We start from the raw sequence: 210,194 nt of genomic DNA on the forward strand, positions 1-210,194 counted from the left end.
CGCCTGGTTGAACTGCTCGTTCGACATGATCTGCGTGCCCGGCCGGGCCAGCTCGGCGCGCATGAAGAGCGCCATCACGCCGCCGATGAGGAAGAACATGAACGACGTAGTGAGGTAGAGGGTGCCGATCGTCTTGTGGTCGGTGGTCGTCAGCCACTTCACGACGACGTTGCCGGGCTGCCTTCGGCGTACGGGCAGCTCGTCCTCGTAGGCGTCTTCCGACTGCACATCGAGGCGAGAACCTGACTGAGATGCCACACGAACTCCCGTACGTTCGGGTGCCGTCTGCCCTGGCTCCGGGCGCGGTTGCACCCACAGGCGGCGACCCCAAGGACATATACCGGTGCAATGTATATGTGCGGGACCCAAGGGGCTATTTGCGACATCTGCCGTTCGGGTGACGGAGCGTCGGGCCCGCGTGACGGGGTCGTCGCCGGCGCGGCCCGCGAGCTCCGGGCGTTACGGCCCGCCGATCCCGGGTACTTCTGTGCGGTCGGTACGACCCGTACCGCCTCATGCGACGAGGGAGGTCGACGTGGAAGATTCGGTGGACCGGATCGCCGAGCCCTGGGGCGGGCGGACCCCGTACTCGCGGCACGGGGCATGGCCGACCCGCGTCGACACCCACCTCGCCGAAGGCGTCGCGGAGGAGGAGGTGCAGCGGTGGGTGCAGTCGGCCTCGATCCTGCACTCCGACGGGGACGCCATGGACATCGCCGTCAAGGACGGCCGCATGGTCGGTGTGCGGGGCAGGGCCGTCGACCGCGTCAACCGGGGCCGGCTGGGGCCCAAGGACCTCTTCGCCTGGCAGGCCAACGCCTCGCCCGACCGGCTGACGAGGCCGCTGATCCGCCAGGACGGACGGCTGGTGGAGACCGACTGGCTCACCGCGATGGACCGGGTCGTCGCACGCTCCCGCGAGCTGCTGGAGGAACGCGGTCCTGGCTCCATCGGCTTCTACACCACGGGCCAGCTGTTCCTGGAGGAGTACTACACCCTCGCGGTCCTGGCCCGGGCCGGCATCGGGACGAACCACCTCGACGGCAACACCCGGCTGTGCACCTCCACCGCCGCCGAGGCCCTCAAGGAATCCTTCGGCTGCGACGGACAGCCGGGCAGCTACGACGACATCGACCACGCCGACGTGATCGCCCTGTTCGGGCACAACCTCGCGGAGACCCAGCCCGTGCAGTGGATGCGCGTCCTGGACCGGCTGGAGGGGGCCGACCCGCCGCGGCTCGTCTGCGTCGATCCGCGGCCCACCCGGGTGGCACGCCGCGCCACGGTGCATCTGGCACCTCGCGTCGGCACCAACGTGGCGCTCCTCAACGCCCTGCTGCACGAGACGATCCGTCACGACCGGGTGGACCACGAGTACATCGAGGCGCACACGGTCGGCTTCGAGGAACTCGCCGCCCGCGTCAAGGACTGCACCGCCGAATGGGCGGCCTCCGTCTGCGACGTGCCCGCCAGGCTGATCGTCGAGGCGGCGGAGGTCCTCGGCGGCGCCGACCGGCTGCTCTCCACGGTGCTTCAGGGCGTCTACCAGTCCCATCAGGCGACCGCGGCCGCCGTCCAGATCAACAACCTGCACCTGATCCGCGGGATGCTCGGACGGCCGGGCGCCGGCGTGCTCCAGATGAACGGGCAGCCCACCGCCCAGAACACCAGGGAATGCGGCGCCAACGGAGACCTGCCGGGATTCCGGAACTGGGAGAACGACGAGCACGTGGCCGACCTCGCCAGGGTGTGGAACGTCGAGCCGGCCACGATCCCGCACTACGCGCCGCCCACCCACGCCATGCAGATGTTCCGCTACGCCGAGCAGGGCTCCCTCCGGATGCTGTGGATCAGCGGCACCAATCCGGCCGTCTCACTGCCCGAGCTCGCACGGATCCGCTCGATCCTTTCCGGCGAACGGCTGTTCGTGGTGGTGCAGGACCTGTTCCTGACCGAGACCGCCCAACTGGCCGACGTCGTCCTGCCGGCGGCGACCTGGGGCGAGAAGACCGGCACCTTCACCAACGCGGACCGCACGGTGCACCTGTCCGACAAGGCCGTGGAACCGCCCGGGGAGGCCAGGCCGGACCTGGACATCTTCCTCGACTACGCCGCCCGTATGGACTTCCGCGACAAGGACGGCGGCCCGCTGATCCACTGGCACGACCCCGAGTCGGCGTTCGAGGCGTGGAAACGGTGCAGCGCCGGCCGGCCCTGCGACTACACCGGTCTGTCGTACGGCCTGCTGCGCGGCGGCAGCGGCATCCAGTGGCCCTGCACGAAGGACGACCCCTCCGGCACGCCGCGGCTGTACACCGACGGGATCAGCTGGGCGCACCCCGACCGCTGCGAGTCCTACGGCAAGGACCTGGTGACCGGCGCGTCGTCCGGCGTCGTCGAGTACCGCTCGCTCAACCCGGACGGAAAGGCCATGCTCAAGGCCGCCGAGTTCATGCCGCTGCACGAGGCGCCGAGCGAGGAGTACCCGTTCCAGCTGACGACCGGTCGGACCGTCTACCACTTCCACACCCGCACCAAGACCGGCCGCACACCGCAACTGAACGCGGCGGCGCCCGATGTGTGGGTGGAGATCTCCGAGGCCGACGCCGCGGCACGCGACCTCGCGGAGGGCGACCTCGTCGAGGTCGGCTCCCCGCGCGGCTCCCTCCGGGGGCGGCTGCGTGTCACCGGACTGAGGCGCGGAACGCTGTTCGTGCCCTTCCACTACGGCTACTGGGACACTCCCGCCGGGTTCGGCCCCAACGCCACGGTCCCGGGCCGGGCGGCGAACGAGACCACCGTCACCGACTGGGACGCGGCCTCCAAGCAGCCGCTGTTCAAGACCGCTGCCGCCACGCTCACCCTCGTGGAGAAGGGCGGCGGACAGCACTCGCCCGCCCCCACCACCACCGCATCAGAGCCGGGCCGTGACTCCGGTGTCCCCGCGACGGAAGGCGGCCCGGACGCCCGTGTGCGGCAGACGACGGACGCCGGGCCCACGAGGGAAGGGGGCCGGTGGTGAACGGCATCGGCCTCACCCTGCGCGTCCTCCACCACGGCGAGCGGCACCTGGCGGAGGAACTGCTCACCGTGGCGGACCGGCACAGTACGGAGCACGAGGTCCACCACGTCGCCAAGGACCTCGCCGGCTGGTCCCGGGAGCACGTCGAACGGCTGGCCGTGACCGGCCGCGCCTACGGACTCGAACTCGACGAATCGCCGGTCAAGCCCTCGCCCGGACTGCTGACGATGATCCGGGAGAAGGCGGCGCAGGCCGTCGGCAACCGCCCGGAGCCCGGCCTGCTGCTCCTGCGCGACCTGCGGGACCTGCATCTGGACGCCGCGGAGAACTCGCTCTATTGGGAGATGCTCGCGCAGGCGGCACAGGCATCGAAGGACACCCGGCTGCTCGAGCTCGCCTCTTCGTGCCACCCGCAGACGCTCCGGCAGATGCGCTGGACCAACACCATGATCAAGAACATCTCGCCGCAACTGCTGACGAGCCTGTGATGCCGGAAGCACAGGGCACAGCGAAAGGGCCGGTGATGCTGATCACCGGTGCGTCATCGGGGATCGGGGCCGCCGTCGCGACCCGCTTCGCCGCCGTCCCCGGATGGCGGCTGCTGCTGCACGGACGGGACGCGGAACGACTGGACCAAGTCGCGGCGCGCACGGGCGGAACCCCCTTGCGGGCCGACCTGACCGACCCGGCGAGCGCCGGGCGGATCGCCGCTGAGGCCCTCGGATCCGCCGGCCGGGTGGACGTCCTGGTGGCGGCGGCCGGCGTCGGCTGGGCAGGGCCGTTCACCGCCATACCGGCTTCGGCGATCGACGAGGTGCTGGCCGTCGATCTGGCGTCCGTGGTGCACCTGGTGCGTCGCCTCCTCCCGCAGATGGTCGAGCGGGGCAGGGGACGGATCGTGCTGCTGGGCTCCATCGCCGGTGCCGTGGGCGTCGGCGACGAGGCGGTGTACTCGGCGGCCAAGGCGGCGCTGGGCATGTTCGCCGAGAGTCTCGCGTACGAACTGAGAGGGACCGGGGTGACGATCTCCCTGGTGCTGCCGGGCATCGTGGACACGCCGTTCTTCGAACGGCGCGGCACCCCGCCTCACCGCGCGGGCCTGAAGCTCCTCACTCCGGAGCAGGTGGCCGAAGCGGTCTGGCGTGCGGTGACGCGGCGGCACCGGGCCGAGATCTTCCTGCCGCGGTGGCTGCGGATGCCGGCGCGTATCCATGGCGCGGTGCCCCTCGTCTTCCGGCGCCTGGCCGAGCGCCTCGGCTGAGCCGTCGGGCCGATGCCGCCGTCCGCGCCGGCCTCAGAGCGCCCGGCGGCCCGCCTTGTGCCTCGGACGTCCAGCGGCCCGCCCGCCTCCTCAGGCGCCCGGCGGACCGCCGCCGGGGAGAGCTGCGACGAGGCGCGCCGCGTCGTCACGGAACAGGGCGGCGGCGCGGGCGACCTGACTGTCCCTGACCGGACCCGGCGCCACCAACTCGTCCACGCGGGCCAGCAGTTCATCGGTGTCACCCGCCCACGCCGTCACACCCTCTGCCGCCATCGCGCGTACGCCTTCGACGCCGTGGCCGGCGATCGGCCGGTAGCCGATGACGGGAACACGCGCGGCGAATGCCTGCACGGCGGTCTGACCGGCCGCGTTGTCGATCAACAGCCGTGAGTGGGCCATCAGTTCCGGCAGATCGTCCACCCAGCCGAGCGCGACCGCGCCCGGCATCGCGGCAGCCCGGCGGCGCAGCCGTTCGTCGCGGCCGCACAGCAGCACGGGGAGGCAGCCGTGGCGCGCCAGCACCTCCGCGGTGCGCCTCAGCCCGGACCCCACGCCCCAGGCACCGGTGCAGATCAGCACCGGCGGCCGGCCGTCGGCCCAGCCGGGCGGGGCCTTCGCTGCCGGACGGCCGAACTCCGGCGGCACCACCGGCCCGGGGGCGGCCGCCGGCCGGCCGGTCGCCCGGTGCACCGCTTCCGCGCATGTCTGTGTGACGCACAGATACAGGTCGTTGCCGGGATGGAGCCAGCCGCGGTGGACGGCGAAGTCCGTGACGAACACGGCGCTCGGGACCGCCAGGGTGCCGCGGTCGCGCATCCGGCCGGTGATCTGACCCGCCAGATGGAAGGTCGAGACCACGGCGTCGGGGCGCCGGTCGCGGACGAGTGCCCTCAGCCGGCCCTCCGCGAGTGCGGCCAAGGGCGTCACGTCCGGGACCGTGCCGCGGCGTGACCGCGGCCGGCCCGCGCCGTTCCGCTGCTCGAGGAACACCGCGTGGACGCCCGCGTAGAGGCCCGGAGCATGTCGTACGGAGAACCGGTAGGACGACCGCAGTGCCCGCCCGGCGCCGGGCGGCAGGAGGGTCAGCACGTCCCGCACCAGCACCTCGTGGCCCGAGGCGGCGAGCCTGCGCGCGATTTCGCCGGCGACCGCGTCGTGGCCTGCCCCCATGCCCGCACTGAGCACCATGAAGCGCCCGCCCATGGGGCCACCTCCTCGCCGCGCGAGCGACGGACAGATCCGTCCGGTCCATGGTGGCCCCGGACCGGAGCCGTCGGTGCCCCGGAAGGGCGCCGGGGGGACCGATCGGGTGAACCGGGGACCGCTGCGCCTGCCGTCGGGCGGTGCTTGCGCCGTTCCCCGACAGGCTGGACCCGTTACTCGACAGGCTGGACCCGCTCGGTCCGTGATCCGGGAGGTCCGCATGTTCCGTCGGTACCGTGCCGCTGCGATCCTCGTGCGGGGCCCGGCGGACGACGCCGTGCGGGCGGGCCGCCCGGCGCGCCGGCGGGACGTGCGGCGATGACGGCACTGTCCGTCTGCCTCGCGCTGCTCGCCGCGCTCGCCAACGCCGCGGCCTCGGTGCTGCAGAGGCGGGCCCTCGCCGACCTCCCCGGTGCGACGGCCATGGCGATGCTGCGCCGACCGGGGTGGGCGTGGGGCGCGGCGATGCTCGTCGTCTCGGGAGCCCTCCAGGCGCTGGCGCTGGCGACCGGGCCGCTCGCCGTGGTGCAGCCGGTGATGAGCACGGAGCTGCTGTTCACCCTGGTGGTCGGAGGCATCGCCTTCCGGCGTCGCCCCGACCCGCGGACCCGGGTGGCATTCGTGGCGATGGCGGCCGGCCTGGGCGGGTTCCTCGCGCTGGCCGCACCGTCCGGCGGCCGGGACACGGTCCCGGCCGCGCACTGGGCATGGGCCGGGCTCTCGCTCGCCGCCGCGGTCGCCGTGCTGGTCGCGGTCTCGCTCCGGCTTCCGTCCTCCCCGCGCGCGGCGGTGCTGGGCACCGCGACGTCCATCGGCTTCGCCTGCACCGCCGTGCTGATGAAGGACGCGCTGGGCCGGCTGCCGGAGGGGGTCGGGGCGGTGTTCGCGACATGGCAGCTGTACGCGGCCATGTGCGTCGGCCTCGGCAGCTTCCTGCTGCTCCAGGTGACGCTCCGGGCGGGCTCGCTGGCCGCGTCGCAGCCCGCTCTGACGCTCGGTGACGCGCTGCTGAGCGTGGTGCTGGGGGTGGTGCTGTTCCAGGAGAACGTGCACCTGGGATGGCGTACGCCGCTGGAAGTGGTGGCACTCGGTCTGCTGATCGGCGGCTGTGTGGAACTGGCCAGGTCCCCGCTCCTGGCGGAGGACGCGGAGAGCACGGAAGGAACGGGGAAATGGTGAGGCCCATGAGCAGCGGGGCCACCGCCGCCCTGGCGGTGACGGGCACGGCGCTCCTCGCGGCCGGCGCGCACATCGGGCCTGCGGCGACCTGGCTTCCCGGCGTGCGCGGCGCTCTCGCCCCCGTCCTCGACGGGCGGGGGCACCGCGACCGGGTCGCGCTGACGTTGGACGACGGCCCCGACCCCGGCACCACGCCCCATTTCCTGCGGGCGCTGGACGAACTCTCCGTACGGGCGACCTTCTTCGTGCTCGGCAGCCGGCTCGCACAGCATCCCGGGCTGGGCAGGCGTATGGCGGCAGAGGGCCATGAACTGGCCGTGCACGGCTGGCGTCACGAGAGACCGTGGTATCCGCGGCCGTCGCGGGACGTACGGGACCTGGCGCGGACGGCGGACCTGGTCACGGAGATCTCCGGCGAGCGGCCGCTGTGGTACCGGCCCGCCTACGGGATCCTCACCGGCGGGCGGTGGTACGCGGCCAGGGCCAACGCGCTGAGACCGGTGCTGTGGACCTCGTGGGGCCGTGACTGGACGGCCGCGGCGACGCCGGGGAGCGTACGCGCGGAACTGAGCAGGACCCTCAGAGGCGGGGCGACGGTGCTGCTGCACGACTCCGACGCGCTGAGCGCTCCCGGTGCCTGGCGAGCGGCCCTGGGGGCGCTCGGCCCGGTCGTGGCGGACTGCCGGGCGCGCGGCCTGTCCGTCGGTCGGCTCCGCGACCACGGTCTGCCCACTCGCTGACCCTCGGGCCTGTTTCTGTCCGTTTGCATGCCCGGATCTGTTTACTTCCCCGTGGTTCGTGCGTAGCATCAAGGAAAACCACAGACTCGGTCATGGAACGGATGTAAAACCACATGTTCGCAGCGGAGCGTCAGCAGGAGATCATGCGCCTGGCCCGCGAAAGCGGTCGGGTGGATGTGCTGTCCCTCGCCGAGGAGTTCCAGGTCACCGCGGAAACCGTGCGACGCGACCTGAAGGCCCTCGACCGGGCGGGGCTGGTGCGGCGTGTGCACGGCGGCGCCATCCCCGCCGGCAACCTCGACTTCGAGCCCGACCTCGCGGAGCGCGACACGGTCGCCGCCGACGAGAAGGAACGCATCGCGCGCGCCGCGCTGGGCGAGCTGCCCGGAGACGGCAGCGTGATCCTGGACGCCGGCACCACGTCCGCCCGGCTGGCGGCCGGCATCCCGGTGGAATCCCAGCTGACGGTCGTCACCCACGCGCTGCCCGTCGCCGCCCGCCTCGCCGACCACCCGGGCATCGCCCTCCACCTCGTCGGCGGGCGGGTCCGGCACCGCACCCGTGCCGCCGTCGACGCCTGGGCCCTGCGCGCGTACGGCGAGATCAAGGCCGACGTCGTCTTCCTCGCCACCAACGGCTTCGACGCCGAGGGCGGCCTGACAACCCCGGACCTGGCGGAGGCGGCCGTCAAGCGGGCCGCGATCGCCGCCGCACGCCGGGTCGTTCTGCTGGCGGACTCGACCAAGTTCGGGCAGCAGCACTTCGCCCGCTTCGGCGACCTGGCGAACGTGGACCTGCTGATCACCGATACGGGCCTCAGTCCCGACGACGCCCGCGCCATCGAGCGGCAGGGCACGGAGGTCGTCCGCGCATGATCCTCACCGTCACCCCCAACCCGAGCCTGGACCGCACGTACGAACTGCCGTCCCTGGACCGCGGAGCCGTACTGCGCGCGGCCGTGGACCGGGTCGACCCCGGCGGCAAGGGCGTCAACGTCTCCCGGGCCGTGGCCGCCGCCGGCCACCGCACCGTCGCCGTCGTACCGCTCGGCGGGCCGGAAGGCGCGCTGCTCGACCGGCTGCTCGGCGAGCACGGCATCGAGGCCGCCGGCGTCCCCGTCGCCGGTTCGACCCGGGTCAACATCACGCTCGTCGAGCGTGACGGCACCCTCACCAAGGTCAACGCGGCCGGACCCGACCTCGCCCCTGCGGAGGCGGAGGCGCTGCTGGAGACCGTCCGCACCCGCTCGGCCGAGGCCGATTGGATCGCCTGCTGCGGAAGCCTGCCGCGCGGCCTGCGTCCCGAGTGGTACGCCGAACTCGTGGCGCGGACGCACCGGGCCGGCGCCCGTGTCGCCCTCGACACTTCGGGCGCCGCCCTCACCGCAGCCCTGCGGGAGCGCCCCGACGTGGTCAAACCCAACGCGGAAGAACTCGCGGAAGCGGTCGGCCGCCCCCTCGCCACCGTCGGCGACGCCGTCAAGGCGGCGGAGGAACTGCGCGAACGGGGCGCCCGTGCGGTGCTCGCCAGCTTGGGAGCGGACGGCCAACTGCTCGTCGACGACACCGGTGTCTGGTTCGGCCACGCCCCCGCCGACGGCGTCCGCAGCAACGTCGGTGCCGGGGACGCCTCCCTCGCCGGCTTCCTCACCGCCGGCGGTGCCGGCCCGGCCGCCCTGGCGGCCGCCGTCGCCCACGGCACCGCCGCCGTACAACTGCCGGGCAGCGTCATGCCGACACCGGCCGACCTGGACCCGCAAGCGGTGACCGTCACCGCTTCCGTGCCCCTCGACCGCGTGCTCGGGGAGCCGGCGTCATGACCGTCCGTCCCGGGCGGGCCCACCGTCCCCCACGTACCGGCGCGCGGTCCTGCGGCCGTGTCGGCGCCGGGGCCCGCCCACCACGTCCCACCACCGCCCCCCGGGCGGTTCGCGAGCAAGGAGCCGCGTGATGAGTGAGTTGATCACCGCAGAACTGGTCGACGTCGATCTGGCCGCCGAGACCAAGCAGGCCGCCACGCGGTCCCTCGCGGAGCGCATGGTCGCGGCCGGCCGCGTCACCGACCTCGACGGCTTCCTCGCCGACGTGGCGGCCCGCGAGGCACAGATGCCGACCGGCCTCGACGGCGGCATCGGCATTCCGCACTGCCGGAGCGAGCACGTCACCGCGCCGACCCTCGCCTTCGGCCGCAGCGCCGGGGGGATCGACTTCGGCGCCCCGGACGGGCCCGCCGATCTGATCTTCCTGATAGCCGCGCCGGCGGGAGCCGACGAGGACCATCTGACGATCCTCTCCGCCCTGGCCCGGCGGCTCATGGACGCCCGGTTCACCACCGCGCTGCGCGCCGAGCACGACCCGGCGGCGGTCGCGGCCCTGATCCGCGGCGAGGACGCCCCGGCGCCTGAGGAAGCCCCTGCGGAAAGCGCGGACAGCGCGGCCCCGCCGGCCCCGGCGTCCGCCTCCGCCCCGTTCCGGATCGTGGCCGTCACCTCCTGCCCCACCGGCATCGCCCACACCTACATGGCCGCCGAGGCGCTCCGCCAGGCAGGCGAGGCCGAAGGCGTCGAACTCGTCGTCGAGACCCAGGGCTCGGCAGGCTTCGCCCGCCTCGACCCGGCCGTGATCGCGGCCGCCGACGGCGTGATCCTCGCCCACGACGTCGAGGTCAGGGAGCGGCACCGGTTCGCCGGCAAGCCCACCGTCGACGTCGGTGTGAAGGCCGCCGTCAACCGGCCCGCCGAACTGGTCGCGGAGGTACGGGCCAAGGCAGAACGCGGCGAGACCACCGCTCCGTCCACCGCCACCGCGCCCATGGACTCCGGCGCGCCGGGCGACCACTTCGGCATCCGCCTGCGCACCTGGCTGATGACCGGCGTCAGTTACATGGTGCCGTTCGTCGCCGCGGGCGGTCTCCTCATCGCACTGGCCTTCGCCATCGGCGGGTACGAGATCAACGGCGCCCCGTCGGTCGCCGAGCACTTCGTGTGGACGGAGGCCGCCGGCTGGGCCGCCCTGCTCTTCCAGGTCGGCGGCGCCGCCTTCGGCTTCCTGGTCCCCGTCCTCGCCGGATACATCGCGTACGGCATGGTCGACCGGCCCGGACTCGTGCCCGGCATCGTGGGCGGTGCCATCGCCGTCACGATCAACGCGGGCTTCCTCGGCGGACTCGCCGCCGGTCTCATCGCGGGCGCGGTCGTGATGGCGATCCAGCGGATCCATGTGCCGACCGTGCTGCGCGGTGTGATGCCGGTGGTCGTGATCCCGTTGATCTCCGCCGCCGTCGTCGGATTCCTGATGTTCATCGTCGTCGGCAAGCCGATCGCCTCGCTCCAGAAGGCCATGACCGACTGGCTGAGCGGTCTGTCCGGCGGCAACGCCGTGCTGCTCGGCGTGCTGCTCGGCCTCATGATGTGCTTCGACCTCGGCGGCCCGGTCAACAAGGTCGCCTACGCCTTCGCCGTGGGCGGCCTCGCGAACCCCACCGACGGCAGCCTCAAGGTCATGGCCGCCGTGATGGCCGCCGGAATGGTCCCGCCGCTCGGCATGGCCCTGGCGACGACCCTGCGCGCGAAGCTGTTCACCAAGGCGGAGCAGGACAACGGCAAGGCGGCATGGGTCCTCGGCGCCTCGTTCATCAGCGAGGGCGCGATCCCGTTCGCCGCGGCCGACCCGCTGCGGGTCATTCCGTCCGCGATGGCCGGCGGCGCGGTCACCGGCGCACTGTCGATGGCGTTCGGCGCCACGCTTCGCGCCCCGCACGGCGGCATCTTCGTCGTACCGCTCATCGGGCGGCCGCTGCTGTACCTGCTGGCCATCGCCGCCGGCACCGTGGTCACCGCCGCCCTGGTGGTCCTCCTCAAGAGCCGCCGCAAGCCGGCCGGCCACGCGGTCACGCCCCCGGCCGTCTCCGAGGCCGCGGAGCCCAAGGTCCCGGCCGCCGCCTGAAACCCCTCGCCCGGGCCTGCCCGGAACCGTTCCCGGCAGGCCTGGACGGCCGGACGCAATTGGCGCCCGGACCGGTCCGGGAACAGGCCCCGGAAGATCCCGGATCAGGTCCCCGGGCAGCCGAGGACCTGTCCGGTCCCTTCCCGGTCCATCCCCCGCCCAGCGGCCCAGCGTTGTGCCCTTCCGCGGCGGACAAACGCCCACCGGCAGCCTCGTCCCCCATCCCGTAGGAGTGTCATCCCCATGCCCCAGCGCACCGTCGTCATCGGCTCCCGCTCCGGACTCCACGCCCGGCCCGCGTCGGTCTTCGTCCAGGCCGCCGCCCGCCAGCCCGTCAGGGTGACCGTCGCCCGCGACGGAGGCGCACCGGTCGACGCCCGCAGCCTGCTGTCGGTGCTCGCACTCGGCGCCAAGCACGGTGAACCCCTGGTGCTGTCCGCCGAAGGCGACGGCGCCGAGGCCGCCATCGAGGAACTGGCCACGCTGGTCGCCGCCGACCTCGACGCCCAGGAGCAGCGGTGACGACCGGCACGACCACCTCAGCGGCACCCGCGACCACGGCCGGCGGAGTGCTGGACGGCATCGGCGTCGGTGGCGGCAGCGCCGCCGGGCCCGTCGCCCGGATGGCCCAGCCGTCCGTGCTGCCGCCGCCGCGCACCGTGGACCCGGCCGACGTACCGGCCGAGGCGGCAGCGGCCCGGGCCGCGCTGGCACGGGTCGCCGCGGACCTGGAGGGTCGGGCGGCGGCCGTCGGCGGCGACGCGGCGCACGTCCTCTCCGCCCAGGCGATGATGGCCGCCGACCCGACGCTCGCCGACCAGGTCGGCGAACTCGTTGCCGGCGGTTCCGACGCGGCCCACGCGCTCGACCAGGCGTTCCGTGCCTTCCGCGCGTCGCTCGAGGCGGCCGGCGGCTACTTCGCCGAACGCGTCGCCGACCTCGACGACCTCCGCCACCGGTCGGTCGCGGCGGTACAGGGCCTCGCGATGCCCGGCCTGCCGGCCCCCGGCCACCCGTACATCCTCGTCGCGGACGATCTCGCGCCCGCCGACACCGCTCTGCTCGACCCGGCCGAGGTCCTCGCCCTGGTCACCGAACGCGGCGGCCCCACCAGCCACACCGCCATCCTCGCGAAGATCCTCGGCCTGCCGGCCGTCGTGGGCTGCGCCGCCGCCGCGGCGCTGACCGACGGCACGCCGGTGCTCGTCGACGGCGCGGCCGGCACGGTCGTGACGGACCCGGACGCGGACGCCGTAGCCGCGGCCGCCGCGAGGGACGAACGCCGCCGTCTGGCCGCGGCCCGGGTCAGCGGCCCAGGCCGGACGGCCGACGGCCACGCGGTCAAACTGCTGGTCAACCTGGGCGCCTTGCCGGAACTGGACGCGGCCGCGGCGGCCGACAGCGAGGGCGTGGGGCTGTTCCGCACCGAGTTCCTCTACCTCGACCGCGAGCAGGCCCCCACCGCGGAGGAGCAGACCGACGCCTACCGCGCGGTCTTCGACGCCTTCGCCGGGCGCCGGGTCGTCGTACGGACCCTGGACGCGGGGGCCGACAAGCCGCTGCCGTTCGTCACCTCGGCCGACGAGCAGAACCCCGCCCTCGGTGTGCGCGGCCTGCGGACCGCCCGCCGGGACCCGGAGCTGCTCGAGACGCAGCTCGCCGCGATCGCCGCTGCGGCGCAGGCAACAGAGGCCGACGTATGGGTGATGGCGCCCATGGTCTCCGTGCCAGGTGAGGCGGCGGCCTTCTCGGCACGGGTTCGGGCCCATGGCCTGCGGACCGCGGGCGCCATGGTCGAGGTCCCGGCCGCGGCGCTGCGGGCGGGAGACCTGGCCCGGCAGTGCGACTTCCTCAGCGTCGGCACCAACGACCTGGCCCAGTACGCGTTCGCGGCCGACCGCACCCTGGGCACGCTGGCCGAGTTCCTGGACCCCTGGCAGCCGGCCCTGCTCGAACTGGTGCGGACGGCCGCCGGGGCGGGAGCGGCCTGCGACCGCCCCGTGGGCGTCTGCGGGGAGGCCGCGGCCGACCCGCTGCTCGCCCTGGTCCTCGTCGGACTCGGCGTGAGCAGTCTCTCGGCCGCGCCGAGCTGCCTGGGGGACGTCCGCGCCGCCCTGGCGGCCCACACCCTGGACGACTGCCGGCGGCTCGCCGGACTGGCACTGGCGGCCCCGGACGCGGCGGCGGCGCGCGCGGCCGTGCGGGAAGGTACGGCGCGAGAGGGCCTCGCGTAGCCCTGCCATGGCCGGGCGGGCGGCGGCCCTCGACCGTGCGGCCCCGACCCCGGCAGGGGCCGCGGCCGGGCCCCTGGCCATGCGGATCCCGCCCGGCCGGGGGTGGCGCGGTCCCGCGGTGTCCCCGGCCGCCCCGGGTCGGTGGAGCAGCGCGCTGCCGCCCCGGATGCGAGCATGACGAGAGGGCCGTCGACGACGCGCCCGCGCCGGTGCGGCGCAGGAGGAACGGGCGACCCGGGGATGGTGGGGCGTGAACGGCGCTGACCGGCCGCTGGAGCTCGACTTCCTGCGTGCCGTGTTCGAGAGCGTGGGTGCCGGGCTGTTCATCACCGACACCTCGGGGCGGCTCACGGCCTCGAACCCGTGGGCCGACCGCCTCCTCGACCGCGACACCGAGCGGATGCTCGGTCAGGACCTCCACGACCTGTTGCACCGGCAGGCCGACGGCAGGACGATCCCCCGCGACGAATGCCGTGTCCTCTCCGTACTGACGAACGGCAGTCCGGCCGAGGGAAGCGACGAGTTCTACCTGCGGGCCGACGGCACGACCGTCCCGATCATCTGGGCCGCCACGCCCCTGGTGCGGAAGGGGAAGGTGGAGGGCGCGGTGATCGTCTTCCACGACTTCAGCCTGCACCGCCGGGCCGTCGACCAGCAGGCGACGCACCTCGTGGCACTGGAGGAGCTCACCGAGCGGCTGACGATCGTCGCGGAGATCTCCGCGGTGCTCAGCTCCACCCTGGACGTCCCGAAAATGCTGTACCGGCTGGTGCGTCTTCTGGTGCCGGAGCTGGGCGACTGGGCGGCGGTCGATCTTCGTACGCACCCTCAGGCCGACGACATGCGCCGGATCGCCGTGCATTGCGAGGACCCCGGCGCGGAGGACGACGGCGGGACGCTGCTGGGCCCGTTGCCGCCGTTGACGGAGACGCCCTCCGCCTCGGTCCTCGCCCGTGTGATGCGGGGCGGCCGGCCCCTGCGGCTGGACGCCGAGGACCTCACTCCGCAGGCGCCGCTCGCGCCGGCGCACCGGGACCTGTTCGACCGGCTCGGCGGGCACTCGGCGGTCGTGGTGCCGCTGAGCACCACGCGTCAGGTGTTCGGCGTGCTCACCGTGGCGCGCAGCGGCGCACGTCCACCCTGCACGGAGGCCGACCTGCTGGTGCTGGCCGACATCGGCCGCCGGGCCGGCCTGGTGCTGGACAACGCCCAGCTGTTCGACCAGCAACGGCAGCTCGCGGAGACCATGCAGCGTCAGCTCCTCACGCCGCTGCCCCAGGTCGACCACCTCCAGATGGCCGCCCGCTACCAGCCCGCGGAGAGCGCCGCCGAGATCGGGGGCGACTGGTACGACGCCTTCCTCCTCGCCGACGGTGTGACGACGATGGTCATCGGCGACGTCGTGGGCCACGACCTCAAGGCCGCGGCCCATATGGCCGAGGTACGGAACATGCTCCGCGCTCTCGCCTGGGACCGGCAGGAGCCTCCCAGCCTCATCATGAGCCGTCTCGACGAGGCGATGACGCACACCAGCGACGCGCCGATGGCCACCGCCGTCTTCGCCCGGATCGAGGGCCAGGAGGGAGGGCCGTGGCAACTGCACTGGGTCAACGCCGGCCATCCGCCGCCGCTACTGGTGACCCACGACGGACAGGCCCGTTACCTCGAAGCGGGCCACGGGCCCCTCCTCGGTATGGCTTCCGCGCTGCACATGGGCCTGGGATGGCCGGACGCCCGCGAGCGTCTGCCCGCCCGCTCCACCCTGCTGCTCTACACCGACGGCCTGGTCGAGAGCCGGACCCGTCCCATCGACCGAGGACTCGCCCAGCTCCGCCGTCACGCCGCCGAACTCGCCCACCGGGACGTCGACGACTTCTGCGACGAGCTCCTCGCCCGCATGGAGCCCAGCGGGGACGACGTCGCCCTCCTCGCCCTGCGCATCCCGGAATGGGGCGAGGGCCGCGACGGCGGGCCGCCACCGCGGCAGCACTCGCCCAGCCCGGCCGCGCCCAACCGCGCCGCCCCTGGGTCCCAGGTGGAGGACAGCGAGGTACGGGACACGTCCTGACCCATGGCGCCGCCCGGAGCGCCGGTCCGCCGGTCCGCCGGTCCGCCGGTCCGCCGGGACGGACCGGCGGACCGGGCCGGCGTCAGGAGGCGAGGCGGGCCGCGAGGAGGGCGACGTCGTCGTGGAACGCGTAGTGGCCGTGTGCGAGGAGCGCGTCGCACAGCTCGGACAGCGGGGCTGAGGCGCGCACGGCCGCGATGCCGGTGGCGTCGGCCATCCCCTCGTCGATGGACCGGCGGGGGTGCTCGACCAGCCCGTCCGTGTGCAGGAGCAGTGTGCTGCCGGGAGGAAGCACCTCGGTCTGGTCCTCGCGGTCCATCGCCGGATCGACGCCCAGCGGCAGGCCGGTGTCCGTCGCCAGGTAGCGGGCCCGGTGGTCCGGTGTGACCAGCAGCGGCGGCAGGTGGCCCGCGCTGGACCAGTGCAGCCGCTTGCCGTGGGCGCTGGGTTCCAGCCTCGCGATGATGACGGTGGCCATCGGTCCTCCGTGCAGTTCGTGCGGGACCTCGTCGAGCCGGCACAGGATGCGGCTCGGAGGCTCCTCCTCCTCGAAGGCGATCACCCGCAGCATGTTGCTGATCTGGCTCATCACGGTGGCCGCTTCGAGGCCGTGGCCCATCACGTCCCCGACCATCAGGCACGGCACGCGGCCCGGCAGCCGGACGAGGTCGTACCAGTCGCCGCCGATCCGCGGCGCCTCTGTGGAGGGCTGGTACCTGGCCTCGAGTTCGAGGTCCTCGCGCCGGGGCATCCGGGGCAGCAACCTTCGCTGGAAGTCCTCCGTGGCGTGCCGCAACCGGTCGTACAGACGGGCGTTCTCGATGGCCACACCCGCGGCGCCGGCCAATGCCACGACGATGTTCTCGTCGTCGTCCGTGAACGGCTCTCCGCTCTCGCGGTCGGCCAGGTAGAGGGTGCCGTACAGCTTGTCGCGCACGCGGATCGGCACACCCAGCAGGGCCGTCATCGCCGGGTGGCCTCGCGGGAAGCCGATCGCGTGCGGATGGTCCGCCACACGATCGACGCGCAGCGGGTGCGGATCGCGCACCAGCTCACCGAGCAGGCCGCTACCGTGCGGCAACTGGTCGCCGAGGGCGGCGAACTGGTCGCGGCCGAAGCCGGAGGTGATCAGCTCGGTGAACTCACCGGATTCGTCCAGTACACCGAGCGCGGCGTAGCGGGCCTGCGCCAGCTGCCGGGCGGTCTCGTTGATGGTGCGCAGCACGGAGTCCAGCTCCAGTTCCTTGCTGATCGCGAGAACCGCACCCAGCAGTTCCCGCACGCGACCGTGCGCGTGCGCGACCTGCTGGAGGCCGTCCTGGATCTGGTCCAGGTAGTCGCCCTGGGCGGACGGGAGGGCGGGAGCAGAGGACTGCGGGTCCTCGGGACCGTCCGGAACTCGTTGTGCCATCGAAAAGCCTTCGCCTGGTTTCGTGGCGGGCCGCTCTTCCTGAGGCGGGTACCCATCCGCCGGGCAGCGACTCACGGCGGCGGGAGCCCCGCGGACCTCCGGCGACGCGCGTCCGCCGGCCCACGGCGGAGCGCAGCCCGGAACAGGGCCGCGACGGCCGCCCGTCACCCACGGCGCATGCACGGCCGTCCCGCGGGCACGTGCACGCCACAGGCTTCAGCGCGCAGAGCACGGGGTACGCGGCCATCCTTAATCGCGTGGCTCCCTCCACCGGGCGACGACAGCGGCCCGCGCCGACGGGGCCGCCGAGCAGGGAGGACAGACATGAACGTACGCGTGGGCCCCGCACCGCCCGGCCGGGGCGGCGAGCCGGACACGCGGCCGTGAACGGCCCCCGCTGGCGCGGCGTCGACGCCGTCGTCCTCGACACCGACGGCGTCATCACCGACTCGGCCCGGGTCCACGCCGCAGCCTGGAAGACGGCCTTCGACGCCTGCCTGCGGGCCCATCCGCCGGACGACCCCGCGGCTCGCCGGCCCTTCGACGTCCGGGACGACTACCTGCGCCACGTCGACGGCCGCTCACGCCAGGACGGGGCCGCGGCGTTCCTGGCCTCCCGCGGGCTGCGGCTGCCCAAGGGGAGCCCTGACGACGCGCCGGGCACGGACACCGTGGGCGCCGTCGCCGCGTACAAGGAGAAGCTGTTCACCCAGCGGCTGCGCGAGCAGGGCATCGACGCCTACCCGGGCACCGCACGACTGCTGCGGATGCTGCGCGCCCGTGCCGTTCCCCTGGCGGCCGTGTCCGCGTCCCGCCACGCACGTGAACTGATCACCCGGGCCGGGGTCCTGCCGTGTTTCGACGTCCTGGTCGACGGTGCGGACGCGGCCCGCCTGCGGCTGCCGGGCAAGCCGGAGCCCGCACTGTTCCTCGAGGCGGCCCGGCGGCTCGGCGTCCCCCCGGAGCGGGCGGCCGTCGTGGAGGACGCCCTGGCCGGCGTCGAGGCGGGCAGACGCGGCGGTTTCGCCCTCGTGATCGGCGTGGACCGTACGGCCGGCCCGGGGACGGGCGACGCCCTGCTCGAGCACGGCGCGGACCTCGTCGTACGGGACCTCGCCGAACTGCTCCCCGCCGGCGCCGAGCGGTCCGGCGAACCGGCCGCGCCCACGGAACCCCACGCAGCCCGGGCCGCCCCCGAGCCCCCAGTGCCCCCGGAGGACTGACCATGCACGAGTGGATCTGGACGTACGAGGGATACGAGCCCGCGCGCGAGCGGCTGCGCGAGGCGCTGTGCACCCTCGGCAACGGCTACTTCGCCACCCGGGGAGCCGCCCCCGAGTGCACCGCCGACGAGACGCACTACCCGGGCACGTACGCGGCGGGCTGCTACAACCGTCTCACCTCGACCGTCGCCGGCCGGCAGGTCGAGAACGAGGACATGGTCAACCTGCCCAACTGGCTGCCCCTGCGCTTCCGTATCTACCGCGTCGCCGGCGACGCCGCTTGGTTCACGCCGGACAGCTCGGCACTGGCCGAACACCGCCAGCGCCTCGATCTGCGGGCGGGCACCCTCGAGCGCACCATGCGCTACGTGGCCGAGGACGGCCGTGCCCTCACCGTGCGCCAGCTCCGGCTGGTCCACATGGCCGATCCCCATCTCGCCGCGCTCCGCACCCAGTTCACGGCAGAGGGCTGGTCCGGCGACATCGAGGTCGAGGCGGCGCTCGACGGAGCGGTGACCAACAGCGGCGTGGCGCGCTACCGGGAGCTCAACGGCGGCCATCTCGTCCACGTCAACGCCGGTGACGGCGAGCCCGACACCATGTGGCTGCGCTGCCGCACCGCCACCTCCGACATCCGGATCGGCATGGCGGCCCGCACGATCGCCGACGAACCCACCGACGAGGAACGGGCCCGCAACGCCCATGAACCGCTGCGTGCCGTGCAGTTGCTGAGGCTGACGCTCCCGGGAGGTGTCACCCGTACGGTCGACAAGACGGTCGCGCTGCACACCTCGCGGGACTCCGCGATCAGCGACCCGCTGCACGCGGCCGTCGGCCGGGTCGGCCGGGCGCCGGGCTTCGAAGCACTGCTGGAGTCGCACCGGACGGCGTGGCGGCAGCTGTGGCGGAGGGGTGAGCTGGACGTGCCGGGGGAGGCGGGCAGCATTCTGCGGCTGCACCTCTTCCATGTGCTGCAGACGCTGTCGCCGCACACGGCCGACCTCGACGTCGGCGTGCCGGCCCGCGGTCTGCACGGCGAGGCGTACCGCGGCCACATCTTCTGGGACGAGCTGTTCGTCCTGCCGTATCTGAACCTGCATTTCCCCGAGGTCTCCCGGGCCCTGCTCATGTACCGGTACCGCAGGCTGGAACAGGCCCGCGTGCTGGCTCGCGACGCCGGTCACACCGGCGCCATGTACCCGTGGCAGAGCGGCAGCGACGGCCGCGAGGAGACACAGGAGCTGCACCTCAACCCCCGGTCCGGCCGCTGGCTGCCGGACCATTCCCGCCTTCAGCACCATGTCGGGTCCGCCATCGCGTACAACGTGTGGCAGTACTGCGAGGCGAGCGGCGACGCGGAGTTCCTGCACACCAAGGGCGCGGAGATGCTCACCCAGATCGCGCGGTTCTGGGCCGGATTCGCGCAGTACGACGAGCAGTTGGAGCGCTACCGCATCCGCGGCGTCGTAGGTCCGGACGAGTACCACGAGGGGTACCCGGGCTCCTGCCTGCCGGGGCTCGACGACAACGCCTATACGAATGTCACCGCCGTGTGGGTGCTGGCCCGAGCCCTCGAGGTGGTGCGCGAACTGCCGGAGCCGCGCCGCCGCGAGCTGTACGAGCGCATCGGCCTCGACCGCGGGGAGCTCGCTCGCTGGGAGGAGGTGTCGCGCCGGATGTACGTGCCCTTCCATGACGGTGTCATCAGCCAGTTCCACGGCTACGGCGACCTGGAGGAGCTCGACTGGGACGGCCTGCGCGCCCGGCACGGGGACATCCGCCGTCTCGACCGGGTGCTGGAGGCCGAGAACGACACCGTCAACCGCTACCAGGCCTCCAAGCAGGCCGACGTCCTGATGCTCGGCTACCTCTTCTCGCCGACCGAACTGAGCGGCCTCTTCCGCAGGTTGGGCCATGAACTCGACGAAGAGACCTGGCACCGGACGGTCGACTACTACCTGAAGCGCACCAGCCATGGCTCCACGCTGAGCGGCCTGGTCCACGGTTGGCTGCTGGCGCGCCAGCGGCGAGAGGACGCGTGGACCTACGTGAAGGAAGCCCTGGAGGGGGACATCGCCGATCTCCAGGGCGGCACCACGGAGGAAGGCATCCACCTCGGGGCGATGGCGGGCACGCTCGACCTGGTGCAGCGTGGTCTGACCGGGATGGAGACCCGTGGCGGGGCGCTGTGGTTCGACCCCGTCCACTCGCCACAGCTCGCCGAGTACGGCTTCTCCGTCCGCTACCACGGCCATTGGGGCGTGAGGGTGCGGATGCGGCCCGGAGAACTGCACATCGGGGTGCCGGCCTCCGACGGGGGACCGATCGAAGTGCGGCTCACGGACCGGACGGTGTCGGTCGAGCCGGGCGGCTCCCGGCTGCTGATGCTCCCCGACGACGGGCACCGGCCCTCGCCCTGACCGGACTCGCCCGACCGGAGCTCGCGGGTCCGGCCGTAGGGCCCCTCGCCCTGTACGGATTCTCGGCACCGGCAGGGCCGGTGCCGCCGGCCGTCGCGGCTCAGGTGGAGCCCTGTTGTCCCGGCAGGGGCAGGCACGCCCAGACGGTCTTGCCCGCAGGAGGTGCCAGCCGCCAGGACCAGCTGTCGCTCAGCGAGTCGACCAGGAACAGACCGCGGCCGCCCGAGGCGGCCGGGCCGGGATCACCCAGACGCGGCGGCGCCGGACTGGGGTCGGTCACCGCGCAGACGAGGTGGCTGCGGTAGCGGAAGAGACCGAGCCAGACCGGGTACTCGCCGGCGCACGACGGGGCGGGCGGAAGGGCGTGCCGCACGGCGTTGCCGACGAGCTCGCTGACGATCAGCTCGACGTCCGCCACCAGGGGCCGCAGGGACCACGCGTGGAGGGTGCTCGCGGCGAACTTCCTCGCCTGCCCCGCGTTCCTCGGGCGGCCGTCCAGTCCACACGCGGAGAAGCCGCCGGGGACGACGGGTTCCTCCGGGGCGTACTCCGGCGCGTCGGCGGGCATGCCGGGCGGACGTTTCACGCCAGATTGCGTAGGACCGCTCCCGAACCCATGCCGTACATCGGTTCCCGAGAGCGCCGGCATGTGAGTCGTCACTGGTCATGTCTCCCTGCAGGCTTCGCCGTTCGACAGCAGACACAGGGCGAGTATTGTCGAGCCGACCCGCGGATGCAATTGCAGATGGGATTGCATCGGTGGGATCCGGGTCAAACGTGTGCGAGCAGTGAGGAGTTGATGGGCGTGGAGTTCGTCAACGGAATGCAGGCCAGTGCGCTGGAGTCGGTGACGTGGATCAAGAGCAGTCACAGCAACGCCACCGGGAACTGTGTGGAGATGGCGTCGCTGCCGGGCGGCCGGATCGCGATCCGGAACTCCCGGGACCCGCACGGGCCGGCGCTCGTCTGCACACGCGACGAGTTCGCGGGATTCGTGGCGGGAGCCCGTGAGGGCGGTTTCGACGCGGTAATCGGCTGAAAACAGTCGGTGAGTGGGCGACTTCCCCATGGCCTCGCCGCGCGAGTGCTGGATACTGTCGTCGTCCCTATTTCTCCGCAGGAGCGCCTGATGGCTGCAGTCGAACCGAGTCCGTCGTTGTTCGTCCGGCCGCTGGGAGCGGTCGAGAACAACCCGACCGCCCTCAGGCTGATCCTGGGTGGCAAATTGCGCCAACTGCGGGTGAACGCCGGGCTGGACCCAGCGGACGTCGACGCCCGGCTGGGCTTCTCGCGCTCCAAGACCAGCCGGATCGAGCTGGGCCGCCACGGCTGCAAGCCGGCCGACGCGATGGCACTGCTGAATCTGTACGGCGTCGGGGCACAGGAGCAGGTCGAAGAGTTCATGCGGCTGGTGACGCAGTCCCGCCAGACCGACTGGTGGCGCTCCTTCAGCGACGTCCTCTCCGACTTCTTCGAGCCGCTGGTCGCCCTGGAGGGCGCCGCGGCGACGATCCGTACCTACGAGCCGTTCTACGTGCCCGGTCTGCTCCAGACCGCCGCGTACGCCGAGGCGGTCGTCCGGTCAGGGCCGGGCCACCTCCTCACCCACGATGTGCGGCGCCGGGTCGAACTGCGTCAGGAACGCCAGCGGCAGCTCGACACACCGGAGGCGCCGCGCCTGTGGGCCGTGATCGACGAGTCCGTGCTGATGCGTACGGTGGGCGGACCGCATGTGATGCGCGAGCAACTGCTGCACCTCGTCGGGATGATGGAGCGGCCCCGGGTGACCCTGCAGGTCGCGCCGCTGGAGGTGACGGCCTCCGTCGGCGTCGGGACGGGCGTGACCTATCTGCGTTTCGCGCTGAGCGACCTGAAGGACGCGGTCTACATCGAGCACCTGACCGACAGCACCTTCTCCCAGAAGCCTCAGGCCGTCGAGCAGTACCGTGACATGCTCGACCGGCTGGGCGCGTGCGCCCTCACTCCCAAGCAGTCGCTGGAACTGCTCCAGCAGCGCATCAAAAGCCTCTGAAGGCCCGGGGGTTCGACCCCGGTCCGATGATCCTGCCTTCGGTGTGCGCGCCTTCGAAGCCCGCGCCGCCACGGCCGTGGCCCGGCGAGCCGCTCCTTCGAGCCGGCTCGCCGCGCCGCCGCCTGCGCGCGCTGCCGTGTCGCTACGGGATGCGCGCGACCCCGCCCCACTCGATCCACTCGTCGGTCTGCTGCACCGGCGCCAGATCGTTGTCGGGCCGCCAGGTGGAGACCTCCACCAGCCCGGGCTCCAGGATCTCCATGCCGTCCAGGTAGGCGGCGACCTCGTGCTCCTCGCGGACCCGGCCCCAGTGGTTGTCGGTGGCCTGCGCCATGAAGTCCGTGACGAACTTGCGGATCTCCGGCCTGTCGCTCACCAGTTGGCAGACGACCAGGAAGCTGCCGGGCGCCAGTCGTTCCGCGACCCGCCGCACGATGCCGGCCGGGTCGTCCTCGTCCGGGATGCAGTGCATCACCGATACGAAGAGCGCCGCGACAGGCTGGCTGAAATCGATCAGCCGCCGGGTCTCCTCGTGGTCGAAAATACCGTCGGTGTCGCGCATGTCGGCCTGGATGACCGTGGTGCGGTCGTTCTCGTCGAGCAGGGCCCGGCCGTGCGCGAGCACGATGGGGTCGTTGTCGACGTAGACGACCCTGGACGCCGGATCGACCGACTGCGCGACCTGGTGGACGTTGTCCTGGGTCGGCAGACCGGATCCGTGGTCGATGAACTGGCGGATGCCGTAATCGGCCGCCAGCATCCGCACGACACGCCGCAGGAAGCGGCGGTTGTTGACGGCGAGTGTCTTCGTGCTGGGGACCTGCTTCAGAAGTTCTTCGCAAGCTTCGCGGTCCGACTGATAGTTGTCGTCGCCCCCCAGGAAGTAGTCGTACATACGTGCCACGCTGGGCACTTTGGTGTCGATGGCGTCGGGGCGCCACGAACTCTGCATCCAGTCCTCACCCGCGTTGATGGAGATCCGGTTCTGTGGGATCCACATGCTAGGGAGACGCCGCACGGCGGTACAGGTGGATGGCGGGGGCAGCGGCTCCGGTACGTCGGCTTTCGGCCATGGCGCACCGTCCCAACTGTCCCACTCTCACCAGGCGTTGCGGCCGGTCAGAGCATGCCCCACGAGTGCGCGCGGGTGCGGAGGTGGTCGTGGACGAGCGCCAGGGGCGGATGGACGAGTGCCCCGGCCCTGGTCGCCAGGTAGAGCGTGTTGAGCGGCGGGGCGGCGGGCTCGTGGAGCAGTTCGACGGAGCCCGCGGAAAGGGCCGGCTCGGCGAGGTAACGGGGGAGGGCGCTCACCCCCGCGCCCGCGACCACGGCGGCCAGAACGGCGCGCAGGTCCGGGACGATCACGGAAATGTGGTTCGGCGGCCGGCGGGCGAACTCGCTCAGCCAGTAGCGGCGGACGATGGGCAGGTCGTCCGCGTAGCCGACCAGCGGGAGATGCGCGAGGGCGTCCACCGGATCGCCGGCCAGCCGCGCGCTGTCGACGCTGCGGGCCAGGGACGGCGCGCCGACGAGGACGAACTCCTCGTCGATGAGCGGCGTGGCCACGATGTCCTGCTGCGTCGGCCTTATGGCGGACACCACCAGCTCCACGTGTCCCTCCGCGAGGGCGGCCAGCAGGTCCCGGGCGAGACCGAGCGTCACATGGATCCGCAGCCCCCTGGTCGTCAGCGGCGCGAGCGCGGGGAGGACACGCATGGCCATCAGCTCGCCCGGGCCGGCGATGCGCACGGTCCCCACATGCGCCGCCCCGGCGCGCGACGGTTCCAGCGCCGCCCGCAGCTCGTCGAGGTGCGTGCCGACGCGGGCGGCGAGATCGGCCGCGTGCGCGGTGGGGGTGACGCCCTTGCGGGAGCGGACGAACAACTGCTCACCGAGTTGGTCCTCCAGCCTGGCCAGCTGCCCGCTCACGGCCGGCTGGGTGAGCCCGAGCCGCTCGGCCGCGGCGGAGATCGACCCGCAACGGTAGATCTCCACGAAGGTCGACAGCAGATCGAGTCCGGGCACGCAACCCTCGTTCCATAAGAGAAGTTATGACGCTCATGATGCCCGCGGATGATCCGGGGACAAAGCTGGGGTTGTCCCTGTCGAACAGCAAGACACCCGAGCCACGTAAGGACTGTTCCATGTCGAAGATCCTCATGGTCGTTTCCGGCGCCGACAGCCTCAAGCTGTCCGACGGCACCAGCCACCCCACCGGCTACTGGGCCGAGGAACTGGCCGCCTCCCACGAGGTGCTCCGGAAGGCGGGCCACGACGTGGTCATCGCGACCCCGGGCGGCGTCCGGCCGACCGTGGACCCCATCAGCCTCGACGAGCGCGGCGGCGTCGAGGAGGCGGACGCCAAGAGGTTCCGCGCCTACCTGGACGCCATCGACGCCGAACTGGCCCGGCCCACCGATCTCTCCACGGTGTCGGCCGGCGACTACGACGCGGTGTACATCCCGGGCGGTCACGGTCCGATGGCCGACCTCGCCGTCAGCGCCGACCTCGGCCGGCTGCTGACCGACGCCGACACCCAGGGCAAGATCGTCGCGGCGCTCTGCCACGGTCCGGCCGCGCTGCTCAGCGCCGTCGGCGAGGACGGCTCCTTCGCCTTCTCCGGGCGTGAGATGACGACGTTCAGCGACGAGGAGGAGCAGCAGGGCGGCCTCGGCGACAAGTCGCCGTACCTGGTCGAGTCGCGCCTGCGCGAACTGGGCGCCGTGGTCCGGCCGGGCGACGCGTGGGCGAGCCGGGTCGTCGTCGACGGCAACCTCGTCACCGGCCAGAACCCGCAGTCGAGCGCCGACACGGCGCAGCAGGTCGTCGAGGCGCTGGCACGCCGCTGACCCTGTTCTCCGTCTCCTGCGACAGGCCCCGGCCGGGTTCCCCCGGCCGGGGCCTTTGCCCGCCCACCCGTCCGCCACGCCCGCCCCGGACGCCCGGGCGGCGCAGCGCCCCGTACGGATTCCGGACGCGGCCGCCACTCCGGCGTTACGGACGGCCGTCACCAGGGCACTCGAGTCTCGGAAGCACAGCCGGACCGGGTCACTGAGTGCTCCTCTTCGCCCACGGAATGTGACGACCGCGTTCGCCGGCCGCCGCCCGCGGGAGCACCATGGAACCGGCCCGCGTGAACCGCCCACGACCGCCGGACATGGTGATGAACGAGAACTCGACCCCGACCGTGACCGCCGCCGCTGCCGCCTCCGCCGCGGTGTTCGGCGCGCCCTGCTGGGTCAGCCTCATGGCCCGTGACCTGCAGGCAGCCCAGGACTTCTACGGGGCCGTGCTCGGCTGGAAGTTCCGCAAGGGAAGACTGGGCGACCAGTTCCGAGTCGCCGTGGTCGACGGTTTGCCGGTCGCCGGGATCGGCGCGCTGGCACCCGCGCTGACCGTCGCCGTCGCCTGGACCCCGTACTTCGCCGTGGAGGACGCCGACCGGACCGCGAGTCGCATCCGGGAACGCAGCGGCACCGTGGCGGTGGGGCCGCTGGCCCTTTCCATGGGGCGCGGCGTGCTCGCGGCGGACCGCGACGGCGCCGTCTTCGGCATCTGGGAAGGCGAGCTGATGCGGGACTGGCCCGCCTGGCGTGACAAGGCGCCCGCGTGGATCCGGCTGCTGGCCAAGGACGCCTTCGAGTCGGCGATCTTCTACGGCGAGGTGTTCGACTGGGCGTCCGACCGGGCCGGCTGCTGCGAGGTCAGCTACCTGGAAGGCGCGGTCGTGCTGCACCGTGAGGGGCGGGTGCTCGCCAGACTCACCTCCGGAGCGGACGGCACCGCGTCGAACCCCCTGCTGCATCCCCGCTGGCATGTGCACTTCGCGGTGAAGAACCTCGAGGAGACGGTGCGTACGGCCGACCGGCACGGCGGCACCGTCCTCGCCGAGCGCACCACACCACACGGCGCCGAGGTCACCCTGCGTGATCCCGACGGCGCCATCTTCAACGTGACCGCCACGGACAACGCCGTACCGCAGTAGCACCTGGGGAAGGACCTGCAGACATGGACCGCGCCGCTGTGTTCGACGTCGACGGGACGCTGGCCGACACCAACCATCTCCATGTCGTCTGCTGGTGGGAGGCGTTCCGGCAGGCGGGCCACCACGTGACCATGGACCACATCCACCGCTCCGTCGGCCTGGCCGGCCAGGACCTGGTGGAGCATGTGCTCGGCGACGACCGCGACACCGCGCAGGACGAGGCGATCAAGGCCGCCCACAAGGCCCTCTACGGGACGTACTCCGACCGGCTGCCGGCGTTCGACCAGGCGGGAGACCTGCTGCGCGCCCTGGCGGGCGACGGCTGGACCGTGGTGCTCGCGAGCTCGGCCGGCGGATCGGAACTCGCGGCGCTCCGGCGGGCCGTCGACGCGGACGACGCCATCTCCGCGATCGCGGGCGCCGACGACGTGGCGGAGGGCAAGCCCGCTCCCGACCCGGTCGAACACGCGCTGGAACTGGCCGGGGTCCCGGCCGACCGCGCCGTGTTCGTCGGCGACACCGTGTGGGACATGCAGGCCGCGTCCCGGGCGGGGGTGCGGTGCGTCGCGCTGCTGTGCGGCGGGATCCCGCGCACCGCCCTGGAGGCGGCCGGGGCCGCGGCGGTCTTCGACGATCCGGCGGATCTGCTGGCCCGGATCGGCACGGGCCCGTTCGCCGACCTGCTGGAGCCGTCCGGCCGTTAGCCGGGGCCGTTCCGCGCGCGTCGGCCGGGGCCGTTCCGTGCGGGCATGCATGCGGGGCACGAGAACCACTGGCGGGGTGCTTCGTGGCGCGGCCCGCGTGCGAGGGCTGTTCGGTCCACGGGCGGGCGAGACCCTTGTCGGGCCGGGGCGGTCAGGGCGAGCCCTGCGGCCGGGTCGGGATCGCGGCGGGCGGGCGCCGCGGTCAGTGCGCCCGGTGGCCGGCCAACGGTGCCGTCCGCTCGCCGGAGCCCATGCGGACGCCGCGCAGGAATTCCTCCAGCGCCGCCGTGGCCGTGTGCCGCGGCTGCCAGTCCAGCTCTTCCCTGGCCCGGGCCGTGCTCATCACCGGCATCCGCAGCAGCGCGTCGAACAGCTGCGGCGACGCCGGAACGGCGCGCAGTCCCCATCCCGCCGTCAGCACCGCGTGCGCGGCCTGCCGAGGGAACCGCACCACGCGGGCCTTGAGAAGCTCACCGAGGGTCTGCGCGTCGACGACCGGCTCGGCGGCGAGATTGAAGGCCCCGCGCGCGTCGAGGAGGACGGCGAGGAGATACGCGTGCGCGGCGTCGTCGGTGTGCAGCGCCTGGAAGCGCAGTCCCTCGATGTCGGGCACGAAGGGCAGCAGCCCCGGCCTGATCAGCGGTCCCGGCAGGAACTTGCCGGCGAAGATCCGGCGCTGCTCGCTGGCCGAGGTCTCCTTGAACATGAACGCCGGGCGCATGCGTGCCACGCGGATCCCGGTGTGCCGCAGTTCGAAGGCGTCGAGCGCCCGCTCCAGATAGGACTTCTCGCGGCAGTAGGCCGCCTCCGGCCAGCCGTGCGTGGGCCACGACTCGCCGACGCCGGGACCGGTCTTCGGCCCCGGCGCGTAGGCGCCGACCGACGAGGCGTGGATCAGCGCCGGTACCTGCGCCGCGGCGACCGCGTCGAAGAGCCGCAGCGACCCGAGGACGTTGGTCTGCCAGGTCGTGGCGGGGGAGTGCGTCGGCTGGAAGCGCCATGCCAGATGGATCACGGCGTCGGCGCCCTCCAGATGCCGCACGAGCCCTTCACCGGCGTCCTCGCGGGACAGATCGACGGCCGCCCACGACGTCCGCGAAATGTCCAGGTCGGGGACGCGCCGGGCGAGGCCGAGGACCGACGCGATCCGCGAGTCCTCGGCGAGCGCCCTCACCACGCTCGTGCCCACGTTTCCGGTGGCCCCGGTGACCACCACCCGCAGTCCTGTCTTCACGCTCATCAGCAACTCCGTGGGGTTCCCGGAACACCGGCCGGCTGCTGCCCGGGTCCCCGGCGGGCGCGGACCGAAACGGATGAAACGCGCGGTGCTGGGCACACGGGATCAAGAAGCCGGGCAACGGGATCAAGAAACCACCGGCCGGCGGTACGCCGGCACAGTCTGCCGAGGGAGTCGGGAATGACCAGTCTGCCGGGAGTGGACCGGGGCGGGGCCGCGATGGTGCTCGCCCCAGGTGTGTACGCCCCGCAGAGCGACACGTTTCTGCTCGCGGACGCGCTCGAGCGTGAACCGCTGAGGCCGGGTGCCGAGGTACTCGACGTGGGCACCGGGACGGGAGCGCTGGCCCTCACGGCCGCCCGGCGCGGCGCCCGTGTGACGGCTGTCGACAGCTCATGGCGTGCCGTTGCCGCCACCCGCGTCAACGCCCTGCTCGCGCGCCGTCGGGTGCGCGTCCTGCACGGTGACCTGCTTGACCCGGCCATGGGCCGGCGCTTCGACCTGATCGTGTGCAACCCGCCCTACGTGCCCGCACCCCACGCCCGCCCGCCGCGGCGCGGCGCGGCAGTGGCCTGGGACGCGGGCCACGACGGCAGGGCCGTCCTGGACCGCATCTGCGACGGTGCCGCGGAGCTGCTGAAGCCGTCGGGGGCCCTGCTGATGGTGCACTCGGCGCTCAGCGGGGTCGGCGCGACCCTCGAGCGGCTGCAGGACGCCGGCCTGGACGCCGCCGTCGTGGAGCGTCGTCTCGTTCCCTTCGGGCCCGTGCTGCGTTCACGCAGGAAGTGGCTCGAGCGGCGGGGGCTGATCGCTCCCGGCGAGGACAAGGAAGAGCTGGTGATCATCCGTGCCGATCGAGCATGAGGACCGAACGGCCCCGGAGCCCTGCCGTGTGACGGTGACCCGCGAGGGCCCGATGCTGGTGGAGGGCCCTGTGGAGGTCGTTCTCGACGACGGGACCACGGTGCGGTCCGACCGGTTCACCGTCGCGCTGTGCACCTGCCGGCGCAGCCGGACGTACCCCTGGTGCGACACCAGCCACCGCCGACGGGGCAGGAGGTGAACGATGACGGACCTGGTCACGGCCACGGAAGCGGCCCTGGAGGGCGAACTGCCGGGCGCACGGGGCGAACTGTCGCACGGGGTGCTGCACGCCCTGCGCGACCCGGCCGGCGCGCCGCTGCCGGACCCCGGCGCCGCGGAGCGGGCCGACCCCTTCGGCGACGACCTGCAACTGGCCCTGTACGTCAGTTACGAGCTGCACTACCGGGGCTTCGCCGGTGTCGACCCGGCCTGGGAGTGGGACCCGGGGCTGCTCGCGCTGCGCGCGGCGATGGAGCGGCGCTTCCTCGACGCGCTCCGCGGGCGGGTCGCCGGGCACCCGGACGTGTACGAGGCGCTGGACGAGCTGCTCGTCGAACCGGTGGACGGCACCGGAGTGTCGTACTTCCTCAGGGACGAGGGCCGGCTCCGGCACCTGCGCGAGTACGCCGCCATGCGCTCCCTGTACCACCTCAAGGAGGCCGACCCCCACGCCTGGGTGATCCCACGGCTCCACGGCAGGGCCAAAGCCGCCTTCGTGGCGGTCGAGTTCGACGAGTTCGGCGGTGGACGCGCCGAGCGGGTGCACGCCCGGCTCTTCGCCGGCCTGATGACCGACCTCGGTCTCGACCCCTCTTACGGCCGGTACCTCGACGCCGCCCCCGCGGAGATGCTGGCGAACGTCAACCTGATGTCGCTCCTCGGGCTGCACCGCGCCCACCGGGGCGCTCTGGTGGGGCACTTCGCCACCGTCGAGGTGACGTCCTCACCCGGTTCGCGCAGGCTCGCCGAGGCGATGCGCCGTACCGGTGCGGGGCCCGCGGCCGAGCACTTCTACGCGGAGCACGTCACTGCCGACGCCGTGCACGAACAGATCGTGCGCCGTGACGTCATCGGTGGACTGCTGGCCGACGAACCCTCGCTCGCGTCCGACGTGGCCTTCGGTATAGCGGCCACGACGTGCCTGGAGGACCTCCTCGGGGACCGGCTCATGGCCGCCTGGCGGAACGGCTCCACCAGCCTGCGGAAACCGCTGTGAGACCTGGCAATTGTGAAAACCGGCCCGGCGGCTGTGAACGCCCCGTCCCGGCGTGCCGTGACCCCTCCATACCAGCGACTACCTACAGTAGCCAGCTGTGTGGCGGACACGACCGCTCCGGTTCACAATGAGGCACCGGACGGACCTCGCTCCGCCGTGTCAGGGGGCCGCATACACCGGGAGACCACAATGCTGATGCCCGACGTGAGTGTGATCACCAGGCTGATTGCCCGCTACCGGGCGCAGGAACATTTCGTCCTCGCCGCTCCCCACGACGACTCCGCGCGGAGACGGTTCGAGGACACCGCCTACACACTGTGTGTGCTCATGTGCGAGCGCACGGCCCGCGACGCGCTGCTGGCGGCCGAAACCTACGTGGGCCGCCGGATCCGGTCGGCCGCACCGGTCGTCGGCGAGGGCGCGGCATCCGGCGGGCGCTGAGGGGGATCCCGGACAGACCACCACTTACGGGTCCGGGCGAGGGAGCGGGGAAGGACGAAGGTGTCTGAGGTTGAGGCCCGCACAAGGCTGCGAGCGCCGGTCGCCGGCATCGTCGGCTGGAGCAAGGATCCGGCCGTCGTGCAGACGGTGCGATCGACCGCGGCGGCGACCATCTCGTACGTGGTCGCCGTTCAGGTGCTCGACAGTCCGGTCGCCCCGCTCACCGCGCCCCTGACGGCGCTGCTGGTCGTCCAGGTCACTCTCTACTCCACGCTCACCACCGGTGTGCGCCGGGTGAATTCCGTCGTCGTCGGCGTCCTCATCGCCATCGGCTTCAGCGCGCTCGTCGGTCTGACCTGGTGGAGCCTCGGGCTGATCATCCTGGCCTCGCTGGTCGTCGGCAGATTCGTGCGGGTCGACGAGTTCGTCCCCGAGGTCGCGATCAGCGCGATGCTCGTGCTCGGCGTGACCCAGGTGGGCAGCGCCGCGTGGGACCGGGTCCTCGAGACGCTCATCGGCGCCGTCGTGGGGCTCCTCTTCAACGTGCTTTTCGTTCCGCCGGTATGGGTGGAGGCCGCCGGGGAGTCGATCGAGGACCTCGGGCGGCGCATGCGACGGCTGCTTCTGCGGATCGGTGAGGAGCTGACGAGTCCGACCCCGGTCGAGCGGGCGGCGGCCCGGCTTCACGAGGCGCGCAGGCTCGACAACGACATCGCCGACGTGGACGCGGCGCTGCGCCAGGCCGAGGACAGCCTCCGGTTCAATCCGCGGGTCAAGGAAGGCCTGTTGCACCGCATCGTGCTCCGAACCGGCCTCGACACCCTGGAGATCTGCGCCGTCGTCCTGCGGGTGCTGGCCCGCACCATCACCGACCTCGCCAAGGAACGACGGGAGGAGCAGTTGTTCTCCCACGAGGTCGGTGTCGCACTCGAGGAGCTCCTCTCGCACGTCGCCGACACGCTGGTGAGCTTCGCCGTCCTCGTCACCACCCAGACCAGCGAGAGCGCCGACGCCGCGGAGGAGCGGCTCACCGGGGAGCTCGCCGCCGCCCGTGCCAGCCGCGACAACGCCGCCGATCTGATGCTCAAGGGCGTTCAGCGACAGCCGCGCCACTGGCAGCTGCACGGCGCGTTGCTGACCGAGATCGACCGCATCCTCGACGAGTTGGACATGGACCACCGGTCACGGCGTCTCATGGAGGAGCTCGACCGCCACACCCGGGAGCGGCGGGAGAAGCGCCCGCGGTTGTCCGCCCTCCGCGACTGGCTGTGGGGCAGGACCCCGCGCCGCCGGGTCCCCTGATCCGACGCGGCGGGGCGGCGGACCCGGGCCGGGACCGCCGCCGTGCGGTGCGTCAGCGGGCGGCGGGCGGCCGGGGCGCCAGCAGGAAACCGTCGATCGGGCGGGTGGGGATCCGGCGCAGCGGGATCGACATGTCCTGCGGCGGAACACCGTATTCCAGCCGCGCCAGCTGTGGCACCAAGGCCTTCAGCAGCGCCACGGTGATGTCCTCGCCGGGGCACCGGTGGCCGCCCGCCGTGTCGCCGCCGCCCTGCGGGATGAGCAGGTCCGCCCCGGCCGGCCCGCCGTCGGCGAACCGCGCGGGCTCGAAGACGTACGGGTCGGGCCAGAGCGCCGGATCGTGATGGTGGCCGTAGACGTCGAGCAGCACGAGCGTGCCCTCGGCGATCCGCTCGCCCCGCCACTCGAGGTCCCGCACCGCGACACCGCCCAGGAACGGGGCGAACGGATAGAAACGGCGGACCTCATGGGCGAACGCTTCCGCGTGGTCGGGGCCACCGTCCCGCAGCAGCTCCCGCTGCCGCGGCCACCGGTGCATGGCATGCGCGGCGAACGCCATGAACCAGGCCACGGCCGCGGTCGGCCGGATGATGTTGAGCACCTCGACCGCGGCGGTGTGCGGGTCCAGCAACCGGTCGTCGTCGTCGCGGTGCAGTGCCACAGCGTGCAGCGCCGCGCCGGAGTCCTCCGTCCCGCTCCTGCGGATCTCTTCGATCAGGGTGCTCAGCCGTTCCTCCTGGCGGGTACGGGCCTTCCGGGCGCGCCAGTGCCGTGGACCGGCGGTGGCGAAGCCGTCGACCATCGCCACCAGGTCGCGCGCCGCGGCCCGGCCGTCGTCCTCCCCGCGGGGCACTCCCGCCCAGTCGCAGACGGCGCGGGTGATCAGCACACTCGCCTCCGTGAACAGGTCGATCCTCGGCCGGTGCGCCCACTCGGCGACGGCGGTGTCCCACTCCTTCACGGCCTGTCCGGCAAGGGCGTCCACGCCCTGCGCGTCCTTGAGGAGCGAGACGAACAGCGCCTTGCGGGCCCGGTGCGCCGAGCCGTCGAGCGTGTGCACCGCTCCCCGGCCGAAGAGCGTGTCCAGGACGGGCCCCGGCAGCGCGGAACGGCGTGCGATGTGCTGCTCGTCGTAGAAGAAGGGCACCGCGTCGAGGCCGTGCAGGGCGATCGCCGGGCGGCCCATGAGCCGCGTCCGCACGGGGGCGCCGCCGCTGCGCCGCAACAGGTCGGGCAGCCAGGCGTACCCCTCGAGGAGCGCGGGCACGGTGGCGTCGGGGCGAAGGATCTCGCGTAGTTCCATGCGGAGAAGCGTTCCCCGCCGTCATGGTGAAATGCCCTCATTCGCCCCGATGCGGTCACTGCGGGTGCTGCTGCCCCCGCAGACTGCGGCCCCTGCTGCGCACGATCTCCTCCGCCACCGCGCTCAGCTTGCGGTTGGTCCGCTGCGAGAAGCGCCTCAGGACGTCGAAGGCCTCGGCCGGGCCGCAGCCCAGGGCATGCATCAGGATGCCGCTGGCCTGGTCGATGACGGCGCGTGAGTCGAGCGCCGTCTCGAGCTGGTTCACCTGGGCGAGAGCCGCCCGGTAGAAGTGGTCGCGCACCAGTCCCTGGGCGAACTGCTCGCCCAGCACGACCACCGGATGATGCGCCAGATGGGCGAACGCCCCGGGGCGGAAGCTGTAGAGACTCAGGGTCACCTCGACCTCGCTGCGCCGGAACGGCATCGTGACGCTGGAGCGGATACCCGACTCCAGGGCCGCGGCGCGGTAGTCGGGCCAGCGCTCCTCGTCCAGCAGATCGATGGCCGCGACGGGCTCGCCGGTGTCCAGGGCGCTCGAGGTGGGACCCTCGCCCGAATCGAGCTCGACGGAGATCAGCGTCGTCAGATCGGGGTGGGTCGCGGCGGCACGGCGCTCGGCCGAGCCGTCGGTGACCGTGGTCGCGGCGCCGCAGCAGGGCTCGACGCAGCGCATCGCCGCTTCCGTGAAGTCCGAAAGGTCGCGGGCGCCGGGTGCCACGGTCAGGTCCGTCGGGGGCAGCATTGCGTGTCCTCCTTCCGCGGGTGCGGCTGCCCGCCCCCTCGCACCACAAACCCGGCGCCTCATGCCGAACTCCTGGTCGTCGCATTGCGCCGCCGCTCGGTCGGATAACTTTCTCCCATGGCGCAGAGCGATGAGTTCGGCGACGACCTCGAGGATTTCGTCCGCCGGGTGGGTGAGCTGCGAGCCGCGCGGGGGCTGCCGCCGGACGAGCAGCAGAACCTTCTGGACGCGGCCCTGTTCGAACTCCAGCACGTTTCGGAGACCCTGTGGCCCAAGTACGAACGCCTGGCGGCACAGGGCCCGGCCCGGGCGTCGGCGGACCGCACCGAGCTCCAGCTGCTCCGGGCCCTCTTCCAGCGGCTGCCGCTGCCCGTGGCCCTCATCGGGGGTGACACGGTCGTCCGCCGGATGAACCTCGCCGCCACGGACCTCACCGGCGTGCGGGCCGGCTTCGCCGCCGGCCGGCCGCTGTCCGGACTGCTGCGGCCCGGCGACCGCGGCGCCCTGCGCACGCAGGCGGCCGCCGTCGCCAGGGGAGAGGGGCCGCGCAGTCTGCGCATACATCTCCAGCAGCGTCCGGAAGAGACGTTGCGGGCCACGCTCACCGCCCTGCGCCCGCCGAACGAGCCGCACCCCGCCGTGCTCATGGTCCTGCAGTCCGACAGGGCCGACGACCGGCGGGAAAGCGGCCCGGCAGGCCCGCCGGGGACCAGGCTGCGCCGCGCCACCGCCCCCGACCTCGCGGAAGCCGCTGCCCACGCGGCCCAGATGGACCTCCTGGACGGTATGACCACCGCCCTGCTGCGCGCCCCCGCCGGCGAACCGGAAGCCGCACTCGGCGCGGGTGCGACGGTCCTCGCCGCCCACGGCGCGGACTGGGCCGTCGCCGACCTCGTCACCGGCGCCGGTCTGCGGCGTATCGCCGTACAGGGCCCGGCCGGCGACGAGGCGGCCGCGCTGGCGGCACGGATAGCGGCGCAGGACCCGGCCGGCTGTCCGATCGTCGTCGACTGCGCCGGCGAGGGCTCCTCGCTGCTCCAGGTGCGCCCGGAGGACCTCGACTGCTTCGGCCGTGACGCCGACGGGGATTCCGTCCTCGTCCAGGCCGACGTGACGTCCCTGCTGTGCGTGCCCGTCCAGGAACGCGGTGAGGGAGGGGGCAGGGTCCTCGGGGTGCTGTCGCTGTTCCGCAGCGGAGGCACGCCCGCGTTCTCGATGGCGCACGCCCGGACCGTCGACGTCGTCTCGCGGCATGTCGCGCTGGCTATGCGGCGCGCCGCATGACGTCCTCGTGCACGGTCTCGTCCCGCATGACCTCGTTGCGCAGCTGGTCGCAGCTCCGGCTGATCAGCCGGGACACGTGCATCTGGGAGATGCCCAGCGTCTGGGCGATGCTGCTCTGGGTCATGTCGCGGAAGAAGCGCATGTACAGGATGTTCTGTTCACGCTCGGGCAGCTTGCGCAGTCCCGGCTTCACCGCCTCCCGGTCCACGAGCACGTCGATGGCCGGATCGGCCGACCCCAGCGTGTCGCTGAGCGAGTAGCCGTCGTCGGCGCCCGGGAGTTCCGCGTCGAGGGACAGCGCCGTGAAGCTCTCCAGAGCCTCCAGGCCGACCAGCGCGTCCTCCTCGGACACGCCGGCGCGTTCGGCGATCTCCGCGACCGTCGGGGCGCGCCCCGAGACGGTCTGCACCAGGTCCTGGCGGGCGAACCGGACCCGGTTGCGCAGGTCCTGGACGCGGCGCGGCACGTGCAGGGCCCACATGTGGTCGCGGAAGTGCCGCTTCACCTCGCCCACGACGGTGGGCACCGCGAAGCTCTCGAACGCGCCGCGTGAGGGGTCGTACCGGTCGACCGCCTTGACCAGGCCGAGAGCGGCGACCTGCTGGAGGTCCTCGATGGACTCGCCGCGGTTGCGGAACCGGCCGGCGATCCGTTCGGCCATCGGCAGCCAGGCGGACACGATCTCCTGGCGTACCTCCTGCCGCTCGGGCCCGTCCTCGAGTTCCGCCAGCCTGCGGAAGGCGGCCGCTGTGTCGGGGGCGTCGGAGTGAGAGTGCTTGGTGTGAGCGAACGTGGGCATGATGTCGCGACTCCCTGGGATGTGGGGGCTGCTATGCCGGAAAATCGAGTCACCCGGGGACACGGACAGGGGCTTGACGCACCCGGAGCATCCGCTCCCACGGGGCGTGCCTCCTGTCCGAAGCACAACACGCACCTGCCCGGGCGTGTGCCGCCAAAACCTCTCAGCCGACGGCCGGAACGTCGATCCGCGCGTCGACGGGGAGGTGGTACACGGCGAAGGCGTGGCCGATGACGGGCTGCGCGACATTGCGGACCTTGACACCGCCGGCGGTCATCCCGTGCTCCGTGCCCATGTGGGCGTGGCCGTGCACCGCCAGGTCCGCCTCCGCCTCGTCGACCGCCTCCGCGAGGAGATACGTGCCCAGGAACGGATAGATCTCCAGGGGCTCCCCGGCAAGCGTGTCGGGGACCGGTGAGAAGTGCGTGAGGGCGATGAGGACCTCGCAGCCCTGTTCCCGCAGATCGAGCAGGGAGCGAGCCAGATCGGCCGCGCACCGGCGGCTGTAGCGCACGAAGGACCTCATCTCCGGCTCGCCGAACTCACCCGCGCTGCGGCCCGCGAAGCCGCCCCCGAAGCCTTTCGTACCGGCGATGCCGACCTTCGTGCCGCCGACGTCGAGCACGGTGCTCTCGCCTTCGAGGACGGTCGCGCCGGCGTGCTCCAGCACGGCCGTCACCTCGTCCTGAAGGTCGCTGTGGTAGTCGTGGTTCCCGAGCACGGCGACGACCGGTACGGGCAGCCCCCTGATCTCGTCGGCCACCACCCGCGCCTCCTCGACGGTGCCGTGGCGGGTCAGGTCGCCCGCCAGCAGCAGCATGTCGGCACAGTCGCCGAGCGTCTCCCAGGCGGGGCGCAGCAGCCCCCGGCTGTCGGACGCCAGATGGATGTCCCCCACGGCAGCAACACGGATCACTCGAGCTCCTCGGGCCGTTCGGGGGCCGTGGCGCCGGCGACCGAGAGGTCGGCCCGCACCGGCAGCCCGCCGAGTTCGGTCTCTGCGATACGCAGGATCTCGCTCCTGCACGCGGCCGTGGACACGGTGCCCCACAGGTGCACGTATTCGCCGCGCATGTCGATCTGCACGCCCAGTTCCGAGATCTCCTCGTCCGCGAGACGCTCACGCAGACGCGCGATCCGGTACTCGGAAGCCTCAGGTTCCTTCATGAGGCACCTCCCGGGGCGGGATGACGTCCAGCCGCTCCAGCAGATACAGGAACGCGTCCGGCATCGGCGAGGAGGAGTGTTCGCGGCGCAGCCGGTCCCAGTCGACCCGCTCGCGCAGCGCCCGGGCGATCGGCAGCAGCGCGCCGAAGTCGCAGTGGTGCTCCGACAGCGCCGTGAGTCGGCTCTCCAGCAGGTCGGACGGGGCGAGCACCGGCATGTGCACCGAGTCGACCGGCAGGATCTCCGCCCGGTCGAGCATCTCCTTGGTGACGGGGCGGTGGGCCAGCTCGAAGATCAGGTCGATCTGCTCGCCGCCCGCTCTGGCCTTCACCAGCCAGTCCTCCGGCGGGGAGACGACCTGGATCCCCCCTTCGACGAGGGTCCGGACGACGCCTTCCGCGTCCTCCCTGCGGAGGCAGAAGTCGGAGTCGTGCTGCAGCCGGATGGGCACTCCGTGCGCGTAGGCCGCGACGCTGCCCACCAGGGCGAAGGGGTACCCCGACGCCTTGAGCAGTGCGCCCACCTGCTTCGTGGCCTGGAGGATCGCCTGGGTGTGGTCCTGCGGCAGTTCGTCCGGGGCGCTCGCGGCCGGTTGGACGGCGGCGACCGCGTCGAGCGCTCCGCCGGGCCCGGAGGCTCGGGGCAGAGTTCCCGGCCGGGCCGTGTCCTGGGGGTGGTTCATCGCCGGTTCTCCGTCCTGGGTCCGTCTCGGAGGTAGTTGGCTTGTCTTCCCGCTGCTCCCGCTGTCCGCAGACGTCGTGAGGACACGACAGGTACCCCATCGACGGCAATTGATCCGTCCCCTGCCGGTCCCTGTCCGCTTGGTGGTCCGGCGGACAGGGACCCTGCGCCCCACCCCGGCCCCTCTCGCGCCGGTCTTCGAGAGGCGGCTTTCCCGAAGGCGGCGGGACGGCGGTGTGGCGCCGCCCGTGGCGGGTACCCGCACGATCGCGGGTGGCCGCTGCCAAGCAATGCGGCAACAGTCGGAATGCCGGTACGAGTGTCGAGGAGGCTGGGGCCCATGGTCTCGCGAGCCACCAGGCCGCCGGGGGAGGAATCCGCCGCCGGAGGTGAGCGGTTCGGCGTCGTCGCCGCACGGCGGGGCGACACCGTCGTCCTCTCCCTGAGCGGTGAGCTCGACCACGACACGGCCGATCCCCTGCGGGAGGCCGTGGAAGAGCATCTGCGCAAGGGCGCCAAGCGGATCCTCGTCGACTGCGCCGGCCTCGACTTCTGCGACTCCACCGGGCTGAACGTCCTGCTCCACGGGCGACTGGCCGCCCAGGAGACGGACGCACGGGTGGAACTCGCGGGCCTGCGCCCCCCTGTGGCGCGCATGTTCGAGATCACGGGGGCGCATGCGGTGTTCCGGGTGCACGCCGGCGTGGACGAAGCGCTGGCCGACGAGCCGTCGACCTGACGGAGGAGGCCTGATGACCACGGGCCCCGGAGGGCACGGACAGACCCGCCGACTGGCGCTGTTCGGCACGAAAGGGGTCGTCGGCCGGTGTCGTGACTTCACCGAGCAGGCGCTCGCCGACTGGGGATGGACGGCGGCCGGCCCCGAAGGACCCAGCGACGTCGTGGAGGACGTACTGCTGCTGGTGTCCGAGCTGGTGACGAACGCCTGTCTGCACGCGGGTGGACCCGAGGAGCTGGTGCTCAGCAGTTCCGCCGGGTGGCTGCGGGTCGAGGTGGCCGACGCCGACCCGCGCAGCCCCCGGCGCAAGGTGCAGAACGACCTCTCCCGGCCGGGCGGCCACGGGCTGCTCATCATGGAGCGGCTGGCGCACAGCTGGGGCTCGGAGCCCCGCGGCACGGGCAAGGTCGTCTGGCTGGAGGTGCGGCTCAGTCCCGCCCGGGGACAGCGGACGAGTCGTCCATGATCCCGGCCCGCAGCTTCTCGAGGATGCGCGCCAGCAGCCGCGACACATGCATCTGGGAGATGCCCAGGCGCTCGCCGATCTCCGACTGCGTCAGCTCCTCGCGGAAGCGCAGCGAAAGGATCAGTCTGTCGCGCTCGTCCAGCATGGCGATGAGGGGCTTGAGCGCCTCGAGGGAATCGATGATGTCGAAGGCGGGGTCGTCGATGCCGAGGCGCCTGGTGACGGTGTTCGACACGTCCTCGTCGTTCACCGTGGCGTCGAGGGACTGCGCCGTGTAGCCGTTGGACGCCCGCTCCCCCTCCAGCACCTCCTCCTCGCTGACGTGGAGGTACGCGGCCAGCTCGGCGGTGGTGGGCCTGCGTCCCAGCCGCTGCTCGAGGACGTCGAGCGCCTTGGCGAGATCGATGCGCAGCTCCTGGAGCCGGCGCGGCACCCGCACCGACCAGCTGGAGTCCCGGAAGAACCGTTTGATCTCACCGATCACGGTCGGGAGTGCGAACGAGGCGAACTCGACCTCTCGGTCCAGGTCGAAGCGGTTGATCGCCTTGATCAGACCGATCGTCCCGACCTGGATGATGTCCTCCATCGGTTCGGCCCTGTTGGCGAACCGGAGCGCCGCGAACTTGACGAGGCTCAGATTGAGTTCCACCAGCGTGTTGCGGACGTACGAGTACTCCGGGGTGCCCTCTTCGAGATCCGTGAGCCGGGCGAACAGCGTGGTCGACAGCGCGCGGGCGTCCATGGGACTGACGGCCCGCGGGTCGGGGATCTCGGGGAGGCCGTCGGGAACGGCGTGCCGGTCCGTGGCGAGGATCGGCTCCGGGCCGCCGGCTGATCGGAGGGGTCCACTGCGGACGGACTGCCGGGTATGGGTCGAGCTGGACATCGAGGCTCCTTCGACGGGGCGGAGGCCGGCGCTGTCGGGTGCAGCGGGACCGTCGGGCGAGCTCTTTATCTACTGATGATTCCCCTTTGAGGTGCTTTGAAGCAATCGCTCTGGGGCACGCGATTCGTATGGAACGGGCGCCTGAGCAGCAGATCTCCGCCAGCCGCCGCTTCCCCCTCGACGGCGGGCAGGGCGTCGTGGGCCGGTGCCGTGATCTGACACGCGAGGCCCTGGACGACTGGTTCGCTCCGTCCGGCGCCGACGGACGGGTCCGGGCCCAGGACGCACTGCTGCTCGTCTCGGAGGTGGTCACCAACGCGTGCACGCACGGTGGCGCTCCGTACGAGCTGAGGATCGACCGCGGCCCCGGCCGGATCCGGGTCCAGGTCAGCGACACGGGCAGAGCCCGGCCGCAGCCCCGTGGCCCGCACCACCCGGCCCGGGCCTCCGGACACGGTCTGTATCTGCTCGACCGCCTGTCCGACGAGTGGGGATGGGCGCCCCACGGGACGGGCAAGGCCGTCTGGTTCGTCGTCACGGTCCCCGAGTAGACCCTCCGCCCGCCCTCGTGCCGTGCCGCCCGCCGCCGGAGTGTCGTGACAGTGCCCGCGTGCCACAGTGGAGGAGGCCGTGGACGACGCCGCTTCCGCGGTGTCCGGCCCACGGCGCCGCACGTCACGACAGCGCGAGGTCTGCGATGGACGCGTCCAGCAGTACGCCCGAGCCTCTACGGGTCCGGCCTCCCGCGGAACTGAGCGAGGAGGGCCTCACCAAGCTGCTGGCGGGGCTCACCGCCGTGCGCGACGGTGACCTCTCCGTCCGCCTGCCCTACGACTCCGGCCTGCTCGGCGAGATCGCCGCCATCTACAACGGCATGGTGGGCCGGCTCTCCCTCGTCACCTCCGAGGTGACGAGGGTCGCCCGGGAGGTCGGCGGACAGGGCCTGCTCGGCGGGCAGGCCAGGGAGCCGCAGGTCAAAGGCGTTTGGTGGGAACTCACCTCCAGCGTCAACACCATGGCGGACAACCTCACCTCCCAGGTCCGCTCCATCGCGCAGGTCGCCACCGCCGTGGCCCGCGGCGACCTCACGCAGAAGATCAAGGTCGACGCGCGGGGCGAGATCCTGGAACTCAAGGAGACCATCAACACGATGGTCGACCGGCTCTCCTCGTTCGCCGAGGAGGTCTCCAGGGTCGCCCGCGAGGTCGGGACCGACGGCAACCTCGGCGGCCAGGCCACCGTTCGCGGCGTCTCCGGCACCTGGAAGGACCTCACCGACAACGTCAACTCGATGGCGAACAACCTCACCAACCAGGTCCGCAACATCGCCCAGGTCACCACCGCGGTCGCCCGCGGCGACCTGACCAGAAGGATCGACGTCGACGCGCGGGGCGAGATCCTCGAGCTCAAGACCACCATCAACACCATGGTCGACCAGCTCTCCTCCTTCGCGGCCGAGGTCACCAGGGTGGCCCGTGAGGTCGGCAGCGAAGGACGGCTCGGCGGGCAGGCGGAGGTCGAGGGCGTCTCCGGGACATGGAAGCGGCTCACGGAGAACGTCAACGAACTCGCCGGGAACCTGACCCGGCAGGTGCGCGCCATCGCCGAGGTCACCAGCGCGGTCGCCGAGGGGGACCTCACCCGCTCCATCACCGTCGAGGCGCCCGGCGAGGTCGGCGACCTCAAGGACAACATCAACGCCATGGTGGAGTCGCTGCGGGCGACGATCCGCGCCAACGAGGAGCAGGACTGGCTCAAGACCAACCTCGCCCGGATCTCCGGCCTCATGCAGGGCACCAGGAGCCTGACCAGGGTGGCCGAACTGATCATGGACGAGGTGCCGCCCCTGGTCCGCGCCCAGTACGGCGGATTCTTCCTCGCGGAGGAGGGCGAGGAGGGGACCGAACTCGTCATGATCGCCGCGTACGGGGCACAGGACGGCCCGGCCGGCCGGGGCCGCCGGATCCGGCTCGGCCAGTCCCTGGTCGGGCAGGCCGCCCGCAGCAGGCGCACGATCGAGGTGCACGACCTGCCGCCCGGCTACGCGACGGTCTTCTCCGGCACCGGCAGGACGGACCCGAGCCACCTCGTCGTGCTGCCCGTCGTCCTCGAGGACCAGCTGCTGGGCGTCGTCGAACTCGCCGCCGTACGGCCCCTGACCGGTGTCCACCGCGACTTCCTCGACCGGTTCATCGAGTCGGTCGGCGTCAACGTCAGCTCGCTGATCGCCAACACCCGCACCGACGAGCTGCTCGACAGGTCCCAGCGGCTGACCGCGGAACTCAGCAACCGCTCCAAGGAACTCCAGGCCCGCCAGGAGGAGTTGCAGCGCTCCAACGCCGAACTCAAGGAGAAGGCGGCGCTGCTCGCCGACCGCAACCGGGACATCGAACGCAAGAACCTGGAGATCGAACAGGCCCGTCAGGAGCTGGAGGCCCGCGCACAGCAGCTGTCCCGGACCTCGATGTACAAGTCCGAGTTCCTGGCCAACATGAGCCACGAACTGCGTACACCGCTCAACAGCCTGCTGATCCTGGCGCAGTTGCTCGCACAGAACATCGAGGGCAATCTCACCGAGAAGCAGGTGGACTACGCCGAGGTCATCCACTCCGCGGGCTCCGACCTGCTCCAGCTGATCAACGACATCCTCGACCTGTCCAAGGTCGAGGCCGGCAAGATGCCCGTCCACCCCGCGGCCTTCCCCCTCGCCGGGCTCATGGAGCACGTCGAGGCCACGTTCCGGCCCATGGCGACCGAGCGCGAGCTCACCTTCGAGGCCGTGGCGGAGCCGGACGCGCCGCAGTGGCTGACCACCGACGAGGCGCGGCTCCGCCAGGTGCTGCGCAACCTGCTGTCGAACGCGCTGAAGTTCACCGACCAGGGGCGGGTCGAGCTGCGGGTCGCCGTCGCCGGCGAGGAGGAGGTGCCCTCCTCGCTGCGGGACTCCGGGCCCGTCGTCGCCTTCCGTGTCCTCGACACCGGCATCGGCATCCCCGCCGACCGGCTGGAGAGCATGTTCGGCGCCTTCCAGCAGGGCGACGGCACCACCTCCCGCCACTACGGCGGCACCGGGCTCGGCCTGTCGATCAGCAGGGAGGTCGCCCGGCTGCTGGGCGGCACCATCGAGGCGCAGAGCACCCTCGGACGCGGCAGCTGCTTCACCCTGTACCTGCCGGTCCACCGGCGCGGCTCCACCCAGGCCGAGACCGGTGAGGCGAACGGCGCACCCGGCGCCGCCGGCACCGGGCCCGTCGCGCCGGTGAGGGGCCGTACGGTCCTGGTGGTCGACGACGACACGCGCAACGTCTTCGCGCTCACCGAACTGCTCGCACGCGAAGGCGTGCACATCATCACGGCCGACAACGGCAGGACCGGCATCGAGCTGGTGAGGACCCGTCATGACATCGGGCTCGTCGTGATGGACGTGATGATGGCGGGGACCGACGGTTACTCCGCCATGGAGGCGATCAGGAGACTGCCGCACGCCGCCGATGTGCCGATCATCGTCGTCACCGCGAAGGCGATGGCGGGCGACCGGGCGGAGGCGCTGGCCGCGGGAGCGGACGACTACGTGTCCAAACCGGTCGACACCGACCAGCTCGTGGCCAAGATCCGCCCCTGGCTGGAACAGGGCCGCTGAAGATCCGGCCGTGGCCGGAACAGTGCCGCTGCCGGGCCGCCCCGCCGGTGCTCCGGGTCCCCGCGGCGGGACCTCAGCCGACGCGCACGGCGATCAGGCTGGTGTCGTCGTCCGTGTCGCCGGTCGCGTCCCGCAGCAGCCGGTCCACCTGCTCGTCGACCTGACAGTTCGTGAGCTTCTCGGCGGTGCGGCGCAGTGCCGCCAGGCCCTCGTCGAGGCCGTCGTGGCGGCGCTCGATGAGCCCGTCGGTGAAGAGCAGCAGTGTGTCGCCCCGGCGCAGCTGCGTCGTCGCCTCCCGGTAGACGGGCGCGGGCGTCGCGCCGAGCAGGATGTCCCGCGGGGGATCCAGCAGCCGCGCCGTGCCGTGACGCAGCAGCAGGATCGGCAGATGACCGGCGCTCGCCCAGCGCAGCGTCCGGTCGCCCGGGTCGTACAGCGCGCACAGCGCCGTGGCCGTGGGATGCCCCGCGGTGTGCAGGGTGACCTCGTTCAGCCAGGCCATCAGCCGGGAGGGGGAGTGGCCGGTGAAGGCCAGGCCGCGCAGCGCGTTGCGCAGGGCCACCATGCCGGTGGCCGAGTCGATGCCGTGGCCCGCGATGTCACCCACCGCCATCAGCACCTTCCCGTCGGGCAGCGGCAGGATGTCGTACCAGTCGCCGCCGACCCGGTACTCCTGCGCCGCGGGACGGTAGCGGGCCGCCACGCTCAGCCCCGGCAGCTTCATCAGCGACGGCATCTCGGGGACGATCGCCTGCTGGAGCTGGAGCACCAGCCGGTGCCGCAGCGTCGCCTGCGCCCGCAGGGCCGTGAGCTGGTCGAACGTCGCCGTCAGCGCGACCTCCGTGTGGTACTCGGCCGAGATGTCCTGATAGACGCCGGTGATCCCGCACAGGTCCGCCCCGTCCAGCAACGGCTCGGCGGCGATGCGGACATGACGCAGCCCGCCGTCGTGGCGGACGACGCGGACGACTGCCGCGGCGCCCTTGCGCCGCCCGACCAGATCGGTGAGGAGCTCGCGCAGTTCCCCGGCGTCGTCCGGGTGCACACGCGGTTCCAGCTCGGTCAGCGGGACCGGCGCGGAGCCGAAGGGCATCCCGAAGATCGCGTACGTCTGCTCCGTCCAGGTCGACCGGCCCGAGCCGAAGTCGTCCTCGAAGAGCGCCAGGCCCTGCAGCCTCCCGACGGCCCGTCCGCCCGCCGTGCGGTGGTCGCTCCGGGTGTGCCACAGCACGACGGTGCGGCCTTCGCCCGCCGGCAGCACCCGTACGTCCACCAGGGGCGCGCCGGTGCCGGACCTGTGTTCGGCGGGCAGCCGCGCGGCCCGCTGGGGGGTGCTCGCGAGCCGGGCCCGGCGGGACATGGCCTCGAGATCGACATGGAGCAGCGGGAACGCGGCCTCCACCGGCCGGCCCACCGCCCGGTGCGAGCCGCCCAGCGCCTCGCCGGCCGGACCGTTGACGTGCTCGACGAGCAGGGCACCTGTCCGGGGGGCATGTCTCAGGGTCATCGCCGGATGGGCCAGCGCGTCCAGCAGGTCGTCCAGTACGGGCTGCTCGGGCGGCCTCACCTCCTCGGCCGCCAGCACCCGCGCGGCGACCTCGACCAGGCCGGTGAGCGCGCCGCGCAGGGAGTCGTCCAGGTCGGCGGCGGCGGGCCAGACGGCGAGCGCCAGTCCCACGGTCCTGCCCCGCAACCGGAGCGGGAACAGCGCTCGGGCCGCGCGGTCCGAGGGGCCGGGCAGCGTCTCTCCCGGCGGCGGACCCGTCGGCAGCCACACGGGCGTTCCGTCCGCGAGGGCGGCGCGGACCGGTGCGGGAGCCGCCGGGGGGATCCACTGCCACTGCGACGCCTCGAGAGCGCTCACCCCCGCGTGACCCGCGAGCCGAAGGCACCCGGACCCGGTCAGCCGCCACAGCCACAGCGCCTCCGCACCGAGCGGCCGCAGTCCGCCCTCCAGCAACGTGGCCGCGCCCTTGGACACGGTGGCGGCGGCCTCGGCGGTCGTGACCACCTGGCGCAGCCGACGTGCCTCGGCGTGCGGCGGAAGGCCTTCGCCCTGTGCGTCGCCGGGGGCGGCGGCCGTCGGCCCGGGCGCGGTGACGGCGATACTTCCGGCCACGCCGTTCACGATGTCCGCGGCGATGTCCTCGCGGCTCAGCGAGGCGGACTCGGCGAGGCGGGCGAGGTGCTCCGTGGCCTCCGACGGCGCCATGCGCAGCTGGGCGGCGAGGATCCCGGTGGCCAGATCGGTCAGGTGACGCCGGGACAGTTCCTCACGGAGTGCGGCGTTCTCCTCGCCGAGGCGGTGGACGAACGACGCCCGGTCGCTGCGCCCGCCGCCCGCGGGTCCTTCGGCAGGCAGGACCACGACCACTCCCATCTCGAGCAGTCACTGCGACCAGACCAGCGGGTGATCGCGCCCGGTCAGGATTTTACGCGCGCCCGTCGGGCCCGGCAGAAGTCGTCCGGCCGCCCTCGCGGCGGGCTCCGTCAGACGCCTGGCCGGCCGCCGGAATGTCCCTCGGAGCGCGGGGTTCACGCAGTACCCGATCGGCCGCGCCCGAAGTCGCGGCGATTGCGGCCCATCCGGGCGCGGCGCACGGTGGAGGGGTTGGTTCCCCGTCCCCGGTATCAAGATCCGGTCGCTGAGGAGTGGTCATGCCACGCGGTTCGAGTTCCAAGAGGGAACGACAGTACGAGCACATCAAGGAGGGGGCCGAGGAACGCGGAGCGAGCGAGAAGCGCGCCAAGGAGATGGCCGCGCGCACGGTCAACAAGGAGCGTGCCCGTTCCGGCGAGTCAAAGAGCGCGAGCAAGACCTCCACGCAGGACATGTCGTCCTCGCGGCGCGGCGGCAAGCGCTCGCAGAGCGGCTCGGAAGGCCCCACGTACGACCAGCTGTACGCGGAGGCGCAGCGCCGCAACGTGCACGGTCGCTCATCCATGAACAAGGACGAGCTCAAGCGGTCACTGGGCAAGTGACAGGCCGGACATGCGGATGCCGGACGCTACGGGAGGCCGCGGCGTCCGGCATCCGCATGCCCGCCCGCTACGCCGGTTCACCGCGATCCGGCCGGCCCACCGCCGTCGGCCGTTCACGACCCGCCCTTTCCGTCGGCCCGATGACCCGGCGCCTCTCAGGCGGCCGCGTGTTCCTTCACCGAACCGGCGAGTTCCTTGTCGAGCGCGGCCCGTACCAGCCCTGCCGCGAGGTGCGCCGCGTCGGTGTCGTCCGCAAGCTTCAGCAGCGTCGCCGGGTCGTCGGCGACCCCGAGCCGGCGGGCGCCCTGCAGAGCCTTCTCGTCCAGCAGCGGCCCGGCCTCCGGCCACACCGCCTGCACCTCCCGCAGGAAGATGTCCGCGCCCGCCGGACCGATGCCGGGAACCTCCCGCAGGAGGCGGCGCAGTTCGTCGACGTCGCCGTCGGCCTGCGTCCGCATCCGCCGCAGATCGCCGCCGTACCGCTCGATCAGCAGCTCCGCCCCGTCGCCCAGCTGTGTCGCCGTGCGCTCGTCGTAACGGCGGTAGCCACCGCGGCCGAGGGCGTCGACGCGTTCCTGCCACGACGCCTTCTTCATCGCTTCGGGGCTGCGCATGCCCGCGTCGCTCAGTTCACGGGCCGCCGCGACCGCAACGGAGGCCCGGATCCGCGCACTCAGCAGGTGGGCGAGGACCAGCAGGCGGTAGAGCGGCTGCGGCGTGTCCCGCAGCTTGATACCGGCCTCCTCCGCGTACGTGCGCCCGTGGTCCTCGAGGAGCGTGTGCAGCACGGCGCGCTGATGCTTGTCCCTGCCGCCGCTCCCTCGGGTGCTCATCGCCGTTCTCCCTCCTCGTACGGCCAGCGCAGCAGCGCCCCCAGTCCGCCCACCGGCACGTCGTGGGAGCCGTCGGCGGGGACGCTCTGCACCTCCGCGCCGGTCACCACGGCCGAGCGCAGCAGCGCGTCGTCGGCGCGGGCCGCGGAGGGCCGGGTCTCGCCCAGGTACTGCGTCTCCGTGCGGCGTACGGCCAGCTGGTCGGGCTCGTTGCCGACCCATACCTCGCGCTGCGTGTCGGCACCGTCCGGCCTCACGAACAGCTCGGCTATCCGGTGCTCCCGGGCGGCATCCACCAGGTCGGGGACGGTCTGCGCGACCGAGTCGTGGGCGGCGCGGAACCGGTCGAGCTCCTTCTCGGCGGTGCGCAGGGCGAGCTCGTGCAGGGCGCTCTCGATGTCCTTGTCGAGCAACCGGGTGGCCGCGCCCTCCGCCCGGCCGCCGTGCTCGGTCTCCACGGCGATCGGCCGCAGCTGCGGGGGCAGCTTGTCGTGGACCGCCCTGCGCTCACGCGCCCCGCCGGCGAGCACGATCAGGTCCGCCTTGACCTCCTGCTCGCGGGCGGCGATCGCGGCCGCGATCTCGCCGGCGTTGTGCTCCCAGGTGTTCTCGACGCTCCGCTGGAAGTGCCACTCCGACCAGTCGTCACGGCCCGTCCGGTGCACCGGCCAGTCCCAGCCCTCGGCATGGCCGGCGGGGCGGGCGGCGACGGGGGTACGCACCTCCAGGTCCGCCCCCAGCCGGTCGATGTACGCGACCAGGCACACCGGTTCCCGGGCGCCGAGGTCGAGCAGCGGCGACACGTGCGGCAGGGCGGACCACCGTACGTCCGCGGAAACGGACGGCGGCGTGGCGAGCGGCGGATCGAGGACCACCTCACCGGCGGTCGCGAACACGGCGCGCCCCGGCCCGTGCGTCGGCCCCGGCCGCGACATCAGGGCGTCGTACACGGCGCGCCAGGTCGCCTCGTCGGCCCCTTGCCGTGCAAGGGAGTCGCACACATCGCGGGCCTGCAGCTCACGCCGCCTCGTGGTCGATTCGTTCTCCCATCCGGTGTCGAGATGAACGCTGGCCCATGGACCTGGACGCTCGTAGAGAGGGGTGAGAAACGACAGCTGCATGACTTCCTCCCTCGGAGGCCGGGTATCGCGTCACCAGCGGGTACCCGCAAGGTCAACCCACACACGCCACGACCAGCACGACTCGGAAGGGACGGTTGCCGTGAACGAGAGCGAGCACGGGCACAGGGGCGTCGACCCGGCGGACCTCAGCGAACAGGACCTGCTGCGGGAACTCGAGACCATCCACCGCAGCCGCCACGACACACTCCTCTACGCTTCGGCCGCCGCCCTGGAAGCGCACAATGTGCGGATGGCGGACCTGGAGGCCGAGTATCTGCGGCGCCACCCCGACCGGCCGGTGGCCGCGGGCCGTACCCGTTCGGGGGCCCGGGAGAGGACGCAGTGAGCGTCCAGCGACACGGACGTCCGGGACACGGAGCAGGCCCCCGGCGCACGGGGGCCTGCTCCGTGTCCGAGGCTGCCCGGGCCCGGGCAGCCTCGAGCGTGTGAACGCGCCGGGCGCGTCCACACGTGGTGTCCGGCGGCTCAGCGGCTCGCGCCGACGCCGGAAGCCTTCGCGAACTCGGTGGTGAACGCGTCGCAGAACGCCTCGAGGTCACCCGGCTTGCGGCTGGTGATCAGCGTGCCCGGGGCCGCCTCGCAGACGCGCACCTGCTCGTCCACCCACTCGCCGCCCGCGTTGCGGATGTCGGTACGCAGACTGGGCCACGAGGTGAGACTGCGGCCGCGGACCACGTCCGCCTCGATCAGCGTCCACGGCGCGTGGCAGATCGCTGCGACAGGCTTGCCCGCCTCGAAGAACGCCTTGACGAACGCCACGGCGTCGGCGTCCATACGCAGCGCGTCGGGATTGGCCACACCACCGGGCAGCACCAGCGCGCCGAACTCGTCGACCGACGCGTCCGCCACCACCTGGTCGACGGGGAAGGTGTCCGCCTTGTCGAGGTGGTTGAACGCCTGCACCCGGCCGGAACGCGTCGACACCAGCTGCGGTTTGTCGCCGGAGTCCGAGACGGCCTGCCACGGCTCCGTGAGTTCGACCTGTTCCACTCCTTCAGGGGCCGTCAGAAACGCGATCAGCATGATCAGCTCCTTTCGTTGTTGCTCTCCGCGACGCTGATCTCCGCCAGCGCGGAGTGCGGGTCCTGGGCGGCGGCGAGGTCTCCGAGGCTCACCACGCCGAGCGGGCGGCCGTCCTCCACGACCGGCAGCCGGCGCACCGCGTGGGTGCGCATCAGCCGTACCGCGGAGCCCACGGAATCGTCGGGGGCCACGCACACCGGATCGGGGGTGCACGCGGAGGAGGCGCTGACGCCTGCCGGATCCGCGCCCTCGGCGACCGAACGGAGGGTGATGTCCCGGTCGGTGAGCATCCCGACCACCTCGTCGCCGTCGGCGACCAGCACGTCGCCGATGTCCAGGTCCCGCATCAGTCGCGCCGCCTCGACGAGTGAGGCGTCCGGCCGCACCGCCGCCACCCCGGCCGTCATGACTTCTCTTACGAGCTCTGCCATCGCTGTTCGCCTTCCATTCGTCCCTCACCAGCCCGTTCGGGGCGGCTGCCGGGGCCGGGTACCCCGCTCCACCGGCACCGACACAGGAAGGGGACCGGGCGGGCGCGGCAGTTTCGGGACGGTCAGGTTTGGACCCGCGGAGGGCGGGGACCCGAAGATCGGCCGAGCGGCCATGGGATGGGAGAACGGGCCGGGTGCGCGGATCGGCGGAACCGCGCACCCGGCCCCGCCATGCGCCCCGAGGCCTGCCCCCGCTACGGCTGCCGCGGCTCCGGCTGCGCGAAGGCTTCGAGGATGCGTTCCGCGGCGAGCGTGGCGGTCAGCCGCCCGTCGCGGACCTGCTCCTCGAGACCGGCCGTCAGCTCCCGCACTCCCTGGTGCCTGTGCAGCCGCTCCAGCAAGGTGTCGTGGACCATCGCCCACGTCCAGCCGATCTGCTGCTCGCGGCGCTTGGCGTCGAGAGCGCCGGTCGAGCCCAGGATCGTACGGTGCTGCTCCAGGCGCTCCCACACCGCTTCCAGCCCGGTGCCCTCCCGGGCGCTGCACGACAGCACGGGCGGGGTCCACGCGGCGTCGGCGGGGTTCATCAGGCGCAGGGCCCCGGCGAGTTCGCGGGCCGCGGAGCGGGCGTCGCGCTCGTGCGGACCGTCGGCCTTGTTGACGGCGATCACGTCGGCCAGTTCCAGCACGCCCTTCTTGATGCCCTGCAACTGGTCACCGGTGCGGGCGAGGCTGAGCAGCAGGAACGAGTCGACCATGTCCGCCACGGCGGTCTCCGACTGGCCGACGCCCACCGTCTCCACCAGGACGACGTCGTAGCCGGCGGCCTCCATCACGACCATCGTCTCCCGCGTCGCCTTGGCCACCCCGCCCAGCGTCCCTGAGCTGGGGGAGGGGCGTACGAACGCGGCCGGGTCCACCGCCAGGCGTTCCATCCGGGTCTTGTCGCCCAGGATCGAGCCGCCGGTGCGGGTGGACGACGGGTCGACGGCGAGCACCGCGACGCGGTGTCCGAGGCCCGTGAGCATCGAGCCGAGCGCGTCGATGAAGGTGGACTTGCCGACGCCGGGCACCCCGCTGATACCCACCCGCCTGGCCGCCCCGGCGAACGGCAGCAGCTCGGTCAGCAGCCGCTGCGCGAGCGCCCGGTGGTCGGGGCGGGTCGACTCCACCAGCGTGACGGCGCGGGCGATGTACGCCCGCGAGCCGTCCCGCACGCCCTTCACATAGGCGTCGATGTCGATCTTCGGTGGCATGGGCAGGCCCTACGACAAGGCGTGGCCGAGCGAACCGGCCAGGGTCCGCACCAGGTCCCGCGCGGCGTCGGGGATCACCGTTCCCGGCGGGAACACCGCCGCGGCGCCGGCCTCGTGCAGCGCGGGGACGTCCTGCGGCGGGATCACACCGCCGACGACGATCATGATGTCCTCGCGGCCCTCCGCCGCCAGCTGCTCGCGCAGCGCCGGCACCAGCGTCAGGTGCCCGGCCGCCAGGGACGAGACGCCGACGATGTGGACGTCCGCCTCGACCGCCTGCCGGGCGACCTCGGCCGGCGTCTGGAACAACGGGCCGACGTCCACGTCGAAGCCCAGGTCGGCGAACGCGGTCGCGATCACCTTCTGGCCGCGGTCGTGCCCGTCCTGGCCCATCTTGGCGACCAGGATGCGCGGCCGCCGGCCCTCCGCCTGCTCGAACTCCCCGACCAGGGCACGGGTCGCGTCCACCGCGGGCGACATGCCTGCCTCGTTCCTGTACACACCCGAGATCGTACGGATCTGGCCGGAGTGCCTGCCGTACACCTTCTCCAGGGCGTCGGAGATCTCCCCGACGGTCGCCATCGCACGGGCGGCGTCCACCGCCAGCGCCAGCAGATTGCCCTCGAGGCCGCCGCCCTTGACGTGGCCGGCCGACGCGGCCGCGGTCAGGGCCCGCAGCGCGTCCTGGCAGGCGGCCTCGTCACGCTCGGCGCGCAGCCGCCGCAGCTTCTCGATCTGCTGGGCCCGCACCTGGGAGTTGTCGACCTTGAGCACGTCGATCTGCTCGTCGGACTCCACCCGGTACTTGTTCACCCCGATCACCGGCTGGCGCCCGGAGTCGATACGCGCCTGGGTGCGCGCCGCGGCCTCCTCGATGCGGAGCTTGGGGATGCCGGCGTCGATGGCCTTCGCCATGCCGCCCGCGGCCTCGACCTCCTCGATGTGCCGCCAGGCGCGCCGGGCCAGGTCGTGCGTCAGCTTCTCGACGTACGCGCTGCCGCCCCACGGGTCGATGACCCGGCAGGTGCCCGACTCCTGCTGGAGCAGCAGTTGGGTGTTGCGGGCGATGCGCGCGGAGAAGTCGGTCGGCAGGGCCAGCGCCTCGTCGAGGGCGTTGGTGTGCAGCGACTGGGTGTGCCCCTGCGTCGCGGCCATCGCCTCGACACAGGTGCGGGTGACGTTGTTGAAGACGTCCTGGGCCGTCAGCGACCAGCCGGAGGTCTGCGAATGGGTACGCAGCGACAGCGACTTGGGGTTCTGCGGGTCGAAGCCCTTCACCAGCTTCGCCCACAGCAGCCGTGCCGCCCGCAGCTTCGCGACCTCCATGAAGAAGTTCATGCCGATCGCCCAGAAGAACGACAGCCGCGGCGCGAACGCGTCCACGTCCATGCCCGCCCCGATACCGGCCCGCAGGTACTCCATGCCGTCGGCGAGCGTGTACGCGAGCTCCAGGTCGGCCGTGGCCCCGGCCTCCTGGATGTGGTAGCCCGAGATGGAGATCGAGTTGTAGCGCGGCATCTTCTGCGCCGTGTACGCGAAGATGTCGGAGATGATCCGCATCGACGGGCCGGGCGGATAGATGTAGGTGTTGCGGACCATGAACTCCTTGAGGATGTCGTTCTGGATGGTCCCCGCGAGCATCGAAGCCGGTACGCCCTGCTCCTCCGCCGCCACGATGTACAACGCGAGGACGGGCAGCACCGCGCCGTTCATCGTCATCGACACGCTCATGCGGTCCAGCGGAATGCCGTCGAACAACTGCCGCATGTCGTAGATCGAGTCGATCGCCACACCGGCCATGCCGACGTCGCCGGTGACCCGCGGGTGGTCGCTGTCGTACCCGCGGTGCGTCGGCAGGTCGAACGCGACGGACAGGCCCTTCTGTCCCGCCGCGAGATTGCGCCGGTAGAAGGCGTTCGACTCCTCGGCGGTGGAGAACCCGGCATACTGTCGGATCGTCCAGGGCTGGTTGACGTACATCGTCGGGTACGGGCCGCGCAGATACGGCGCCACACCCGGATACGTACCGAGGAAGTCGACGCCGGCCAGGTCCGCGTCCGTGTACAGCGGTTTCACCGGAATGCCTTCCGGCGTCTCCCACACCAGCTCACCGGCCTCCTTGCCGGTTGCGGCCTCGAGCGCCGCGCGCCACTGCTTCTCGTCGGCCGTGCCCGCGGTGGCGGGACCCAGCTCGATTCCCGTGAAGTCCGGGATGCCCATCACGCCACTCCGATCCGGTCGAGGGTTCCGGTCAGCACGGCGACCGCGTCGCCGCCCGCGACGACGAACTCGTCGACCCCGGCCCTCTCGTACGTCTCACGCTGTTCGCCGGGCCGCCCGGCGAGGGACACCCGCAGAGCGCCGGCCGCCTTCAGGGCCGTAGCGACCGCCGCCGCCTGCTCCGCGTAGAGCGCGTCGCTGGAGCAGATGCACGCGACCTGCGCGCCGCTCGCCGTGAAGGCCGCCGCGGCCGAGGTCGCGTCGACACTCACCGGGTCGTGCACCGTTTCGATGCCGCCGGCCTGGAAGAGGTTGGCCGCGAAACCGGCCCGCGCGGTGTGCGCGGACGCCGGGCCGAGCGCCGCGACGAACACCCTGGGCCGGGCGCCGGTCGCCGCCAGATGCGCGTCGGAACGGGCCCGCAGCTCCTCGAACGCCTCGTCGCGGCGGACCACCGGCAGGCCACCCGACGGCCGCCGCGGAGCCGGGTCGCGTTCGACCGCCGGCTCACCGAGCAGCGGGAACTCGCTGACGCCGGTGACCGGTTCACGGCGGGTGTCGAGCCTCCTGCGCCGGCTCTCCCACGTCGCGCCGAGGCGCTCGGCGACGAGTCCGCCGCGCAGCGCGGCGGCCTGGCCGCCGGCGCGTTCGATCTCCTGGAACCACGCCCAGGCCGCCCGGGCGAGCTCGTCAGTCAGCCGCTCCACGTACCAGGAGCCGCCTGCCGGGTCGACGACCCGGCCGAGGTGCGACTCCTCCAGCAGGATCGAGGACGTGTTGCGCGCGATGCGGCGCGCGAACGCGTCCGGCAGGCCCAGCGCGTGGTCGAAGGGGAGCACGGTCACGGCGTCGGCGCCGCCCGCGCCGGCCGCCAGCGAGGCGACCGTCGTGCGCAGCATGTTCACCCACGGGTCCCGCCGCGTCATCATCACCGCGGAGGTCACGGCGTGCTGGCGCTGGGCGGCGCCGCCGCCGGTCACTCCGCACACCTCGGCGACGCGGGCCCACAGCCGGCGGGCCGCCCGCAGTTTGGCGATCGTCAGGAACTGGTCCGCGGTGGCCGCGTACCGGAACTCCAGCTGCCCGCAGGCCGCTTCGGCGTCCAGCCCGGCGGCGGTCAGGTCACGCAGCCAGGAGACACCGGTGGCCAGCGAGCAGCCCAGCTCCTGGGCGGCACTGGCGCCGGCCTCGTGGTACGGAAGGGCGTCGACGCTCACCGCGCGCAGATTCGGATACGTGGTGCTGCAGAGCGCGGCGAGTTCGGCGGCGACGGCGGTCCGCTCCTCGATGTCCGCGTGGCGGCCCGTGCGCGCGGCGTGGCCCAGCGGGTCCGCGCCGAGGCTGCCGAGCGCCGACTCCGGGGCCGTCGCCCGCTTGTCGTACAGGCCGAGGAGTTCGCGTGCCGCGGCCTCGAAGTCGCCGCCCGCGTCCAGCACCACGGGAGCCAGGTCCAGATGGACGCCCTCCAGGGCCGTGGCCAGACCGTCGACGGGCACGCCCGTGTCGCCGACGGCCAGCCACACGGAGGCCGCGCCGTTCTCCAGGTCGGCGAGGATCGCCTCGTTGGTCCGGGCCGGGTCCGGCCGCTCGTGACGCTGGCGTACGTCCCAGCCCGCGACCGAACCGCCCTCCGGAGTGGCGCCGCGGGTGAAGGGGGCGAAACCGGGGAAACCGGCCGAGTCGGCACCGCCGGCGGACGTGTAGAGAGGACGGGTGGTGATCCCGTCCTCCAGCGCCGTGGACAGTGCGTCCTCTGCCGCCGCGCCCGCCGCGTCCTTGCCTGCCTTGCGCAGTACGCCTTCGACCAGGCGCTGCCACTGCTCATGGGTCGCATCCGGAAACTCGGCGGCCAGTGAGAACCCGTCATCGGGGAGGACCGTCATGCCCCGGATGTTAGGTCAGTACCCACAGTCACAGCAGGTCCGGCGGCTGTGACCTTGCCCTCTCCGGGTCGCTCTTGATCCATTGCGCCCCGTGCCCTATCCGCCTGCCGCCATGCATGGCGCTACCTCAGGCGGGTACCCGCAACGGACCGGATGACAGGGACAAGAACGGACCGCAGAACTGACAGAAACAGGTGAGTCACATGGGTCTTGGCGGATGCATCATCCTGATCGCCGCCGGAGCGATTCTCACGTTCGCCACCGACTGGGAGGTGGAAGGCGCGAACCTCGACGTGGTCGGGCTGATCCTCATGGCCGTCGGCATCATCGGAGTCGCGACCTTCACCAGCATCGCCCGGCGCCGGCGTGTGGTCGTGCCGCCCTCGACGCCCGTCGTCGAGGACAGGCCGAACCCCCGCACGTACGAATGAGGACAGGGCTCGCACGTACGACGACAGGGCGAACCCTGGGACGTACGAATGAGGACGGGCGTGAACCCCGCACGTACGAAGCCGGACCGGCGCACGCACGGATGACCGCCGCCCGGGAAACGGCCGGGTCCGGCCCGGGCGTCAACGGGGCGGTCAGGGTTTGACCGGCGGCGCCGAGGGCACCCGGAGCGCGCTCGACGCGCAAGTCCCGTAACCGTTCACGTCCAGAACGGAGCCGATCGTGAGCCGTTCCCGTGTCGTCGTCGTGGGAGCCGGGTTCGCCGGTTTCCACGCGGCCCGCACCCTTGGCCGGACCCTCCGCGACGACGCGGAGGTGGTCCTGCTCAACCCGACCGACTACTTCCTCTACCTGCCGCTCCTGCCGCAGGTGGCGGCCGGCATCCTCGAACCCCGCAGGGTCACCGTGTCCCTGCCCGGCTCGCTGCCGCGGGTCCGTCTGGTCCTCGGCCGGGCCACCGGAGTCGACCTCGACGGGCGGTACGTCCACTACGAAGACGCCGAGGGAGGGACGGGACGGCTCGGCTACGACCGGCTCGTCCTCGCCGTCGGCAGCGTCAACAAGCTGCTCCCCGTTCCCGGCGTCGCCGAACACGCACACGGCTTCCGCGGACTGCCCGAAGCCCTCTACCTGCGTGACCACGTCACCCGGCAGATGGAGCTCGCCGCCACCGCGGAGACCGAGGCGGAGCGCACGGCCCGCCGCACGTTCGTCGTCGTCGGTGCCGGCTACACCGGCACCGAAGTCGCCGCCCAGGGCGCCCTGTTCACCCGGGCGCTGGCGGAACGGCTGCGCACCGGCCACCGGGAGCCCCCGCCGCGCTGGATCCTGGTCGACATCGCGGAACGGGTCCTCCCCGAGCTGGACCGCAGGCTCTCCGACACCGCCGGCCGGGTGCTGCGCGAGCGGGGCGTCGAGGTCCGCACCAAGACCTCCGTCAAGGAGGCCACGGCGACCGGGGCGCTGCTCGACGACGGGGACGACATCGCCACCCGCACCCTCGTCTGGTGCGTGGGTGTGCGGCCCGACCCGCTCGTCTCCGAGGTCGGGCTTCCCGTCGAGCGCGGACGGCTGGTCGTCGACTCCAGGCTCACCGTGCCCGGCCACCCCGAGGTCTTCGCGTGCGGCGACGCCGCCGCGGTCCCCGACGTGACCAGGCCGGGGGAGTACACACCGATGACGGCCCAGCACGCCTCCCGTCAGGGCAGGACGGCCGGCCACAACGTCGCCGCCTCACTCGGCCGCGGCACCCCCCGTGCCTACTCCCACCACGACCTCGGCTTCGCCGTCGACCTCGGAGGCGTCAAGGCCGCCGCGAACCCGCTCGGCGTGGCACTGTCCGGGCCCCTCGCGGGCGCGGTCACCCGCGGCTACCACCTCGCCGCGATGCCCGGCAACCGGGTGCGCGTCGCCGCCGACTGGGCGCTCGACGCCGTACTGCCACGGCAGGCGGTGCAGTTGGGGCTGGTGCGTTCCTGGTCGGTCCCGCTGGACACCGCTTCGCCCGAACTGGCGCGCGTCGGCGGCGCCCCTTCCAAGGAGCAGTGAGATGCAGGACGAACAACTCACAGAGCTGGCCCAGCAGTTGCGGGTCGACGCGGTGCGCGCCGCCGATGCCGCGGGCTCCGGGCACCCCACCTCTTCCATGTCCGCGGCCGATCTCGGTGCCGTGCTGCTGGCCCACCATCTGCGGTACGACTTCGCCCGGCCCGAACACCCGGGCAACGACCGGCTCGTGCTCTCCAAGGGCCACGCGTCCCCACTGCTGTACGCCATGTACGTGGCGGCCGGGGCCATCGACGACGAGGAACTCCTCACCTTCCGCAAACACGGCAGCCGCCTCGAAGGACACCCCACTCCGCGGCTGCCCTGGGTCGACGTGGCCACGGGCTCGCTCGGCCAGGGACTGCCCGTCGGGGTCGGCATGGCCCTCGCCGGCAAGCGACTGGACCAGATCCCGTACCGCGTGTGGGTGCTGTCCGGCGACAGCGAGATGGCGGAGGGCTCCGTCTGGGAGGCCGTGGAACACGCCTCGTTCGAACGGCTGGACAACCTGACGCTGATCCTCGACGTGAACCGGCTCGGCCAGCGCGGCCCCACCCGCTTCGGCTGGGACCTCGACGCGTACGCCCGCCGGTTCCAGGCCTTCGGCTGGCACACCGTCGAGATCGACGGGCACGACGTCAGGGCCGTCGACGACGCCCTCTCGGAGGCCGCCGGCACGGTCGGCCGCCCCGCCGCCGTCATCGCCCGTACCGAGAAGGGCCACGGCGTGGCCGCAGTGGCGGACCAGGAGGGCAAGCACGGCAAGCCCCTGGCCGACGCGTCGGAAGCGATCGCCGAACTGGGCGGCGTGCGCACCGCCAGGATCCAGGTCCAGCAGCCGCCGGCGGCCCGGGTCCTGCACGAGCGGCACACCGAAGGCCTCACCCTCCCCACGTACGACACCGGCGACAAGGCCGCCACCCGCACCGCCTACGGGCAGGCCCTGGCCGCCCTCGGCTCCGCACGCACGGACGTCGTCGCACTCGACGGCGAGGTCGGCGACTCCACACGCACCGAGTACTTCGCCAAGGCACATCCCGGCCGCCACTTCCAGTGCTACATCGCGGAACAGCAGCTCGTGGCCGCCGCCGTCGGCATGTCCACACGCGGCTACGTCCCCTACGCCGCCACGTTCGCGGCCTTCCTGACCCGCGCCCACGACTTCATACGCATGGCCGCCGTCAGCCGCGCTTCCGTCAACCTCGTCGGATCCCACGCCGGCGTCGCCATCGGCCAGGACGGGCCGTCACAGATGGGACTCGAGGACCTCGCGATGTTCCGTTCGGTGCCCGGCAGCACCGTCCTCTACCCGTGCGACGCCAACCAGACCGCACGGCTCGTCGCGGCCATGGCCGACCTGCCGAACGTGAGCTACCTGCGCACCAGCCGCTCCGACATGCCCGTGATCTACGGCCCGGAGGAGGACTTCCCCGTCGGCGGCTCCAAGGTGCTGCGCGCCTCGCACCGCGACCGCGTGTGCGTCATCGCCGCGGGAGTGACCGTGCACGAGGCGCTTGCCGCCGCCACCGTCCTCGAACGGGAAGGCATCCCGGTACGCGTCGTCGACCTCTACTCGGTCAAGCCCGTCGACGCGGGCACCCTGCAGAGCGCCGCCGACGACACCGGCTGTCTGCTCACCGTGGAGGACCACCGCACGGAGGGCGGCCTCGGCGACGCGGTGGCCGAAGCGTTCTCCGACGGACGCCCCATGCCGCGGCTGATACGGCTCGGCGTGCGCAACATCCCGGCGTCCGCCGAGCCCGCCGAACAACTGCACGCCTCCGGCATCGACGCCGAGTCCATCAGCGCGGCCGTGCGCCTGCTCGTCGCGGAAGCCATGGTGCGCCCGTGACCAAGGAGCGGACCCACCCCGTGCGGGCCGGCGGGCGGACCGTGGAGATCCAGCGGCCGGACAAGGTGCTCTTCCCCGACGACGGCATCACCAAGGCCGGTCTCGCCGAGTACTACCGGGCGATCGCACCGCACATGCTGCCGCATCTGCGCGGCCGGCCCCTGATGCTGGAACGGCACCCCGACGGCGTCGGCGGACCCCGCTTCGTACAGAAGAACACCCCGGAGAGCTACCCCGACTGGGTGCGCAGGGTGGAGGTCGGCAAGGAGGGCGGCACCGTGGTCCACACCGTGTGCGACAACACCGCCACCTTGATGCACCTGGTCGACCAGGCGTGCATCACCTTCCATCGCTGGCAGTCACGGGCCGGCCGACTCGAGCGGCCCGACCGGCTGGTGTTCGACCTGGACCCCTCGGGCGACACGGCCGACGACTTCGGGACGGTGCGGCGCGCGGCGCGGCAACTCGGCGAACTCCTCGACGATCTGCGCCTCAACTGGGTCCTGATGACCACCGGCTCCCGCGGGCTCCATGTGATCGTGCCCCTGTCGGGCGACACCGACTTCGACGGGGCGCGGGCCTTCGCCCAGGAGGTCGCGGAAACCCTCGCGCGACGCGACCCCGACCACTTGACCACCGCGGTGCGCAAACAGGCCCGCGGCGACCGGCTCTATCTGGACGTGCAGCGCAACGGCTACGCGCAGACCGCGGTGACGCCCTACTCCGTGCGTGCCAAGGCCGGGGCGCCGGTCGCCGTACCGATCAGCCGGGACCAATTGGACGACCCGCGGACGGGCCCCAGGCGGTGGTCGGTCGCGGACGCGCTCGAACAGGCACGCACCGACCCGTGGGGCGACGCGCTCGGCGGCCGGCGGGCACTGGGCCCGGCCGGCCGCCGGCTTGCCGCCCTTCGATAGGAGCGGCCTTTCGTCACTCGTCTACCACCTGTACCAGCGTGACCGCGCGCCACCCGTCGTCGTGCTGCGCATCAGGAATCCCAACAGCCAGATGACCAGGACGGCGAGGGCGATCCACCACAGGACCTCCACCGCGAATCCGGCGCCGAACAGAACGACGGCGAGAAGGAGAACAAGCAGGATAGGAACCATTGTCTGCACCTCCATGACGGCGGGTGCCCGCATTTTCCCGCCGCACACACTGTCCGATGCGAATGGAGCCTGAGCGTAATGGACCGGAAAAGGGGCAATGGCAATGGAAAGGGAAATGAAGTACGGGGCCGCGACGAGACAGAGGAAGAAAGGGCCGACCGCAGGTGGGCCGACCTGCTCCAGGAATTGCGGGTCGCGCAGACCGGCGTGCAGATCCTCTTCGGTTTCCTGCTGACGGTCGCGTTTCAGCCACGCTTCGTCGATCTGTCGCAGACCGACCAGACGATCTACTCCGTGACCGTCGTACTGGGCGCCGCGACCACCGGGGTGCTCATCGGTCCTGTGGCGTTCCACCGGATGCTCACCGGCCGCCGGCTCAAGCCGCAGACGGTCTCCTGGGCCTCCCGCCTGACCGTGCTCGGCCTCGTGCTGCTCCTGTGCACGATGGCGGCCGCCCTCCTTCTCATCCTCCGCGTCGTGCTCGACGACACGATCGCGCTGTGGCTCGTCGTCGCCATGGTGGTGTGGTTCGTGGTGTGCTGGTTCGTTCTGCCCGCGTGGACCCGCGCGACACGCCGCGGACTCGACTGACGCGATTTCAGCCGCCCTCTCCCGCAAGGGGATGGGGCGGTTGTGGTGCCATGAGGCGTCAGCGGTACTGTGCGCGCACCGCCAGACGCATTGGCGCGGTAATCGTGGAGGAATCAGTGACTGAGACCAGAAGAACGTGGCGGCGTACGGGAGCGCTCATAGCCGTCGCTTCGGCCGGCGCGCTCGGCGTCGGCCTTTCCGCCGCACCGGCGATCGCGCACACGCCGGTGTGGTCGGTGACCTGTGACGAGGTCAGCGTCGACCTGACCGCGTACAGCCCCACCGAGGAGAACACCGTGACCATCACGGTGGACGGCAAGGAACTGCTGCCGACGAAGACCTTCAAGAAGGAATTCCACGACAAGCTCGACCTTCCCGAGCACGACAAGGAACTCACCGTCCGTCTGATCGTCGTGGCCGGCGACGGCGACCAGTTCTCGCGCGACGAGTCCAAGACGGCGCCGGTCTGCGACGACGAGACCCCGAGCCCGACGCCGTCGACGACGCCCCCCTCGCCGACGCCGAGCGAGACCTCGCCCACCCCCAGCGAGACGCCGAGCACCAGCGCGCCGGCCACCAGCGCCCCCGCGACCAGCGCGCCCGCGACGCCTTCGGCGCCGCCCAACTCCGGGACGCCGGGCGGCGGTCTGGCCGAGACCGGTGGCTCCAGCGCCACCCCGGTCATCGCCGGAGCGGCTGCCGCGGTGATCCTCGCCGGCGGCGGCATCATGTGGGCCGCGCGTAAGCGCCGTAGCGCCCAGCACTGACATGACGCAGGCGGGCGGGCCGTGACGGTCCGCCCGCCTTTCGCCGTCCCCGACCACGCCGCTGTGCCGCCGTCCACGCGGCCCCGGCGCATCCCGTCGCCGTCGCGGCCGGCCACCGTTCACCGCGCGGCGGGGACCGCACCCGGCTGAGTCCGGTCCGGCCGATCAGGGTTCGGCCGAGGAACGGCGGCGTACGCGTACGTGCGCTTCTGGGCGCTCTCACCGACGGTCGGTGCTCATGCCGGGGCGACCGGCCGCGAGGTCTACGCACCTCCCGCACCGGCCGCGCGGTCTACGCACCTCCCGCACCGCCACGAGATCAACGCACCTCCCGCACCGGCCGCGAGGTCTACGCACCCTCCGCACCGGCCGCCTTTGTCGCCGAGCCGGAGGCGTAGAACCGGCCGTCCGGGCACCGACCATGACGCCGCGTTTCACGGTCCCCGCCGAGGGTGCCGCACGTCGGCTCCCGCTTCCGTGTCCGCCGACTCACCGACGCCGGCCGGGTGTTCGGACACCACGGCCGCGAACCGGCTCCGGCACAGCGCAGGCGGCAGGGCGGCGGCGAGCGTCCCTCGCCGCGGACACTCCGGGCGGCACCGGACGTCACCCGGCTCGTCGCAGTCGTCCGGCACCGGCGTGGTGACCCGGAGTGCTGATGCCCCGTCACGCGAAGATGCCTGTGCGTTCCTTGTGTTCTCCCGTCCTTCATCCCGACCTCTGGCGCGATCCTCTTGGCCCGGCGATGCTGTCCGCCGACAGCGCTTACTGCACGCTCAACCAGCCATCCTCCAGGAGTACTTGTGGGCCTTGGCAGAGCTAGACACACCGTCGTGCTGGCCGCGACGCTGTCCGCACTCGTGGTGGGGGCCGCCGCCCCCGCCGTCGCTGATCCACCGCCCCCGCCACGGCAGTCCGCCGACATACTGAGGCCCGTCGCACCGCCGCCGGCCAGCGCCCCGGGCGGCAGCCAGACAGCCGTCGCCGACCCCGACGGCATCGAGACCGCCCGCGCGTCCCGGCCGGTCGCACCCGGCGTGCGGCTCACCTCGTACGACCGGCTCGAGGCCGACAAGTGGCTCCGCGTCGACGCGCTCTCCGTCGACCTTGGCAGCGGCATACAGGCCGACTACCTGTCGTCGGGGAAGGTCGCCGACCGCGGCAGTGTCTCCGAACTCGCCGCACGGCACGACGCCGGCGAAGGCCGCCGCACCGTCGCCGCCATCAACGGGGACTTCTTCGACATCAACCAGACCGGCGCACCGCAGGGACCCGGCGTCAAGGACGGCGAGATCACCCACTCGCCCGCCCCGGGAGCCCACCGGGCCGTCGGCATCGGCCCGGAAGGCGCGGGCCGGGTGCTGCAGATGTACTTCGAGGGCACCCTCACCGTCCCCGGCGGGACCCATCCGCTGGGCGCGTACAACGCCGCCAACGTGCCCGCGGGCGGGATCGGGGCGTACACCTCGGCCTGGGGCGAGGCCGACCGCGCCCTCACCACCGACACGGCGACGCCAGTCGCGGAAGCCGTCGTACGCGACGGCAAGGTCGTCGAGGTGCGTGACCGGCCCGGCACCGGCGCCGTGCCCGCGGGCACCACGGTCCTCGTGGGCCGCGAGGCCGGGGCCGGCGTCCTCGCGGCCCTGCGGCCGGGCGACGCGGTGAAGGTGGAGTACCGGCCCCGTACGGACAACGGCCCCGTGCCGCGCACCGCGGTCGGCGGCCGTGAACTCCTCGTCGTCGACGGCGTCGCCCAGAACCACGACGGCGCCGGCAACAACACCGCCGCGCCCCGCACCGCCGTCGGCTTCTCGCAGGACGGGCGGGCGATGCAGATCATCACCGTCGACGGCCGGCAGGCCGACAGCGGCGGCGTCACCCTCACCGAGCTCGGCCTGATGATGAAGAAGGCAGGCGCGCACAGCGCGCTGAACCTCGACGGCGGCGGTTCGTCCACCCTGGTCGCCCGCGAGCCGGGCAGTGACGCGCTCCAGGTGGAGAACAGCCCCTCCGACGGCAGCGAGCGCGAGGTCCCCAACGGGCTCGCCCTCACCGCCCCCGACGGCAGCGGCACACTGCGCGGCTACTGGGTCGAGACCGCCGTACCGGCGTCCATGGCCCCCACCGCCGACCCGGTGCTCGGCGGCCACCCGGAGCGGGTGTTCCCCGGGCTCACCCGCAGGCTCACCGCCGCGGGCTACGACGAGACGTACGGACCGGCCGCCGGCGCCCCGCACTGGCGCGCCCTGCGGCCCTCCGTCGGCCGGGTCGACGAGGACGGCGTCTTCCGGGCACGGCACAGCGGCACGACCGACGTACGCGCCGAACGCGCCGGCGCCGAGGGCGGCATCCGGCTCACGGTGCTCGACGACCTGGCCCGCATCGAGCCGACCACGCGCCGGGTCTCCCTCGCCGACCCCGGTACGGCCGGCACCTTCGGCGTCCTCGGCCTCGACGCCCAGGGCAACAGCGCGCCGATCGAGCCCGCCGACGTACGACTCGACTACGACCACGCCCTGTTCGACGTCCGCGACGACGGACGCGGCTCCTTCACCGTCACCGCGCGCACCGGAGGCGGCACCGCCGGGCGCATCACCGCGACCGCCGGGGGCGTGAGCACCACGCTCGCCGTGAGCGTCGGCCTCGCCGAGCAGGCCGTCACCGGCTTCGACGACGCCGGCTCGTGGACGTTCAGCCAGGCCCGGGCGAGCGGCTCCGTCGCGGCGACACCGGACGGACACGACGGCACCGGCCTCCACCTCGCCTACGACTTCACCCGGTCGACGGCGACGAGGGCCGCCTACGCCAATCCGCCGCAGCGGATCCCGGTCGCCGGACAGCCGAGGTCCTTCACCCTCTGGATCAAGGGCGACGGCAACGGCGCCTGGCCCACCCTCCACCTGAAGGACGCCGCGGGGTCCGATCAGCTGCTGCGCGGGCCCTACGTCACCTGGACCGGGTGGCGGCAGGTGAAGTTCGAAGTGCCCCAGGGCGCGGCGATGCCGCTGGCGGTGCACCGGTTCTACCTGGCGGAGACCGCCGCGAACCGGCAGTACACCGGAGGGATCATCATCGACGGACTCGACGCGCAGGTGCCCCCCGCGGTCGACCTGCCCCGCGTGCCTCCCGTCGTCGACCCCCTGATCGATCCAGCGGCCGTCACGGAAGGGCGCGACTGGCAGTTCGCCGTCATGTCCGACGCCCAGTTCGTCGCCCGCGCCCCGGACAGCCCGATCGTCGCCCAGGCCCGACGGACCCTCCGGGAGATCAAGGCGGCACGGCCCGACTTCCTCGTCGTCAACGGCGACCTCGTCGACGAGGGCTCACCGGCCGACCTGGCGTTCGCCCGCCGTGTCCTCGACGAGGAACTGGGGGACGACCTGCCTTGGTACTACGTGCCCGGCAACCACGAGGTGATGGGCGGGAAGATCGACAACTTCGTCGCCGAGTTCGGGCCCCCGCAGCGCACGTTCGACCACCGGGGCACCCGCTTCGTCACCCTGGACACCTCGAGCCTGACCCTGCGCGGAGGCGGACTCGCCCAGATCAAGGAGCTCCGCGCCCAGCTCGACGCGGCGGCGGCCGACGCGGGCATCGGGTCCGTGATGGTCGTCGAGCACGTCCCGCCGCGTGACCCGACCGTCCAGCAGGCCAGCCGGCTCGGCGACCGCAAGGAGGCCGCGCTGATCGAGAACTGGCTGGCGGAGTTCCGCCGTACGACCGGCAAGGGCGCGGCGCTGATCGGCAGCCATGTCGGCGTCTTCCACGCCGCGCACGTCGACGGCGTGCCGTACCTCGTCAACGGCAACTCCGGCAAGGCACCGGCCGGTCCGGCGGACGAGGGAGGCTTCACGGGCTGGTCGCTCGTCGGCGTCGACGACGTCTCCCGCGCCGAGCAGGCGGCGGCGCGCCGGGCGCCGTGGGCGGCCCGCCCCGACTGGCTCTCCGTCCAGACCCGCACGCACGTGGACGGGCTCGAACTGGAGGCGCCCGCCGCGCTGCGGCCCGGCGAGAGCGGGGACGCGAAGGCGACGGTCGTCCAGGGCACGCGCCGCGTTCCCGTGGCGTTCCCCGTCAGCGCGGACTGGTCCGGCTCGCCCAACGTCCACATCGGCCCGGCGGACGGCGCGCGGGGCCGCCACGTGGCCGCCTTCGACCCGGCGACGGGCCGCCTCACGGCGCTGCGTTCCGGGGAGTTCACGCTGGCGGTGACGGTGAACGGCACGATCACCGAGGTACGCCGGAGCGTGGTGACGCTGCGGGACAGGGCGGCGTGACGCGGTAGGGGGCGGGGTCCTACCGTCCCCTACCCATCCACGGCCGTGGCCCCGGACGGACGCGGACGAGGGCAAGGGCCGTGTCTCCGGGGTCAGTCCGCGAGTCCGAGGCCCGGCTCGCCCGCCGCGAGAGGGGCGAAGTGGCGTTCGACGTCCCTCTCAGGGACCGCGTCGAGCCGCGCGGGCGACCACCGCGGGTCGCGGTCCTTGTCGATGAGCTGGGCGCGGATGCCTTCGACCAGGTCCGGCGAGGCGAGGGCCGTGCAGGAGACCCGGAACTCCTGCTCCAGAACCGGTTCGAGCGCGCCCAGCTCGCGGGCGCGGCGCACCGCGGCGAGGGTCACCTTCACAGCGGTGGGCGACCTGCTCAGGATGGTCTCCGCGGCCTCCTTGGCGGCGGGCTCCCCGCAGTCCGACAGCCGTTCGACGATCTCCTCCGCGGACCCGGCGGCGTAGCAGTGGTCGATCCACCCGCGGTGGGCGGCGAGTTCCGCCGCCGGGGCCTCGGCCGCGTACCGGCGCAGCGCCTGCGCGGGATCCGCCGACCGGAGGAACCCGGCGAAGCCGGCGAGGCGGCCGCCGGGCACGAAGTGGTCGGCCAGGCCGAGCAGCAGCGCGTCGCCGGCGCCGACCGCGTCACCGGTGAGCGCCAGGTGGGTGCCGAGTTCGCCGGGCGCCCGCGCCAGCAGATGGGTGCCGCCGACGTCCGGCACGAAGCCGATCCCGGTCTCCGGCATGGCGACGGCCGAGCGTTCCGTGACGACCCGGACGCTGCCGTGCGCGGACACCCCGACGCCGCCGCCCATCACGATGCCGTCCATCAGCGCCACGTACGGCTTGGCGAAGCGGGCGATCCGCGCGTTGAGCCGGTACTCGTCCCGCCAGAAGGCCACCGACGCCCGGCCGCCGGCGCGCGCGTCGTCGTGGATGGCGCGGATGTCCCCACCGGCGCAGAGCCCTCGCTCACCGGCGCCGGAGACGACCACGACGGCGATGTCGTCGTCGTGCTCCCAGGCTTCGAGCGCCGCGTCGACGGTGCGCACCATGGTGTGGGTGAGCGCGTTGATGGCCCGGGGGCGATTGAGCGTGATGTACCCGGCGTGCCCTTCGGCGCGCAGCAGCACCGAGCCGTCGGGTGCCGAGCCTTCGCGCAGCGGTGCGGAAACGTCGAGGGGCATCGCGTCGTCCTTCCGGGTCCGGGTTCGTGCGGGTCCATCCTCGCTCACCGGCGGCGAACGCCCGTACGCACCCTTCCCTCTCAGTCCGACCAGTCGGTATGTTCGATCCGACGTGCACGGACGAGGTGACGGAGGAATCCCGGACATGGCGGAGCGACCCAGCAGCGCGGAGCGACCCCTCACGATCGAAGGCCACTGCGACGAGCGATTCTCGGCGGTCCGCGCCGCCTTCGAGGAGAACTTCACCGAACGGGGTGAGCTCGGCGCCGCCGTGACCGTCCTCGTCGGCGGCGAAACGGTCGTCGACCTGTGGGGCGGCTGGGCGGACGAGGCCCGGACCGCGCCGTGGCGGAGCGACACCGTGGTGAACGTGTGGTCCACGACCAAGGGGCCGACCGCCCTGTGCGCCCACGTCCTCGCCGACCGCGGGCTGCTCGACCTGGACGCGCCGGTGGCCGACTACTGGCCCGAGTTCGCGGCGGCGGGCAAGAAGGGCGTCCTCGTGCGCCATCTGCTCTCGCACCGGGCGGGCCTCGCCGGACTGCGTGAGCCGCACTCGCTCGAGCAGCTCTACGACTGGGAACTGACCTGCGCCCGGCTGGCCGCGACCGAGCCCTGGTGGGAGCCCGGCACCCGCTCCGGCTACCACGCGATCACCTACGGCCACCTCGTGGGGGAGGTGGTGCGCCGGGTCAGCGGGCTGCTGCCGGGCGAGTTCCTGCGGCAGGAGATCACCGGACCGCTGGGCATCGACTTCACCATCGGCCTGCCGGAGCGGGACTTCGGCCGGGCCGCCGAGCTGGTGCACCCGGTGGCCGCCGGGAGCAGTGAACAGGCGGCGGCATTCGCCCGGCTCGAGCCCGTCGCGGTCGCCGCCCTGGCCAACCCGCCCACCGGCGCCGGTGCGGCGAACTCCGCCGGGTGGCGGGCCGCCGAGATACCCGCCGCCAACGGCCACGGCACCGCCCGCGCGGTCGCCGCGCTGTACGGCATCCTCGCCGGACAGGAGCAGCCCGACGGGCACCGGGTGCTGTCGCGGGAGGCGGCGGAACGGGTGCGCGAAGGCCAGGGCGGCTGCCGCGATCTGGTCCTCGCGGCCGGCTTCGCGCACGACACCGAGGCCGGCCTCGGCCTCTGGCTGAGCGGCAGGAACGGCTCGTACGGGCCCAACCCCCGGGCCTTCGGCCACGACGGCTTCGGCGGCTCCTGCGGACTCGCCGACCCCGAAGCCGGCATGGCCATGGGGTACGTGATGAACCGCATGGGCCCGCACATCGCGGACGACCCGCGCAAGATGGCCCTCGTCGAAGCCGTCTACGCCTCGCGTTAGCGCGCCCGGGCACGGCCCTTCCGGATTCTTGCAACACGTTCTAGTGTGTGCGCGCCGCCGCGCAAGGGGCGCACCGCGAGACGCCTGGAGGGGCCGTGCACCTTCAATACACGCCGCAGCAGGAACAGTTACGCGCAGAACTGCGCAGGTACTTCGCGGGGATCGTCCCCGACAACGCCTACGCCCGGTACGCCGAGCCGGCCGCCAGGAAACGCTTCTACCGTCGCACCATCCGACGGCTCGGCTCCGACGGCTGGCTCGGCGTCGGCTGGCCCGAACAGTACGGCGGCCGCGGTCTGAGCCCCATGGAGCAGTTCATCTTCTTCGACGAGGCGGCCCAGGCCGGAGTGCCGCTGCCCCTGATGGCACTCAACACCGTCGGCCCGACGATCATGCAGTTCGGCACGGACGAGCAGAAGGCGTACTTCCTGCCGAAGATCCTCTCCGGCGAGATCGACTTCGCCATCGGCTACAGCGAACCGGACGCCGGCACCGACCTCGCCGCCCTCAGGACCCGTGCCGTGCGGGACGGGGACACGTACGTCGTCGACGGACAGAAGATCTGGACCACCAACGGCGACACCGCCGACTGGATCTGGCTCGCCGTCCGCACCGATCCCGAGGCCCCGCCCCACAAGGGCATCACCATGCTGCTCGTACCGACGACCGACCCCGGCTACTCCTGCACCCTGATCAACACCCTCGCCTCGCACGACACCACCGCGAGCTATTACGACAACGTGCGCGTTCCCGTCGCCAACCGGGTGGGGGAGGAGAACAAGGGCTGGCGGCTGATCACCAACCAGCTCAACCACGAGCGGGTCACCCTCGCCGCCCACGGCACCATGGCCATCCGCGCACTGCGCGACGTCCAGCGCTGGGCCGCCGACACCAAGCTCACCGACGGCCGCCGCGTGATCGACCTCGGCTGGGTGCGCGGCCGTCTCGCCCGCACCCACACGCGGCTCGACGCCATGAAACTGCTCAACTGGCAGATGGTGAACGCCGTCCAGGACGGCACCCTCACCCCGCAGGACGCCTCCGCGGTCAAGGTCTACGGCTCGGAGGCCCGGCGCGACGCCTACGCCTGGCTGATGGAGATCGTCGGCGCAGCGGGCCCCCTCAAGGAAGGTTCGGCGGGCGCGGTCCTCGCCGGCGAACTGGAACGCGGCTACCGCACGGCCGTGATCTTCACCTTCGGCGGCGGCAACAACGAGATCCAGCGCGAGATCATCGCGTGGATCGGACTGGGGATGCCCCGGGTGCGACGCTGACCGGCCGGCTCGGGGACGCCCACGTCCCGGCCGCCGTCGCGGACGCCGGACACCCGGCCTCAGGCACCTCCGCACGACCGTCCGCCGTCGAGCTGAGGGCCCGTAGCGGGGCCGGACGGTCCCTCCTTCGGCGCCGTCCGGCTGTGTCACCGTGCGCGGAGAGAGCATCTCGACGACCATGGCGGCGACGGGCGCGGAAGAATCCCGGTCCGGAAGTGGACGCAGTGGAGAGCTGAGCTGTTCGGCGTGGAGCGGCCGGAACCGAACCGGTGCGGGTCGGCACGCCGGAGAAGCCCCGGCTCGTCGACGGAGGAAACGCATGCGCAAGGCCAAGCGTCAGGATCGCTCCGAGCTGTCCGACGAGGAGCTCGCCGCGCTCGACGCCCACTGGAGGGCCGCCAACTACCTGTCGGTCGGGCAGATCTATCTGATGGGCAATCCGCTGCTCAGGCGGCCTCTGGAGCCGACGCACATCAAGCCGCGGCTGCTGGGGCACTGGGGCACGTCCCCCGGGCTCAACCTCGTCCACACGCACATGAACCGGGTCATCCGGCGGCGGGACCTCTCCGCGCTGTGCATCTGGGGGCCGGGGCACGGCGGTCCCGCCGTGCTGGCGAACTCCTGGCTGGAGGGCAGTTACAGCGAGACCTACCCGGACGTGAGCCGGGACGAAGCCGGTATGGAGCGGCTGTTCCGGCAGTTCTCCTTCCCCGGTGGGGTCCCCAGCCACGTCGCACCCGAGACCCCCGGGTCCATTCACGAGGGCGGCGAACTGGGCTACGCCCTCTCGCACGCCTACGGCGCCGCGCTCGACAACCCGGAGTTGCTGGTCACCTGTGTCATCGGTGACGGCGAGGCCGAGACCGGCCCGCTCGCGGCCTCGTGGCACTCCAACAAGTTCCTCGACCCCGTACACGACGGCGCCGTCCTGCCGGTGCTCCACCTCAACGGTTACAAGATCGCCAACCCTACGGTGCTCGCCCGGCTGCCCGAAGCGGAGCTCGACGAGCTGCTGCGCGGCTACGGGCACGAGCCGCTGCACGTCACCGGCGACGACCCCGTCGCGGTGCACCGCGCCATGGCCGCCGCGATGGATGCCGCCCTCGGGAGCATCGCCCGGATCCAGCGCGAAGCGCGGACCGGCGGCACGGTCGTACGCCCGCGATGGCCCGTGATCGTGCTGCGTACGCCCAAGGGATGGACCGGTCCGGCCGAGGTCGACGGCCTGCCGGTCGAAGGAACCTGGCGAGCGCACCAGGTCCCGCTCGCGGGCGTACGGGACAACCCCGCCCACCTCGCCCAGTTGGAGGAATGGCTGCGCTCGTACCGGCCCGAGGAACTCTTCGACGAGTACGGCCGGCCCCGGCCCCAGGTCCTGGCCTGCGTGCCCGAAGGCAGCCGCAGGCTCGGCGCGACTCCGCACGCCAACGGCGGCCTGCTCCTGCGGGAACTGCCCGTCCAACCGCTCGAAGAGTTCGCCGTACCCGTCGACAAGCCCGGCGCGACCCTGCACGAGCCGACCCGGGTTCTGGGCGATCTGCTCGAAAGCGTCATGGCGGCCACCGCGGGCCGGCGCGACTTCCGGCTCGTCGGACCGGACGAGACGGCCTCGAACCGACTCGAGGCGGTCTACGACGCCAGCGGCAAGGCCTGGCAGGCCCGGACCCTCGAGACCGATGAGCATCTGGACCGGCACGGCCGCGTGATGGAGATCCTCTCCGAACACACCTGCCAGGGCTGGCTGGAGGGCTACCTCCTCACCGGCCGGCACGGGTTGTTCTCCTGCTACGAGGCCTTCGTCCATATCGTCGATTCGATGGTCAACCAGCACATCAAGTGGCTCAGGACGTCCAGGTCCCTGCCCTGGCGTGCCCCCGTCGCCTCCCTCAACTACCTGCTGACCAGCCACGTCTGGCGCCAGGACCACAACGGCTTCTCCCATCAGGACCCCGGCTTCGTCGACCACGTCCTCAACAAGAGCCCCGAAGTCGTACGGGTCTACCTGCCGCCGGACGCCAACACCCTGCTGTCCGTCGCCGACCACGCGCTGCGCAGCCGCGACTACGTCAACGTGATCGTCGCCGGCAAGCAGCCCTGCTTCGACTGGCTCTCGCTCGACGAGGCCCGCCTCCACTGCGCGCGCGGCGCGGGTGTCTGGGAATGGGCGGGCACCGAGAGCGCCGGCCAGGAGCCGGATGTGGTGCTGGCCTGTGCGGGCGACGTCCCCACGCAGGAGGTACTCGCGGCCGCCGATCTGCTCCGCCACCATCTTCCCGACCTCGCCGTACGCGTCGTCAACGTCGTCGACCTGGCCCGCCTCATGCCGCACGAGGAGCATCCCCACGGCATGACGGACTCGGAGTACGACGCTCTGTTCACCACCGGCAAACCGGTGATCTTCGCGTACCACGGCTACCCGTGGCTGATCCACCGGCTCGCCTACCGCCGCACCGGCCACGCGCATCTGCATGTACGCGGCTACAAGGAGATGGGGACCACCACCACGCCCTTCGACATGGTCGTGCGCAACGACCTCGACCGCTACCGCCTCGTGATGGACGTCATCGACCGCACCCCGGGACTCGGCGTGCGCGCGGTGACCGTCCGGCAGACCATGGCGGACGCCCGCACACGCCACCACGCGTGGATCCGCGAACACGGCACCGACATGCCCGAGATCGCCGACTGGGCCTGGGGCGGGTGAGCGCGGTCGTCCCCGAGCCGTCGATGAAGGCTGCTCGTATGGAGGCGACATGGGCGTCATGCAGGCCCAGGCTTTCCGCTGTCCTGCAGTCTGCGACGAAGTCTGGTCCGCACAGGGTGTTGCTCAGGGTGATGAATGAGTCGGCCTACACTCGGCCGAATGCGCACCGTACTATGAAATGAGCTGATAAATCGCACTCTCCTCCGGCGGAGGGAGGCCACCGTGCCTGCTGAGCCCCTCAGCGGCGAAGAGGTACCCCCTACGGTGCGCAGTCCCGGGAGCGCCGAGACCCGCAGGTACCTGCCGGTCTCGGAACACGGGCTGATCGGAGACCTGCGCAGTGCCGCTCTCGTGGGAACGAACGGCACGATCGACTGGTACTGCTGCTCCCGCTTCGACGCTCCCAGCGTCTTCGCCTCGATCCTCGATGCCGAGAAGGGAGGGAGCTTCGAGCTCGCGCCGGACGTTCCGGCCCGCACGAAGCAGTTCTACTTCCCCGACACCAACGTGCTCATCACCCGCTTCTTCGCGGATGACGGGGTGGCCGAGATCCAGGACTTCATGCCGGTCGTCGACGACTCCCGCGAGGCGGACCGGCACCGGCTGATCCGCAGAGTGGTCTGCGTCCGCGGATCACTGCCCTTCCGGGCCAAGATCTCACCACGGTTCGGGTACGGCACCGAGCCGCACACCGTACGCACCGAGCACGGCTGCGTGATCTTCGAGTCGGCCTCGCTCTCTCTTGCCCTGACGTCCAGCATGCCGGGGGAGAACGACGGACGGGACGTGTGGTCGCTCTTCAAACTCCACGAGGGCGAGAGTGCCGTGTTCGCGCTCGACCGTATCGGGGACACGGTGGCCCCGAAAGTCTGCGCCGTGGCCGAGGCGGAGGAGCTGTTCCAGGCCACCGTCCGGTACTGGCGACGCTGGCTGTCCACGTCCCGCTACCGCGGCCGCTGGCGCGAAATGGTGCACCGCTCCGCGCTGACGCTCAAACTGCTCACCTATGTGCCGACCGGCGCCATTGTGGCTGCGCCGACGACGAGCCTGCCCGAGCAGATCGGCGGCGAACGGAACTGGGACTACCGCTACGTCTGGATCCGCGACTCGGCCTTCTGCGTCTATGCGCTTCTCCGGCTCGGTTTCACCGAGGAGGCGCAGGCGTTCATGCGCTTCCTGGTCGAGTTCGCCCACCTCTCCGACTCCGGGGCGGGTCCCTTGCAGATCATGTACGGCGTCGACGGCCGCCGCGAACTGCCCGAGCGTGAGCTGCCCCATCTCGAGGGCTATCAGGGCTCTGCCCCCGTGCGCGTGGGCAACGACGCGGTCGGCCAACTGCAACTGGACATATACGGAGCCCTCATCGACTCGATCTATCTCTACGACAAGTGGGGGGAGCCGATATCCAGCGCACACTGGGACACCGTCTCCGAGTTGGTCGACTGGGTCTGCGACAACTGGGACCAGCCCGACGAGGGCATCTGGGAGACCCGTGGCGGACGCAAGAGCTTCCTCTACTCGCGCCTGATGTGCTGGGTGGCGATCGAGCGGGCGATGCGCCTGGCCCAGCATCGCGGGCTGCCGGCCGACATGGCGCGCTGGAGCGGCCAACGCGACGCCATCTACCGCCAGATCATGGACAGTGGTTGGTCGGCGGAACGCAGGGCGTTCCTCCAGCACTACGGCGACAGCGTCCTCGACGCCTCCGTGCTGATGATGCCGCTGGCGAAATTCATATCCCCGACTGATCCGAAATGGCTTTCGACGCTGGACGCACTGGGCGAGGAGTTGGTGTCCGACTCCCTGGTCTACCGATATGACCCGCAGGCCAGCCCGGACGGACTGCGGGGTGAGGAAGGCACGTTCTCGATCTGCTCCTTCTGGTACGTCGAGGCACTCAGCCGCGCCGGACGCCTCGAGGACGCGCAGCTGGCGTTCGAGAAGATGCTCACGTACGCAAACCATCTCGGGCTGTACGCGGAAGAAATCGGCCACACCGGCGAGCAGAACGGCAACTTCCCGCAGGCGTTCACGCATCTCGCCCTGATCAGCGCGGCATTCAACCTCGACCGGGCGCTGGGATGAGCGGTGCAACCCCGGGTGACGAGGGGACGACCCGGACATCCCGCGAGGTGCTCACCTACGGTCGCACATAGTGTGATGGCACCGTCTTCGCTCCTGCTGGGCGAGGCTGACCGGAAGGCACTTTTGAACATGACTGGGCAACGCGACCGTTGGGCGGAACTGACCGGTGGACGATCTGGAGAGGAGTACGCTCAGCGTTTCGCGCAGCTCGCCGAATCAGGTCACGACATCCACGGCGAAGCCACCTTCTGCACCGCATTGCTGAAGCCCGCCGCCCGGGTACTCGACGCCGGCTGCGGCACCGGTCGGGTCGCTGTCCGACTCGCGGAGCTGGGCCACCACTGCACCGGCGTGGACGTCGACTCCTCGATGCTCGCCGTAGCCCGCCGAAACGCCCCCACGCAGGAATGGCTCCTCGGTGACCTGGCCCGTCTGGACACCCTCGGCCTGAAGCAGGACTTCGACCTGGCGCTCGCCGCCGGAAACGTCATCCCCCTGCTGGCGCCCGGCACCGAACCCCTGGTTGTCCGGCAACTGGCCGGCGCACTGCGCCCAGGCGGTCTGCTGGTCACGGGCATGGGACTGGACGCAGCGCACCTGCCGCTGCCGGAACCGCCGGTGACCCTCACGGAGTTCGACCACTGGTGTACCCAGGCCGGACTGACCTTGAGGCAACGCTACGCCACCTGGAGCGGCGACCCCTATTACCAAGGCTGCGGCTACGCCGTCAGCGTGCACTGCCGCACCGCCACGTGAGTCCGCTCCTTCCTGCGACGGTCCGGCCCGGGCCCCCGCCCGAGGGTTCCGGCGCGCGTCGCCACAGGCATCGGACGGATGAGACGGTGCCGCGATGGCAATGATCAACCGGGAGATCGGCCAGCAGCTGAGCGATCGGCCGTCAGGAGGGCGGGACCACCGCCACGGGACAGGGGGCGTGGTGGAGGGCAGCGTGGGCGACGGATCCGATGCGGGTGCCCACGGGAGAGCGGCGCACCCGGCGGCCCACCACCAGAAGCCCGGCGCGCGAGGCGGCCCACAGCAGGACCTGCCCCGGGCTTCCGATCTCCACATGCTCCGTCACCGCTACGGAGGGGAACCGCTCACGCCAGGGCATGAGTGCTTCCCGAAGCGCCTTCTCCTCGAACGGCACGAGCCCTCCCGCCTCGTCGACGAGCCGCAGCGACCCGGGGCTGTAGGCGAAGAACGGCGGCAGACTCCAGGCGCGTACCGCGCGAACCGGGACGCCTCGTGCGGCAGCCGCCTCGAACGCGAAGCGCAGCACCGGCTCGCTGTCCTCCGGCGGACCCTGCTGGCCCACGACGACCTCGCCGTTGTCCGCCTCGGGCATCTCCTTGCCCCGGTTGCGGACCGACACGACGGGAATCGTCGCGGCGGCGATCACCTGCTGGCCGTACGAGCCGAGGAGGAAGCCCATCAGCGCCCCGTGCCCCCTGGAACCGAGCACCAGCATGTCGGACTTCTCCGCCTCGCCCAGCAGAGCGGAAGCGGGCACGTCCGGCACCACTTCGCCCGTGACGGAAAGTCCCGGGTACCGGCCGAGCACATGGGTCTCGGCTTCGTGCACGACGGCGTTCGCGGACATGGCCTGCGCCTCCCGGTCCTGGACGACCGGCACGTCCAATGGCTGCCAGAGCCAGGCGTGCACGATGCGGAGCGGGACCCCACGGAGCGTGGCTTCGCGTGCCGCCCAGTCGGCCGCCGCCAGACTCTCCGGAGATCCGTCTACGCCTGCCGTTATCGCGCGGGTCATGGAGAGCCTCCGTACGGTTCGGCGGGCACGGCCACCGCGGCCGCCCGATGCCGTCCAGCATCGGGGAGCGGTGCTCGGTGGGCGAGGGCCGCTCGGCCCCGCGTCGTGGCCGCTCGGTCCGGTGACGGCTGTCGTCCGGGCCACCGTTGCGGAGGATCCTCGCCGTCGAGCCGGGGCGTACGGAGCAAGCCGGAGCGATTCCGCCGAACGGGTTGCGCGGAACGGCCTGCCCGACGGATGCGGGCGCGGCCGGCGCCTATGACGACGGAGCGTGGTCTCAGCGGAACGTGGGGCCCGCTCGGGCCCGTACGGCGGGCCGCTCGGCCCTGTCGGGTGCCGTGCACGTGGCGCAGGCAGAAAGTGAAGGATCCGCCTCTCTCTTCACGGCGGGGACGCTGCCGGGGCCGGGGCTTCCGCCCGCGGGGCCGGCGCTTCCGCCTCAGGTGCGGCGCCGGCCCCGTCAGGCGTTCGGCGTTCCGCTCTCACAGCTCCGCGTCGCGGGGTCGCTCCGCGCGGAGCATGGAGTAGATCACCGAATCGTTCCACTGCCCGCCGCGCCACACCGCGGAACGCAGCACGCCTTCCCTGACGAAACCGGCCTTCTCCAGCGCGCGCTGCTCCGCGAGGTTGGCCACGTCCGTCCACGCCTGGATCCGGTCGGCCCTGCTGTGCTCGAAGAGGTAGGCCGCCAGGAGCTGCTGGGCCCGGGTGCCTATGCCCCGGCCGCGGGCGGAGGGCACCAGGCCGATGGCCAGGCTCCAGTTGGTCAGGTCCGCGGGCCCCCAGGTGCCGGGGAACCACTTGACCCGGCCCACCGTCACGTCGCCCTCGACGACGGAGAACAGCCCCCCGTCCGGGCCGAGGAGGCCGTTCTCCGCGAAGCGGCGGCGCAGGTCGGCCGTCGACTGGAAGCCGAACCACTGGTGGACGCCCCAGCCCTCCGGCCCGTTGAACTCCTGCTCCCACACATCGAGGTCGTCGGCGGTGACCGGGCGCAGCGTGATCTTGTCCGACATGGAACGGCTCCTGATCCTCACGGGCCGCGCGGTCCGATTCCGCACGGCCACGACGGGCAACGTCTTGTGAACTTCTCCCACTGCCCACACGTGCTCCGGCGGCGTGCCGGTTGCGCCCGCCCGGAGAAAGATCGTCAGGACGGCCCTACGGGTCAGCTGCGCGGGCCGATCTCCTTCGGGCCGTAGAGGGCCGCGGCTGCTCCCGTGTTCAAGGCCCAGTAGCGGTCCCCGTACGACCAGTGCCACCATTCCGTGGGGTAGTTCACCAGCCCCGTGGTCGTGAGCACGGAGCCCAGGAGCGCGCGGTTGGCACGGGCCTCCTCGCTGATGCCGGCGGCATCGGTGTAGCACGCGCCCGCACTCTCCTCCGGATCCGCGTTCATGCGCGTGCCCAGGTGCAGTTCGCGCCCGTCGGTGTCGGCCAGGGTGAGGTCGACGGCCGCGCCGGCGCTGTGCGGGGCGATGTCGGGCGGCGACACGTACCGGCTCGCCGCTGAGTGGATCTGCTCGGCGGACCAGCCGGGCCGGGCGGCGCGCAGCTGACCGGCGTACTCCTCGAAGTACTCCCGCTGGAGGGAGGGAGGCCGGTACCCCTCGACGAACAGCAACCGCAAGCCCCGCGGGAGTAGTTCCTGGGCCTTGAGCAGCCGTTCCAGCACGCCTTCGCGCAGGTACGCGAAGGCATCCGCCGGGTCCTGCTTGCGGGTATCGACCAGCAACGAACCACTGCGGCGGACGTCCACAAGGCGTTCACCGCACTCGGTGACAGGTATGGCGGCAACTCGCGGGTCCGACATCAACACGATCTTGGTCATCGTCCGATCATCCCGCGGGACCACCTTCGCCGGACGACGAGGTCCTCGTCCGTGACACCGCGGCCCTCGTCGAGGATCGCTTGGGCCATGCGGCGTCCGCGCCGTGGTCTGCCGGCGATCGCCTTCGGCAGCCTTCTGCAGCCTTCGGCACGGCTTCATGTGCCGACGGTGCCTTCCTCGGTCTCTTGCCCAGAGCCGGGGACGGCGGACGGCGAAGGCGGTTCGGCCTCCCACGGGGCGGGCCCGCTGCCGTCGGTCCAGGCGACGAGGCTCTGGTGGTCGAAGCACAGGATCCCGCACTGTTCCGCGTACTCGACCGCGGGCCGGGTGAACTCGCCCGTGGTCACCACGGCCGCCACACTCGCCTCATGCACGGCGAAGCACGTGCCGCCGAATCGCTGCACCTCCTGGGAACCGACCTTGTTCATCGGGCCGTAGCGTTTGCACTGCATGACGACACGCCTGCCGTCGGGCGTGGTGGCGACCACGTCGGCACCGAGATCCCCCGCACCTCCGACAACCTGGACGTCCCGGCAGCCGTCGCGTTCGCACAGAGCGGCGACGGCCTGTTCGAAGTCGACGGGATCCATGGCCGCGAGGTCGTCCGCCTCGAAGGTCCGCGGTGCTTCTTCGCCTTCGGGCAACGGGGCAGGTGTCCGCGCCTGTTCCCCCGCGCTCGTGCCTGCGGCGTGGTGCGTGAGGTCCGACAGGCCGTCGGCGAGCCGCCCGGCCGCGCGACGACGGCGGGCGCTGCCCAGCCCGGCCGCTGCCACGCAGAGGACGGCCGCCACGGCCACCGCCGCCGCCGGCCGTTCCTCGGCCGCTCTGACGATGAGCTTCAGCGTGAGCCCGACGGCGCACAGGATGATGGCGACGAGTCCGAAGAAGAGGACCAACTGCCGCATACTGAAGGCAGGTTTCCGCTTCTGGCGTCCGGGGCTCCTGAAGTGAACGGTCATATGCGTCCCCCACCGCCCTCGGCGGCTGCAACAAGATCACTCATGCAGGCCGTATGCCCCGCCTGCCGCCTTTCACCGGCCGGGCCCGCCGGTACCGAGCCACCGGGCCCGGCACGTCAGGCGACCAGTTCGCGTACGTGGTCGACACTGCCGCAGTCGGCGTGGAGGTGCTTGGCGCGGGCCTCGCGGAATGCCTTCCCGAGTTCGGCCCGGCGGCCGTCGGCGACGTTCTCACGGGTGTCGTTGAGCAGCGTCCGCTCCTCCTCGTCGACGTGGTGGTTGACCGCCGCGACGAGCGCCTCGAGCTTCTCCTCCCACTCCTCGGACGCGGTGTCCTTCACCTCGAGCAGGGCGAGCAACGCCTCGTTGGCCTCCTCGTGCTCATGGACGCCGTGCTCGACATCGTCGCCGTCCACGTTCTTGTAGCGACGCAGCGCGGGATAGACCTCGTCCTCCTCGGCCTCCGAGTGGGCGACGAGAAGGGCCGAGAACTCACGCAGAGCGGCGGCGCGATCGGCTTCGGCGCTGCGCATGGTGCGGAAAAGCTCCTCCATCCTGCGGTGGTCCCGCAGAATCAGCTCGACGACATCGGTGGTCGCTGACGACATATCGACTCCTCGATCCGCTGGGTTGGTCGCCCGCTCGCATACCCCCTTCCGCGCACGTCAGACGTGCCATGACGGGCACCGCCCCCGGGCGCCGTGGACCGTCCGCGGACCGGGGTGCTCGGGTCTCCGGCGGCCGGGGTCCGGGATGTCGGGTACGAACGATCTCCTTCAGTCCCGGCCGCGGGCATGCTTGAACCGGGCGAGGCCGTCCGCGAGGCCGATCAGGCGCTCCGGGTAGGCCGGCCGGGTCCGTTCGAGCGGGGGCAGCCGCCATGGTTCGTGGACGTACCGGGCTGCGACACCCTCGAGTTCAGGCACCCAGCGGCGCACGTACGCGCCTCGCGGATCGAAGCGTTTGCCCTGGACCACCGGGTTGAGCACGCGGTGAGGGCGCGTGTCCGTGCCGGTCCCGGCCACCCACTGCCAGTTCAGCTGATTGTTGACGATGTCGCCGTCCACCAGCAGGTCCAGGAAATGGCGCGCACCGACGCGCCAGTCCACGTACAGCGTCTTGGTGAGGAAGCTCGCCACCAGCAGCCGGGCACGGTTGTGCATCCACCCCTCGTGCCTGAGCTGGCGCATCGCAGCGTCGATCACCGGGTAGCCGGTGCGGCCTTCCTTCCAGGCGGCGATCTCCTCCGCGGCCTCCTCGGTGCGCCAATCGTCGTCGCGTGCGCGGTAGTCGCGTACCGAGGACTCCGGCCGGGCGGCCATCACCTGATGGTGGAAGTCGCGCCAGCACAGCTGCCGGACGAACGCCTCCGCACCCGGGCCACCGCGTGCCCTGGCCCGCTGTACGACGTCGACGGGGGAAAGCGCCCCGAAGTGCAGGTAGGGAGAGAGCCGCGAGGTCGCGTCGCCGGCCAGGTCGTCGTGCCGTTCCTCGTAGGTGTCGAGACCGCCGCGAACCCAGTCGGCCAGGCGCCGGCGCCCTTCGCTCTCGCCGCCGGCCGGAATCCCGGGGGAGACGCCCGGCCCCGAGCCCCGGGCCGGGAGCGGATCGCTGTGCACACCGTCGGGGACCGGTACCTTGCGCGGGGCGGCTTCCGGCTCACGCAGCCGTACCGCGGACCAGCGGCGGAAATAGGGCGTGAAGACCGCGAAGTGGTCGGAGCCCGTGGGCACCACGGCGCCCGGCGCGACGGCCGTCGCCACGGCGTCGTGCGCGACCAGCCGCACGCCGCGCGCGGCCAGCTCCCCGCGCAGCAGTTCCTCACGCCGGTGCGCGAACCGGGTCACGCCCGCGGCCATGTGCACCTCGAGCGCCCCGCAGGTGGCGGCGACGGCGCCGACCTCCCGGGCCACCGGCCCCGCGCGCAGCACCAGCCGCCCGCCGCGCCGGCGCAGCGAGGCGTCGAGGTCGGCAAGACAGTCGGCGAGGAACGCACGCCGGTTCGGCGCGTCGAAGCCGGCTGTGTGAACGGCCGGGTCGAGCACGAACAGCGGCACCACTTCGTCTGCGGCGCGCAGCGCCGCCCGCAACGGGGGATGGTCGTGCAGCCGCAGGTCAGAGGTGAACAGGACGACCGCGACGGTCATGTGCGACTCCTGGTTCCGGGCGGCCGGTGCCGCGGGGGCCGGCCCATCAGGACCCGCTGCCGGGGGAGCCCGGCCTGCGGACCCGCTCAGGAGGCGGGTTCTCTCCGCGGGCGCTCATCTCTTCGGCGGCGGCTCGGGTGATGTTGCGCGCCATGCCGCCGAACACCAGGGCGTGGAACGGCGAGACGCTCCACCAGTAGGCGTGACCGAAGAGGCCGCGGGGGTGGAACAGAGCGCGCTGCCGGTAGCGGGTGCGGCCCTCGTCGTCCTCCTCGGCGTACATCTCCAGCCAGGCGAGACCCGGCAGCCGCATCTCCGCACGCAACCGGAGCAGGTGCGCCGTCTCGATCTCCTCCACCCGCCAGAAGTCGAGCGAGTCGCCGGCGCGCAGGCGCTCGGCGTCGCGACGGCCACGGCGCAGCCCCACACCGCCGACGAAACGGTCCAGCCGGCCGCGGACCGCCCAGGCGAGCGGGAAGGAGTACCAGCCGTTCTCCCCGCCGATGCCTTCGATCACCTTCCACAGCGCCGGGCGGGACGCCTCGACCGTCCGCTGCCGTTCGTCCACGTACAGGCTGCCGCCGGCCCAGTCGGGGTCGGTGGGCAGCGGATCGCTCGGAGCGCCGGGCAGGCCGGCCGACGACCAGCGGGTGGCGACCTGTGCTTCGCGGACACGCCGCAGCGCCAGGGCGACGGCATCGTCGAACGGCAGCGGATGGCCGGGGGAGTCGGGCACGTAGCGGGCGATCTCGTGCTCCTGGCAGACGACCTCGTGACGCAGGGACTCCGTCAGCGGCCGGGCGATGGACGCGGGCACCGGTGTGACGAGGCCGACCCAGTGACTCGACAGACCGGGAGTGAGCACCGGCACGGGCACGATCAGCCGTCGCGGCAGCCCGGCGACGACGGCGTATCGGCGCATCATCTCCCGATAGGTCAGGACGTCCGGCCCGCCGATGTCGAACGCCCGGTTCACGTCGTCCGGCATGGTGGCCGAGCCGACGAGATACCGCAGTACGTCGCGCACCCCGATGGGCTGGACGGGGGTGCGCACCCAACTGGGGGTGACCATGACCGGCAGTCGCTCGGTCAGGTAGCGCAGCATCTCGAAGGACGCCGACCCGGAGCCGATGACGACGGCGGCTCGCAGGACGGTGGCGGGCACGGGCGATTCGAGGAAGATCCGGCCGACCTCGGCACGCGAGCGCAGATGCGGGGACAGCTCCCGCTCAGGAACGCCGCGCGGCGTGAGTCCGCCGAGGTAGACGACCCGCCGCACACCGGCCGCACGAGCCTGCTCGGCGAAGGTCCTGGCCGCACGGCGGTCGGTCTCCTCGAACCCGGAGCCGGTCCCCAGCGCGTGCACCAGGTAATAGGCGACGTCGATGCCGCCCAGCGCCGCAGCGACCGAGTCGGCGTCGGTGACATCACCCTTGGCCACCTCCACCGCCCCGGCCCAGGGATGGTCACGCAGCTTGCCCGGAGTACGGGCGAGGCATCGCACCCGGTGACCGGCCTTCAGCAGCTCCGGCACCAGCCGCCCGCCGATGTATCCGGACGCACCGGTCACCAGACAGTGCAGGCCGCCGGCCTTGGCGGTTCGGTCGGTGTCCACGTCAGCTCCTCCAGCGCTCGCCGGCTCGTGTGCCTGCCGTTGTCACCGTGCGCCCCGAGCGGCCGGGACCGGTGATCGACCAGGATCATGGCCGGGATCGTGTTACGTACTCTCCTGAGCCGAATCGCGGGCGGCGGCGCGCAGGCGGTTGCCCCGCTCGCCGAGCACCCACTTGACCGGGATCAGCACCGCCCACCAGAGCTTCGCGCCCGTCGGGGACACGAAGGCCAGCGGCACGGCGATCGCGAACACCAGAACGGTCGCCGCGAGATCGGCAACGTCGTTGCGCGCGACGCGCTCGGGCAGCGTCGCGCCGGACAGCCACGGGCGCTTCCACAGCGCGATCGTCAGCGCGAGTTGGGCGATCCCCATGACGGCCACCGCGCCGGAGTAGACCGCCACCGCCCGGGACAGGTCCCCGTACTCGGCCAGCAGGGTGGTGGGGAAGGGCATCAGGGCGATCAGCCCCAGGCCCAGCAGGCCCAGTCGGATGACCGTCCCGTCCACCTTCACCACGTACCGGAAGACTTGGTGGTGGCCCCGCCAGAACGCCGCGATGACCAGAAAGCTGAGCCCGTACGCCCACACGTTGGGCATCACGTCCGCCAGCGCCTCGTCGAACTCGGCGGGGTCCAGGCCGGCGGGCAGCGCGATGTCCAGCGCCAGCAATGTCATCGCGATGGCGAACACGCCGTCCGACAGTGCGATCAGCCGGACCGCGCTCCCCTCGTCGTCCCGTACTCGCTGGTGGCCCTTCACGCTGCCCCACCTTAGGGTCAGAAGTTCTTGAATACCCGGATTGATCCTTTCGGCTCTGACGCACTTACCATGGTCCGACTCGCCCGCGGTTGCGAGCTGACCGTCGAGCGGCAGTGCCGGACGAGGGAGCTGGGTGACCCATGACCCCGGACATGACGCCGAAGATCCCGGACATGACGCCGGACGCGGCCCCACGACAGGCCGCCGACCCCGGACTGTTCGGACCCCGCTCCGTGACGTGGAACATCCATGGTGACCCGATCATGTGGATCGCCGGCGTACGCGCCCTCTACCTCCAGGCGCTGCATCCGCGTGCGGTCCGCGGCGTCATGCAGAACTCGGACTTCCGCGAGGACGCCTGGGGCCGGCTGATGCGCACCGCGGACTTCGTCGGCACCATCACCTACGGAACCACCGAGGCCGCGGAGAAGGCCGGCGCCCGCGTCCGCCGGATCCACAGCCGGCTGACGGCCACCGACCCCGCCACCGGGGAACGCTACGGCGTCGACGAACCGGAACTGCTGCTGTGGGTGCACTGCGCGGAGGTCGGCTCCTACCTCGAGGTCGCCCGCCGCTCCGGCCTGCCGCTGGACGACGAGCACGCCGACCGCTACCTCGGCGAACAGCGGGAAGCCGCCCGCCTCGTCGGGCTCGACCCCGCCTCCGTTCCCGCCACCGCCACCGAGCTGGCCGACTACTTCGAGACGGTCCGGCCGGAACTCGCCGCCGGACCGGAGGCCCGCGACGTCGACGACTTCCTCCGCCGGCCGCCCGTCCACCCGCTCCTGGTCCCGGCACGCCGACTGGCATGGGAACGTGTGTCGGCACTCGCGTACAACGCCCTGCCCCCGTACGCCCACGACCTGTACGGCAGAGCCGCCCCGCCGCCCGACCGCGTGACACGGCAACTCACCGTCGCGGGCAACCTGCTGCGCTGCGTTCCCTCCCGTATACGCTGGCAACTCCCGCCCGGTCACATTCTCAAAGCGATGGCGCGACTCGGGCCGGGCGCACGCCCGGCCCCGTACAAACTACGCAGACGGACCGCCATACTGGACCGGCCGGGGAGGGCGCAGCGAAGTGACGGGGGCGACAGCACGCGATGGCGGAAACCAGGCTGATCCAGGACCGCTACAGACTGCTCGATCTCATCGGGCGGGGCGGCATGGGCGAGGTGTGGCGTGCCCGCGACGAATCCCTCGGCCGTCATGTGGCCGTCAAATGCCTCAAGCCGATCGGGTCCCAGCACGACCGGTCCTTCACCCGGATCCTTCGGGAACGCTTCCGCCGTGAGGCACGCGTCGCCGCCGCCCTCCAGCACCGGGGCGTGACCGTCGTCCACGACTTCGGGGAGCACGAGGGCGTGCTGTACCTGGTGATGGAGCTGCTCGAGGGGCGCAACCTCAGCCAGTTGCTCGAGGACAACAAGCAGCAGCCGCTGCCCGTCACCGACGTCGTCGACATCGCCGACCAGATCGCCGACGCCCTCGACTACACCCACGAACAGGGCATCGTGCACCGGGACCTCAAGCCCGCCAACATCATGCGGCTCACCGGAGGCGCGGTGAAGATCTGCGACTTCGGCATAGCGCGCCTCGGGGAGGACATCGGCTTCACGTCCAAGCTCACCGGCACGGGCATCGCCATGGGCACCCCGCACTACATGTCACCGGAGCAGATCGCCGGCGGCCAGGTCGACCACCGCAGCGACCTGTACTCGCTGGGCTGCGTGCTCTACGAGCTCGCCACCGGCTCCCCGCCCTTCGACGTCGGCGACACCTGGTCGATCCTCGTCGGGCACCGCGACACCGTGCCCCGGCCGCTGCGTGAACACCGCGACGAGATCCCCGAGTTCCTCGACCTGATGGTCCTCGACCTGCTCGCCAAGACCCCGGAGGAGCGGCCCGCCGCCGCGGGCGACCTGCGGCGCAGGATCGGCGCGTCCGGACACGTACGGCACGCCCCCGCCGTCGTCCCCCTCCAGCGCCAGGCCCTGCCCGACGCCTCCCGGGAGGCCGCCCTGCCCTACTGGACACGCGGCATGACGGTCGGCCACAAGGCGACCGGCTCCTTCTCAGCGCAGTTCGTGGCCCCGGAGCAGGACCACACCGCGGCGCTCACCGGCCGGTGGACCAGCCCCTCCGTTCCCGCCGTCCCGCACACCGGCGTCCGCGTGCCCGCCCAGGGGCACACCCGGACCACTCCGCCTCCCGAACTGCTCGCCGTCCTCGCCACCCGGCACAACGCGGGCCTGAGCCTGGGCCGCCTCGGTCGCTGGCAGGAGGCGGGGGAGGTGCACCGCGCGGTGGCCGCGGAACGCGAGGCGCTGCTGGGCGCCGACCACCCCGACACCCTGTCCAGCCGCTACGAGGTCGGCTTCAGCCTCAGCCGTACCGGACGCGCCACGGACGCGCTCGAGGAGTTCGGCGGGGTCGCCGCGGGCCGCGAGGCCGCCCTCGGTCCGGACCATCCGGACACGCTCGCCGCCCGGCAGGAGGCGGCGTACGTGCTCGGCGGCCTCGGCCGGTACGCCGAGGCCGACCGGATCTACGCCACCGTCCTCGAGTCCCGCGAGCGCACCATGGGGGCCGACCACCCCGACACCCTGCGCTGCCGGCACAACCTCGCCTTCAACCTCAGCCGCATGGGCCGGATCGAGGACTCCTTCCGGATCGCCGGCGACGTGGCGGCGGCCCGCGCCCGCGTGCTCGGCGACACCCACCCCGACACTCTGGTGACCCGCTACGAGATGGCCTACGCACTCGGACTGCTGGGCCGCTGGGCCGAGGCGCTCGCCACTTACCAGGACGTCGCGGCGGCCCGCGCCGCGACCCTCGGCCCCGATCATCCGGACACCCTCGCGGCCCGCTACGAGACCGGAATCTGCCTCGGCCGGCTCGGCCGCGGCGCGGAGGCCCTGGACCTCTACCGCTCCCTCGTCGAGGACCGCACCCGCGTCGGCGGGCCCGACGACCCGGAGACCCTCCGCGCGCGCCACGGTCTCGGCGTCAATCTCGGCCGGCTCGGCCGCTGGGACGAGGCTCTCGCCCAGGCGCGCGACGTGAGCGCCCTGCGCGAGCGGATCCTCGGCCCGGACCACCCCGACACGCTGGTGAGCCGGCGCGAGGTGGCCGTGGCACTCGGCTGGCTCGCCCGCTGGGCCGACGCGCTCGGCGTCTACGAACAGGTGGCGCGGGACCGCGAGCGGGTCCTCGGCCCGGACCACCCCGACACGCTGGCCAGCAGGAACGATGAGGCGCACTGCCTGGAGCAGCTGGGCCGCCACACCGAGGCGGTGGAGCTGTACCGGCGGGTCGCCGCGCTGCGCGGGACGGTGACGGAGCGGGCGCCCGGCGGTTAGTGTCCGCCCATGCCCGCACTCGCCTCGTACGACGCCGTCATCGTGGGCGGCGGCCACAACGGCCTGGTCGCCGCCGCCTATCTGGCCCGCGCCGGACGCTCCGTCCTGCTGCTGGAGCGCCGGCCGCACACCGGGGGAGCGGCCGTCTCCACCCGTCCGTTCCCCGGTGTCGACGCCCGCCTGTCCCAGTTCTCCTATCTCGTCTCGCTGCTGCCCGACAAGATCGTGCGCGATCTGCGGCTGGACTTCGCGGTGCGGGGGCGCACCGTGTCCTCCTACACGCCCAAGGGCGACGGCGGCCTGCTGGTCGGCGGCTTCCGGACCCGGGAGTCCTTCGCGGCCCTCACCGGCGGGGACCGCGAGTACGAGGCGTGGCGCGAGTTCTACGGCATCACCGGCCAGGTCGCGCAGCGGGTCTTCCCGACGCTGACGGAGCCGCTGCCCACCAGGGACGAGCTACGGAAGCGGGTCGACGACGAGCAGGCCTGGCGGATGCTCTTCGAGGAGCCGATCGGCGCCGCCATCGAGAAACGGTTCACCGACGACCTGGTCCGCGGGGTCGTCCTCACCGACGCCCTCATCGGCACGTTCGCCGACGCCCACGATCCGTCGCTGGTACAGAACCGCTGCTTCCTCTACCACGTCATCGGCGGCGGCACGGGCGACTGGAACGTGCCCGTCGGCGGGATGGGCGCGCTCACCGACGCACTGGCCGCCGCGGCACGCGACGCGGGCGCGGAGTTCGCGCTCGAACACGAGGTCACTCGGATCGAGACGGACGGCGAGCGCGCCGAGGTCGCCTACCGGAACCGCGCGGGCGAGGGCGCGGTCGCCGCCCGCCGGGTCCTCGTGAACGCCTCACCGCAGGCGCTCGCCGCGTTCCTCGGAGAGGAGAGCCCGGAACCCGCGGAGGGCGCGCAGCTGAAGGTCAACATGCTGCTGCGGCGGCTGCCGCGGCTGCGGGACACCTCCGTGGCCCCCGAGGACGCCTTCTCCGGCACGTTCCACGTCTCGGAGGGCTACGGTCAACTGGCCACCGCCTACCGGGAGGCCGCCGCGGGGCGGCTGCCGAGCGCTCCGCCGTCCGAGATCTACTGCCACTCGCTGACCGATCCGTCGATCCTCTCGCCGGAACTCGCTGCCCAGGGCTGCCACACACTGACGCTCTTCGGACTGCACACCCCCGCCAGGCTGTTCGCCGAGGACAACGAACGAACACGCGCGGAGCTGCTCGCCGCGACGCTCGCCGAACTCGACGCGTGTCTGGGGGAGCCGATCGCCGACTGCCTCGCGCTCGACGCGAACGGCGAACCGTGCATCGAGGCCAAGACACCGCTGGACCTGGAGCGGGAACTGCGGCTGCCAGGCGGCCACATCTTCCACCGCGACCTGTCTTGGCCGTACGCCACCGACACCGGCGCCACGGGGCGGTGGGGCGTGGAGACCGCGCACGCCAACGTCCTGCTGTGCGGGGCGGGCGCCGTCCGCGGAGGCGGAGTGAGCGGCGTGCCGGGACACAACGCCGCGATGGCCGCGCTGGGGCGCTGATGCCCGCACGGCGGGCGGCCGCGCGGGCCCAACGCGGGCCGCTCCCGCGCCGAGCTCGGGCTTCCGGCACCCGCGCCCACCGCTCCCGCGGCGGATTCGTTCGGTCCCGGCGCGGGCGTGCGCCGGTCCTGGTCGGGTACGGGGGCGCGCGCCTGAGCGCGGCCGGGCGGCTGAACCACGAGCGTGCCCGAGCGCTGGTCCCGGGTGCTGGCGCGACACGCGCGGCGGGGCGCGCCCTGGCGTGGCGTGCGGTGCCGGGCTCCGTCTCGGTGCAGGCACGCACCAGGCCCGGTCGGCTACCGGGTTGCCCGCGCCCGAGCGCTGGTCCCGGGCGCTCGCGCGACATGCGTGGCGGGGCGCGCCCGGTCGTAGGGGTCCGGTACCCCCGGCAGCTCGCGTGCCGGTTCCGCAGAGATTCCGGGCCGGGGCTCGGCCCCGCGGCGGGCGTGCGCCGGCCGGGTGCCGGCGCCCCGCGGCGGGCGTGTGCCGGTTCCGGTCGGTGAGTGGTCGTCAGTCCCTGGAGGCCGTCCAGCCCTTGGGCTCGATCAGCGCGGCGTCCTCGGGGCGTGCCTCGTCGAAGGCAGCCGGGCCCGGCCCGTCCTCGACGCGGATGGCGTCGACGTAGGCGCCCCGGCCGACGTAGAGCTGGTCGGTCGCGTACCGCCAGCGCAGCCGTACCGGCGCGCCGCGCCACGCGGTGAGGTCCGCCGTGGCCCGGTGCCACGCCCGCCCGGACCAGCCCGTCGCCGAGCCGGCCGGGTGGGGCTCCTCCTCGCCGCCCCTGCGGGCGGCCGTGAACGGGACCGGCCGCCAGGTCACGCCCTCGTCCTGTGACGCTTCGAGGTACAGAGCGTCGGAGCGCGGTTCGGTGTCCCACCACAACGAGCACCGCAGCAGGGGCCTGGCCGAGGCGAGGGCGAGCGCGGGCAGAGTGAGGGTCGCCGCGGTGGAGCCGGCCATGCCGGCGAACCAGGCGGTGCGGCCGTGGTCGGGACGGACGGCGACGGCCCTGGCCATGTTGTTGGCGGCGGCGACCCGGGGCGCGCTGCCGGACCGCCAGCTGCGGACGGGATGGACCGAGTTGCCGAGCACGATCAGGAACGAGTCGGTGGTCGGGTCGAGGACAAGGCTGGTGCCGGTGAAGCCGGTGTGCCCGGCGGTCCGCGGTGTCGCCATCGCGCCCATGTACCAGTGCTGGTAGAGCTCGAAGCCCAGACCGTGCTCGTCGCCGGGGAAGGCGGTGTTGAAGTCGGAGAACATCAGCTCGACGGAGGCCGGGCGCAGGATGCGGGAGCTGCCGTAGACACCGCCGTTGAGCAGCGTGCGGGCGAGGACCGCCAGGTCCCAGGCGCAGGAGAAGACGCCGGCGTGACCGGCCACGCCGCCGAAGCTGTACGCGTTCTCGTCGTGGACCTCGCCCCACACCAAGCCGCGGTCGAGTCCGGACCAGGGCAGCCTGGCGTCCTCGGTCGCCGCGATCTTCGGCTTCCAGGACGCCGGCGGATTGAAACGGGTGCGGTGCATCCCGAGCGGAGCAGTGATCTCGTCATGGAGCAGCGCATCCAGCGGGCGACCGGTGATCTTCTCCAGCACGAGCTGGAGCGAGATCAGGTTGAGGTCGGAGTAGAGGTACGTGCTGCCCGGCGGGTTCGCCGGGGCCTCGTTCCACAGCCGCTCGAGCCTGGCCTCCTGTGTGGGCTCCCTGAACAGGGGGATCCAGGAACGGAAGCCGGAGGTGTGCGTGAGCAGCTGACGCACCGTGATGTCCTGCTTGCCCGCCCCGGCGAACCGCGGCAGGTAGGAGGCGACCGGGGCCTCCAGCTCCAGCGTGCCGCGCTCGATCTGCTGCACCGCCAGGACGGACGTGAAGAGCTTGGAGACGGACGCCAGGTCGAAGACGGTGTCCTCGGCCATGGGGATCTGCTGGTCGGCCGGGAGCTCGACGGCCGTGTCGGTCTTCTCGTCGTACGCCGAGTAGCGCAGCGCCTTGCCGATCGCCCGGTGCAGCGCCACCGTGCCGCCCCGCCCGGCGAGCAGCACCGCACCCGCGTACCACGGGTGCTTGGGGGAGGGGGCGAGGAACTTCTCGGCGTCCGAGACCAGTTGGTCGAGATGACGGGTCAGCAGCCCGGCCCGCTGCGGAGTGCCGCGCCGCAGCGTCGGCCGGTGTCCCGAGCCGCTCCCGGGGTCCGTCCCGCCGGCGCCCGAGCCTCCGTCGCGCCCGGCGGCTGCCGCGAAGGGGACCGGTCCCAGGGCGAGCGCACCGCCCAGCGTCAGCACCCCACCGCCCAGCCTTCGTCTGCTGATCCCTCTGCCCGCCGAGTCGTCGGTCATACGGACCCCTCTCTGCGCGTCTTTGAAAGTATCTTTCGGATCTTCCGCGACACGTGAAACTTTCTTGCGGTCCTCCGGGTCTGTCAACCACTCCAAAGAATCTGACGCTGCATCAGGAAACGTCTTCCCTCGTCCGGCGTCCTACGGCATCCTGCGCCCATGGAGACGGAGCTGAGCAGACAACTGGGCATCGAGCACGCCATCTTCGGCTTCACACCGTTCCCCGCGGTGGCCGCCGCCATCAGCCGTGCCGGGGGCTTCGGCGTACTGGGCGCGGTCCGCTACACCGCGCCGGACGACCTGAGGCGTGACCTCGACTGGATGCAGGAGCACACCGGCGGCATGCCCTACGGGCTCGACGTCGTCATGCCCGCCAAGAAGGTCGAGGGCGTGAGTGAGGCGGACGTCGAGGCGATGATCCCCGAGACGCACCGCAGATTCGTGACCGACACCCTCGCCCGGCACGGCGTACCCGAGCTGGCCGAGGGCGAGGCCTCCGGGTGGCGCATCACCGGCTGGATGGAACAAGTGGCCCGCAGCCAACTCGACGTCGCCTTCGACCATCCCGTCAAACTGCTGGCCAACGCCCTCGGACCGCCACCCGCCGACGTCGTCGCACGCGCCCACGACCACGGAGTCCTCGTCGCCGCCCTCGCCGGCAGCGCCGCTCATGCCCGCCGCCATGCCCAGGCAGGCATCGACGTCGTCGTCGCCCAGGGCTACGAGGCCGGCGGCCACACCGGTGAGATCGCCTCCATGGTGCTCACCCCCGAGGTCGTCGAAGCGGTCGGCCCCTTGCCGGTCCTGGCGGCCGGCGGCATCGGAAGCGGCGAACAGATCGCCGCGGGCCTCGCCCTCGGTGCCCAGGGCGTCTGGCTCGGCTCCCTCTGGCTCACGACTACGGAGGCGACCCTCGGATCCCGCGCCCTCACCGCGAAACTCCTGGCCGCGGGCTCCGGCGACACCGTCCGCTCCCGCGCCCTCACCGGCAAGCCCGCCCGCCAGCTGCGCACCGCCTGGACGGATGCCTGGGACGACCCGGCAGGACCCGGCACCCTGCCCATGCCGCTCCAGGGACTGCTCGTGGCGGAAGCGGTCTCCCGCATCCAGCGGTACGAGGTCGGGCCGCTGCTGGGAACCCCCGTGGGCCAGATCGTCGGCCGCATGAGCTCCGAGCGCAGCGTGCGCGAGGTCTTCGACGATCTGACCCGTGGCTTCGAGCAGGCCGTCGACCGCATCAACCGCATCGCCGGAAGGAGCGCGTGATGACCGGTGCTCCCGTAGACGCTTCCGGGCCGGCGGGGAACGGCTTCTGGGCGCAGGCCGCAGCCGACCCCGCCCGCACCGTACTGACCGACCCGGCCGGCAGGAGCTGGACGGCAGGCGAGCTGCATGCCGCCGCCAACCGGCTGGTGCACGGGCTGCGCGCGGCAGGCCTCGGACGCGGGGACGCGTTCGCCGTCGTCCTGCCGAACTGCGCGGAACTCGTGGCCGCCTATCTCGCCGCCTCCCAGGCGGGCTTCTATCTGGTCCCCGTCAATCACCACCTGGTCGGCCCCGAGATCGCGTGGATCGTCTCCGACTCCGGCGCCAAGGTACTCGTCACCCACGAACGCTTCGCCGACGCGGCGGCCGACGCCGCCGACGAGGCGGACCTGCCCCGCACCCACCGCTTCGCCGTCGGCGACGTGGCCGGTTTCCGCCCCTACGAGGAGCTCCTCCAGGGGCAGCCGGACACGCCGCCGGAAGGCCGCACCCTGGGCTGGGTCATGAACTACACCTCCGGCACCACCGGCCGACCGCGGGGCGTCCGGCGGCCCCTGCCCGGCAGACTCCCGGAGGAGAGCCACCTCGGCGGCTTCCTCGGCATCTTCGGCATCCGGCCCCACGAGGGGAACGTGCACCTCGTCTGCTCGCCGCTGTACCACACGGCGGTGCTCCAGTTCGCCGGCGCGGCCCTGCACATCGGGCACCCCCTCGTACTGATGGACAAGTGGGCGCCCGAGGAGATGCTGCGCCTCATCGACACGTACCGGTGCACGCACACCCACATGGTGCCGACACAGTTCCACCGCCTGCTCGCCCTGCCCGAGGACGTGAAACGGCGCTACGACGTCTCGTCGATGCGGCACGCCGTCCACGGGGCGGCGCCCTGCCCTGAGCACGTCAAAAGAGCCATGATCGACTGGTGGGGCGGCTGTGTGGAGGAGTACTACGCGGCGAGCGAGGGCGGCGGCGCGTTCGCGACGGCCGACGAATGGCTCAAGAGGCCCGGCACGGTCGGCAGGGCCTGGCCGATCAGTGAGCTGGCCGTCTTCGACGACGAGGGCAACCGGCTGCCGCCGGGAGAACTCGGCACGGTCTACATGAAGATGACGACCGGTGGCTTCAGCTACCACCGGGACGAGGCCAAGACACGGAGCAACCGCATCGGCGACTTCTTCACGGTCGGCGACCTCGGCCACCTCGATGAGGACGGTTACCTCTTCCTGCGTGACCGCAAGATCGACATGATCATCTCGGGCGGGGTGAACATCTATCCGGCCGAGATCGAGGCGGCGCTGCTCACCCACCCCGCCGTCGCCGACGCGGCGGCCTTCGGCGTCCCGCACGCCGACCGGGGAGAGGAGGTCAAGGCCGTGGTGGAACCGGCGGACGGCCACTCGCCGGGCGACGACCTCGCCGCCGCGATCCTCACCCACTGCGCACGGCACCTGGCCCCCTACAAGCGCCCCGGATCGGTGGACTTCGTCGCCTCCATGCCACGCGATCCCAACGGCAAGCTCTACAAGCGACGCCTGCGGGAGCCGTACTGGGAGGGCCACGAACGCGCCATATGACCGCGGGCGCACGGACGACGGGCGCAGCGCCCGCACCCGTCGCACCCGGCCCGAACGTCGGCGTCCGTCGGTCGCGTTCCCGCGCACGACGCGTGCAGCGGTACAAGGGCACCGGCGGACAGCCGATTCACTGATCCGCCGGTGCTCCGGCTCGGCCGGAGCCTGTGTCGCCGGACCGTCGCCGGCGCCACTGCGTCACGCGTGGTCCGGTCGCTCATCGCGGCGCGCCGGGCGGCGTCACCGCCTGTGCGACACGCCCAGCTCGATGAGATACCGCTTGGTCACCCGCCCGCCGTACTCCCCGTCGATCAGGTCCGCGACGCACGCCAGCAGCCCTCTCCTGGCGGCTTCGGGAAGAGCGCGGTGGCCGGAGTAGGTCCGCAGCAGGTCCAGATAGTCCGCCGTGGCGTACGTGAGGTCCCGCACGTAGCGGCGGAAGACCGTGGGGCCGAACCGGCCGCTCCGCGCGACCTCCTCGGCATGGTCGGAGCCGTCGATCTCGGCGGCCGCAGGAGGCCGCAGCCCCGGCGGGGTGGCCGGGTCGAAGCGCTCGTAGCAGCGCTGGACGTCGACGAAGAACTCCTCGGTGCCGCCCATCACATGTTGGCTCCGCACCACGGCGAGTGCGCCGCGCGGACGCAGCGCGTCGGCGGGGAACGGGCCATGCGTACCGCCGGGTCGATCCAGTGGAACGCCGTCGCCGAGACGACCGCGTCGAACGGTTCCCCGGGCAGCGGCCATGTCTCGAAATCCGCGGTCACCACCTCCACCGCCGAGGCCCCGGCCAGGTTGCGGCGGGCGACCGCGGCCATGCGGGGCCCTGCCTCGACTGCCGTGATCCGGCAGCCCCGCGCGGCCAGCGGCACCGTCGCCCGACCGGTCCCGCAGCCGACCTCCAGTACGCGGCTCCCGGTGCGGACACCCGCGAGTTCGGCGAGGTCGTCGTACAGCTCGGTCGGATATCCGGGCCTGGCGCGGTCGTACAACTCCGCGTCCTCGTCGAAGATCCGGCTCAGGCCCGGCCGCCGGGACTCCTCGGGGCTGTCGTCGCGTTTCGCTCGCGTGGTGTCGTCGGGCACGGGAGCAGGCTAGTGGCTGCGTGACAGGCCGAACCGGATGTGGACCGGGATGCCCTGGCTTCGTGCGGCTCGGCGTGTCGGCCCGGTGGCCGACCTCAGACCGGCTTGCGCCACACGGAGATGTGCTTGGTGGAGTCCTGGGTGAACGGCGCCCCGTCCCAGTCGGCGACACGGTGTTCCAGCTCGAGCCCGGAGATCCGTGCCATCAGGTCGAGCTCCGCGGGCCAGGCGTACCGGTGCCGGGAGTTGCTGCGGCGGTAGCGGCCGTCGTCTTCGTCACGGGTGAAGTGGTGCGAGACGAGAATCTGCTGGACCAGGTCGAAGGTGTCGAAGCCGAGGTGCTGCTCGGACACGTCGAACGGCACCGCGGTCTGGCCGGGCGGCAGGAACCGCAGCGGCGGCACGCCCAGCTCGATGACGAATCGGCCGCCGGGCCTCAGGTGACGTGCGGCGTTACGGAAGCATTCGACCTGCTCGTCCTGCGTGAGCAGGTTCGTGATCGTGTTGTAGACGAGATAGACGAGCGTGAACTCGCCGGGGACGACGGTCGTGGCCATGTCTCCGACGGCGACCGGGAGCGTGTCCTCGTCGACCTTGCGCCGCAGGACCGCAGCCATGTGCTCCGACAGTTCGATGCCCACCACCGGCACGCCGCGTTGCCGGAGCGGGACGCCCACGCGTCCGGTTCCGATGGCGAACTCCAGTGCCCGGCCGTCTCCGGCGAGCTCTGAGAGGAAGGCGAGGGTCGGTTCGAGAACGGCGGCCGAGGACATCTCGGTCTCCTCGGCGTCGTAGTGCTCGGCGGTCGCACGGGTCCACAGCTCACTGCTCGTCACGGGCGGCCACTCTGCCGGGCGTGGAGAGGCACTGTCGATGCATTTACCTTCTACCGAGCGGGATTTCGCCATGCCGTCCCGTGGCACGGCCCGAGCCCCCGCCCCGTCGACGGCACGCCACACCCGAGGGACCCGTACCCGTCGCGATGCGCTTGCCGCAGGCCGGTGGATTCAGCCGGCAGTCCGGCGACCGGCGGCGCGCCCCCGCGCGGGCGGCCGCGAGTCGTCGCGCGGTGACCGCCGGGCGCTGGCAGCCTGGCACCTATGAGCGCGGTGAAGATCAACTCCGTCATGGGCCAATGGACCGTCTGGGTGCCACTGGTCGCGCTGGTCGCCCTGGTGCTCAGCTGGGGCCGGGACCTGCCGCTGCTCGCGGTGGTCGTCGTCGCCTTCTGTCTGGCGGGTGCGGTCCTCGCCGCGGTGCACCACGCCGAGGTGGTCGCCCACCGGGTGGGGGAGCCGTTCGGCTCGCTGGTGCTCGCCGTCGCCGTGACCGTCATCGAAGTGGCGCTCATCGTCACCCTCATGGTCGACGGAGGCGACAAGTCGGCGTCCCTTGCCCGGGACACCGTGTTCGCCGCCGTGATGATCACATGCAACGGGATCGTCGGGCTGTCCCTGCTGGTGGCGGCCCTGCACCGCAGAGTCGCCGTGTTCAACGCCGAGGGGTCCGGCGCCGCGCTCGCCACCGTCGCCACCCTCGCCACCCTCAGTCTGGTGCTGCCGACCTTCACCACGAGCAAGCCGGGCCCGGAGTTCTCCTCCGCCCAGCTCACGTTCGCCGCGGTGGCATCACTGGGGCTGTACGGGCTGTTCGTGGCGATGCAGACCGTACGTCACCGTGAGCACTTCCTCCCGGTCACGCACGACGGGGCCGTCAAGGACGCCACGGACGAGGAGCGCTCGGCGGTGCCCGGCCGCCCGGTCGCTCTGCTCAGCCTCGTCATGCTCCTCGTCGCGCTGGTCGCCGTGGTGGGCGACGCCAAAGCGGTGTCGCCCACCATCGAGTCCGGCGTCGATTCCGCGGGGCTGCCGCACTCCGTCGTCGGCGTCGTCATCGCCCTGCTCGTCCTCATGCCGGAGACGCTCGCCGCGGTGCGCGCCGCCCGCCGGGACCTGGTGCAGCAGAGCCTCAACCTGGCGCTCGGGTCCGCCATGGCCAGCATCGGTCTGACGATCCCGGTGATCGCTCTGGCGACCATCTGGCTGGAAGGACCGCTGCTGCTCGGTCTCGGAGCCACCCACATGGTGCTGCTCGCACTCACCGTCGTCGTCGGCGCTCTCACCATCGTGCCCGGCCGGGCCACTCTGCTCCAGGGCGGCGTGCATCTGGCGATCCTCGCCGCGTACATCTTCCTCGCCGTGAGCCCGTGAGCCCGTGAGCCGGCGGCCGCCGGCCGGGCGGGGCGGGGCGGGTGGGACGGTCAGGCGGCCGCGGTGAGTTCCGCCCGGCCGAAGAGGAGCGCGTAGCCGCGGGGCAGTTCGGACAGCATCCGCAGGGAGAGGTCCTCGCCGGCGAGCTGCGCGATCAGGGAGAGGACGGTGCTGGTGGCCCAGCGCGCCTCCGGTCCGGTGCAGGCCGGCAGGTGTCCGGCGACGGCGTCGACGAACGTGGGCGCCGTCAACGGCTCCGTGAGCGGGATCTGGGCGGTGAGGATTGCGGCAGCCTCGACGGGCAGCAGGCGGGCGAGCTCACAGCGCTCGTCGCCGCTGACATGACTGCCCAGGACGGTCAACACGGCGCGCAGAACGTCTTCGGCCTCCTCGCCGGTCGCATAGCGGCCCGAATAGCGCACCTGCTCGATGAGCTGCTGCCACTGCACGGTCGGTGGTCCTCTCTTTCGTTGTGGTCCCGCCACGTCGGTGCCGCACCGCGTGGCGGGGTCGGTCGTGGTGTGTTGTCAGGTGTGCTGCGGTCGTCCGAAAAGGACGTCGTAGCCAGGGGGCAACTGGAGCAGGACACGGTGCAACAGCTCGTCGCCGGCGGCGTCGGCCGCCACGCTCAGCACCGCGCTGACGTCCCACTTCGCGGTCTTCTCCGTCGCCCCGTCGATCCATGCCGCCGTCGCCCGCACGAAGCGCTCGGGCTCCAGGGGCTCTGCCGCCTGGAGCGGATTGAGCAGGATCATGGCGAAGGTCTCCGGCAGCCGTGCGGCCAGCTCCGCGCGCTCATTGCCCACCAGATGCGCCCCGAGCAGGGCGAGCACAGTGCGGGCGGCCCGTTCGGCCTCCTGGGCCGATGAGTATTCGCCGCGCTCCTGCACGGCGTCGAGAAATGCCTGCCAACGCATGGCCATCTACTGCCCCCTGACTGTGCTCGCGGACTGTGCTCGCGACGGTGCGGAGGACGGGGCGGGAGGGGGAGTGCGTGGCGCCCCGTCCTCCTTCGTCGGGCGACGGCTGCCTCAGCCGCCGATCTGCTTCTTTTCGCCGCCGGCGCTGATGCTGATCTTGCGGGGCTTGGCGCGTTCGGCGATCGGGATGCGCAGGGTCAGGACACCTGCGTCGTAAGCCGCCTCGATGTGTTCGGTGTCGAGAGTGTCGGCCAGCATCACCTGCCGGGAGAAGACTCCCAGCGGCCGCTCGGACAGCTCCATCTGGACGTCGTCGGCCTTGGTGGCCGGTCGCCGTTCCGCCTTCACTGTCAGCATGTTGCGCTCGACGTCGATGTCGATCGCGTCGGAGGACACGCCGGGCAGATCGAAGGCGATCACGTAGACGTCGCCCTCGCGGTAGGCGTCCATCGGCATCGCGGACGGGCTCGACCATGTGCCGGTGGAACCCAGGAGCTGCTGGGTGAGCCGGTCGAGCTCACGGAACGGATCGGTGCGCATCAACATTGCAGAAACACCTCCACTGGTTCAGGCAGTAGTGCCAAGGCCAATGCGCTTCACCTGACACCGTTGTAACATGTCATCCATCCGATGACAAGGCGGAATGTCATTGAAAGGGTGACACCCTCAGGAGGCAGCGTGACCCCAGCCGACCAGCCCGGACCGCCGAGCAGCCCCGCTTCGTTGCTCGCCGCCACGGCGGCACTGCGGACCATCGACGAAGCGGTGCGCACTGCCCGTGCCTGCACCGGCCGTGACCACCATGACGACGGCGACCCCGGCCCCACCGGGCCGGATGAGGCCCTGGCCGCCCTGCTCCTGCTGCGTGAGATGCGCCGGCAGCTCGCCGGCTGGGAGACGGGCCTGATCGAGGCCGCGCGTGACGCGGGTGCCAGCTGGGCCGACCTCGCCCAGCCCCTCGGTGTCGCCAGCCGCCAGGCCGCCGAGCGCCGCTATCTGCGGCTGCGCCCCGGGGCCGCCGGCACCACGGGCGAACAGCGCGTCCAGGCCACCCGGGACCGGCGTGCCGCCAACCGCAGCGTCACTGCCTGGGCCCGGGACAATGCCGCTGACCTGCGCCGGCTCGCAGGGCAGATCGCCTCCCTCGGCGACCTCCCCAGCCAGGCGCGTGGCACGGTGGACGACCTCGTCCGGGCCCTCGGCGACGACGACGCCGCCGGCCTCGTCCGCCCGCTGATGGAGTCCCGCGCGCACCTTGGCGACCACCCGGAACTGGCCGCCCGCGTCGACGACCTCGATCGCCAGGCCACCCGGCTGCGCCGGAGCAGCGACCGGCGCCGTACCGCCGGCTGACCCCGACCCGCCGCCGCCACCGGACCCGCCCCGACGTGCGCCCCGCGCGTGCCTGCCCGACCGGGCAGGCGCCGGGCCCGCGCCGCCTCGATGTGGCGGTCAGCAGCAGCCGCCTTCCGCCGCGCCCCCGACCGCTTCGAGACGGCAGAAGCAGGACGCGTTGATCGGTACGTCCGCCATGGCGGACGCCAGCTTCAGTTGCTGGGCCACGATCTGCGCCTCCCCTGTCCTGCCCAGGCGCGTCAGGCACTCGTGGAATCCGTGCAGCGCCCATACGTTGCCGGGGTGTTGTGAAGGACGCGGCAGCGTGTCGTCGAGGCCCAGGTCGGCCCGGTAGACGGCCTCCGCCTCTTCCACGCGCCCCTGTTCGAGAAGCAGGGCGCCGTACGCGTGCCGGGTGGGCTGCATCCATCCCCACGGTTCGTCGTAGGGAAGATTGTCATCGAGTGCGATCGACCGCTCCAGCGCGGCGAAGGCGGCGTCGTGGTTCCCCTTGCGGTACTCCAGTTCGCCGTCGAGCATCTCCGACGCGATCGCGAGGATGTCGACGCAGGTGTTGTTGAACAACGTGCGTGAGTCGGGGACGCGGGAGACGGCCTCACGGAACTGTTCGCGTTCGCTCTCCGCCTCAGGAACCCGGCCTGTCGCCGAGAAGGCGACGCCGCGGGCGTAGTGGAGCATCGCCGTCGTCGCGCAGTACAGCTCCGGGTCGGCGGGCAGCGGCAGTCCCAGGATGTCGGACCAGAGGCCGAAGCGGATGAGCACGTGCACCCGCATGGCGAGGAAACTCTCCAGCCAGTCGGCCATGGGCGGACTCTGCACCCTCAGCAGTTCCTCCGGGATGGATGCCTCGAGCTGTGCGGCGGTCTCCAGGGCGGTCGCCGACCGGCCGAGGAACATCGCACCGTAGATCTTGAAGTGGTAGTTGTGCGAGCGGTACAGCGTGTAGAAGTTCATCGCTCCGGCCCGCGCGTAGTACTTCTCGTCGGCGGCGATCGCCGTGGTGTTGTCCGACACCACACGCCGGTAGTCCCCGCAGAGCACCTCCAGGTGTGTGGGCATGTGCTGCAGATGTCCGGCGTCGGGTACGAGGCCACGGAGCAGGTCCGCGACGGGCAGGGCGGCCTCGGGGGTCGGGGACATCTCCATGAGGTGGATGTACATGTGCAGGAGGCCCGGGTGCGTCTGCCCCAGCCCGGTGCCGATGGCCCGCTCGAGGACCGCCTTGGCCTCCAGCGTGCGGGAGCCTGCCGCCGGCAGCCCGGTCCGCAGGTCCCACAGCTGCCAGGGCGTGAGGTTCATCTGCGCGTCGGCATGGAGTGTGGCGACATCGAGGTCGTCGGGAGCGAGTTCGTACACCGCACGCATGCTGTCGGCGTAGGGCTCGTTCCACACCGAACAGTCCTCGACCGCCTCCGCCTGCGGATACCGGTACCGCAGCGCCTGGATCAGGGCCCGCTCGACGGCAGTGGCGCCGGCCGCACTCTCATGCGCTCGCTCGACGGCCGCGTGGGTACGTTCAACGGTTCGGGCCAGGTCCTCGCCGTCGAAGAACTCCCAGGGCTTGTTGTAGTTCGGGCCGAGAGCGTAGGCGATGCCCCAGTAAGCCATCGCGCAGTCCGGATCCGCCGCAGCGGCGGCTTCGAAGCAGGAGACGGCCTCCTCGTGGTGGAAGCCGTACGACCAGAGCAGCCCGCGGTCGAACCACATCTGGGCGGACGGGGAGGATGTCGTCACCTGGCGGGTGTAGGTGCCGAGATCGTAGTAGTCCATCCGTCTCTCCTCGACGTACGGCCCGGCCGGCCAGTGTCGCGTACGAGCCGTACGGCCCGACCGGAACATGTGGACGCGCCGCGACCGGCACGCACTGTCCCAACGCGGTGAAGGCCTTCGGGGACACCCGTGGCCGAGAGAGTCGGCAGTGGGGAGCGCTCGGCACACCGTCGTGGAAGGCGGCGCGGCGGGCACGCACGTGTCCGGCAGGCAAGCACAACGCACGGGTGCCGTGACCGGCCGAAGCCGTCGGTGGCGCAATGGAGCCTGCGCCACCGACGGAGGAGAACCGGCCGGCTCTGCCGGGACGGCCCCCGGCCACGCCTGCCGGGCGGCCGCCCCGGATCAGGTCACCGGTTCGGGTGCAGAACGACCTTGGTGTAGCCCTCGACGCGCTTGTCGAACTTCTCGTACGCCGACGGTGCCTCGTCGATCGACAGCTCGTGCGAGACGACGAAGCTGGGCCGTGCGCGCCCCTCGATGATCATGTCGCGCAGCTGCCGGTTGTAGCGCTTGACGTTGCACTGGCCGGTGCCCAGGCGCAGTCCCTTCTCGAAGAGCCTGCCGATCGCCACGAGCAGCATGCCCTTCTTGGCCTGCTCGTCAGGACCGCCGGGGTCGGACGGAACGTACAGGCCCGGGATGCCCAGCGCTCCGGTTGGCCGGACCGTCTCGACGAGCGAGTTCAGGACGGTCGCCGGCTCCTCGCGCTCCTCGCCGGTTGCCTGGGCCTGGGCCTGGTAGCCCACCGCGTCGATGCCCTTGTCGGTGCCTTCTCCCGCCGTCTGGTCCTTGATCTGCTCCACCGGATTGCCCTCGGTGAAGTTGACCGGGATCGCGCCGATCTCTTCGGCCTTCTGCAGCCGCTCGGCCACCCGGTCGACGACGAACACCTTCTTGGCCCCACGCAGCAGCGCGGAGTAGGCGGCCATCAGCCCGACGGGCCCGCCTCCGTACACCGCCACGCTCTCGCCCGGACGGACGTCGGCCAGCTCGTTGCCGTGGTAGCCGGTCGGGAAGATGTCGGCGAGCAGGACGAAGTCGTTCTCGTTGGCGTCGCCCTCCGGGAGCTTCAGACAGTTGAAGTCGGCGTAGGGCACGCGTACGTACTCGGCCTGGCCTCCGCTGTACGGCCCCATCGCGACGTAGCCGTACGCGCCGCCGGCGAATCCGGGGTTCACGGTCACGCAGAAGCCCGTGAAGCCGGCCGTGCAGTTCTTGCAGAATCCGCAGGCGACGTTGAAGGGCATGACCACCCGGTCACCTTGCTTGAGGGACGACACGCCGTCCCCGGTCTCCTCGATGATCCCAAGGTTCTCGTGGCCGAAGACGATGCCCGGCTCCGCGGCGGTGCGGCCCTCGTACATGTGCAGGTCGGAACCGCAGATAGCTGTCGATGTAACGCGGACGATCACGTCGTTCGGGTGTTGGATCCCGGGCTTCTCCACTTGCTCGACCGCTACTTCGAACGGTCCCTTGTAGACGACGGCCTTCATGCTCACGCACCTCCGCTCGGCACTGCTGCTTCCGTGCCTCTGTGCATTCGTGCATTCGTGTTCCATCTCATGGTCCGCCCGGTGTTCGGGGAGGGACAAATTGGCTACTGTCGTCGCGTATGCATGTATGCGCTGATTGCGCAAGCAGTGGCGAAGTAGCCGGAAAACCCGCAGAACCCGTAGAAAACCGCAAAAAACTCGCAGAAAGAGAACGCGAACAGTGATACGACGCCTCGGAACCCTGCTCGTCCCCGTGTCCGGACTGTCCGGTACCACCTACCCGCCGGGGACCGCCGTGTCGATCAACGGCCGCGGGTCGGCCGTCGACGGTTTCGTCGACGGAGACTGGCTCCCCCTCGCCTGGTGGGAATTCGCCGAGAACCGCAGTGAGGACGCCGTCGAAGGCTGACTCGCCGTTCCGCCTCCCCGTCGCCGGTTCCCCGGAGAGCCGCACCCGAGATGCCGACTGCGCCCGTGCGGGGGAGCATGGCCGGGACGCGGCCACAATCGGCCCGACCATCTGGGCGGGAGGCGCAGAACATGCCGGAACCGACGTCCAAATCACGTCTCATCGGCGAACTCTCTGCCGAGTTCGCAGGCACCATGATCCTCATTCTCTTCGGATGCGGTGTCGTCGCACAGGTCGTCGCGGGTGGTGCTCTGACAGACGGGGCACTGGGCGACCACGACAGCATCGCCTGGGCCTGGGGACTCGGCGTCGTCCTGGGCATCTACGTGGCGGCGAGGGTCAGCGGCGCCCACATCAACCCCGCGGTCACCCTCGCACTGGCGGCCTTCAAAGGCTTCCCGTGGAGCAAGGTACTGCCGTACGCCCTGGCCCAGACCGCGGGCGCCTTCGTGGCCGCCCTGATTGTGCGCTGGAACTACAGCGAGGTGCTGGCCAAGGCCGACCCGGGCCACACCGACAAGACGGAGATCGTCTTCTCCACGCTGCCGGGCAACGGCGGACTCCCGATCAGCCAGTTCGGCGCGCTCCGTGACCAGATCATCGGCACCGCCCTGCTGGTGCTGCTCGTCTTCGCGGTCACCGACCTGCTCAACACGCCGCCGGGCGCGAATCTCGCACCCTTCATCATCGGCCTGATCGTCGTCGCCATCGGCATGGCCTGGGGAACAAACGCCGGCTACGCGATCAACCCCGCCCGTGACCTCGGGCCCCGGCTGGCGGCATTCCTGACGGGCTACGGAGGCGCTTGGCGAGATCAGTACGGCGATCTCTACTTCTGGGTGCCGATCGTCGGCCCCCTGATCGGCGGTCTGATCGGTGCACTGCTCTACCGCCTGCTGATCAGCCGCTTCCTGCCCGTCGCCGAGCAGGAGCCCGGCCGGGTGCCCGCACCCGACAAGTGACCGGACGAGTGAGAGGCCAGCCATGCCCGAGTTCGTCGGGGCGGTGGACCAAGGCACCACCAGCACCCGCTTCATGATCTTCGACCACGACGGCAACGAAGTCGCACGCCACCAGCTCGAACACGAGCAGATCCTCCCGCGCTCCGGCTGGGTCGAACACGACCCCGTCGAGATCTGGGAACGAACGAACTCCACGATGCAGAACGCCGTCCGACAAGGCGCCCTGTCCGCCGCCGACCTGGCGGCCATCGGAATCACCAACCAGCGGGAGACCACGGTCATCTGGGATCCCAGCACCGGACAGCCGCACTACAACGCGATCGTCTGGCAGGACACCCGCACCGACTCCATCGCCGCGACGCTGGAGCGGGAACACGGCGACCTCATCCGGCGCAAGACGGGGCTGCCGCCGGCGACCTACTTCTCCGGCGGCAAGATCAAGTGGATCCTGGACAACGTCGACGGCGTCCGGCAGGCCGCCGAGAACGGCCGGGCCGTCTTCGGCAACACCGACGCCTGGGTCCTGTGGAACCTGACCGGAGGCCCCAACGGCGGCATCCACGCCACGGACGTCACCAACGCCAGCCGAACCATGCTGATGAACCTCGAGACCCTCGACTGGGACGACGAACTGCTCGACATCTTCGGCATCCCACGCGCGATGCTCCCGACCATCAACCCGTCCTCCCACCCGGAGGCGTTCGGGACCACCCGCACCACCCGCCCGCTGCGCACCGCCGTACCCATCACCGGCGTCCTGGGGGACCAGCAGGCGGCCACCGTCGGCCAGGTCTGCTTCCGCCCCGGCGAAGCCAAGAACACCTACGGCACCGGAAACTTCCTGGTCCTCAACACGGGCACGGAGATCGTCCGGTCCGGCAGCGGCCTGCTGACCACACTGGCCTACCAGTTCGGTGACGCACCGGCGGTGTACGCGCTGGAAGGATCGATCGCCGTCACCGGCTCCGCCGTCCAGTGGCTCCGCGACCAGATGCACATCATCAGCTCCTCGTCCGAGGTGGAGGCCCTGGCCCGGCAGGCGCAGGACAGCGGCGGCATCTACTTCGTCCCCGCCTTCTCCGGCCTGTTCGCCCCGTACTGGCGCTCCGACGCCCGGGGCGCCATCGTCGGCCTCGCCCGCTTCCACACCAACGCGCACCTGGCGAGGGCCACCCTGGAAGCCATCTGCTACCAGAGCCGCGACGTCGCCGAAGCGATGGCGCAGGACTCCGGCGTCGCGCTCGACGTACTGCGGGTCGACGGCGGCGTCACCGCCAACGACCTGTGCATGCAGATCCAGGCCGATGTCCTCGGCGTACCGGTCAGCCGCCCCGTCGTGGCCGAGACCACCGCACTCGGCGCCGCCTACGCGGCAGGGCTCGCCACCGGCTTCTGGGAGAGCGAAGACGAACTCCGCTCCCACTGGCACGAGTCGAAGCGGTGGGAGCCGCAGTGGAGCGACGAGGAACGGGAGAACGGCTACGCGGGCTGGAAGAAAGCCGTGGAACGCAGCCTCGACTGGGTCGAGGTCGAATAGCCGAAACGGCAAAGCGCCCCGGTACACGTCCTGTCCGCATCCGTCTGCGCTCCGCCGTGCATCCGGGCCGCTCGACGTCGACGACCGGACACCCGATCCTCGCGACGCCCGGCCGGGCTCAACGTCCGACCCCCGCCCCGTAAAGATCGAGCGTGCCCGTGTCGTTGCAGCTCACATCGCGCAGCCCGCACTCCTCACCCGGGTGCCGCACCCCGTCCGCGCGCAAGTGGGCGACCACCAGGCGGGCGGCCCGCTCGGCGGACTCCTCGGTGGGCTCGGGGAACCCGGCACTCCACTGCCGGCGTTCGCGGCGTTGCCAGCCGATCTCCCGCATCGCCGCTGCCTTCTCCGCGGAGTCCTCCTCGGCACGGTCCGCACGGTAGGCCCGCAGACCGTCCTCTGGATCGAACCCGAGCCGCACGCTGTCACGGCCGTTCCGCGTGATCACGAAACCCGTCCAGTTCAGACCGACCTGCGGCGGCAGGTGTTCCACGAGCGAACCGAGCAACGCCGTGAGCGCGTCCTGGAGGTGGTCCAGGCTCGGCGCCAGCCGGCCACCCGGGTATATGTCGGGCCCCCACCCCGGGCCGCCGCGGTCCAGCTGCCACAGGTAGGGCAGGTGCCGGAAGTCCGACGGCTCGTCCGCGCTCCACGGCCCGCCCCACTTGAACGTGCGGTGCTCCTCCTCTTCCAGCTCCTCGGTGTCGTGGACCTCCAGCAGCACACCCGCGCGGTCCCCGGTGAGGATCAGCAACCGCCGCTCGTTCCGCCATCGGACGCCGGGGCCCTGAGCCGATCCACCGTGCAGCGTGGGCAGGCCGATGCGGCCGACGACGGCGTCGTAGACCTCGCCGAACGCCGATCTGCGCTGTGCGAGCGTGTCGCCGGGCTCGTACGACAGCACCCGCTCCCGCTCGCCGGGCTTGCCGCCGTCGTGCAGCGCCTCGGCGATGTCCGCGGCGGAGCCATGGAGCGGCGGGACGGGGTGCACCGCCAGCCGACTGGCTCGCCGGCTGCTCTGGAAGATCACGGTGTGGCGCTCCCCACGCCAGCGCAGGCCGGGGGCACCACCGCAGTCCTCGTACCGCACCGGGTCGCCGACCGTGGCAAGTGCCTCCGCAAGAGCGGCTGTTCGGGCGGCGGCCGCACCTCCTGGCGACGACCGGTAGTCGTGGTTCAGTAGATGTACCTGGCCGTAGCTGTAACGCGTGGACTCGAAACCGAGCTTGCCCGCCTCGAGCACCAGGTGGGTGCCGGGCCGGCCAGGAGTGACCACCACCTGGCCGTCGTAGACCTTCCCCTGCTCCCACCCCGGACGGGAGGCCACCAGCTCCCTGACCGTGGCCAGCTCCCAGTCACCGAAGTCTGCCTCCAGCAGCTCGGCCACCGTGTGGACGGCGTCGTCGTGGTTGTCGTGATTGTCGCGTGACGGGCTGTCAGTCATGGGGCAGATGGTGGCATGCGGCACCGACACCGGCGGCAGCGGACCCGCACCCCGGGACTCCACGCCGTGAAGCCATGATGGGCATGCGATACGCGGCCGTGGCGGTCACGGTCGCGCGAACAGCTCGCACACCGCGAACGGATGGGCGGACATGAGCGATCCCACCAGAAGAGCAGAACTGTTCGGCGGCGCCGACAGCGAGCGCCGGTTCACCGGCCCGACGACCGGCGACGACCGGCGAATGCTCGTCGATGTCCTGAGCGCCCAGCGCGCCACGCTGCGGTTGAAGTGCTCCGGCCTGGGACCGGAGTTGTCCCTGCGGTCCGTGGAGCCATCCACGCTTTCGCTCCTCGGCCTGGTCCGGCACCTCGCCGACGTGGAACGCCGCTGGTTCCGGCGGGTCCTGGCCGCACAGGACGTGCCGGCCCTCTTCTCCTCGACTTCGGACCCCGACGGGGACTTCGACGGCGCCACGGATGACCCCGGGGTGATCGCCGCGGCGTGGGACACGTGGCGGACGGAGGTGGCCTTCGCCGAACGGTTCGTCACCGAGGCCCCCGACCTGGACGTCGAGGGGGAGGACTCCTGGCGCGGAACGGCGCTGCGCTGGGTACTCATCCACATGATCGAGGAGTACGCCCGTCACAACGGCCACGCCGACCTCCTTCGTGAACGCATCGACGGAGCTGCCGGCGTATGAGGCCGGAATCCACGTCGGCCCACGGGAGTTGTGAGGGCCGGTGATCACGTGTCACTTCGAGCCGTAGAACAGTCGGAGAAACTCCTCCATCGCCGCGTCGACGCCGGCGCGGTCGCCGTGGCCAGCAGATCGAGCAACAGACCGCGGACGGTGCCGAGCCCCGGACTGGCGCGAGCCGGTGGGAGTACCCGCACTTCCAGCTCGGCGGCAACCCGCTCACACGGAACGTCAACCCCGTGCCGCGGCCTGCGGACGGGCGGAGGCAGGCCGAGGGCGAGAGCACCGACGAGTGGGCTCTGCCGGCCACCTGGATGTGCGGCGAGGACGTCGACCGTCTGGACTCCGGCATCGTCCACTGGGTGATCCCCCGCTCGGACCTGGCGGCGCTGCGCTTCGACCGCGTCCGCGCCTCCGTCGAGGTCTGACGGACGGCGGCAGGCCGCTTGGGCCGGCCGGGCGTCGTCGGCCGGCCCGGCGGCGGGCCGGCCGGGCCCGCCGCCGAGACGCCGCCCCCGTCCGCGTCAGTGCCGTTCGTGCACCCGCACCACCTTCAGCTCCGGCGAACGCAGGATGTCCCGTTCGCAGAACCGCGACGTCACCCAGCGCTCGCCGGAGAACAGCGCGGTCTGGTCCCGGTAGTGCGGCGACGCCGGGTTGGACGACTGGGAGTACGTCAGGAGCGTGCGGGCCACGGGGCAGCGGCCGCCGTCCCAGCCGACGGCCTGGATGTGGCTCGACCCGTGGGCGACCTCGGTGTAGCCGCCGGCCGCGGCGTTCCACACCGCCTCGATCTTGTTCCACACGCCGAGCGACTCCGTCCCGCCGTGGACCGGGTGCCGCCTGCCGTCCCGCAGGACGGACTGGTGCTGCCCGAGCGGCGCGTCCAACGTGATGCCGGCCGCCCGCAGTTCGTTCACCGCGGCGGCGAGTGCCTTGGCGAAGCCGGGTGATCCGGTGTCGAGGGAGCGCGGCGTGGCGACGGGGTCGGCCGCGGAGAACGGGACCTTCCACAGTTGCCCGGACGGCACCGACGCGGTCAGCGCCCGCCAGAACCGGTCGAAGAGCAGCGCACCCCGGCTGCCCGTGTCCATGGACCGGTCCCACCGCTCCAGCACACGGCACGCCTCCGCCAGGTCCGCCGACAGTTCCTTGCAGGCGCGCACGGTGTCGGCGACGGCGAGGTCCGCGGCCGGTACCCGGTTGGCGAACTGCTGCCGCTGGAGGTCGGCGACGGTCAGCCCACCCTTGTCCGCCATCGCCGAGACGTCCTCGATCGCACCCCGGGTACGCAGCGACCGCGGCGTCCCGACCGTGCCGAAGACCCGCTCGTACTCCGTCAGGGGCCGGTCGGCGTTGCTGAGCCAGGCACTGTCGTTGGAGTTCTCCGCGTACGCCGCGTCCTTCAGCGTCGGCATCCGGGACGGCCCGAAGATGCCGGGCTGGACGGCGTCATGGTCCTCGCCGAGCCCGCAGTCGCCGCGCGAACCGTCCAGAACGGCGACGCCGGAGGCCGGGTACGTGACCCGGCCCAGCGGCGTCGAGCAGCGCTGCGCCAGTTCGTCGGTGATCCGCGGCAGGACCTGCGACTGGGTGAAGAGCGTCCGGCCCGCCGAATCCGCGGCGATCGTGTTCACCCACGGCAGCCCCTGGGTGCGCCGCAGGCCCGCCAGCATGTCGCCCGTCGACCGCGCCCTGCCGAACGCCAGCGCCGTGTCCGAGGCCCGCATGTTGACGGCGTTGGGGTCGTTGAGCGCGTACGCCGTCGAGGAGGACCACGGCAGCGGCAGCGATGCGCCGAGCGAGGTGACGACCGGGCCGTAGCGGGTCCAGTACTGCGTGCGGGTGACGGACGTGCCGTCCTTCAGCGGGACGGTGACGGTCCGTTCGGTCATCCGCTCGCGCTCGCCGTCCACCAGGTACACGGTCGGATCCGCCGGGTCTAGCGTCAGTTGGTGCAGGTTCAGGGTGACACCGGTCGCGACGGTGTGGCTCCAGGCGACCTTGTCGTTGAAGCCGATGTTGACCAGTGTCGTGCCGAGAAGTGAGGCGCCGGAGACGTTCAGTTCGCCCGGGATCGTCTGCTGCGACTGCCAGAAGCGGCGGCCGCCGTGCCAGGGGTAGTGGGGATTGCCCAGCAGCAGTCCGCGCCCGTTCGCCGTCACGTCTCCGCCGAACGCGACGGCGTTCGACCCCATGTCGGCGCTCTCGGCCGCGAAGAGTTCGCGGGCCGCCCGCGCCGTCGCCCGCGCGTCCGGTACCGGGACATGGGCGGCGCCGGGGGGTTGCGCGGCGGTGATGCCGTCGATGCCGCGGCCCTGGCCGCCGAGGACGGAGACGGCGAAGCCGCGGCGGGCCACGTCGAGGGCGGTCACCGGCCTCACCCAGTCGGCGCCCCGGCAAGCCGGGTCGGTGACGCGGTTCTGCTTCAGCCAGGCGTTGTAGCCGGCTGCCCACCCGCGCATCAGCTCCTTCACCTCCCGGCCGGGACCGGCCGGCGCGGGCACGGCGAGCAGTTTCTCGACTGTGCGCGCCTCGCGTATCCCGCGGAAGTACAGGTCGCTGGAGAGGTTCTTCGTCGCGGAGGAAAGGGAACCGTCGGGCGCGGCGTCCGCGCCGAAATGGCGCGAGCGCTCACCGCGTACGGTGACGAACCCGTCGGCCAGGACACACACCTGGTCGGCGGCCTGCGCCCAGCCGGTGCCGAAGCCCAGGCCGGCGTAGTCGCGCGCCACGATGTGCGGAATGCCGTGCTCGGTGTACCGGATCACGGCGGACAGACCGCCGCCCGAGGGATGCCGGCCTGGATCGTGGGCGGCCGCCGGCGGTGTCACGGCGGTCGCGGCCGTCACCAGCGCGACACCGGTGAGAGCGAGCCTTGCAAAGCGCGTACGGAAGAGCAACGTGCCTCCCAACGGGGCTGCGGACCTTACTGGTTGGTACATGCAGTCAGCCAACGCCCCGGCTGTCAACATCCCGTTCGGTATCCGACGTGGTGCCGCGGTACTTGACCCCGCGTCGGCCGCCGCCGAGGATCACGCCATGACAGGCGCACACAGCAGCACCGTCGACTCCCTCGTACGCCGCAGTGCCCGGCGAACCCCGGACCGCACGGCCGTCCGGTACGCCGACCGGTCCTGGACCTACGCCCGGCTCGACGAGGCCGTCAGTACCGCGGCGGCCGTCCTCACCGGTCACGGGCTGCGCCACGGCGACCGGGTCGCGTCGTACGGCCACAACTCCGACGCCTACCTGATCGCCTTCCTCGCCTGCGCACGGGCCGGGCTCGTCCACGTCCCGGTCAACCAGAACCTGACGGGCGACGATCTCGCGTACATCCTCGGCCAGTCGGGCAGCACGCTGGTCCTCGCCGACCCGGCGCTCGTGCCACGCCTGCCCGCCGGGACGGCCGTACGGGCGCTGCGCGACACGGACGACTCGCTGCTCACCGCCCTGTCCGAGCCGAGGCCATTCACCCCCGCTCACGAACCGCGCGACGAGGACCTGGTCCAGCTGCTCTACACGTCGGGCACCACCGCCCTGCCCAAGGGCGCGATGATGACCCACCGCGCCCTCGTCCACGAGTACGTCAGCGCCGTCACCGCCCTCGATCTCGCCCCCGGTGACCGGCCCGTCCACTCACTGCCGCTGTACCACTCCGCCCAGATGCATGTCTTCCTGCTGCCGTACCTCGCGATCGGCGCGGAGAACACCATCCTCGACGCGCCCGACGCCGGGCAGATCTTCGACCTCGTCGAAGCGGGCCGCGCCGACAGCCTGTTCGCGCCGCCCACCGTATGGATCGGCCTCGCGAACCACCCCGAGTTCGCCACCCGCGACCTCGGCGCACTGCGCAAGGCGTACTACGGGGCGTCGATCATGCCCGTCCCCGTGCTGGAGCGGCTGCGTGAACGTCTCCCCGGCCTCGGTTTCTACAACTGCTTCGGCCAGTCGGAGATCGGACCGCTGGCCACCGTCCTTCGCCCGGACGAGCACGAGGGGCGCATGGAGTCGTGCGGCCGGCCCGTCCTCTTCGTGGAGGCGAAGATCGTCGACGAGGACGGCAAGGAGGTGACCGACGGCACGGCGGGCGAGGTGGTCTACCGCTCGCCGCAGCTGTGCGAGGGCTACTGGGAGAAGCCGGAGGAGACACAAGAGGCCTTCCGCGGCGGCTGGTTCCACTCCGGCGACCTCGCCGTGCGCGACAGCGAGGGCTACTTCACGGTCGTCGACCGGGTCAAGGACGTCATCAACTCCGGTGGCGTCCTGGTGGCTTCACGCCAGGTCGAGGACGCCCTCTACACCCACCCGGCCGTCGCGGAGACGGCCGTGATCGGTCTGCCCGACGAGCGCTGGATCGAAGCGGTCACCGCCGTCGTCGTGGCACGCGAGGAGATCACGGAGGCGGAACTGATCGCCCACGCGCGGGACAAGCTCGCCCACTTCAAGGCACCCAAGCGGATCCTCTTCGTGGACGCGCTGCCCCGCAACGCCAGCGGCAAGATCCTCAAGCGCGAGCTCCGGGACCGGTTCGCTCCGCCGTCACCGCGTTCCTGAGGTCGTGGCCGTCCGCCACCGTGGCGAGCGAGCAGGAGGAGGAACTCGAGCACGTCCGGACTCAGAACGGCGGCTGTCCGCCGCCTTCGATCATCAAGTGCGCGGTGCCGATGTAACGGTGGGCCACTGTGAAGTCGCCGACGCGGCCGTCGGGCAGCCGCAGCCGCGGGGCGTCGGCGCCCATGATGCCTTCCACGACCTCGTCGTCCGCGACCTCGAGCGTGCCGTTCCAGTCGGCGGAAAGCACTGCGGCGACATCCTCGCTCATCACGGGCACGGGATCCGCCGCGGCGTTCTCGGGCTGCCCCGTCCATGAACGGAGCACCGCTCTCGCCGCGTACTCGGCATCGCCCGCGACCACCGTCACGTCGCCTTCGAAGACGCCCATGCTCCCAGTGTGCGTCCACACGGCCCGTCACGCCTGCCGTGAACGGGCGCCCGGATGGGCACCACGACGCCCACCCGGCCGCCCTCGCCGCGCCCGCATGCCCGATGCCTGCGCCCGCCCCCCCCGCGGCCGTACCGAGGCTTCCCACCGTCGGCAACGAAACCTCGGCCGAAGGAGCTTCGGAACTCCCGCGGTCCCGCGCCAGTTGCAGGGGAACGGGACGACCGGCCCCACCGCTCCCTGCGGTGAGGCCGGAGGCAGAAGCCCGACCTCCTATTCGGTGCGCAGGGCCGTGGCGGTTCGCGCCCTGGCGGCCCAGCCGGCGGGCAGGAGCGCACCGAGGGTGGCGATGAGCAGGCCGCCGAGTGCCAGCGGGAGGAGTTCCGCCCCGTGGTAGACGGCGATGACCGAACCGGGAAGGCGGAGCCCCACGCTGTCACCCATCGCGGGGACGACCCAGCCGTGCAGGGCCATGCCGAGCGGCACGCCCAGCGCGCCCGCGGCCAGTCCGGTCACGACGACCGAGGTGAGGACCATCGCGACGGTCTGCCGGGGGGTCATGCCGAGCGCCTTGTGGACCCCGATCTCCCGGACGCGCTCGCGGGTGTCGAGCAGTACGCCGTTCAGAACACCGAGCGCGGCGACGGCGACGAGCATCAGCGTGAGGATCGCGGACAGCGCGTTGAGCGTGACGATCATGTCGCCGCCGCCGTCGAGCCCGCCGGCCCGGGCGGAGACCGCCAGGGGTGCCAGGTCCTTGTTCAGCGCGTCGACGTAGCCGGTCACGCCGGTGCCTGACGCGACCGCGATGTGATGGCTCGTCTCCGTCAGGTCGGGATGTGCGGCCGTGAGCGTCGAGACGTCGGTGAAGACCTGCATCCCGTCGTTACGGGGGTCGAGGACCTCACCGACGATCCGGACCGTGACCGGCTCGGCCAGGCCGTTGAGAGTGATGGTGTCTCCGATGCCGGTGCCGGTGGCGGTCAGGAAGGGGGTCGGGACCACGGCCTCGCCGGGCCTGTCCATCCAGCGGCCCGAGACCATCGTGTAGCCGCCCCACGAGGCGTCACCGGTGAAGGCGATCACGTCTACCATGCCGGTCGCACCGGACACGGTCGACCGTACCTTCGCGGCGCTGTAGTGCTTCCCGGTTCCGGCCGCGGCCCCGATGGCCGCGGCGACCGCGACGGGATCGGCCCTGGGCTGCTTCGCGGGGCCGGGGCCCCCGGGTCCGAAGTCCGGCAAGGGCGCGGGCACGACGACATCGGCCGCGTCGTGGGCCCGCGCTTTCATCACCTGCCCGAGCGAGGCGCCCAACCCCACGGTGAACGTGACGGCGGCGGCGCCGAACAGGATCGCCGTGCCCATGGCCAGCGCGCGGACGGGCCGAGCGAAGGGCCGGGCCAGGCCCAGCGCGACCGGCTGCGGCAACGACAGCCGTCCGGCCAGTCGGGCCGCCCACCGGCCGCGCCCCGCCGAAGCGGTACGCCCGACGGCGAGCGCGTCGACCGTACGCAGCCGGCCGGCCCGCCAGGCGCTCGCCCACGCGGTCGCCGCCACCAGGCCGAGCACCCCGGCGATCACCGCAAGGTCGACCCGGGGAGCGACGGCCAGGGACGAGGTGCCGTAGACCTCCTCTGTCTCGGCCAGTACGGGGACGGCGAGCAGATGGCCGGCGAGGACGCCGAGGGCCGTGCCGGCGGCGGCCGGGATCAGCGCCTGACCCACATAGGCCCGCACGACCTGGGACGGAGTGAGGCCGACGGCCTTGAGGATGCCGATACGGCGCGTTCCCGTTCCGACGGCCGAAGCGACGACGTTGCCGACGATGAGCACCGACATGACCAGACCCAGAGCGCCGAACGCGACGAGGAACGGGACGTAGACGGCGGTGTCGCGCTCGGCGGTCTCCTTGACGGTCAGCCATGACTGTTCGCCGACCGCGCTTCCCGGCGGCAGGGATTCCGTCACGGACCTGCCGCCTGCGTCGATCTCCGCGGCGGTGCCCGCGTCGGTGAAGCGGTAGAGCATCTGGTAGCCGCCGCTGCCGGGCGCGGTGAGCGCCGGCATCTGGGACGGAACCACCCAGGCGTCTGCGGTGCTGGTGACCGAGCGGGCCACACCGACCACCGTGAGGGTCGGACCGCCGGACAGATCGGGGAACGCGATCTTCATGCCCAGGGTCGGGAGGATCGACGAGCCGGCGGAGAGCACGATCTCACCGGGGTGCGTGGGCCACCGCCCGTCGAGCAGGGCCACCTCGTCCACGTCCCGGCCGGGATCGCCCCGGCCGACCACGGTCATCGGCCACGCGGGGCCCGCCCCGTCCGAGCGCGGCGTGACGGTCGCCGTACTGAACGGCCCGGCCGCAGCGCTCACCCCTTCGGCGTCCTTGGACTTCGACAACTGCCCGGCGCTCACCTTGCCCGGGTCGAACCCCACGGACAGATGGGCGCCGTGCTGCCTGGCGAACGCGTCGTCGAAGGGCGCGCCGGAGACCACGAGCAGCGATCCGCCGAGGACGGAGGCCGCCACCGCCATCATCGTGGCGAGCCCGATCACCAGCGTCTGCACCCGGCGTCGTCCGACCCCGGAGCGCACCACCTTGCCGAGCGCGCTCATCGGACGGCCTCCGGGGTGACGGCCTGCGACCGGACGTCTTCGGTGATCCGGCCGTCGGCGATCCGGACCGTACGGTTCGTGCAGGAGCGGGCCAGCGCCAGGTCGTGGGTGACCACGACGATGGTCTGGCCCTCGCCATTGAGGCCGGTGAGCAGCCTGCTGACGTCCTGTCCGGCGGCCGTGTCCAGAGCCCCGGTCGGCTCGTCGGCCAGGAGCAGCGCCGGCCGGTTCATCAACGCCCGGGCCACCGCGACGCGCTGCCGCTCGCCGCCGGACAGCCGCCCCGGGTAGACGCGGGCGTGACGGTCGATGCCGAGCAGTTCCAGGAGTTCCGCCGCCCGGCGGTCCGCCTTGCCACGTGCGGTACCCGCGAGGCGCGCGGGCAGGACGACGTTGTCGGCGACGGTCAGATCGTCGAGCAGGTTGAAGAACTGGAAGACCATGCCGATCTTCGACCGCCGGAACAGCGCCGATCCGGCTTCGCCCAGGCGGTCCACCCGCACCCCGTCCACGGTGACGGTCCCCGAATCGGGCCGGTCCAGGCCCGCGATCAGGTTGAGCAGCGTGGACTTGCCGCTGCCGGAAGGGCCGAGGACCGCGACGGCCTCGCCGGGCCGCACGGTCAGCGACGCCTCGTGCAGAGCGGGCGGGCCGTCGTCGTACCGGCGGCTCACCTCGCGCAGTTCGATCACCGGCATGGTCATAAGAGGCTCCTTGCGTACGGGCAGTTGGCTGCGTGAACGCTAGGAGCGGACCGCGCCCGCCCGCGTCGCCCGGCCGGACCCATTCCGGTACCGCGCTGGGACGAGCCCCGGGTACGTCATCCCCGCGATGTAGGCGGGCGATGTATCCGGGGCGGCGGTAATGACCACCGGGACGGACTCCGCGGGTCCGCGCGGCGGCGACAATGAACCGGTGAGGGACGCACGTACGACACCGGCGCGACTGTGGGAAGCCGCCCGCCGGGCGGTCCGCGACGCCAGGCTTCCGAGCGGTCCACCGCCGCGGCCCACCCGGCGCGCCTGGCAGTTCGACGCGCTGGTGGCACTGGCCCTCGGGATCGCCACCGTCTACTACGGCATCGACAACGTCGACAACGTCGTGGTGCGTGAGATCGCACCCGGCGTGGAACGCGTCGTGCCGCGCCCGTCCGGCCCCGGTGGCCTGGCCCTCATGGTGGCCCTCGCCGCCATCGCGTCGGGCGCTCTGGCACTGCGCCGCCGCTGTCCGCTCGCCGTGCTGTGCATCGTGACGGCCGCGACACTGGCGACACCGCCGAGCGTCGGGCGGCTGACCTTCTACGCGTTCGTCATCGCCGTCTACAGCGCCGCCGTGTACAGCCCTTACCGGGTGGCGACCCTCGCGGCACTGCCGGTGTCGGTCGTCCTGGTCGGCACCTCGGGGAACTCGGTGACACCGATCGTCCCCAACCAGTACATCGCCCTGCTGATCCTGGTCCCGATGGCCGTGGCCGCGGTCGGCCTGCGTACCTGGAAACTCCGGACCGACGAGGGCCGCACCCGGCTCTCCGCCCTGGAACGCGAACAGGCCGAGGCGCTGCGCCGGGCCGTCGAGCACGAGCGGGCCAGGATCGCCCGCGAACTGCACGACGTCGTCACGCACAACGTCAGCGTGATGATCATCCAGGCGGGCGCCGCCCGCAAGATCATGAAAACCTCCCCCGAGCAGGCCGGCGAGGCGCTGCTCGCCGTCGAGGCGGGCGGGCGGGCCGCGATGACCGAACTGCGCCACGTCATGGGACTGCTCACCATGGCCGACGAGGGCGAGGGGACGGACGCGGACGCCGACGTGGCCGACACGGCGGCGGTGCCCGCCCCGCAACCAGGACTTGACCAGCTGGAAACGCTGGTCGCCCGGGTCCGTGACACCGGACTGCCCGTCGACCTGAACGTGACCGGACCGCCCCGTCCCCTCCCGCCCGGCCTCGAACTCGCCGCCTACCGCGTGGTCCAGGAAGCCCTGACCAACACCGTGAAGCACGCGTCCGGCGCCAGCGCCGCCGTGACCGTCGAATACGGCCCGGAACGGCTCCGGGTGGAAGTCACCGACACCGGGGGACAGCCGGGCGCGGCCGCCGGAAGCGGCCGGGGTCTGATCGGCCTGCGGGAGCGCCTCGCCGTCCACGACGGAACCCTGAACACCGGCCGGCGCCTGACCGGCGGCTACCGTGTGGAGGCCCTGATCCCCTTGGAGGCGCCGTGACCGAGCCGCTGCGTGTGCTCCTCGCCGACGACCAGACCCTGGTCCGCACCGGATTCCGGTTGATCCTCGGCGCCGACGGCATCGACGTCGTCGCCGAGGCGACCAACGGGGCCGAAGCGGTCGAAGCGGTCCGCCGCACACGTCCCGACGTGGTCCTGATGGACGTCCGCATGCCCGAGATGGACGGTCTGGAGGCCACCCGCCGCATCCTCACCGGAGCCCCCGGTGAACCCCGCGTGATCATCCTGACCACCTTCGACCTCGACCGGTACGTCTACGCGGCACTGTCCGCCGGGGCCAGCGGCTTCCTCCTCAAGGACGTCACCCCCGAGCATCTGACCGCGGCCGTCCGCACGGTCCGTACCGGCGACGCTCTCCTCGCGCCCGCCATCACCCGCCGCCTCGTGCAGCGGTTCACGCAGCGCGGCACCGACACCGCCTCCCTCCACCGCGACCTCGCGTCGCTCACCCCGCGCGAACTGGAGGTCCTCGGCCTGCTGGCCCGAGGGCTGAGCAACGCCGAACTCGCCACCCGCCTCCACCTGGCCGAGGCGACCGTCAAGACCCACGTCGCCCGCATCCTCGCCAAGCTCGGACTCCGCGACCGTGTCCAGGCCGTCATCGTCGCCTACGAGACCGGGCTGGTCAGCGCCGGCGCGGACGAGGCCGCCGAGCAGACGTAGACCGTAGCCGGACTCGGATCCGCAGCCGGAACCTGCGGCCCGTGCGCGTGCGGCGCCCGGCCGGCCAAGGAGCCGTCGTGCCTGCGCCGACCGTCCAAGGCGTCCTCAGGTGTTCCTGAGGTCCACGATCCGCTTGATCTTGCCCACCGAACGTTCGAGCGTCTCCGGGTCCACCACCTCGACGGCGACGGACACCCCGATGCCGTCCTTGACCGCCGCCGCCACGCACTGCGCGGCCGCCGCCCGCTGGTCGGGGGTCGTCCCCGGCCGCGCCTCCGCGAGCACGGTCAGCGCGTCGAGGCGGCCCTCCCGGGTGAGCCGGAGCTGGAAGTGCGGTGCGACATGCGGCGTCCGCAGGACGATCTCCTCGATCTGGGTGGGGAAGAGGTTCACCCCGCGCAGGATCACCATGTCGTCGCTGCGCCCGGTGACCTTCTCCATGCGCCGGAAGACGCGTGCCGTGCCCGGCAGCAGACGTGTCAGGTCCCGCGTGCGGTAACGGATCACGGGCATCGCCTCCTTGGTGAGCGAGGTGAACACCAGCTCGCCCTCCTCCCCGTCCGGCAGCACCTCGCCGGTGAACGGGTCGACGACCTCCGGGAAGAAGTGGTCCTCCCAGATGTGCAGGCCGTCCTTGGTCTCCACGCACTCCTGCGCCACACCGGGACCCATGACCTCCGACAGCCCGTATATGTCGACCGCGTCGATCGCGAACCGCTCCTCGATCTCGCGGCGCATCTCCTCGGTCCACGGCTCCGCGCCGAAGACCCCCACCTTCAGGGATGTCGACCGCGGATCGACGCCCTGGCGCTCGAACTCGTCGAGGAGGGTCAGCATGTACGACGGGGTGACCATGATGATCTCGGGCCGGAAGTCGTTGATCAGCTGGACCTGGCGGGCCGTCATGCCGCCCGAGGCGGGGATGACCGTGCAGCCGAGCCGCTCCGCCCCGTAGTGCGCGCCGAGACCGCCGGTGAACAGGCCGTATCCGTAGGCCACATGGACCTTGTGGCCGGGGCGGGCGCCGGCCGCGCGCAGCGAGCGCGCCACCACGTCGGCCCAGGTGTCCAGGTCCCGCTGGGTGTAACCGACGACGGTGGGCCGGCCCGTCGTGCCGCTGGAGGCGTGGATCCGGCGCACCTGTGAAGAGTCGACCGCGAACATCCCGAAGGGGTAGTGGTCGCGCAGATCGGCCTTCGTGGTGAACGGGAAGCGGGCGAGGTCGGCGAGACTACGGCAGTCCTCCGGACTCAGCCCGGCCTTGTCGAAGGCCTCGCGGTGGAAGGCGACGTTGTCATAGGCGTGGCGCAGGGTGGAGCGCAGTCGTTCCAGCTGCAGGGCCCCGAGCTCCTCGCGATCGAGCCGCTCAGCCGCGTCCAATAGGTCCGTCATCCGCGCACTCCCGTCCCGGAGAGGGCTACCGACCATTCGGTCGTGGTGTTGGGGATCAGTAATTCAGTCCCGGGCGCCGCCCGTCAAGGCTCGGCCACAGGGCCCGCCGCGTGACACTCCGCCGCTCCGCCGGAAGTCCGTTGCGTCCCGCCGGGCGACCGCCGAGGATCGCCGCATGGCGACCTTCCTGACGTACGACGGCACCGAACTGTCCTACCGTTCCGAGGGGGAGGGTGATCCGCTGGTCTGTCTGCCGGGCGGGCCCATGCGCGCCTCCGTCTACCTGGGGACCTCGGCGGGCTGTCCCGGTACCGGCGGCTGATCGTGCTCGACGCCCGGGGCACCGGCGCGTCCGCCACGCCCTCCGACACCGCCACCTACCGCTGCGACCGGCAGGTCGACGACGTCGAAGCCCTGCGCGTACACCTCGGAATCGACCGCATCGACGTCCTCGCCCACTCCGCGGCCGGCAACCTCGCCGTGATGTACGCCGCCCGCCGGCCGCACCGGGTCCGTTCCCTGACGCTGGTCACACCCGGCACACGCGCCGTGGGCGTCCCGATCACCGACGGCGACTGGCGCGAGGCGGCCGGGCTGCGTTCCGACGAACCCTGGTACGGCCGGGGGCGTGCCGCGCTGGACGAGATCGCGGCCGGGCGCGACCCGCGCGAGGTGTGGGAGGCCGTCAGGCCGTTCATGTACGGCCGCTGGGACGACGCGGCGCGGGCGCACGCGGCCGAGGAGGACGAGCAGCTCGACCTGTCGGTGGCACGTGCGTTCTACGTCGACGGAGCGTTCGACCCGGCCGCGACCAGGGCCGCGCTGTCGGGCGTCGACGCCCCGGTGCTGGTGCTCGCCGGTGAGCTCGACGGCGGCCCGCGCCCGGCGAAGGCCGCCGAGCTCGCCGCGCTGTTCCCGGCGGCCCGAACCGTGATCCAGCCCGGCGCGGGCCACTACCCGTGGGTCGACGACCCCGGCGCCTTCAGCCGTACCGTCGCCGCCTTCCTCGACCCCGAGGTGCACAGCGTGACGGCACAGGGCGTCACGCTGGCCTACCGCGTGTGGGGCCGGGAGGACGCCCCGCCCGTGGTCCTCGCCCACGGGCGAGGTGGTGACGGCAGCCACTGGACGCGGGTGGCCGAGGAACTCGCCACCACCCGGCGGGTGTACGCCCCCGACTTCCGTGGACACGGCCTGAGCGACTGGCCCGGCAGCTAGGGATTCGAGACCTTCAGGGACGACCTGAGCCTGTTCGTGACCGCCCTCGGGCTCGGGCCCGTCGACATCGTCGGCCATTCCATGGGCGGCGCCGCCGCGCTGCTCCTCGCCCAGCGGCGGCCGGAACTCGTGGCCCGGCCGGTCGTCGAGGACGCCCCGCCGCTGCGTCCGCTCGACCCGCCGCGACCGCCCGCGGTGCGGGGCGAGGAGCCGCTCGGATTCGACTGGCCGGTCGTGCCGGACACCGACCGCGAACTCAACGCGCCCGACCCGGCCTGGTGGGAGCGGCTCACGGCCGTCACGTCGCCGACCCTGGTGATCGCCGGCGGTCCGACCAGCCATGTCCCGCAGAACCAGCTCGCCGAGCCGGCCGGCCGGATCCCGGGCGGGCGGCTGGTGACCATCGACGCGGGACACCTGGTGCACGAGAGCCGCCCTGAGGACTTCCTGACCGCGCTGAAGGAGTTCGGCATCTGACGGGCGCCTCCCGCTGCGCGACGCGCTGGTGCATCCGGACGATTGCGGCCGCCGCCGTCGCCAGGGGGAGCGCTTCGCGGGCGGTTGCGGGGAAGATTGCGGGACGGGAAGTTGAATCCCGCAATCAACCCAGGTGAAGGAGTCCGCGATGCCTCAGCCAGAGGGAGCCGAACTGGAGGCCGTGCGTGCCCGTCGGGAGGACGTGCGACGGCGCTACCTGCGCGAAGCGGGCGACCGGCCCGCGACCACGGCGAACGGCGTCCACCATGTGGCCTTCATCTGCCGTGACGTGGAGGAGACCGTCCGCTTCTACCAGGAGTTGCTGGGGTTCCCCCTCGTGGAGATCGTCGAGAACCGGGACTACCGCGGCTCCACCCACTTCTTCTTCGACATCGGCCACAACAATTTGCTGGGCTTCTTCGACTTCCCCGGCCACGACCACCCGCCCGCCACCGAGACGGTCGGCGGGGTGCAGCACCTGGCGCTCTCGGTCGACGCGCGGCAGTTCTCCGCCGCCCGGGAGGCGCTGGACGCGGCGGGCATCGAGTACCTGGGCCCCGACCGCGGCGTCGAGGACAGCCTCTACATCCGTGACCCCAACGGCGTCCCGCTCGAGCTGTACCGGGAAGGGCTCGGCGTCTTCAACGGCGAGCGCATCCTGCCGGGCGCGGACGAATGACCGCCGCTCGCTCCCACCTCGCGAGGACGGGCCGCCCTCGCGCCGGGGCGACTCGCGCCGGAACGGCGGCCGGGGACTCCGGTCACCGAGCCGACGAGGAAGGCGGCCGGAAGACGCTGGTCGACGTGACAGAGGCCTGACGGCCTGTCACCGGTGCGTCAGCCGCGGATCATCGACATCAGCAGATGATGGGTCTCACGGTCGGCGGCCGCGACGAGCCCGCGTCCCGCCGGTCCGACCGGGGCGCCGTCGATTCCTGTGACCACGCAGCCTGCTGCCCGGCACAAGGCGATACCGGCGGCGAAATGCACGCTCCCGGACAGGTCGCCGCCGTCGGTCACGTATGCGGCGCGCTTGCCGGCGGCGACCCAGGCCAACGCCAGCGTCGTGGACACGACCCGTGGCCGGAACGCTTCCACGAACCGGGGATCCGCCAGCAGGTCGACAGCGCGGAAGCCGGGCGCGCCGGGGAACGGCGGGTCCAGGTTGACATCCACGAGGCGGGTGGCTGACGTGGGCGTCAGAGGGGCATCGGCACCGTCGTACCGCACCCGGGCGCTCTCGCCGTCGGTGAAGAAGACCTCGCCGCTGAACGGGTCGGCCACCGCCGCCGCCCCGTCGCTCAGCGCCACGTTGACGGCGACCGCCATGTTGCCGACGGCGTAGTTCAGCGTGCCGCACAAGGGATCCACCAGCCACTGGCGTGCGGCCTCCCTGGCACCCTGCTGTCCGCCCTCCTCGCAGAGGACGGCGTCATCGGGGCGCGCGGCACGGAGGACGCCGAGGATCGCCTTCTCGGCCTCCACATCGGCTGCGGTGGCGAAGTCCCCGGCGCCCTTGTCGATACGGGTGAGCCTTTGGCCGTACATGCCGCGCACGACCTCCGCGCCGGCCTGTGCGGCCGCTGTCGCGACCCCTGCGTCGTCGAGGACCGCCGATGAGTTGATCATGTCAGGCATCGTAGCGGCGGTGAAAAGGCGTGCTACCAGGGGCCGTTGGGCCACCGACGGCGCGGGCGCAGCGGGGCGTCAGGAACCGGCCCCGGTGGGCCCGTCGTCGACCGCCGCGGCCTCGGAGGCGACCGCCCGCGCCCAGCGGTAGTCCGCCTTGCCGCTCGGTGAGCGCTGGATCTCCGGTGCTATCACCAGCCGCCTCGGAATCTTGTAGCCGGCCAGCCGGGTGCGGCAGTGGGACTGGATCGTGGCCAGTGTCGGTGCGGCCACGCCCGCGCGGAGCTGGACCACGGCCGTCACCTGGTTGCCCCACCGGTGGTCGGGGACGCCGGCGACCAGGGCGTCGTACACGTCAGGATGGGACTTGAGAGCCTGTTCGACCTCCTCGGGGTACACCTTCTCGCCGCCCGTGTTGATGCACTGCGAGCCGCGGCCCAGTACCGTGACGATGCCGTCCTCGTCCACGGTCGCCATGTCACCGAGGAGTACCCACCGTTCGCCGCCGCGACGGAAGAAGGTCTCCTTGGACTTCGCCGGATCCTTGTAGTAGCCGAGCGGTACGTGTCCGCGCTGGGCGACCCGGCCCGTACCGCCCGGTGGCACCGGCTCGTGGGTGACCGGATCGACCACCGCCGTACGGGAGTTGACACGCAGCCGGAATCCGTTGGCGGGACCGGAGTCGTCCGTCGCGGTGCCGTTGAAGCCGGATTCCGAGGAGCCGAAGTTGTTCAGCAGCAGGACGTTCGGGGCGAGCGCGGTGAACTGCTCGCGGACGGTGTCCGACATGATCGCCCCGGAGCTGGAGACGCTGAACACCGACGACAGGTCGCACCCCTTCAGCGGCCCGTTCAGCGCGTCGATCAGCGGGCGCAGCATCGCGTCACCGACCAGCGACACGCTGGTGACCCGCTCCCGCTCGATGGTGCGCAGCACCTCGTGCGGCACGAACTTGCGGTGGATGACGATCCGCTGGCCGAAGTTGAAGCCGATGAAGGCGGTGAGCGTCGACGTGCCGTGCATCAGCGGGGGAGTGGGGAAGAAGGTGATCCCGTCGCCGCCCGCGGCCACCCGCTCGGCCAGTTCCTCTGGCCGGGACACCGGCACGCCCGTCGGGGCCCCGCCGCCGAGCCCGGCGAAGAACAGGTCCTCCTGACGCCACATCACGCCCTTGGGCATGCCCGTCGTGCCGCCTGTGTAGATGATGAACAGGTCGTCGGCCGAGCGCCGGGCGAAGCCCCGCAGTGGTGAGGCGGCGGCCTCGGCCTCGGTGAACGCCACGGCGTCGAGGGGCGGCGCCCCGTCCGGTGGCGTGCCGACGCGCACCAGGTGCCGCAGCTTCTCCGTGCGGGGCAGGGCTGCCGCCACCCGTTCGGTGAACTCCGCGTCGAAGACGAGCGCCGCGAGGTCGGCGTCCCGGTAGAGGTGGACCAACTCGCCCGCGACATAGCGGTAGTTGACGTTCACCGGCACGACCCGCGCCTTCAGGCAGCCCAGCACGGTCTGGAGGTACTCGACCCCGTTGTAGAGATGCAGACCCAGGTGCTCGCCCGGTGCGATGCCCGCGTCGAGCAGATGGTGGGCGACACGGTTGGCCGCCGCGTCGAGTTCCGCGTAGGTGAGCCGGCGCTCCTCGCCGGTGCCGGGGTGGTCGACGTACACGAGTGCCTCGCGGTCGGGCACGGCGTCGACCACCGATTCGAACAGGTCGGCAAGGTTGTACTCCACCGCTCCTCCTGACCCCGGCGGGACATCGCGACGTGAACCCGGTGCACTGCGGCTCGGCCGTCATTAGAGCGCCGGTCCCCGCAACTGGGAAGGGCCACCGGCAAGGAAATCTGACTGACAGTCAGAAAACTATTGAACTGGCGACCCGCCTGCTGCAACCTGTTCCAGATCCGGTGACGGGGTCCGGACACGGACCCCGTCACCGATCCGCGACGGGAGGTTGCACATGGCACGGCACAGCGGTCGCACGAGCACCGAACACCTCACCGTGGAACGCGAGGGCGCCACGCTGATACTCACCTTGAACCGGCCGGAGGTGAAGAACGCCCTCTCGCTCGCGATGCTCGTCGGCCTGTACGACGCATGGCTCGCCGCGGACGCGGACGACACCGTGCGCTCCGTGGTGATCACCGGGGCCGGCGGCTCCTTCTGCGCCGGCATGGACCTCAAAGCCCTCGCGGCGGGCGGCGGCATGGCGGGGGAGCACTACCGCGACCGGATGAAGGCCGACCCCGACCTGCACTGGAAGGCGATGCTCCGCCACCACCGGCCGAGGAAGCCGGTCGTCGCCGCCGTCGAGGGGTACTGCGTCGCCGGCGGCACGGAGATCCTCCAGGGCACGGACATCAGAGTCGCGGGCAAGGGCGCCACCTTCGGGCTCTTCGAGGTCCGGCGGGGCCTCTTCCCGATCGGCGGCTCGACCGTGCGGCTGCCGCGCCAGATCCCCCACACCCATGCCCTCGAGATGCTGCTCACCGGCCGCCCCTACACCGCCGACGAGGCCGAACGCATCGGCCTCGTCGGCCGCGTCGTCCCCGACGGCACCGCCCTCGAAGCCGCGCTCGGCATCGCGGAACGGATCAACGCCTGCGGCCCGCTCGCCGTAGAGGCGGTCAAGGCGGCGGTCTACGAGACGGCGGAGATGACGGAGGCCGAAGGACTCGCCGCCGAACTGGAGCGGGGCCGGCCGGTCTTCGACACGGCCGACGCCAAGGAAGGCGCCCTCGCCTTCGCCGAGAAGCGCGACCCCGTCTACCGGCGCGCCTGAGAGGAGAGCCCCGTGCCCCCCGTGCTCCGTGCTCCGTTCGTCGTCGAGTTCCCCTTCACCCGGTCCCTCGGCCCCGTCCAGAGCGCCTTCCTGACCGGCCTGCGCGAACGAACGGTGCTCGGTGTGCGTACCGTCGACGGCCGGGTCCTCGTACCGCCCGTCGAGTACGACCCCGTCACCGCCGACGAGATCCGCGACCTCGTAGAGGTCGGCGCCACCGGCACCGTCACCACCTGGGCGTGGAACGAGCAGCCACGGCCCCGTCAGCCCCTCGCCACCCCCTTCGCCTGGGTGCTCGTCCGCCTCGACGGCGCGGACACCTCCCTGCTGCACGTCCTCGACGCCCCCGGCCCGGACGCCGTGCGCACCGGGATGCGCGTACGCGTCCGGTGGGCCGCCGAACGCACCGGAGCGATCACCGACATCGCCTGCTTCGAACCGTACGAGGGCGAGCCCGCCGGCCCGCCGCACCCCCACAGCGGGACCTTCCCCGAACCCGTCACGGGCATCGTCGTCCCGGCCAGGCTCGACTACACCTGCACGCCCGGCCGTGCCCAGAGCCGCCACCTCGCCGCGCTCGACGAGCGCAGAACCGTCGGCGAGCGCTGCCCCTCCTGCCGGAAGGTCTACGTCCCGCCCCGCGGCGCCTGCCCCACCTGCGGAGTCGCCACAGAGGAGCAGGTCGAGGTCGGCCCCCGCGGCACGGTCACCACCTTCTGCATCGTCAACATCAAGGCGAAGGGCCTCGACATCGAGGTGCCCTACGTCTACGCCCACATCGCCCTCGACGGCGCCGCTCTGGCCCTCCACGGACGCATCGGCGGCATACCGTACGACGAGGTGCGCATGGGACTGCGGGTCGAACCCGTCTGGCGCGAAGGCTCCCGCCACCCCGACCACTACCGCCCCTCCGGCGAACCGGACGCCGACTACGACACCTACAAGGAGCTGCTGTGACCGGCCCCGCCGGGCGCGGGCCGGCGGGCCGTGCCCGGCACGGCAGGGACATCGCCGTCGTCGCCTTCGCCCAGACCCGCCACAGGCGCCGCACGGACGAGATGTCCGAGGTGGAGATGCTGATGCCGGTCCTGCACCAGGTCCTTTCGCAGACCGGGCTGCGCACCGGCGACGTCGGCTTCACCTGCTCCGGATCCAGCGACTACCTCGCGGGGCGGGCGTTCTCCTTCACCATGGCGCTCGACGGCGTCGGCGCCTGGCCCCCGATCAGCGAGTCCCATGTCGAGATGGACGGCGCCTGGGCCCTGTACGAGGCGTGGGTGAAGCTGCTGACCGGCGAGAGCGACACCGCGCTCGTCTACGCGTACGGGAAGTCGTCGCCCGGCGCGCTCCGCGATGTGCTCACCCGCCAGCTCGACCCCTACTACACGGCCCCGCTCTGGCCCGACTCGGTGGCCCTCGCCGCCCTTCAGGCGCAGGCACTGATCGACGCCGGAGAGGCGGACGAGGCGGAGCTCGCCGGTGTCGCGGCCCGCAGCCGGCGGGACGCCGCCGTCAACCCGCACGCTCAACTCCAGGGAGAGGTCCCGCGCGGCCGCCACCTCGTCCGGCCGCTGAGGGTCTCCGACTGCCCGCCCCTCGGAGACGGCGCCGCAGCCGTCGTCCTCGCCGCCGGCCCACGGGCCCGGGAACTGTGCGAACGGCCCGCCTGGATACGCGGCATGGACCACCGCATCGAGGCGCACGGCCTCGGCGTGAGGGACCTCACCCGCTCGCCCTCCACCCGGCTCGCCGCGGAACACGCGGGTCTCTTCGAGAGGCCCGTCGACACAGCGGAACTGCACGCGCCCTTCACCTCCCAGGAACTCGTCCTGCGCCGAAGTCTCGACCTCGACGCCAGGGTGAGGGTCAACCCGTCCGGCGGAGCGCTCGCCGCCAACCCGGTGATGGCCGCCGGACTCATCAGGATCGGCGAGGCCGCCTCCCGCATCCACAGCGGCGAGTCCGACCGGGCCCTCGCCCACGCCACCTCCGGCCCCTGCCTCCAGCACAACCTGGTGGCCGTCCTCGAAGGAGAGACCCATGCCGGCTGAGCCCGTGGCCGTCGTCGGCATCGGCCAGACCGAACACGTCGCCGCCCGCCGGGACGTGTCCATCGCCGGGCTCGTCCGCGAGGCGGCCCGGCGGGCCCTCGACGACGCCGAGCTGACCTGGGCCGACATCGACGCCGTCGTCATCGGCAAGGCCCCCGACTTCTTCGAGGGCGTGATGATGCCCGAGCTCTACCTGGCCGACGCCCTCGGCGCGGTGGGCAAACCGATGCTCCGCGTCCACACCGCGGGTTCCGTCGGCGGTTCGACCGCCCTGGTCGCCGCCAACCTGGTGGCCGCACGCGTACATGCCACCGTGCTCACCCTGGCGTTCGAGAAACAGTCCGAGTCGAACGCGATGTGGGGCCTGTCCCTGCCCGTCCCCTTCCAGCAGCCGCTGCTCGCGGGCGCCGGCGGCTTCTTCGCCCCGCACGTACGCGCCTACATGCGCCGCACCGGCGCGCCCGCCACCGTCGGGTCCCTCGTCGCGTACAAGGACCGCCGCAACGCGCTCAAGAACCCGTACGCGCACCTCCACGAGCACGACATCACCCTGGCGAAGGTCCAGGCCTCACCGATGCTGTGGGACCCGATCCGCTACTCGGAGACCTGCCCCTCCTCCGACGGCGCCTGCGCGATGATCCTCACCGGCCGGCCGGGCGCGGCCCGTTCACCGCACCCGCCCGCCTGGGTGCACGGCGGGGCCATGCGCAGCGAACCCACCCTGTTCGCGGGCAAGGACTTCGTGTCTCCGCAGGCCGGCAAGGACTGCGCCGCCGACGTCTACCGGCAGGCCGGCGTGAGCGACCCGCGCCGCGAGATCGACGCCGTGGAGATTTATGTGCCGTTCTCCTGGTACGAGCCCATGTGGCTGGAGAACCTGGGCTTCGCCGCAGAGGGCGAGGGCTGGAAGCTCACCGAGTCCGGCGTGACCGAACTCGACGGGGAGCTGCCGGTCAACCCCTCCGGCGGGGTCCTGTCGACCAACCCCATCGGGGCGTCCGGCATGATCCGCTTCGCGGAGGCCGCGCTCCAGGTGCGCGGACAGGCGGGCGAACACCAGGTCGACGGTGCGCGCAAGGCGCTCGGACACGCCTACGGGGGCGGGGCGCAGTTCTTCGCCATGTGGCTCGTCGGTGCGGAACCTCCCGCCACATGACCATCGGCGATCCGGGCGGACCGTCACGTGCGGCACCCTGTCCGTGACGGGGTGTCGTCGCTAGGCTGACCCGGGAGACGACGCGGGAGGAGCAGAACGTGGCCGAGAGCACCACCACTACCACCACGCACATGTTTTCCGGGTGGGAGAAGCCGGACCTGGACCTGAGCAACGCGGACTGGCGGTCAGGGACGCAGGGGGCCGGGGACGTGCAGATCGCGTTCGTCGAAGGGTTCATCGCGATGCGTAACGGCGGCCGCCCGGAGAACCCGTCGCTGATCTTCACACCGGCCGAGTGGCGTGCCTTCGTGCTGAACGCACGGGACGGCGAGTTCGACCTCACCTGACGCCACCACCGACGGCCGACCCCGCCGGTGCGCGGCGCCGCGCCCCCTCCCGCCGGCCTGGGAGAGGGAAGCGACGGCACGGCTCACGCGGGCGTCTGCGTCACGTCACGGCCGAGTCCCGCAGTGCCGTTGATCTTCTCGATGGCCTGCCGCGCATGCTCACCGGGCGTACGGGCGGTGAGCGAGGAGACGGACGTGGGCGCAGGCAGATGCGCCGCGCTCCCGGCCGGCGCGGACCCGGACGCGGACGCCGTCGTGGGCTTGGCGTGGACGGCGGAGCGGGTACGCAACCGATGCCCGGCCGCCTCGTCCAGGCTCACGGGCCGCTGCATCTGGGCGGCCAGACGCCCCGCCTCCTGCCCGAGCGCGGCGACGTCCTCCCAATGGAGGCGGACCACCAGCCGTAGCTCCGCCTCGCCGTCGGGAAGGGCTTGCAGGGGAGGAGTGGTGCGGTCGTTCATGGACTGATCCTCACGTCGGTACGGAATCTCGCGGGACGCTGCTCCTCACAGGCATCGGCACACACGGGTACCGGTGCGCACAGGGATACGGGGGCGGCGGCCGGGGCGTTCAACGCCGCCGCGCCCCGGCTCGGCCGGGTCGGTCCGTACCCGTACCATTGCGGGTATGTCCTTCCTCCGCCGCCGCAGCGCCGCCACACCCGCGGGCCCGGACTTCGATGTCCTGGCCATGGACCCGGGCGACTGGCCCGGAAATCTGGGCGCCGGCCTGCTGCCCGCGCCGGACGGCAGCTGCCAGGGGGTCTTCCTGCGCTACGACCTGTTCGGCGGCCGCGGACCCGCGATGATCATCGGCAACCTGCCCGAGGGGTCGCCCGCCCGTGAGGTGGAGGAGGGGGAGATCCCCTTCGAGGTCGGCCAGCTCCTCATCGCGCTGGAGAACGACGAGCCGGTCCACGTCACCGGTGTCGAGGACACTCCGGTCATGCAGGGGGACAACCTGCTGATCGTCCGGCGTCTGAAGCTGTCGGAAAGCCGCATCTCCTGCGTCCAGTTCGACCGCAGCGACAATGTGCTCGTCACGATCGCCAGCTGGGACCGGCCCATCACCGACGATCTCTACGCGCTGCTCAAGCCGCTGCCCGCGGAGCTGTTCCAGCAGGGCTGACCGCCCGACCGCCCCTCCGAGACCTGCTGCCCGGGCCCCGGCCCGGGCAGTTCTGTCATGTGCACCGGCACATCGGTCGCGCGACCCCCTGATCCCCTCGCTACACCCTGACCGCCGACCGCTGGGCCGGCAACGAGATCCGGGCGGCGGACGTGCCGAACCCCGTGGACGCACCCAGCCGCCACGGGGCAGCGCCGCCGCGAAGATCCTCCTCCTTGTAACGCCGCACCTTCCGGTGCCAGTTGAGGATGCCGGCGAGCCAGTCCTCGAGCTCGCGCGCATACGAGGCGAGCGCCGCCCTGCCGTTCTCGTCGAGACCGAACTCGTCGCACATCACGGGCAGTTCACACTCCTTCGCATGGAGGAACTGCTCCAGCCGGGAGGACATCAGATCCGCCGTCATCGCGAAGGCCGTGGGGTAGTCGCAGTCGAAGAACGTCTGCACCACCAGAACCGCGTTGTGGATCTCGCCCTCGTACTCGATCTCCTTCTGGTACGAGAACAGGTCGTTGAGCAAGCAGGCGTAGTCCATGGCCGCGTTCTCGAGAGCGCGTACCGGACCGCTCGCACAGAGCCCGGCCGGCAACTCACCCTCGTGGCGCAGCCGGCACAGGCTCATCGTCAGGTCCGAACCGAACGTGAGACGGCGCGTCTCGATGTAGTCGACCGGATCGGGGACCCGGTGCTGCGCCTGGTTGTGCAGCTCCCACAGCCAGCTGTCCAGCATGACGTCCACCGCCGCGCGCAGGGCCCCGCGGGCGTCCGCCGGCATCGGCCCTGCGGTACGCGCCCACAGATCGGCGAGGCTGCGCTCCATGGGGGCCACCGCGACGGCGGCCCCGGCCTCCGGGTCGTCCACCGGCATGCAGGCCTTCAGCCGGTCGTTCAGGAGCCTGGCCCCGACAAGATCACGGGGCGCGCCGAAGACCACCGGGTAGTAGTCGTCGCCGTACGTCCCCCATGTCAGCCACTCCGCGTTCAGTTCCAGTTCCTCCTGCGTGGCGTCGGGGTCGAGCCCCGCCGCGCACAGCGCCAGGTCGAAGCCCTTGAGCTTGGCCTCGTACCAGATGTCGTTCAGCAGGCCCATGCGCCCGGCCCAGTCGACCGACTTCCGGCGGGCATCGTCCAGGTGCGGACTCAGAGTGAGGGGGAACGGCAGGGCGAAGTCGGGGAGCAGGGACGGCCCCACCGGTCGCGGCCGGTGCGACAGGGAGCGCAGCCGTGCCGCCGTCGGACGGCCGAACAGCGTGCGGATGTCGAGAGCCGACGTCCCCCGCACCCCGGCGACGGACGACGGTCCGACCGCCTCGCCCACGCCCTCGTTCATGTACCGGCTGGAGCGCAGATGCCATTCGTGACCGCCGGACTGCCAGTCCTGAAGACCCTTGGTGTAGGCCGCGATCGCGGTGCACTCCTGCGGAGTGAGGCGCTTGTCCACGCACAACGCGGGCACCTCGGTGAGCGCGGTGTTCTCGAACTGCTGGACCCGCGAGGTCAGCAGGTCGTTCACCGCGTCCGCCGCCTCCTGCGTCGTACAGCCCAGGAAGCGCTCCAGCACCAGCACGCCGTTGCTGTTCTCGCCCTCGTCCTCCACTTCACGCTGGTACGAGAAGAGATCGTTGCGCAAGTGCACCGCGTCGGAGAACGAGTCGCGCAGCACCCGCAACGGACGCGTCGTGGCGACCGCTTCCGGCACCTCCGCCCGCGCCGCGTACTCCACCAGGCCCGCGGACCAGGGGGCGCCGCCGACCTTGCGGCGCATCTCGATGTACTCGACCGGGTTGGCGACCCGGCCGGCGTCGATGTTGGCCAGCTCCCACATCGACTCGTTGAGCAGATTCTTCGTGGACTCGGCGAAACGGGCCCGCCAGGCGGGGGACATGCTCGGCACCGTCCGCTTCCACAGGTCGGCGAGACCCGCCTCGACCGGATTCGTCGGCTCCGGTGTCCCCCGGGACAGGTCCATCGGCATGAAGGCCGGCAACCGGTCCAGATACGCCTTGCCGCCCGCCAGGTCCTGGGTGCGCTTGAAGACCTCCAGGAAGTGGTCGTCGAAGAAGAAGACCCACACGTACCAGTCGGTGACGAGTCCCAGGGTCTCCGCGTCGCAGTCCGGGTGCGTGTACGCGCACAGCAGGGCATAGTCGTGGGCCTCGAGGTCACTCACCTCCCAGATGCCGGACCCCTCCAGCATTCCCGTCCGCCGCGCCCACTTCCTGGTGTGCCGCCGTGCCTCCTCGACGTGCGGATTGAGGCGGGCCGGATACGGGACGTAGAAGTCCGGCAGGACGAAGGGCTGTGCCATGTGCGCCAGGGCCTTTCAGAGCAGCCGCGCACGAGGCGCGGACGGTCATGACGGCCCAGGCCTACCCCTCGCCCGTACGGGCCACTCACCCCGGCAAATAGTCACATGAGAGGCCCGGTGTCGGGTGGCGCCACCGGACCCCACGACCGGTGGCGCCACCCTTCAGAGCCTTCGCCGTGACCGGGGCCCGGCCCGGCGAAGGGAGCTAGCCCAGCACCCGCACGTCCGACGCCTTCACGAAGGCGACGCGGTGCCCGAACTGGATCTCGTAGTACATCTCTTCACCCCGGACCACCTTGTGGCCCGCCGTGTCGAACGTCGTCGCGTACAGGTACTCCCCGGGGACCCGGTCACCGACCACGTACCGCTGGCCCGCGAGCAGCTTGTACGGCAGCGGCGAGACCGCCTGCACCGGAACCCCCGGCGGATACGCCGACGCCTCCGGATACGCCCGGCCGTACACCGGCACATCGGCGAGACCGTCCTTCGGCGTCAGCACCTGCTCCCGCGCGCCCACCGCCACCGGCTGTGTCCGCGGGTTGTGGAACCAGGCCTTCTGCCCGAGGTACCAGATCGCCGTCCAGTCGCCCCGGCGCTCGGCCACCGCGTACTGCTGACCCGTCGAGGCACGTGCGCCCGTGTCGTTCACACCGGTCGTCGAGTCCTGCCCGCCCGGCCGCAGACCGATGTCCTTGACCAGTGGGGCGCTCTCGCTCGGCGCGGTGTGCAGCCGCACCGCGCCCGAACCGTGCGGCGCGCACGCCTCTCCGGCCGTCACGCAGCCGGTGTACAGCGGCTGGTGCCGCGCGTACTCGGGACGGATCGTGACCACGGAACTGTCCGGCCCCGCGGACGGCGTGAACGGCCTGCCGAGCAGTTGGAAGTAGTGCGCCCAGTCCCAGTACGGCCCAGGGTCGGTGTGCATCCCGCGGATCGTCGCCGTCGTCGTGCCCGGGACGTTGTCGTGACCCAGGATGTGCTGCCGGTCCAGCGGAATGTCGTACCGCTTGGCCAGGTACCGCACCAGACGCGCCGACGTGCGGTACATCGCCTCCGTGTACCAGGCGTCGGGGGACACCAGGAAACCCTCGTGCTCCAGACCCACCGACTTGGCGTTGACGAACCAGTTGCCGGCGTGCCAGGCGACGTCCTCGAGCGGCACGTGCTGCGCGATGTGCCCGTCGGACGAGCGCAGCGAGTACTGCCACGACACGTACTCAGGATCCTGTACCAGCTTCAGGGTGGTGTCCCAGGATGCCTCCGTGTCATGGACGACGATGTAGTCCACCGACTGGGAGGCCGGGCGGCCGGCCTGGTCGTGGTTGCCGTAGTCGCCGTCGCCGAACTCCTCGTACGGGGCCGGGATCCACTCGCAGGCCACCGTCGGCGGGCACTCCGTGCGGCCCGTGTCGGCGGTGCGCAGCCCCAGCCGCCGCACCTGCGTCCGGTCCGGTGACACGGCCGGGTCCGGCTCGAGCTCCACCCGCTGACCGCTGTCCGTCGTACGGGACTGCCCCGTACGGATGACGTCGAAGACGTCGTCGGCGTACGTCGTCGCCGTCGCCACGTCGTCCGCGCCGGAGTACCGCGCCACGGCGCCGTACCAGTCCGCGGGGTCCGCACTCGCGGGGCCGCCCAGCTCCCGCTGGGCCTGCGCGAGCAGGGCCGCACCACCCCGCACGTTCGCCGCGGCACTGTCACGCAACTCGTCCGCGCCGAGGCCCGACACTTCGGCCGCGCGCTCCAGCGTCCGCAGCCGCGGCGGCAGTTCGCCGGGATCGGGCAGGGCCGCCTCCACGACGGAACGTGCGGGGCGCGAGTCGTCCCCGCGAGCGTCCTCGACGCCGTGCGAGTGGTGGGGCGCCTCGGCGATCGCGGTCCTCGCGTCCGTCAGGTGCATCGGACCGTAGCCGCCGGTGACACTCGCCGCGCCGCCGTGCGCGTCCCAGCGGGACTGGAGGTACGAGACGCCGAGCAGCACGCTCTCCGGCACCCCGTACTCGGCTGCCGCGGCGGCGAACGTCCCCTGCATCGAATCCGCTGGAGCGCGCTCGGCGGTCGCGGACGGACCGGCTGACAGCAGCGGCAGCAGCAGGGCGGCGCACGCCACCGCGCCACCTGCCGTCAGCGCACGACGACGGGCACTTCTCGGACGTGCGGGAGCTGATCCTGGCAATGCGGCCTCCAGTGACGGGTGACGCGCGAACGGGCCCCGAGGGGCGGGACACGCCCCATGGGTATCGGCTCACGGACGATCCGTCAATCATGCCTCGGGAAGCGGTATTTGCACGTCAGAGGGCGTGTCGCGGAGTTTCGCGGCGACGGTCCCCCGGCCTGCGGCGCGTCAGTGGAGTGGACCAATGGCCACCGGATGACGGACCGTTCACCCCCGTTCCTGGGCGATCCCGTATGGCGGACGCGGCAGGGGGTAGCCGCAGTGCATGACCACGCAGAAGACCAGCGTTCTCGTCCTCGACGCCGCCGAACCGACGGAACTGGCGGAGTTCTACGCGGCATTGTTCGGCGCGGAGGTACGCGTCGGCAGCGATCCCGACTTCGTGGAGGTCGTCGGCCACGATGGAGTGCACCTGGCGATGCGCCGCGACCACGGCTACGCGCCGCCCAGCTGGCCCCGGCCGGAGGACTCCCAGCAGTCGCACCTGCGCATCCTGGTCGCCCGGGACGACCTGGACGAGGCGGAGCGGGAGGCGGTCGGTCTGGGGGCCCGCCCGATCGACACCAACAATCGGCGGGGGCCCCACGAGGAACGCGTCTTCTCCGATCCGGCCGGTCACTCCTTCTCCCTGGCGGTGTCCCCGGTCGTCGAGCCACGGACCACCGAGCGGAGCGCGCGGCACGGCGTACCGGTCCCCGGGCGCGAGAACTTCAGCTAAAGCGTGTTGCAGAAGGCTGTGACAAGGGCATTTTCCTTGTATGGCTGCCATGCGGCAACTCGCGCCGCTGTTCGGCTGCTCCCCGGCGACGGTGTGCCGGGTCATTCAGCGGCTGCGGCCGCTCCTGGCCATCGAGCCCGCCACCCGTCCAGTCGGCGCGGTCGAGCGGCTGTGGATCGTGGACGGCACCCTGATCCCGGTCCGCGACCGGAAGGTCGGAGCGTCCTCACGCAACTACCGGTTCTCGGCAAACGTGCAGGTCATCATCGATGCTGACACGAGACTGGGGTCCGAGTAGGAACGGAACAGAAAACCGGTGTAGCCGTCAAATCTTTTGACGGTTCGTGAGGTGGGCTGTCAGGGTGCGCCCATGAGTGACGACCCGACGATCGGTTTCCTGAAGGCGGACGTGGCGCGGTTCTGTGCCGGGCTGGATGAACTGGCCCCGGCCATCCGGCTGCGACTGCTTGTGCAGCTGCGGGCCGCGCTGGACGAGGTGACGGACGCGGCCCTGGATGAGGGCATGGCCGCGGCGAAGGCGGAGGGCTGGGGACTGCGGCAGATCGGCGGTCAGGTGGGCCTCTCGCACGAGAAGGTCCGCTACCGGCTCGCCCAGGCCGCGGACGAGGACGAGCCGGCCGGGGAGCCGTCCTAGACCGTGGTGGTCTTCTCGGGCTTGGCGGTGGAGCGGAGCTGTCCGCCCTGGATCTCGGCTGGCAGGGCGAAGCTGTAGCGGCCGTGAAAGTTGATGTGAGCGAACTTCAGCGGTGAGAGGCGGGCGATGTCCTCGTCGCGGACGTGGATGCCCTCGGCCCTCATCTCGATAATGATCTTCTGGAAGTACACCGTGTTCCACAGGACAACGATGTTGAGCATCAGGCCCAGTGCCCCGAGCTGGTCTTCCTGGCCCTCTCGGTAGGACTGCCTAAGCTCGCCCTTCTGCCCGTGGTAGATCTTCCGGGCGAGTTCGTGGCGGGATTCCTGCCGGTTGAGCTGGGTGTTGACTCGGCGCCGCAGCAGTTCGTCGGTGAAGTACGTGGACAGGTACGCGCTGCGGTCCAGCCGGCCGAGTTCCATCACGGCCTTGCCGGTGGGGGTGGGCTTGCCGCCGGGTGCGAGGACGCGCAGGACCTCGGAGGCTTTGATGGTGCCGGAGTGCAGGGAGCCCGCGAGGCGGAGCAGCTCGTCCCAGTGGGTGGTGATCTGCTTGACATTTATCTTGTCGCGGGTGACCGGGTTGAGCGGCCCGTAGTCGGCGTCCGGGTCGACGCGGTAGAGGGTGGCGCTGCCGACGTCCGCGAGGCGCGGGGAAAACTGGTAGCCCATGAGGCGAAAGAGGCCGAAGACGATCTCGGTGGCGCCGTGCGTGTCGGAGGTGATCTCGACCGGCCGCAGAGCGGTCTCCTGCTCCAGGAGGCCGTCGAGGATGTAGAAGGAGTCGCGCTGGGTGCCGGGGATCAGGATTCCGTGCAGGCCGCTGAACTGGTCCGAGAGGAAGTTGTAGAACGTCACACCGCGTCGGCGGGTGCCGAAGTACTTCGGGTTCGGCCCGGAGTTGAGGGTGCGGATCGGGGTGACGAAGCGCAGCCCGTCGGCGGAGGCCAGCTCCCCGCCGCCCCACGCCTGCACCAGCGGCAGACGCGTGTGGTAGTCGACCAGACGGGCGTTGGCCATCGAGAGGGTATGCGCGCGTACGTAGTTCTGCTCGACCCAGAACAGCCGGTCGCGCTTGAGGGCGTCGACGCCGTCGTGGACGATCGGCTCGATACCGACGTTGGTGGCCTCGCTGGTCAGGACCGCGGCCACGGAGAGCTCCAGGTCGTCCATACGCGAGTTGGACTCGGAGACATGGGTGAAGTCGGACAGGTAGGGAACCCAGGAGTTGACCTCCAGCACGACCTCGGGCAGGTCGACGGCGGGCATCCGCGCCTCGATCTCCTTGTTCAGGTCGATCAGAGAGGCCGGTTCGTCCAGGCGGTCCAGGCCGGTGAGGATGATGCGGTCGCGGCCTCCTTGCTGCTCGATGCGCACGTTGGGATTGGCGGCCAGACCGTCGGCGAACTCCCGGTGGGCCTTGTCGAGCCGGTCGGTCCAGGTTTTGAGGATCTTGTCGGGCTTGGGGTCGAGGTCGAGTTCCTCGCAGACCCGGGCGCGGGCCGCCTCCCACGCCGCATCTCTCAGCAGGCGGGCGTTGGGGTCGCCCCACTTGCGCAGGCCCGGCACGAACACCTCGTGCCGGTGCAGCGCCGAGCGCAGGGCCTCGGCGGAGGCGACGACCAGGGCGCGCTTCTCGACGCTGCCCACGGGCATCGGCGGGGGCGGGAAGACCAGGCGCCGCCAGGCCGAGGTGAGGACCTTGGCGGGGACCTCCCAAGCCTGGATGGGGCGGCGCCGGCCCTTGAGAGACTTCACGAAGCCGATCGCGTCCAGCACCGGCTCGCCCGCCGGGCCCGCCTCGAACGTGAACGTCTTGAGCAGGCCGGGCAGGAAGCGGGCGATCGTGTTGTAGCGGGCGGCGAGCATCTGCTCAGCACCGTCGTCGGGCTGCTGGGCCAGGACCTTGACGGTGTCGGCCGCGGCGTGGACGGGGCCGACGTCCATCGCGTCGAGCATCGCGCGTACGTCGCCCTCGGGGTCGGCGGCCGTGGTGCAGATGGCGAGCCACGCTTTGCGCAGCTCGATCGCCGCGGCGTCCAGGTCCTTCAGCGTCCGCAGCCTCTGCTTGGTCATCTTGGTGGCGGAGCTGCGGATGATGTCGCCCATCACCAGGTCGAAGACCTCGATCGCCTCATCGGCGGCGAGCTGCGGCATGACCGCGGCGAACGCCACCAGGGTGGCCAGGCGTCGGTCACCGGCGAGGTCGGAGACGGCCTGGGCGCGGGCGGCCTTGGCGAACCGCACCAGGGCCTGCAGCCGTCCCGGCGGTATCGCATCCAGGTTCCACGCATGGCCGCCGAAGGCGCGCAAGGATTCGTAGCGCTCAAGGGCCTTGCCGACCCCGCTCGCGGAGATGTCGCGCGGCGAGCGGCGCAGCCGGTCCAGCTCGGACAGGCGCTTGCCCGCAGGCACGACGACCAGCTGCTGCAGCCGGGCGGCCTGCTCAGTGGTCGGGGCTGCGGCGAGAGTGGCCCACAGGCGCTTCTCGGCTCGCTCGCGGGTTCCGGAGACCAGGCGTTCCAGGACGGTGACCCCGGGCAGCACCACCTTCTTGTCCACCAGGCGTTTGGTCGCGAGGTCGAACAGCAGGGTGGGGCGTTCGTTGCCGATCCAGGCGCGCTGGTACATCCAGCGGGCGAGCGTGAACCACTGGTCGAACTCGAACTTCGTGTACTCGTACTCCTTGCGGATCTGGTCCTGGTGGTCCCAGCGGGCCTCGCCGGTGCCGTACCCGGCGAGCTCCCCAGGGTCCAGGCCTAGCTGCTCGGCGACATAGCCGGCCACCACGACGGGCACCTGTTCGGGGTTCCCCAGGAAGGTGCCCAGGTAGCGGATGGTGCCGAGCTGGACGGCCCAGCCGATCCGGTTCCGCGCACCGCGGGCGGCCATCGCCCGGCGCCGGGCGGTTTGATCCAGCAGAAAGGACCCGGCGAGCTGTCCCTCGTCCGGGTCCTCGGTAAAGCGACCGAAGCGTCTGCGTTGTTCGTCGCTCAGAAAGTTGGTGGGCACCGGCCCGCTCCTTGATCCGTCGGCGTGATTCGCGCGCGACGGTGCCAGGCGTGCTGACGGTGCGTGAGGTGATCCCCGATTCCATCCCAGAGCGTCACCCCATGTGATAGGCGGGGCGGGCGCGGCTCAGCGGGCCAGGAACCTGCGGACCGTCAACACCCTGACGGACCCGACGGTCCTCGAGCCGGTGACCGCCGGTGTGACCGCAGGCTCAAAGGGGCGGGCACAGTGTCGCCGGTCGGGCGCCTGTCCATGTGTGAATCGGGCTGCCGCATGGACAGGCGCGACCGTGGGCCTCAAGCCGCTTCGAGGAAGGGATAGTCGGTGTAGCCCTCGGCGCCCGGCCCGTAGAACAGTTCCGGCCGCGGCTCGTTCTCCGGGTGGCCACCCTGCCAGCGCTCGACCAGGTCGGGGTTGGAGATGAGGGCCCGGCCCACGACCACGGCGTCGGCGTGATCGGCCTCGATGTGCTGCATCGCGTCCTCGCGGGTGGTCTGCCCGAGGAAGCCGTTGTTGACGATCAGCTTGCCGTCGAAGCGCCGCCGCAGCTCCTGTACAAGGTCGCCGCCCGGCTCGGCGTGCAGTACGGAGAGGTAGGCCAGGCCCAGCGGGCGCAGCTGGTCCACCAGGGTGCCGTAGGTGGCCAGGACGTCGTCCCGGTCGGTCTCGAAGACGTCCCCGAGGTCGACCTCCGGCGAGATCCGCAGCCCGACCCGCTCGGCACCGACGGCCTGGGCGACCGCCGTGACGACCTCGACGACGAAGCGGGCGCGGTTCTGCGGCGAGCCGCCGTATCCATCGGTGCGCTGGTTGGCCGCCGGGGAGAGGAACTCCTGGAGCAGGTAGCCGTTGGCACCGTGGATTTCCACGCCGTCCGCTCCCGCCTCGATGGCCCGGCGTGCCGCGGCGACGAAGTCCTCCAGGGCTGCCCGGATCTCTGCGGTGGTCATCGCTTCCGGTACGGGGTAGGGCTGCTCGCCCTTCTCGGTGAACGTCTTATTGTCGATGGCGATCGCGCTGGGGGCGAGGATGCGGCGGCCGCCGTTGATGTCGGGGTGGGTGCCGCGGCCGGCGTGCATGATCTGCAGGACTATGCGGCCGCCCTCGGCGTGCACCGCCTCGAACACCCGCTGCCAGCCGGCCGCCTGCTCGTCGGTGGCGATGCCCGGCTCGCCGACATACCCCTGCGACGCGTGGTCGGGGTAGGTGCCCTCGGTGATGATCATTCCGACGCTCGCCCGCTGCCGGTAGTACTCGACCATCAGGTCCCCGGGGATGCCGGAGGAACCGGCGCGGACCCGGGTCAGCGGTGCCATGACGACGCGGTTGGCGAGCTCGATCTTGCCGAGTGTCACGGGGGAGAAAAGCGACGGAACGGTCGAAATCTCAGAAGTGTTGACAGGCATGGGTGTCCCTACGTGAAGCGGTGGATTGCCGGAGGAAAGTCATCGCGACCTCTTCACTGTAACCCGATGTACGCATGAACGCGAACATGAGGTCGGGGTTACCCTTCCCGTATGGCCAGCCGTACCTCATCCCCGCTCATCCACCCCGACGTGGACGACTTCGACCTCTTCAGAATCATGAGCGCGCTGACCGACGAGACCCGGCTCACGATCGTCGTCACACTCGCCGCTTCGCCCGGCCTGGCCTGCAGTGGCTTCAACCGGGAGGTCGCCGCCTCCGTGCTCACCCGCCACTTCCGCGTCCTTCGCGAGGCCGGCCTCATCCGGCAGCACGACGTCGGCACCCGCCGCATCAACACGCTGCGCAAGGAAGACCTGGACCAGCGGTTCCCCGGACTGCTCGACCTCGTCCTCAAGGAGAGCGTCGGCCGCGTGGAGCCCTATACGAACTGTGACAACGAGTGACACCTCGCAGCGAACCGCAGTGGATGCGGCCGCCGCACGCCACGGCATCAGACACGTGAACCGGTGCGCGTCCACCTCGATCACCACCGAGGGTCGGACACGCCCACCCGAGTCAGGCGACGGGAGGATGCCGTCCCGACCGGCCCTCCCGAAGCTGCCACCAAGTTCCACGCACCGCAGTGTCACAGATGCGACGCAGCGTCACTCTCATAAATGACCAGATGCGAGAGTTCTGAGAACGCCCCCGGAGCGACCACGTTTCCGCAGGTCGCCGTTCGCAAAACGTCTGTCAAAACCCGGGCGTTCTGCGAAGCACTTCTGAGAGCCTGATCTCATGCAGCTGACGCCCGATCAAGCCGTAAATGCGGTAGAACGCCATGACTGCCCCAAGTGCGAGGTGCCCGGCGGGAGTCCGTGCCGCACCCGCGGCAGCAAGACCACCACGAAGTACCACACCGCCCGCTTCATCCTCGTGCCCGCACTCCGCGAGGAACTCGAAGTCCTGGTGCCCGAAGACCGCGGCCCGGGACGAACGTGGAAGCCGGGGCCGCCGGTCGAGGAGATGCCCGCCGCTCCGCCGGCCAGACCCATCAGGATCGGGTACGCCCGCTGTTCGACCGCGACGCAGGAACTGCAGTCCCAGCTCGACGCGCTCGCCCGCGCCGACTGCAAGAGCGTCTACTCCGAGAAGATCAGCACGAGGATCAAGACGCGGCCGGAGCTGGAGAAGGCGCTGAAGCTGGCGTACGACATCAAGGAGGCCGCCCCCGACCAGGAGGTCATCCTCACCGTCCACGAGCTCAAGCGACTTGCGCGGAATGCCGCCGAGCTGATGACGCTCTCCGGCCAGCTCCAGGCGGCCGGCGTCCAGCTCGAACTCCTCACCGGCCCGCTCACCGGCATCCACGACCCCAACGGCATGGGCGCCATGTTCTTCGCCGTCCTCGCGGCCGCCGCGCAGATCGAGCGCAACTACATCCGGGAGAAGACCCTCGAAGGCCAGGTGTCCGCCGCGTCGAAGGGCAACCACGGCGGACGGCCCAAGGTCATCGACGACGACATGCTCACCTTCGCCCAAGCGCTCAAGGACAAGGGCATCCCCGTCCCCGAGATCGCCAAGAAGCTCACCATCAAGACCGGCAAGAACAAGGACCAGCACCCCTCGGTCGCCTCGGTGTACCGGGCACTCGCGGAAGCCGAGCAGGAGGCAGAGGCGGCCTCGTGAGCGCAGAAGCCGAAGCCCACCTCACGGCCCGTCAAAAGATTTGACGGCTGCACCGATTTTCTGTTCCGTTCCTACTCGGACCCCGAGACTCGTGATCGCCGCGGCCCGGCCCGTTCCGGGCAACACCGCCGATGCGAAGGCATGGCGGAACTCCGGCCTTGCCGACCGATGCGAGGGCGTCACCGTGCTGGCCGACGGCGCCTACATCAACACCGGACTCGTCGTCCCGCACCGCAATAGCCCCGGACGAGCCCTGCTGCCCGGTGAGGAACAGGGCACGCGTTCTGTCCTTCACGTTCCATGAGGCATACGGCTCTCGAGCGAACCGTGCATACCCGCGCAGACGTCGTATCGCCTGCACGATCCCAGAAGAAGCCGGGTCCGCAACCGCAAGGAGCTCGACCCCCGTGGCGGCCGCCGAAGTTCGACAAGGCCGACAACCGCGAGCGGCACGCGGTCCGTCCGCTACGGAGCGATCCTGTCGCCGACCGAGCCCACCGCGAACACGGCCGCAGCCAAAGCCGGACGAGGCGGACCCGATCCCTGCGGCGCGATACACCCCTCCGGCCCCCTGAAACCTCGCCGATGCCGGCCGGCGATCGCCTGTCGGCCGCGGCCCAGTTCGCCACCAGGCGCTGCGACCTGCTGCTGGTACCACGGCGGCGACCGGCACACGGTCAACGCGATGGCGCGAGTTCCTCGAGCGGGCCCGGGCGCACCTGATGGCACACCGAGGTGCTGGCCACCTGTTCAACACCGTTGATCCAGCCGGGCTTCCCCCGTCCCGGGCAACGGACGGTCGGTGAGGGCACCGCCATGGCGAGCGGTGACTGTCCGCTGCGCTCCTCTGACCCACTGACTCCCCTGAGTCACGTAATAAGTGCGGAACGTAATCATGTTGGCGCAAACCCCCCTTGAGTCGGGTGGGGAGTGGCAAAAGACTGTCCGTGTGCCGAAGCGGACATCCGCCCGAGAGGTCCGCTCGCACGCCCGTCACGTATGCCATTGTCAGGAGACCAGCGCATGCCCGACGTCGGCCAAGACACCGCGCACCCGATCACGTTGACCAACGGCACCGCCACCCGGACCCGCGAATTGACGCCCGCCGATCTCGAACCGATCCAGGCACTGCACCACCGCTGCTCGCCAGGCAGCCGTGCCCTGCGCTACCACGCCGGCAAACCCCAGCTCTCTACCGCCGGATGGCGCGTGTTGTCCGACCCGGAGCGCGGCACCACGTTGGTCACCACCCCCGCCCAGCGCATGGACCACATCATCGCCATGACCAACGTGATGCGCACCGACCGGCAAGGGGTGGGCGAGCTCGCCGTTCTGGTTGAGGACGCCTGGCAGTCCAAGGGGCTGGGCACCGCCCTGGCCGCTCACGCAGCCGAAGTGGCCCGCCGGGCGGGCCACCACACCTTGACCGCGGCGGTCGCTGCACAGAACGTACCAATGCTCCACGTCCTGGCGAGTCTGGACGCCTCACCCCCTCGTGCCGTCGGACCCGTCCTCGACATCCACGTCCCGCTGTAGCACCGAGGAGACCGCCGCGAAACTCCCGCGGGAGCCGGGCACGGACACGCGCACAGCCGATCAACGTCGCTCTGCAGGGACGGGAACAGGCTTGCTGCGTCCGCTGTTACCGGCACATCACCCGGGCAGGACCGGTCAGACCTGCCCGACGCACGGTCGCTTCTGGCAGTGACGGCCTGCCGGGCCGCCGACACAGTGACCAGTGGGTTGTGTGCGGCCTGTTCCACGCGACGACGAGATCCTGCGCGGGCGCGGCGGCTACTGCTTCCACCTCAACGGGGCCTTCGCCGCGCTGCTGACGGCCCTCGGCTGCGACGTGACCCTGCACCGGGCCGGGGTGCAGGACGAGGTCGAGGACCCCGAGGGCCCGGGCGGCGACCATCTCGCGCTCACCGTAGGTCTCGACGGCGAGCGATGGCTGGTCGACACCGGGCTCGCCGGCGGAATGTACGAGCCACTGCCGCTGCGCGAAGGCGCCTACACCCAGGGGCCGTTCACCTACGGGATGGCCCCGTCGGTGGTGGTGCCCGGCGGCTGGCGGTTCACCCATGACCCCCGCGGCGCCTTCACGGCGATGGTCTTCGCGCCGGAGCCCGTGGAGCTGTCCTCCTTCACCGCGCAGCACCACCGGCTGTCCACTTCCCCCGAGTCCGGATTCGTCCGGGTTCTCCAGGCCCAGCTCCGCGACGCCAAGGGCGTGGACATGCTGCGCGGCTGTGTGCTGCGCCGGATCGACGCCGAAGGCACGTACGAGCGGACCATCGACTCGGCCGACGACTGGTACGACGTGCTGGCCGACGTGTTCCACCTGAACCTGACCGATGTCGACGTCGCCGCACGGGCCGAACTGTGGAACCGCGTCCACGGCGCGCACCAGGAGTGGGAGGCCGCGGGACAGCGCGCAACAACGCTCTAGACGGGACGGGACCGCCTGCATCCCGCGAGAACTGCTGACGGTTCGTCCCCGCCGACGGTCTCGGAGGAACGAGCCATGGGGTACGGGGGTATGGCGGGCGAGGCCGCGTCACGGCCCTGTTCTCTGCCGCTGCGCGACGAGATGCGTGATCCGGAGCCTCCAGGAGAATTGTCCTGGAACGGTTCTTCCAGGACTGCGAGCGAGAGGGATCCGCCATGGCCGTTGCAGGCGCTCCGATGGACCTCACGCAGGCCGCGCACGTCGGGATCTCGGTCTCGGACCTCGAAGCCTCGATCGCGTTCTACCGGGCCCTGACCGGGCGGGAGCCCGTCGCCGAGGGGACGATGAGCAGCCTGCCGTTCGGCAGGACCCAGGGTCTGCCCGTCGCGAAACTGCGGTACGCGACGATCAACCTGGACGGCCTCGGCATCGACCTCATCGAATTCCGGGATCCGGTGGGCGAGCGGACGAACGGGGCGGCGAACCGCCCGGGTTCCATGCATCTGTGCTTCAAGGTCGACGACTTCGACGCGGTGTACCGGCGCATGCAGGAGGCCGGGTACGAATTCCTGGGCGACGCCTACACGTTCATCGAGGGCGAAGTCACTCCGGAGGCGGCCCTCGGTACCAAGGTCGCCTACTTCAACGACCCCGACGGAACCAACCTGGAGATCATCGAGCCCAGGGGCGGCTTCGCCAACTGACGCCCTTCCGGGCACTCTGTGCCGGATCCGGACGCCGGGCGCGGGCTGCGCGTGCGGACCGCCCTCCCGGCCCGAGCCGGCTTCGGTCACCCTTGAAACCGCCGCCCGGGTACGCGGGTGCGTACCCGGGCGCGCGGTGGGGTGCCCGCGATGGCACCGGTGTCAGGCCGTGAGGGTCTTGTGGAGCGCGTCGAGCCCGTCGCCGTAGATGCCGGTGAAAGGGTCGACGACCTCGTCCTCGGTGGCGCCCTTTGGGTTGAAGCGGCCGGACCACTGGACCTCGGCGACGTCGTCGCGGCCGGGTACGGCGTGGACCCGGAGGGTGGAGACGTAGCCGTTGACGGGGAACGGCGCCTCGAGGATGGCGTAGCTGTAGTGACGCTCGGCCTCGTTGAAGTCCACGAGACGCTCGACGATGACGTCACCCTCGGGGTTCTTCAGCCGGCGCACCCGGCCGCCTTCGAGGGCGGTGCTCTCGGGGATGTAGGGGAGCCAGTCGGGCAGGGCGTCGAAGCCGCCGATGAGGTCCCAGACCTCGTCGGGGGAGGCGGGGACGACGCGGCTGACGGAGGTGGAGGCCATGATCCTTCTCCTGGATTCTGTGCGTGCGGGTTTCAGGGGGGCGGGGGTCAGGCGTTGTTCGGGAGCGGGGCGGCCGGGCTGACCAGGCCGGCGGCGTGCAGGTCCGTCCAGAAGGCGGCCGGGACGGCCTCGTTCAGGGCGGCGACGTCCTCGGCGATCCGGCTGGGCCGGGTGGCGCCGGGGATGACTGCGGCGGCGACCGGGTGGGCGAGGGAGAACTGGAGGGCGGCGGCCTTGATCGAGATGCCGTGCTTCTGGGCCAGGGCCTTCAGGCGGGAGACCTTCTCGACGATCTCGGCAGGGGCCTGCTGGTACTCGAAGTGGCTGCCGCCGGCGAGGATGCCGGAGCTGTACGGGCCGCCGACGACCATGTCGACGCCCTGCTCCTGGGCCATGGGGAGCAGGCGCGTGAGGGCGTGCTCGTGGTCGAGGAGGGTGTAGCGGCCGGCGAGGAGGAAGCCGTCGGGCTGCGGCTCGTCGAGTGCGAGGGTCAGCTCGATGGGCTCGGTCTTGTTGACGCCGAGGCCCCAGGCCTTGATGACGCCCTCGTCGCGCAGCCGGGACAGGACGCGGAAGGCGCCGGTACGGGCTTCTTCCAACTTGCCCAGCCACGCGTCGCCGTGGAAGTCCCGGGCGATGTCGTGGACCCAGACGATGTCGAGGCGGTCGGTGCCCAGGCGCTTCAGGCTGCCCTCGATGGAGCGCTCGGTGGCCTCGGCGGTCCACTCGTGGAGGATCCTGTTCGGGTTGCCGTGCTCGAACAGGCCGCCCTTCTCGCCGAAATCCGGCACGTCCGTCTCGTGCTCGTCGAGGATCACCCGGCCGACCTTGGTGGACAGGACGAATTCGTCGCGCGGCTTGCCGGCGAGTACCTCGCCGAGCCGCTCCTCGGCGAGGCCGGCGCCGTAGAAGGGGGCGGTGTCGTAGAAGCGGATGCCGTGGTCCCAGGCGGCCTCGACGGTGGCGCGGGCCTCGTCGTCGGGGATGGCGCGGAACATGTTGCCGAGCGGGGCGGTGCCGAAGCCGAGCTTGCCGGGGAGGACGTTCTTGAGGGACATGACAGTGCCTTTTCGATCAGTGCTGCCGGGGGGTGTGGGGGCATCCCCGGCACGGGGTGAGGCATCAGCGGACGGGTGCCTCTGCGGTGGGTTGCTCTACCGGCGGAGCCGTGCCGGTGACTGCACGGCGGTGTCCGGTCAGGGCAGGGTGTGGGGCACTCGCATTTAGATGCGTAAGCGCCTTACGAGTGAAAACAATAATTGCATGCGCGGGGTAATGCAAGTGTGGACGGGGTTCTGCTGTTCGTGCGGCGCGAGCGGTCAGGCCGCCGCCGTGTTCTCCGCCGCTCGTGCACCGGGGGAGGGGAAGTGCGGCAGTACCGTCTCGGCGAGTTCCCGGAGGACCTCTTCCACCGGCCGGTCGCCGGGGCGCAGGTTGAAGGAGACATGGGCGACGCCGAGCTCGCCCATCGCCCGCAGATGCTCCACCAGTGCCTCGCGGCCGGTGCGCAGGCCGAGCCGGATCGCCGTCGCAGGGGCGGCCGGGTCTTCGGTGAGGTCCAACTGCATGGGCGTGAGATACGGCTTGGGCGTCTCGGCCGTCAGGTCCTGCCACTCACGCGTCTTGAGCTTCAACGCCCCGAGCGGTCGGGGGTAGTTGAGGGACGCGTCCGCGTTCCGGGCGATCCACTCGGCGGACTGCTGGGCGTGCCCGGCGATCACGATGGGGACGCGGTGGCCCGTCGGCTTGGGCAGGACGTCGAGGCGGCGGTCGGCGGCGAGGCCGAGCTCGGGCAGGCTCATGCCCTCGCTACCGGACCGCGCGCCCCAGGCGGCGCGCAGCGTCTCCACACCCGTACGGAAGGTGGCGCCGCGCGCCTGGAAGTCCTCGCCGAACAGCGGGTACTCGACCGGCCTGTCCCCGCTGGCCAGGCCGAGGACGAAACGTCCGCCGGACAGGACGTCGACGGTGGCGGCGGCCTTGGCGACGAGCAGCGGCTGCCGGAGCGGCAGGACGACGGCCGCAGTGCCGAGCACAGCCTGCTCGGTGACGGCGGCGAGATGCCCGAGGTGCGTGAACGTCTCGAAGACGGAACCTGCGTCGCCGAACTGCTCGGGGTCGTACAGGGGTACGTCCCGGACCCACAGTCCCGCGAAGCCCAACCGGTCGCTCAGGCGGGCGAGTTCGGCGTGGCGGGTCAGGTCGGGGACGCCGAAGGGACGGGTGGCGGCCGGGTCGGCGCGCAGCGCGCGCAGCCGGCTGCTGCCCCAGTCGTTGTCGAGGGGCAGTTCGAGGCCCAGGGTCGGTAGGCCCGCGGGGCTCACGAGCCGGTCGAGGGCGGTAGGGGGGACAGGCATCACAGGCACAGCTTTCGAGGCTCGAAACTGGGGGACTTCGGAAACGCAGGAGGCTCGCGCGGGCGGGACCTGCCGTCCCGTCCGCGCGAGCCGGAGCAGCCCGTGAGGGCCGGTCGGGTCAGTTGAGCCGGTCCGGGTGGGGGCCGGTGCGCAGGTCGCGGTCGAGACCGGCGATGGCGGCCATCTCGTCGCCGGTGAGGGCGAAGTCGAAGACGTCGAGGTTCTCGCGGATCCGCGCGGGTGTCACCGACTTGGGGATGACGATGTTGCCGAGCTGCAGGTGCCAGCGCAGGACGACCTGGGCCGGGGACTTGCCGTGCCGGGATGCGGCGGTGGTGATGGCCTCGTCCTTCAGGACGGCACCTTGGGCGAGCGGGCTCCAGGCCTCGGTGGCGATTCCCGACTCGGCGTGCACTGCGCGCAGTTCGCTCTGCTGGAGACCCGGGTGCAGCTCTACCTGGTTGACGGCCGGGACGAGCTCGGCGCCGTCGATCAGTCGCTCGAGGTGGTCGGGCTGGAAGTTGGAGACGCCCGCGGTGCGGACCCGGCCGTCGGCGACCAGCTTCTCGATGGCCTTCCAGGTCTCCTTGTACAGGTCACGGGCCGGGGTGGGCCAGTGGATCAGATACATGTCGACGTAGTCGAGGCCGAGCTTGGCCAGGCTGTCGTCGAAGGCGCGGAGCGTGGAGTCGTAGCCCTGGTCGGCGTTCCACAGCTTGGTGGTGATGAACAGGTCTTCACGGGCGATCCCGGAGGTCGCGAGGGCCTTGCCGACGCCGGCCTCGTTGCCGTAGATCGCGGCGGTGTCGATCGAGCGATAACCGGCCTCCAGGGCCGAGGAGACGGCGGCAGCGGTCTCGGTGTCGGGGACCTGGAAGACGCCGAAGCCGAGCTGCGGGATCTCGACGCCGTTGTTGAGGGTGACGGTGGGGACGGTGGTGTTCGGTGCCATGGTGCGTGTGGACCTTTCAGGCGGTACGGAGTGAAGTGGTGAGGGTGTAGCGGACGGTCTGGGCGCTGATGAGTCCGTCCCGGAAGACGAACGTGTCGACGCCGTCGGTGACCTCGTGGGTGCCGGTGGTGGCGCTCCACTGCAGGAACAGCACGTTCCCGGCGAACTGCGGGGTCAACTGCCAGTCGGCGTCCGGCAGATCGGCGAGCAGCCTGTCGATGCCCCGACGTACTCCTTCGCGCCCCGCAAGAGTTCCTTCGGGGGTGAGGAAGACGGCGTCCTCGGTGTAGTTCTGGCTGATCAGGTCGAGGTCACCGGTGCCGAGCCGGTTGCCGTGGTCGGCGAACACCTCCTGCGGGGTGCGGCTCATCGGGCGAGCTCCTCGATCGCGGCGGTGGCGAAGCCGTGGTCCTGTTCCGGGGCGCCGCCGCCGACACCGATCGCGCCGATGAGCCGGCCGTCGCGGTGGACGGGGATGCCGCCGGCGATGAACAGCAGCGGCTTGTCGAGCGCGGTGGGCAGGGAGTGGAACGGCCCGTCGGGCTTGACCAGGTCGACGAGGTCGATGGTGGGGGCGTTGAGCTGCAGCGCGGTGTACGCCTTGCGGGTGCTGGTCTCGCCGGAGATCAGGACGGCCCGGTCGTCGCGGCGGAAGGCGAGCAGGTGGCCGCCCGCGTCGAGGACGGTGACGCTGACGGTGACCCCGGCGGCCTCGGCGGCGCGCCGGGCGGAGCCGATCAGGATCTCGGCATCCTGCGTGGTCAGCGGGGCGGTGGCGGTGGTGGTGCTCATCAGTGGTTCCTTCTCGGAGGGGTGTCTCGGAGGGGTGAGGGGAGTGGCGGTGCGGTGGCGCGACCGGGTCAGACCGTTGCCGGGGCGGGCTCGGCTGCCGCGGACCCGGTGACGACGCGGCCCGAGGTACGGGTGCGCCGGTCCATGTAGGCCGCGAGGAAGGCGAGCAGCAGCGCCGTGGCGGAGAGGATGGCGCCGACCCAGTTCGGGGAGGTGTAGCCGAGGCCCGCGGCGATGACGACACCGCCGAGCCAGGCGGCGAGGGCGTTGCCGAGGTTGAAGGCGCCGATGTTGGCGGCGGAGGCCAGCGTCGGTGCGGCGGAGGCCTGGTCGAGCACCCACTTCTGCAGCGGCGGCACGGTCGCGAAGCCGAGCGCGCCGATCAGCGAGAGCGTGATCGCGGCGAGGACCTTGTGGTGCGCGGTCGCGGTGAACAGCAGCAGGGCGGCGGTCAGGGCGGCCAGGGTGGTGAACAGCATCGGCATCAGGGCCCGGTCGGCGAACTTGCCGCCGAGCAGGTTGCCCAGGAACATGCCGACGCCGAACAGGACGAGCAGCCAGGTCACGGCGCCCTCGGTGTAGCCGGCGACCTCGGTCATCATCGGGGTGATGTAGGTGATCGCGGCGAACACACCGCCGTATCCGAGGACGGTCATCGCCATGGCGAGCCAGACCTGGATGTTGCGGAACGCGGCGAACTCGCTGCGGACGCTCACCGACTCCGGCCGGCCGGTCTCGGGGACGAGCCTGGCGACGCCGAGGACACCGATGACGCCGAGCGCGGCGACGATCGCGAAGGTGACCCGCCAGCCGAATGCCTGGCCGACGTACGTACCGCCGGGGACGCCGACGATGTTGGCCACGGTCAGGCCCATGAACATCAGGGAGATCGCGGAGGCCTTCTTCTGTGGGGCGACGAGGTCGGCGGCGACCACGGAGCCGATGCCGAAGAACGCGCCGTGCGCGAGGGAAGCGACGATCCGGCCGGTCAGCATGAGGCCGAAGCTGGGAGCGGCGGCGGAGAGGGCGTTGCCGGCGATGAACAGGCCCATGAGGAACATGAGCATCTTCTTGCGGGAGACCCGGGTGCCGAGCACGGTGAGCAGGGGGGCGCCGATGACGACGCCGAGCGCGTAGCCGGAGACCAGCCAGCCGGCTGTGGGAATGGTGACGCCGAAGTCTCCTGCGACCTGGGGCAGCACGCCCATGATCACGAATTCGGTGGTGCCGATCCCGAAGGCCCCGATGGCGAGGGCCAGGAGCGCGAGAGGCATGGAGAGTACCTTCCAGGTGGTTGCGCGAGGTGGTTACGCCGTAAGACAATAGTTGCAAGCGCGGTATAAGTGCAAATGCTTCCAACCCTGGTTCGCGTTTGCCGTCGTGTGCAACTATTGAGGAGACTGTCCGGTAAAGGAGCTCCGATGACCGCAACCGCCCCCGCACTCGCCGCCCTGGCACACGGCTGGTGCGCCCTCTCCCTGCTGCACGGCCGGATCGAGTCCCACCTGGAGCGCGCCCTCCAGGCCGAACACGGCCTGAGCGTGCGGGAGTACTCGCTGCTCGACGTGCTCAGCCGTCAGCACGACGGCGAAGGCGGGCATCTGCAGATGAAGCAGGTCGCCGACGCGGTCGTGCTCAGCCAGAGCGCCACCACCCGCCTCGTCACCCGCCTCGAGGGCCGCGGCCTGCTCGCCCGCTACCTGTGCCCGACCGACCGCCGCGGCATCTACACCAACGTCTCCGAAGCGGGCCTGAAGCTCCTCGAAGAGGCGCGCCCCACCAATGAGGCCGCCTTGCGTGAAGCGCTCGCCGAAGCCGCCGAGGACCCGCAGCTCGTACCCCTCGTCCGCACGGTCGAGGCCACCCGCACACCGACGGTGGTGGCCGCGGCGTGAAGGCCGAGCCCGGCGGCTGTATGAGAACAGGCCGCGTCGGCTGTCGCCTCTCCGGCCTCGTGGTCGCCGGACAAGTAGCTCTCTGTAGTCAGTGCGACGCTCGGTCCCGATGAGCAGTGCGGGACCGGGAAGTTCGCCGGCCTGAAGTTCACCCCCTGGTGGGCCGGGATGAGGGAGCGGGCGACTGTCCGCGGGTGTCCCAGGCTCCCCCGGCCGACCGGCAGGGGAGACGTGGTCAGCCGACTGTGTGCTTCCGGGCGTGCTGGGCCACGGTGTTGGTGATGGCGGCGAAAGCGACCGCGTGACCGCGGGCGTTCGCGTGGATGCGATCGGTGGCGTAGATGCCCGGGTCGGCGGCGAGCGGGTGGTGGTGGGTGTCGACGTGGATGCCGCCGAGTGCGCGTGCCAGGCCGGCGGTGATGCGGTCGAGCTCGTCGAAGCGCCGGGCCATGCCATCGGCGTGTGCCGGCGGGACGAGGCCCGACCGGGCCAGGTCGAACAGGCCGATGGTGATGACGAGGGCGCCGCTCTCGGTGAGGGGTGTCAGGAACGAGGTCAGTTCTGCCCGCAGCGTTTCCGGGGCGAAACCGCGGAAGGCGTCGTTGCCGCCTGCGCTCACCATCACCACGTCCGGCTCGAACTCCAGGGCGGGGCAGAGCTGCTGGTCCCGGATCTCGTCGAGAAGCAGATAGGGCTTGGCCAGGTTCACTGCCGCGAATCCTGGGCGGGTGGCGGCGAGGGCGTCGGTGAAGCGGTCGGCGAAGGATCGGTGGTGGTAGCCCGGGAGAGGGTCCATCACGCCGGCGGTGACACTGTCGCCCAGCACGGCCGGCCGGTTCCACGGGAGGTCGCGGAGCAGTTCGGCGGCGGCGTCCGGGGCCACGCAGTACGGGTCGGACAACTCGGCGGCGGGGCCGGCGGGCAGATCCTGGACGGGGGGCCGGTCCGGCCGGGAGGTCATCGCTGGTCTCCTTCGAGGATTCGGGCGGCGGCCGGGACCGGGTCGGCCGAGGTCGCGGGTTGCGGCAGGGGTGGGGCGGCGATCCGCAGGGCGAGACCGCCGACGGCGGCGGCCAGGTTGACGGCGGCGGCGAACCAGTACACGGCGGCGTACGGTTCCGCGCCGGTGCCCGAGACCTCCGCGATGATCACGGCCGTGGCGGCGATCCCGAGGCCACCGCCGACCTGGCGGGCCGCCATGACCATGCCTGTCGCGGCGGCGAAGTGCTGGGGCGCGACGGAGAAGGCGGCGGCGCTGGAGATGCCGACGGTGGCCATGCCGACGCCCACTCCCATCACCGTTCCGGCCGGGAACCACAGCGTCCAGAAGTGCGGCTCGGTGTCGATCAGCAGGGCCAGGGCGGCCGTCGATGCGGCGATGAGGGCCGAGCCTGCCGCCACCATCGTGCGCGAGGTGAGGGTGATGGGGAGCCGTCCGATGCCGATGCCGACCACGGCGGTGGTGAGCGCCGCCGGGCTCATCGCGAAGCCTGCCTCCAGGGCGGAGTAGTTCCAGGCGTCGGTCATGAAGAGCACGCCGAGCAGCATCGAGGTGAACAGCGCGGTGCCGTACGCGAGGGAGACGCCGCTCGCGACGGCGAAGGGCCGGATGTGGAAGAGGTCGAGTCGCAGCGCCGGTCGCGGATGCCGAAGCGCCCGCATCACGGTCGCCGCGCCCGAAACCACGGTGACGCCGGCGGCGGCCAGCACGTGCACCGAGGACCAGCCGTGGCCCGGGCCCTGCGTCAGGCCGTACACCGCCGAGCCGACGCAGAGGGCGAGCAGCAGGCCGCCTGCGAGGTCCGGCCCTTTGCCCGTGCGGGGCTCGCCGGTCAGCAGCTTCCTTCCGGCGACCAGCACCCAGATGCCCACCGGCAGGTTGAGGCAGAACAGCGCCCGCCAGTCGAGCACCTCGACCACGACGCCGCCGAGGGCGGGTCCCGCGGCGGCGGCCAGGGCGCCCGCCGCGCTCCACATGCCGATCGCGGCGCGCCTGCGTGCGGCGGGGATCTCAGCGAGTACCAGCCCCAGCGAGGCGGGTACCAGGAGAGCCGCCGCCAGGCCCTGGAGGGCCCGGGCGCCGAGCAGCACGGGCAGGTTCGGGGCCACGGCGATCAGCAGCGAAGACGCCGTGAAGACGGATACGCCGATCAGGAACAGGCGGGCCCTGCCGACCGCGTCGGCCAGCGGCCCGGCCGGGGCGAGCAGGGCGGCGAACGGGATCACATAGGCCGTGGCGACCCACGAGACGGTGGTCAGCGAGACGTCGAAGTCGGCGGCGATCGGCGGCACAGCCAGGTTGGTCACGGTGGCGTCGAGAAAGCTCAGGAAGGCGCCCGCGCAGGCAAGTAACAGGGCGACGGATGCTCGTCGGGTGGAGACGGAAGGGGTCATGGCGAGGATTTAAGAATACGATCGTTCGTACGTCAATGGCGTACGGTCGTTTGCTAAACTTCGGGCATGGCAGGACGTGCATCGGCTCAAGCAGCGCTCGAGACACGGCGATCGGTGCTGCGCGCCGCCGCCGAACTCGCTTCCGTGGAGGGCCTGGACAGCGTCACCATCGGCCGGCTCGCGGACCGGCTGGGGATGAGCAAGGCGGGTGTGATCGGCCAGTTCCGCAGCAAGGAGAAGCTGCAACTGGAGACGGTGGACCTGGTTCTGGAGGACGTCCGCACCCGGGTGTGGCAACCGGTGCGCCACCTTGATGCGGGGCTGCCGCGGCTGTTGGCCCTCTGCGCGTCCTGGGTGCGCTACGCCGCCGATCCTGGCTACTCCGGGGGCTGCCTGCTCACCCAGGTCACGTACGACTACGACGGTCGCACCGGCGCTGTGCACGACCGGATCGCCGAGGGTCGCGCCCGCTGGCGGGAAACCCTTCGCCGTGACATCGACGCCGCCGTCGCCGTCGGTGACCTCCCGCCCGGGACGGACGCGCCCCAGGTCGTCTACGGGCTGGAGTCCTTGGCCGCCGGTATCACCCCGGCGAGACTTCTGCACGGCGACGACCGGACGGAGGACTGGGCCCTGCGCGGTATGCACGCCATCCTGGGCGTCCCCTCGGCGGCCTGATCCCTGCCAGAAGCATCCCGCGACCATGTGGATCGCGCCGCCGGCGGCAGTGCACATCATGGTGGGGGTCGTCGTGGGCATCGGTCTTCATCTGCGCAGCCCGCGGGAACGGGCACCTTTGACCGGGGAGACCCGGGGATCCATCGCTTCGAGCGCGGGGGCGGACAACAATGCTCGCCGTGGCTGCTCGCTCCCGGCTCCGGTCAGGGCCCCGCGGCACCGGCCGCACCGCCGCGGGTTCCGTGGCGAGCCGTCCGCCGACGGAAGACGAACGGGGGAAGCACAGTGCGCTGCGCGCCCGGCGTGTCGGCACCGGACGCGCAGCGCGCTTCCCCCTCTGTGGCGGCGGCTCCAACGAACCTGCCGCTCGGCGGCGGTCGGTCAGCGGGTGCCGACCGCCGCGCGCACGGCCCGGCGGGCCATTGCGCAGTCGTCGTGCAGCCGCCTCAGCAGCAGCCGCTGTTCCTCACCGGCCGTAGGGCCGGCGGCCTGTGCCTGGGCACCCACCACCGGCGGCGCCTCCCGCATCGTGCGCTGCACGGCGGTCTCGTAGGTGCGGATCTCCCGGGTGAGCACCAGCATCAGGTTGACCAGGAACGCGTCCCTGGCCGCCGTGCCCGCCTGCTGGGCGAGCTGGCTGATCTGCCGGCGCGCCGCCGGAGCGTCGCCCAGCACCGCCCACAGCGTCGCCAGGTCGTAGCCGGGCAGATACCAGCCCGCGTGCTCCCAGTCGACCAGCACCGGACCGGTGGGCGACAGCAGGATGTTGGAGAGCAGCGCGTCACCGTGACAGAACTGCCCCATCCCGTGCCGGCCGCCTGCCTGCGCCAGACCGTGCAGCAGTTTCTGCAGGTCTCCGAGGTCGCGGTCGGTGAACAGCCCCAGCTCGTGGTAGCGCGAGATCCGCGAGCCGTAGTCCAGCGGGGCGTCGAACATCCCGGCCGGCGGCCGCCAGCTGTTGAGCCGCACGACCGCTCCCAGCACGGCGCGCAGATCCGCGCGCGGAGGGGCTTCCACCGGATGCCGGGTCAGCGCCGCGGCCCTTCCGGGCATCCGCTCGATCACCAGGGTGCAGTTCTCCGGGTCCGCGGCGATGAGCCGCGGGACCCGCACCGGTGGGCGGTGCCGCACGAAGGCGCGGTACGAAGCTATTTCGTGCCGGAGCCGCTCGGCCCACGCCGGCGAGTGGTCCAGTAAGCACTTGGCGACCGCCGTCGTACGCCCCGTCGTTCCGACGATCAGCACGGACCGTCCGCTGCGGCGGAGCACCTGCACGGGATTGAACTCGGGGCAGATCCGGTGCACCGACGCGACAGCCTTGCGCAGCTGCGCGCCCTGCGGGCCGGACAGGTCGATTCTCCCGCTGAGGGGCGGCCGGCCCGTCGCACCGGCCGTCCTGCGTGCCCGGCCGGGGTCGGCGCGGTCGAGATACGGACCGGCGCCGGCGGGGAACGCGTTTCGCTGCTGAAGCCGGGGCGGAGCGGACACGGAGGACGATGCTGTGTACATGGGAGATACAGATCCCTTCGTGTGCCGACAGGTTGCGTGCGCGCCCCGCCCCATATGCCAGGAGCAACACCCTGGGGAATGTGCCCCGGCAGACGGGGCGAGGTGGCGCATTCCTACCTGACACCGCATTGCGGGTGGCACACCATCTGGCGAACCCTGGCGAACCCTGGCGAATAGTCGCCCGCCCCATGACAGCGCGTTACTGTCAACTCAGCCGAGAACCTGGGGGCTTGACGTGAGCAGAGAACCCAACACCCGCCTGTGCGACCTGTTCGGCCTGGCCGGCTGGTCCAAGGGTGAGCTGGCAAGGCTCGTGAACCGGCAGGCGGCGGCCATGGGCCACCCGCAGCTGGCGACCGACACCTCGCGGGTCCGGCGTTGGATCGACCTGGGGGAGACCCCGCGCGATCCGGTGCCCAAGGTGCTGGCAGCTCTGTTCACCGAGCGACTCGGTCGTGTCGTGACCATCGAGGACCTCGGGTTCGCACGGAGCGGGCGAGCGGGTAAGCGGCGGGACGTCAAGGGAGCAGAGAACCCTGACGGTCTGCCCTGGGCGCCCGACCGTACGGCGGCGGTCCTCACCGAATTCACGGGAATGGACCTCATGCTCAACCGACGCGGCCTGGTGGGCGCGGGCGCGGCGCTTGCCGCGGGCTCAGCACTCAGCAGCGCCATGCACGACTGGCTCAAGACCGACCCGGCGATCTCCCAGGACGCCGCACGCACCTCAGATGTTCTGCACGCCGACCCCGCTGGGTACGACCGTTACGAGGCCGCCCCCATCGGGTCGCAGGAGATCGAGGCCCTCGAACGTTCCGTAGAGGTGTTCCGCGCGTGGGACGCCGCCCGTGGCGGCGGCCTTCAGCGCAAGGCAGTGGTGGGACAGCTCAACGAGGTCGGCGGCATGCTCGCCTACCGCCACCCCGACCATCTGCAGCGCCGCCTGTGGGGCGTCGCCGCCAACCTCGCGGTACTCGCGGGCTGGATGTCCCACGACGTGGGGCTCGAACCCACCGCCCAGAAGTACTTCGTCATCGCGGCCCACGCGGCACGCGAGGGCGGTGACCGTCCGCGCGCCGGAGAGGCCCTGTCCAGGGCGGCGCGCCAGATGGTCCATCTGGGCCGCCCGGACGACGCGCTCGACCTGATGAAGCTCGCCAAGTCGGGCTCGGGGGAGCAGACGCTGCCCCGCACCCGCGCGATGCTGCACACCATCGAGGCGTGGGCGCAGGCGTCCATGGGCCAGGGGCAGGCCATGCGCCGAACCCTGGGCGAGGCGGAGGACCTGTTCGTCTCCGACAAGGGCGATGTGCCGCCGCCGAGTTGGATGCAGATGTTCGACGAGGCCGATCTGCACGGCATGCAGGCGCTGGCGTACCGCACGCTGGCAGATCACGACCCGTCGGCCGCGGCCGTCGCGCAGAGCCACGCCAAGCAGGCTCTGCAACTGCGCGAGGGCGGCCGGCAGCGTTCGAAGATCTTCGACTACATCTCGCTGGCTTCCGCGTGCTTCATCGCCGACGACCCCGAACAGGCGGACCGTTACGCCAGGTTGGCGCTGGTGTCGATGGGGGAGACCTCTTCGCACCGGACGTGGGACAGGCTCCGGGAGATGTACCGGCTGACCGGCCAGTACGCCGGCTACGCGAAGATCGAGGACCTCCGCGAGGAGATCGAGAGCGCGATGCCGGGCAGCCTGTCGGCGAAGCCGAAGCTCAAGGGGATCTAGTACCGGTACGGGGAGCCACGTACCGGAGCGAGGTTCAAGAGGAGCCGACGCTTGGCGAGGATCGACAGGAGCCGGTGTCAGCGGCGGACTTCCGCCCTACCAGTGGGCGGGCGGCCACTCGGGCCGTCGACCGGCCCGTGCGGCGGGCGCGGTCAGGCGACGACCCTCGCCACCATCACACAGGCGTCCCCTTCTCGTTCCTGCTGACCGAGCTCCTCCACGACCGCGCGGACGCATTCCTGGGCGTTCGTGGCCCGGGCGAACCGCGCTGCCAGTGCCGTCAGCCGGTCCGCACCGAGCTCGGTCGCCGTGCCCGTGCGGGTCAGCGCGTCGCTGTGCAGCACCAGCACATCGCCCGGCCGGAGGGTCACTTCGGCCTGCTCGTACACCGCTCCGCTCGTCGCGCCGAGCAGCACACCGTCCGGTGCCGTCAAGGCCTCACCCGACCCTGTTCCCTCGCGGAACAGCAGGGGGGACGGGTGGCCGGCCTGCGCCCACGAGAGCGTCCTGGTCCCCGGGGCGTACGTGCAGCAGACGGCGCTTCCCAGGGTGGGCTGCGAGGACGTGTCGAGCAGTTGGTTGAGGTGCGTCATGAGCGGTCCCGGACGGATGCCGGCCACCGCCATGCCGCGCAGCCCGCCCAGCAGCATCGCCATCGCGGAGGTGGTGCCCACTCCATGGCCCGTCAGGTCGCCCACGCTCAACAGGGTGCTGCCGTCGGGGAGTCGGAGGGTGTCGTACCAGTCCCGTCCGAGGGGCGCGCCGACAGGGGAGGGGAGGTGGTGGGCGGCGATGTCCAGGGCGCCCGGGCCGTCCTGCGGGGTCCGCAGGGGGCCGCTCCGCGCGGGAAGCACCGCTTCCTGCATCTCGGCCGCGAGGCGGCGCTCGGTCTGCTCCATGTGCTGCTGCCGCTGGACCCAGTCACGGGTCTCACGGACGGCCCGTTGGCTGCGGCGCAGTTCACTGACGTCCCGCAGCACGGCCCACATCGAGGCGGTGGAGCCGTCGGCGTCGAGCACCGGCTCGCCCATCATGTGCACGGTGCGCACCCGGCCGTCGGGACGGACCAGACGGAACTCGCCGTCGATGGGGCGGCCGTCCACCAGACAGTCCGTCACCATCGCCGTCAGCATGGGCTGGTCCTCGGCGAAGACGACGGACGGCATCTCGTCCAGCGACATCGGTCCGCTGCCGGGGTCGCGGCCGAGGATCCGGTACAGCTCGTCGGACCAGCTCACCTCGTCGGTGAGGAGATTCCACTCGGCGCTGCCGACGCGGCTCAGCAGTGAGCCGCCGGCCGCGCTGTCCGCCTCGTACTCGGTGAGATCGTCGGCGAAGGAGTCGGCGGCCTCGGGCGGCAGCCCTTCCTTCAGCTGGTCCAAGTGGGCGCCGAGATCGTCGAGGTGATGGAGTGCCAGGTCGCACAGGGCGCGCTGCCAGCGCCCGCGCGGATCGTCCTCCGTCACCGCGCCGTCCGGGCGTACCGCGTCGACGTCTCCACGCAGTCTGCGCGTCCTGCTGATCAGGGCGTCTACGGTTCCACGCTCGGGCGGCTCTGCGGGACGGTCCGCGAACACATGGGACGGCATGTCGTACTCCGATACAGGCGCGGCCACGGCCAGGGTCTGGGACAGGGACCGAATACGAGGGTTGCACAGCCAGGAGGCGGCCGTAAGCCATTTGGCAACACTCGATCCGGTGGTGCCTTTGGCATATGCCACAGGCGTCCGGGGTCGGGCCGCGCCGCCCGTCCGGCTACCGGCGCGTCGCCGTGGCCGGCCGCGTGAGAACCCCGGAGCGGGCACACCGACCGACGGCCGGCGACCGGGCGCCGGGGCGTTGTCAGTGGTGGGCGGCAGGATAGTGCCATGACGACTTCACCTGCCGTTTCCGTCGCGCCTGCCACCGTTCTCGCCGACGCCGCCGCCTATGCCGCGGCGGTCGAGACCGCGACCCGTGCCTCCGCCGCATACTACGAGACCGGCGAGAGCACTCTCGACGACGACGCGTACGACCGCCTGGTGCGCGGGATCGCCGCATACGAGCAGGAACATCCTGACGAGACGTCACCCGCCTCTCCGACGGGCAAGGTCGCGGGCGGGGCGGTGGCCGCGGGGGACGTGCCCCACACCGTGCCCATGCTCTCCCTGGACAACGTCTTCTCCACCGAGCAGCTCGTCGCCTGGACCGCTTCCGTGGAAAGACGCACCGGCCGCCCCGTCGAGGAGTGGAGCGTCGAACCGAAGCTTGACGGCCTGGCGGTCGCCGCACGCTACGAACGGGGAAACCTGACCAGGCTGATCACCCGGGGGGACGGCACGGCGGGCGAGGACGTGTCGCACGCGATCGGCACGATCGTCGGCCTGCCCCGCACGCTCGCCGAGCCCGTCACGCTCGAGATCCGCGGCGAAGTCCTCATGACGGAGGAACAGTTCGAACGGGCGAACACGGTCCGCGTCGAGCACGGCGGTGCTCCGTTCGCCAATCCCCGCAACGGCGCGGCCGGCACCCTGCGGGCCAAGGACCGGGCATACACGGTGGAGATGACCTTCTTCGGCTACGGGGCGCTCGCGCTGCCCGCGTCGGGCGAGGAGCTCACCGGCCGGCTCGGCGAGTGGGCGCACAGCCGCATCATGCGCTACGTCGCGGACCTCGGCGTGCACACCGCCGACAGCACCGCCGTCGCCCCCCGCACCCTGACCACGACCGAGGCGATCCAGGCCCGCATCGACGAGATCGCCGCCGCCCGCCCCGGCCTGCCGTTCGGGATAGACGGGATCGTCATCAAGGCGGACAGCGCGGCGGACCAGGCCGCGGCGGGCTGCGGCTCCCGGGCGCCCCGCTGGGCCGTCGCGTACAAGCTGCCCGCCGTGGAGAAGGTCACCACCCTGCTCGGCGTCGAGTGGAACGTGGGCCGCACCGGCATCATCGCCCCGCGCGCCGTGCTCGAGCCGGTGGAGATCGACGGCTCCACCGTCACCTACGCGACCCTCCACAACCCCGCCGACATCACCCGCCGCGATCTGCGCACGGGCGACAAGGTGATGGTCCACAAGGCCGGGGACATCATCCCGCGCGTCGAGGCGCCGGTGGCCCATCTGCGGACCGGCGCCGAGCAGCCCATCGTCTTCCCCGAGGTCTGCCCCCAGTGCGGCTCGGACATCGACACCTCCGAGCAGCGCTGGCGCTGTGTGCGTGGCCGCGACTGCCATGTGGTCGCCTCCGTCTCCTATGCGGCCGGGCGCGACCAGCTCGACATCGAGGGACTCGGCGTCACCCGCGTCGTCCAGCTCGTCGACGCGGGACTGGTCCGCGACCTGGCCGACCTGTTCACCCTCACCCGCGGGCAGCTGCTCGCCCTGGAGCGCATGGGAGAGACGAGCACCGACAATCTGCTCGCCGCCATCGACACGGCGAGGACCCGTCCGCTCTCACGGGTGTTCTGCGCCCTCGGCGTCCGGGGCACCGGCCGTTCCATGTCCCGCAGGATCGCCCGGCACTTCGCGGCCATGGGGCACATACGCGCCGCCGACGCGGAGGCCCTCCAGCAGGTCGACGGCATCGGCGTGGAGAAGGCGAGGACGGTCGTGGCCGAACTCGAGGAGCTGGCCCCGCTGATCGACCGGCTGGTGGCCGCGGGCGTCAACATGACCGAACCCGGCGCGACGCCGCCCGCCGCCAGGGCCGAGGACGGTACCGGTGCCGAGGAGCACGCGGAGGACACCGGGGCGGGGGCGGGGACCGCCGCGGGCGCGGGCCCTCTCTCCGGCATGACCGTCGTCGTCACCGGCGCCATGACCGGACCACTGGAGAAGCTGAGCCGCAACCAGATGAACGAGCTCATCGAGCGCGCCGGCGGCAAGTCCTCCTCCAGCGTGTCCAAGCGCACGTCGCTCCTCGTCGCCGGGGAGAATGCCGGATCCAAGAGGGACAAGGCCGAGCAGCTCGGTACCCGGATCGCCACGCCGGACGAGTTCGCCGCGATCGTCGCCGATTTCCTCGGCACGGCGGCCTGAGGCCGAGCGGCGGCCGTTCCCGGGGGTGCGGCCGCCGCTCGTACCTCACCGGGCCGCGAGGCCCCGTTCGAAGGTCCCCCGCTCGAGGAAGGCCAGCCTGGCCCGCTTCTCCGGCTTGTCGATCTCCGGCCCGAGCACGAACCCGGACCGGACCATCCGGCCGATGGCCTTCTCGTTGCGCGCGTCCGGTTCGACCACGAGCCGCAGATGGGCCGGGTCGGTGAACGCGTAGGCCGTCAGGGCCCCGACGAGCACGCCCGTGAAGCCGGGGCGTGCGCCCTCCCGTGGAGGTGCGATCAGCAGGTGCAGCCCGAAGTCCCCGGGCCGCACGTCGTAGCACTCGCCCACCGGGTCGGCGTCCGGGTCGTAGGTCTGGAACAGCGCGACCGGCTCCTCGTCCAGCACGGCGAGGAACGCGTGGTGCGTGGTGAGGGAGTCGACGAACTCGTAGGTCTCCCGCACCTGTTCACAGCTCTGTCCCAGCATGCCCCAGAACCGCGCGCGTTCCTCGCTGACCCAGGCGTGGATCAGCGGGGCGTCGGCGGCCGGTTCCACCGGCACGAGCCGCACCGTCCCGAACCCGTCGGCGGCGTGCTCGTACACGGCCGCTCGGCGGTGCGCGGTGGTCTCAGTGGTCATCTCTCTCCTCGGTAAGGCTGTCCCAGTCGGTGATCACGGGGACGAGTTCGCCGGCCAGCCACAGCGGCAGCTGGTCACGCCGGTGGGCGTGCCCGGGCACTCCGGAAGCGCCGAACGGGACCACCCACAAGCTGTTCTCCCGCTGCGCCAGGTCCCATACGTAACGGGCGGCCGGGCCCCTGGCGCTGCGGTCGGTGATGCCGGGCACGCTCGCCGTCGACAGCACGCAGTCGTGGTCGCCCGACACCGCGGGCCACTCCTCGGCCGTCGACCTGGGCAGCGCCTGCCAGGGGGCGAGCCGGTGCGTGTCCCCCCAGACGCCGGACGGCGTGCTCGCCGCCACCTCCTCCACGGCCTCACGCAGCGCCGCTGCCGCGTCGAGACCGGGCAGCGCACCGGGGGAAAGCAGCCGTTCGAGCGCGAACGCGACGCGGGGCACCAGAGCCAGCCAGGGAAGGAACACCTCGGGAAGGCGGGGGAGTTCGGCCAGGCCGGCCAGCGCGGGGCTCGCCGACAGCTTGAGGACCACCGCGGAGCGCAGCGCCGCGTACACCGCCGCGTCGGTACTGCCGGCGTCCATACGTCGGTCCCAGCTGGCCAGCCGGTCGCGCAGCGCGGCGGCTTCCGGGCCGAGCCCCTCCAGCCGGGCCAGCAGGTCCAGCAGCGGGGCGGCGGACGCCAGATGGGTGTCCATGTGGATGCGCGGCATGTCGGCGGCGGACCAGGACGCCGCCTCGCCCAGCAACTGCCCGATGCGCTCGGCCCGGTGAGGGGGCGCGAACTCGATTCCGAGCGGAGCGGCCAGGCCTCGGGCGTTAGCCATCACGGCGAAGCCGTCGACCGCGGCGCGGGGGGTGGGCTCGTACGCGTCCTGCCAGGCGTACCGGGACTCCCAGGCGGGCACCACGCGCAGCCGGTTGGCCCGGTCGCGCCGCGGTACGCGGCCGGCCACGCGGTGCAGCAGGCCGCCGTGGGTGTCGGCGGCCTGGACGACGTTGACCGGCTCCACCCACTGCTCGACGGCACTGTCCACGTCGTCGACGGTCCGGGCCCGCAGCAGGGCCGGCAGCGCGTTGAAGCCGATGCCCGCGCCGGCGCGTACGGGGCAGCGCAGGCTGACGGCTTCCGAGCCGTCGCCGGTCGTGATGATCACCGGCCCGCGTTCCGTCTCGATCACCTCGACCTCGACGGGATCGCCGCCCGCCACCGTGATCGACTCGGTGTGCGTGTGCGCGGGCCGCCAGCCTTCGGGGCCGAGCGCCTCGACGGCGTCCCCGTGTCTTCGGAGCCGCTCGCGGTAGAGGTCCTGGTAGTCGGCCATGGCGTTGGTGATGGCCCAGGCGACGGTGCCGGTGTGGCCGAAGTGGGCGATGCCGGGGACGCCGGGCACGGCGAGTCCGACCACGTCGAACTCGGGGCAGGCCAGCCGGATCTGCTGGTAGATGCCCGGGTCCTCGATGAACCGGTGCGGGTCACCGGCGATGAGCGCGGCTCCCGTGGCGGTGCGGTCGCCGCCGACGATCCAGCCGTTGCTCCCGGAGGTGCCCGGCCCGTCGGTCGCGAAGAGTTCGACCGACTCGTCGCCGAGCACCCTGGCGACCTCCTCGCGCCACAGTTTGGTGGGGAATCCGGCGAACAGGATGTGGGTCGCCAGCCAGATGCCGAGTGGCGTCCACGGCTGCCAGCGGCCGGGCGCGAGGGACACGGCCGCGAAGCGGGGGTCGCGTGCGGCGCCGGCCTCCAGGCCGTCGTTGACGCCGTCCACGTAGCGGCCGATCCATGCGGCCGTCTCCTCGTCGAGCGCCGCGAAGCACCGTTGTGCGGTGTCGTCCAGCCGTGACATGCGGGCGAACCTGTCCCAGGCGAGGGACTCCTCGCCGAGGAAGGCGGCGGAGGTGCCCTGCGACCGGTGCCGGTCGACCTCGATCTGCCAGGCCCGGTCGACGGCGGCGTTGCGGCCCTGGGCGAAGGCGAGGTCGTGCGCGTTCCCCGCCCGCAGATGCGGGATTCCCCACGGGTCCCGGTAGATCGTCGTACTCACACTGATTCCCCTTTAGGTTAGGCTCGCCTAACTTAATCTACGGTCCCTTTGCGAAACAATCCGGCCATGGCGGGAAGGGGTCGACCCCCGGCGAGTCACCGCCGCCCGACGAACCCGTCATACTCGTTCCATGACGTCGCCCCTGACATCTGCCGGCGCCGGGCGGGCCGATGGCCCCACGCCCCCCGCGATCCGCCGGGCGACCGCCCGGGACGCGACGCGGCTCACCCGCCTGGTCCGCGGTTCCGGCGCCTACCAGGGCCACTACGCCGCCATGGTCGCCGGGTACCGGGTGGGACCGGACTACATCGAGACCCACGAGGTCTTCGCCGCCACGGGTGAGGACGCCAGGGTTCTCGGTTTCTACTCCCTCGTGCTGCCGTCGCCCGCGCTTGACCTCATGCCCGAACTGGACCTCATGTTCGTGGCCGACGACGCCCAGGGGCTCGGCATCGGCCGGCTGCTGGTCGAGCACATGCGCGGACGTGCCCGCGCCGCGGGTATCGACGCCGTCCGTGTCGTGGCGCATCCACCGGCCGAGGGCTTCTACCTGAGCGTCGGCGCCCGGCGGACCGGTACCGTGCCCGCTCGCCCGCCGGCCGTCATGTGGGACCGCCCCGAACTGGTGCTCCCGACCACGTCGGCGTAGTGGTCGGCGAGACACCGCCACGGTCCAGGTCTCGGCCCGGCCGTAAGGCCGTTGCTCCACGCGGACATTGAGCCGTCTCGGCTCGCGGCTCACCGGCGCGCGGCCCTGCGGCCGTTCTTGATCCGTAAGCTCTCCCGTCCGTATGGCGGCGTAACGTGACATATGCGGGCCGCGACCCGCGGTCCGCCCTCGCAGCTCGGCGGAAGGAGCGGCCATGTCGGATCTGGATACGCGGCGCACGTCCCCCGACCTCGCTGAGCAGGAAGCGTTCGCCGGAGAAGTGGTGGACGTGCTGAACAAGGGCGCGCTCGCCCTCCTGATCAGCGTCGGCCACCAGACCGGCCTGTTCGACACCCTCGCCGGCCTGCCGCCGTCGACCAGTGACGAGATCGCCAAGTCGGCCGGGCTCGACCAGCGTTATGTGCGGGAGTGGCTGGGCGGCATGGTCGTCGGCGGCGTCGTCGAGTACGACCCCGAGCACGAGACGTACGCGCTGCCGCCCGAGCACGCCGCCTCGCTGGTCACCGCGGCCGGACCGGACAACCTGGCCGGGATGATGCAGTACATCGCGCTGATGGGCGAGGTCGAGCAGCAGGTCGTGCGCTGTTTCCGTGACGGCGGGGGAGTGCCGTACTCGGCATTTCCGCGCTTCCAGGCACTCCAGGCCGAGGAAACGGCAAGGGTCTACGACCGGGCGCTCGTCGACACCATCGTCCCCCTCGTACCGGACCTGCCTGAGCGGCTGCGCGGAGGCATCAACGCCCTCGACGTGGGCACGGGACGGGGCCACGCACCCGTCGTGCTGGCGAAGGCCTTCCCCCGCAGCCGCTTCCACGGCCTCGACCAGTCGGAGGCGGGCGTGGAGGCCGGCAATGCGGAAGCCGCCCGGCTCGGGCTCGGCAACGTGCGCTGCACGATCGGCGACGCGGCGGAGGTCAGTGGTGAGTACGACCTGATCACGGCGTTCGACGTCATCCATGACCTCGCCAGGCCGGACGCCGCGCTGGCGGCGATCGCCAGGTCGCTGAGGGACGGCGGCACCTTCCTCATGGGGGACATCGCCGCGTCCAGCAGGCTCGAGAAGAACGTGGGCCACCCCTTCGGGCCCGCTCTCTTCGGCTTCTCCGTCTTCTACTGCATGACGACGTCGCTCAGTACCGGCGGAGCCGGCCTCGGCACCGTCTGGGGACAGGAGACCGCCGTGCGGATGCTCAGGGAGGCGGGCTTCACGCGCGTCGACGTCCGGACCGTCGAAGGCGACCCGCTCAACGTCTACTACGTGGCGCGCAAGGACTGACCCCAAGGAGCGCGCCCGGTGCGCGCCGCCGCGCGCACCGGGACACCGGGGGCCGTCCGGAACGCGGCCCGGTCAGGAGGCGGGCGGCGGCGCGGGCTGCCCCATGTGCAGCCGGACCGTGTTCCCGTCCCCCGGGATGATCATGTTGATCAGCGGAGTGGCGAGCAGGCAGTTCTCGAACTTCGGAATGGTGTACGAGCCGGACAGCGTGCCGCCCTTGAGCGCGTTGAATCCCGGTTCCGACGTCAGATCGAGTACCGCCGGAACCTCCGTCCGGCACGAACTGCCCACCGGGGTCGGAATGCCCGCGACCCGGAGGTCCTTGAGCCGCAGGGTGAGTTTCGTGGTGCTCTTGACGGCACCCGTCTTCAGGTCGATCGTGCCGGTGGTCGGCTCGGTCTCGATGAACTCGGTCGTGACGCTCACGGGAATCGCGCCGAGCATCTTGAACCAACCCGGCGCGGGCGGGAGCACGGTGTCGGCGAGAAGGGTCCCCGCCTTGAGGTCCGCCGTGACCTTCAGGACGCCCGGCCCCAGGGTCAGGTCGGACCCGGTGCCCTCGAGGTGCGTGCCACCGGTCAGCGGATAGTCGAGACGGATCGGCACCGCATGGGCGGGTCCCGAGGTGGCCACGGCCAGCCCCAGCCCCGCCGTGAGGGCGACGGCCCCGCGGAGTGCGGCTCTTCGCCCTCGGGACGGCGCGGATTTCGGACGCTTCATCACGGCTCCAGGATTCGGCGCCGCGCGCAGAGGCGCGCGGACGCAGGGAATGAGGAAACTGGAATGGTGCGGCGATCAGTGCGGTGAATGGTGCGGCGATCGGGGCGTTCATCGGTGCGAGAATTGCGCGCTGGGGGATCGGCGCGCGGGAATCACTCGGAGAACGTGCGTGAGAGACGTGTCCGCGGCCTGTTCGCGGGAATTCCGGCCGAGATCCCGCCCGGCCCCGGACCGTTGCGCGAGAGAGACGTTACGGACGGGTAACCCGGCAGGCAAGAGCGGCATTTCAAAATTCCCCGCCCCTGCCGCCGGCCGCCCGTTTCTTGTCGTCCGCTCAGCAGCCGGCCCCGGATTCTTGTCCGCAGGTGAGCGCCCGCGCCCCGAACCACCGGTGCCCCGGCCCACCGCATGTCGCATGCCGGACCGTCACCGGCCTGTCAGAAGCCCGATCCGCCGGGAAGCTGCCCGCCGGGCAGCGGTTGTTCCGTCCAGATGACCTTGCCCTCGGCCGTGTACCGCGTCCCCCAGCGTTCGGCGAACTGCGCGACCAGGAACAGGCCGCGGCCCCCCTCGTCCGTGATGGCCGCCTGCCGCAGGTGCGGCGACGTGCTGCTCCGGTCGGACACCTCGCAGATCAGCGCGCGGTCCCGGATGAGCCGCACCTGGATCGGCCCGGCGGCGTAACGGATGGCATTGGTGACGAGCTCGCTCAGGATCAGCTCGGTGGTGAAGGCGTCCTCCTCAAGACCCCACTCCGTGAGCCGCTCGGCAACCGCCGCCCGGACCCTGGCCACCGCCGCCGGGTCCGACGGTACGTCCCACTCCGCGACCTGGTCCGACGCCAGGACCCTCGTACGTCCCACGAGCAGGGCGATGTCGTCCCGCGGACGTTCCGGCACCAGGGCGCCCAGCACCGTCTCGCAGGTCTCCTCGGATCCCTGTCCGGGGTGCTCGGCCAGGGTGCGGCGCAACAGCTCGAGCCCCTCGTCGATCTCCCGTTCCCGGTCCTCGACGAGCCCGTCCGTGTAGAGGACCAGCCGGCTGTCCTTCGGCAGCCGTAGTTCCAGCGTCTCGAACGGCAGACCGCCCAGCCCCAGCGGCGGCCCGCCCGGTACGTCCGCGAACTCGGCCGTGCCGTCCGGGTGGACGACGACCGGCTGGAGGTGCCCGGCCCGTGCCATGCTGCACGTGCCCGACACCGCGTCGTAGATCGCGTAGATGCAGGTGGCGCCCGTGACCCCGGCGTCCGCGCCGTCGTCGGTCTCGTCCTGGTCGATGCGGGCCACCAGCTCGTCCAGATGGAACATCAGCTCGTCCGGCGGCAGGTCGAGGCTGGAGAAGTTGTGGACGGCGGTACGCAGCCGCCCCATCGTCGCGGCGGCGTGGAGGCCGTGGCCGACGACGTCGCCGACGACGAGGGCGACCCGCGCCCCCGGAAGCGGAATGATGTCGAACCAGTCACCGCCGACACCGCCGAGCCCGCCCAGCCCGGCCTGCGCGGGACGGTAGCGGTAGGCCACGTCCAAGGCGCTCTGCTCCGGCAGCGTGCGGGGGAGCAGGCTGCGCTGGAGCGTGACGGCCATCGTGTGCTCACGCGTATAGCGACGGGCGTTGTCGACGCTGACGGCGGCACGCGCCACGAGCTCCTCCGCCAGGGAGAGGTCCTCCTCCTCGAACGGCTGCGGGTTGCTCCCGCGCCAGAACAGGGCCACACCCAGGATCACGCCCCGCGCCCTCAGCGGAACCGCGATCATGGAGTGGATTCCGTGCTCGAGCAGCATCCGCGCCCGGTCCGGGTCCTGCTCCTGCCATCCGGCGAGACGGGTCAGATCCGCCTGGAGGACCGCTTCGCCCTTCCGCAGCCCGGCCCCCATCGGCGTGGTCGGCGCGAACCGGATCACATGCCCCAGCGGGTAGAGCGCCGTGTCCCCCGAACCGCTGAAGGCCGTGCGGCGCATGTTCGTGTCCGCGCCGGTGCCGGTCGGCTCCTCGCCGCGCAACACGGTCTCCGCCAGGTCCACGGTGGCGAAGTCGGCGAACCGCGACGCGGCGAACTCCGCGAGCTCCTCGCACGTGCGGACGACATCGAGCGTGGTGCCGATCTCGGTGCCCGCGTCGTAGAGCAGCTTGAGCCGCCCTCTGGCCACGTCGGCGCGCCCGGTCAGGGCCTGGAGCTCCGTGGTGTCCCGCAGGGTCGCGACGCTCCCGGGGGGTCCGCCGTGCTGGTCCGTCGAGCGCTGGCTGACCGCCACGAGCCGGTCCCCGACCGGGATGACCTCGTCGGTCACGATCTTCCCGGACGACAGCAGACGGGCGGCGAGCGGATCGAGACCCAGCTCGGTCACCAGGGACCCGTCCACCTCCATCGGCAGTCCGAGCAGCCGGCGCGCCTCGTCGTTGGCGAGCAGCAGCCGGCCGTCGCCGCCCACGATGATCACTCCTTCACGCACGGCGTGCAGCACCGCGTCGTGATGTTCGTACATGCGGGTCATCTCGGCGGGCCCCAGCCCGTGCGTCTGGCGGCGCAGACGTCTGCTCACCAGGGCCGTGCCGCCCGTGGTCAGCAGCAGCACGCCGCCCGCGGCACCGAACAGCAGCGGGAACTGCTCCTCGACGACGCCGCTCACCCGCTCGATGGTGATGCCGGCGGACACCATGCCGACGACCTTTCCATCGCGTCCGAAGACCGGGACGATGGCCTGGACGAGCGGGCCGATGGTGCCTGTGATCTTCTCGGTGAAGACCTTGCCGCTCCGGGCACGGCTCAGATCGCCGACGAACTTCTTCCCGATCCGGTCCTGCAGCGGATGCGTGTAGCGGATGCCGTCGGTGTTCAGCACAACGATGAAATCGACACCGGAACGCTCGCGTGCCGCCTCCGCCTTCGGCTGGAGAACCGCGGTCGGATCGGGGCTCTCCAGCGCCTCTTCCATCCCGGGGGAGTTGGCGAACGTCTCCGCGACGGCGACCGACCGGTTACGGGCCTCACGCTCGCTGCCCGCGCGTGACTGGAACACGAGCGCCGCCATGGCCGCGGCCACCAACAGCACCACGATCGCCACCTGCAGGAGGAAGACCTGACCTGCGACAGTTCGCATCCGCAGAACCGAGCGCGGGCGGCCGGAGCGTGGTGCGGCCATAAGTCTTTCTACACCTCCGCCGTGAGCCGGGCGAACCGCGCGGGGGGCGGGGCGTGGACGGTCGTACGCCCCACCCTGCCGCGAGTTGCTCAAGCATGCCAACGCAGGTGGCCTTACCCAAGGTCTTTGCGGAATCCGGGGGATCGAACCTCCCTGCGTCCGCCGGAGCGCCCCAGGTACGCACCGGACAGAGGGCGCGGAAGGTGCGTCCGGGCCGGACACACCTCCCGCGTTCTGTCAGCAGGCCCTGCTCAACGGCCGTCGGCGTACCCCCGCAGGATGGCGATCACTTCGTCGTCACCGACCTGGTCGAACTCCTCGTACCACTGACCCACCGCGTAGAACGGCTGCGGCTGGTGCGGGCACAGCACCTCGTCCGCCTCCGCGGCGAGCGCCCGCGCCGCGTCCGGGGAGCCCACCGGCACGGCCAGCATCACCCGGCCCGGCTTCATCTCGCGGACCGCGCGCAGCGCGGCACGGGCCGTGACCCCGGTGGCCAGGCCGTCGTCCACGACGACGACCGTCCTGCCCGTCACGTCGGGCGCAGGACGGCCACCCCGGTAGAGATCCTCCCGGCGGCGCAGCTCCGCACGCTCCCTGACCACCTGCGGGCTCAGCTTCTCGGCCGTCAGGTCCAGCACGGCGAGGGTCCGCTCGTCGTAGAGCGGGGGCCCCTCGCCTGCCAGCGCGCCGACACCGACCTCCGGGTTGTACGGTGCGCCGATCTTCCGTGCCACGAGGACATCGAGCGGGGCGCCCAGCGCACGGGCGATCTCGTCGCCGACCGGTACCCCGCCGCGGGGCAGCGCCAGTACGAACGGGTCGGACGGCACCCCCTCGTCGCGCGCGAGGAGCCGGCGTGCCAGATCACGCCCGGCCTCCCTGCGATCGTGGAACAACATTCCTTGCTCGCTTCCGCCCTGCCGCCCGGAGCCGCGCAGGGCTGCTCTTCGCGGATGCCGCCGGAGCCCCGGTCCGGGGGACCGGCTCTAGCGCTCGCCCAGGTCCTCGTCGTCGGTGACGTGCACCGCGGCCTCCTCCGCGGAGGCGGCGCCGCCGTCAATGCCGACATCGCGGGCCACCGTGTCGCTCGGCCGCCGGGGAGCGGGGTCGTCGGCGGGCGTGAGCCGTCCGGCCCGCAGCCCGCCGGCCTCGTCGTCGACCGGCTCGCCGGCGCCGCCCTCGAGGTCGCCTATGCCGTCGCCCCGTGGCGGCTCCACGTCGGGGCGCTCCTGCGCGAGACGCTGATCGAGGCTCTCGCCCTCCTGCTGCTCCTCGCCGGTGGTGCCGTGCTTGCCGACGGCCAGCGGACGCTCCGGCGGCGAGTACCCCTCCGCCATCGTGTCGTCGAGACCGCGCTCGCCGATGACGTTCTGCATGTCGAGGTCGTCGCTGGGGCGGTTCTGCACGTCCGAGTGCTCCGGCTGGTAGACGTTGTCGCCCCGGGCCTCTTCGTGCTGAGCTGCTTCGTCGGACATCGTGTTCCCTTCTGCGACGTGGTCGAAGGCTTGCGCGGCCGCACCGTCGACGGCGAGGAGTACGGGCGGCCGGACGTGCGCTCAAAGGATCATGATCAGTGCGTAGGCCAGGAAGAACGCGGCGAAGACCACGACGACGAGCCCGATGGCGATCATCGGACCCTTCGCCCAGCCGCGTGACAGGTCGGCGGGCGGGCCGGTCTCCGAGCCGGTGCTTCCCTCGCCGGGCGGCGTCTCACCCGGGGGCACACCCTCGCCGGGGCGGACGCCTGAAGTGTTCCGCGGGTCACGATCCGGGGGCTGACTGTTCATACCGGGCGAGTGCCCTCAAATCCACCGAATCAACAGTCATCCGCAGTCCGGATCTCAGGTCTTCAGCCCCGGGCGGACAGCCGTCATCCGGCCTTCAGCGGGTCGTGCCCGAGGCTCATCAGCCGGTGTCGCCGGCCGGTGTCGTCGGTGGTCGCGGCCGCACCCTGTTCCTGCCGCTCGGACTCGACCGTGTCCACCACCTCGTACATGACCCGGACGTCCTCGTCGGTGAGGTCGGTGCGGCGCTTCTGGAGGATCGACAGGACGTGGCGGCCGGTGGCCGGACCCGCCTGGTCCGGCAGCGGCTCGCTGTCCTCACCGGCGTCCTGGATCTGCAGCCAGGCGCTCAGCTCCTGCGAGGTCATGTTGACGACGCTGTGGAACTCGTCCCAGAGCGCGTCGAGTTCAAGGGCGTTCGTCATGGGCTCGGCCTCCCGGTACCTGTTCATGGGGCTGCGTGCGTATACGCGGACACGGCGCCGGCCGTCGTGGTGACGGCGCGCCGCGCGAGTACCGCCGAGTCGTACGGGTACCCGCCGTCCACCAGCGCGAACCTGCCGGAACGGGAGGCGACGACGGTGTCCGTCGACGTCAACGGGGACAAGAAGGAAGCGGGCCAGGGCTACGACGCCGGCCCCTTCCTCCCGCAGCGCGGCGGCCTTCCGGCCCTGCGCAAGGCCGCGGCCGGATGCGAGGGGTGCCCGCTGTTCCGCAACGCGAGCGGAACGGTGTTCGGCGCCGGCCCGTCGTCCGCCCGCGTCGTCGTCGTGGGGGAGCAGCCTGGCGACCAGGAGGACCGGCAAGGGGCACCCTTCGTCGGACCGGCGGGCAGGCTGCTGCGCGAGGCGCTCGGGGAGGTGGGCATCGAGGAGGAGTCGGCCTACTTCACCAATGCCGTCAAGCATTTCAAGTTCGAACCCGCGGCACGCGGCAAGCGCCGGATCCACAAGCCGCCCAGCCTGCGGGAAATGTCGGCGTGCCGGCCATGGCTGGCCGCCGAGCTGCGGGTGATCGAACCCGAACTGGTGCTGGCTCTGGGCGCCACCGCGGGCAAGGCCATCCTCGGCAGCTCGTTCCGGATCACCGAGCAGCGCGGCCTCCTGCTGCCGATGCCGCCCTGGGACGCCCTCGGCCGCACGGACGTGGCAGGGGCCGACGGGATGCCGGCCGAGGAGGCGGCCGCGCACGGCTGCGTGGTCGGCACGGTCCATCCGTCCGCGGTTCTGCGCGCGGACGACCGGCGTGCGGCCTATCGGGGCCTGGTCACGGACCTGCGGGTGGCGGCCGACGTGCTCGCCGCCTGAACGCCGGGCAGGCGCCCACGGCCCGGCCCGCTGCGGTCGACCGGCGGCCCCGGCTGCCAGGCACCCGTGCCGCCCGGGCCCGCTCCGGTCGGACCGGCCGGGCGCCCACGCCCGCCCTGCTCGCCGGGGCGGGCAGGGCGGCCAGGGGCCGATGCGGGTGACGGATACGATCATGGCCGCCGGCTCGGAAAGGGTGCCGGCGGCCTCCTCGTATCCCTGAAGGAACCGACATGTCGGCCGGCGCCGCGCAGTAGACCACCGACCTTGCCCGTACGGTCACCGACGTCCTCCAGCCCCGCAACGTCCTGCTGCTCGGAATGCTCGGGATCGGCCTCGCCGCCGCAGGCACCTGGACCGGCCTGCCCTGGGGGCTGCTCGGCGCCGTGTGCGCCGGCATCGTGCCCGCCGCGTACATCGAGCGGGAGCGCCGCCGTGGCACCTGGGGCGACAGGCATGTCGTCGACCGCCGGCAGCGCGCCCCGATCTTCCTCGTGATCCTCGGCTCCATAGGCGTGGGCGCCCTGGTCATGGTCCTCGGCGGCGCCCCGAGCGGCATCCTGGTCGCGATGACCGCCCTGTGGGCGATGACCGTCGTCCTCCTCGCCGTGAACACCGTCTGGAAGATCAGCGTCGACTCGGCGGTCGCCTCCGCCGTCACCGCTCTGCTCGCCACGGTCCACTCCCCGTGGTGGACCGCCGGGTACGTCCTCGTCGCGGCGGTGTGCTGGTCCCGCGTCGCGCTCGGCCACCACTCCGGGGCCCAGACCGCCGCCGGGGCGGGTCTGGGCGCGGCCGCCGCCGCGGTGACCCTGTTCGTGTGAGCTCAGGTCCACCCGGCCGGCGTCGTCCCACCGCACAGGGGTGCACCCGGCGGGCGCGCTCACATCGGAGCCCCGGCACCTCCGGGTCAGCGGGCCGCTGGAGCCTCGCGTCCGCGCTCCGCGCCCGCGTGCGCGAGGCCGTCCCGCCGGTAACGCTCGACGGCCTGCCGGGTCTCCTGCGCCGTCAGATCCGCGTTGACCGCCCCTGCCGCGCGGACTCCCGCGGCGGCGGCACCGATCACCTGGTCGGTCACATTGGCGACGTTCCCTGCCACCCACACGCCGGGGACCGCGGTCGCGCCGGTCGGGTCGGCGGCGACCCGGGTGCCGATGACCACGCCGTTGACCTCCTGCTCGCTCGCCTCGAGGCCCAGCCCGGCGAGGAATGAGGCGCGGGCGGTGAACAGCGGCGCGACCACGAGCGCCTGCCTGGCGATGACGTGGCCGCTCTCCAGGACCACGCCGCTGAGCCGGTCGTCCGTGACCTCCACGGACGTCACCCGGCCGTCGACGACGGCGATGCCGCGGGCGGCCAGCTGCTCGTACTCCTCCTCGGACGGTTCGGGGCCGGTGTGCAGGAAGAGCGTCACGTCCTCGCTCCACTGCCGCCACATCAGGGCCTGGTGGACGGCCATGGGGCCGGTCGCCAGGACGCCGACGGCCTGGTCGCGCACCTCCCAGCCGTGGCAGTAGGGACAGTGCAGGACCTCGCGGCCCCACCGTTCGGCCAGCCCCGGCACCTGGGGAAGCTCGTCGACCAGGCCGGTGGTCACGAGCAGCCGGTCGGCCTCGACCGCCGCCCCGCCGACGAGCACCAGACGGAACCGGCCGTCCGCGAGCCGCTCGGCGGTGGCGACGCTGCCCCGGACGAACTCGCCGCCGTAGCGGCTCACTTCGGCGCGGCCCGTCGCCAGCAGCTGCGACGGCGCGACGCCCTCCTGCGTCAGGTACGAATGGACATGGCCGGCCGGGGCGTTCCGTGGCCGGCCCGCGTCGACGACGAGCACCGATCGACGGGCCCGGGTCAGCGCGAGGGCTCCGGCGAGGCCGGCGGCGCCGCCGCCGACGACCACGACGTCGTAGCGCGGATGGGCGGGTGCATCGGCGGCCGGGCCGCCGGCAAGGGTCTGAACCGTGTCTGTGGGCATGTGGTGTACCTCCGTTCGAGGAGATACTGCGCCCGCCGCACGCCGTACCGCAAAGTTACTTGCCGAAACAGCAAGCAAATCTCCGCGGGGCCGGGTCCCGCGTCATTCGCCGCGCGGCAGCAGGGGACCGAGCGGGCCGAGGTCGATGTTCAGATCTCCGGGCTCCAGGCCGAACTTGTCCCGCAGGACCTCCATCCGGTCCTCGAGCAGCATCAGCGTCACGCCGATGCGCTCCTCCTGGTCCTCCGTGAGCTCACCGGTGTCCACGCGGCGCAGTGCCTGCCGCTCCATCAGCTGCCTGAGCAGCTCGACCACGGTCAGCACCAGCCTGGCGAGATCACGCTCCACGGTGTCCGGATCGAGCTCCACCCGGCGACGCGGGCCCTCGGTCCCGTCCCCGCTCCCGCTCCCGTTCGCGCTCATCGGTCCTCCTCCAGGTCCGGCCAGGGCGAGGGCACCCGCGGACCGACCGAGCTGATGAGCGCCGACAGATCGATCCTCACCAGGTCCACGTCGGCGATCCGCAGGGTGAGGTCGCCGGTCAGGACCACGCCGCCGGCGAGGAGCCGGTCCAGCAGGTCGACCAGCGCCAGCTCCCGCCGGGCCGCCGGTGAGGTGTCGTCGATTCCGCCGGTCACCGTCATGTCCCGGCCCGTCCCTCCTGTGCCCCCTGCCTCTCCTGGCCGCCCGGCGGCGGTGCGTCCGACGGATCGGAGAGGTCCGCGAACGAGTACGGCGCCCAGGGCCCGGTCAGCTCCACGCGGACACCCGCGTCCCGCGGCGTCAGCCGCTCGACCTGCCCCACGAAGGCGTCACTCTCCTCACGGCGCACGAGAAAGGCGGCGTTGAGCACGTTCACACCGGACGCCCGGGCCAGTTGACCGCTCTGCGGCCTGTGCAGCCGCTGCCCGTCCGCACAGCGCGACAGCTCCGTGTGCAGCCGCCGGGCGAGCGCGTCGGCGTGGGCCCAGCTCTTCTCACGGGACTGCCGGCTGCGCAGCCGCCGGCGCAGGTAGTCGCGGCCGGGCGACCCCGCCCCCTCCCCGCCCTGCGCCTGCTGTTCCGGCGCCGGTGGCGCGGCGGGCGCCCGGTCCGCTTCGGGGTCGGACTCCGCGTACAGCTTCACGCCCCACTCGACCCGCCCCTCGAGTCTGTCGAGGTTCGTCGTGAAGCGATGACGCCCCTCGTCGAGGAGACGGCGCACCCCGCTCTCGCCACGGCACACGGTCGCCAGCCGCAGCGGAACCACACCCGTGACCGCGCTTACGGCGCGGACCACCGACTCGTGCGCGCGGGCGGTCCCGGCCAGCCATTCGAGGTCCTCCAGGCGTTCACGCAGGGGCGCCTCCTCGAAGTCCTCGGCCCTCACGTCGCTCACCACGGCGACCAGACCGTCGTGCTCGACCGGGCGGGCGGGCAGGCCGCCGACGCCCGTCGCGGCGGTGGGCACGCCCGTCCCGAAGGGCCGGGCGACGGCGTACACGTACAGCAGCTCGTTCATGATGCGTCCCGCTCCCGGTGATCGTGCTCGGCAGTCCCGTCCCGCCCGTCGGCCGGCTCCCGGCCGGACGACGAGGAGAGGGCCTGCAGTTCGGCCAGGCGGCGCTCCAACTCGGCGTTCTTCTGTTCGAGTTCACGGCTGCGTGCGCCGGAGGAGAGCCCGGGGTCGTGCTCCCACCAGTCGATCCCCATCTCCTTGGCCTTGTCGACCGAGGCGACGATCAGCCGCAGTTTGATGGTGAGCAGTTCGATGTCGAGCAGGTTGATGCGGATGTCACCGGCGATGACGATGCCCTTGTCCAGGACCCGTTCCAGGATGTCCGCGAGGTCCGTCCCGCCGCCGGAGTCGTACGGGCTCGGATACCGGCCGGTCGCTGTCGTCACTGTGGGCCTCCCTTCGCCGCCAGCCGCTCCAGCAGCTCGTCCTCGCGCCGGTCGAACTCGGCCTCGTCCATCTCGCCCGCCTCGAACCGTTCGACGAGCTCCGCGAGTTCGCGCTGAACGGCGGCGGGGTCGTAGTACTGACGTTCCGCCTCCGCGACCACCTGCCGCAGCACCCACGACGTGCCGCGGACCGGTGCGAGGGGGAGCAGCAGGAGTTCTCCCAGCAGGCCCATCGCTCACTCCACGAAGCTGTACGGAGGCAGCGGACCGTTGACCTGGAGCCGCAGCTGCGGGTTGGCCTGCTGGAACGCGGCGACCGCCGCCAGGAAGTCCTCGGCGCGGTCCCGTTCCACCAGGTACGACACGTTCGCCACCCGGCCGGAACCCTCGGGAGCCGGCGCCGAGTCGACGGCAGTGCCCTCGAGCGCGCGCTGCACCTCCGTACGGTCGAGTTCCTCACGCTGCCGCACCGCCGCCACGATCAGTTCGCCCAGCCGCATCTTGTCCTGCTGGCTCCCACCGCCGGCGGCCTGCTGGGCCAGGCCCATGGCGCGCAGTTCGGGGTCGTCGGCGAGCACGCGGTGCAGCACCGCCTCCTCGTCATGATCGGCCTTCACGTTGAACTCGTCCTTGCCGTCGACTGCGCGGAGCCGCTCCAGGTAGTGATCCTCCCGCTCGGCCAGCGCGGCGGCGACCGCCTCGTCGTCGGGTGACATACCGCCGAACCGGAGGGGCAGCACGGCCCCGGCCGTGCCGGCCTCGGTGAGGACGTTCTGATGGGCGAGCAGATCACGGCGCTTCGGCCTGAGTTCCTCGGTCACGTCACTGACCAGGGCGGCGATCCGCCCGTGGCTCAGCACACGCACCGGCCGCGGCGGGTCTCCCACCCCGGGGGTGCGGGAGGCGCGTTCCAGGGCGGGTGAGTTACGGGCGATCCCGTAGACGTACGTGCTCACTCCTGCTCCTCCTTACGGCGCGAGCTGCTGGTGCTCCGCCGTGCCCGCGGCCTGGACTCCTTCTCCTCCTCCTCGTCGTCACGGCCGCCGCTGAAGACGTCCGAGATGCTCTGCGCGGCGCCGGACAGGGCGCCCTTGGACTTGCCGCGGGCACCGGACTCGGTGATCTCGCCGACGAGGTCGGGGAGCCCGGGGTCCTTGCTGTTGCCCGATTCGAGATCGAGCCGGTTGCACGCCTCCGCGAACCGCAGATAGGTGTCGACGCTCGCCACGACGACCCGCACATCGATCTTCAGGATCTCGATGCCGACCAGGGACACGCGGACGAAGGCGTCGATCACGAGCCCCCGGTCGAGTATCAGTTCCAGGACGTCGTACAGGCCGGTGCTGCCACCGCGGCTGCCCGAGCTCTGCTGTGCCGGGACAACTGTCATTGCTGTATGCCCTCCCTGTGTGAGGCCGTGCGGGAGCGCGAACCGTGTCCGGCGCCCGCCGGGTCATTTGGTGGGTGGAGTGTCGGAGGCCGGGCAGTTTGCCCGGCCTCAGGAAGACGAACGATCGGCCCGTCCGCGCTCGTAACGCCGCGTCCGCCGATAGGAGATCAGTTCGCCGTCACGGTCGACCTCGACCTCGTAGGAGGCGAGGAGACTCGCGGTGTCGGGTACGCGGGCGAGCTCGAGCACTTCGACGACGAGCTGCCAGCCGTCCTCCGTCCGGGAGAACGACGACACGCTTTCCGCGGTCATTCCCGTCAGCTCGGCCAGCTGGGCGCCCGCTGCGCGAAGCACCTCCACCGCCCGGAGGGGTCTGCCGCCCCGTTCCCGGTCCGAACTGCTCGTCTCCGACTTCTTCGCGCTGTCCGCGCTCTTCGTGTCCGATGTCTTCTCTGTATCCGCTGTGTTCTCTGGAGTTCGTCCCATAGTTGCCTCAGGACAGCGGGTATCCGGACCTGCCGCTCCCAAACCCCCATGGGGATTGCCCTCCCGGGGAATCGGCGCGCGAGTGCTGATCAGGGCGCTGCGGACGGTGCGGTCCGGCCGTCGCGGACGGGCTTGCCAGGAGAAGCAGCGTCAGGGCATTTGTCATTGTTTCATCAACTTTGATGCTTTCGCTGATTTTCATGGTGAATGCCCCAATGCAATGCTCGCGAAGGGGTACCCGCACGAACGCAAGATCCGCATCGTGCGACGCAGGAGGAGTCTTGACTGACATCGACGGCCCCGACCGCAGGGACCAGAACAAGACCGCGGCAGCAGCGAGCGCGGTACAGGACAGGACGGCGCAGGGCGCCCAAGTGGTCAAGGAGAACGCCTCCGGCGTGGCGGGCACCGCCAAGCAGCAGGCGGCGGGGGTCGCCGGCGAGGCCCGTTCCCAGGCCAAGGACCTGGCGGGCCAGGTGCGTGGACAGCTCCGTGAGCAGGCGCAGTCCCGGACCGACAGCCTGGCCGCCGGTCTCCACCGGGTGTCCGACGACCTGATGGAGATGAGCAGGCACGCCCGATCCGGATCCGGCGTCGCCGGCGCGGTGCGCCAGATAGCCAAGGGCGGCGACCAGGTGGCCTCCCGGATCGAGAGCCGGGGCCCCGAGGGACTGCTCGGCGACCTCCAGAACTTCGCCCGGCGCAAGCCCGGTGTGTTCCTCGCCGGCGCGGCGCTCGCAGGCTTCGCCGTCGCGCGCGCAGGCAAGGGCATCAGCGCCGCAGGCTCCGACGACGGCGGCGCAGGCGGCCGGTACAGCGACGAAAGCCTCACGGCCGGCAGCGCGGACACCGACGCCCTGTCCGAGTCGTCCCGGGCCGGATTCGGCCAGCCGGATCCCCTGGACACGTACGGCCAGTCACAGCCACCGCACTACACACCCGGCTACGGCTCCGGCGAGCCCCCCGGCCCGGTGGCGACCCCCCACACTCCGCCCGCGTACCCCCGCAGCCGGGACGAGGACGGGAACCCGCCGGCGCAAGGGAGTTGAGTCGTGGCCACCATCTACACGGATCAGGCGCCGCCCACCACGAAGCGCCGGACGGACACGGGACGGGTCGTCGAACCGGCGGCCGTCCAGCCGGGCGAGGAACCGTCGGTCGGCGAGCTGGTCGGAGAGATCAGCAAGGACCTGTCACTCCTGGTCCGCGAGGAGATCGAACTGGCCAAGGCGGAGATCAAGGAGGAGACCACGAAGGCCGGCAAGGCCGCCGGCATGTTCGCCGGCGCCGGCTACGCCGGGCACCTCGTCCTCCTCCTGGGCAGTCTGACCGCGGTCTTCGCCCTGGCCAACCTCATGGACTGGGCATGGGCGGCGCTCATCGTGACCGCCGTCTGGGCCGTGGTGGGTGCGGTGCTCTTCGTACGGGGCCGCAAACAGATGCGGCACGTGAACCTCAAACCCGAACAGACCCTGGAAACCCTGAAGGAGGACGCCCGATGGGCACGCAACCCGACGAGCTGAGGAGCGAGGTCGAACACACCCGCGCCCACTTGGCGCGCAATGTGGACCTCCTTGCCGACAGGGTGGCACCCCGCAGGGTCGCCCGCCGGAAGGCGCATTCGGCTCAGAACCGACTCAGGGGGATCAAGGAGCATGTGATGGGCTCGGCCAAGGACACAACGGGCAGCCTGTCCTCCACGGCGCACGACGTCGCGGGCAGCGCCGGACAGAGCGCGGGGCAGGTCGGCGAGAAGGCCAAGGACACCGCCGGCAGGGCCAGGGACACAGCGGCCGGCAAGGCGAGGGACACCGCCGAGCGGGCGAAGGAGAAGGCCGGCAAGGCGAAGGGCACGGCCGGTCAGCTCGGCAGCGCCGCTCAGCACACGCCCGCCCGCATGAGGGCACAGACTCAGGGAAGCCCCCTCGCGGCCGGCGTCATCGCCTTCGGCGCGGGCATGCTGGCAGCGGCGTTCCTTCCGGCATCCAAGACGGAGGAACGCGTCGGCGAGCAACTGAAGGAGCACTCCGGCGAACTCCTCGAACCGGTCAAGCAGACCGCCCACGACATGCAGGACGGACTGCGAGGCCCGGCCAACGAAGCCGTCGAGGCGGTGAAGAGCGCCGCACAGGGCGCGGCACAGACCACAAAGGAGGAAGCGCGGGGCGCCGGGCAGGACACGGCTCAGGGCCTGCGCGAGGCCGGCACGGAAGGAAGCCAGCGACGCGAGTCGTAGTCGTACTCATGAACCGCGCCGTCAGCCAGGGCACTCGTACGGAACGGCCGGCCACCGTCGTCGATCCGTACGGTGCCCGTCCGTCCCCCGCTTGACCACCGGAGCTGGAGGTACCACTCGCAGTCGCAGCTGACGGTCCGTCCGGTCACCAGCAGGACCTCGGGGTCGGAGGCGGAGACCCGGTACGGGAACGACACCGCGGGGATCGGCTCACCGGCGTCGTTGCCCGCCACCGATCGGGCCACGGGCCGTGACTTGTCGAGGTCGACGTCGAACATGCGGGGCGTGAGGGAACCGCCGCATCCCGAGTCCATCCGGTACACGTTGTGCCGCTCCGGCGACCTGCGCGCCGCCACACGGACCTGGAGCGACTCGAGCACCACCGCTTCGGGGCCCTTGCCCTGAACAGTGATACGGACCCGGGTCTCGCCCGCGTGCCCGGCTCCCAGCGCGCGCGACCACTGTTCGGCGTCCGCCTCGACGGGCGGCGGCGGGACCTCCGCCGGGGACCGGTCGACGAAATAGGCGTGACCGCATCCGTGCCGCCAGACGTGGTCGTCCGTGACCCAGGTGAACGGTGCACCGGTGGAGGACGAGGGCGACGACGGCGTGCCGGCACCGGTCGGCACGGGGCCCGGCCCGGACCCCTGAGGCCTCCCCGGCAAGCCAGGAACCGGCGAGCCCGCCCCGGACGCCGCCGGTGACGCCGACGCCGATGCCGACGCGGACGGCCCGGACGGCGGGGCGGCCGACGGTCCCGGCGCCCCCGAGCGGAGCGGGGCCGGCTCGCCGCCCCCGGCCGTGGTCGGGCGCCGCTCACCGGAGCCGAAGGTGAACCCTCCGAACCCGAGGACGAGCGCGAGCACGACGACAGCCGCTCCCAAGGCGGCGTACCCGTGGCGGCGGCCGCGTGACCGCGCCGACGGCGACGCCGTGACGGCCTGCTCCCGTTCCCCTGCCGGCAACTCCTCTGCCTCCGGCTGCTCCTGCTCCTCCTGCCCGGGCCGTTCTTGGAGCGCGGCGCCGTCCGTGTCCGGTGCCGCCTGAGCGGTTCGCTCCTGACGTGTGCCGCCTCGCTCCTGACGTGTGCCGCGCGCGGCGTCGGCCAGGACCCACAGCCGGTGCAGCTCCACGAGCTCCTCGCCCCGGCACCCGCAGAATCTCGCCAGCCGCTCGACGGGCGCGAACTCCATCGGAACGGTCCGCCCGGAGCAGTACCGGTGCAGCGTCGACGCGCCGACCCCCACCCGGCGCGCCAGCGAACCGTAGGTCCGGCCGGATCGCTCCCGCAGCTCGCTCAGCTTCCGGGCGAACGCCTCGGTCGCCTCCGCCGCGTCGTCCACCGGGGCTTCCATCACACCGCTCCTCCCGTGCCGGGCCGTTTCAGGAGGCGTTTCACCCCGCTCGACAAAGGCCACGTCGCAGGGGGTGGAATGGTTCCATCGTTCCCGAGCGGGCCACGGTCCTTGCAAGTGCCCTTCCCGGCACCCAGTCTGGCGGTCGATCAGCCACAGAACGACTGGGGGAAGAACATCCATGAACCGCATCCGCTCCGCCGCCGTCACCGCGACGGCCATGGCCATGGCCGCCGTCCCGCTCACCACGGCCGGCGCCGCGGCCGCCCCGCTGCCGGCCTTCCTCTCGGCCGCGCAACTGCCCGCCTCCAGCACTCCCTGGCAGGCCGACCCGGTCCGCAACGGACTGCCGGAGGTGAGCTCGATGTGCACGGCGGGCGTCACGCCGAAGTCCTCGACCCGGTACCGCGACTTCCGGACGGAGCTGGACACCACTGCCCGCCAGACGACCACCGTCGCGTCCACCACCGCCAAGGCGAAGGCGCTCGCCGACAAGCTCCGCTCCTCGATCGAGACCTGCCTGGACCGCTTGAAGGCACAAGACCCCGGACTCGAGGGGGAGGCCTTCTACCACGGCGGCATCGACGTCGAGGAAGGCGCACACGTCTACAGCATCGACACCTCCCACCCCGACGTCGGCTCCACGGACATCGCCCTGTTCTCGGTCGGCCGTGACGGCCGCGCGGTGACCGTCGTCGAGTGGGGCCAGCTGGGCGACCTCGACGGGGCGCCGCTGGAGGGGTTCAAGAAGACGACGGCCGTCGCTGTCGCCAAGCTCTACTGACCCTCGGCGGGCCCGAACACCCGCACACGGGCCGCGGTCCACCCGTCCGCCCTACCCTGGGCCGGCCCCCGCACCACGGGGGCGGGGGCCGGCCCGGGTACGACGGCGACCGGACCGTGCCGCCCCTTTCCTCACGACAACACGGGGACCCGCGGCTGTATTTGCCGTCATTCCTGCCCCGGTGTCCTCGCGGTCGGATCACATGACTCTGCCCGGCCGGACGGTCCGTGAAGGACCGGCCTGGCCGGGCAGCGTCGAGGCGGACTGCCGTGTCGACTACTGCGGCGGGTAGATGTCGCCGCCGCCCATGCTGCTTTCCTGCTCGCTCTGCGACTGCAGCCGCTTGGCCTTCTCCTCCAGGCGCTGACGCTCCTGGGGATCCGACGCGCGCTCCGCGGCCTGCTTCAGCTCCTGCGCCTTCTCGCGCATCTGACGGGCACGGCCGCCGGACTCACCTGCAACGCTCATGATCATCGCTCCTTGCGGTAACTCGGAAGAGCGGGCCCGACCAGCGAACCAGCGCAGGGCGGCAACCGCATCCCGAAGCGTCACCCGCTGTGACCGGCGCAGTTCGACGACGGCCGGTACATCCCCCGATGTGCCCAACACAGGCGCGTGGAGCCGGACAGCCCGGCCTCCATGTGAAACCCTCGCCGCTGCGACGTCCCTGTAGGTCGTCCTCCGGTGTCCTGCTCCAGAGGCCCGCACCGGGGTTCTGATCCTGCTCCAGGCCCTGCTCCGGGTGGCGTGCTCCCGCGTCCTGCGCGGGAGTGGGCTTCCGGCCGTCGCATCGACGGCAGGCAATGCCGTGGAAGGAGAAGCGCCCATGGAATTCCGCCCGCAGGCAGGCCGACCACGCTTGCTCCGCGTCCTCCTGGCTCTGGCGGCCGGCGCCGCCCTGCTCGCCGCCGTGGCCGCGGCGGCGTTCATGGTGTCGGCCGGAACGGGAGGGCCGGACACGGCCGGTACCACCGGTCCCGGCGAGGTCGGCCGTGGCCGCAGCAGCTCCGCGGCCCCGCTTCCGCCCGCAACCGGGCGGGCCCTCGGCAGCGGGACGGCGCGGATCGCCGCCCTGGTGAACGCGGAACGCGACAAGGCGGGTTGCCCCCGGCTGACTGTCGACCCGCGGTTGGAACGTGCCGCTGGTGTCCACGCCGAGGACATGGCAGCCCGCGGCTACTACGCCCATGTCGGCCCGGACGGCAGCGACGGCGGAAAGCGTATGACCGCCGCCGGCTACAAGTGGAGTCGATGGGCCGAGAACATCCACCGCGGCCCCGAAGACCCCTCGGCGGTGGTGGCCGACTGGATGCGCAGCCCCGGGCACCGCGAAAGCATCCTGGACTGCCGTTTCGTGGACATGGGCGTGGGAGTCGAACTCGGGTCGGGCGGCCCCTGGTGGGTGCAGACTCTGGGAACCCGACGAGGGGCTCGGCGGTGACCGCGCCGGCCTGGTCCGACGGCCGGGCGGTCCCGTCGGCAGGGGCGCGCTGCCGTTGTCGGCCGCCGGTGCTGTGCCGGACGGTCAGCGGACCCGCTGGGCCAGCACCTGTCCCGGCCATGTTTTGGACAGGAAGCGGTCGGTGGGGGTGAAGCCGTTGCGCTCGTAGAAGGCGACCAGTTCGCCCCCGCCGCCTGCCCAGCAGTCGACCCGCAGCAGTTCCACGCCGGCCCGCCGGGTCTCGTCGGCGGCATGGGACAGCAGCGCCGCTCCGATACCGAGACCGGCGTGCCGTCGGTCGGAGACCAGCAGCCGGACGTACCGCTCGGGCTCCTCGGCCGGCGCGATCGGCATCTGCGGGCTGGGCCCGGAGTCCAGCACCAGGGCTCCGACCGGCGTCCCGTCCAACTCCGCGATGTACGGGGCGTTCTCGGTCGTGTACCGCTCGACGCGCGCCACCCCACCGGGAATCCGTGAATACGGTGTCGTCCCCCACTGCTCCGTGTTGCCGCGTGCGTTCATCCAGGCAACCGCGGAGTCGAGCATGTCCAGGATGGCCGGCGCGTCGGCCACGCTGCCCGGTCGGATCCGTATGCCGTGTGTGGTGTCGTCGTTCACGGCGGAAGCTTACGACCCGATCCCACCAGTGCCTGACAGACCCTGTCTTCCCCTCGACGTCCGAGCTGCCGGTGCGGTGCTCCTGCTGTGCGCCGGCACCTCGCGGGAGGACCAACGCTCCGCACATGACACCCCTGGGTCCAGTGGGGCGTGTCACAGACAATCCGACGGTGCTGTGGGAGCTTCAACTCAGTTACTGGTCAGTCCAGTTACTGAAGAGCCGAGATGGGGACAGGACGCCTCGGAAAGGTCTGCCCGCACGTGGAGAGGATCGAGTGAGCTCCTTGGAAGCCCCGACACTGGACCAGGTCGTCGACACCGCCCGCTACCCGCTGTCAGCACTCGACAGCGCCGAGGGCCGCGCCGTGGTGTTCCGTGCCCGGCGTGAACTGGCAGCCCTCGGCTGCACCGTACTGCCCGACTTCATCCGACCGTCACTGCGCGAGACGCTGAGCCGCGAGTGCTCGGCCATCGCGCCCCGGGCACACTTCGACACCGAGACGGTCAACGTCTACAACATCGCGGTGGACGCGGAACTGCCGGACGACCACCCGGGCCGGAAGACCTTCGAGCGCGGCAACGCCTTCGTCGCCCGGGACCGCATCCCCGACGACGCCGTCATCGGCCGCCTCTACTCCGACGAACTGTTCCGCCGGTTCGTCGCACTGTGCTTCGGACTTCCCGAGCTCTACGAACTCGCGGACCCGCTCTCCGGGCTCGTCCTCAACGTCGTCGAGCCGGGCAGGGAACACCCCTGGCACTTCGACACCAACGAGTACACGGTCAGCATGCTCACCCAACAGGCCGAGACCGGCGGTGACTTCGAGTACTGCCCGGGCATCCGGTCCGCGCACGACGAGAGCTTCGACAAGGTCCGGGACGTGCTCGAAGGCCGGGGCGGGGCACTCGTCCGCAGCCTCCCCCTGCAACCGGGTGACCTGCAACTGTTCAAGGGCCGCTACTCGCTGCACCGGGTCAGCCCCGTCCGGGGCGGCGTCGCACGCCACTCCGCGATCTTCGCCTACAGCGAGCGCCCCGGCGTCGTCGGCAGCGTGGCCCGCACCCGGCAGCTCTTCGGCCGCGTACTGCCCGAGCATCTGGCGGCCGAGGGCCGGGCCGTGCGGGGCGACGCGCTGCTGGACTGACCGACCCGCCGACCGGCACTGCCGCCGCCCCCACTCTGCGATCGACGAGGAGCAAGCCCTGTGCGTTTCGACGCGACCGGGAAAGTCACGCTCGACCACATCTACACCCAGCCCGATCCCCGGGCCTACTTCCGATTGCTGCGCCCACTCGGCTACTGCGTTCCACAGCAGGCGAAGCCCTACTTCGCGAAACTCGTGAAGGAGTACCGGCTGGCCCGGCACGTCACTGTGCCCCACATCGTGGACATCGGCTGCTCGTACGGAATCAACGCCGCACTGCTCAAGTACGACGTGACCATGGACGAGCTCTACGCCCGCTACGACGACGAGGACCTCGACGGGGAGAGCCGCGAAGCCCTGCTCGTCCGCGACCGTGAGCTGTCCCGCTCGCGCCGGCCGGCCCAGCGCATCCGCTTCACCGGCCTCGACACCTCCCACCAAGCACTGTCCTACGCGCACGAGGCCGGGTTCCTCGACGACGCGGTGCACGCCGACCTGGAGGCGAACGAGCCCACGCCGCGACAACGCGCCCAGCTCGCCGGGGCGGACCTGGTGATCTCGACCGGCTGCCTCGGCTACGTCACCGAGCGGACACTCGTACGGATCGTCGAGGCGCAGGGCCCGCGACGGCCCTGGATGGCCCATTTCGTGCTGCGGATGTTCCCCTTCGACCCCGTGGAGCAGGCGCTGGCAGGACTGGGCTACCGCACCGTCCGCGTCGACGACGTGTTCAAGCAGCGCCGTTTCGCCTCACCGCAGGAACAGGCGCTCGTGCTCGCGAGCATGTCGGCCGCCGGAGTGGATGCGAGGGGCCTCGAAGCGGAAGGCTGGCTCTACGCACAGCTCATCCTTCCCGCCCGTACGACACCCCAGGTACCGACGATCCGAATCGAGACCAGAATTGAAAACCAGTCAGGATGCAGCGGTGAACGCGACCTTCGCCCGGGAGGCCGACCTGCCGCGGGTACCGCTGCCCACCCTGGAAGCCAGCTGCGAGAGATTCCTCGCCTGGTGCGCGCCGCTGCTGACGCCGGACGAACGGGCGGCGACCGAGGCGGAGGTGGCCGCCTTCCTGCGACCCGGGGGCCCCGGCCGGGTCCTGCACGCGGCGCTGGAGGAGTACGACGCCACGGAGGGTGTGCACAGCTGGCTCGACACCTTCTGGCCCTACCGTTACCTGGGCCGCCGGGACCGGATCGCTCTGAACGCCAACTTCTTCTTCTTGTTCAGGGACACGGGCCGCCCCCAGGTGGAGCGGGCTGCCGGGCTCATCGCCGGGGCCCTCGACCACAAGCGGCAGCTCGACGACGGGCTCATCGCGCCGGTGGTGCAGCGCGGGGCACCCCAGTCCATGGTGCAGAACAAGTTCCTGTTCTCCACCACCAGAATCCCCGGCGCACAGCAGGACACCGTCCGCGCCCCGTACACCGACGCCTGGCCCGGCCCGTCCGACGCCCGTCATATCGTGGTGTTCTTCCGTGGCCGGATGTTCCGGCTCGACGTCATCGGTCCCGACGGCGTCCCGCACGCCCTGGACGAACTCGAGGCGGGACTGCGCGCGGTGATGAGGGCGGGCGACGAGCCGGCCGGCGAGGGCACCTCGGTGGGGCACCTGACCACCATGGCCCGCGCCGAGTGGGCCGCCGCCCGAGCCTCTCTCATCGCCTGCCACCCCGGTAACGCCGACGCGCTCGACACCGTCGAGACCGCACTGTTCTGCGTCTGTCTGGAGGACTTCGCACCGGAGAGCGTCCAGGACGCCTGCGACCAGTTGCTGTACGGCGACCGCGGCAACCGGTGGTTCGACAAGGCCGTGTCGTTCGTCGTCTTCGCCGACGGGCGCGCCGGCATCAACGTCGAGCACTGCGAGCTGGACGGCACCACCATCCTCAGCTTCACCGACGCCCTCCTCACCAGCCCCGCCGAGGAGTTCTCACGCCGGTCCGGGGCCCGCTCCCAGGGACAGCCCGCACTGGAGCCGGTCGTGTTCGCGCTCGACGACGCGCTGCGCACGCAGGTGCGCGCCGCCGCCGACGCGTTCGCCGCGTACGGGCGGAACACCGCGACCAGCACCGTGTCCTTCGAGGACTTCGGCAGCACTACGGCCAAGGCGCTGGGGGTGTCGCCGGACGCGTTCGTCCAGGTCGCCTATCAGCTGGCCCACCAGCGGGCGAAGGGCCGGCTCGGAGCGACGTACGAATCGATCGCTACGCGGCAGTACCGGCACGGGCGGACGGAGGCGATGCGCGTCGTCACCCCTGAGATGCTCTCGTTCGTCGCCGCGATGGAAGACCCGTCGACGGACACCAGCGTCCGGTACTCCGCGTTCCGTGCCGCCGCCGACGCGCATGTGGCCCGTGCGAAGGAGAGCCAGGCAGGCCAGGTGCCGGAGCAGCACCTGTGGGAACTGGAGCTGATCCAGCGCCGCCGGGGGGCGGAGCTCGGGGTGGACGAGCAGCCCTCGCTCTACCGGACGCCGGGCTGGCTGACGATGCGGGACGACTACCTGAGCACCAGCTCCGCGCCGTCGGCCAACATCCAGTTCTTCGGCTTCGGCTCCACGAGCAGCCGGTGCATCGGCGTCGCGTACGTGCTGTTGCCCGAGCGCTTCAACATCTACCTGAGCACCCCGCTGCCGGTCGCCGACCAGATGCACGCCTTCGCCGGCCACCTCCGTGAGGCGGTTGCCGAACTGCGCGAACTGCTGACGTCCGTGCGGTCCGAGGACTGACCGGCGCACCGTGTGGACCGTCGGCCGTGCCCTCCGGGCGAAGGGCATGGCCGACGTCCGTGGCCGTAGCGCGCCGGGGTGAATCGCCTCATTTGAACCGCAGTTGATGGCCCCACGGTGGGCGTGACCACAGAGACTGACGTCGCGCCGACCTGCTGTAGTGACGCCAACGTGGCCGAGCAGATCGACTCCATCGAGGACGTCGTCGGATGGAACTTCACCGACACCCGCGAGCGTCTGGCCGCGCTGCTCGACGCCGAGGAAGAACGGACGCCGACCTCGCCCAGACGGGCCCCGGCGGTACTGCCCCGTCATACTCCTGCGACCGCGCCTCCTGCCGACGCCACTGCCTCCGTGGCAGCCTTGTTCCGGTCACTTGACGCTTCATCGACGCCAGGAAAGGCGTGACGATGTCGCGGGCGCAGACGCCGTGATGGACGTGGCCTTCTGAGAAACATGCCCGCAGGCACGGCAGCGGGTGAGCGGGCAGCGGGGTGCGCGACGTCGGACAGCGAAGCCTACCGATCACCCAGTAGAGCCTGGTGGGCCGTTCGCGGGTGGGGCTGAGCTGGGGCTTTGACAGAACGCAAACCGCTGTTCTCAATCGCGTGGAGATCATTAACCGACTGCGTGCAGAGTGCAAACATGTGGGCCTCCGGCCCTCCGAAGCAGTGCCGCTCCGCCGCTCCGATCGGCTGCAGCGTCATGGGTTTTCTCGCTACTCCACAGCGCGGCCGATGAGTTTGTGACTCCCGGCCGGTCCAAGCTCGTGACACCCCAGGAAAGGACACCGCCATGTCGGAGCTTCTCGTCGACTTCATCATCTCCCTCGACGGCCACGCATCGGGAGAGGGATGGCCCGGGTTCTGGGGCCTCGAGGGCCCGGAGTACCTCGCATGGCTCGGCGAGCAGCCCGAGGCCACCTACCTGATGGGAGCGAACACCTACCGCCTGATGTCGGGCTTCGCCGCAGGCGAGGTCCCGAATGGCCAAGACGAGTTCAGGCCCGAAGAAGAGGCGTCCGTCGACGAGCTCACGCAAGCGTCCAAGGTGGTGTTCTCCTCCTCACTCGAGGAGCCGCTGACGTGGGCCAACTCCACGCTCGTCCGCGACGACGCCGTCGAGGCGGTCCGCGCCATGAAGTCGAGTGGCTCGGGGCTCCTCAGCACGATCGGCAGCCTCAGCCTGTGCCGGTCCCTGCTACGAGCCGGACTCGTCGACCGCTTCCGGGTCGTGATGTTCCCGGTGATCACCGGGGCCACGGGCGAAGAACGCATCTACGACGGCTATCCGGACGTTGCCCTCGAGATGATCGCGCACCGCACCTTCGACGGCCGCATCCAGCTGGTCGAGTACAAGCCCCGCGTGCTCGAGCACCCGCCGCTCGCCGTGCCTGCGTGACGTCGCCCCGTCCGCCGGCCCGGAGGGCCGCCAGGCCGGCGCCGGCGGGTGTACTGGAGCCGTTCGACGGTGCGCAAGTTGTACGGAACGGCGCCGCTCTCGTTATACGCGTTCTGGGCCTGCTCGAAGACCGGGTCGATGCCTCGCGAGCCATCGTTGATGGAGAGGTAGCTGTCGGAGGGCAGCGCTCCCATCAGGCGCGTGACGATGGAGCGCGCCTGATCGTAGTCGGCGACGTGGCCCAGGATGTTGCTGAGGATGAGGGCGGTGGGTCGGCTGAAGTCCAGGGTGTCGGCGGCGGCCGCGAGGATGCGGTCCGGGTCGAGCGCGTTGGAGTCGACGTAGGCTGTAGCTCCCTCCGGCGTGGAGTAGAGCAGGGCTCGGGCGTGTGCCAGGACCATCGGGTCGTTGTCGACGTACGCGATCCGGGTCCCTGGGTTGATCCGCTGGGCGACCTCGTGGGTGTTGTCGGCGGTCGGCAGGCCGGTCCCGACGTCGAGGAACTGGCGTATGCCCGCCTCGGCGACCAAGTACGTGATGCTGCGGCGCTGGAAGGCACGACTGCTGCGGGCGATGGTCACGATGCCGGGGAACACGGCGGTGTAGGCATCACCGGCCTGCTCGTCGACCGGGTAGTTGTCCTTCCCGCCCAGCCAGTAGTTCCAGATACGGGCCGAGTGCGGCACTGAGGTGTCGATCTTCTGATGCGCCGCCGGTCCAGGCGTGGTCGCGTAGTCGGTCATGTCTACCGTCTGTCTTTCAGCCGAAGCGAGGAATCCTGGTCACAACCTATGACCCGACACCCCTGCCCCCTACGGCAGTTCACCTATCCGGTGCCTCCGGGCAGGGGTTCACAGGGAGGCCCAGCCGCTAATGTCCCCACCCCTCCCGCCGCAGGCGGGGCAGCTCCCACACCGGCTGCGCGAACGGATTCCCCTCCGGACAGGGCACCGGCCAGCCGGTCGAGCCGTCCTCCCACGCCACGACGACCGTCGTCGGTGAGGGTGACGCGGATGGCTTTGCCGGCTTTGCCGGCGGTGGTGGTGGGTGGCAGGACGCGGACGTGGATGAAGTAGACGCCGACGCCGGCGAGTTCGTTGTAGGGACGCCAGGCGCCGGGGGTGCCTTCGGTGGGGGAGTTCGAGGAGCTTGTCGGTGATGTTGTAGATGACGAGGTAGGCGGTGTGCTGTCCGTAGCCAGTTTTCGCACGTCAGGTGGTGCTCCCCCGGGGCGGGAAGGCGGGCAGGCATCTCCCGTCGGGCGGGGCCCTCCCGTCGGCGACGACCGTGGTGCGGCCGACGGCGTCCTTGGCGCCGGACAGCTCCCATGCCTTGCAGTCGTTGAGGTTGCCGGGCAGTGGGCGGCCGACGGCGACGACCAGGCGGGTGTCGGCGTCGATGACGACCTGGTGGTTGGTGGAGTACCGGTAGTTCTTCGACTGCTCGGCGACCTGGTGGTCGCGGGTGGGCACCAGGGTGCCGTCCACGATCAGGAAGGTGTCCTTGCGGAACCGCTTGCGCTGCTGCAGGGCGAGCGCGGGTCCGAGGTGGTCGATGATGCGGTCGGCCGCGGACTTGGACACCCCGAACAGCGGAGCGAGCTGGCGCAGGGTCAGGTTGGTGAGCCAGTACGCGGCGACCAGCAGGACCCGGTCCTCCAGCGGCAGACTCCACGGCCGGCCCTTGCGCACCGGGTCCACACCCTCGCGCCGCAGTGCGGTCACCAGCTTGCCGAACAGGCGAGGGCTCAGCCCGGTGAACGGGGCTATCCAGGACGGCTCCGAAGCCGTGATCACACCAGACACCGCGAGATCATTTCACTCGCCACCGGGTCCCGTTCGCGGCAGTTCTGGACTGTCTCACCGAACCTTGAGCGGCGCTCCTCACAGGCCCCGGTGACCTGAGTCAGTCGAATAGGGCAACGAGTCCATTCACCCAGATCGCGAGGAACACAAGGGCCGCCATCAGGCAGCCGACGCCCGCCAGCACACCGCCGACCGTCCACGGCTCGGAGGGCGCCTCGTACTCCCCTTCCAGGTCGTCCCGGTAGGAGGCGGGGTCGTCCCAGTCGGCGGGGTGCCCCAACTCCTCGGCGCAGGCGGTCCGCACCGCGACCAGCTGCTCCTCCGCGAAAGCGGTGGCGGCCTTCGCTTCGGGGCCGTGCCAGGCGAGGGCCTTCATCCGCCACCCGCGAGACCCGTACCGCGCCTCAAAGGCGGCGGTCTCGTCGGCGTTCCGGTCCTCTTCGAGGTACATCCAGCGTCCAGCCTCGGCGGCGTCGCCGTAGAGCCGGTACACCTCTGCCAGACGACGGCGGAGCGTCAGGTCGTGCGGGAAGGACGAGATGAGACCGCGCAGGCGCTGGCGCGCGACGGGAACCCGGCCGGCGGCCAGGTCTGCATCGACTCGGGTAAGGGTCTCTGTCAGGGGCATGAACGCATGATCGAGTACCGCACTGACCTACGTCGACCTGGTTTCGCCGCTCAGCACTCGCTCGCTCTTAAAGAGCGTTTCGTCCCGGCGGGAGTGTTTGGTGATGTTTTAGGGGCTCGATCGGTGTGGGGCTGCCGGGGCAGATGTGGTTGAAGTGTGCCAATGCGGCAGGTGGCAGTGTGAACCAGTCTGCTTTGAACAGTTCACTCCCGTCTGATCTCAAGGCGCCCCCACTTGGCGCCGTTTGCGCCCTGGGGAAGTGCTGCACCCGACGGTAGTAACGGAACATGATGCGACAGCGCCCCTATCCCAGTGACCTGTCCGATGCCCGCTGGGAACTGCTGGAACCCACTTTGTCAGCCTGGCGGGCCGAGCGACGAGGCAAGGGCCTGGACATCGGACGCCCACCCGAACACGACCTTCGCCGCATCATGGACGCCATCCTGTACGTCGACCGTACCGGGATCCCCTGGCGCTACCTCCCGCACGACTTCGCCCCGTGGAAAACGGTCTACGGCTGCTTCGCCGCCTGGCAGAAGGGAGGCATCTTCGACCAGCTCAACGGCCTCCTGCGTCGCCTGGTGCGTCAAGCCGAAGGCCGAAGCGCCGAACCGAGTGCCTGCGTGCTCGATGCCCAGAGCGTCAAGACATCCGCCAACGTGCCCGCGACCGGCCGAGGCATCGACGCCGGCAAGAAGATCGCAGGCCGCAAGCGCCATCTCGGTGTCGACGCCCTCGGTCTCCTGCTGGCCGTCTGGGTGACCGCGGCAAGCGTTTCCGACAACGCCGGCGGCATCCACCTGCTCTCCCACATCGCCGCCGAGAACCCTCGCGTGACGAAAGCCTGGGCCGACACCGGCTATCGAACCAAGGTCATCGACCACGGCGCACGCCTCGGCATCGACGTGGAGGTCGTCCAACGCAACCCCGGCGTCAAGGGATTCAAGGTCATCCCCCGACGCTGGGTCGTCGAGCGGACCTTCGGCTGGCTCATGCACCACCGACGCCTCGCCCGCGACTACGAAACCCACTCCCACCGCTCCGAAGCCATAATCCACGTCGCGATGATCGACCTCATAAGCCGCAGGCTCACCCGAGAATCCACCCCGAACTGGCGCGACTCCTGAGGTTCGAACCAAACACTCCCGCCGGGACGAAACGCTCTTTAAGTACTATCCCTCCCAGTACACTTCGGAGGAGCACTATGAGGCGGCGTCGGATCTGTTCGTCATCGCAGACGACTACTGGGCGGGCGAGGGAGAAGCGCCCTCCGACACGCTGAATGAGGAACAAGTTAAGGCGGCGGCGGCCGAGATTGCTACGAGAATGCGATCGCTGCTTGAGTGAACTGTGCTTGATCGGCTGTACATGGGGGAACGTAGCCGATCACATGCCCACGGCATCGGCGCGTGCTGACGCCGTGGGGGCACAACCGCTTTGACAGCAACATCAGCGGACGAGCGCTGCGGCGGCCAAGACCTGATCACCACCGCATGCACCAACGACTCTTGTGACAACGCCCAGTTGGGTTTTACACCGGTAACACGGCTGCTGACGGCACCGGCAACCAGACAGAACCGTTCGACCTGCACAACAGGATCTTGATCGGTAGCGGTGGCTGGCGGGACTTCACGAACCTTGCCGTCGGAGACCAGAATGGCGACGGCATCGGGGATCTCCTCGGTCACGACCCGGCCACCGACACTCTCTACCTGTATCCCGGCCAGATCAGCACCGACGGCGCCTTCTCTCTGGCCAGTCGCACCACCTACGCCGGGGGCGGCTGGAACCGGCGGGCACTCCTCACCTTGCCTGGCAACGCACACTGCTGTCAGTCCCAGAGGAACTGCCAGGTCCCGGAACGTGTCCAGCGGTTCGCCCACGAGGTGGTGTCTTGCCCGTCGGGGCAGTATGCGAACTGCTCAATAGCCGCTTCGGCAACGGCCAGTCGCTGTTGCGGCGGCCGGGCGACATCAAGCATGAGCGCCCGGTCGGAGACGTACAACAGCTCAGCCTCGAACCGGTCGTGCCAGGTGTGGAGGAAGGCCGCGTGGTCCGAGTCGAGCATCGGCCGCCCCTCCGGCCCGTGCGTCCAGGACGGCGCGTACGGGTACCCGGGCAGCAGCCCGGGCACGGAACAGCCTGTCCCGCTCTCGACCAGGCACAGCCAGTCCGGCCGGAAGCTGGTGATCCGGCCGGACTCCGGTTCGGAGGAGATCTCCCGGGCGAGCCGCTCCGGATCGAAGTCCGCCTGCCATTGCTCCTCCTCCGTTTCGTCCTCCGCATACCTCAGGCAGTCAGCGAGGGCCGCCTCCGTGATCTCGGCGACGATCTCCCGTGGCGCCGTCACGGCACGCTCGTCGAAAAGGTCCGGCTCGGTCGGCTGTCCGGTCACCAGGACCGAGGGAGGCATCGAGGAAAGCAGGGGATGGAAGCCCGTGCTCTCCCGAGCGGCCAGCAGACTCCGCCACAGGGACTCGGCCCCGCTGTCGGTGATTCGGCGGCCCAGAACGCGGGCACCGGAACGCGAGCGGGCCTCTTCCACGCCCTCACGGGGGACGGTGAAACCGGCCGTCCGCAAGATGTCGGTGATGTGGTCGCTATTCATGCGGGGTGCTTCCCTCAGTCTTTCAGCCGCTGCTAGCGGAAGTCCTTGGTGCTGTCGTAAGCATCACCGAGAATCCGGATGCTGGTGAGTCCGGTGGGCTTCTGTTCCGAGACCCGGATCGCCGAGGCTCAACTCACCACACCCATGTCCACTCCCCGACGACCTGGGTCCTTGCCACGCCGGAATCCGGGCGTCGCGTGTCGCTGTGCCCGGGCTGACGCGAGAGAGACGTCGAGCGAGGTGCCCTCGGTTGATTGGGCACGGCCGCCAGCGGCACCTACGGGAGGCTGTCGTATACAGAGTCTGGCCACGGTTCGAGGTGTCCTGCCCATGGATCGTGGTCGCCGTGGATGGCGTCCTGGGCAACCGGACCGGCGAAAAGGTTCGGGTCCGGGTGTGGGGGCTCGGGGTAGCGGGAGGTGTCCTGGCCCCAGGCGGCGAGTCGGTCGATGGCGTACCAGCGGTAGGGAGTGTCGCGGTCGGCGAGTTCATGGACTGCGTCGGTCAGGGCGGGGATGTGGCGGGCCAGTGCCGGGTCGGCCAGTAGAGGCAGGAGCGCAAAGAGGGCGGCGTCGCGGACCTGCTGCTCACTGTCGCCGAGGAACGGGTGGACCGCGTCGTAGAGGGCTGGCCGGGTCGCAAGGAAGGCGTCGATGTCTTCCTGCGCGCCGGGCGGCCACTCCGGCGGATGGTCCGTGTCCTGGGTGGTGTCCCCGAGCCAGCCGAGCAGAAGCACCCGCAGCAAGGACGACTGCTCGCCGTGCTGGTCAACTTCCCACGGGCTCTGGCTTGTGACCATCGCCAGCGTCCGCGGATGGCCCAGGATCGCGGCGACGAACAACGCGGCCGGCGCCGTGGCGCTGTAGAAGGACCCCTGGTGCGTCACGGTGCTGTACAGATCCCGCACCGCCGCGCCCTGGACCCGCGGATCGTCATCGAGCAACTGCCGCAGGATCACCGGCGTCATCGGCGCCACATTGGGGCAGCAGTGCTCCACGGCATTCCAGTCGGTCCGCAGCAACAGCGCCCGCACGTCCACGAGACCCGTACTTCCACCCTCGTTCGTCATCCGGCGAGTGTGCCAGGTACGTCGAACACGCCAGCTCTGAGGCTGTTGATCCGAGAACCAGCACGGCGAAACAGCGCACGCTCGGAATGACGCTCCCTGCCAGTCGATGGAGCAGTACGCCAGCGGCGGGTTCGCTGACGGCCCTCTTGGAGCCCCGACTACGAGACTTGTCAGTGGCAGGGGCGATGCTTTCCCTGTGACGACCCAGGATGAGTTCCCGATCTCCGGTCAGCCCGTGGCCGACCAACTACCTGATCCGCGTTCCGTGATCGAGGGCACCAACTGGGCTGCGCTGGAGCATGCCTACGGAGCAGCCCATGACACGCCACTTCGCCTGCTCCAGCTCTTGGACAAGGACCCGGAGGTTCAAGCGGGAGCGCTGGGGCAGTTGGACATATCCGTCCTGCACCAGGACTCCTTGTACAGTGCGACGGCGCCGGCCGCCCTGTTCGTAGCCGCGGCGTTGAACGACCCCTCCACTCTGGCCCCCCATGAGAACTACACCGCCTGGGACGACCGCCCGCGGCCACTGCGCGCCGCCTTGCTCGAATGGCTGGGCCGGATCGCGGATGCGGCAGCCTACGGCGAGACGACCGACGAGGACGACGGCAACGATCCGGGCATCACCGAGGCGGTGCGCGCTGTCCGCGGCCCGATCTACGACGCCGTCCTCCCGCACCTCCTGGCCCCGGACCCCACCGTCCGGGAGGCCGCCCTCAGGGCCACCGCCGCGCTCCTCCAGTCTCCCGAGCTGACTGGTCGAGTCTCTGGAACCACCCAGATACTCCGGCAGCTGCTTGCCGAGAGCACCGACCGACGTGAACGCGCTGTCACCCTCCTGACCATTGGCGCCTGGGGCGAGGACACCACCAGCTGGCTCGCCGACCCCGACCCCGCAATCCGTATCTGCGCCGCTCTGTCACCGGGATGCGCCGGCAACACCGAGGCGACGCGGACGATCCTCCGCGCCCTTGCTCGACCCCGCGGCCATCGACTCCTGGTTCCGCGAACCCACCGCTGCCGACCCGTGGGCTACAGACCCGCTGCCGCGCATTGAAGGTCGCCTTCGGCATGCCGTGCTGGCCACGGCCATCGATCGCGCCCATGACTTCGAGGAACTCCTGCCGGCCGCCTTGGCCTCCGTGCCGTTCTGCAGCAACCTCACCATCGCCGAAGACTGGGGACCGCTCCTCGCCGCGGCGTTCCCTTCCGGCTATGAGCAGGGTGCCAAGCTCACTCCGGCCCAGCACCGTTACCTGGACGCTCTCGCCGACCGCGACGTGTGCTGGCGATACACCCACCTCGTCACCTCGTGGTTCGACGACGTCGGCCTCCCCGCGGACCGCAACGCCATCAGGGCACTCTTGGCCGGGCAGCGGCCCCACCAGTAAGGGACGCCGACTCGGACCGCAAGCCACCATCGCCAGGGAGGAATACCGCACCTCCGGCTGGGCCGCGGCCGAGCGCGAGGCGTACGTCAACGACCAAGGCTCGTCGACGTCGCTCGTCGCGGTCACGGCCCGGACGAACCGTTCGGAGGCCGGCCATGACCCGGCCGAGTGGCTCCCGCCCGCGTCCGACCAGTACTGCCGCTACATCGGCGAGTGGATCGGCACCAAGCTCCGCTGGGGCCTGGCCGTCGACAAGCTCGAGCTCGAGGCGCTGAAGACCTTCGCCGACGGCCCCTGCGAGGAAACCGTCATCGACCACCAGCCGGCCCAGTAAAGCTCCAGCACCACCAGGTCGTGCAGCGGCGGTGCCCCGGGTCCCTGCAGGGCGTTGATCAACCGTGACGACGTACACGCTGGGGATCGAGAGCGGCCCGCTGGACGGCGGAGCGGCGACAGTGGCAGCCGACGATGACGACGGTCGGCCGCCCCACTGACAGTGCTGGAACGCCGCCCTGCGAAAGGCCCCGGCGACTCGGCGGATTCAAGGGGCCTTCGTGGGACTCGGCCGGGGGGCGTGCCGCCCAGAACGACAGAGGGCGGCCGACGGTCGACGGCCGCCCCTGGACCCGCCCGCCCGCGCACACGGCGAGCTGAGCACGGCTAGCCATCCCGTTGCGGCTCACGCGCCCACCCCGGCAGCAGCGCCGGGTCGGACACAGGGGCGGCGAGCATCGGTTCCGGCAGTGTCCGCGTCACAGCCCATGCCTTCCACCCAGCCCGCCCGTCGGCAAACCGAGTGCGCGTACGCACCCGACTACCGGCCTGACCATGGCAGGTCAGCGCACTCCGACACCTCGCCGGGGGCTGTGTGCGGAGCTCCTGGCGCGCGTCCAGGCAGCGCAGCCGGACACTGAGCTGCCCCGGATCCCGTGTCGTACGGTCTGATGTCGCGGTCGCCTACCGTCCGCAACGGATCTCACCGAACCCGGTGGTGCCGCCGGTACGGCCGAAGATCTGAACCAATACCGGGAGTCAGGCCGCGACGAGCTCCTGTTCGCGGTCCGGCGTCTTGGCCTTGGGCTTCTTGTTCGGCAGTGAGAGCCGGAAGACCTTGCGCCACGCGGAGACCACCTGCTTGGGCAGCGGCCCGGTGACGTACTCCAGCTCGTACTTTTCGAACAGCGCGCGCACCTTCACCGCGACCTCGGCGTACCGGTTGCTCGGCAGGTCCGGGAACAGGTGGTGCTCGATCTGGTGTGACAGGTTGCCGGTCATGAAGTGCATGGCCTTGCTGCCGCTGATGTTGGCCGAGCCCATCATCTGGCGCAGGTACCACTGGCCGCGCGTCTCGCTCTTGATCGACCGGCGCTCGAAGACCTGTACGCCCTCGGGGAAGTGCCCGCACATGATCACCGAGTGGGACCAGATGTTGCGGACCAGGTTCGCGGTGAACGTGGCGGCGAGCGTGGTGAGGAACGACGGGCCCGACAGCAGCGGGTGGATCACGTAGTCCTTGAGTACCTGCTTGCGGATCTTGCGGCCCACGGCCTTGGCCCGCGCGCGGAACTCCGGGTTCTTGCGGCGGCGCTTGTGCAGGTTCTTGCCGAGCTCCAGGTCGTACGCTGCGATGCCGTACTCGAAGAAGCAGGCGTTGATGAAGTTCCACAGCGGCTGGCCGAGGTGGAACGGGTGCCACTTCTGGTCCTCGTCGACGCGCATGATGCCGTAGCCGAGGTCGTTGTCCTTGCCGATCACGTTGGTGTACGTGTGGTGCAGCTCGTTGTGCGAGTGCTTCCACTGCTCGGACGGCGAGACGTGATCCCACTCCCAGGTGGTGGAGTGGATCTTCGGGTCCCGCATCCAGTCCCACTGGCCGTGCAGGACGTTGTGGCCGATCTCCATGTTGTCCATGATCTTCGCCACGGACAGACCGGCGGTGCCGAGCAGCCACGCGGGCGGGAAGATCGAGAACAGCAGCACGCCCCTGCTGACCAGCTCGAGCTTGCGCTGCGCCGAGATGACCTTGCGGATGTAGGCGGCGTCTTTCTCGCCGCGGCTGGCGATCACCTCGTCGCGGATCGCGTCCAGCTCGCGGCCGAGCTCCTCGATCTGCTCCGCGGTCAGGTGGGCGGTGGGGTCGATGGCGGTCAAGGTGCTCCTACCGTTCGATGTCGCAGGGGCCCGCCGCGGCGGACACGCAGGTCTGGATGAGGACGCCCGGCTCGGCCTCGGTGATCTCGCCGGTGCGCAGGTCGCGGATGGCGCCGGCCTTGAGCGGCGTGATGCAGCCGAAGCAGATGCCCATGCGGCACCCGGAGGGCATGAGCACGCCGGCCTCCTCGCCGACGTCCAGCAACGGCGTGGCGCCGTCCGCGTCGACGGTCTTGCCGGTGGCGCTGAACGTGACCTCGCCGCCGTCGCCGGCGACGACGATGCTGGGGCGGAAGCGTTCGGTGTGCAGGCGCTCTTGGACGCCGTGCTCGGTCCAGTGCTCTTCGGCGGCGTCGAGCAGGCCCGCAGGCCCGCAAGCCCAGGTCTCGCGCTCGGCCCAGTCGGGCACGAGTTCGTCGAGACGGGCGATGTCGAGCATGCCGTCTGTGTCGGTGTGCACCTCGGTGAGCCGCAGCTTCTTGTCCGCGACCAGGTCGTGCAGTTCGTTGCGGAAGATCACGTCTTGCGGCTGTGGCGCGCAGTGGACCATGACGACGTCGTCGAACTCGATGTCGCGCAGCATGCCCATCACGGGCGTGATGCCGCTGCCGGCCGTCAGGTAGAGCACCTTGGCGGGCTTGGCCTGCGACAGCACGAAGTCACCGGTCGGCTGGTCGAGCTGGATCAGCGTGCCCGGTTTCGCCCTGCGGACCAGGTAGTTGCTGACCTTGCCGTCCGGGATCGCCTTCACGGTGATCGTGACACGGCCGTCCTGGCGGTTTGTCGGCGAGGTGATGGAGTAGGCACGCCACAGGCGCACCCCGTCGACGTCGACCCCGATCCGCACATATTGCCCGGCCATGTGGCCGCGCCAGCCCCGTCCCGGCCTGATCACGATAGTCGCGGCGTCACCCGTCTCGGGGTGCACGGCCTCGATGCGCCCACGCAGGTCAGCGCCCGCACGCAGCGGGCTGACCAGGTCGAGGTAGTCCGACGGCAGCAGCGGCGTCGTGACCATCTCCAGCAGTTTCCACGCCCTGCTGCGGAGGGCTGCACTCGTCATGACTCCAGCTTGCTGCGCCTCAAGGCGTAAAGTCCTGACCGCAGGACGTAAATCTGGTCGGCTGAATTGTTCGCAGGGAACAAAACATGGGGCATGCAATCCGGAGGGCCAGCGAACTGGCCCTGGATGAGACGACGGTCACCGCCCTTCGGGCCGCGCTGAAGACCACCGCCGACGAGGTCGTCCAGGCGATCATCGACGAGGTCCCTCCCTACGCCAACGCCCTTTCGGGCCGCATGGGCGGCACCATCCGCCGAGCCGTCCGCACCGCCCTGGGGCACTACCTGGACCTCGCGAGCGGGAACGCCACAGGCGGCGACGCCGGTGACGCAGCCTACGAGCTGGGCCGCGGCGAGGTGCGCGACGGCCGTTCGATGGACGCCCTACTCAGCGCCTACCGCGTCGGCGCCCGCGTGGCCTGGCGATGCCTGGCAGCGGGTGCCGTACCCGCAGGTCTGCCCGCCGCCGAGGTCGCCAAGTTCGCCGAGTTGACCTTCGCCTACATCGACGAGCTCTCCGCCGCGAGCGCTGCGGGCCACGCCGACGAACTGGCCGCCCGGGGCAGGGCCCACGAGCGCCACCTGGAACACCTGGCCCGCGACCTCCTCGCCGGCGCGAGCCCGGACGTGCTGCTGGCCTCTGTTCAACGGGCCGGGTGGCAGCCTCCGGATTCGCTGACCGCGGTCCTGCTGCCTGCAGCCCAGGCCCGACCTGCCTACCGCGCGCTCGACCCGAGCACCCTCGTCCTCGACGATCTGCCGGACGCCACCGGTGTGCTGCTCGTCCCCGATGCCGACCGATCACATCTCTTGCGGCAGCTAACCGACCGCACCGCCGTGGTCGGCCCGGCCCGGCCATGGACTCGTGCGTCCGCCTCGTACGCACGAGCCGTACGCGCGCGCGCCCTCTCCTCTGATATTCGCGACACCGAGGACCACCTGCCCGAGCTGGTGCTGAGCGCCGACGTGGACGCGTTCGCAGACCTGCGTGCCCGAGCCCTCGCACCGTTGCGGACCTTGCCTGTCGCGACCGCACGGCGGCTGGAGGAGACGTTGCGGGCGTGGCTGCTGCACCAGGGCAGGCGGGACGAGGTGGCGGCGGCGTTGTTCGTCCATCCCCAGACAGTCCGGTACCGGATGTCGCAGCTGCGGGAGCTGTTTCCGGATCTCGCATCGCCACACCGGGTCCTTGAACTGACGCTGGCGGTCGGCCTTCGAGTCAGCTGACGCGTACTTCGACCGTCCACGACCGCGTCCGCGAGCGGTCCAGGAATCGTGCCTCGTTCTCGCTCAGCTGGCTCATGCGGCCCGGGGAAGAGCGGTATGAGCCAGCTGAGACCGGGGGTTGATGTGAAGACCAGACAAGGCCTCGGGCAGCCCGTCGGGGGCGCTGTCTCTGAGAAGCGCGGTGGCGGACACGGCTTGACTGGATCCGGTGGACGATGCGCACCGGCCCGCTCGTCGACGCGCTCATCGAGCATCTGGTCGGTGATCTGGGCCGCTATGCCCTGTAAAACGGCTTTCATGTCGCCGTGGAGGCTGTCCTGGCACGAGCTGACCCACGGGCGCGCGGCGGGCAGCAGCTGGGTGACCGGCGGGCCGGCCAGGCCGGGTCACCAGGGGCGGGGGCCGAGCCGCTCGCGCCGGGGACCACTGTGGTTCTGCGACGGCCCGTGCCTCCCATCCGACAGGACAGCCGGACTACCGACCGGGCCGGCCTGGCACACTGCGCGAGGGATGATGAGGACGGAATAACGGACGTGAGGTCAGGAGCTTCCATGGCGAAGCGGGTTCACCGACCCCGTGAGGACGCGGAGTTCAATTTCATCCTCGGGATGAGCGGAGTTCCGGTCCTCGCATACTTCACCGGGACATGGCCCAAGGCAATCGAGCCCTGCCGGGTGATGGACCTCGTCGTGGGTGGCATCGCCGACGACTACACGGGCCGCCTGACGGCCGTCCGCACCGACATCACGCGTTGTCCGGCCGCAACCGAGCGATACGGGATCACCGGAGCCCCGTCCTATGTCCTGCTGAAGGAGGGACAGGCGGTGGCGCACGGCACGGGGCCTATGACCACCGCCGAGGTACGGAAGTTCCTGGACGGCCACCTCTGAGCGGCCGCTGCGGCACGTGGCCGCGACGCCCGTCACGTCTCGTCTATCGGAGCTGCGCCGCCTGAGACACCTTGGGGCTGAGACACCCCCACAGGTCACATAACCCGTCCAGCGCGGAGGCGTCAGGGAGCTGTGCGGTCCCGGCCACGATCTCCGGAAACGAGGCCGCCATCTCGGTGCCGCGCCTCGAACGGAGCACCACCAGGCCCGCGTCCACGGAGACCAGCGCGCGGAACCCGTCCCACTCGGTTCGCTGGCCCACCTCGGCCGCAGAGCAGGATCAGGCATGGGGATGGCCAGCGCATCGGCTCCGGCAGCGTCCACGTCACGCGCCATGTCTTCCCCCTCAGGTCATCGGCCGCCGGGTGACTTGCCATGGCGGGACCGGTCTTGGTCGGGCCCGTGGTCGGGTGCGAGTGAACTTCCGACCATGCTGCCGCTGACGGCGTCCACGGCAGGTCAGTCGGTCACCGGGTCAGGCTCGCCCGCCTGGTGCTCCGTTTCGGGTTCCTGGCGCAGGTCCAGGAAGCAGCGCAGCCGTACGCCGGGTTCGCGGGTCGTACGGTCCGCCGGCGCGATTCCCCAGCGGGCGGCGAGCAACTCCTGGACGGCGAACGCGGTCTCATCATCGGCGGCCGCGACCTCCACCACGACCAGACCCGGCTTTGCCACATGCGCGTCATTGATCTGCCTCATGCCTGGCAGTGTTCGGGGGCAGGGCCATCCCCTCTACGCCACGCACGCCCGTCCCGGACGCCAGGAAAGGAGGGGAGGTGGGGCGCGATCGGGGATCGGGCGCCCCTCTGACTCTCGCGCGCGACAGGGCCGCGCGCTGCCGGGCCCAGGCATCACCCGGTCGGCGCAGAATGGTCACCGGAGGGCGGGGCACTGGCACGGTCGGCCCCGGGCGATTTCTTCCTGCAGCGCTAAGGGTGCGCGGGGCGGGTGCCGTAGTCATCCCCGAGTCGGCTGCGGCCCCCGCCTTGTCTGCCCGTTCCTCGCCTGTCCGACCCGTGGAGGTGTGAGCGCGGACGCGGCGGCCAATCGGCAGAACAAGGGTTGGGTAAACAGCCCTCGGGGCGCCTCTTCGCCGTCCCATGGCGCGGCGAAGGGCCCTTCTCTATGTGATCTTCCCGGCGCGAGAAGGTTGGCCTCGCTGTCTCGGTAGGGGGCAGGCGTACAGGGAAGCCTTGCCCCCGCATGGAGACCAGCATGACGACATCCCGCGTGCCGCGGCCCTCGCCCGACGGCACACGTGACGACGCCACCAACGCCCGCCTGGAGGAGGAGAACGTGCAGCTGCGGCACGCCATCGACTCTCACGCGACGGTGGACCAGGCCATCGGTGTTCTCACCGCGATCCACCGGCTCGTGCCGGCCGCCGGATTCGACGTACTGCGTGAGGTGTCCCAGCACACCAACACCAAGCTGAACACCGTGGCTGAGACGGTGATCGCCTGGGTGCTGGGGCAGCCCCTGCCGGAGCCGGTGGGGCGGGAGCTGGATGTGGCCGTGCAGCGGCGCTCACGCCAGCAGGATGCTCCGGACAGGGAAGCCGGGTAGAACGTCGTGGCCGGGCACGGCGTCGGTCAGGGGGCCAGGGCCTGTTCGACGGTGGGAGGGCAGCCGATGACCTGGTCCAGGCCCACGAGCTCAAGGACCCGCAGCACTGATGCCTGGGCGCCGGCGATACGCAGCATCCCTGAGCGTCACTCATGCCCTGGTGGGCGGCGATGAGGGCGCTGATGCCGCTGGAGTCCATGAAGGTCACGCCGCTGAGGTCCACCACGGTCCGCGGCGGCGTCACGCTGCCGTAGGACAACAGAGCCTCGGTGAGCTCCTCCGTGATGGCGTGGTCGATCTCGCCGAGCAAGGTGACCATCCGGATGCCGTCTGCGGCGGTGTGGTCGATCGACAGGCCGGCCGGGCTGCTCCGTGGGTCTCCGTCACCGTTTTTCACCGACTGTGCTCGCTGATGGGGGCTCAGGCCCCGACACGATGTGCGTTGGCAGCCTGCCTCGATACTACGGTGAACACCTGTTCGTCCTCTGCGTAACCGAGTTCACGGCATGTGAGGCAAAGTCCGGGGTATACGCGGGCGGATGAACGGGGGAACAAGGGTGGATCCGGCGGAATCAGTCCCCGATGCTGAAGACAGCGTGGCGCCTGGCGCCCCTCCCATACAGGACACCGTCGCCCTGGACGGCGAAGGATCCTGCATCGCCGCGGCACGCCACCGCGCGGTGGACTTCCTCGCCCGCGTCCAGGCCGAGCACGGCGTGCCGGTGTCCGCGCGTGCGATGGACCTGACCCAGCTGGTGGTCAGCGAACTGGTCACCAACGCCCGCAAGTACGCTCCCGGGCCGGTGCTGATGGAACTGCGCATATCCGGCGCCGTGGTGGAAGTGGTCGTGTGGGACAGCGATCCCGTGCTGCCGGTGGCCCGGGCCGCCGATGCGGGCAGGGTCGGGCAGCACGGATTGGAGATCGTCATGGCTGTCTCCCAGGGCTTCGAGGTCCAGCGGGAGCCGGTCGGCAAACGCATCACCGCCCGCATCGCCTGCCCGACGACCCGGGCGGGGACGTCACCGGACGCCGCCCCCAGTAGGAGGCAGCGCTCCCCGCTGGCCCCGCTGTCGTGCCTGACGGCTTGCCGTGAAGCGGCGGGTTGCAGTGGGCGACGTCGGCGGGGGAGAGGTCGGGGCGGGCGCGGTGTCAGCGCGCGAGGTGGCGCCACCGGCGCCGGAGGCGTCGTGGGCGACGTCGACGCCGGCTTCGCACCGCATACTCACACCGCCGGCGCCCCAGCACGTGGACGCGAGTTCCAGCGGCCGGGCGGCTGGGGCGCCGTCCGCCGCGGCGAGCCCGACACCGAACCCCTCCCGCAGAGCATGCGCCCCTACCTGAAGCACAACTCACAGGGGCGTCTGGTTCTGGTGTGACCGGCGCGCCCGGCCCGGTTCGGCTTGTTGCCTCCATGCCCGTGCCGTTCGCTGCCCGTTCGACGGCAGGCCTCCGGCGGGCCCTGCTCGCTTCTTGTCCGGCCTCCGGTGGCGCCAGGGAACCGGCCTGGGGGCGCGCGGCCAGCGGGCGGTACGCCTGTTGCCGCCTTGAGCAGGGCCGTAGCGTCAGAGGACGTGCCAGCTCGGCACCCGCCGGGCAGCGAAGAGCGGGGAGCGCCCATGGAGCGACGCAGCCTTCTCGGTACGGGGGTTGCCCTGACGGCCGCCGTGGTCCTTGCCCGGCCGACGGTGGTGTGGGCCGCCCCGCGCCGCGGCGACCTGTTGTCCGCCGGCGAGGTCGCCGCGACCCGCCGGCTGTTCGCCGCCGGCGCCTACGGCCGGCTGGATGAGGTGCTGCCGCTGCTGCTGGCCGGCGCGCGGCGCAGCGTGGAGGCGGGTCCGGCCGCCGCCCGGGCCGCCCGCGTATGGGTGCTCGCTTCCCAGGTGGCCGTCAAGCAGGGCCGTACGGGAGACGCGGGCGCCTACGCGGAACGGGCGGGCGCCGTGGCGCGCCGCACGGGCGATGCGTCGGTGCTGGCGGCCGCGACCCCGCTGCGCCGCACCGGCCGCGCCCGGCAGGCCCTGAGCCTGCTGAAGGAGGCACACAGTCAGCTGACTACCGGTTCCCGGTCCGCGGCCGCCGCTCCGGACACGGCGGGCATTGTCGCGCTGACCGCTGCCTACACCGCCGCGAAGGCCCACCAGCCGTTCATCGCCCAGGAGTTCCTCGCCTTGGCCGAGCAGGTCACCCGCCGTCTGACCGACGGGCTCAGGTGCCGGGCTTGCGCCCGTACACGTAGACGTCGTCGCCGTTCTTCAACAGGTTCCAGTATGCCTTCGCGTCGGCGGAGCGCATGTTCACGCAGCCGCCGGAGCCGGGCGGGTTCCACATGGACTTGGTCGTGGAGTGGAACGCCTGTCCGCCGTCGAAGAACTGGGAGTACGGCATCCGCACGTTGTAGAGCGTCGACCAGTGGTTGATGTTGCGCCAGTAGATCTTCTTCGCGCCGGTGCGGGTCTCGGTGCCGTTCTTGCCGGTGCGCACCGGCACCGGGCCGTACTTGAGCGTCCGGCCGTCCTGGATCCAGCTGAGCTGCCGGGTCAGGTCGACGCACGCGATCCGGCCCTTGTTGGTCGGGCACTTGCCCGCCTTGTTCGGGTTGTTCCCCGCCGCACGCTGCGCGAGCATCGTGTTCATCGTGCGCCAGGTGATCGGGCCCGCGTAACCGATCGTGGGCGTGATGCCGTGCTTGGCCTGGAAGGCGCGGATCGCCTGGCAGTCGGTTGCCGACTGGCGCCCGTCGACCGGGCGGCCGAGGAACTTCTCGACCTGCTTCTGGTACGGACCCGTCGACGTGGTGCACGACGCGGCGTGCGCGGTGCCGCTCCCGAGCGCCACGCCGAGCGGGAGCAGCATGCCGGTCAGCCCGAGCAGCACTCCCGTACGTCCTATTCTGCCCCTCATGTCCCCCAACTCCCCTTCGCATCCCTTCCGGTTGGGATGGTCTGCCGGTTGAGACACGCGAAGGGGAGCGGTAGTTGCACGGACGGGGGACGTATTCGCGACGTATTCCGGGCGGTCCCCCGAAAGGTGTGACCCGCGCCGTTACGCGGCCGTCGCGAGGCGCCGCTCCTGGGCCCGCGCCGCGTGCGTCCCGTACAGCGTGACCGACACGACGCCGAACACCGCCAGGAGCCCGAGGGCCACCGTGCGTGTCCCGGACGACGGCCGGCACCGGGAGCTGTCAGCGGCGCAGTGCGTGCTGTACCGGGTCGAGGAGTTTTCAGCGAAGCTGTTGCTCAGATGCCTGCTCTAGCAGGGCTCAGTCGGAGTCCGCGTAGCGCGTCACGGTCTTCTCTCGAGCCTGAAGACCTCCGCGAGGTGGAACGGGTCGGGCCTTTGACCGCGCCATTCGATTTCCCGTGCATGTCGACACACCCAGACCTGACGGCAGGAGCACCGTTTTTCCGGTGAAGATCGGCACCCGCCTGGGTGAAAGCCCGCAGTTCTGCGGACGCTGGCGACTGGCGCTCGGCTATGCACAGGGGCGTGATCAAGAAACTGCTGCGCGGCCTGGTGCCGCTCACCCTCGCCGTCACCCCGGCCCTCGCGCCCGCACCGGCCCAGGCCGCCGCCCCCGTCCTGCTGCCCGACGCGCTGGCCGCCCTGACCGTCGCCGACGAAAGCCGCACCGGCTACACCCGCACGGCCTTCAAGCACTGGAAAACCGGCGCCGACTCCACCGACGGCTGCAACACCCGCCAGGAGGTCCTGCTCGCCGAGGCGATCGAGACGCCGACCGTCGGGGCAGGCTGCTCGATCACCGGCGGGAAATGGCTGTCCTACTACGACGGCCAGACGGTCACCTTGGCGAGCGCCCTCGACATCGACCACATGGTCCCGCTTGCAGAAGCGTGGGACTCTAACTGATCGTTTCAGAATGAAGTTCGTTGTGGGGCTTGGCAGTTGGGTGTTGTGTCGGCAGGATCTGTTGGGTGTCTG

The 210,194-nt window shown here is 71.5% G+C and carries 186 protein-coding genes and 9 pseudogenes; 99 read left to right on the forward strand and 96 right to left on the reverse strand.

Features of this window, described 5'->3' with window-relative positions; genetic code table 11:
* Positions 1-258 (reverse strand): annotated as a pseudogene (locus tag ACTMTU_RS27565) (cytochrome ubiquinol oxidase subunit I); the annotation flags it as partial.
* 277 nt (positions 259-535) lie between these two features.
* Between ACTMTU_RS27565 and ACTMTU_RS27570 the strand changes: the two are divergent.
* Genes ACTMTU_RS27570 through ACTMTU_RS27580 form a run of 3 tightly spaced genes read left to right on the forward strand, consistent with a single transcriptional unit; the run spans position 536 to position 4,283 of the window.
* Positions 536-3,022, forward strand: coding sequence for a molybdopterin oxidoreductase family protein (locus tag ACTMTU_RS27570; RefSeq protein WP_441266157.1), 2,487 nt, complete (start codon positions 536-538; stop codon positions 3,020-3,022).
* On the forward strand, positions 3,019-3,510 hold the full coding sequence (locus ACTMTU_RS27575) for a hypothetical protein (RefSeq protein ID WP_441266158.1): 492 nt from the start codon (positions 3,019-3,021) through the stop codon (positions 3,508-3,510). The genes ACTMTU_RS27570 and ACTMTU_RS27575 overlap by 4 nt, the downstream gene beginning before the upstream one ends.
* Entirely contained in the window at positions 3,510-4,283 is a 774-nt protein-coding gene (locus ACTMTU_RS27580; protein ID WP_441266159.1) for an SDR family NAD(P)-dependent oxidoreductase, read from the forward strand. The genes ACTMTU_RS27575 and ACTMTU_RS27580 overlap by 1 nt, the downstream gene beginning before the upstream one ends.
* 90 nt (positions 4,284-4,373) lie before the next feature.
* Here ACTMTU_RS27580 and ACTMTU_RS27585 read toward each other — a convergent pair whose 3' ends face one another.
* Positions 4,374-5,486 (reverse strand): MGDG synthase family glycosyltransferase, encoded by a 1,113-nt coding sequence (locus ACTMTU_RS27585; RefSeq protein WP_441266160.1) that lies wholly within the window; start codon positions 5,484-5,486, stop codon positions 4,374-4,376.
* Positions 5,487-5,804: 318 nt separating this feature from the next.
* On the opposite strand from ACTMTU_RS27585, the gene ACTMTU_RS27590 reads away from it, so the two are divergent.
* The 8 genes from ACTMTU_RS27590 (at position 5,805) to ACTMTU_RS27625 (ending at position 15,651) form a co-directional block, all read left to right on the forward strand.
* Complete coding sequence (locus ACTMTU_RS27590) at positions 5,805-6,665, forward strand: DMT family transporter (RefSeq protein WP_441266161.1); 861 nt, start codon at positions 5,805-5,807, stop codon at positions 6,663-6,665.
* A gap of 5 nt (positions 6,666-6,670) precedes the next feature.
* Positions 6,671-7,405 carry a polysaccharide deacetylase family protein gene (locus tag ACTMTU_RS27595; RefSeq protein ID WP_441266162.1) on the forward strand — a complete coding sequence of 245 codons (735 nt, stop codon included), beginning with the start codon at positions 6,671-6,673 and terminating at the stop codon, positions 7,403-7,405.
* 113 nt (positions 7,406-7,518) lie between these two features.
* On the forward strand, positions 7,519-8,280 hold the full coding sequence (locus ACTMTU_RS27600; RefSeq protein WP_441266163.1) for a DeoR/GlpR family DNA-binding transcription regulator: 762 nt from the start codon (positions 7,519-7,521) through the stop codon (positions 8,278-8,280).
* Positions 8,277-9,224, forward strand: a complete 948-nt coding sequence (gene pfkB, locus ACTMTU_RS27605; RefSeq protein WP_441266164.1) for a 1-phosphofructokinase — start codon at positions 8,277-8,279, stop codon at positions 9,222-9,224. The genes ACTMTU_RS27600 and pfkB overlap by 4 nt, the downstream gene beginning before the upstream one ends.
* 130 nt (positions 9,225-9,354) lie before the next feature.
* Entirely contained in the window at positions 9,355-11,349 is a 1,995-nt protein-coding gene (locus ACTMTU_RS27610) for a PTS fructose transporter subunit IIABC (RefSeq protein WP_441266165.1), read from the forward strand.
* Between the two features lie 243 nt (positions 11,350-11,592).
* Positions 11,593-11,871 carry an HPr family phosphocarrier protein gene (locus ACTMTU_RS27615; RefSeq protein WP_189473000.1) on the forward strand — a complete coding sequence of 93 codons (279 nt, stop codon included), beginning with the start codon at positions 11,593-11,595 and terminating at the stop codon, positions 11,869-11,871.
* On the forward strand, positions 11,868-13,583 hold the full coding sequence (gene ptsP, locus ACTMTU_RS27620) for a phosphoenolpyruvate--protein phosphotransferase (protein WP_441266166.1): 1,716 nt from the start codon (positions 11,868-11,870) through the stop codon (positions 13,581-13,583). The genes ACTMTU_RS27615 and ptsP overlap by 4 nt, the downstream gene beginning before the upstream one ends.
* Positions 13,584-13,833: 250 nt before the next feature.
* The gene (locus ACTMTU_RS27625; RefSeq protein WP_441266167.1) at positions 13,834-15,651 is read left to right on the forward strand and encodes a SpoIIE family protein phosphatase; all 1,818 of its coding nucleotides are present in this window, start codon (positions 13,834-13,836) and stop codon (positions 15,649-15,651) included.
* An 82-nt stretch (positions 15,652-15,733) separates the two neighbouring features.
* Here ACTMTU_RS27625 and ACTMTU_RS27630 read toward each other — a convergent pair whose 3' ends face one another.
* On the reverse strand, positions 15,734-17,062 hold the full coding sequence (locus ACTMTU_RS27630; RefSeq protein WP_441266168.1) for a PP2C family protein-serine/threonine phosphatase: 1,329 nt from the start codon (positions 17,060-17,062) through the stop codon (positions 15,734-15,736).
* A 383-nt stretch (positions 17,063-17,445) separates the two neighbouring features.
* Between ACTMTU_RS27630 and ACTMTU_RS27635 the strand changes: the two genes are divergently transcribed.
* Positions 17,446-18,285 (forward strand): HAD family hydrolase, encoded by an 840-nt coding sequence (locus ACTMTU_RS27635; protein WP_441266169.1) that lies wholly within the window; start codon positions 17,446-17,448, stop codon positions 18,283-18,285.
* 2 nt (positions 18,286-18,287) lie between these two features.
* Entirely contained in the window at positions 18,288-20,705 is a 2,418-nt protein-coding gene (locus tag ACTMTU_RS27640) for a glycoside hydrolase family 65 protein (protein ID WP_441266170.1), read from the forward strand.
* Positions 20,706-20,805: 100 nt separating this feature from the next.
* Here the strand turns inward: ACTMTU_RS27640 and ACTMTU_RS27645 are convergent, their stop codons facing one another.
* Entirely contained in the window at positions 20,806-21,291 is a 486-nt protein-coding gene (locus ACTMTU_RS27645) for an ATP-binding protein (RefSeq protein WP_441266171.1), read from the reverse strand.
* A gap of 213 nt (positions 21,292-21,504) precedes the next feature.
* Here ACTMTU_RS27645 and ACTMTU_RS27650 point away from each other — a divergent pair, with 213 nt between their 5' ends.
* Both ACTMTU_RS27650 and ACTMTU_RS27655 read left to right on the forward strand, forming a co-directional pair.
* The gene (locus tag ACTMTU_RS27650) at positions 21,505-21,744 is read left to right on the forward strand and encodes a DUF397 domain-containing protein (protein ID WP_441266172.1); all 240 of its coding nucleotides are present in this window, start codon (positions 21,505-21,507) and stop codon (positions 21,742-21,744) included.
* Positions 21,745-21,834: 90 nt separating this feature from the next.
* A complete protein-coding gene (locus ACTMTU_RS27655; RefSeq protein WP_441266173.1) occupies positions 21,835-22,737 on the forward strand; it encodes a helix-turn-helix domain-containing protein in 903 nt (300 codons plus the stop codon).
* Between the two features lie 142 nt (positions 22,738-22,879).
* Here ACTMTU_RS27655 and ACTMTU_RS27660 read toward each other — a convergent pair whose 3' ends face one another.
* Positions 22,880-23,689, reverse strand: coding sequence for an SAM-dependent methyltransferase (locus tag ACTMTU_RS27660; protein ID WP_441266323.1), 810 nt, complete (start codon positions 23,687-23,689; stop codon positions 22,880-22,882).
* Positions 23,690-23,856: 167 nt separating this feature from the next.
* Positions 23,857-24,762, reverse strand: coding sequence for a LysR family transcriptional regulator (locus ACTMTU_RS27665; RefSeq protein ID WP_441266174.1), 906 nt, complete (start codon positions 24,760-24,762; stop codon positions 23,857-23,859).
* 119 nt (positions 24,763-24,881) lie between these two features.
* On the opposite strand from ACTMTU_RS27665, the gene ACTMTU_RS27670 reads away from it, so the two are divergent.
* From ACTMTU_RS27670 to ACTMTU_RS27680, 3 genes are all read left to right on the forward strand, one after another.
* Complete coding sequence (locus tag ACTMTU_RS27670; protein WP_441266175.1) at positions 24,882-25,586, forward strand: type 1 glutamine amidotransferase domain-containing protein; 705 nt, start codon at positions 24,882-24,884, stop codon at positions 25,584-25,586.
* Positions 25,587-25,900: 314 nt separating this feature from the next.
* Positions 25,901-26,722: a VOC family protein gene (locus tag ACTMTU_RS27675; protein WP_441266324.1), complete on the forward strand. Its 822-nt coding sequence runs from the start codon at positions 25,901-25,903 to the stop codon at positions 26,720-26,722.
* Between the two features lie 23 nt (positions 26,723-26,745).
* Positions 26,746-27,426 (forward strand): HAD family hydrolase, encoded by a 681-nt coding sequence (locus ACTMTU_RS27680; RefSeq protein ID WP_441266176.1) that lies wholly within the window; start codon positions 26,746-26,748, stop codon positions 27,424-27,426.
* Positions 27,427-27,628: 202 nt separating this feature from the next.
* Here ACTMTU_RS27680 and ACTMTU_RS27685 read toward each other — a convergent pair whose 3' ends face one another.
* The gene (locus tag ACTMTU_RS27685) at positions 27,629-28,666 is read right to left on the reverse strand and encodes an NAD-dependent epimerase/dehydratase family protein (RefSeq protein ID WP_441266177.1); all 1,038 of its coding nucleotides are present in this window, start codon (positions 28,664-28,666) and stop codon (positions 27,629-27,631) included.
* A 177-nt stretch (positions 28,667-28,843) separates the two neighbouring features.
* Here ACTMTU_RS27685 and ACTMTU_RS27690 point away from each other — a divergent pair, with 177 nt between their 5' ends.
* From ACTMTU_RS27690 to ACTMTU_RS27710, 5 genes are all read left to right on the forward strand, one after another.
* The gene (locus ACTMTU_RS27690) at positions 28,844-29,527 is read left to right on the forward strand and encodes a HemK2/MTQ2 family protein methyltransferase (RefSeq protein ID WP_441266178.1); all 684 of its coding nucleotides are present in this window, start codon (positions 28,844-28,846) and stop codon (positions 29,525-29,527) included.
* 52 nt (positions 29,528-29,579) lie between these two features.
* On the forward strand, positions 29,580-29,726 hold the full coding sequence (locus ACTMTU_RS27695) for a CDGSH iron-sulfur domain-containing protein (protein WP_364596112.1): 147 nt from the start codon (positions 29,580-29,582) through the stop codon (positions 29,724-29,726).
* A gap of 3 nt (positions 29,727-29,729) precedes the next feature.
* On the forward strand, positions 29,730-30,743 hold the full coding sequence (locus tag ACTMTU_RS27700) for an iron-containing redox enzyme family protein (RefSeq protein ID WP_441266179.1): 1,014 nt from the start codon (positions 29,730-29,732) through the stop codon (positions 30,741-30,743).
* A gap of 195 nt (positions 30,744-30,938) precedes the next feature.
* The gene (locus ACTMTU_RS27705; RefSeq protein WP_441266180.1) at positions 30,939-31,184 is read left to right on the forward strand and encodes a DUF5133 domain-containing protein; all 246 of its coding nucleotides are present in this window, start codon (positions 30,939-30,941) and stop codon (positions 31,182-31,184) included.
* A 60-nt stretch (positions 31,185-31,244) separates the two neighbouring features.
* The gene (locus tag ACTMTU_RS27710; protein WP_441266181.1) at positions 31,245-32,486 is read left to right on the forward strand and encodes an FUSC family protein; all 1,242 of its coding nucleotides are present in this window, start codon (positions 31,245-31,247) and stop codon (positions 32,484-32,486) included.
* Positions 32,487-32,538: 52 nt separating this feature from the next.
* On the opposite strand, the gene ACTMTU_RS27715 is transcribed toward ACTMTU_RS27710, so the two are convergent.
* Both ACTMTU_RS27715 and ACTMTU_RS27720 read right to left on the reverse strand, forming a co-directional pair.
* Positions 32,539-33,789, reverse strand: coding sequence for a cytochrome P450 (locus ACTMTU_RS27715; RefSeq protein ID WP_441266182.1), 1,251 nt, complete (start codon positions 33,787-33,789; stop codon positions 32,539-32,541).
* Between the two features lie 55 nt (positions 33,790-33,844).
* Positions 33,845-34,531, reverse strand: coding sequence for an ANTAR domain-containing response regulator (locus ACTMTU_RS27720; RefSeq protein WP_441266183.1), 687 nt, complete (start codon positions 34,529-34,531; stop codon positions 33,845-33,847).
* Between the two features lie 117 nt (positions 34,532-34,648).
* On the opposite strand from ACTMTU_RS27720, the gene ACTMTU_RS27725 reads away from it, so the two are divergent.
* A complete protein-coding gene (locus ACTMTU_RS27725; protein ID WP_441266184.1) occupies positions 34,649-35,815 on the forward strand; it encodes a PAS domain-containing protein in 1,167 nt (388 codons plus the stop codon).
* On the opposite strand, the gene ACTMTU_RS27730 is transcribed toward ACTMTU_RS27725, so the two are convergent.
* The 4 genes from ACTMTU_RS27730 to ACTMTU_RS27745 all read right to left on the reverse strand — a co-directional run bounded on the left by ACTMTU_RS27730 (position 35,796) and on the right by ACTMTU_RS27745 (position 38,463).
* The gene (locus ACTMTU_RS27730) at positions 35,796-36,614 is read right to left on the reverse strand and encodes a SigB/SigF/SigG family RNA polymerase sigma factor (RefSeq protein ID WP_441266185.1); all 819 of its coding nucleotides are present in this window, start codon (positions 36,612-36,614) and stop codon (positions 35,796-35,798) included. The two genes, ACTMTU_RS27725 and ACTMTU_RS27730, sit on opposite strands and share 20 nt — an antisense overlap.
* 163 nt (positions 36,615-36,777) lie before the next feature.
* Positions 36,778-37,530 carry a metallophosphoesterase family protein gene (locus ACTMTU_RS27735; RefSeq protein WP_441266186.1) on the reverse strand — a complete coding sequence of 251 codons (753 nt, stop codon included), beginning with the start codon at positions 37,528-37,530 and terminating at the stop codon, positions 36,778-36,780.
* On the reverse strand, positions 37,527-37,781 hold the full coding sequence (locus ACTMTU_RS27740) for a BON domain-containing protein (protein WP_441266187.1): 255 nt from the start codon (positions 37,779-37,781) through the stop codon (positions 37,527-37,529). The genes ACTMTU_RS27735 and ACTMTU_RS27740 overlap by 4 nt, the downstream gene beginning before the upstream one ends.
* Positions 37,768-38,463, reverse strand: coding sequence for a nucleotidyltransferase family protein (locus ACTMTU_RS27745; protein ID WP_441266188.1), 696 nt, complete (start codon positions 38,461-38,463; stop codon positions 37,768-37,770). The genes ACTMTU_RS27740 and ACTMTU_RS27745 overlap by 14 nt, the downstream gene beginning before the upstream one ends.
* Before the next feature lie 339 nt (positions 38,464-38,802).
* Between ACTMTU_RS27745 and ACTMTU_RS27750 the strand changes: the two genes are divergently transcribed.
* Together ACTMTU_RS27750 and ACTMTU_RS27755 are read left to right on the forward strand one after the other, a co-directional pair.
* Positions 38,803-39,201: an STAS domain-containing protein gene (locus ACTMTU_RS27750; RefSeq protein ID WP_441266189.1), complete on the forward strand. Its 399-nt coding sequence runs from the start codon at positions 38,803-38,805 to the stop codon at positions 39,199-39,201.
* Between the two features lie 13 nt (positions 39,202-39,214).
* On the forward strand, positions 39,215-39,667 hold the full coding sequence (locus ACTMTU_RS27755; RefSeq protein WP_441266190.1) for an ATP-binding protein: 453 nt from the start codon (positions 39,215-39,217) through the stop codon (positions 39,665-39,667).
* On the opposite strand, the gene ACTMTU_RS27760 is transcribed toward ACTMTU_RS27755, so the two are convergent.
* A complete protein-coding gene (locus ACTMTU_RS27760) occupies positions 39,630-40,553 on the reverse strand; it encodes a SigB/SigF/SigG family RNA polymerase sigma factor (protein WP_441266191.1) in 924 nt (307 codons plus the stop codon). The two genes, ACTMTU_RS27755 and ACTMTU_RS27760, sit on opposite strands and share 38 nt — an antisense overlap.
* Positions 40,554-40,681: 128 nt before the next feature.
* Between ACTMTU_RS27760 and ACTMTU_RS27765 the strand changes: the two genes are divergently transcribed.
* Together ACTMTU_RS27765 and ACTMTU_RS27770 are read left to right on the forward strand one after the other, a co-directional pair.
* Positions 40,682-41,104: an ATP-binding protein gene (locus ACTMTU_RS27765; RefSeq protein WP_441266192.1), complete on the forward strand. Its 423-nt coding sequence runs from the start codon at positions 40,682-40,684 to the stop codon at positions 41,102-41,104.
* A gap of 146 nt (positions 41,105-41,250) precedes the next feature.
* Positions 41,251-44,193: a HAMP domain-containing protein gene (locus ACTMTU_RS27770; RefSeq protein ID WP_441266193.1), complete on the forward strand. Its 2,943-nt coding sequence runs from the start codon at positions 41,251-41,253 to the stop codon at positions 44,191-44,193.
* 73 nt (positions 44,194-44,266) lie between these two features.
* Here ACTMTU_RS27770 and ACTMTU_RS27775 read toward each other — a convergent pair whose 3' ends face one another.
* Positions 44,267-46,561, reverse strand: coding sequence for a SpoIIE family protein phosphatase (locus ACTMTU_RS27775; RefSeq protein ID WP_441266194.1), 2,295 nt, complete (start codon positions 46,559-46,561; stop codon positions 44,267-44,269).
* Between the two features lie 290 nt (positions 46,562-46,851).
* Here ACTMTU_RS27775 and ACTMTU_RS27780 point away from each other — a divergent pair, with 290 nt between their 5' ends.
* Positions 46,852-47,175, forward strand: a complete 324-nt coding sequence (locus ACTMTU_RS27780) for a plasmid stabilization protein (RefSeq protein WP_189472948.1) — start codon at positions 46,852-46,854, stop codon at positions 47,173-47,175.
* A gap of 155 nt (positions 47,176-47,330) precedes the next feature.
* Here the strand turns inward: ACTMTU_RS27780 and ACTMTU_RS27785 are convergent, their stop codons facing one another.
* On the reverse strand, positions 47,331-48,008 hold the full coding sequence (locus tag ACTMTU_RS27785) for an endonuclease (RefSeq protein WP_441266195.1): 678 nt from the start codon (positions 48,006-48,008) through the stop codon (positions 47,331-47,333).
* Entirely contained in the window at positions 48,005-49,129 is a 1,125-nt protein-coding gene (locus tag ACTMTU_RS27790) for a baeRF2 domain-containing protein (protein ID WP_441266196.1), read from the reverse strand. Before ACTMTU_RS27790 ends, ACTMTU_RS27785 begins: the two co-directional genes overlap by 4 nt.
* A 100-nt stretch (positions 49,130-49,229) precedes the next feature.
* Between ACTMTU_RS27790 and ACTMTU_RS27795 the strand changes: the two genes are divergently transcribed.
* Complete coding sequence (locus ACTMTU_RS27795; RefSeq protein ID WP_441266197.1) at positions 49,230-49,475, forward strand: DUF6158 family protein; 246 nt, start codon at positions 49,230-49,232, stop codon at positions 49,473-49,475.
* Between the two features lie 140 nt (positions 49,476-49,615).
* On the opposite strand, the gene ACTMTU_RS27800 is transcribed toward ACTMTU_RS27795, so the two are convergent.
* The 5 genes from ACTMTU_RS27800 to ACTMTU_RS27820 all read right to left on the reverse strand — a co-directional run bounded on the left by ACTMTU_RS27800 (position 49,616) and on the right by ACTMTU_RS27820 (position 55,963).
* Positions 49,616-50,173: a type 1 glutamine amidotransferase domain-containing protein gene (locus tag ACTMTU_RS27800; protein WP_441266198.1), complete on the reverse strand. Its 558-nt coding sequence runs from the start codon at positions 50,171-50,173 to the stop codon at positions 49,616-49,618.
* Between the two features lie 2 nt (positions 50,174-50,175).
* Positions 50,176-50,604: a CBS domain-containing protein gene (locus ACTMTU_RS27805; protein ID WP_441266199.1), complete on the reverse strand. Its 429-nt coding sequence runs from the start codon at positions 50,602-50,604 to the stop codon at positions 50,176-50,178.
* Between the two features lie 254 nt (positions 50,605-50,858).
* Positions 50,859-51,860, reverse strand: coding sequence for a methylmalonyl Co-A mutase-associated GTPase MeaB (meaB, locus tag ACTMTU_RS27810; protein ID WP_441266200.1), 1,002 nt, complete (start codon positions 51,858-51,860; stop codon positions 50,859-50,861).
* A 9-nt stretch (positions 51,861-51,869) separates the two neighbouring features.
* On the reverse strand, positions 51,870-54,080 hold the full coding sequence (scpA, locus tag ACTMTU_RS27815) for a methylmalonyl-CoA mutase (RefSeq protein ID WP_441266201.1): 2,211 nt from the start codon (positions 54,078-54,080) through the stop codon (positions 51,870-51,872).
* Complete coding sequence (locus ACTMTU_RS27820; RefSeq protein WP_441266202.1) at positions 54,080-55,963, reverse strand: methylmalonyl-CoA mutase family protein; 1,884 nt, start codon at positions 55,961-55,963, stop codon at positions 54,080-54,082. Before ACTMTU_RS27820 ends, scpA begins: the two co-directional genes overlap by 1 nt.
* A 203-nt stretch (positions 55,964-56,166) precedes the next feature.
* On the opposite strand from ACTMTU_RS27820, the gene ACTMTU_RS27825 reads away from it, so the two are divergent.
* The 4 genes from ACTMTU_RS27825 to ligD all read left to right on the forward strand — a co-directional run bounded on the left by ACTMTU_RS27825 (position 56,167) and on the right by ligD (position 60,727).
* Positions 56,167-56,394 carry a DUF6458 family protein gene (locus ACTMTU_RS27825; RefSeq protein WP_189472929.1) on the forward strand — a complete coding sequence of 76 codons (228 nt, stop codon included), beginning with the start codon at positions 56,167-56,169 and terminating at the stop codon, positions 56,392-56,394.
* Positions 56,395-56,635: 241 nt separating this feature from the next.
* A complete protein-coding gene (locus tag ACTMTU_RS27830; RefSeq protein ID WP_441266203.1) occupies positions 56,636-57,961 on the forward strand; it encodes an NAD(P)/FAD-dependent oxidoreductase in 1,326 nt (441 codons plus the stop codon).
* A 1-nt stretch (position 57,962) separates the two neighbouring features.
* Positions 57,963-59,810, forward strand: coding sequence for a transketolase (locus tag ACTMTU_RS27835; RefSeq protein WP_441266204.1), 1,848 nt, complete (start codon positions 57,963-57,965; stop codon positions 59,808-59,810).
* On the forward strand, positions 59,807-60,727 hold the full coding sequence (gene ligD, locus ACTMTU_RS27840) for a non-homologous end-joining DNA ligase (RefSeq protein ID WP_441266205.1): 921 nt from the start codon (positions 59,807-59,809) through the stop codon (positions 60,725-60,727). Before ACTMTU_RS27835 ends, ligD begins: the two co-directional genes overlap by 4 nt.
* Positions 60,728-60,748: 21 nt before the next feature.
* Here the strand turns inward: ligD and ACTMTU_RS27845 are convergent, their stop codons facing one another.
* Entirely contained in the window at positions 60,749-60,919 is a 171-nt protein-coding gene (locus ACTMTU_RS27845; protein WP_441266206.1) for a hydrophobic protein, read from the reverse strand.
* A gap of 78 nt (positions 60,920-60,997) precedes the next feature.
* Here ACTMTU_RS27845 and ACTMTU_RS27850 point away from each other — a divergent pair, with 78 nt between their 5' ends.
* From ACTMTU_RS27850 to ACTMTU_RS27860, 3 genes are all read left to right on the forward strand, one after another.
* A complete protein-coding gene (locus tag ACTMTU_RS27850; RefSeq protein ID WP_441266207.1) occupies positions 60,998-61,510 on the forward strand; it encodes a DUF6328 family protein in 513 nt (170 codons plus the stop codon).
* 116 nt (positions 61,511-61,626) lie between these two features.
* Positions 61,627-62,277 carry an LAETG motif-containing sortase-dependent surface protein gene (locus ACTMTU_RS27855; protein WP_441266208.1) on the forward strand — a complete coding sequence of 217 codons (651 nt, stop codon included), beginning with the start codon at positions 61,627-61,629 and terminating at the stop codon, positions 62,275-62,277.
* Positions 62,278-63,113: 836 nt separating this feature from the next.
* On the forward strand, positions 63,114-66,554 hold the full coding sequence (locus ACTMTU_RS27860) for a phosphodiester glycosidase family protein (RefSeq protein ID WP_441266325.1): 3,441 nt from the start codon (positions 63,114-63,116) through the stop codon (positions 66,552-66,554).
* 92 nt (positions 66,555-66,646) lie between these two features.
* Here the strand turns inward: ACTMTU_RS27860 and ACTMTU_RS27865 are convergent, their stop codons facing one another.
* On the reverse strand, positions 66,647-67,732 hold the full coding sequence (locus ACTMTU_RS27865) for an enoyl-CoA hydratase/isomerase family protein (protein WP_441266209.1): 1,086 nt from the start codon (positions 67,730-67,732) through the stop codon (positions 66,647-66,649).
* A gap of 145 nt (positions 67,733-67,877) precedes the next feature.
* Here ACTMTU_RS27865 and ACTMTU_RS27870 point away from each other — a divergent pair, with 145 nt between their 5' ends.
* From ACTMTU_RS27870 to ACTMTU_RS27890, 5 genes are all read left to right on the forward strand, one after another.
* A complete protein-coding gene (locus ACTMTU_RS27870; RefSeq protein ID WP_441266210.1) occupies positions 67,878-69,062 on the forward strand; it encodes a serine hydrolase domain-containing protein in 1,185 nt (394 codons plus the stop codon).
* A gap of 95 nt (positions 69,063-69,157) precedes the next feature.
* Entirely contained in the window at positions 69,158-70,336 is a 1,179-nt protein-coding gene (locus ACTMTU_RS27875; RefSeq protein WP_441266211.1) for an acyl-CoA dehydrogenase family protein, read from the forward strand.
* Positions 70,337-70,655: 319 nt separating this feature from the next.
* On the forward strand, positions 70,656-73,040 hold the full coding sequence (locus tag ACTMTU_RS27880; RefSeq protein WP_441266212.1) for a phosphoketolase family protein: 2,385 nt from the start codon (positions 70,656-70,658) through the stop codon (positions 73,038-73,040).
* 264 nt (positions 73,041-73,304) lie between these two features.
* Entirely contained in the window at positions 73,305-75,125 is a 1,821-nt protein-coding gene (locus tag ACTMTU_RS27885; RefSeq protein WP_441266326.1) for a glycoside hydrolase family 15 protein, read from the forward strand.
* 129 nt (positions 75,126-75,254) lie between these two features.
* Positions 75,255-75,881, forward strand: a complete 627-nt coding sequence (locus ACTMTU_RS27890; RefSeq protein WP_441266213.1) for a class I SAM-dependent methyltransferase — start codon at positions 75,255-75,257, stop codon at positions 75,879-75,881.
* A 142-nt stretch (positions 75,882-76,023) separates the two neighbouring features.
* On the opposite strand, the gene ACTMTU_RS27895 is transcribed toward ACTMTU_RS27890, so the two are convergent.
* From ACTMTU_RS27895 to ACTMTU_RS27930, 8 genes are all read right to left on the reverse strand, one after another.
* Positions 76,024-76,896 carry a universal stress protein gene (locus ACTMTU_RS27895; RefSeq protein WP_441266214.1) on the reverse strand — a complete coding sequence of 291 codons (873 nt, stop codon included), beginning with the start codon at positions 76,894-76,896 and terminating at the stop codon, positions 76,024-76,026.
* 482 nt (positions 76,897-77,378) lie between these two features.
* Positions 77,379-77,912: a GNAT family N-acetyltransferase gene (locus tag ACTMTU_RS27900; protein WP_441266215.1), complete on the reverse strand. Its 534-nt coding sequence runs from the start codon at positions 77,910-77,912 to the stop codon at positions 77,379-77,381.
* 152 nt (positions 77,913-78,064) lie between these two features.
* On the reverse strand, positions 78,065-78,727 hold the full coding sequence (locus ACTMTU_RS27905; RefSeq protein ID WP_441266216.1) for a M15 family metallopeptidase: 663 nt from the start codon (positions 78,725-78,727) through the stop codon (positions 78,065-78,067).
* Positions 78,728-78,882: 155 nt separating this feature from the next.
* On the reverse strand, positions 78,883-79,632 hold the full coding sequence (locus tag ACTMTU_RS27910; RefSeq protein WP_441266217.1) for a restriction endonuclease: 750 nt from the start codon (positions 79,630-79,632) through the stop codon (positions 78,883-78,885).
* Positions 79,633-79,802: 170 nt separating this feature from the next.
* Positions 79,803-80,294, reverse strand: coding sequence for a hemerythrin domain-containing protein (locus ACTMTU_RS27915; RefSeq protein WP_441266218.1), 492 nt, complete (start codon positions 80,292-80,294; stop codon positions 79,803-79,805).
* A 168-nt stretch (positions 80,295-80,462) separates the two neighbouring features.
* Positions 80,463-81,833 (reverse strand): cryptochrome/photolyase family protein, encoded by a 1,371-nt coding sequence (locus ACTMTU_RS27920; protein ID WP_441266219.1) that lies wholly within the window; start codon positions 81,831-81,833, stop codon positions 80,463-80,465.
* A 46-nt stretch (positions 81,834-81,879) separates the two neighbouring features.
* On the reverse strand, positions 81,880-83,448 hold the full coding sequence (locus ACTMTU_RS27925) for an SDR family oxidoreductase (RefSeq protein ID WP_441266220.1): 1,569 nt from the start codon (positions 83,446-83,448) through the stop codon (positions 81,880-81,882).
* A 102-nt stretch (positions 83,449-83,550) separates the two neighbouring features.
* Positions 83,551-84,207: a TMEM175 family protein gene (locus tag ACTMTU_RS27930; protein ID WP_441266221.1), complete on the reverse strand. Its 657-nt coding sequence runs from the start codon at positions 84,205-84,207 to the stop codon at positions 83,551-83,553.
* A gap of 173 nt (positions 84,208-84,380) precedes the next feature.
* On the opposite strand from ACTMTU_RS27930, the gene ACTMTU_RS27935 reads away from it, so the two are divergent.
* From ACTMTU_RS27935 to ACTMTU_RS27945, 3 genes are read left to right on the forward strand one after another with little or no spacing between them, the layout of a single operon-like run.
* Complete coding sequence (locus ACTMTU_RS27935; RefSeq protein WP_441266327.1) at positions 84,381-85,328, forward strand: oxygenase MpaB family protein; 948 nt, start codon at positions 84,381-84,383, stop codon at positions 85,326-85,328.
* A complete protein-coding gene (locus tag ACTMTU_RS27940; RefSeq protein ID WP_441266222.1) occupies positions 85,310-87,568 on the forward strand; it encodes a tetratricopeptide repeat protein in 2,259 nt (752 codons plus the stop codon). The genes ACTMTU_RS27935 and ACTMTU_RS27940 overlap by 19 nt, the downstream gene beginning before the upstream one ends.
* Before the next feature lie 9 nt (positions 87,569-87,577).
* On the forward strand, positions 87,578-89,116 hold the full coding sequence (locus ACTMTU_RS27945; protein WP_441266223.1) for a phytoene desaturase family protein: 1,539 nt from the start codon (positions 87,578-87,580) through the stop codon (positions 89,114-89,116).
* A gap of 510 nt (positions 89,117-89,626) precedes the next feature.
* Here ACTMTU_RS27945 and ACTMTU_RS27950 read toward each other — a convergent pair.
* Complete coding sequence (locus ACTMTU_RS27950; RefSeq protein WP_441266224.1) at positions 89,627-91,450, reverse strand: serine hydrolase; 1,824 nt, start codon at positions 91,448-91,450, stop codon at positions 89,627-89,629.
* Positions 91,451-91,609: 159 nt separating this feature from the next.
* On the opposite strand from ACTMTU_RS27950, the gene ACTMTU_RS27955 reads away from it, so the two are divergent.
* Positions 91,610-92,716: an NAD(P)H-dependent flavin oxidoreductase gene (locus ACTMTU_RS27955; RefSeq protein ID WP_441266225.1), complete on the forward strand. Its 1,107-nt coding sequence runs from the start codon at positions 91,610-91,612 to the stop codon at positions 92,714-92,716.
* Positions 92,716-94,290, forward strand: coding sequence for an acyl-CoA synthetase (locus tag ACTMTU_RS27960; RefSeq protein ID WP_441266226.1), 1,575 nt, complete (start codon positions 92,716-92,718; stop codon positions 94,288-94,290). The genes ACTMTU_RS27955 and ACTMTU_RS27960 overlap by 1 nt, the downstream gene beginning before the upstream one ends.
* Positions 94,291-94,527: 237 nt before the next feature.
* On the opposite strand, the pseudogene ACTMTU_RS27965 reads toward ACTMTU_RS27960, so the two are convergent.
* Both ACTMTU_RS27965 and ACTMTU_RS27970 read right to left on the reverse strand, forming a co-directional pair.
* A pseudogene (locus ACTMTU_RS27965) lies at positions 94,528-95,369 on the reverse strand (class I SAM-dependent methyltransferase).
* A gap of 95 nt (positions 95,370-95,464) precedes the next feature.
* Positions 95,465-96,205: a class I SAM-dependent DNA methyltransferase gene (locus tag ACTMTU_RS27970; protein ID WP_441266227.1), complete on the reverse strand. Its 741-nt coding sequence runs from the start codon at positions 96,203-96,205 to the stop codon at positions 95,465-95,467.
* Positions 96,206-96,469: 264 nt separating this feature from the next.
* Here ACTMTU_RS27970 and ACTMTU_RS27975 point away from each other — a divergent pair, with 264 nt between their 5' ends.
* Positions 96,470-97,579 (forward strand): calcium:proton antiporter, encoded by a 1,110-nt coding sequence (locus tag ACTMTU_RS27975; RefSeq protein WP_441266228.1) that lies wholly within the window; start codon positions 96,470-96,472, stop codon positions 97,577-97,579.
* Positions 97,580-97,629: 50 nt separating this feature from the next.
* On the opposite strand, the gene ACTMTU_RS27980 is transcribed toward ACTMTU_RS27975, so the two are convergent.
* From ACTMTU_RS27980 to ACTMTU_RS27990, 3 genes are all read right to left on the reverse strand, one after another.
* Positions 97,630-98,028 (reverse strand): DUF2267 domain-containing protein, encoded by a 399-nt coding sequence (locus ACTMTU_RS27980; protein ID WP_441266229.1) that lies wholly within the window; start codon positions 98,026-98,028, stop codon positions 97,630-97,632.
* Positions 98,029-98,106: 78 nt separating this feature from the next.
* A complete protein-coding gene (locus tag ACTMTU_RS27985; RefSeq protein ID WP_441266230.1) occupies positions 98,107-98,502 on the reverse strand; it encodes a DUF2267 domain-containing protein in 396 nt (131 codons plus the stop codon).
* 108 nt (positions 98,503-98,610) lie between these two features.
* Positions 98,611-99,045 carry an Hsp20/alpha crystallin family protein gene (locus ACTMTU_RS27990; protein ID WP_441266231.1) on the reverse strand — a complete coding sequence of 145 codons (435 nt, stop codon included), beginning with the start codon at positions 99,043-99,045 and terminating at the stop codon, positions 98,611-98,613.
* 132 nt (positions 99,046-99,177) lie between these two features.
* On the opposite strand from ACTMTU_RS27990, the gene ACTMTU_RS27995 reads away from it, so the two are divergent.
* Positions 99,178-99,852, forward strand: a complete 675-nt coding sequence (locus ACTMTU_RS27995; RefSeq protein WP_441266232.1) for a hypothetical protein — start codon at positions 99,178-99,180, stop codon at positions 99,850-99,852.
* Between the two features lie 99 nt (positions 99,853-99,951).
* Here the strand turns inward: ACTMTU_RS27995 and ACTMTU_RS28000 are convergent, their stop codons facing one another.
* Positions 99,952-101,625 (reverse strand): tetratricopeptide repeat protein, encoded by a 1,674-nt coding sequence (locus tag ACTMTU_RS28000; RefSeq protein WP_441266233.1) that lies wholly within the window; start codon positions 101,623-101,625, stop codon positions 99,952-99,954.
* A gap of 350 nt (positions 101,626-101,975) precedes the next feature.
* The gene (locus ACTMTU_RS28005; RefSeq protein WP_441266234.1) at positions 101,976-103,121 is read right to left on the reverse strand and encodes a glutathione-independent formaldehyde dehydrogenase; all 1,146 of its coding nucleotides are present in this window, start codon (positions 103,119-103,121) and stop codon (positions 101,976-101,978) included.
* A gap of 220 nt (positions 103,122-103,341) precedes the next feature.
* Here ACTMTU_RS28005 and ACTMTU_RS28010 point away from each other — a divergent pair, with 220 nt between their 5' ends.
* From ACTMTU_RS28010 to glpK, 3 genes are all read left to right on the forward strand, one after another.
* Positions 103,342-103,530, forward strand: a complete 189-nt coding sequence (locus tag ACTMTU_RS28010; protein ID WP_441266235.1) for a hypothetical protein — start codon at positions 103,342-103,344, stop codon at positions 103,528-103,530.
* A 131-nt stretch (positions 103,531-103,661) separates the two neighbouring features.
* Positions 103,662-104,492 carry an MIP/aquaporin family protein gene (locus tag ACTMTU_RS28015; RefSeq protein ID WP_441266236.1) on the forward strand — a complete coding sequence of 277 codons (831 nt, stop codon included), beginning with the start codon at positions 103,662-103,664 and terminating at the stop codon, positions 104,490-104,492.
* 22 nt (positions 104,493-104,514) lie between these two features.
* Positions 104,515-106,029: a glycerol kinase GlpK gene (gene glpK / locus ACTMTU_RS28020; RefSeq protein ID WP_441266237.1), complete on the forward strand. Its 1,515-nt coding sequence runs from the start codon at positions 104,515-104,517 to the stop codon at positions 106,027-106,029.
* A 118-nt stretch (positions 106,030-106,147) separates the two neighbouring features.
* Here the strand turns inward: glpK and ACTMTU_RS28025 are convergent, their stop codons facing one another.
* Positions 106,148-107,473, reverse strand: a complete 1,326-nt coding sequence (locus tag ACTMTU_RS28025; protein ID WP_441266238.1) for a hypothetical protein — start codon at positions 107,471-107,473, stop codon at positions 106,148-106,150.
* A 151-nt stretch (positions 107,474-107,624) separates the two neighbouring features.
* Between ACTMTU_RS28025 and ACTMTU_RS28030 the strand changes: the two genes are divergently transcribed.
* Both ACTMTU_RS28030 and ACTMTU_RS28035 read left to right on the forward strand, forming a co-directional pair.
* Positions 107,625-108,173, forward strand: coding sequence for a DinB family protein (locus ACTMTU_RS28030; protein WP_441266239.1), 549 nt, complete (start codon positions 107,625-107,627; stop codon positions 108,171-108,173).
* A gap of 128 nt (positions 108,174-108,301) precedes the next feature.
* Positions 108,302-108,598: a DUF1963 domain-containing protein gene (locus tag ACTMTU_RS28035; protein WP_441266328.1), complete on the forward strand. Its 297-nt coding sequence runs from the start codon at positions 108,302-108,304 to the stop codon at positions 108,596-108,598.
* A gap of 96 nt (positions 108,599-108,694) precedes the next feature.
* On the opposite strand, the gene ACTMTU_RS28040 is transcribed toward ACTMTU_RS28035, so the two are convergent.
* The gene (locus ACTMTU_RS28040; protein WP_441266240.1) at positions 108,695-111,073 is read right to left on the reverse strand and encodes a penicillin acylase family protein; all 2,379 of its coding nucleotides are present in this window, start codon (positions 111,071-111,073) and stop codon (positions 108,695-108,697) included.
* Positions 111,074-111,212: 139 nt separating this feature from the next.
* Here ACTMTU_RS28040 and ACTMTU_RS28045 point away from each other — a divergent pair, with 139 nt between their 5' ends.
* Entirely contained in the window at positions 111,213-112,727 is a 1,515-nt protein-coding gene (locus ACTMTU_RS28045; protein WP_441266241.1) for an acyl-CoA synthetase, read from the forward strand.
* Positions 112,728-112,788: 61 nt separating this feature from the next.
* Here ACTMTU_RS28045 and ACTMTU_RS28050 read toward each other — a convergent pair whose 3' ends face one another.
* From ACTMTU_RS28050 to ACTMTU_RS28060, 3 genes are all read right to left on the reverse strand, one after another.
* Positions 112,789-113,115 carry a hypothetical protein gene (locus ACTMTU_RS28050; RefSeq protein WP_441266242.1) on the reverse strand — a complete coding sequence of 109 codons (327 nt, stop codon included), beginning with the start codon at positions 113,113-113,115 and terminating at the stop codon, positions 112,789-112,791.
* Positions 113,116-113,388: 273 nt separating this feature from the next.
* A complete protein-coding gene (locus ACTMTU_RS28055) occupies positions 113,389-115,737 on the reverse strand; it encodes an ABC transporter permease (protein ID WP_441266243.1) in 2,349 nt (782 codons plus the stop codon).
* On the reverse strand, positions 115,734-116,441 hold the full coding sequence (locus tag ACTMTU_RS28060; RefSeq protein ID WP_441266244.1) for an ABC transporter ATP-binding protein: 708 nt from the start codon (positions 116,439-116,441) through the stop codon (positions 115,734-115,736). The genes ACTMTU_RS28055 and ACTMTU_RS28060 overlap by 4 nt, the downstream gene beginning before the upstream one ends.
* A 241-nt stretch (positions 116,442-116,682) precedes the next feature.
* Here ACTMTU_RS28060 and ACTMTU_RS28065 point away from each other — a divergent pair, with 241 nt between their 5' ends.
* The gene (locus ACTMTU_RS28065) at positions 116,683-117,960 is read left to right on the forward strand and encodes a sensor histidine kinase (protein WP_441266329.1); all 1,278 of its coding nucleotides are present in this window, start codon (positions 116,683-116,685) and stop codon (positions 117,958-117,960) included.
* Positions 117,957-118,643 (forward strand): response regulator, encoded by a 687-nt coding sequence (locus ACTMTU_RS28070; RefSeq protein ID WP_441266245.1) that lies wholly within the window; start codon positions 117,957-117,959, stop codon positions 118,641-118,643. Before ACTMTU_RS28065 ends, ACTMTU_RS28070 begins: the two co-directional genes overlap by 4 nt.
* Positions 118,644-118,748: 105 nt before the next feature.
* On the opposite strand, the gene paaK is transcribed toward ACTMTU_RS28070, so the two are convergent.
* Complete coding sequence (paaK, locus tag ACTMTU_RS28075) at positions 118,749-120,035, reverse strand: phenylacetate--CoA ligase PaaK (RefSeq protein WP_441266246.1); 1,287 nt, start codon at positions 120,033-120,035, stop codon at positions 118,749-118,751.
* Positions 120,036-120,210: 175 nt separating this feature from the next.
* Between paaK and ACTMTU_RS28080 the strand changes: the two are divergent.
* Both ACTMTU_RS28080 and ACTMTU_RS28085 read left to right on the forward strand, forming a co-directional pair.
* Positions 120,211-121,730: pseudogene (locus ACTMTU_RS28080) on the forward strand (alpha/beta fold hydrolase).
* Positions 121,731-121,878: 148 nt separating this feature from the next.
* A complete protein-coding gene (locus ACTMTU_RS28085) occupies positions 121,879-122,409 on the forward strand; it encodes a VOC family protein (protein ID WP_441266247.1) in 531 nt (176 codons plus the stop codon).
* Positions 122,410-122,567: 158 nt separating this feature from the next.
* Here ACTMTU_RS28085 and ACTMTU_RS28090 read toward each other — a convergent pair whose 3' ends face one another.
* Together ACTMTU_RS28090 and ACTMTU_RS28095 are read right to left on the reverse strand one after the other, a co-directional pair.
* The gene (locus ACTMTU_RS28090; protein WP_441266248.1) at positions 122,568-123,359 is read right to left on the reverse strand and encodes an inositol monophosphatase family protein; all 792 of its coding nucleotides are present in this window, start codon (positions 123,357-123,359) and stop codon (positions 122,568-122,570) included.
* 78 nt (positions 123,360-123,437) lie between these two features.
* Positions 123,438-125,087: an acyl-CoA synthetase gene (locus tag ACTMTU_RS28095; RefSeq protein WP_441266249.1), complete on the reverse strand. Its 1,650-nt coding sequence runs from the start codon at positions 125,085-125,087 to the stop codon at positions 123,438-123,440.
* A 226-nt stretch (positions 125,088-125,313) separates the two neighbouring features.
* On the opposite strand from ACTMTU_RS28095, the gene ACTMTU_RS28100 reads away from it, so the two are divergent.
* From ACTMTU_RS28100 to ACTMTU_RS28120, 5 genes are all read left to right on the forward strand, one after another.
* The gene (locus ACTMTU_RS28100) at positions 125,314-126,135 is read left to right on the forward strand and encodes a crotonase/enoyl-CoA hydratase family protein (protein WP_441266250.1); all 822 of its coding nucleotides are present in this window, start codon (positions 125,314-125,316) and stop codon (positions 126,133-126,135) included.
* A gap of 12 nt (positions 126,136-126,147) precedes the next feature.
* The gene (locus tag ACTMTU_RS28105) at positions 126,148-127,092 is read left to right on the forward strand and encodes a Zn-ribbon domain-containing OB-fold protein (protein ID WP_441266251.1); all 945 of its coding nucleotides are present in this window, start codon (positions 126,148-126,150) and stop codon (positions 127,090-127,092) included.
* 101 nt (positions 127,093-127,193) lie between these two features.
* Positions 127,194-128,186, forward strand: coding sequence for a thiolase domain-containing protein (locus tag ACTMTU_RS28110; protein WP_441266330.1), 993 nt, complete (start codon positions 127,194-127,196; stop codon positions 128,184-128,186).
* A complete protein-coding gene (locus tag ACTMTU_RS28115; protein WP_441266252.1) occupies positions 128,176-129,342 on the forward strand; it encodes a thiolase domain-containing protein in 1,167 nt (388 codons plus the stop codon). The genes ACTMTU_RS28110 and ACTMTU_RS28115 overlap by 11 nt, the downstream gene beginning before the upstream one ends.
* Before the next feature lie 131 nt (positions 129,343-129,473).
* Entirely contained in the window at positions 129,474-129,689 is a 216-nt protein-coding gene (locus ACTMTU_RS28120; protein WP_441266331.1) for a DUF397 domain-containing protein, read from the forward strand.
* 83 nt (positions 129,690-129,772) lie between these two features.
* Here ACTMTU_RS28120 and ACTMTU_RS28125 read toward each other — a convergent pair whose 3' ends face one another.
* The gene (locus ACTMTU_RS28125; protein WP_441266253.1) at positions 129,773-130,150 is read right to left on the reverse strand and encodes a hypothetical protein; all 378 of its coding nucleotides are present in this window, start codon (positions 130,148-130,150) and stop codon (positions 129,773-129,775) included.
* 166 nt (positions 130,151-130,316) lie between these two features.
* Here ACTMTU_RS28125 and ACTMTU_RS28130 point away from each other — a divergent pair, with 166 nt between their 5' ends.
* The gene (locus ACTMTU_RS28130) at positions 130,317-130,817 is read left to right on the forward strand and encodes a hypothetical protein (RefSeq protein ID WP_005321401.1); all 501 of its coding nucleotides are present in this window, start codon (positions 130,317-130,319) and stop codon (positions 130,815-130,817) included.
* 100 nt (positions 130,818-130,917) lie between these two features.
* Here the strand turns inward: ACTMTU_RS28130 and ACTMTU_RS28135 are convergent, their stop codons facing one another.
* Positions 130,918-133,122, reverse strand: a complete 2,205-nt coding sequence (locus tag ACTMTU_RS28135) for a terpene synthase family protein (RefSeq protein WP_441266254.1) — start codon at positions 133,120-133,122, stop codon at positions 130,918-130,920.
* A gap of 205 nt (positions 133,123-133,327) precedes the next feature.
* Complete coding sequence (locus ACTMTU_RS28140) at positions 133,328-135,250, reverse strand: N-acetylmuramoyl-L-alanine amidase (RefSeq protein ID WP_441266332.1); 1,923 nt, start codon at positions 135,248-135,250, stop codon at positions 133,328-133,330.
* Positions 135,251-135,563: 313 nt separating this feature from the next.
* On the opposite strand from ACTMTU_RS28140, the gene ACTMTU_RS28145 reads away from it, so the two are divergent.
* The 3 genes and pseudogenes from ACTMTU_RS28145 (at position 135,564) to ACTMTU_RS28155 (ending at position 136,671) form a co-directional block, all read left to right on the forward strand.
* Entirely contained in the window at positions 135,564-136,016 is a 453-nt protein-coding gene (locus ACTMTU_RS28145) for a VOC family protein (RefSeq protein WP_441266255.1), read from the forward strand.
* Positions 136,017-136,065: 49 nt separating this feature from the next.
* Positions 136,066-136,302 (forward strand): annotated as a pseudogene (locus tag ACTMTU_RS28150) (IS5/IS1182 family transposase); the annotation flags it as partial.
* An 84-nt stretch (positions 136,303-136,386) separates the two neighbouring features.
* A complete protein-coding gene (locus tag ACTMTU_RS28155; protein WP_441266256.1) occupies positions 136,387-136,671 on the forward strand; it encodes a hypothetical protein in 285 nt (94 codons plus the stop codon).
* Here the strand turns inward: ACTMTU_RS28155 and ACTMTU_RS28160 are convergent.
* Both ACTMTU_RS28160 and ACTMTU_RS28165 read right to left on the reverse strand, forming a co-directional pair.
* Positions 136,668-139,682 (reverse strand): Tn3 family transposase, encoded by a 3,015-nt coding sequence (locus ACTMTU_RS28160; RefSeq protein WP_441266257.1) that lies wholly within the window; start codon positions 139,680-139,682, stop codon positions 136,668-136,670. The two genes, ACTMTU_RS28155 and ACTMTU_RS28160, sit on opposite strands and share 4 nt — an antisense overlap.
* Before the next feature lie 296 nt (positions 139,683-139,978).
* On the reverse strand, positions 139,979-141,088 hold the full coding sequence (locus ACTMTU_RS28165; protein ID WP_441266258.1) for an alkene reductase: 1,110 nt from the start codon (positions 141,086-141,088) through the stop codon (positions 139,979-139,981).
* A 111-nt stretch (positions 141,089-141,199) separates the two neighbouring features.
* Here ACTMTU_RS28165 and ACTMTU_RS28170 point away from each other — a divergent pair, with 111 nt between their 5' ends.
* From ACTMTU_RS28170 to ACTMTU_RS28195, 6 genes and pseudogenes are all read left to right on the forward strand, one after another.
* Entirely contained in the window at positions 141,200-141,553 is a 354-nt protein-coding gene (locus ACTMTU_RS28170; RefSeq protein ID WP_441266259.1) for an ArsR/SmtB family transcription factor, read from the forward strand.
* Positions 141,554-141,887: 334 nt separating this feature from the next.
* Positions 141,888-142,778 (forward strand): recombinase family protein, encoded by an 891-nt coding sequence (locus ACTMTU_RS28175; RefSeq protein ID WP_441266260.1) that lies wholly within the window; start codon positions 141,888-141,890, stop codon positions 142,776-142,778.
* 85 nt (positions 142,779-142,863) lie between these two features.
* A pseudogene (locus tag ACTMTU_RS28180) lies at positions 142,864-143,049 on the forward strand (IS5/IS1182 family transposase); the annotation flags it as partial.
* Between the two features lie 752 nt (positions 143,050-143,801).
* Positions 143,802-144,314 (forward strand): N-acetyltransferase family protein, encoded by a 513-nt coding sequence (locus tag ACTMTU_RS28185; protein WP_441266261.1) that lies wholly within the window; start codon positions 143,802-143,804, stop codon positions 144,312-144,314.
* A gap of 211 nt (positions 144,315-144,525) precedes the next feature.
* Positions 144,526-145,230, forward strand: coding sequence for an arylamine N-acetyltransferase family protein (locus tag ACTMTU_RS28190; protein WP_441266262.1), 705 nt, complete (start codon positions 144,526-144,528; stop codon positions 145,228-145,230).
* 215 nt (positions 145,231-145,445) lie between these two features.
* Positions 145,446-145,934, forward strand: a complete 489-nt coding sequence (locus ACTMTU_RS28195; RefSeq protein WP_441266263.1) for a VOC family protein — start codon at positions 145,446-145,448, stop codon at positions 145,932-145,934.
* A gap of 162 nt (positions 145,935-146,096) precedes the next feature.
* On the opposite strand, the gene ACTMTU_RS28200 is transcribed toward ACTMTU_RS28195, so the two are convergent.
* From ACTMTU_RS28200 to ACTMTU_RS28230, 7 genes are all read right to left on the reverse strand, one after another.
* Positions 146,097-146,516: an SRPBCC family protein gene (locus tag ACTMTU_RS28200; protein WP_441266264.1), complete on the reverse strand. Its 420-nt coding sequence runs from the start codon at positions 146,514-146,516 to the stop codon at positions 146,097-146,099.
* A gap of 47 nt (positions 146,517-146,563) precedes the next feature.
* The gene (locus ACTMTU_RS28205) at positions 146,564-147,574 is read right to left on the reverse strand and encodes an aldo/keto reductase (protein ID WP_441266265.1); all 1,011 of its coding nucleotides are present in this window, start codon (positions 147,572-147,574) and stop codon (positions 146,564-146,566) included.
* A gap of 261 nt (positions 147,575-147,835) precedes the next feature.
* On the reverse strand, positions 147,836-148,873 hold the full coding sequence (locus ACTMTU_RS28210; protein ID WP_441266266.1) for an LLM class oxidoreductase: 1,038 nt from the start codon (positions 148,871-148,873) through the stop codon (positions 147,836-147,838).
* A 118-nt stretch (positions 148,874-148,991) separates the two neighbouring features.
* The gene (locus ACTMTU_RS28215; protein WP_441266267.1) at positions 148,992-149,825 is read right to left on the reverse strand and encodes an aldo/keto reductase; all 834 of its coding nucleotides are present in this window, start codon (positions 149,823-149,825) and stop codon (positions 148,992-148,994) included.
* Between the two features lie 16 nt (positions 149,826-149,841).
* Positions 149,842-150,195 carry a nuclear transport factor 2 family protein gene (locus ACTMTU_RS28220; protein ID WP_441266268.1) on the reverse strand — a complete coding sequence of 118 codons (354 nt, stop codon included), beginning with the start codon at positions 150,193-150,195 and terminating at the stop codon, positions 149,842-149,844.
* Positions 150,192-150,617, reverse strand: a complete 426-nt coding sequence (locus ACTMTU_RS28225; RefSeq protein ID WP_441266269.1) for a GlcG/HbpS family heme-binding protein — start codon at positions 150,615-150,617, stop codon at positions 150,192-150,194. Before ACTMTU_RS28225 ends, ACTMTU_RS28220 begins: the two co-directional genes overlap by 4 nt.
* Positions 150,618-150,685: 68 nt before the next feature.
* Positions 150,686-151,891, reverse strand: coding sequence for an MFS transporter (locus ACTMTU_RS28230; protein WP_441266270.1), 1,206 nt, complete (start codon positions 151,889-151,891; stop codon positions 150,686-150,688).
* A 147-nt stretch (positions 151,892-152,038) separates the two neighbouring features.
* Here ACTMTU_RS28230 and ACTMTU_RS28235 point away from each other — a divergent pair, with 147 nt between their 5' ends.
* The gene (locus tag ACTMTU_RS28235; protein ID WP_441266271.1) at positions 152,039-152,512 is read left to right on the forward strand and encodes a MarR family winged helix-turn-helix transcriptional regulator; all 474 of its coding nucleotides are present in this window, start codon (positions 152,039-152,041) and stop codon (positions 152,510-152,512) included.
* Between the two features lie 235 nt (positions 152,513-152,747).
* On the opposite strand, the gene ACTMTU_RS28240 is transcribed toward ACTMTU_RS28235, so the two are convergent.
* Together ACTMTU_RS28240 and ACTMTU_RS28245 are read right to left on the reverse strand one after the other, a co-directional pair.
* A complete protein-coding gene (locus ACTMTU_RS28240; RefSeq protein WP_441266272.1) occupies positions 152,748-153,473 on the reverse strand; it encodes an SGNH/GDSL hydrolase family protein in 726 nt (241 codons plus the stop codon).
* On the reverse strand, positions 153,470-154,906 hold the full coding sequence (locus ACTMTU_RS28245) for a DHA2 family efflux MFS transporter permease subunit (RefSeq protein ID WP_441266273.1): 1,437 nt from the start codon (positions 154,904-154,906) through the stop codon (positions 153,470-153,472). Before ACTMTU_RS28245 ends, ACTMTU_RS28240 begins: the two co-directional genes overlap by 4 nt.
* Before the next feature lie 66 nt (positions 154,907-154,972).
* On the opposite strand from ACTMTU_RS28245, the gene ACTMTU_RS28250 reads away from it, so the two are divergent.
* Positions 154,973-155,584 carry a TetR/AcrR family transcriptional regulator gene (locus tag ACTMTU_RS28250; protein ID WP_441266274.1) on the forward strand — a complete coding sequence of 204 codons (612 nt, stop codon included), beginning with the start codon at positions 154,973-154,975 and terminating at the stop codon, positions 155,582-155,584.
* 381 nt (positions 155,585-155,965) lie between these two features.
* On the opposite strand, the gene ACTMTU_RS28255 is transcribed toward ACTMTU_RS28250, so the two are convergent.
* Positions 155,966-157,093 (reverse strand): aminoglycoside phosphotransferase family protein, encoded by a 1,128-nt coding sequence (locus tag ACTMTU_RS28255; RefSeq protein WP_441266275.1) that lies wholly within the window; start codon positions 157,091-157,093, stop codon positions 155,966-155,968.
* Positions 157,094-157,328: 235 nt separating this feature from the next.
* Here ACTMTU_RS28255 and ACTMTU_RS28260 point away from each other — a divergent pair, with 235 nt between their 5' ends.
* Positions 157,329-158,822 (forward strand): DNA-binding protein NsdB, encoded by a 1,494-nt coding sequence (locus ACTMTU_RS28260; protein ID WP_441266276.1) that lies wholly within the window; start codon positions 157,329-157,331, stop codon positions 158,820-158,822.
* 152 nt (positions 158,823-158,974) lie between these two features.
* On the opposite strand, the gene ACTMTU_RS28265 is transcribed toward ACTMTU_RS28260, so the two are convergent.
* Entirely contained in the window at positions 158,975-160,411 is a 1,437-nt protein-coding gene (locus tag ACTMTU_RS28265; RefSeq protein ID WP_441266277.1) for a PP2C family protein-serine/threonine phosphatase, read from the reverse strand.
* Positions 160,412-160,690: 279 nt separating this feature from the next.
* Between ACTMTU_RS28265 and ligA the strand changes: the two genes are divergently transcribed.
* Complete coding sequence (gene ligA, locus ACTMTU_RS28270; RefSeq protein ID WP_441266278.1) at positions 160,691-162,838, forward strand: NAD-dependent DNA ligase LigA; 2,148 nt, start codon at positions 160,691-160,693, stop codon at positions 162,836-162,838.
* 45 nt (positions 162,839-162,883) lie between these two features.
* On the opposite strand, the gene ACTMTU_RS28275 is transcribed toward ligA, so the two are convergent.
* Together ACTMTU_RS28275 and ACTMTU_RS28280 are read right to left on the reverse strand one after the other, a co-directional pair.
* Positions 162,884-163,477 (reverse strand): GNAT family N-acetyltransferase, encoded by a 594-nt coding sequence (locus tag ACTMTU_RS28275; RefSeq protein WP_441266279.1) that lies wholly within the window; start codon positions 163,475-163,477, stop codon positions 162,884-162,886.
* A complete protein-coding gene (locus ACTMTU_RS28280) occupies positions 163,467-165,518 on the reverse strand; it encodes a penicillin acylase family protein (RefSeq protein WP_441266280.1) in 2,052 nt (683 codons plus the stop codon). Before ACTMTU_RS28280 ends, ACTMTU_RS28275 begins: the two co-directional genes overlap by 11 nt.
* A gap of 130 nt (positions 165,519-165,648) precedes the next feature.
* Here ACTMTU_RS28280 and ACTMTU_RS28285 point away from each other — a divergent pair, with 130 nt between their 5' ends.
* Positions 165,649-166,167, forward strand: coding sequence for a GNAT family N-acetyltransferase (locus tag ACTMTU_RS28285; RefSeq protein WP_441266281.1), 519 nt, complete (start codon positions 165,649-165,651; stop codon positions 166,165-166,167).
* A gap of 214 nt (positions 166,168-166,381) precedes the next feature.
* Complete coding sequence (locus tag ACTMTU_RS28290) at positions 166,382-167,464, forward strand: class I SAM-dependent methyltransferase (protein ID WP_441266282.1); 1,083 nt, start codon at positions 166,382-166,384, stop codon at positions 167,462-167,464.
* A gap of 72 nt (positions 167,465-167,536) precedes the next feature.
* Here the strand turns inward: ACTMTU_RS28290 and ACTMTU_RS28295 are convergent, their stop codons facing one another.
* The 6 genes from ACTMTU_RS28295 to ACTMTU_RS28320 form a co-directional block, all read right to left on the reverse strand.
* The gene (locus tag ACTMTU_RS28295; protein WP_441266283.1) at positions 167,537-168,184 is read right to left on the reverse strand and encodes a hypothetical protein; all 648 of its coding nucleotides are present in this window, start codon (positions 168,182-168,184) and stop codon (positions 167,537-167,539) included.
* Positions 168,185-168,621: 437 nt separating this feature from the next.
* Positions 168,622-171,282 carry a SpoIIE family protein phosphatase gene (locus tag ACTMTU_RS28300; protein ID WP_441266284.1) on the reverse strand — a complete coding sequence of 887 codons (2,661 nt, stop codon included), beginning with the start codon at positions 171,280-171,282 and terminating at the stop codon, positions 168,622-168,624.
* Positions 171,283-171,575: 293 nt separating this feature from the next.
* Entirely contained in the window at positions 171,576-172,226 is a 651-nt protein-coding gene (locus tag ACTMTU_RS28305; protein ID WP_441266285.1) for a phosphoribosyltransferase, read from the reverse strand.
* Positions 172,227-172,313: 87 nt separating this feature from the next.
* Complete coding sequence (locus ACTMTU_RS28310) at positions 172,314-172,802, reverse strand: DUF5709 domain-containing protein (RefSeq protein ID WP_441266286.1); 489 nt, start codon at positions 172,800-172,802, stop codon at positions 172,314-172,316.
* Positions 172,803-172,883: 81 nt separating this feature from the next.
* Complete coding sequence (locus tag ACTMTU_RS28315) at positions 172,884-173,114, reverse strand: DUF6480 family protein (protein ID WP_441266287.1); 231 nt, start codon at positions 173,112-173,114, stop codon at positions 172,884-172,886.
* 83 nt (positions 173,115-173,197) lie between these two features.
* Complete coding sequence (locus ACTMTU_RS28320; RefSeq protein WP_441266288.1) at positions 173,198-173,536, reverse strand: DUF3140 domain-containing protein; 339 nt, start codon at positions 173,534-173,536, stop codon at positions 173,198-173,200.
* Positions 173,537-173,692: 156 nt separating this feature from the next.
* Between ACTMTU_RS28320 and ACTMTU_RS28325 the strand changes: the two genes are divergently transcribed.
* Together ACTMTU_RS28325 and ACTMTU_RS28330 are read left to right on the forward strand one after the other, a co-directional pair.
* The gene (locus tag ACTMTU_RS28325; protein ID WP_441266333.1) at positions 173,693-174,418 is read left to right on the forward strand and encodes a UdgX family uracil-DNA binding protein; all 726 of its coding nucleotides are present in this window, start codon (positions 173,693-173,695) and stop codon (positions 174,416-174,418) included.
* Positions 174,419-174,723: 305 nt separating this feature from the next.
* Entirely contained in the window at positions 174,724-175,239 is a 516-nt protein-coding gene (locus tag ACTMTU_RS28330) for a hypothetical protein (RefSeq protein WP_441266334.1), read from the forward strand.
* 86 nt (positions 175,240-175,325) lie between these two features.
* Here the strand turns inward: ACTMTU_RS28330 and ACTMTU_RS28335 are convergent, their stop codons facing one another.
* From ACTMTU_RS28335 to ACTMTU_RS28375, 9 genes are all read right to left on the reverse strand, one after another.
* Positions 175,326-176,387, reverse strand: coding sequence for an NAD(P)/FAD-dependent oxidoreductase (locus ACTMTU_RS28335; RefSeq protein ID WP_441266289.1), 1,062 nt, complete (start codon positions 176,385-176,387; stop codon positions 175,326-175,328).
* A gap of 102 nt (positions 176,388-176,489) precedes the next feature.
* Complete coding sequence (locus tag ACTMTU_RS28340) at positions 176,490-176,810, reverse strand: gas vesicle protein K (RefSeq protein WP_441266290.1); 321 nt, start codon at positions 176,808-176,810, stop codon at positions 176,490-176,492.
* A complete protein-coding gene (locus tag ACTMTU_RS28345) occupies positions 176,807-177,031 on the reverse strand; it encodes a gas vesicle protein (protein ID WP_441266291.1) in 225 nt (74 codons plus the stop codon). The genes ACTMTU_RS28340 and ACTMTU_RS28345 overlap by 4 nt, the downstream gene beginning before the upstream one ends.
* Positions 177,028-177,888: a GvpL/GvpF family gas vesicle protein gene (locus ACTMTU_RS28350; protein WP_441266292.1), complete on the reverse strand. Its 861-nt coding sequence runs from the start codon at positions 177,886-177,888 to the stop codon at positions 177,028-177,030. The genes ACTMTU_RS28345 and ACTMTU_RS28350 overlap by 4 nt, the downstream gene beginning before the upstream one ends.
* Entirely contained in the window at positions 177,885-178,271 is a 387-nt protein-coding gene (locus ACTMTU_RS28355) for a gas vesicle protein (RefSeq protein WP_441266293.1), read from the reverse strand. Before ACTMTU_RS28355 ends, ACTMTU_RS28350 begins: the two co-directional genes overlap by 4 nt.
* Positions 178,268-178,504: a gas vesicle protein GvpG gene (locus ACTMTU_RS28360; protein ID WP_159694737.1), complete on the reverse strand. Its 237-nt coding sequence runs from the start codon at positions 178,502-178,504 to the stop codon at positions 178,268-178,270. The genes ACTMTU_RS28355 and ACTMTU_RS28360 overlap by 4 nt, the downstream gene beginning before the upstream one ends.
* Positions 178,505-178,507: 3 nt before the next feature.
* Entirely contained in the window at positions 178,508-179,227 is a 720-nt protein-coding gene (locus ACTMTU_RS28365) for a GvpL/GvpF family gas vesicle protein (RefSeq protein ID WP_441266294.1), read from the reverse strand.
* Positions 179,224-179,661 carry a gas vesicle structural protein GvpA gene (locus tag ACTMTU_RS28370; RefSeq protein WP_441266295.1) on the reverse strand — a complete coding sequence of 146 codons (438 nt, stop codon included), beginning with the start codon at positions 179,659-179,661 and terminating at the stop codon, positions 179,224-179,226. The genes ACTMTU_RS28365 and ACTMTU_RS28370 overlap by 4 nt, the downstream gene beginning before the upstream one ends.
* A 108-nt stretch (positions 179,662-179,769) precedes the next feature.
* Positions 179,770-180,147, reverse strand: a complete 378-nt coding sequence (locus ACTMTU_RS28375) for a gas vesicle protein (protein ID WP_441266296.1) — start codon at positions 180,145-180,147, stop codon at positions 179,770-179,772.
* A gap of 281 nt (positions 180,148-180,428) precedes the next feature.
* Here ACTMTU_RS28375 and ACTMTU_RS28380 point away from each other — a divergent pair, with 281 nt between their 5' ends.
* The 3 genes from ACTMTU_RS28380 to ACTMTU_RS28390 are packed head-to-tail and all read left to right on the forward strand — an operon-like array spanning position 180,429 to position 182,383.
* The gene (locus ACTMTU_RS28380; RefSeq protein WP_441266297.1) at positions 180,429-181,196 is read left to right on the forward strand and encodes a hypothetical protein; all 768 of its coding nucleotides are present in this window, start codon (positions 180,429-180,431) and stop codon (positions 181,194-181,196) included.
* Positions 181,197-181,199: 3 nt separating this feature from the next.
* Positions 181,200-181,670: a phage holin family protein gene (locus ACTMTU_RS28385; protein WP_441266298.1), complete on the forward strand. Its 471-nt coding sequence runs from the start codon at positions 181,200-181,202 to the stop codon at positions 181,668-181,670.
* Entirely contained in the window at positions 181,646-182,383 is a 738-nt protein-coding gene (locus ACTMTU_RS28390; RefSeq protein ID WP_441266299.1) for a DUF3618 domain-containing protein, read from the forward strand. Before ACTMTU_RS28385 ends, ACTMTU_RS28390 begins: the two co-directional genes overlap by 25 nt.
* On the opposite strand, the gene ACTMTU_RS28395 is transcribed toward ACTMTU_RS28390, so the two are convergent.
* A complete protein-coding gene (locus tag ACTMTU_RS28395; protein WP_441266300.1) occupies positions 182,332-183,738 on the reverse strand; it encodes a helix-turn-helix domain-containing protein in 1,407 nt (468 codons plus the stop codon). The two genes, ACTMTU_RS28390 and ACTMTU_RS28395, sit on opposite strands and share 52 nt — an antisense overlap.
* Before the next feature lie 181 nt (positions 183,739-183,919).
* Here ACTMTU_RS28395 and ACTMTU_RS28400 point away from each other — a divergent pair, with 181 nt between their 5' ends.
* The gene (locus tag ACTMTU_RS28400) at positions 183,920-184,522 is read left to right on the forward strand and encodes a hypothetical protein (RefSeq protein WP_441266301.1); all 603 of its coding nucleotides are present in this window, start codon (positions 183,920-183,922) and stop codon (positions 184,520-184,522) included.
* A gap of 276 nt (positions 184,523-184,798) precedes the next feature.
* Here ACTMTU_RS28400 and ACTMTU_RS28405 read toward each other — a convergent pair whose 3' ends face one another.
* Entirely contained in the window at positions 184,799-184,990 is a 192-nt protein-coding gene (locus ACTMTU_RS28405) for a DUF6381 family protein (RefSeq protein WP_364595758.1), read from the reverse strand.
* 358 nt (positions 184,991-185,348) lie between these two features.
* Between ACTMTU_RS28405 and ACTMTU_RS28410 the strand changes: the two genes are divergently transcribed.
* Entirely contained in the window at positions 185,349-185,963 is a 615-nt protein-coding gene (locus ACTMTU_RS28410) for a CAP domain-containing protein (protein ID WP_441266302.1), read from the forward strand.
* Between the two features lie 84 nt (positions 185,964-186,047).
* On the opposite strand, the gene ACTMTU_RS28415 is transcribed toward ACTMTU_RS28410, so the two are convergent.
* The gene (locus ACTMTU_RS28415) at positions 186,048-186,581 is read right to left on the reverse strand and encodes a GNAT family N-acetyltransferase (RefSeq protein WP_441266303.1); all 534 of its coding nucleotides are present in this window, start codon (positions 186,579-186,581) and stop codon (positions 186,048-186,050) included.
* A 275-nt stretch (positions 186,582-186,856) separates the two neighbouring features.
* Here ACTMTU_RS28415 and ACTMTU_RS28420 point away from each other — a divergent pair, with 275 nt between their 5' ends.
* From ACTMTU_RS28420 to ACTMTU_RS28435, 4 genes are all read left to right on the forward strand, one after another.
* Entirely contained in the window at positions 186,857-187,726 is an 870-nt protein-coding gene (locus tag ACTMTU_RS28420; protein WP_441266304.1) for a HalD/BesD family halogenase, read from the forward strand.
* Between the two features lie 925 nt (positions 187,727-188,651).
* Positions 188,652-190,457 carry a choline/carnitine O-acyltransferase gene (locus ACTMTU_RS28425; RefSeq protein WP_441266305.1) on the forward strand — a complete coding sequence of 602 codons (1,806 nt, stop codon included), beginning with the start codon at positions 188,652-188,654 and terminating at the stop codon, positions 190,455-190,457.
* Positions 190,458-190,580: 123 nt separating this feature from the next.
* Positions 190,581-190,865: a hypothetical protein gene (locus tag ACTMTU_RS28430; RefSeq protein ID WP_441266306.1), complete on the forward strand. Its 285-nt coding sequence runs from the start codon at positions 190,581-190,583 to the stop codon at positions 190,863-190,865.
* A gap of 387 nt (positions 190,866-191,252) precedes the next feature.
* Positions 191,253-191,858, forward strand: coding sequence for a dihydrofolate reductase family protein (locus ACTMTU_RS28435; RefSeq protein ID WP_441266307.1), 606 nt, complete (start codon positions 191,253-191,255; stop codon positions 191,856-191,858).
* On the opposite strand, the gene ACTMTU_RS28440 is transcribed toward ACTMTU_RS28435, so the two are convergent.
* The 3 genes and pseudogenes from ACTMTU_RS28440 to ACTMTU_RS28450 all read right to left on the reverse strand — a co-directional run bounded on the left by ACTMTU_RS28440 (position 191,744) and on the right by ACTMTU_RS28450 (position 194,291).
* Positions 191,744-192,601 (reverse strand): SAM-dependent methyltransferase, encoded by an 858-nt coding sequence (locus tag ACTMTU_RS28440; RefSeq protein WP_441266308.1) that lies wholly within the window; start codon positions 192,599-192,601, stop codon positions 191,744-191,746. The genes ACTMTU_RS28435 and ACTMTU_RS28440 overlap by 115 nt on opposite strands.
* 474 nt (positions 192,602-193,075) lie before the next feature.
* Positions 193,076-193,663, reverse strand: a pseudogene (locus ACTMTU_RS28445) (transposase family protein); the annotation flags it as partial.
* A gap of 100 nt (positions 193,664-193,763) precedes the next feature.
* On the reverse strand, positions 193,764-194,291 hold the full coding sequence (locus tag ACTMTU_RS28450; RefSeq protein WP_441266309.1) for a DUF6584 family protein: 528 nt from the start codon (positions 194,289-194,291) through the stop codon (positions 193,764-193,766).
* A gap of 287 nt (positions 194,292-194,578) precedes the next feature.
* Here ACTMTU_RS28450 and ACTMTU_RS28455 point away from each other — a divergent pair, with 287 nt between their 5' ends.
* Positions 194,579-195,418 (forward strand): IS5 family transposase, encoded by an 840-nt coding sequence (locus ACTMTU_RS28455; RefSeq protein WP_441266310.1) that lies wholly within the window; start codon positions 194,579-194,581, stop codon positions 195,416-195,418.
* A gap of 704 nt (positions 195,419-196,122) precedes the next feature.
* Here ACTMTU_RS28455 and ACTMTU_RS28460 read toward each other — a convergent pair.
* Positions 196,123-196,899 carry a DUF4253 domain-containing protein gene (locus tag ACTMTU_RS28460; protein ID WP_441266311.1) on the reverse strand — a complete coding sequence of 259 codons (777 nt, stop codon included), beginning with the start codon at positions 196,897-196,899 and terminating at the stop codon, positions 196,123-196,125.
* A 277-nt stretch (positions 196,900-197,176) separates the two neighbouring features.
* Complete coding sequence (locus ACTMTU_RS28465; RefSeq protein WP_441266312.1) at positions 197,177-197,968, reverse strand: hypothetical protein; 792 nt, start codon at positions 197,966-197,968, stop codon at positions 197,177-197,179.
* 196 nt (positions 197,969-198,164) lie between these two features.
* On the opposite strand from ACTMTU_RS28465, the gene ACTMTU_RS28470 reads away from it, so the two are divergent.
* Both ACTMTU_RS28470 and ACTMTU_RS28475 read left to right on the forward strand, forming a co-directional pair.
* The gene (locus ACTMTU_RS28470) at positions 198,165-199,025 is read left to right on the forward strand and encodes a hypothetical protein (protein ID WP_441266313.1); all 861 of its coding nucleotides are present in this window, start codon (positions 198,165-198,167) and stop codon (positions 199,023-199,025) included.
* A 19-nt stretch (positions 199,026-199,044) separates the two neighbouring features.
* Entirely contained in the window at positions 199,045-199,359 is a 315-nt protein-coding gene (locus ACTMTU_RS28475) for a hypothetical protein (RefSeq protein ID WP_441266314.1), read from the forward strand.
* Between the two features lie 660 nt (positions 199,360-200,019).
* Here ACTMTU_RS28475 and ACTMTU_RS28480 read toward each other — a convergent pair.
* From ACTMTU_RS28480 to ACTMTU_RS28490, 3 genes and pseudogenes are all read right to left on the reverse strand, one after another.
* Positions 200,020-200,304 (reverse strand): annotated as a pseudogene (locus ACTMTU_RS28480) (hypothetical protein); the annotation flags it as partial.
* 87 nt (positions 200,305-200,391) lie between these two features.
* Entirely contained in the window at positions 200,392-201,510 is a 1,119-nt protein-coding gene (locus ACTMTU_RS28485) for a fatty acid desaturase family protein (protein ID WP_441266315.1), read from the reverse strand.
* A gap of 7 nt (positions 201,511-201,517) precedes the next feature.
* Positions 201,518-202,573 carry a ferredoxin reductase gene (locus ACTMTU_RS28490; RefSeq protein ID WP_441266316.1) on the reverse strand — a complete coding sequence of 352 codons (1,056 nt, stop codon included), beginning with the start codon at positions 202,571-202,573 and terminating at the stop codon, positions 201,518-201,520.
* Between the two features lie 86 nt (positions 202,574-202,659).
* Here ACTMTU_RS28490 and ACTMTU_RS28495 point away from each other — a divergent pair, with 86 nt between their 5' ends.
* Both ACTMTU_RS28495 and ACTMTU_RS28500 read left to right on the forward strand, forming a co-directional pair.
* Complete coding sequence (locus ACTMTU_RS28495; protein ID WP_441266317.1) at positions 202,660-203,799, forward strand: PucR family transcriptional regulator; 1,140 nt, start codon at positions 202,660-202,662, stop codon at positions 203,797-203,799.
* 551 nt (positions 203,800-204,350) lie between these two features.
* Complete coding sequence (locus tag ACTMTU_RS28500) at positions 204,351-204,689, forward strand: thioredoxin family protein (protein WP_441266318.1); 339 nt, start codon at positions 204,351-204,353, stop codon at positions 204,687-204,689.
* A gap of 43 nt (positions 204,690-204,732) precedes the next feature.
* Here ACTMTU_RS28500 and ACTMTU_RS28505 read toward each other — a convergent pair whose 3' ends face one another.
* Positions 204,733-204,951 carry a hypothetical protein gene (locus tag ACTMTU_RS28505; protein WP_441266319.1) on the reverse strand — a complete coding sequence of 73 codons (219 nt, stop codon included), beginning with the start codon at positions 204,949-204,951 and terminating at the stop codon, positions 204,733-204,735.
* Between the two features lie 197 nt (positions 204,952-205,148).
* Complete coding sequence (locus ACTMTU_RS28510; protein WP_441266320.1) at positions 205,149-205,385, reverse strand: DUF6207 family protein; 237 nt, start codon at positions 205,383-205,385, stop codon at positions 205,149-205,151.
* A 516-nt stretch (positions 205,386-205,901) separates the two neighbouring features.
* Here ACTMTU_RS28510 and ACTMTU_RS28515 point away from each other — a divergent pair.
* Positions 205,902-206,252, forward strand: a complete 351-nt coding sequence (locus ACTMTU_RS28515; protein ID WP_441266321.1) for an ANTAR domain-containing protein — start codon at positions 205,902-205,904, stop codon at positions 206,250-206,252.
* A 211-nt stretch (positions 206,253-206,463) separates the two neighbouring features.
* Here ACTMTU_RS28515 and ACTMTU_RS28520 read toward each other — a convergent pair.
* Positions 206,464-206,571: pseudogene (locus ACTMTU_RS28520) on the reverse strand (anti-sigma factor antagonist); the annotation flags it as partial.
* A 220-nt stretch (positions 206,572-206,791) separates the two neighbouring features.
* Here ACTMTU_RS28520 and ACTMTU_RS28525 point away from each other — a divergent pair.
* Positions 206,792-207,297: pseudogene (locus tag ACTMTU_RS28525) on the forward strand (ATP-binding protein).
* Positions 207,298-208,460: 1,163 nt separating this feature from the next.
* On the opposite strand, the gene ACTMTU_RS28530 reads toward ACTMTU_RS28525, so the two are convergent.
* Positions 208,461-209,108, reverse strand: coding sequence for a L,D-transpeptidase family protein (locus ACTMTU_RS28530; RefSeq protein WP_189477121.1), 648 nt, complete (start codon positions 209,106-209,108; stop codon positions 208,461-208,463).
* Positions 209,109-209,741: 633 nt separating this feature from the next.
* On the opposite strand from ACTMTU_RS28530, the gene ACTMTU_RS28535 reads away from it, so the two are divergent.
* Positions 209,742-210,122 carry a hypothetical protein gene (locus ACTMTU_RS28535; protein WP_441266322.1) on the forward strand — a complete coding sequence of 127 codons (381 nt, stop codon included), beginning with the start codon at positions 209,742-209,744 and terminating at the stop codon, positions 210,120-210,122.
* Positions 210,123-210,194 lie beyond the last annotated feature (72 nt).

Origin of the sequence: Streptomyces sp. OZ13, assembly GCF_052068155.1 — a bacterium.
In the GTDB taxonomy this organism is placed as follows: domain Bacteria; phylum Actinomycetota; class Actinomycetes; order Streptomycetales; family Streptomycetaceae; genus Streptomyces.

What these genes read in the sequence shown, in the direction of transcription:
- ACTMTU_RS27990 (WP_441266231.1), bottom strand. Translation starts at nt 99,045, where the DNA reads ATGTTGATGCGCACCGATCCGTTCCGTGAGCTCGACCGGCTCACCCAG.
- ACTMTU_RS28055 (WP_441266243.1), bottom strand. Translation starts at nt 115,737, where the DNA reads ATGAGCGCGCTCGGCAAGGTGGTGCGCTCCGGGGTCGGACGACGCCGG.
- ACTMTU_RS27865 (WP_441266209.1), bottom strand. Translation starts at nt 67,732, where the DNA reads ATGCCCCTCGACGTTTCCGCACCGCTGCGCGAAGGCTCGGCACCCGAC.
- ACTMTU_RS27820 (WP_441266202.1), bottom strand. Translation starts at nt 55,963, where the DNA reads ATGACGGTCCTCCCCGATGACGGGTTCTCACTGGCCGCCGAGTTTCCG.
- ACTMTU_RS28130 (WP_005321401.1), top strand. Translation starts at nt 130,317, where the DNA reads ATGTCCTTCCTCCGCCGCCGCAGCGCCGCCACACCCGCGGGCCCGGAC.
- ACTMTU_RS27600 (WP_441266163.1), top strand. Translation starts at nt 7,519, where the DNA reads ATGTTCGCAGCGGAGCGTCAGCAGGAGATCATGCGCCTGGCCCGCGAA.
- ACTMTU_RS28205 (WP_441266265.1), bottom strand. Translation starts at nt 147,574, where the DNA reads ATGTCCCTCAAGAACGTCCTCCCCGGCAAGCTCGGCTTCGGCACCGCC.
- ACTMTU_RS27805 (WP_441266199.1), bottom strand. Translation starts at nt 50,604, where the DNA reads ATGGCAGAGCTCGTAAGAGAAGTCATGACGGCCGGGGTGGCGGCGGTG.
- ACTMTU_RS28370 (WP_441266295.1), bottom strand. Translation starts at nt 179,661, where the DNA reads ATGACAGTTGTCCCGGCACAGCAGAGCTCGGGCAGCCGCGGTGGCAGC.
- pfkB (WP_441266164.1), top strand. Translation starts at nt 8,277, where the DNA reads ATGATCCTCACCGTCACCCCCAACCCGAGCCTGGACCGCACGTACGAA.
- ACTMTU_RS28515 (WP_441266321.1), top strand. Translation starts at nt 205,902, where the DNA reads ATGACGACATCCCGCGTGCCGCGGCCCTCGCCCGACGGCACACGTGAC.
- ACTMTU_RS28290 (WP_441266282.1), top strand. Translation starts at nt 166,382, where the DNA reads ATGTCGGATCTGGATACGCGGCGCACGTCCCCCGACCTCGCTGAGCAG.
- ACTMTU_RS27685 (WP_441266177.1), bottom strand. Translation starts at nt 28,666, where the DNA reads ATGAGCGTGAAGACAGGACTGCGGGTGGTGGTCACCGGGGCCACCGGA.
- ACTMTU_RS28495 (WP_441266317.1), top strand. Translation starts at nt 202,660, where the DNA reads ATGGGGCATGCAATCCGGAGGGCCAGCGAACTGGCCCTGGATGAGACG.
- ACTMTU_RS28145 (WP_441266255.1), top strand. Translation starts at nt 135,564, where the DNA reads ATGACCACGCAGAAGACCAGCGTTCTCGTCCTCGACGCCGCCGAACCG.
- ACTMTU_RS28100 (WP_441266250.1), top strand. Translation starts at nt 125,314, where the DNA reads ATGGCACGGCACAGCGGTCGCACGAGCACCGAACACCTCACCGTGGAA.
- ACTMTU_RS28315 (WP_441266287.1), bottom strand. Translation starts at nt 173,114, where the DNA reads ATGAACAGTCAGCCCCCGGATCGTGACCCGCGGAACACTTCAGGCGTC.
- ACTMTU_RS28395 (WP_441266300.1), bottom strand. Translation starts at nt 183,738, where the DNA reads ATGGAAGCCCCGGTGGACGACGCGGCGGAGGCGACCGAGGCGTTCGCC.
- ACTMTU_RS28295 (WP_441266283.1), bottom strand. Translation starts at nt 168,184, where the DNA reads ATGAAGCGTCCGAAATCCGCGCCGTCCCGAGGGCGAAGAGCCGCACTC.
- ACTMTU_RS27715 (WP_441266182.1), bottom strand. Translation starts at nt 33,789, where the DNA reads ATGGAACTACGCGAGATCCTTCGCCCCGACGCCACCGTGCCCGCGCTC.
- ACTMTU_RS28210 (WP_441266266.1), bottom strand. Translation starts at nt 148,873, where the DNA reads ATGCCTGTCCCCCCTACCGCCCTCGACCGGCTCGTGAGCCCCGCGGGC.
- ACTMTU_RS28125 (WP_441266253.1), bottom strand. Translation starts at nt 130,150, where the DNA reads ATGAACGACCGCACCACTCCTCCCCTGCAAGCCCTTCCCGACGGCGAG.
- ACTMTU_RS27845 (WP_441266206.1), bottom strand. Translation starts at nt 60,919, where the DNA reads ATGGTTCCTATCCTGCTTGTTCTCCTTCTCGCCGTCGTTCTGTTCGGC.
- ACTMTU_RS27920 (WP_441266219.1), bottom strand. Translation starts at nt 81,833, where the DNA reads ATGACCGTCGCGGTCGTCCTGTTCACCTCTGACCTGCGGCTGCACGAC.
- ACTMTU_RS27825 (WP_189472929.1), top strand. Translation starts at nt 56,167, where the DNA reads ATGGGTCTTGGCGGATGCATCATCCTGATCGCCGCCGGAGCGATTCTC.
- ACTMTU_RS28090 (WP_441266248.1), bottom strand. Translation starts at nt 123,359, where the DNA reads ATGATCAACTCATCGGCGGTCCTCGACGACGCAGGGGTCGCGACAGCG.
- ACTMTU_RS27745 (WP_441266188.1), bottom strand. Translation starts at nt 38,463, where the DNA reads ATGAACCACCCCCAGGACACGGCCCGGCCGGGAACTCTGCCCCGAGCC.
- ACTMTU_RS28135 (WP_441266254.1), bottom strand. Translation starts at nt 133,122, where the DNA reads ATGGCACAGCCCTTCGTCCTGCCGGACTTCTACGTCCCGTATCCGGCC.
- ACTMTU_RS28400 (WP_441266301.1), top strand. Translation starts at nt 183,920, where the DNA reads ATGAACCGCATCCGCTCCGCCGCCGTCACCGCGACGGCCATGGCCATG.
- ACTMTU_RS28300 (WP_441266284.1), bottom strand. Translation starts at nt 171,282, where the DNA reads ATGCGAACTGTCGCAGGTCAGGTCTTCCTCCTGCAGGTGGCGATCGTG.
- ACTMTU_RS27630 (WP_441266168.1), bottom strand. Translation starts at nt 17,062, where the DNA reads ATGGCACAACGAGTTCCGGACGGTCCCGAGGACCCGCAGTCCTCTGCT.
- ACTMTU_RS28450 (WP_441266309.1), bottom strand. Translation starts at nt 194,291, where the DNA reads ATGCCCCTGACAGAGACCCTTACCCGAGTCGATGCAGACCTGGCCGCC.
- ACTMTU_RS27740 (WP_441266187.1), bottom strand. Translation starts at nt 37,781, where the DNA reads ATGAAGGAACCTGAGGCTTCCGAGTACCGGATCGCGCGTCTGCGTGAG.
- ACTMTU_RS27760 (WP_441266191.1), bottom strand. Translation starts at nt 40,553, where the DNA reads ATGTCCAGCTCGACCCATACCCGGCAGTCCGTCCGCAGTGGACCCCTC.
- ACTMTU_RS28165 (WP_441266258.1), bottom strand. Translation starts at nt 141,088, where the DNA reads ATGCCTGTCAACACTTCTGAGATTTCGACCGTTCCGTCGCTTTTCTCC.
- ACTMTU_RS28335 (WP_441266289.1), bottom strand. Translation starts at nt 176,387, where the DNA reads ATGCCCACAGACACGGTTCAGACCCTTGCCGGCGGCCCGGCCGCCGAT.
- meaB (WP_441266200.1), bottom strand. Translation starts at nt 51,860, where the DNA reads ATGCCACCGAAGATCGACATCGACGCCTATGTGAAGGGCGTGCGGGAC.
- ACTMTU_RS27790 (WP_441266196.1), bottom strand. Translation starts at nt 49,129, where the DNA reads ATGCAGCTGTCGTTTCTCACCCCTCTCTACGAGCGTCCAGGTCCATGG.
- ACTMTU_RS27910 (WP_441266217.1), bottom strand. Translation starts at nt 79,632, where the DNA reads ATGCGGCAGTTGGTCCTCTTCTTCGGACTCGTCGCCATCATCCTGTGC.
- ACTMTU_RS28085 (WP_441266247.1), top strand. Translation starts at nt 121,879, where the DNA reads ATGCCTCAGCCAGAGGGAGCCGAACTGGAGGCCGTGCGTGCCCGTCGG.
- ACTMTU_RS28230 (WP_441266270.1), bottom strand. Translation starts at nt 151,891, where the DNA reads ATGCCTCTCGCGCTCCTGGCCCTCGCCATCGGGGCCTTCGGGATCGGC.
- ACTMTU_RS28155 (WP_441266256.1), top strand. Translation starts at nt 136,387, where the DNA reads ATGAGTGACGACCCGACGATCGGTTTCCTGAAGGCGGACGTGGCGCGG.
- ACTMTU_RS28440 (WP_441266308.1), bottom strand. Translation starts at nt 192,601, where the DNA reads ATGACCGACTACGCGACCACGCCTGGACCGGCGGCGCATCAGAAGATC.
- ACTMTU_RS27640 (WP_441266170.1), top strand. Translation starts at nt 18,288, where the DNA reads ATGCACGAGTGGATCTGGACGTACGAGGGATACGAGCCCGCGCGCGAG.
- ACTMTU_RS28530 (WP_189477121.1), bottom strand. Translation starts at nt 209,108, where the DNA reads ATGCTGCTCCCGCTCGGCGTGGCGCTCGGGAGCGGCACCGCGCACGCC.
- ACTMTU_RS27725 (WP_441266184.1), top strand. Translation starts at nt 34,649, where the DNA reads ATGGCGCAGAGCGATGAGTTCGGCGACGACCTCGAGGATTTCGTCCGC.
- ACTMTU_RS27785 (WP_441266195.1), bottom strand. Translation starts at nt 48,008, where the DNA reads ATGAGCACCCGAGGGAGCGGCGGCAGGGACAAGCATCAGCGCGCCGTG.
- ligA (WP_441266278.1), top strand. Translation starts at nt 160,691, where the DNA reads ATGACGACTTCACCTGCCGTTTCCGTCGCGCCTGCCACCGTTCTCGCC.
- ACTMTU_RS28275 (WP_441266279.1), bottom strand. Translation starts at nt 163,477, where the DNA reads ATGACCACTGAGACCACCGCGCACCGCCGAGCGGCCGTGTACGAGCAC.
- ACTMTU_RS28060 (WP_441266244.1), bottom strand. Translation starts at nt 116,441, where the DNA reads ATGACCATGCCGGTGATCGAACTGCGCGAGGTGAGCCGCCGGTACGAC.
- ACTMTU_RS28340 (WP_441266290.1), bottom strand. Translation starts at nt 176,810, where the DNA reads ATGAGCGCGAACGGGAGCGGGAGCGGGGACGGGACCGAGGGCCCGCGT.
- ACTMTU_RS28195 (WP_441266263.1), top strand. Translation starts at nt 145,446, where the DNA reads ATGGCCGTTGCAGGCGCTCCGATGGACCTCACGCAGGCCGCGCACGTC.
- ACTMTU_RS27675 (WP_441266324.1), top strand. Translation starts at nt 25,901, where the DNA reads ATGAACGAGAACTCGACCCCGACCGTGACCGCCGCCGCTGCCGCCTCC.
- ACTMTU_RS28220 (WP_441266268.1), bottom strand. Translation starts at nt 150,195, where the DNA reads ATGAGCCGCACCCCGCAGGAGGTGTTCGCCGACCACGGCAACCGGCTC.
- ACTMTU_RS28110 (WP_441266330.1), top strand. Translation starts at nt 127,194, where the DNA reads ATGTCCGAGGTGGAGATGCTGATGCCGGTCCTGCACCAGGTCCTTTCG.
- ACTMTU_RS28455 (WP_441266310.1), top strand. Translation starts at nt 194,579, where the DNA reads ATGATGCGACAGCGCCCCTATCCCAGTGACCTGTCCGATGCCCGCTGG.
- scpA (WP_441266201.1), bottom strand. Translation starts at nt 54,080, where the DNA reads ATGGGCATCCCGGACTTCACGGGAATCGAGCTGGGTCCCGCCACCGCG.
- ACTMTU_RS27835 (WP_441266204.1), top strand. Translation starts at nt 57,963, where the DNA reads ATGCAGGACGAACAACTCACAGAGCTGGCCCAGCAGTTGCGGGTCGAC.
- ACTMTU_RS27935 (WP_441266327.1), top strand. Translation starts at nt 84,381, where the DNA reads ATGACGCCGGACGCGGCCCCACGACAGGCCGCCGACCCCGGACTGTTC.
- ACTMTU_RS28285 (WP_441266281.1), top strand. Translation starts at nt 165,649, where the DNA reads ATGACGTCGCCCCTGACATCTGCCGGCGCCGGGCGGGCCGATGGCCCC.
- ACTMTU_RS28405 (WP_364595758.1), bottom strand. Translation starts at nt 184,990, where the DNA reads ATGAGCGTTGCAGGTGAGTCCGGCGGCCGTGCCCGTCAGATGCGCGAG.
- ACTMTU_RS27700 (WP_441266179.1), top strand. Translation starts at nt 29,730, where the DNA reads ATGACGGACCTGGTCACGGCCACGGAAGCGGCCCTGGAGGGCGAACTG.
- ACTMTU_RS28490 (WP_441266316.1), bottom strand. Translation starts at nt 202,573, where the DNA reads ATGACGAGTGCAGCCCTCCGCAGCAGGGCGTGGAAACTGCTGGAGATG.
- ACTMTU_RS28255 (WP_441266275.1), bottom strand. Translation starts at nt 157,093, where the DNA reads ATGTACACAGCATCGTCCTCCGTGTCCGCTCCGCCCCGGCTTCAGCAG.
- ACTMTU_RS27615 (WP_189473000.1), top strand. Translation starts at nt 11,593, where the DNA reads ATGCCCCAGCGCACCGTCGTCATCGGCTCCCGCTCCGGACTCCACGCC.
- ACTMTU_RS28360 (WP_159694737.1), bottom strand. Translation starts at nt 178,504, where the DNA reads ATGGGCCTGCTGGGAGAACTCCTGCTGCTCCCCCTCGCACCGGTCCGC.
- ACTMTU_RS27800 (WP_441266198.1), bottom strand. Translation starts at nt 50,173, where the DNA reads ATGCTGATCGCGTTTCTGACGGCCCCTGAAGGAGTGGAACAGGTCGAA.
- ACTMTU_RS27670 (WP_441266175.1), top strand. Translation starts at nt 24,882, where the DNA reads ATGTCGAAGATCCTCATGGTCGTTTCCGGCGCCGACAGCCTCAAGCTG.
- ACTMTU_RS28375 (WP_441266296.1), bottom strand. Translation starts at nt 180,147, where the DNA reads ATGGGACGAACTCCAGAGAACACAGCGGATACAGAGAAGACATCGGAC.
- ACTMTU_RS28000 (WP_441266233.1), bottom strand. Translation starts at nt 101,625, where the DNA reads ATGGACTACTACGATCTCGGCACCTACACCCGCCAGGTGACGACATCC.
- ACTMTU_RS28500 (WP_441266318.1), top strand. Translation starts at nt 204,351, where the DNA reads ATGGCGAAGCGGGTTCACCGACCCCGTGAGGACGCGGAGTTCAATTTC.
- ACTMTU_RS27750 (WP_441266189.1), top strand. Translation starts at nt 38,803, where the DNA reads ATGGTCTCGCGAGCCACCAGGCCGCCGGGGGAGGAATCCGCCGCCGGA.
- ACTMTU_RS28015 (WP_441266236.1), top strand. Translation starts at nt 103,662, where the DNA reads ATGCCGGAACCGACGTCCAAATCACGTCTCATCGGCGAACTCTCTGCC.
- ACTMTU_RS28435 (WP_441266307.1), top strand. Translation starts at nt 191,253, where the DNA reads ATGTCGGAGCTTCTCGTCGACTTCATCATCTCCCTCGACGGCCACGCA.
- ACTMTU_RS27705 (WP_441266180.1), top strand. Translation starts at nt 30,939, where the DNA reads ATGCCCGACGTGAGTGTGATCACCAGGCTGATTGCCCGCTACCGGGCG.
- ACTMTU_RS28030 (WP_441266239.1), top strand. Translation starts at nt 107,625, where the DNA reads ATGAGCGATCCCACCAGAAGAGCAGAACTGTTCGGCGGCGCCGACAGC.
- ACTMTU_RS27690 (WP_441266178.1), top strand. Translation starts at nt 28,844, where the DNA reads ATGACCAGTCTGCCGGGAGTGGACCGGGGCGGGGCCGCGATGGTGCTC.
- ACTMTU_RS27730 (WP_441266185.1), bottom strand. Translation starts at nt 36,614, where the DNA reads ATGCCCACGTTCGCTCACACCAAGCACTCTCACTCCGACGCCCCCGAC.
- ACTMTU_RS27595 (WP_441266162.1), top strand. Translation starts at nt 6,671, where the DNA reads ATGAGCAGCGGGGCCACCGCCGCCCTGGCGGTGACGGGCACGGCGCTC.
- ACTMTU_RS28460 (WP_441266311.1), bottom strand. Translation starts at nt 196,899, where the DNA reads ATGAATAGCGACCACATCACCGACATCTTGCGGACGGCCGGTTTCACC.
- ACTMTU_RS27850 (WP_441266207.1), top strand. Translation starts at nt 60,998, where the DNA reads ATGGACCGGAAAAGGGGCAATGGCAATGGAAAGGGAAATGAAGTACGG.
- ACTMTU_RS28310 (WP_441266286.1), bottom strand. Translation starts at nt 172,802, where the DNA reads ATGTCCGACGAAGCAGCTCAGCACGAAGAGGCCCGGGGCGACAACGTC.
- ACTMTU_RS27650 (WP_441266172.1), top strand. Translation starts at nt 21,505, where the DNA reads ATGGGCGTGGAGTTCGTCAACGGAATGCAGGCCAGTGCGCTGGAGTCG.
- ACTMTU_RS28390 (WP_441266299.1), top strand. Translation starts at nt 181,646, where the DNA reads ATGGGCACGCAACCCGACGAGCTGAGGAGCGAGGTCGAACACACCCGC.
- ACTMTU_RS28350 (WP_441266292.1), bottom strand. Translation starts at nt 177,888, where the DNA reads ATGAACGAGCTGCTGTACGTGTACGCCGTCGCCCGGCCCTTCGGGACG.
- ACTMTU_RS27950 (WP_441266224.1), bottom strand. Translation starts at nt 91,450, where the DNA reads ATGACCGACGACTCGGCGGGCAGAGGGATCAGCAGACGAAGGCTGGGC.
- ACTMTU_RS27960 (WP_441266226.1), top strand. Translation starts at nt 92,716, where the DNA reads ATGACCGGTGCTCCCGTAGACGCTTCCGGGCCGGCGGGGAACGGCTTC.
- ACTMTU_RS27870 (WP_441266210.1), top strand. Translation starts at nt 67,878, where the DNA reads ATGGCGGAGCGACCCAGCAGCGCGGAGCGACCCCTCACGATCGAAGGC.
- ACTMTU_RS28045 (WP_441266241.1), top strand. Translation starts at nt 111,213, where the DNA reads ATGACAGGCGCACACAGCAGCACCGTCGACTCCCTCGTACGCCGCAGT.
- ACTMTU_RS28410 (WP_441266302.1), top strand. Translation starts at nt 185,349, where the DNA reads ATGGAATTCCGCCCGCAGGCAGGCCGACCACGCTTGCTCCGCGTCCTC.
- ACTMTU_RS27985 (WP_441266230.1), bottom strand. Translation starts at nt 98,502, where the DNA reads ATGGCCATGCGTTGGCAGGCATTTCTCGACGCCGTGCAGGAGCGCGGC.
- ACTMTU_RS28245 (WP_441266273.1), bottom strand. Translation starts at nt 154,906, where the DNA reads ATGACCCCTTCCGTCTCCACCCGACGAGCATCCGTCGCCCTGTTACTT.
- ACTMTU_RS28050 (WP_441266242.1), bottom strand. Translation starts at nt 113,115, where the DNA reads ATGGGCGTCTTCGAAGGCGACGTGACGGTGGTCGCGGGCGATGCCGAG.
- ACTMTU_RS27585 (WP_441266160.1), bottom strand. Translation starts at nt 5,486, where the DNA reads ATGGGCGGGCGCTTCATGGTGCTCAGTGCGGGCATGGGGGCAGGCCAC.
- ACTMTU_RS27695 (WP_364596112.1), top strand. Translation starts at nt 29,580, where the DNA reads ATGCTGGTGGAGGGCCCTGTGGAGGTCGTTCTCGACGACGGGACCACG.
- ACTMTU_RS28225 (WP_441266269.1), bottom strand. Translation starts at nt 150,617, where the DNA reads ATGAGCACCACCACCGCCACCGCCCCGCTGACCACGCAGGATGCCGAG.
- ACTMTU_RS28465 (WP_441266312.1), bottom strand. Translation starts at nt 197,968, where the DNA reads ATGACGAACGAGGGTGGAAGTACGGGTCTCGTGGACGTGCGGGCGCTG.
- ACTMTU_RS27945 (WP_441266223.1), top strand. Translation starts at nt 87,578, where the DNA reads ATGCCCGCACTCGCCTCGTACGACGCCGTCATCGTGGGCGGCGGCCAC.
- ACTMTU_RS27955 (WP_441266225.1), top strand. Translation starts at nt 91,610, where the DNA reads ATGGAGACGGAGCTGAGCAGACAACTGGGCATCGAGCACGCCATCTTC.
- ACTMTU_RS28240 (WP_441266272.1), bottom strand. Translation starts at nt 153,473, where the DNA reads ATGACCTCCCGGCCGGACCGGCCCCCCGTCCAGGATCTGCCCGCCGGC.
- ACTMTU_RS27905 (WP_441266216.1), bottom strand. Translation starts at nt 78,727, where the DNA reads ATGACCAAGATCGTGTTGATGTCGGACCCGCGAGTTGCCGCCATACCT.
- ACTMTU_RS28200 (WP_441266264.1), bottom strand. Translation starts at nt 146,516, where the DNA reads ATGGCCTCCACCTCCGTCAGCCGCGTCGTCCCCGCCTCCCCCGACGAG.
- ACTMTU_RS27975 (WP_441266228.1), top strand. Translation starts at nt 96,470, where the DNA reads ATGAGCGCGGTGAAGATCAACTCCGTCATGGGCCAATGGACCGTCTGG.
- ACTMTU_RS28305 (WP_441266285.1), bottom strand. Translation starts at nt 172,226, where the DNA reads ATGTTGTTCCACGATCGCAGGGAGGCCGGGCGTGATCTGGCACGCCGG.
- ACTMTU_RS27895 (WP_441266214.1), bottom strand. Translation starts at nt 76,896, where the DNA reads ATGACCCGCGCGATAACGGCAGGCGTAGACGGATCTCCGGAGAGTCTG.
- ACTMTU_RS28025 (WP_441266238.1), bottom strand. Translation starts at nt 107,473, where the DNA reads ATGACTGACAGCCCGTCACGCGACAATCACGACAACCACGACGACGCC.
- ACTMTU_RS27720 (WP_441266183.1), bottom strand. Translation starts at nt 34,531, where the DNA reads ATGCTGCCCCCGACGGACCTGACCGTGGCACCCGGCGCCCGCGACCTT.
- ACTMTU_RS27755 (WP_441266190.1), top strand. Translation starts at nt 39,215, where the DNA reads ATGACCACGGGCCCCGGAGGGCACGGACAGACCCGCCGACTGGCGCTG.
- ACTMTU_RS27655 (WP_441266173.1), top strand. Translation starts at nt 21,835, where the DNA reads ATGGCTGCAGTCGAACCGAGTCCGTCGTTGTTCGTCCGGCCGCTGGGA.
- glpK (WP_441266237.1), top strand. Translation starts at nt 104,515, where the DNA reads ATGCCCGAGTTCGTCGGGGCGGTGGACCAAGGCACCACCAGCACCCGC.
- ACTMTU_RS27940 (WP_441266222.1), top strand. Translation starts at nt 85,310, where the DNA reads ATGGCGGAAACCAGGCTGATCCAGGACCGCTACAGACTGCTCGATCTC.
- ACTMTU_RS28345 (WP_441266291.1), bottom strand. Translation starts at nt 177,031, where the DNA reads ATGACGGTGACCGGCGGAATCGACGACACCTCACCGGCGGCCCGGCGG.
- paaK (WP_441266246.1), bottom strand. Translation starts at nt 120,035, where the DNA reads ATGACGGACCTATTGGACGCGGCTGAGCGGCTCGATCGCGAGGAGCTC.
- ACTMTU_RS27900 (WP_441266215.1), bottom strand. Translation starts at nt 77,912, where the DNA reads ATGTCGGACAAGATCACGCTGCGCCCGGTCACCGCCGACGACCTCGAT.
- ACTMTU_RS27765 (WP_441266192.1), top strand. Translation starts at nt 40,682, where the DNA reads ATGGAACGGGCGCCTGAGCAGCAGATCTCCGCCAGCCGCCGCTTCCCC.
- ACTMTU_RS27680 (WP_441266176.1), top strand. Translation starts at nt 26,746, where the DNA reads ATGGACCGCGCCGCTGTGTTCGACGTCGACGGGACGCTGGCCGACACC.
- ACTMTU_RS28265 (WP_441266277.1), bottom strand. Translation starts at nt 160,411, where the DNA reads ATGCCGTCCCATGTGTTCGCGGACCGTCCCGCAGAGCCGCCCGAGCGT.
- ACTMTU_RS28320 (WP_441266288.1), bottom strand. Translation starts at nt 173,536, where the DNA reads ATGACGAACGCCCTTGAACTCGACGCGCTCTGGGACGAGTTCCACAGC.
- ACTMTU_RS28115 (WP_441266252.1), top strand. Translation starts at nt 128,176, where the DNA reads ATGCCGGCTGAGCCCGTGGCCGTCGTCGGCATCGGCCAGACCGAACAC.
- ACTMTU_RS28170 (WP_441266259.1), top strand. Translation starts at nt 141,200, where the DNA reads ATGGCCAGCCGTACCTCATCCCCGCTCATCCACCCCGACGTGGACGAC.
- ACTMTU_RS28510 (WP_441266320.1), bottom strand. Translation starts at nt 205,385, where the DNA reads ATGAGGCAGATCAATGACGCGCATGTGGCAAAGCCGGGTCTGGTCGTG.
- ACTMTU_RS27880 (WP_441266212.1), top strand. Translation starts at nt 70,656, where the DNA reads ATGCGCAAGGCCAAGCGTCAGGATCGCTCCGAGCTGTCCGACGAGGAG.
- ACTMTU_RS27770 (WP_441266193.1), top strand. Translation starts at nt 41,251, where the DNA reads ATGGACGCGTCCAGCAGTACGCCCGAGCCTCTACGGGTCCGGCCTCCC.
- ACTMTU_RS28235 (WP_441266271.1), top strand. Translation starts at nt 152,039, where the DNA reads ATGACCGCAACCGCCCCCGCACTCGCCGCCCTGGCACACGGCTGGTGC.
- ACTMTU_RS27780 (WP_189472948.1), top strand. Translation starts at nt 46,852, where the DNA reads ATGCCACGCGGTTCGAGTTCCAAGAGGGAACGACAGTACGAGCACATC.
- ACTMTU_RS27590 (WP_441266161.1), top strand. Translation starts at nt 5,805, where the DNA reads ATGACGGCACTGTCCGTCTGCCTCGCGCTGCTCGCCGCGCTCGCCAAC.
- ACTMTU_RS28005 (WP_441266234.1), bottom strand. Translation starts at nt 103,121, where the DNA reads ATGAAGGCCGTCGTCTACAAGGGACCGTTCGAAGTAGCGGTCGAGCAA.
- ACTMTU_RS27890 (WP_441266213.1), top strand. Translation starts at nt 75,255, where the DNA reads ATGACTGGGCAACGCGACCGTTGGGCGGAACTGACCGGTGGACGATCT.
- ACTMTU_RS27580 (WP_441266159.1), top strand. Translation starts at nt 3,510, where the DNA reads ATGCCGGAAGCACAGGGCACAGCGAAAGGGCCGGTGATGCTGATCACC.
- ACTMTU_RS27610 (WP_441266165.1), top strand. Translation starts at nt 9,355, where the DNA reads ATGAGTGAGTTGATCACCGCAGAACTGGTCGACGTCGATCTGGCCGCC.
- ACTMTU_RS28175 (WP_441266260.1), top strand. Translation starts at nt 141,888, where the DNA reads ATGCAGCTGACGCCCGATCAAGCCGTAAATGCGGTAGAACGCCATGAC.
- ACTMTU_RS27660 (WP_441266323.1), bottom strand. Translation starts at nt 23,689, where the DNA reads ATGCAGAGTTCGTGGCGCCCCGACGCCATCGACACCAAAGTGCCCAGC.
- ACTMTU_RS28215 (WP_441266267.1), bottom strand. Translation starts at nt 149,825, where the DNA reads ATGGCACCGAACACCACCGTCCCCACCGTCACCCTCAACAACGGCGTC.
- ACTMTU_RS28185 (WP_441266261.1), top strand. Translation starts at nt 143,802, where the DNA reads ATGCCCGACGTCGGCCAAGACACCGCGCACCCGATCACGTTGACCAAC.
- ACTMTU_RS28250 (WP_441266274.1), top strand. Translation starts at nt 154,973, where the DNA reads ATGGCAGGACGTGCATCGGCTCAAGCAGCGCTCGAGACACGGCGATCG.
- ACTMTU_RS28120 (WP_441266331.1), top strand. Translation starts at nt 129,474, where the DNA reads ATGTTTTCCGGGTGGGAGAAGCCGGACCTGGACCTGAGCAACGCGGAC.
- ACTMTU_RS27915 (WP_441266218.1), bottom strand. Translation starts at nt 80,294, where the DNA reads ATGTCGTCAGCGACCACCGATGTCGTCGAGCTGATTCTGCGGGACCAC.